Here is a 222,389-nt window from a genome sequence, read left to right as displayed (position 1 = left end):
AAATCCGGCCGTGCAGCCGAGCTTCCCGACACTCGAGATCTGGAGTTTCTCGGCCAGGCCCTTTACATGCTCCACGATGTCAAAACCCTCGACTTCGATCCGCAAGGCCGCTACCGCGTGGTGATTGCTGGCCACTCCCACAAACCCCGTAACGAGTGGATTGGCGATGTGCTGTACTTCAATCCTGGTGGCGCAGGCCCCAGACGCTTTACTTTGCCGATTACGGTGGGGCGGCTTGTAGTGAATGAAAACGGTGTGACTGGTGAGATTATTGAACTGCGTACCTGATCGAAAATGGCGTTACACTAAATCTACCGGTGTTGGCGGCACCGTTCTTTCGCCGAACCATTTTGGGTTTCGAGACTAACTTTCAATTTTTATCGGGTAAGGCGCAGTGATTAAAAGGTTAAGGAAAGCCGTTTATCCAGTGGTGGTTTTAACGCTGTTTATGATGGCTGCGTGCCCGGTTTCTGCAAAGATCTATAAATGGGTGGATGAAAACGGCCAGGTGCATTTTGGCGATCGGCAGGATCACCGGGTCGCGCAGGAAGTGGTCAATGTTAAGCCAGGTGCCTCTGAATGGTCGCGTTTTGAGATCGATATCAGAACTGTTGATGTTGAGCTGAGCGAAGCGGAACACCAGCAGATCGTTGAAGGCGTAAACAACGTCTATGAGTTCTTCGACCGGGTGATGTCTTTTGATATGCACCGGACGGTGCCGGTCAATATTCTGATTCTCAAAGACAGCGCGGCATACCGTAACTACCTCGTCCGTCGGAACAGGGGGATGGCTGTTGCCTCTTATGGGCTTTACATACCTTCCGAACACCAGATCGTCGTCTATATTCGTAAAAACAGAAATCTCACCTTCAAAACCATCAAGCACGAAGTGAGTCATGCGGTTGTCGATACCATCGTTCCCTATGCGCCAGCCTGGCTGAACGAAGGGTTGGCAGAGCAGATGGAGACCATTGAGCGCGATGAATCCGGCTTGTATTTTGAGCGCCACCGTGAAAATCAGTGGGTGGTTGATCAGGCACTTGAACAGGGCCGTCTGGCGGGCATCGATCAGCTATTGAAGCTGCCAAGCAACAAGTGGCGACATTCTGATCTGTCGGGGCGCGGAAGCCTGCGGGCCCAGTCTGGCCAGTTCGTGTATTTCCTGATGTCCAAACCTACCCGAAGAAACTTTGTGGTGCGCCTGATGCACAACTTTAATCGGGGAGATCGCACCATCTCCTATTATCTGGTCAACGACAATTACATTGGTGGTGTAAGCATGCTGGCCCTCGACTGGCGGCGCTGGTTGCACGATCAGGGAGAGGGCGTCGTCAGGTTATAAGTTCGAAGCCGGCGACCAGACTTCCCCGTGCTGCATCACCCGAAAGTTCGTTTCGTTCAGCCCTTGTCGCTCCAGGGCGGCCCTTAGCCGTCGGGGCGGCTCGTCCATGGGCTCGTCGGTGAGCACGAACGTGCCCCAGTGCATCGCCACTGACTGTCGGGAACCGATATCCTGATGAATGCTCACCGCCTCTTCCGGGGCCACGTGCACCGGCGCCATGAACCAGCGCGGGTCGTAGGCCCCAATGGGCAGCAGCGCAGGTTGGCTCCGAAGCGCCGGTGTAACTGGCGCACGGTTTTTTCATCAAGGTGGTCGTAGTGGTTGTGGGAAATCAGCACCAAATCAATCGGCGGCATGTCTGCTACCGTCAGGGCCGGCGGTGTATAACGCTTCGGCCCGACCAGTTGAAAGGGGCTGGCGCGTTCCGACAGTACCGGGTCGGTGAGCACGTTCAGACCACGATACTGGAACAGGAACGAGGCGTGACCCAGCCAGACCAGTTGTGGTTCTTCGGGCGGATTCATCAGGGAATGCGTATCTGGCCGCAGCAGCGTGAAGCGTTTTCCCTTCGGGAAGTTGCGGCCCGGGGCCAGTTGCCAGCGCATAAAATCGCCAATGCCATGTCGGGGGACTGGCTCCAGGTTGCGGTACCTGCCCCGATAGAAATGAGGTTCCGCAGCGAGAGCGGCAAGGCGATTACGGTCAACGGTCATGGATCGAACTCTCATTCTTGTCAGGGGCCAATGCCAGTAGCTCCTGCAACATGCTGTAGCTTAATCCCCAGATGCAGGCATCCTGGTAACGGCAACAGGGCATGTTGAGTGTGCCCAGGGGCGTGCGCCAGGAAAGTCGGCCCTGGTTCGCGTCTGCGCCGAGGTAGTCCATCGGCACCCAGACCGCTCGCTCGACTTCGTGATTCGTTGAGACCGACTTCGGTCCCCGCCACTCGAACACATAGGGGGTGACCACCATCGGGCGCCAGCGGCTGTGATGGCGGGTGACCAGGTCGGACAGCCGGGTGAGAAAACGGCCGTGGCGCCTCAGATCCATGCCGGTTTCTTCCAGTGTTTCCCGCTCGGCAGCGGCCCGTGCAGATGCATCTTCAGGTTGCAGGCGGCCGCCCGGGAAAGCCATGTCGCCAGACCAGGGGTCACCCTCCCGACGGGCCCGCTGGATAAAGAGCAGCTCCTTGCCACCGTTTTCTGTGCTTCGAAAGATAAGGGCGACGGACGCTCGGGCGAATCGGCGCCGAAACGGTATCTTGTGGGGGCGCAAATGGCTTAGCCAGGATTTCGAGGTCAAGAAAGACTATCCTCTGGTAATGGTTGGTTATAGTTAAACACATCCTGCACAGGCTAGACGCAATCCCGATATTCAAAACTTCAATCTGACGGCCCGCTGGCTATTGTCGGCTCCTTCGCCGTGCGCAAAACCGGTCAAAATTTTCTGGCTTTGGTCTACATTGTATTGAAGCGAACGGTAAGTCACCGGTTATCGCACCAATGATGGACACCTTGGCGGTAGGCTGATGGAGCTGGAGCAGATCAATGCCATAGAACGGGCAACCCGTTATGGGCGCGCCGAGGTGCTTCGCCTCGGTGTGGCCGTGATCTTCATTGTCGGCATCATGTTGTATGTCCGCTCGATAGGGGCGGATGCGCCAAACATGGTCATGCTGGTGGCAGCGGCCATGATCGGCGGCTACATGGCGATGAATATTGGCGCAAACGATGTCGCCAATAACGTAGGCCCTGCCGTCGGTTCCAAGGCTCTTACGCTTGCGGGTGCAATCGCCATTGCCGCGATCTTTGAGGCCAGCGGCGCGCTTATCGCCGGTGGCGATGTGGTGAGCACGATAAAAAAGGGGATTATTGATCCTGCCCTGATTGGCGATGCCGACACCTTCATCTGGCTCATGATAGCCGCTTTGCTGGCTGCTGCACTGTGGTTGAATGTTGCCACATACGTAGGCGCGCCAGTCTCCACGACACACTCAATTGTTGGTGGTGTTATGGGTGCGGGCATCGCTGCCGGAGGCTCGGGCATTGTTGATTGGGGCCAGTTCGGCCAGATCGCTGCCAGTTGGGTTATTTCCCCGGTGCTTGGCGGTGCCATTGCAGCCTTGTCTCTATACCTTATCAAGCGCCGGATTACCTACAAGCGGGATATTGCCCAAGCTGCGAAACACAACGTTCCCCTGTTCGTTGCAATCATGGCCTGGGTCTTTTCGACCTATCTGGCGTTGAAGGGATTAAGCAAGATTGTCGAGATCGGGTTACTCCCCGCCGTTGGGTTGGGGGCAATCGTCGGAGCCATCGTGTGGTGGCTTACAAAATGGTTGATTCACCGCCACTCCGCCGAGGTGGAAAACAGCAAGGCGGGCGTTGATGGCCTTTTTACTATCCCGCTGATTTTTGCGGCCGCGCTTCTGAGCTTTGCCCACGGCGCGAATGACGTTGCCAACGCAGTCGGCCCGCTGGCCGCGATCAATGAAGCCGTGCTTCAGGGCGGAATAGCGTCCAAGGCCGCGATTCCCAGCTGGGTGTTGTTGGTGGGTGCACTTGGTATCGCGCTTGGCCTGGCACTGTTTGGCCCCAAGCTCATACGCACGGTAGGTTCGGAAATAACGGAGCTCGACCGGATGCGGGCTTTCTGCGTAGCGATGGCTGCGGCGGTTACGGTTATCGTTGCCAGTCAGTTAGGCCTTCCGGTGAGCTCAACGCATATTGCGATAGGGGGTGTGTTTGGCGTTGGCTTTTTGCGCGAACATCTCAAAACGACCTATCGCCAGAAGATTGATGAGATCGAGGCGCACTATGCCGGAGAGGACCGGGAGAAAGTAGAGCGGGTGCTGGAGGAGTTCGAGGAAGCTTCCTTCGAGGAGAAGGGGCAAATTCTACAGAACCTCAAGAGGAATAATGGTGGCACGGCACCGATCTCGAAAAGCGATCGCAAGGGTCTGAAAAAGGTTTATCGCCAGGAGCTGGTAAAGCGATCAGCGGTGTTCAGGATTGTGGCTGCCTGGATTGTCACCGTTCCATTATCGGGACTGTTAGCGGCTATGCTTTTCTTCACGATCAGGGGGATGCTTCTTCCATAAGCTCTCTCAGTTTGGCAAGTTGCGCCTCAACGACTCGCAGGCGAACTTCTGTTTGAGCGGGTGTTTCCCCCGGGGCGCCGGAAGTCAGTCGGTCGCGGTATTTCTCCTGTTTCTCCACCAGCCGCTCTTCAAGCCGCTTCAGTTCCTCAAGCTCCAGGGACTTACCCTTGTCATGGTCGCCCAGAATATCGTCAAGCTTCGCCACAAGATCCTTGAAACCCACTGTTCCGTCCTCTCTGTTTAAAGCTTAATCGGAATTCGTCATGGCATGACTTCTGCCCGCCCTGCGTCGCTCACCGACAGCTCCTCTGTGGTTCGAGCGGCTTCAACATCCATGGCAGTCAGGAGCTCGCGGGTTCCTGTCAGAATAGCATCGACGGTTTCGCTGGCGTAGGCAGAGTCGTTTAGCAGAGACGTAGCCATGGCGGCATCAATCCGTTTTGCACCCAGGAGTTTTGTGACACGACCGACCATCGATTCGCGGTCTACTCGTGCACGCACAGCGATCTCGTCGAGCTCCAGTATTGCTGCGCTGGCATCCTCAAACCGGCCTTCGTAAAAACGATGGGTCTCACGCAGTACCATCGCGACTCGCAGTCGAAGCTCGTTGTACTCTTTGCGAATCGTGGCGTTATCCGACGCCATATAAATTGTGAGATTCTTGCGTAGGTGTTTGACATGCTTGATGGCTTCGACCATCTCCGCGGCAGCATGCTGAAGACGATAAAGCGATTCGGTGGAGTTGGCCGGCGACTCCCGGGTCATTCGCCCGGAAATAAAGTCGAGAATGGCGTTGTACAGGCGTTTTACTCGCTGTCGGTAGATCAGGTCGATGTCGATATCGATGCGTTCCCGGGAATTGTTAATCATCGCTTCAAGGTCATCGCTCTGGCGAATATTTTCGCGGTGCAGGTGGAGACCATGGGCAAGGATAACGAAGGCTTGATCGAACAGGTGCCAGACCTCCCTGCGCACTGCCGCGTTTGCACTATCGGGTGAGTCCATCGCAGCCTGATTCAGGTACCGCGGCTGTGCGGCGACCTCTTCCTCTCGCTCTGGCAGCCAGCGCTCGAGTGCCCGTGCCATTCTCGATATCAGTGGCAGCATGATGGCAACACCAAGGCAGTTGAACAGGGTGTGGAATACGGCGAGCTTGACCGTGTAGTCATCGTCGGCGATCGACATGAGGGCTGACAGGGCATCCACTGACCAGCGCAGGGGCTCGATCAGCACCAGGGCAATCACCGCCGTTACCGCGTTGAACAGGAGATGGGCGCCTGCCAGACGCTTGCCAGTGATATTTGCACCCAGACCACCGATCAGAGCGGTGACGGTTGTACCAATATTTGCACCAATGGCCAGGGCCAGAGCGTTTTCGTAGGTAATCTGGCCCGTGGCCAGACCGGCCAGAGTCAGCGCCAGCGTCGCATGGCTGGATTGCATCACGACGGTCGCCAGAATTCCGAGGCCTGTGTAGACAAGAAGTCCTGAGATACCGTCCATTGCATACTCGCGCAGATCGACAGCCGACTGATAGCTTTCGAAGCCCGCCTTCATGAAATCGATACCGAGAAACAGAAACCCGAGCCCGGCGAGAATTGCACCGAAGGCTTTCCAGGCTCGTGGTTGCTGAAAATTCAGTACCACGCCAAAGACAAGCATCGGCAAGGCAAAGGCCGAAAGGCTCATTTTCATACCGATGGTGGCGAATAACCAGGCGCCGGTCGTGGTGCCAAGATTGGCGCCGAAGATAATGCCGATACCCGTGATCAGCGGAAGCAAGCCGGCGCTCAAAAACGAGATCGTGATCACCGATACCAGGGAACTGGACTGCATGATGGCGGTACTGACGATGCCAAAACCGAGGCTTTTCGGAATCGTATCGGTTGTACGACGCAGCACGCTCTCGAGAAAACCACCGGTAAACTGGCGAAACCCGTTCTCCAGCGAGAGCATGCCGAACAGAAAAATGGCAACGCCGGCGGCAATCTGTTTGAACTCTGGGCTCAACCAGAGCGCAAGGGCGAGGATTCCGAGGATCAGAGCAAGAAAGAGTTGGCGATAGTTCACTGGGATTTAAAGTTCCCTTTTACGAATTATTTGACTATCAGTTTGCACTGGGACCATATCAGTGGTCATCCTTTTGAATTGTAGACTGTTAACTTTTTAAACGCGTACCCAAACCGTGAATCGGACTTTAATAACCCGGCATTCATCGCAAAAAAGCGAGCGATTGAAACCGTGCCTTGCGATGCACCCGAAAGGAGGCCAGATGACGTTCGAGCATATCGTTCAGATAAACGACCTGACCAAGCCAGAGCTACCGGTTCTGACCCGATTCCAGGTGTGGGAGGGGCTGGTGCTCAGGGCCCGGCGCCCGGACAAGTTCCTCGTTGGTGTCTATGATTACGAGATTCTGGATCAGGGCCCGGCTTACCTGAAGCGTAGCCTCCAGCTGCCGGGACTGCAGGTGGTCGATGAAGTTACTTTCTGGCACGAGGCGAGGATAGAGTGCCGGACTCAGCCAACGGCCACCCTCCCGGCCGCAACACTTGTCATGGATATCGAAGAGCCCGAGCCGGCATCACTGTTTGTCCGTTTCCGGTATGAAACAGCGAGCATCGAGAACCGTGGTGATTCGATGCCCTATGACCAGTATCTTGAACAGGCCTATGTAGCCACAGACATTGAGACGATTCAGATCATTCGGCAGTTGGCCGAGACAGGGGTATTCTGCTAAATCCCACTCGTTTGATGGAGTGGGAGCGTATCCTGTCTGTGAGCCCACTATTGAGGAGTAGCCATGTTTCGCATTCATGTCGAACGAGTTCTCGAGAAGGATATCGAGTCAGTCTTCGAAGCCATCTCCGACCACGCCCGCTATGCCCGGTTTCCCGGGGTCAGCAAGTCTTTACTGATTGAAGAGGGTAGAGACGAGAAAAATGGCACTGGCGCCCTGAGAATTATCGGAGCGGGCCGGCTTGAACTCACTGAGCGTATTACCCGGTTCGAGAGGCCAAACCGAATGCACTATCAAATTGAAAAATCGAGCCCGTTCGCCGTTCAGCACACGAAGGGAGAGATTGTTTTTAAGGCAGAAGGTGAACAGACCCGGGTAACCTGGGTTTCTGAAGGGCATGTGCAAGTGCCGCTGCTGGGTGGGGTAATGGACCGATTGGCTGAGCGCAGCTTTTCCAGAGCCTTCAGCTCTTTGCTCAAGGCTATTGAGCGCCTCTAGAGCTTGAGCTGAGCCCACACTATTCATAACTCGACAAACCGTGGCACAACCATGAGCCCTACACCCACTGCCAGCATCTCCCAGGCGCTGCTGGCCAGGTAGGGATACAGGATCATGGCAATGCCGCAGTAGCGGGTGACGATGTTTTTCCTGCGCCGGCCATACATGAAATAGGCGAAACCGATGCAGCCGAACAGCAGCGACAGGAAGATGTCAGCGGTTTCCATGCGGTGAACTCCTCCGGTAAGTTTACCCGTATAGACTAATTGTAGAGCCTCAAAATAGGGAGCAAGTTGGTTATGAGAGTGTCTTTTTCAGTGAAAGCGGTGCTAATCCTGCTATCACTTGCGCTGGCACCGATAGTAGCGCACGCGAAGCCCGTGTGGATCGATGTCCGCACAGAGGCGGAACACCGGCAAAGCCACATAGATGGAGACCCGCTGATTCCGCATGACCAGATCGTTGCGGAGGTTACCGAGAGGTTCCCGGATAAAGACACCGAGATTAATCTTTATTGCCGCAGTGGCAACAGGGCAGGTAAAGCAAAATCGGCTCTGGAGCGTGCCGGTTATACAAATGTTGAGAACAAGGGGAGCCTGGCTGAGGCGCGTGAAGCGCGCAGTCTATAGGGAGCGAACAATTTTTAGCCACTTCAGGTATAATGGAAGGCTTACGATATTAATTAAGCCATCCCGACCTGGATATCACTATGAGCAAGAAACCCGAGAAAGTAACCCTGACTTCTGCTGCCATTGAAGAACAGACAGCCGCGTTTTTGAAAGCGGGCGGATCTGTGGAATACGTCGGCAAGGGCAAAAGCGGACAAGTATCCCCCACGGGTTCAAAGCAGATCAGCCTGAAAAAGTAACGCCCATCTCAGTGACGAGGATTGCTCTGATCGGGGGAGGACTCGTCATCTGAGGCGTTGTCATTCGATGTGAGGTAGTAGTCTTTCTCATCGAATGTTTTCACATCAGGATCTTCAATATAGTTTTTGCGTTTGCCCCGATACAGCCAGACGGCGATGATCGCGACAATTACTGCGAGCACAATTCATTTCATCGTTATCTCCTCCACAAGGTCGTCGTTCTTATATTGAGCACCTTGCAGAGTGACCAGTCAATGTAACTTGCACATACGCTTCAAAGAGGCTCGGATCGGCATTTGAGCAAAATGCCATTCGCGCCTTTACTTGATGTACGGACAGCAAAGGTGTCGTGCAGATCATGATGGAATCATTCGGTGCAGATTTGATTGAGCAGCTCCGTCGAAATCTTGGCGATGCCTTTCAGGCAGTGTCAGGCGAGAATCTCGACTGGGGGGCGTTGCTGGTACAGGTACTTGGCCAGCTGCTGGTCTCTGTAATCTACCTTGGCGTCTTCCTGGGCGTTTATCTGATTCTGATCGCTGCCATCAGGCTGGGTCTTGGTGAGCGGCGAACCAAAACCCCTCTTTACATCCAGATGCGCAGCGGCCTGCGCTATCTGGCCGGGTTGGGTGCGCTGATAGTTATTCTTGCGCAATTCGGGGTTTCTCCTGAGGTTCTCAAGGCGATGGCGAGGGCAGGTTTCATGGTCCTCGGTTTCTATGTGGTCTGGGTAGTTTTCCGGCGTCTGATCAAGGAAGGCACTTCACGCTATCGAATGGATCCTTCCATCCGGCAACTGGTCGAGAATCTGTTTGCGGTTATCGCCGCAACCCTTGCGGTGGTGACGGTGCTTGCCCAGTTCGGTTTCGATGTGGTGTCGATTATCGCCGGTCTGGGCATCGTCGGTATTGCCGTTGGTTTTGCAGCGCAATCCACTCTCTCCAATTTCATTGCGGGAATCACCCTGCTCATTGAAAGGCCTTTTCGAATCGGTGATTGGGTCACCATCAACGGACAGGAAGGCAAAGTGGTGAAGATTGCCTTGCGAACCACCTGGCTGCGAACCCGGGATAATATCTTCACGATGATTCCAAACGACAGTGTTGCCTCCACGGATATCATCAATTACAGCGCAGAGGGCGTGACACGCCTGAATATTCCCGTGGGGATTGCTTACAAGGAATCTGCGAAGGCGGCGAGGGAAGTGCTGATGCCGGTTTTGCTGGCACATCCCGAAGTTTTGCAGGGCGCTGGCATGGAGCCCCGTGTTTTGCTCAAAAGCCTCGGTGATTCGTCAGTGAACCTCGAAGTCAAAGTGTGGATAACGCCGGATAACCTGGATGTTCGGCCCAGAATCATGGCCGATATTCTCGAGCAGATGAAAGAAGCCCTGGATGCCGCCGGTATAGAGATTCCCTTCCCGCATCTGCAGCTGTTCATTGACGATGCAAAAGGATTGAAGCCGGTTCTCGAACCCTTCTACAGGCTGCGGGGATAAAACGGAAAATCTCTGCAGGCAGGCCTTTGGATGCTTGCATCTTTTGACTCGAGATCCTTTCGCAATCGTCTTGATAGTGGAGGGACAGGCTCGCTTCCTGGCCTGTAAGGGTCTAGATTGTTGTGTATGGAAACTAATTTCCGCGTTTGGCTGGGACACTCTGGTCTGACGCATCGGGTTGTTGCCAATGCCCTTTGCGTTATTTCGAATATAAAAGGTTAACTTATGGCGATCATACCGGAATCCAAAATGTCGCAGGAAGTGCTGGCCTGGCGCGATCCCTCCATGGACTCGGTTCTCGGAACGGAAACACCCAAGGACCCAAACAAGGGCTATATTGCCCTTCTTGGCTGGAGTATTAATGCGATCAAGGCGGCTCAGAAGTTCGATCGCCGCTATATCGTGGTTGCCCCGGATTGGGCTGCCGATTTTTGCACGGCCAACAATATTCCCTTCATTCCCTGGGATTTTGTTCGCCTGAACGATCGGTCCATGGAAATCGCTGAAAAGCTGAAAGCCGAAGGCGTGGATGTCGCAATCCCATTGTTCGAGGAAACGGTGGAATGGTCAGGCGCGATCAACTCTGTTCTGTTGAATAATCCGCGTATGTACGGCCAATCCATTTTGTTCCGGGACAAGGCGCTGATGAAACGTCGGGCCCAGCTTGGTGGTATTCGCGTCGGGATTTTCGAAGAAGCCCACGAAAAGGATGACATCATTCGCTTCATGAAGCGGGTTAACCAGACGCTGCTCAAACTGGATGGTGACCCGGACGATCCGATTCACGTGAAGGCCTTCGATAAAGCCGGCTGCCTGGGTCACCGCATGATCCGCACTCTGGAAGAAATCGATACGATTCCGGACGAGGAATACCCCCTGCTCATGGAAAGTCACCTGAGTGGCTGGGAATTCGCCGTTGAGGCCTGGATCCACGATGGCAAAATCAAATTCCTGAATATTTCAGAGTACGTCACCCTGGGTTACTCGGTATTTGTTCCTGCCACGAAGGAACTTGAAAGCTGGCGCGAAGCAATCACCAAGCAGATCGAGTTGCTGGTCAAAACATTTGATATCCAGTTCGGTCTGATTCATCCGGAGTACTTCGTAACCAGCGACGGCACCATGTACTTTGGCGAAGTTGCGTATCGCCCACCCGGGTTCAAGGCCTTCGAATTGATTGAACGCGCGTATGGATTCAATGCCTACCAGGCTTCCATGCTGGTGTTTGATCCCAAGAGCACCAAGGAAGAGGTCGATGCCTTCTTCCCCCGCGAAGTGGTCGATGCCAAAGGTTATGCCGGCTGCTTCGGTGTTTATCCGAGACGCCGCGTGGTGAGCAAGCTGGAAATGCCCAAAGAGTGCATTGAGCATCCTTACTTCGAGTCGCACGAGTTGGTGGCCCCTGCCGAGGAAACAGTTCCGGACCGATCCGCTTTTGGTACTCACTGGGGGCTTGTGTTCTTTTTCGGTGACGACCCGATCAAGATGCGGGATCTTCTGAAATCCCAGGAGGAGCTGGACTTCTACGTCTAGGAACGACAGGAGCCGGCTGATACCCGGCTCCTGATAGTCCGACACAGCTTCTCCGGGGCGTTACCAGTTCTCTGAGAAAGGCCGCGCATCGAGCTCGAAAGTCCAGGCTGAGCGTGGCTGGTTGTGTAGCTGCCAATAGATTTCCGCGAGTTCGTCGGGCTCGATAATGCCGTCCTCGCCCTTGCTCGCATAGAGGTCCGGCAAAAATTCTGCCGTGGCTTGATTGCGGATGAGGCCATCCACCACCACGTGAGCGACGTGTATCCCTTGCGGGCCCAATTCCCTTGCCATGCTTTGCGCCAGGGCGCGCAGCGCATGCTTGCCGCCGGCAAAGGCCGCAAAGCCGCGTCCGCCGCGGAGGCTCGCGGAGGCGCCAGTAAAGAGGAGAGTGCCTTCATTGCGTTGCAGCATTTTCTTTGCGACCTCGCGCCCGACCAGAAACCCGGCCAGTGCGCACATCTCCCAGACTTTCCGGTAGACCCGGGTGCTGGTCTCGCAGATATCGAATCGAACGTTTCCGCCCACGTTGAAGACGGCTACCCGTATTGGGCCATGCTCTGACTCAACGCGTTCAACCAGCTCAATGACCTGGTCTTCGTCCCTTGCATCGGAATGGATGGCTGTCGCGCTCGAGCCGAGAGCCTGAATTTCCGAGCTGAGAAGATCAAGATCCCCGCGCCGGCGGGTGACCACAAGGTGGAAGCCTTCCTTTGCAAAGCGCCGGGCGATGGCAGAGCCGAGGTGGTCTCCGGCCCCGATGATTAGAGCAACTGGTTTGTCTTTTGTTGTCATTTTGCCACCTTTAGTGAGGCCTTTATCCGCTGGTTCGAATCGTATCGGCGATCTTTTCAGCAATCATGATCGTCGGGGCGTTGGTGTTACCACCAATCAAAGTCGGCATGACCGAAGCGTCGACCACCCGCAAACCCTCAAGTCCGTGAACCTTGAGGCTGGAGTCAACCACGGCCAGATCATCTATGCCCATCTTGCAGGTGCCCACCGGGTGATAGATCGTATCCGCACGGGCGCGAATGTGGCGTTCCCATTCCTCATCGCTCATGCCGTCGTGAACGCCGAACATTTCGGATTGTCGGTACGGCGAGAGTGCAGGCCCTTCGAGAATCTCCCGGGTGATTTTTGCGCCTTTGATAGTCAGATTCAGGTCGTCCGGGTCGGACAAATAGTTGGGGTCGATGCCGGGATCGGCCATTGGGTCGGCGCTGAGCAGAAAAACACGCCCTCGGGATTTCGGCCGCAGGTTGCAGACGTGGCAACTGAAGCCGTGTCCCCAATGCAGTTTACGGGCGTGATCCTCCACGATGGAGACGACGAAGTGCAGCTGCAGGTCTGGCTTGTCCTGCTCCGGGTCAGACTTCAGGAATGCCGCCCCCTCTGCAAAGGGCGAGGCAATCATACCCGTCCCATCCGTTCGCCATTGGAGGGAATGGCGAAGCATGTTTTTCATGCCCGTTAAACTGAAGCCAAAGTTATCGGTATCCCCGGACTTGTAGGCCAGAATGAAATCCAGATGATCCTGCAGATTTCGGCCGACACCCGGCAGTTCGTGAATCATGGGAATACCGTGCGGGAGGATGTCTTCAGGGTTTCCCACTCCGGATAGCTGTAGTAACTGCGGTGAACCGAAGGCACCGGCGGATAGGATGACTTCGCGGTTTGCTGAGGCCGTGAGCGATCGGCCCTTGAGTCGATACTCAACGCCGGAAGCACGTTTTCCGTTAAAAAGAATTCGGGTCGCACGGGCACCGGTCACAACCTTTAGGTTGTTGCGCTGTTCCATGATCGGATACAAATACGCCGCAGCGGTGGAGCAGCGTTCACCATTGCGTTCGGTGTCATGAAACTGGGTAACTTCATAGAGGCCAACGCCCTCGTTGTCGCCGGTATTGAAATCGTCGCTTGCGGGATAGCCGTGCTCTTTAGCCGCATCGATAAAGGCTTCGGAAATGGGCCTTGGTGATCGCTGTTTGCAAACATGCAGTGGGCCCTTGGCTCCATGGTATTCGCTGGCTCCACTTTCATGGCATTCCGCTTTGCGGAAGTAGGGCAAAACATCGTCCCATCCCCATCCGTCGCAACCCAGCTCGGCCCATCCATCATAATCCGCGCTGTGTCCACGCACATAAAGCATTGCGTTGATCAGGCTGGAACCACCCAGCCCACGGCCTCTGGGTTGGAATCCTCGACGCCCAGCCAGCTCGGGCTGATGCTCTGTATTGAACGCCCAGTTGTTGATCTTGCCATGGCCGGGCATGATCGCGACCACACCAGCTGGCGCGCGGGTCAGCAAGTGATCGCCCTTGCCGCCTGCCTCCAGGAGACAGACGCTGACATCGGGGTCCTCACTCAATCGCGCCGCCATCACGGCGCCAGCCGATCCGCCACCTACAATGATGTAATCAAAAATTATACGGTCCCCGGTTCCTGTTTTTGTTTTGGGTGTACGCTTCCTGAGCCAGAAAAGGCAGCAGTCAACGAGATGCAGGATCAAGGTTAGACCATGGCCTGGCCGAGCGCCTCTTGGCAGATGGACAGACTGCTAAGAGCGTAGGATGCCGAACTGATCGTGATTCCCGGTGCCGGGCATGCTGCAAATCTTTCGCACCCGGATCCGGTTAATCAGGCATTGGATAATTTCTTGAAGCGACTGTAGGCCGCGGATTCATTCCGCGGCATCCGCTTCTTGCTTGGTTTCATGCTCGGTTCCCGGGGCGTGCTCTGGTGGGCAGTAGGTTGTGTAAAGCTTGAGCATGCCGTTGCCGGTGTTACGGAAGTTGTGAAAGGTACCCGAGGGCACGATGCTGACGTCGCCCGCCATTACAGGTACCTTCGCTTCGCCGATTGTCGCTTCTCCCTCGCCCGAGACGAAATAAAGCAGTTGATCATGTCCCTCGTGAACTTCGCCGCCAATCTCGCCGCCTTCGGGAATGGCCATCAGAACGAGTTGCGTATGATCTCCGGTCCATAATACCTGCCGGAACTCTTCGTTGCTTTTCGCCATTTCCACAACGGGTAGCGTGGTTCTGCGAACTTCTTTCATTCCAGTATCTCCATCCGTGAATTCAGTATTTGATACTCCTTTTAGCAGCAATCGGATCGCCGGTCTTCAGGCGAAGTCGTAATCACCGCCTTTCTCGAGCGCCCTCTGATAAGCCGGTCGGGCATGAACGCGTTTGACCCATCCGCTGATGTGAGGCCGGTTCCTGCCGACGATGCCCCTGGCTACGGAAGCCTCAAGCGGGAAGCTCATCTGGATGTCCGCCGCGCTCAGTTTGTCCCCCAGGAACCAGGTGTTCTTCGCCAGATGGCTTTCCACGAAATCCAGGTGGGTCTTGATCATCGGGCCTATAAACATCTCGTTGGTTTTGTCCGAAATGCCTTTGGCGACAGGTTTAACAAAGAACGGCATCGGGCTGGTTTTGACCTTTTCGAAGACAAGGCGCAACACCAGAGGCGGCATCAATGAGCCTTCGGCGTAGTGCAACCAGTAGGTGTAGTCGAGCCAGGCTTGCCCCCCGCTCTCCGGGAGCATGGTGTCTTTGCCGTAGGTGTGCGCCAGGTATTCGATGATGGCACCGGATTCGGCAACCACCAGTTCGCCGTCTGTGATCACCGGGGATTTTCCAAGCGGGTGCACCTTTTTCAGGCTTTCGGGGGCCAGCATGGTCTTGGGATCTCGCTGGTAATGCTTGATCTCGTAGGGAACACCCAGTTCTTCCAGCATCCAGAGAACGCGCTGTGAGCGGGAATTGTTGAGGTGGTGAACTGTAATCATGCGCAAGCTCCGTTCGCATTGAAAAATGGTCGGGTGTGAAGAGTAGTCTGAAAAGAGCGTTTTGGTTCACCGCTGGCGGTGATTAAGTGGCTAATTACGATTGCGCACCGCAAAGCCGTGGCGCCTGAGCTCCTTCAGAATCTCGGGCACTTTGAAGGGCATCAACGTTCGCGTTGTTTTCAGAAGGCTGATGGCAACATGCATTCGTTTGTACCAGAGTACCTGGCGGATCTTCTTCTTCATCGGGTGATAGCCTTCCCGATAAAGCTCGTCAACGCGGTCGGCGTTATTGGTAAGGCTGTAGTCGCTCAGGTCCAGAGGTACCGATATGTCGGCATGCTTCAGTTGCTTGCGGGTGTTGAAATCGATGCCAATGTTGATGGCGTTGGAAATGACATCGAAGGTGTTGTCCGGCTTCGGGTAACGGCTGACATGGCTGAGATCAACGGCCACCGTAATGCCAGCACCCATTTTGGCCAATGGCGAAATGGGGACGTTTTCCACCAGCCCTCCGTCCACCAGAATCCGCCCATCGATTTCAACAGGTACAAACAGGCCGGGAACCGCCATTGAGGCGCACACGACATCCGCCAGATTGCCTTCCCGGAAGATCAGCTGTTCACCGGTTTCGATATCCGTGGCACAGATGGCCAGCGGAATCTCGGCGTCCTCGATCCGGACATCGCCCAGATCGCGGTGAATCATCTCCCGAATGGCGTTGGTGCTGAACAGCCCGCCGCGCTCAAAGGTAAAGTTGATGATTTTGGAGAGGTTCAGTGTTGAGCAAATGCTGAGGATGGATTCCGCCGGGCGGCCGAAAGCGTAATAGCTCGCGATAAGCGCGCCGGCGCTCGTACCCGAAATGCAATGAATCTTGATTTGCTCTTCTTCAAACGCTTTCAGCACACCAATGTGCGCAATGCCTTTGGCAGCGCCGCCTCCCAGAGCCAGACCGATGCGGGTGTTAAAGGGGTTGAGTTTCATCAGCGGGAACCTTCAGGCGTTGCGAGGATTCGTACCGCACAAGTCTAACAGAGTTGGAAATTTTAATTCTTAGAGTTCAAAATATTGGGGTGGCACTTAGAGAGGTAAACTTTCCAACCGACTGCCGGGTTATGCAGTCATAGGAGTCCTCACATTGGGTGAGGTCATTTCAGACGATTATCAGACCGACTACGTAGCCGGTCAGGATAATATCGAGAAGTTCGGCTTCGATATCCACAACATCGTATTTCCGTTAACCGCAATCCTGATTGTTGCCTTCGTTGTCGGAACACTTATTTTCCCCGCAGGTGCAAAGGAGTTGCTCGATAGCGCCAAGAATGGTGCGATCGCTGTGTTCGACTGGGGCTTTCTTCTCAGCGCAAACCTGTTTGTTGTTTTCTGTCTGGCCCTTATTTTCATGCCGGTGGGCAAAATTAGGATTGGCGGGCTTGATGCCAAGCCAGAGTTCTCTCTGCTGTCCTGGTTTGCCATGTTGTTCGCAGCTGGTATGGGTACCGGGCTTATGTTCTGGTCGGTTGCCGAGCCGGTGGCCTATTACACCGACTGGTATGGAACGCCCCTGGGTGTTGAGCCAAACACTGCTGAGGGTGCCCGGCTTGCGATGGGCGCAACGATGTACCACTGGGGTCTGCATCCATGGGCAATCTACGCGATTGTCGGGCTCTCGCTGTCGTTTTTTGCCTTTAATAAAGGCCTGCCGCTAACCATTCGCTCTGCCTTTTTTCCAATTCTGGGAGACAAGGTGTGGGGATGGCCCGGTAATGTCATCGACACCGTGTCGGTACTGGCGACCATCTTTGGTCTTGCAACCTCGCTCGGGTTTGGCGCCCAGCAAGCGGCATCCGGTATTTCCTACCTGTTTGATATTGAGGGAGGCCTGAATATTCAGGTCGGCGTGATCGCCGGCGTTACGGCTGTTGCTACCCTCTCCGTGATTCGGGGGATCCATGGTGGTGTCCGGATTCTCAGTAACGCGAACATGATCATGGCCGGGCTGCTGCTTCTGTTTGTAATATTTGCCGGCCCCACACTCGCCGTGTTCCAGTGGCTCTGGGATACGTCGGTCTCCTACGCGTCCAATATGTTCTCGCTCAGTAATCCCTTTGGCCGCGAGGAAGACACCACCTGGTTCCATGGTTGGACGGTCTTCTACTGGGCCTGGTGGATTTCCTGGTCACCGTTCGTAGGTATGTTTATCGCGCGGGTATCCCATGGCCGCACGGTGCGTGAGTTCGTCACGGCGGTTCTGATCATCCCGACCATCATTACTCTGTTCTGGATGAGCGCATTCGGAGGCGGGGCGCTAAATCAGGTCCAGAACGAGATTGGCGTGTTGGGTTCCGAGGGTCTTACCGAAGTGTCGTTGGCCATGTTCCAGATGCTGGAAAATATCTCACTGTCTGGAATCACCTCGTTTATCGGGATCACTCTGGTGTTGACGTTCTTCGTCACATCCTCAGATTCCGGTTCCCTGGTGATTGACAGCATCACGTCTGGCGGCAAGACCGATGCCCCGAAAGCCCAGCGCATCTTCTGGGCGGTCACTGAAGGGACCATTGCCGGGGTGCTTCTGTTCGTTGGCGGTGAACAAGCCCTCAACGCTCTGCAAGCTGGCGCCCTGAGTGTCGGGCTGCCGTTTACGCTGGTGCTGTTGGTGATGACCTACAGCCTGTTCAAAGGCCTTCATCATGAACGCCGCTTGCTGATTGCCGAAGGCAAGATGGTGTAACCCCAGGCTGATATAAGGTGACGCTGGAAGGGCCCCTCATTGAGGGGCCCTTTTTTGAGCGAGAGTATCCGGTCAGGACGGGTAGAATTGCCGGATGGCCGTCAGCAGCGTGTCGACATCCTCACGGCTGACATCCTGGTGGGTCACAAAGCGGATCGGGTCTCCGGCCGTAATCAGGATGCCCTGTTCGGCCAGGTAGTCTTTCAGCTGTGACGCCTGGCCCGCCTTGCACCTTGCGTAAACGATGTTGGTCTGGGTACTGGCCGGGTTGACCTCAAGTTCCGGAATCTTTGCCAGGCCGTTGCTCAGGTATTCGGCGTTTTCATGGTCCTCGAGCAGTCGAAGCGGCCCCCTTTCGAGCGCGATACGTCCCGCGGCGGCCAGAATGCCGGCCTGGCGCATGCCGCCCCCCACCATTTTGCGCAGCCGGGTGGCCCGCTTGATGAATGATTCCGACCCCAGCAGCAGCGATCCAACCGGTGCGCCCAGGCCTTTGGACAGACACACGCTGACGGAATCGTAGTGCCGGGTTATTTCGGTGACATCGCAGTTTGATTTTACGGCGGCATTGAAGACACGGGCGCCGTCCAGGTGCAGAAGAAGCCCGTGTTCGTCGCAGAACGCACGGGCCTGCGCCTGGTACTCAAGGGGCAGTACTTTGCCTCCGATGGTGTTCTCAAGGGAGAGCAGACGGGTGACGGCAAAATGAAAATCGTCCGCCTTGATCGCGGCCCGGGCTTTTTCCAGATCAATGCTCCCGTCCGGCTCGTTCTCGATCGGTTGGGGCTGGACACTGCCCAGCACCGCGGCGCCTCCGCCCTCATACTTGTAATTGTGAGCGGACTGGCCACAGAGATACTCATCGCCACGGCCACAATGACTCATGATGGCAAGCAGGTTGGCCTGGGTGCCTGTGGCAGTAAAAAGGGCCGCTTCGAAGCCGAGCCTCTGGGCGGCGTAGGCCTGCAGGCTGTTAACCGTAGGGTCGTCGCCATAGACATCGTCTCCCACCTCGGCGCTGGCCATGGCTTCGCGCATCTCGGGGGTGGGGCGGGTCACAGTATCGCTGCGGAAATCAATCATTGTTCCTGGCGCCTTTTTCTTTCCTCGGATGCCTGCATTCTACAGTGCAGCAGGAATCATGGAATTCCCACCCTTTGCATTATTCCCGATTCGTCCCCATAAACCAGAACAAAGCCAAACAACAGGAGATCAGCAATGACGGCACCAACCCTTAAGGAACAACTGTACAGCGCGGTAAAAGAAGCAATGCGGAACAAGGATAAAACCCGCCTGGTTACTTTGCGCATGGCCCAGTCTGCCGTGAAGCAGATCGAGATTGATGAACGCCGCGAGCTCAATGACGAGGATGTTCTCAAGGTGCTGGACAAGATGCTCAAACAGCGCCGCGACGCGGCCAGTCAATACGACGAAGCCGGCCGCGAGGAACTGGGCGATAAAGAGCGAGCGGAAATGGTGATCATTGAAGAGTTCATGCCGGCGGCTCTCAGCGAGGATGATCTTGACGGGTTGATTCGGATGGCCATCAGTTCAACGGATGCCCAGGGCATGCAGGACATGGGTAAGGTGATGAATGAACTGAAGCCCCAGGTACTTGGCCGCGTTGAGATGGGGCATTTGAGCAAGAAAGTGCGGGCCGCGCTGGCGGGTTGATCCAGTTAACCATTTCTATCGCATAAAACGGGGCGACGCGTCGTTCAGAAAATCGTCGCGCGGAAATGCCTCGGAAGGTATTTCTGTTCAAATTCGAAGGAAAAAGGAAAGCGTTATGTCTATCGAACAAGTGCTCTATCGTGCCCATGCAGAAGCAACCGGTGGTCGTGACGGCCGTGCAATTTCGTCAGACGGCATTCTTGATGTAGAGCTGGCAACCCCGAAAGAAATGGGCGGTGCCGGCGGCAAGGGGACCAACCCGGAGCAACTTTTTGCTGCAGGCTATTCCGCATGCTTTATCGGCGCCATGAAATTTGTGGCCGGTCGCGACAAGCTCAAGATGCCGGAGGATGCTTCCATTGAAGGCGTGGTTGGCATCGGCCAGATCCCCAATGGGTTTGGCATTGAAGTGGAATTGCGCATCAGCCTTCCGGGTATGGACGATGCGGAGGCCAAGCAGCTGATCGATGAAGCGCACAAGGTTTGCCCATATTCCAACGCGACCCGTGGCAACATCGACGTAACACTCAACCGGGTAGGCTGATACCCGGTTTGGATCCGGTCTCGGAACCTGGATCTACCAATCGAGCCTGAGGCTTGCCAGCAGGGCATCCCCAAGGCTCAGATCCTCGGTGCCCGTGTTCAGGTCCTTGTATTGGACACGGGTAGCCAGACTGGCTCCTATGCCAAGAACGATGGTTGGCCAGGATTGTCCCCCCTGGTGCAGCCGATAAGTCAGTTGGGTTCTCCACTCGCGTAAATAGAGCGCGCTTTCTACTTCCCTGTCCTTGTCCATCGTGGCCCAACGGTCCCCGTTTCGTTCCACCCGGAACGCCCAAACCTGCCCCGGGCTCTGCCACTGCATCAGAACAGGCAGGTCTACCAGCCAATGGCCGTGTGCGTTGCTTCGTTCCCAGCGTGCTCTGGGGAGCCAACTGAAAGAGCCAAACCTGTGAATTGCGCGATCTATGCCCTACTATTTTAGCGTCAGTTTTTTCAGCCGCCGTGATTTTCAGGAGCCTATGTCCGATAAAGAGCTACGCACCCGATCCGACAAACAGGCGATCGACCAGTTTATCAATGAGGTTCGCACATTGCCCAAGCAGGGTGGCGGGCAGGGGCGGCTGATTTTCGCGCTGGACGCGACTGCAAGCCGGGAAGCTACCTGGGACCAGGCCTGCCATCTGCAGAGCGAACTGTTCATAGCAACCCGGGATCTGGGTGGCCTGGCCATTCAGCTCTGCTACTACCGTGGCTTCGGTGAGTTCAAGGCCACGGGTTTTGTGACCGAAACCGGGCAGTTGCTGAATCTGATGAACGGCGTTTCCTGCCTCGGTGGGCGCACCCAGATCAGCCGGGTATTGGCCCATGCGGTGAAAGAGACCCGTGCAAAGCCCGTCAAAGCTGTGGTGTTTATCGGTGACTGTTGCGAGGAACCGGTGGACGAACTCTGTCACACCGCCGGGGAACTGGGAATGCTGCGCACACCGGTGTTCATGTTTCACGAGGGCAATGATGCCCATGCAAGGGCGGTATTCCAGCAGGTGAGCAAGCTTTCAGGGGGCGCATACGCACCCTTTGACCGTAACAGTCCTCAGGTGCTCAAGGATCTTATGGCGGCAGTTGCGGTCTATGCTTCCGGGGGAGCCAAGGCTCTGCAGGATTTTTCCAGCAGTAGTTCCCCGGAAGTGAAACGCCTGACCAGACAGATCCGGTAGTGTTTGTGAGAATCCATTGATGGGCCGTTGTGCCCGGGGTATTTGAGTGCCTTTAACGCTTGTTGCCATCGTTGTCGCGGTTGTGGCCTGGGTGTGGTTGCGCAATCAGCCTGCCAGTCAGCGCAATGCCGCCATTCTCAAGCTGGCCCTGCTGGCCGGTATCGGCATCGTCGTCTTGCTGGCTGTAACCGGGCGACTGCATTTTGTCTTCGCCGGTTTGGCCTTTCTCTATCCTCTGTTGCGTCGCCTGCTGCCATCTCTATTGCGTGGCGGGCTCGGTCGCGTGGCTGGCGGTGCCGGACCCAAGTCGGGCAACCAGTCCCATGTTTCCAGCGATATTCTGGAAATGACTCTGGACCACGACTCGGGAATCATGAGCGGCAAGATCATCAAGGGCCCGATGGAAGGGAGAGAACTGGCGGAGCTAAGCGAAAGCGATTTCCTCGAGCTATTGCGCTATTGCCGCGGCCAGGACGAGGATTCTGCCCGGCTCCTCGAAACTTACCTGGATCGCCGGTTCGGAGACTCCTGGAGAGCAGACGATGAGGCGGCCTCTGAAAGCGATCCGTCGGGCGGCAGTGGGAATACGGGCGGCCCGCTGACCGAGAGCGAAGCGCTGGACATTCTGGGGCTCGAGCCCGGAGCCAGTCGGGAAGAGATCATCAAAGCCCATCGGAGGATGATGCAAAAACTTCACCCGGACCATGGTGGCAGCAATTACCTGGCGGCGCGCATCAATGAGGCCAAGGAGTGTCTTCTGGGCTGAGTTGCATCCTGGTTTGCAGGCATATGCTCAGAGTGATTGCCTGCACGCCCGGATAAGGATATTGTTCAAAAACTGAACTTTTTAGCCCGAGGTGAGAAGACAGCGGTTTGAAGATTTCAACGCTCGCCCATTTCTTTTTATTTCTTCTGCCAGGATTCCCTTTGGCTGCGAATTCGGAGCCACTGCCGCGGCTTAAAGTTCTCGCTGCTCAGATACCGTGTGCAGCGGAGCCAAGTCTCGAGGGGCGAGATATAGAATTGGTTTTGGCGACCTTCGATGAGTGCGGATTTGAGGCCGAATTCATCATGCAGCCCTATGAGCGCCATGCAAGGACCTACAGGGATCGTCAGGACTTCGATGCTATTGCCACAGTACCTTTGCACTGGCGTCTTCCCGGTTATTCCACATCCGCCTACATCTGGTACCAGAACGGAGCTTTCTACAATCACTCCCGTGTCGGGCCGATTGAAAGGGTCAAAGACCTGGCCGGTCTCAACGTGGTGACGTTCCGTGAAGGGGTCGATGTGCTGGGGATCAGCGATAACGTACCTGAATTTGCCTCGCTCACCGAAATCGCCGATCAGACCATTCACTCCCGGCTACTGTTTATGGGCCGGGTCGATGCGATTCTGGCCGACGGATTCGTGGTCGCGGAAGTGAATCGGAGAATCTTCAACAAGAAGCGCCGCGGTGAAAGCTGGCCCTCGCAGTCTGATGCTTTTCGTTTCGCGCCAATCTTCAACCCGGCGCCGCACAAGATGGTTTTTCGGAACCCCGCATTCGCCGCAGCCTTTGATCAATGCTTCGACGATTTGCGGCAATCGGGTGTGATTGGTCTCATCAATCAGAAATACATCGATAAGTATCAGAATGTGCTACGTTTCAGGTATCTAGGACGTTAAGTACAGGTCCGTATGGAAAGGTAAGCGAACCTGGACGACCCTGATCGCAGGAAATTCATGCGTTCAGTCCCATGGAGTGGAGCGATGGTTCGGTCACACTGTGCAGTCTTCATCAGCCTGCAGATCTTCTTTTCCAGCCTTGCGGCCGCCTCGGTTCCTGTCGCCGTTGGTGAAGGGTTGCAGGGCGTGATCGGGTACTCCGATGGCAAGCTCCATGGGTCCCTGGCGCCGCTCTACGAATGTATCTTTGATCGCGCTGACATCCAGCCCCAGTTTATTCAGGTGCCTCTGAAAAGAGGGCTGGGGTATTTGCACTCGGGAGAAGTCTCGATGGTTCTGCCCCTTGCCCAGAGTGAGCGTCGGGACAGAATCGGCGAGTTCGCCGGTGAGTTGTTTTCGGCGGACTATGTTTTTGTCTCGAATCGCCAACTTCCGCCGATATCTGAAACCTCGGGCCTTAAATATGGGCTGCCTCGGAGTTTTGTTGGTGAACAGTTCATTACCGACGAAAACCCGAGAATCGAAGAAGTCACAGAGTGGTCCCAACTGGTTGCCATGCTTCACTATGACCGCCTGGATGCGGTCGTATTGCCGGCGCTTCTGGTGGAGGATCTCTTTGGTCCTGATGTGGTCAAGGTATTCCAGCAAACAGCGGGAACCCTCCCGGTTTCGCTTTACCTGTCTCGAGCGAATCTGGACAGCGAGGATGTGGGCAAGATCAAACGCGCAGTCAGGAGTTGTCGCGCCGGTGACCTGGTTTCCGAGCTGCGTTAGGGAGCTTTCGCCGGCCCGCTATTCCAGAGTTTCCCGCTCAGTCCACGGATGCTTCACTGCGTGACTTTCTCAGGTGATGGCGTTTTCTGCTTCGCGGAACCCGATTTCCCGCGTTGCGGTTGTCGCCGCTTCCGGACCGCCGGGCTTGGTGGTGCCGGCTCGTTGCGCAAGTAAGCCCCGGGCGCCGGTTCAATCACCGGCAGATTGCCTTCTCCCGGAATGCGAGCCTTAATCTTACCGCCACCGAACTGCTCGGCCCAAGCCACCCAATCTGGCCACCAGGAACCTTCAAACTGCTCGGCACCTTTCAGCCATTCCTCTGGATTGGCCGGGTTGTCTTCGTTGAGGCGATAACCGTACTTCTTTTTCTCGGGCGGATTGATGATGCCGGCAATGTGCCCTGAACCGCCGAGGACAAAACGCAACGGGCCGCCCAGGTTACGTGCGCCTTTGTAGCAGGAGATCCAGGGTGCGATGTGGTCTTCAATCGCAGATGCAAAGTAGGCGGGGGACTTCACCTTTCGCAAATCGATCGGTGTACCCGCTAGAGTAATACCCCCGGGCTCACGCAGCCGGTTGTTCAGGTACATATTGCGGAGGTAAAAGCTGTGCATGGCCGCTGGCATGCGGGTGGCGTCCGAGTTCCAGTACAACAGGTCAAAGGGCGCCGTGTCGCGGCCGAGAAGGTAATTATTGACGAAAAAAGACCATATCAGGCTGTTGGCACGTAGCATGTTGAAGGCCGTTGCCATGGAAGCACCTTCAAGATAGCCCTGTTTGTTCATGGCCTTCTCGATTTTGGCAATAGAGTCCTCGTCGATGAAGACTTCGAGATCGCCGACTTCCGAGAAATCCATCATGCTGTTGAGAAACGTCGCACTTTTTACGCGATCATCCCCGCGAGCGGCCAGCCAGGCGAGCGTGCAACCAAGCAGAGTGCCGCCGATGCAGTAGCCGACGGTATTGATTTCCCGCTCACCCGTCGCCTGCTCGATGGCATCCATGGCGGCGACCGGACCTTCGAGCATGTAGTCCTCAAAGGTCTTGTGTGCCAGCTCTGGCCCGGGATTTACCCAGGAAACCACAAACACGGTGTGGCCCTGTTCCACCCAATAACGAATGAAGGATTTTTTCTCGCCAAGATCGAGGATGTAGTACTTGTTGATCCAGGGCGGTATCACCAGCAAAGGCCGGCGATGAACTGTCTCGGTGGTCGGCCGGTACTGGATGAGTTGCATCAGATCGTTCTGGAACACCACGTCGCCGGGTGTGTTGGCCAGATTGTCGCCCACCTCAAAGGCGTCCGGGTCGGACATGCGGAAAGGCATCGGGCCCTTTCCCTCGTCCAGATCACGCAGCAGGTTTGCCAGGCCTCGCAGGAGGTTCTTGCCCCGTGTCTTAACGGTTGTGCGCAACACTTCCGGATTGCTCAGAACGAAGTTGCTGGGGGCCAGGGCGTCGGTCATCTGGCTGGTGAAAAAACGGACTTTCCGTCTATCGTGATCATCCAGATCCCGGACATCGTCGATGGTGTCCATCAGCCAGCGAGTTGACAGTAAATACGCCTGCTTGAGGGCGTTGAAGGCGATGACGTCGTTCCAGGCCTGGTCACGGAAGCGACCATCGCCAGGCTCTGGTTCTGCTACGGTCAACGGTTTCTTGCCAATACCGCTGGCCAGAATGCCAGACCAGAACAGACTGGTGTCCTTGAGCAGCCGCATCTGTGCAAACAGAAGCGTGTCTGGCTGGGTTGCAAGCTTGCCGGTCAGGGTGAAGAAGGGTTTGGTCATGCTCCCCACGCTGGCCGGATTGGGCGGGCCACCGCGCAAACGTCGCATTATGGAGCGCTTGAGCAGGTGACCACCATGAACACCCACTCGTGCCAGAGAGCGGCTTACCACATTGGGTTCGAAGTCAGGCGTTGATTGCTTTTTTATTGGTTTATCAGCCATTTTTTCGCCTTCTGTCTTTCAAGTGTTACATGTAAACGCCGCCGTTAACGTTGATCTGCTGGCCGGTGATGTAATCGCCTTCCGCGGCCAGGAAGACCACGGCGCGGGCAATTTCCTCCGGCTTGCCAAACCGACCCATGGGAACCCTGGCAATGATCTGTTCACGGATATTCTCCGGGACCTGGGCCAGCATTTCGGTTTCGGTAAAGCCGGGCGCGATGGCGTTGACTGTGATGTTGTACTTGGCCATTTCCAGTGCCAGGGTCTTTGTAAACGCAATAATGCCCCCCTTGCTGGCCGCATAGTTGGCTTGCCCGAAGTTGCCCGCCTGCCCGACGAAAGAGGTGATGTTGATGATGCGACCGTATTTCTGATCCATCATGATCTTCAACACTTCGGAGCACGTGGCGTAGACGCTGCCCAGGTTGGTGTCGAGAACGTCGTTCCAATCGTCGTCGGTAAGCTTCTTCATGGACTTGTCTTTGGTGATGCCGGCGTTGTTCACCAGGATATCGATACGGCCCCACTGTTCCTGGACCTGGCGAACCAGGCTGCGCGCTTCCGGCATTTTTGACAGGTCTGCTTTGAAGGAGAGTGCCCGTACGCCGGTTGCCTCAATTTCCCTGGCAACTTCGTCGCCTTCAGGCTGACGTGAGCGGTAGTTGATGGCGACATCGGCGCCGCGTTGAGCAAGCTGAAGTGCGATGTGACGACCGATGCCGCGTGAGGCACCGGTTACGAGGGCGACCTTGCCCTTGAGGTCTTGCATGAAATCCTCCCTGGAGCGGTAGCCCGCTCTGGTTGTTATTCCTTATTATTAATCACCTCATTCAAGCTAGCAGAGCACCCGAGTCGCGACAAGAAAATGTGATACCCGTCACGCTTCGCGGATGAATGTCTTGAGCCGCGGCGCAATGGATTCGCGCCATTGGCTGCCATTGAAGACACCGTAATGGCCAACCCCCTCTTGCAGATGGTGCAGACGCCTGGCGTCCGGGATATTCACGCATAGTTTATGGGCGGCCCGGGTCTGCCCGGGGCTGGAAATGTCGTCTTTCTCGCCTTCAATCGTCATCAGTGCTGTTTTTTCGATAGCCGCCGGATTCACTTTTCGGCCCCGGTGCATGAAGCAGCCCCGGGCAAGGTGAAACTCCTGGAAGACACGCTGGATGGTGTCCAGGTAATAGGTGGCCGGCAGATCCATGACCGCGAGGTATTCGTCATAGAATTCACGATGACGTCTGATCTTTTCGACCTCCTTGTCACGCATGGACTTGAACAGGCCCCGGTAGGCATCAATGTGGCGGTCGAAGTTCATGTTCACGAATCCGGTCAGTTGCAGAAAGCCGGGATAAACCTTCCGCATGGCTCCCGGATAAGGCGCGGGCACAGGGTGAACCAGATTGCGCCGGAACCACGCCAGATTGTGTTTAGTGGCCAGTTCGCAGGGTGCCGTGGGATCAATACGTCCGTCGATGGGGCCGCTCATGAGAGCCAGCGAGCGCGGTGTTGCCGGGTTTTTATCTTCGGCCATGAGAGCGGTGGCTGCGAGCACCGGCACGACGGGCTGGCAAACCGCCAATACATGGGTGTCTGGCCCAAGCTGTTCAATAAAATCGATAACGTAGTCGATATAGTCGTCCAGCCCAAAGTCGCCAGCCGACAAGGGGACACGACAGGCATCACGCCAGTCGGTGATGTAGACGTCGTGGTCTGGCAGCATTTCCTTGACGGTACCCCGCAGCAGAGAGGCAAAGTGTCCGGAAAGCGGCGCAACGATCAGGAGTTTCGGGTCATCAGGCCGCGATACGCTGCGCTGGAAATGCTTGAGCTGGGCAAAGGGTTTGCGCTGGAGGATGACTTCACTGACGTCCACCTTTTCGCCATCGCACACTGTTGAGTGCAGATTGAAGGCCGGTTTCGGGTAGCGCCGGGTCAAATCGCCAAACACGCCATAGGCGGAGGCAATGCTGCGAGCGCCCGGTAAGCGGGATAAGGGGCTCAGGGGATGTCTGAGCAGTTTACTCTGTGCGTCTGTCGCGATACGCAAGGGCATCAGCGCTGCGCGGCTCATTTCATGGGCAAAATACATCATGATACTGTCCTGCTTGAGTTATGGAGTCCGGAAGTCAACGCAAAACTCAACAGCCATCGATTTCCGCGCTCGATCTTTGATACCCGATGCTGATAGAGATCCGGGCGAAACAGATACAATCTTCCAAAAAGGTTGAAAATGTTCTTGTCGCAAATGAATTCGCCACCGGCCTTGGGTTTGGCCAGAACCCAATTGAGTTTGTAGAGCCGGCCCTCGGAGACCATGTCCACGTGCGGGCCTACCTTGTGGCCTTCTGGATATCGGACCAGGTATATATTCAGGCGTCTGGAATGAAAGAGAATCCGGGTTTTTACTTTTGCAGGCATGGTAGTGGCATACGCTCTTGCAGAATCGCTATCAGCAGTTTGCGCGCTGTGCGGCCCGTTGGTCAATTATGGCCGGGAACTCGATCGTACAAAGATGAGGATTTGAACTGATGGCCAGAGCATCAGGTGGTCGCAAGCTTTTGCGATGGTTTTTGCTGCTATGCGCTGGCGCTATCGTGCTGGTCCTGTTGGTGGTTCTGATGTTCCGTTTCGTAAATCCACCCACCTCGGCCTTCATGGTGGGTTATCAGCTTCAGGGCACGAACAAATCCATCGCCCACGAATGGGTGCCCATGCGCGAGATCTCTCACTGGATGCCGCTGGCGGTAGTTGCCAGCGAGGATCAGCGATTCCCGCATCATGTGGGCGTGGATTTTGAGGCGGTTCGTCAGGCGCTCTCGGAGTATCGGGCCGGCGACGGGCTTCGAGGGGCCAGTACCATCACCCAGCAAACGGCCAAGAACCTCTTTCTATGGAGCGGGCGTAGTTTCATTCGCAAGGCCATCGAGGCGGGATTGGCGCTTATTATAGACGGCCTGTGGTCAAAACAGCGGGTACTGGAAGTTTATCTGAACATTGCCGAGTTTGGCCCAGGTATTTACGGGGTTGAAGCCGCAAGCTGGACATACTTCGGGAAGCCGGCGCGCCACCTCACTGAATATCAGGCTGCGCTGCTTGCCGCTGTACTCCCGAATCCGAAGGTTTTGAGTGTAAACGCCCCATCCTCTTATGTGCTGGAACGAGTGGCCTGGATTCGGGGCCAGATTGCACAGCTTGGTGCTGGATATCTGCGAGATCTCTAGTCTTGCAGATGAGCCGGTTTATTGGCGTGACCCCTGGCGCGTACTCGTTGATACTAGGGGTATTGCAGGACCACTTATTTCTAAAGGATCGCAAGAATGTCTCTCTTCCCCGACGACAACGGTGAGAACGACCTGTTCATGTCCCGAACAGATCCGGACAATCCGCTGGGCACCCATGCCCCTTACAGTTTCGAGCTGGAAGGCAAGGTCTGGCCAACCGTGGAACACTATTTCCAGGGCATGAAGTTCACCGACGACAACCGCCAGGAAAAGGTGCGCAACGCCGACACGCCCGGCAAGGCCGGAAAGCTAGGGCGCAAGCGCCACAAGAGCCTGCGGCGGGACTGGAAGCAGGTGCGCGAAACCGTTATGACACGGGGGATCTACGTGCGCTGCCGAACCCATCCCGAGCTGGCGGAGGCTCTGCTGGATACCGGCGACACGAAAATCGTTGAAAACAGCAATTTCGATTATTTCTGGGGCTGCGGCCGGGATCGTCGGGGCGATAACCGTTACGGAAAAGTGTTGATGAATGTGCGGGCCAGGTTGCGGGAGGAGCGGGCAGCGCAGGATTGAACTTCAACCTGCCCGCCACCTGCCGCACCAGTAGTGCAGGTCAATCGCTCTGCTTCAGGCCCATTTCCCAGAAATCGATTTCAAGCCGGGTGGCGTCGCTGAAAATCCGGGTTAGTTCCTTGAAGCGGGCAGGGGAGACATCGGCCAGTCGCTCATTGAGCCAGCTGATCTCAGCTCGCATCGCCTCCTGGAACTCGTCGCTCTCGTACATGGCGATCCAGGCATCGTAGGGGTTGTTCTCACCCCGAATCGTTTCCGCCCGGCTATTTAGCCAGTTGGCGATTTCACCGTAACCCACCATGCACGGTGACAGGGCCACGTGCAGGTCCAGCAGGTCGCCCCGGTTGCCGGTGTCCAGAACGTAGCGGGTGTAGGCCAGCGTGGCCCGGGCTTCCGGCAGGTCGGCCAGCTCTTGTTCGGAAATGCCCCATTCCTTGCAGTAGCTGACGTGCAGATCCAGTTCCACATCCACGATGGCCTGCAAACCCTCCTTGGCCTGGCGCAGGTCCGACAGGGTCCGGCTTTTATAGGCGGCCAGGGCAAAGGCACGGGCAAACTGGATCAGGAACAGGTAGTCCTGCTTGAGGTAATGCTGGAACGCTTCCGGCGCTAATGTCGCATTACCGAGTTGCTGCACAAAGCTGTGCTCGATGTAGGCTTGCCATTCGTTTTGGCAGCTCTTTTTCAGGTCTTCGAACTGATAAGGCATGCTTTCTCCTGGAGGACGATCGACTCAGTAACAGGAATTCGGTGACGAGTCCGGGTTGATTTCGCCGGCGACTTCTTCCGGATCAATGCCGTGACTGACCAGTACTTCCCGCACAAAATTCACCTGCGCGAGAATTCTGTCAGCATCGTCGCCGTATTCGAACCGATTGATTTCGACCGGTTGGGGCATGAAGGTAAAGGCGGTTTTCAGGGCGGTGAGCGTGTCTTCGTCGGCCATTGGCATACTCCTCTGCGGTTTGAGTTACACATGAGGAGTATACGCATGTCTTCCGGCAAAGGCCGATAGGCAGCCTTGGACTGGTCGTCTTGCTCGACGATGTGTCAGGTTCAGGCTCGCCGACGGCTGGCTGCCACCAGCGAACCAAGAACTACGAGCATCGCAGCCAGCGGAAGCCGCCAGTCTGGCGCGGCAATCCCGGCCAGTACCAGGAAAAGAGCGGCCAGCACAGGTACCGCATAGGCCAGGCTGCCCACCAGTGCGGTAGGGCCTTTCCTTAATGCCAGATCCCAGGCCACCATGGCCAGGCCATATGGACCCAGACCCAGGGCGACACCAGCGGCGAGCGCGGTTCCTGAAGGCAGCACATGGGCGGAGCCGGAAACGGTATCTGCGGCTGCGGCTCCGGCGCCAGCCAGAAGGAACAGGCCTGGCATGACAGGAGCGATCGCTACGGGTGTTGCCTGGCAGATCCAGGAGTAAAGAGCCCAGCAACCCCCAGCCAGAAGAGCCAGCCCGTAACCCGTCAGATTGCCCGAGAAACCATTATTCAGGGCCTCCGGGCCCAGCAGCAAAGCCGCGCCGGAAAAGGCAATCAGTGCCCCCGCAATAACCGGGAGGGCGATCCGCCGATGGAAGGCCCACTGGCTGATCAGGATGAACATGACCGGCCAGGTATAGGTGATCAATGACGCCTCTGCGGTGGGTGCCATGCCAAGCCCGGCCAGGTAGGCGCCGACCGCCCCCAGAACCAGCAAAGGCACAAGGCCGAAAATCACCAGTTTCCATTGCCAGGACACTTTCACAGATTTACGCGCTTCGCGGCTCCGGAAACTCATGGGCAGCACGGCCAGTGCGCCACTGATAAGGGCGATGGTCGTAAGTTGAAACGGAGGAATGGAGCGCGCTGCATCCACCAGCAGAGGTGCGACGGCCCACAGCACCACGGCAACCAGAGCCGCGATGATGCTCAGGATGTTTGGCAGACCGATGGTCGCGTTAAGAATCCTCATGGGCAGTCCTCCTTTAGCCGGTGTGTTGCGATCTGACAGTGGCAGGATATACTCGGATTAAGCATCACAAAAACAACAGTTATTGATAAAAAACATCACAGGAGTTGATGGATTGCGTCCCAGGATTCTTGATCTGAACGTGCTGCAAACGCTACTGGCCATTGCCGACACCGGAACGGTTACCGCCGCTGCAGACCGGCTTGCTTATACCCAGTCAACCGTGAGCATGCAGTTGCATCGACTGGAGTCCCTGCTGGAGGTGCCCCTTCACGAGCGGGAAGGGCGGCGGATACGGTTTACCGCGGAGGGCGAGCAGCTGATCGGTTATGCCCGGAAGATGCTGGCCCTGAACAACGAGGCATTGGATTCGCTTCGGCAGCGGCAGGTATCGGGGCAGCTGAGCCTGGGTATCCCGGAAGACTATGCGTTTTTGCTGACCTCCGTGCTCTCCCATTTCAGCCAGCTGTTTCCGGCGGTTCAGCTTCAGGTTATCTGCGGGTCGAGTGTCAGGCTTTTGCAGCAGGTGCAGGCCGGTGAGTTGGACCTGGCGGTTGTAACACGCCAGACCCGCTCCCCCGGGGGGGAAGTGATTCGCCGGGAGCCACTGGTGTGGGCGGTCGGCGCCGAGAAACAGCCGTCCCTCACAGATCCCATCCCTCTTGCGCTCTACTCGCCAGGTGCTGATGTGTTCAGGGAGGTGGCGGAGCAGGCGCTGTTTTCTGCGGGTCGGCAGTGGCGCCTGGCCTACTCAAGTCAGTCGATGACGGGGCTGATGCCAGTGGTAGTGGCCGGATTGGCGGTGGTGCCGGTAACCCGCGATATGCTCACGCCCCAGTTGCGTGTTCTGGACGAACGAAGCGGAATGCCGGCCCTGCAATCCATCGAGATGGCTCTGCACCGGCCATCGGGCCGCCCCACTGAACCTGCACGGCAGATGGCGGAGCTGATCCGGGAGCATCTGGCGGGAGATGGCTGATCTGTCCCCGTGTTAGGCTGACGATATCGTGTCTAAATGCAATGAACGGGATATGCCATGAAAACGATCAACATCGACATTGTTTCCGACATCGCCTGCCCCTGGTGTGCCATTGGCTACGCCCGCCTGGAGCAGGCCATGAAACAGCTGGCGTCTGAATACGAATTTGGCCTCCAATGGCATGCCTTTGAACTGAACCCGGATCATACGGGTGAGGGTGAGCCCATCCTGCCGGCTCTGGCCCGCAAGTACGGCCGGAGCGAGGATGAGATGCGCGCTACCCAAAACCAGATGATGACGATTGCGAAGGATCTGGGCCTCAATTTTGAGAAAATGCAGGAGCGTTTCACCTGCAACACCTTCGATGCCCATCGGCTGGTCAAGTGGGCTGCTGAGCAGGGCAAGCAGACGGAGATGAAGCAGGCGCTGTTCGAGGCCTATTTCGGAAAGGCAGAGGATGTTTCAGACCCGAACGTGTTACTGGGCTGCGTCGAGAGCCTTGGGCTGGATCGCGACAAGGCTAAGCAAATTCTGGATTCAGATGAATTCGCCGACGTGGTCCGGGAGGACGAAGCGACCTACCAGCAGGCCGGCGTTTCTGCCGTGCCGGCGTTCATCGTGAACGGTAAGTACCTGATTTCCGGCGCCCAGGAACCGGATACCCTGGTACAGGCATTCGAGGAAATCGGCGCAAAGCCTGAGTGAGCGCCTGAACTGGAGAGGAAATGCCGAAACCTTCCGAAGCCCGCCAGAAGGCCATTCTGGAGCGGCTGGATAAATTCAGCCGGTTCACCGACAGCAACATTGCTATCCCGTTTACCAATATAAAGATAGGTGCGGAGGCAGTGATTGGCCTGTTGCCCGTGGTGGGGGACGCCGTGGGCCTGGTACTGGGCGGGTACGTATTGGTGGAAGCGCAGAGGGCGGGCGCCAGCAAGGACGTCAAGCTTCGCATGCTGCGCAACATGGGCATTGATTTCCTCGGTGGCCTGCTGCCTGTGATAGGTGATGGCTTTGACGCGGTATACAAAGCCAACACCCGCAACACCCGCTTGCTGAGAAACTACCTGGAAAAAGAGTTGGCGATTGAACCACCCCCGCCGCCTTTCCCCTGGATGACCGTGATCTGGTTGTCCGTGCTGTTCGCTGTCGTTACGGGCGGTCTGACATTGATTCTCTAGGCCTGCTGCCGTCCCTCTGACGCTTTTAGTCGACTGAGTGTCGTATTGGTTCCTCCCGGCAACCTCAAAGAGGGCCACATTGGGGCTATCGACAACCCGGGAAGGGGGGGATAGCAATGGCTGTTAAATTCGAGCAAGCACTTCTGGATTATCCACAACAACGGGCAGGTGCGGCACGCCAGCCTGACAGCGTCGACCAGTCTGATCGACGCGTTCCCATCAACCTGCGCCAGTCTGGCCCTACGCCGGTGGAGATGCTGATTTCCACACGGGTTCGCAAGTCGCCTTACTGGCACCTGGCCTACGAGGCGGGCTGCTGGCGGGCGACGGTCTACAACCGTATGTATCACCCCCGGGGTTATGTCCGCCCGGAAGACGGCGGCGCCATGCTGGAATACGAGTCGCTGATCCACGACGTGACCATGTGGAATGTGGCGGTTGAGCGCCAGATCCAGGTTAAAGGTCCGGACGCCGAGCGGTTCGTGAATTACGTGATCACCCGGGATGCGACCAAGATCAAGCCCATGCGTGGCAAGTACGTCATCCTCTGCAATGAAGAGGGTGGCATCATCAATGATCCTGTTCTGCTGCGGGTCGCCGAGGACGAGTTCTGGTTCTCGCTCTCCGACAGCGATCTGGAGCTGTGGATGCGGGGCGTCAACATTGGCATGGGCTTCAATGTCACCATCGCGGAAATCGATGTGGCACCGGTGCAGATTCAGGGCCCGAAGTCCGAAGCGCTCATGGCGGACCTGTTTGGCGACGCCGTTCGGGACATTCCCTACTATGGCTTGATGGAAGGCCAGGTGGCCGGCCATGACGTGATCGTGTCCCAGACCGGCTTCACCGGAGAGAAGGGGTACGAGATTTACCTCAAGGAAGCGACGAAATACGCCGAGGACCTCTGGTACACCGTGCTTGCCGCGGGCGAGCCCCACAACCTTCGGGTCATCGCGCCCGCCCACCATCGCCGGATTGCCGCGGGTATTCTGTCCTGGGGCCAGGATGTGGATCAGGAAACCCTGCCGTTCCAGTGCAACCTGGCGTACCAGGTGCCACGCAACAAGGAGGCCGATTACATCGGCAAGCAAAAGCTTGAGAAGGTCCGTGAGCAATTGGACGCCGGTCGCCCGCCTTTCAGCCACATCATGGTGGGCATCCGTTTTGGCGGCGGCAAGGTGACTGACTACTCCAACGATTTCTGGCTGATCAGCGGCCCGGACGGCGGCGAAGCGGAGGGCTATGTTACCTCCCCCTGGTACTCCCCGGAGCTTGAGACCAACATCGCGCTGGCGTATGTGCCGTTTGACCTTCGGGCTGTCGGCACGCGGCTTACTGTGCATCTTCCTGTGGAATATGCCGCCGCGGATGGCTCAACCGCTGTGGAGGCGGAAGTGGTGGAAGTGCCCTTCCGGCCTTCGGTGAATCCCAACGCCCGGGAAAGAGCCCGGGCCAAGGGGATCGACTTCGCCGATTAACCGAACGGGAAGAACCGGCGATAGCAGCTGTCGGGTAAACACCGTTGGCAATGGGGTGCGCGGTTTATGACACTGGTTAGCGAAAGACAGGCGTTCAATCGGCCCGATGAGGAGGCAGCAGCACGGTTTCGTGATCTGGTGCGCTCGGCATCCATCGAGGCCACACCCCGCCAGATCCTGACGACAGAACATTTGCCGGATCTTCTGCCGGCGGGTACCTGCGTTTACGTGCCGTTCCTGCCAAAGGGGCAGTTCAGTGACACGCTGGAAGCGTCCCGTCGTCTGCTGGATCTGGGTATGCAGCCAGTGCCGCATGTGCCCGCCCGAATGGCCCAGAGCCGGGGGCAGTTGCGGGACTGGTTGGCCCAATTAGATGAAAGCGGGGTAGACCGTCTGCTGCTGATCGCGGGCGACAGCGATGCCGTGGCCGGCCCGTTTCCCGACACTTTGGCCGTGCTCGAATCGGGATTGTTGGCCCAGTTCCGGTTCCACGGTATCGGTGTTGCGGCTCATCCGGACGGCCATCCTATGGCGGATCGGGCAACCCTGGCTCAGGCATTGAGCGTCAAGCGTGAATACGCCCGTACGACCGCTACCAGGCTCTGGGTGGTCACCCAGTTCACCTTCGACGCTGAGGTGGTGATCGACTGGCTGCAAGGGCTGGGCAATATTCTGGAAGAAGTGCCTGTCTATATCGGCATGGCGGGCCCAACCCGGGTTAAAACGCTTATCGCTTATGCAGCTATGTGTGGGGTAGGCGCATCCGCACGTATGCTGCTTCGTCGCCCTGGCAGTGCCCGGATGCTGGGTGCCTGGAAACCCGACGATATGGTCCGGGCGCTGGTGCAGTACTGCCTGGAAAATCCGGAGACGTTGCTGCGGGGCATTCATCTGTTTCCGTTCGGAGGCCTGCGCCAGTCAGCGCAATGGATTCGGGATCACAGTGGGTCCTGCGAGAACAACAGGGAGGCAGTGCCATGAGTCTTCAGTACAGTAAACTCACACCCGACACGCCAGCGCCGTCCGAGTTTCCACCGCCGGGCACTCCGGATATCGAGATTGCCCGTTCGGTTCAGCCCCAGTCTATCCTGCTGTTGGCTCAGCAGCGTTTCGGGTTGCCGGCGGAGAGCCTGGTGCCCTTTGGCCATTACAAGGCAAAGCTGGACATGGCCTACGTGGATACGTCTGACTCGGCACCCAGAGGCAAGCTGGTACTGGTGACGGCCATTACGCCAACCCCGGCGGGGGAAGGTAAGACCACCACCAGTGTAGGGCTGAACGATGGCTTCAACCGGCTGGGTGTGCGTTCCTCCGTGTGTCTGCGGGAGCCGTCTCTGGGGCCCTGCTTTGGCATGAAGGGTGGTGCTGCCGGCGGAGGCCGGGCTCAGGTGATCCCGATGGAAGACATCAACCTGCATTTCAACGGCGACTTCCACGCCATTACCAGTGCTCATAACCTGCTGGCGTCACTGATCGATAATCACATTCACTGGGGCAATGAAGCCGGGCTGGATCCGCGTTACATAAGCTGGCGCAGAGTCATGGATATAACCGACCGGTCGCTGCGAAACATGGTCTGTGGCCTGGGCGGAGCGGCACATGGCGTGCCCCGTGAGACCGGGTTCGATATCACGGTGTCATCGGAAATCATGGCCATCCTTTGCCTGGCGGATGGCCGGGCGGATCTGAAGCAGCGCCTGGGAAATATCATCGTTGGACGGCGCTCGGACATGTCGCCGGTAACCGTTCGTGATCTGGGTGTCGAGGGTTCACTCACCGTACTGCTGAAAGAAGCCCTGCAGCCAAACCTGGTGCAGAGCCTGGAGCACAATCCGGTGTTTATTCATGGTGGGCCCTTTGCCAATATCGCCCACGGGTGCAATTCCGTCACCGCAACCCGGGCTGCGCTGGCCCTGAACGACGTGGTGGTTACCGAGGCGGGCTTTGGTGCCGATCTGGGCGCGGAAAAGTTCATTGATATCAAGTGCCGGCACACGGGATTGCGCCCGGATGCCGCCGTAGTGGTCTGCACCATTCGGGCTCTCAAAATGCAGGGCGGTATTCCCCGCAGCCAACTGGGGATTCCCGACCTGGCGGCGCTGCGAAAAGGGGCGGCCAACCTTGAGCGGCATATCCGCAATCTGCAGCAGTTTGGCCTGACCCCGGTGGTGTGCATCAACCGTTTCCCGGATGACACCGAGGAGGAGATGGCGCTGGTCCAGTCCATCAGCGAGGAGCTGGGCGTGCGGGCAGTGCCCGCGGATCACTGGGCAACCGGTGGTGAAGGCGCCACTGAGCTGGCCCAGGCGGTGCTGGACCAGATGGATGAGGGCAAACCGGAGGTGAAATTCCTCTATGAAGACAGCCTGCCCCTGGCGGAAAAGATTCGCACGATTGCCACCCGTATCTACCATGCCGGAAGCGTGGAGTTCACAACGATCGCCAAACGACAGCTGGAGGAATACGAGAGCCTGGGCTTTGGCCACCTGCCGGTGTGCATTGCCAAGACCCAGTACAGCTTCTCGGTGGACTCGTCGGTGAAGGGCGCGCCGTCCGGGCATATGTTGCCGGTGAGGGAAGTGCGCCTGGCGGCCGGAGCCGGGTTCGTGGTGGCGGTCTGTGGTGACATTATGACCATGCCGGGGCTGCCACGGCGCCCCGCTGCCCTGGACATTGCGCTGGATGAAAATGGCCTGGTGGTGGGGTTAACCTGAGACTGGGTTTAACTTGGGACAGTGTGCCCCGGGGAATCCTCAAAGGTTCCGTAAGTGGGCTCGGTCCTGGCCCGCTTCAGGGCCTGCAGGGATGAAGACGGTAAACTGGCCATGGTGTCGGTCAGGAGGCCGTCCGCCCTGGCCGGAGTAAAGACTTCCATCCGTTCATACTTGGGCGCGCGCCCCATGGTCTTGCGATAACAACGGCTGAAGTGGGTGGCGGAAACGAAACCGCACATGGAGGCAATTTCCACGATCGAACAGGAAGTCTGCTTGAGCAGACGGCGCGCCCGGTTCAGCCGCACTCTCAGGTAATAGCGCGACGGCGTGCACCCCATGTGCTTCAGGAACAGCCGCTCCAGTTGCCGGCGTGAAATGCCTGCCAGAGTCGCCAGTTCCTGCAGTTCGATCGGCTCTTCGATATTGGATTCCATCAGCTGGGCAGCTTCCGCCAGCTTGGGTTGCGCCCGGGCCAGGCCCGGATGCATGGGCATGGGCTGTTGCTCACTCTCCTCCCGGACCCGGTCGCAGACAAACATGTGGGATATGGCATTGCTGAGCTCCTGGCCATGCCGCCGTGCCAGGAAGCTGAGCATCATGTGCATTGGCACCGTGCCTCCGGTGCAGGTCATGCGTTCACGCTCGACCGTAAACAGGCGGTTGTTGGTCTGAACCCGGGGAAAGTCTTCCTGCATGGCTTCCAGGCATTCCCAGTGGGCACTGCAGGCGTAGCCGTCGAGCAGACCGGCACTGGCCAGCACATAGGGGCCGGTACAGACCGCTCCCAGCAGGACATGCTGCCGGGCCATCTGTTTCAGCCTGTGCGCTTCCTTGCGTGAGAAACTGCGGGTGACATCAATCCCGGCGACCACGATGACCAGATCAAAGCTGTGCGCTTCCTGAATGGAGGCATCCGGGACCATGGTGATGCCGTCACTGGCGCGGGCGTAATCGCCCTCGGCCGTAAGCAGTTGCCAGGAATAGAGTTCGGTGCCTGCCAGCTGGTTGGCCATTCGCAGAGGTTCAACCGCCGTGGCAAGGGCAATCAGGGTAAAGTTGTCGATCAGCAGGAAGCCGACCCGATAGGGCTGCTGGACGGGCTTGTCTGTTTGCGAACCGGTATCAGTGGTCATAAACAACCCCCTTTGCCCTGCCTGGGCCAGTTGCGCCGGCCAATACCCGGAATGTCCGTACCGACCACCCCAACCTGAACACTAGCTGTTGCATCCGGGTCGTGCAATAAGTGATCAATTCCATACTCCTTTTATTCTATGACGGGGGCAATAATGCGGATGGTCCACATGCGACACGGTGCATGCCAGGATGGACTCAACGCGACGTGTCCTGCTGTCGGAAATCATCGTTTCCATGTCGCCAAAAAGCATGCGATTGGCCTCGATTGGCGCTAGTGTTGAATTACGTTCCTCAACAGGAGGCCACACATTGGCAGTCAGTCTGTTTGAGCTGTTCAAGGTTGGTATTGGCCCCTCCAGTTCCCACACAGTGGGACCCATGGAGGCGGCCAGAAGATTTGCCGGGTCTCTTGTGAGTGAGGGTCTGCTTTCTTCTGTCGGTCGGCTCAAGGTGTCCCTTTACGGGTCTCTCGGTGCCACCGGCAAGGGGCATGGCACCGGCCCTGCGGTAATGATGGGACTGGAAGGTGAACGACCAGACAAGATCGACCCGGCGGTAATGCCGGCTCGTCTTGAGCAGATCCGCGACCGTGGAAACCTCTTGCTTGCAGGGCAGCAGGCCATTGAATTCCGTGAGAATACCGACCTGGTCTATTACCGCCGCAAATCCCTTCCCGAGCACCCCAACGGCATGACCTGTCAGGCTTTCGACCGCGACGGGCAGTGCCTGTTCGAGAAAAGCTATTATTCGGTCGGCGGTGGGTTCGTGGTGGATGCAACCGTTGAGGGCACCCTGAAGGTGCGCGAGGATGACACCCCACAGCCATACCCATTCAGCAGTGCCAGGGTGTTGCTGGAGCTGTGTCGGGAACACAACCTGGCCATTGCCGACATTATGTCTGCCAACGAACAGGCGTGGCGCACGCAAGAGGAGGTTCGTAGCAGCATTCTGGCGCTATGGCAGGTGATGCGGGAGTGCGTACAGAGCGGCATTCAGCACGAGGGCGAGTTGCCCGGTGGCCTCAAGGTCCGGCGCAGGGCCGCGTCGCTGTATCGGTCGCTGATGGACAAGCAGCGGGTGGACCTGATTTCACCTTCCCTGAGTGCACTGGACTGGGTAAACCTCTATGCCCTGGCCGTCAATGAGGAAAATGCCGCCGGCGGGCGGATTGTGACGGCGCCCACCAACGGCGCAGCAGGGATTATCCCCGCCGTGCTTCACTATTACTGGGAATTCTGTCCCCGGGCGGACGAGGACGGCATTGTGCGTTTCATGCTCACCGCCGGTGCCATTGGTGTGCTGTTCAAGGAAAATGCGTCCATTTCCGGGGCCGAGGTGGGCTGCCAGGGCGAAGTGGGTTCGGCCTGTGCCATGGCCGCGGCCGGGCTTGCTGCGGCAACGGGCGGTTCACCGGAACAGGTAGAAAATGCCGCGGAAATCGGTATGGAGCATCATCTGGGCATGACCTGCGACCCCATCGGTGGGCTGGTGCAGATTCCCTGCATCGAGCGCAACGCCATGGCCTCGGTTAAGGCTATCGATGCCGCCATCATGGCCCTGAGGGGTGACGGCAAGCATTACGTTTCGCTCGACAAGGTTCTACACACCATGCGGGAAACCGGTCGCGATATGCTGGATAAATACAAGGAAACCGCCAGGGGAGGGCTGGCGGTCAACATCATTGAGTGTTGACCACCGCGCCTCTTCTCTGAACCCGGTCAGGATTTGACTCGCTCGTTGTCCGGATCAAACAGTGCCCGGTAACCCACCGCTTCGATTCGGATAGGGTAGTGCTCCTGGAAGTATTCCAGGGTGAGCTCACGCCCTTCCTGGGCGTACTCGACGGGGATGTAACCCAGCAGAATGATCTTCCTCACCGAAGGCCCCCACGCCACACTGGTGTTGTAAGAGCGGCGGCCGTGGCTATCCACCAGCACTTCACCGGTTTGTGGGTCCAGAATCGGCCATTGGCCAACCGGGTAGCGCAGAATGCCGTTGGCATCCCGGTGCTCGGTCATGGTCATCGTGCACAGGTAGGCCGATTGCCGTGGCCACTCCCGTTGCTCCAGATACGCGGCCTTGCCGTGAAAATCGGCTTCTTTGACCTTGGGTCGTTGCAAACCGGCTTCGTAGAGATTGTATTCCGTTTCCAGGTCCACGTTCTGCAGTCGCAGGCTCTTCTCCAGGCGACGGGTATTGGCGTAGGTTTCAATGCCCACCGGCGTAACGCCCGCATCGTAGAGCAGGTCCCAGATTCTCAGGCCATAGCTGAAGGGGAAATAGAGCTCCCAGCCCTGCTCGCCCACGTAGGATATTCGGAAGGCCCAGACCGGGACCCCTCGAATGTTCAGTTCCCGGACGGTGGCAAACGGGAAATTGTCCGCGGACAACTGGTCCGGGTCGGTAACGAACTGGGCCAATGTCTCCCGGGCCTTTGGTCCCCAGAGGCCAAGGGTCGCCAGTTCGTCCGTGCGGTCATGCACCTGGATGTTGTCCAGCCCCTTCTCCCGGGCCATACGGGTGATCCAGCAATAGTCCCGATGGCCGGTGTCGCCGCCGCAGACGACCCGATAGTCTTGCGCGCCCCGCCGAATGATGGTCAGGTCGGAACGCACGCCCCCGCGCTCGTCGAGGAAATGGGTGTAGACACCTTTGCCGTTGGGCGTGGTACCGCCGACTTTGGCAACCGACAGATATTCCAGCAGCGCTTCGGCGTTATCACCGGAAATGTCGAAGATGGCGAAGTGCGAGAGATTGATCATGCCCACGGATTCGCTCATCTCAAGCTGTTCGGCGTTGGATACCTCCCAGAAGTGCCGGGCGTCCCATTCGTGTTCCCGCACCGGGATCCGGTCGCGGTATTTCGCCAGCAGGGTGGACTCGTTGGCTGCATAACCGTGAGCACGCTCCCAGCCTGCGGCCTCCATGAAGTAAGCACCCAGACCCACTTCCCTCAGGTAGAAAGGGCTGGTTCGCATCTTGCGACCGGTAAGGTACGGCTCACGGGGGTGAACCGCCGGGGTGTAGATCTTTTTGGCCGTCTCGTAGCAGCGGTTGTACACGTAGTCCGGGGTTTTCTGCAGCGGGTAATGACGCGCAATATCGATACTGTGGGGATCCATCTGCGGGGAGCCGTGGGTCATCCAGTCGGCCAGGACCTTGCCCGCTCCCGGGCCGTCCTTGACCCAGACCGCCTCGCAGAACCACAGGTTACGGACTTCCGGGGATTCGCCCATGAGTGAACCGCCATCCGGTGTGACCGACAGCAGGCCGTTGAAAGAGTGTTTCTCTTCCCAGCCCAGTTCGCCGAGGATCGGCGTCATCTCAATGGCTTTTTCGTAGGCGTCCATGACCTGGTCCAGTGAAAGATCCCGCATTGAGGGGGACATCCGCGCATCACCGGGCTCCGCAATGGCGCCGGGGTAGACCAGCCGCGGGTTTTCCGCTTCGTAATAGCCCCACTCGATACGGCCGCCTTCGGTGGTGGTCGGGTCGCCGGTGTCCCGCACATAGGCGGAATTACCCTGGTCGCGGAACAGGGGATAGACAATCTGCTTGCCGGTGCCATTGAGCTCTTCGTAGGGCCCGAAAAACAGCAACGGATGCTCCAGTGGCATCAGTGGCAGGGGCGCGTTCGCGGTGTTGGCCATCAGGGGCCCCCATATGCCCATGGAGAGAACGACGTATTCGGTCTCAATGTAGCCCTTGTGGGTTTCCACGCCACGTACCTGGCCGTCCTGGACATCAATGCGGATGGCCGGCGTGTAGGCAAAGGCCTGCAGTTTGCCGGTGGCCACGGCTTCTTCCACCAGGTCGCCGGCAACACTCTGGGAGCGGGGCACTACCAGCCCGGCATCCGGATCCCACATCGCGCCCTGGATCTGACTTTCGTCCAGCAATGGAAACAGCTCCTTTGCCTGTTTGGGCGAGATCATGCTGACATTGGTGCCGAACGCTTTTCCGGAACCCACCTTGCGACGAAGCTCGTCCATCCGCTCGTCGTCGTCAGACCGGGCCACTTCCATGCCGCCGCATTTCACGTAATTGCCGCGTTTTTCGTAAAACGCCTGGCTGTACTTGGTGGTGTAAATGTTCAGCTTGTCGTGGGAAGTGGTGAAGCAGAAATCCGAGGCGTGGGAGGTGGAGCCGATGTCGGAGGGAATGGCGGATTTTTCCAGCCCTACGATGTCATCCCAGCCCTGTTCGATCAGGTGGTGTGCTACCGAGGAGCCAACGATACCGCCCTGGCCAATGATTACGACTCTTGCACGTTTCGGTAGTTGTGCCATTTTGGTTCCCCTTTGCCTGCAATGAACGCCCTCGCGCTGCCGCATATCGGCCAGGGCCCTGATTCAATGTGGCTCTAATTGCTCAGTGCAGGTGAATCCAATACGACACCGAGTTGTCCAAAAACGGCAGAGGCAGCCCCGAAGAATCCGGGCCACCGGCTGGCCCAATGTGTCAGTTTTTGTTGGAACGACCGGTATTGTGGAGAGATTCTTCGTGGTAATGCAGGGCTGCTTCAGCGCGGGCGACGGCACCAATTAATCAACCCGGAGATGACTAACAGTAAAATAGCAAGTGCTGATAAGTCAGATATCCAAGGTCCAATGCGCATAATGCGCCCAGAATGGAGATCCAGTAACAACTGCTGCAAAGAGATGCCTTCGCCATGATAAGTATCGAGAAGCTGCTTCCTGACTGCCGCAGGTGTGGCGCGTGGACTTGACCACGCCACCTGCTTATTTGCGGGTGGGACCGAAGTCCAGATCAATAATACTGATTCCGCCGCTCATGGGATGAGTGGAAACGGCTTAGCGACCGTCCGACCTCACCAGAACGTGGTGCACTGGCCCCGGAACCTCCAGTTTGCGAGCAATCGCATTCGTGTTCCACCTTTTATGTGATCAATCTTGACCAGCGGACCTCAAGGTGAACTTCAGCTCGCAGAGCAACAACCGATTTTTTTTTGCTTAGGGGATTCGGACAACCGCGTACCCCTGCATCTGATAGCCGATGACCGAGACGAAACCATTATCTACCGGGTCGACCTCCGGAATGATCGTCGCCTCATCTACACCCATCCCTTTCAACGCGTAACGGCAAACTTCCAGTGTCACCCCGTCCTTCTTCATTTGTTTAAGAGTCGTCTGGAATTTCTGTACCTCGGCCAGCTCTGCCTCATTAAATGATGCGCTGTCAGTCGAAAGCAGTTTCACCACCGGCCCGTGAAAAACGATGGCGATGTTGGGATCTTTCGCAAGTGCCTTCACTTCAGGTGCTTTGTAGGAGTTCTTTATTACCAAGAAAACGGGGTTAACGACCTTGGGATCTCCTTGGCTCACCTCGTAGACAGCGTCATAGTTTTTAACGCCCTTCAGAGCATTGTCGTACCCGGCTGCACCTGCAGGTAAAGACATCAGGACCATATAGATGGCCGCAAAGAAGATGGGGGGAATTCGGCGAAGTATGCTTTTATAATTCACGCTCATGACAAATCTCCTTGAGGGATAGGAACTTGTTTTTTTGTCAGCCAACCCATAAAAATGCTCCAGAATCTAAAATATTCTCCCTAAGCTAATACAGGTACGATATATCATAAATGTACCAATTTGGAGCAAGTTGGGGTTCTAGCAGTCGAACACACGAAGCTGAAATAGACCTGAAAACAGTTGCCAGGCATGCAGTTGAAACCGGACAGTTGAAACCGCAGACTGAAACCGGGACAGATCTATTTGAAACCAAAATAGGTCTAGTTGAAACCGGGACAGATCTATTTGAAACCAAAATAGGTCTAGTTGAAACCGGGACAGATCTATTTGGGGTGAAAATAGGTCTGTGGGATGAAAATAGGTCTGTCCTGAGGGCGAGCATGCCGACCGGTTTGAGCTGCTGGCTGCGGAGGTTCTGAAACAATGGCAGGAGAGTGCGGTGCCAAGCGAGCACAGCCCCGATAGCAAGGTGCTCAGCTGCTCCATCGGGATTTGTCAGGGCCTGGCCAACGAGTTTGATTCAATCGACGACATGATCCGAAGGGCCGACGAAGCCCTGTATTGCGCGAAAAAACAGGGCCGCGCCCGTTATGTAATGCCTGAATCAGTGACTCCGCTCGAATATAGCACCCTGAGCCTTGGTTGGCTCACGCCTAACTCATTTTTGAAGCCAGTCCGGTTATGTTGAGAGCACGACTGTCAGTTTACCGATTGAAACACCTGCAAACCGGTCTTGCTTTGGCCGAATATTGATCAAGCTGTAACTCTCAGGCACGGGCGATCTGCCCAACAAGATGATCGGGGTGAGATCAAGCAACGAAGCGATCCGGGTTGTCTACCCGGGAGACGCAAGACCGCGATAGAGGTCACGGTAAACGGCAAAACCCGGGCAATGGCGGCCAAAGCGCAGGAACCGTTGCCTACTGCTGTGGATCAGGCGACAGGCCATGTACATCAGCTCCTGCATCACGGTTCTCAGGCGGCGGCGCTTGGCCGGGTGGCGCACAGGTGCATCGGGGCCGGTGAGCCTCAGTCCCATCCAGCGCAGTACGTTGTAGCCCAGCGTTGCAAACGTCATCACCAAGTTGTTGGTGGCGAATTTGCCTGAAGGCAAGCGCTCCAGATCCAGATCGGTTTTGAACTCACTGTGGAACTGCTCACTGGTGGCATGATCGCAATACAAGTCTATAACCTGCTGGTTGCTGGCAACACTCACTGGCAGCGATGTCACCCAGCCTTCCAGGCTGACGTCCGGTTCCAGATATAACTGGCCCTGCGCATCACTGGTACGGACCGTCACTTTGACGATCCGGCGAATGCCGGGTTCGTCCGGTAGCTCTTCCGACAGAACCGCTTCCATTTTGCCGTAGCGGCCCAGCGTCCAGACTTGCTGCTCCTGAGCTTTGTCGGCCCAGACCAGAGGGTCTTGTTTACGAGGATTCCACTTGATCAGGAAATCCACTTGTTCTTGCTGACTCAGAAAATCCCGGTTGTCGCGGGCATCGTGGGCACTGTCCAGACGCAGCAGGATGGGCGAACCAGTCAGTGACCGGGCCCGGGGTAAGACGCGTTTCAACGTTTCCAAAAAACCGTTATTGGCGTGTTGGCTGCCGGGGCGCAGTTCACACCCTAGACACCAGCCTTCCTGACCAAGGTAAGCAGCAATGGGCGCATAGCCGTCGTGCCCCTTGTAGGTGTAACTGACGCCTTCCTTGCTCGTCTGGCTGTTATCCATAGGGAAAACGTCCATGTCTAAGGCCACATGCCCCATCTTCAGGGGAGAAACCGGCGCTTCGACGGACGTCAAAAACTCACAACTGGCATCCTCCAATAAGGGCGTGAGCGCCTGGGCATCTTCATCAAATCGCTGCCGTAATCGGGCCGAGGAGGGCGATTGTTTGATCCCCATGGCGGATTTAAAAAAGGGATCTGTACGCGCTGACTCCACGGCCTCGAAATCGCTCTTGCCGAGCGTGATCAAGCCCAGATAGGTCCGGATCAGGTCGATGTTCGGAATACCGTGACGCTTGACCACGGTGCGGGCGGTTTGGGGCAGCGACGTGTGCCGATTCAGGCAGTGGCCCACCAGAGCCAGTCCGCCGTGGGGAGTGTAGACTTCGGTCTTTGATTGCTGGAGGGTGAAGGTACGCATGGGCCGGTGCACTGACTGGGTGAATGGATGTCAGGTGCGATTATATCGCCTCAGGCCTTGCGGTTGCAGGTCTGGGGATTAAATTAGACCGTGTGAAGTCACGGATTCAGGTAATGGCCTAGTGTCCCGTCTGGCTAACTCCTTAACCTACTGAGCTTCTGAAAAGCCGAATGTAGTGGTTCAATGATTCCGGACACCAACGTAGGTGGTAATATCGCCACCATAAACGAGGTGTCTGATGACCAGAAAGCGACGTTCTTTTTCTCCTGAGTTCAAACAGGAAGCAGCCAGCTTGGTGCTGGATCAAGGTTACACGATTCCCCAGGCGAGCGTGTCTCTGGGAATTGGTGAAAGTGCTATCCGGCGCTGGGTTAACCAATTGACCGAGGAGCGTGACGGTGTCACCCCGAAGGGCAAGGCGTTAACCCCGGAGCAGCGCCGTATTCAGGAGCTGGAAGCCCGCTGCAAGCGCCTTGAACAGGAGAAAGACATACTAAAAAAGGCTACCGCTCTCTTGATGTCGGACGACATGAATCGTACGCGCTGATAGACCAGTTGAGTGAGCGAATACCTGTTGAAATGGTCTGCAATGCGTTTGATATCAGTCGTTCTAGTTACTACGAATACCGCCAACGGCGGAACCGTGTGGATGTTGAGCGTCTGGCCCTGAAGGCCCAGGTAAACCGGCTGTTCACGAAGAGCCGCAGCTCTGCCGGCAGCCGGACAATAAAGGGCTTACTCAGCGAAGAAGGCATTGTCGTCGGGCGCTTCAAGGTTCGACGCCTGATGAGCGAGTTGGGGCTGATCTGTAAGCAGCCAGGCCCTCACGCTTACAAGCAGGCCACGGTCGAACGACCGGATATCCCGAACCACCTGGCCCGCGAGTTCACGGTAGACCGGCCCAATCAGGCTTGGTGTGGTGACATCACCTACGGTGTGCCCGGAGTCCAGGGCGAGCATGGAAGCTCAAATGGACCACGAGTCTATCTGGAATATTGAACCGGTAATTCAGGAGGAAGTAACCAATCAATCCCACCCACTGTGAGGGTGGTGAGCCTGAGCGGCAGTGACCTGCGGTATGCCCGCAGGGTGATGTAACCCGCTGACAACGGGGATTGAGGCGAGGTCACTAAGCCAAGATGATCCTCAAGGCTGAGTACTGAAAGGCTGAAGAACATGAACCCATTCATCCGCCTCTGTGGGTTGAAATGTCACCACGGCTTACGTGACCTGATAAGCCGTACGGGAAGGTTGGGCAGCATGACGCATAGGCGCTGCCAAACGAAGAAGTCCAAATTGGTAGCTCGGGCTTCGGTTCAGCAGTATCCATCACAGATTGGACTGCTGCTTCCTGTCAACTTGCGGCAAGCAAGGGTAAAGAGTGCGATGGGCAGCCTCCTCAGCATGCTGGAGTCCAGATAGGTAAACCGGGGAAGGTCAATATTGGATGCCAAGGGGGCATGACCCCGATGCCAAGTTGACTGGCGGAGCTCCCGTAGTAGTCCGCGATGGGGAAAGCCCATTACATGGCGAAGGGGAGCAGTTTAAACGTGTTTGCCAAGCAAACTACCTGACCAAACAAGGTGAAGACCTTTGATAATCAGCGAAATGCAACGCAAGCTAGCGACCTGGACAACAACCGACCCCACCCGCCGGGTGGACAGGTTGTTGCGCCTGATAGCACAGCCTGACTGGCTCGCAGAAGCGGCTCGGGTCACTCTGTCTTCCAAAGGGGCAAACACGCCCGGGATAGACGGAGAGATCAAGCTGACTGTGCAGGACAGGCTGCCGGCTATTCTTCAACAGATCAGGAGTGATTTACTCTCCGATGTTTACCAGCCGTTACCGGCCCGAAGGGTGTATATCCCAAAGGCCAACGGCAAGCAACGACCACTGGGTATCCCGACCCTACGCGACCGCATCGTTCAACGGGCCATGTTAATGGCGATGGAGCCCATGTGGGAGAGCGACTTCCATACGCTCTCCTACGGGTTCCGACCGGAGCGGAGCGTTCATCACGCGATCCGTACAGTGAAACTGCAACTGACGGACAATAAGGAAACGCGCGGACGCTGGGTCATTGAAGGGGATCTGTCCAGCTACTTTGATACCGTGCATCACCGGCTTCTGATGAAAGCTGTACGTCGCAGAATCAGGGACCGACGGTTCCTGAACCTTCTCTGGCGATTCATAAAAGCCGGTCATATTGATGCAGGTCTTTTCCGGGCAGCAAGTGAGGGCGTACCTCAGGGCGGTGTTATATCGCCACTGCTATCGAATATCATGTTGCATGAGTTCGATCAGTACCTGAATAGGCGCTACCTCGGCAAAAAGGCCCGAAAGGATCGATGGTACTGGAACCACAGTATCCGAATCGGTCGAAGCTCAGCCATCCGAGAGAACCGACAATGGAAGCCAGCCGTCGCCTACTGCCGCTATGCCGATGACTTTGTGGTTATCGTCAAGGGCACCAAAGCCCAGGCAGAGGCGATTAGAGAAGAATGCCGGGAGATGCTGGAAGGAACTCTCAAGCTGACACTGAACATGGATAAGACCAAGATTACCCATGTGAATGACGGCTTCGTGTTCCTGGGGCATCGCATCATCCGCAAGCGGAGCCGCTATGGCGACATGCGGGTGGTGACGACAATCCCCCGGGATAAGGCACGTAACTTTGCAGCATCTTTAACCGCCAAGCTGTCAGGCAATTATAGTGAAAGCAAAATCGACATGGTCGAATCCATCAACCGAAAGCTGAAAGGCTGGGCGGCGTTCTACCAGTTCGTCGATTACAAAGCGAAAGTCTTCAGCTACATCGATGGTGTCGTGTTCTGGAAACTGGCCCATTGGCTGGGCCGCAAATATCGCTCCCGGCTCAAACCGCTGATGCGTCATTGGTTCAAAGCCCCGGCTTCAGGTCAAAGTAAGACTTGGGTGCTGTATGGCAAAACCAATCAGGGGCTATTCAGTGGCGCCATCCTGTACCGACTCGTCGGTCACGGGAAAAAGCGATTCCGTTGGCGTCTTCCAGAGGGTAATCCCTACCTGAGGACAGAGTCCAGAAACACGTGGACCTCTCGCTTTCCCGAAGTTGCTATGGCCTTCGCCAGCGTTTAAGCGGAGAGCCGGATGCGCTGAAAGGTGCACGTCCGGTTCGGAGAGGAGAGGCAGGGAGATAGTTCGACTACGCCCTGCCTCTTACTCTACTCTGGAGCGGCCAGCGGTGGAGTTATCTGGCTGTCGTGCTGGATCTGTATGCTCGCCGCGTTGTTGGTTGGGCGTTGTCATCCAGTCCGGATGCAGATCTGGTCGTCAAAGCTCTGGACCACGCCTGGGAACTGCGCGGTCACCCAGAGAAAGTTATGTTCCATTCGGACCAGGGAAGCCAGTATGCAAGCCGTAAGTTCCGTCAGAGACTATGGCGCTATCGAATGACACAAAGCATGAGCCGACGTGGCAACTGCTGGGACAACGCACCGATGGAGAGGCTGTTCAGGAGCCTGAAATCTGAGTGGATACCGGCCTTGGGATATCGGAACCTGCCTGAGGCCAAAAAAGATGTTGGTGGCTATCTGATGGACTACTACAACCGGCAACGACCTCACACGTTCAACGGTGGTATTTCTCCCGTTGCCGCTGAGGAAAACCTTAAAATACTGTCCGGGATTAGTTGACCACTACAGAAGAGCTAGGCGTGCTGGTGAAGGTTAGGTGGTTCCAAATCGAGACAGCAGAACGACGCTTTTCGGCTTTCCAGAAGCTCCCGAAGGGTTTGCCTCTGAGGACTCTGAGCCGGTGTTGTCAGTCCTTGATGTGGAACCACCACACCTGCAGACTGACGCCTTGCTCAGAGTCCTCAGAGGCAAGCAGTAGATTAAGGAATTAGCCAGACGGGACACTAGTCTTCGGGCATATGTTCGAACAGACTGCCCAGCCCCGACTGGGGACTGAGCTTGCCGCACAGTCGCAAAGCCTCCCAGAAACTGACCTGATTAGCGGTCAGTATCGGCTGCCCGATTGCCTGCTCCAGATCGGTGAGCCAAGCTGAAGAGTGGAGAGCTGTGTCTGGCATCAGCAGGGCGTCGGCCTCTTCCCTGACGTTGGCCAGAGCGAATTCGATAACCGCGTCTTTCTCAAGCAGACCGACTTCCGCGGCTGTGATGATGCCTCGGCTGGCCAGGTGCACGACCTCGATATCGAAATGATTCAGGAATGCCCGGAATCGCTGCGCGACCTCCTCCGGGTAGGTGGCAGCGATGGCCACCCGTTTGGCGTCAATGGCTTTTACCGCTCTGGCGAATGCCATTGCTGTCGTCGAAGCCGGTACACCGAGCAGTTTCTCGAGCGTATCGATCTGCTGGCGAATGCCATCTAGGCCGAGCACAAAACTGGCGCTGGTGGAGGTCCACATCACCGACTCAATCCCTGAGCCAGCCAGCGCTTCTGCACCCTTGGAAAGCCGGCTGACGCTGCCCATCTCACTGAGGGCTTCAACGGTGTGGGCGTCCTCCAGGAATTCAGTGTGGATGAGGGTTATTTGCGCCGGGGGCTCTATCATGGAACCCATCAGGGGATAATCATCTTCGGCCGCATGGCCCGGGTAGAGGAACCCGAGTCTGGCTGGAGGCGGGGTGTGGCTCATAGAACGCTCCCTCACTGGCAGAGATTGACGTGCCTGTACAATAGACCAAAACTGGCAACTCAGCAGTCTTTGGAGAGTAGCGATGGAGAATAGCTATGGAGAGTAGCTATGGAGAGTAGCGATGGACAGCCAATGGTTACTGATCTTTGCTGATGCGCTCCTGATCCTGCACACGATACTGGTGGCCTTCGTCATCCTGGGACTGGTGGCCACATTCGCTGGCTATTTCCTGAATTGGCGGTGGGTGCGCAATTTCTGGTTCCGTCTGAGCCACCTGGCGGTTATTGCTATTGTGGTTCTGCAATCATGGCTGGGTGTGTTATGCCCGCTTACGAGCTGGGAAATGGCGCTTAGGGCTAAGGCCGGGGAGGCGGGCTATGAGGGATCGTTTATCCAGCACTGGCTGCAGTCCATTCTGTATTACAGTGCGCCGGACTGGGTGTTTATTCTGGCCTACACGGTTTTCGGAGCGCTCGTCCTGGCCAGCTGGTTTGTGGTCAGGCCCGAGCGGTGAAAAACAGGCAGGATTATTTCTTGAAAAATGTCAGAAAAGCGCCGGCTGCAGCCGCGGCCGCCCCGCCGATCAGATACCACATGGTCTGGTCTGTAAAACGCCCCGTGACCGTTTCGGACAACTGGTTCCCCAGTGACTGGGTTGATTGGTAGCCGAAATACAGCAGGCCGACGCCAACCACGAGCAAAACGATACCGACCAGCTTTGAACTTCCCATTGAATTCTCCTTCAGATTGAGGCCGCCATTCAGCGAGCCTTGGATTCAGGGAAGCTTGCCATCCCAGTGCGGGTTTTCCAACAGCTGTTTCAATCGATCGACATTGCTCTTCTCATGATGATTCTGGTTTTCTGGCGATCAGGAAGTAAACGTCTTTTGAGGTTTCGGGCACCCACCGATAATCAATCTGGAATCCGGCGCACTCCAGATGCGTCTCCAGCTGACAACGGGACAAGAAATTTACATAGGGCGCGAGTCGCAGACTTCGGGCCAGGGAAGCGACTGGTTTCAAATAGGGGCAAGTATCTTGAAGGCAGGCGGTGTTGCTGATGAACACTCCGCCAGGTTTCAACATGCTGAAAACCCGTTGTATCGCAACTTCGGGGTGTCGGAGGAGGTGCAGGATGTTCAACCCCAGGATCGCGTCGAACGCTTGCTGCCGATGTTGCATATCCTCAAGTGTGGCAACCACAAAGCGAAGGTTGTCGGCGTCTTTTCCTGCCTTTCGCTCTCGGGCGATGTCTATCATTCGTGAGGAGGCATCGGTTGCCAGGTAGCTGCGTACTCTGGGCGCGTGAATGAGGGCCGTTGATCCCGTACCACAGCCGAACTCCAGAACATCCATTTCCGGATTGAGATATTTCTGGGTGAGGGCGATCTTTCTCAGATAGGCGTTCTGGTCCGGGATGGGACGGCGGGCGTATCGAGCAGCGCTGCGGTTCCAGAAACGGATGGATGAATTCATGAGTTCGTCTCTCAGGGCGGTTGATTTAATTCCGGGAACAGATTTTATCTCTTCACTTCTGTTGGTAGTATCGACAGAAATTTATTGCAGATATGCATATTTGAATGAATTGGCGAACCGTTAACTTCGATTGGAACCGAGCCCGTGCGTTCCTGGTGACAGCCGAGGAAGGATCCCTCTCTGCTGCAGCAAAGGCTCTGGGGGTTTCGCAGCCGACCCTCGGAAGGCAGGTTGCGGCGTTGGAAGAGGAACTTTCTACGGCGCTGTTTGAGCGGGGAGGTCGTGGGCTGGAATTGACTCGGAATGGCCTCGAACTGCTTGCCTATGTCCGAGCGATGGGAGAGGCCGCAAGCAGCCTCTCACTTGCGGCAACGGGTCAGGCGAACTCCATTGAGGGCGAGATTGCGATTTCGGCATCTGAAATCACTGCCGCTTACATTCTGCCTCCAATTCTTCAGAGGCTTCGGTACCAGTATCCCGGAATACGTATCAACCTTGTTGCCTCCAATGAGGCCAGCGATCTTCGCCGCCGTGCTGCGGACATTGCCATCCGGAACTTTCGACCCACAGAACCCGATCTGATTGCCCGCAAGGTGGGGGAATTCTCGGCGACTCTCTACGCCAGACCCGAAATCCTGGCTGATCTGCCATCGCCGTTGACCGACGATCTTTGTAAGGCTCCATTTATAGGCTTTCTTTCAAACAATGAGAGATACGTGGGAGCCCTGGCGCAGCGTGGCCTCAAGCTGCGGGAAGAGCAATTCGTTGCCAGGACGGACAGCCATCTGGTGCATTGGCAAATGGCTCGGACGGGTATCGGTATTGGCATGATGCCCGTTGAGTTGGGTGATGCAGAGCCTGAAGTAGAGAGAGTCTTCGAGGATAGGGTTTTTGGCAGCGATGTCTGGCTGGTATCACATCGGGAACTCAGGATGAACCTTCGGGTTCGGACGGTTTTTGATTTTCTGGTCGCTGAGCTTTCCGAGTATTTTGGGGAATCTGAAAGCTAATTCGACAGAGCTTGGTTTGCTAGCCTGTCCTGGAGATCGGCAACGCATTCGCTGATTTGGCGCTCGTTGGCGCTCGCAAATCCCATTACGAGGCCGGTTCTGGAGGAATCTCCCAGAAAGTGCGCGCTTAGCGGTGTACTGCCAAATCCCTTGGCTTTCAACCATTGGCTGAGCGCCAGGTCGTCAAAATCTCCTTCAAGTACCAGGTGCATCCCCGCGCTTTCCGCCACCGGTTGAGCAAGTCCGCCGAGCTTATTCGTAACCTCGCTCTGGAAGAGTTGCCACTTGTCCCGGTACAGCTGACGCATTCGCCGCAGATGGCGTGTGAACTGACCACTCTCAATGAATTCGGCGATGGTTGCCTGGACAAGAAGAGGGGTCTCTCCACCACTGATCTGCTTGGCCCAGAGCAAGGGGTCGACAACCGCTTCCGGGACCACCAGATAGCCGATGCGCAATGCTGGTAGTAACGTTTTGCTGAAACTGCCCATGTAGAGCACGGGCGAATTCTCGTACAGGCCTTGAATGGCAGCGAAAGGCTTTTTGTAGAAGTGGAACTCGCTGTCGTAGTCGTCCTCGATGATCCAGCATCCGTTTTGCTGGGCCCATTGCACCAGAGCCATTCGCTGGGAAAGGTCGAGGATGCCGCCCATGGGGTATTGGTGAGTGGGCGTGCAGAACAGGAGCTTGGCCCCGGCAGGTTCAAGGCCCGGCAACGCTTCCACATCCAGGACGTGGTTCCTGAGGGGGATTGGAATCACGGGATTGCCCAACCGGCCCAGCGCGTTCCGGGCGCCGCGGTATCCCGGATTTTCACACAGGATACTGTCGTCCCGTTGCAGGAAAACGTCGGCAATAAGCGAGAGCGCTTGCTGCGCGCCATTGGTGATTATGACTTGGTGTTCTTCGCAGCGAACCCCTCGGGACGTTCTGACGTAAGCGGCGATGGCGCGTCGCAGGGGCTGGAATCCCTGGATGCTGTCATACCCTCTCAGTGTTCGCCGGCTTTCCTGGTGGTGCAGGATCCGGTTCCAGCTGCGGATGGGGAATGCATCCAGGTCTGGCAAGCCCGGCTGGAATGGCAAACTGGCGTCTTCAACAGGCTTCGGTATTCCCGCTGGAAGTGGCGGCAGCGGTGGCAAGTTCATGGAAACGCCACCGGATTTCTCCAGGCCCGGCCCTGAGGGGGTTATCGCTGATTTGATGTCTTCATGGACAAAGATACCCTTGCCCGCTCTGCTTTGAAGAAAGCCCTCCGCCTTGAGCTGCTCATAAACGGCGTTCACCGTGTTGCGGCTGATGCCGAGGTCCTTTGCCATCTGGCGGCTGGGCGGCAGCTGGCGCCCGGGTGGGTAGCGCTGGTCGAGTATCCGTTCGGACAATCGTTGATACAGCTGATGCTGCAGCGGATGCGCGCTGTCCAGGCGAATATCATCGATCACATCAACTGGTCCTATCAAAAGTCACAATCTGGATCTTTCGATGGTATCAGAAGTGCCTTTCAATAGAAGTACATTTTGTGAAGTGCAAGACCGGAAAGGAGCTTTTGATGACAACGACTGATCTGGCAGGGGCCACAGCGTCCCCTCTGACTGCCTGTCCACGCAGCAGGGTGCAGAGGGCAGTAAAGCGAGCAAGCTATGACAGGGAAACAGCTTACAGGTTGATTGATCGTCTCAAAACGGCGCATGTCGGATTTGTGGAAGATGGCGAGCCTCGCATCATCCCGATCACTGCCTGGCGGCTTGGTGATGATCTTTATCTACACACATTGAACGGCGGACGCTTGTCCCGGCGTCTCGGGTCTGGAGCGTTGCTTTGTATCTCATTCGCAGTGACGAATGAATGGGTGATGACCAAGTCGGCGTTCCATCACAGCGCTAACTACGAGTCACTGGTGTTGTATGGACGGGCTGTGCCGGTCACGGACCACGCCGCCTTTGATGCCGCGTTCCGTGCCATCATCAACCAGATCGAGCCGGGGCGGTGGGAGCAGGTAAGGGCGCCGAATGACAAGGAACGAAAGGCAACGGCGTTATTCCGGATACCGATTGAAGAAGGAGCCTTCAAAAGCCGGACTGGTGGCCCGAATGATGATCCCGAAGATATGAGTCTGCCCGTGTGGCACGGATTGATACCTACCGGTGTTTAACGTGCCGATGTAAAGATACCTCAAGGGCCAGCCTGGTCTTTGGGAGCCATCTTCAAAAACAGGCCCAGGGATGCCAGCAGCAGGGCGGTACTGACGATGATGGCAACGGGATAATAGAGGTTGCCGGCGAGTTCCAACTGACTGTACTTGATGATCATGATCAGCCCTTCAAGCGACATGGCAACGCACACTGTTCCAATAAAACGCGGCAGTGTGCGTCTCATCATGGTTATAACGTCGTGGGATTCCGAGCGCCCGCTGTACTCGGAGCGTATCACCATGGCCAGTTCGTAAACTGCGAGAGCGATAATGCTGCCATTAACGCCCTTGATCAGGGCCTGCATAAGTTGCTGGCCAGACTGGAGGGCGGCGATCACTTCCAAAACGGTGGCACTGACCAGAGTGAAAGCGAGCACGAAGAAAACCAGCGAAAATAATCGGGCGAATAGTGCCCTGACAGGAATTGCGGCCAGCATGTTGACCATAGTGTATAACCCCTAGCGTTGATCAAGTCAGACGCAGGCTACTGACAAGAGCCGTTGATTTCGCTTAAGGATTGCTCATTCTCTGGTAATCTGATTGATCAAACATGACAACACTCGGAGCGACTCGAGCCCAATGTCTGAAGATTCCTTGAAAACCTTGTCCGACCTTGCCAGCGATGCCCATGCCCGCATTCAGGCCACCCACCAGCACATTAACCCGGTGGTGGAGGTTCGCCGGGGTATGCGTGATGCGGGTATACCGGCGGATGTGATGACTATTGACTGTCTGCGGACCCGCCGAAGGATTACGCTCATACTGCATGATGAACAGCCCGGCACTCTTCTTTACCAGTTCGTGACCATTGAGGATGAGGTAGGGAATGACTTTCAGCAGATGGCGCTCGGCGACATGACGGCGACCAAACTGTTTGGGTGGATTCAGGAGTATTTTGGCTAATTTGCACAGATCCAGGCCCACCCTGAAGTAAACTTGGGGTAACCAATAACAATAGACCGAAAAGGTTTCCCCATATGCCACTATCCCGAAAGTTTCTTTTCGCTCCTTTGCTGGGCATTGCCCTGGTCATGACGGGTTGCGATTCCGGTGCTGATTCTTCCGCAGCCAACAGCGCCGGACACACTGCGCCGACCGCCACGACCGAGCAGGCCAATCGGGATGTGTTGGACCAGCGACCCTTCGATAACCGTGACGATTTCGAGAACGCGCGCCGCGGACTGATTGCCCAGGACCCTGAACTGGTCATTGATCATCTGGAAGGCGGTGAAGTCTGGAACATGCCGGCCTACGGATTTATTGACGAGGATGGAGAAAATGCCCCGGCCTCGGTCAATCCAAGCCTCTGGCGCCAGGCTGCCCTCAACAACATTCACGGGTTGTTCAAGGTCACCGACGGGCTCTACCAGATCCGGGGTTACGACTTGGCGAACATGTCGATCATCGAAGGCGAATCCGGATGGATCCTGGTGGATCCTCTGACCGCCCGGGAGACTGCCAGCAAAGCCTTCCTGTTCGCCCGTGAACATCTGGGCGAAAAGCCGGTGCGGGCGATTCTCTTTACCCACAGCCACATTGATCACTTCGGCGGCGTGCAGGGCATTCTCCAGCACCTTTCGGACGAGGAAAAAGCCAACCTGCGGATTATCGCGCCAGAGGGCTTTGAGGAGGAGGCAACCAGCGAGAACATTATCGCTGGCCCCGCCATGACCCGCCGGGCCATGTTCATGTATGGCAAGCGTCTGGATCGGGACGAACGCGGCCATGTTGGCACTGGTCTGGGCAAAGGCCCGGCTTTTGGCACCTTTGGCTTTGCCCCGGCGACGGATCTGATCAGCGAAACCGGTACGGAGCTGGAGGTGGACGGCGTGCCGATGATTTTCCAGATTGTCTCCGGTTCCGAAGCGCCTGCAGAGTTCACCTTCTATCTCCCCGAACAAAAGGCCTTTTGCGGTGCCGAGCTGGTCAGCCGCAATATGCACAACATCTACACCCTGAGGGGCGCGAAGGTTCGGGATGCCCGTCTATGGAGCAGCTTTATCGACGAAGCAAAGACTCTGTTTGCCGACGCCGATATCTACTTCGGCAGCCACCACTGGCCCCTGTGGGGGCAAGAGAATATCCAGGACTTCCTGGCTGTTCAGCGGGATACCTACAAGTTCATTCACGATCAGACGGTGCGTTTGATGAACCAGGGTGCGACGCCCCGGGAGATCGCCGATCAGCTCAAGCTACCGCCGGAGCTGAATCGGGCGTTCCATAACCAGGGGTACTACGGCACCGTGTCTCACAACACCAAAGCGGTGTATCAGCACTACCTGGGGTGGTTTACAGCGAACCCGGCTCAGCTAGACCCACTCCCGGAAAGTGATTCGGCCCAGCGTTATGTCCAGATGATGGGGGGCGCTGAAAAGGTTCTGGAAAGAGCCCGCGAGGATTTCGAGGCGGCCTCTGCCATGGGGGCTAGCGAAGGGCGCGACACCTACCGGTGGCTGGCGGAATTGCTCAATCAGGTGGTCTTTGCCGAGCCGGGGAATGACGATGCAAAACAGCTTCTGGCCAACGTCTATGACCAGCTTGGCTATCAGGCGGAATCCGCCCCCTGGCGGGACTTCTACCTGACGGGGGCATACGAGCTGCGCCATGGTTCGCCGGAAGAGGGCATCAAACCGGCGATGATGAGAGAAGTGCTGCTGAACACGCCGGTATCCCTGTTCTTCGACAGCATGGCGGTGCGGCTGAAGGCCGAAGACGCAGAAGGGGAGAGCGCCGTCATCAAGATTACCTTCACGGATCTCAAGGAAAGTTATCTGCTGACTCTGAAACATTCCGTGCTCCACAACCGTCTGGTTAATGAGGACACTCCCGCTGACGCCACATTGCATCTGACGCGGTCTTTGTTTGTGGATCTTTTGATCGGCCGTGCGGGGCTGAAGGAACTTCTGTTCAGCGACGAGATCAGCTTTGAGGGAAGCCGGCTCGACCTGATAGGCTTTTTCAGTATGCTGGACAAGCCTCAGGGCCGGTTCAATATCGTTACACCCTGATGAGTACTTTATGAAATCTGTTGCACTTCTCGATGGCGGCCTGGGCCAGGAAATCTACCGCAGGGCCATGAATGTTACGTCACTGCTCTGGTCAGTGGCGGTAATGCGGGAGCAGCCGGACGTGGTTACCGATGTCCATGCTGACTTTATCAGGGCCGGCGCCCGTACCCTGACACTGAACACCTATGCTGCAACGCCCACGCGACTGGCCAGAGAAGGCCTTGGTGACGAGATTGGTGCAATCCATCAACGGGCTTTCGAGGTGTTGGAGCGCGCCATCGCCTTAACGGGTGCCGACGTTGATATCGCCGGCTGCCTGCCGCCCTTGGTCGGAAGCTATCGGAGCCAGCCTGACCGTACGTTCGAGGATCTGAAATCGGAATTCGACATCCTTGTTAAACTGCAGAGTGGGGCGGACGTCTTCCTCATCGAAACCATGACCAACTCGCTGGAGGCGAAAGCCGCCTGTGCTGCCGCCAATGAATCAGGCAAACCCTTCGGAGTGGCATTCAGACTGGAAGCCGATGGCAAGCTCCGGTCAGGGGAGACCCTTGCCGAGGCTGTTGAAGCGGTGAGGGCGTCAGGGCCAACGGCGATTATGCTCAATTGCTGCGACCCGGAAGTGATTTCGCAGGCAATGCCTGAACTGGCCGGTCTTTACCCCTGCACGGGTGGCTACGCAAACGCGTTCAAAACAGTTGAACCAATGGCCGGCGGAGCGTTGGTGGATGAACTGGAAGCCAGGCAGGACGTGTCACCCGGGGTGTATGGGCTTCAGGTGAAACAGTGGTTGGATGACGGCGCAGGTGTTGTTGGCGGCTGCTGTGAAATCACGCCCGAGCACATCAGCCATCTGGCCGATGTGCTGACAGGCGAGTATAACCTGATACGGTTCTCGGAATTGGCGCGCGGTTAGCCGGCGAGCCGAGGAGCTTTGGCTCTGCGCGCTTCCACAGCACGTCTGGAACGACGTGCCTCGATGTATTGCATTGCATCGTTCCGGATGGGAAGGTGCAAGGCGCCTTCCAGATCATGGCGGTCGTAGCCAAGATCCGAAAGCGTATCATCTTTTTCTTTCAGCAATGACTCTGCCATACGGCGGAATTGCTGGCGTCTGGAATATCCCTCAATCCAGGAGGTGATCGGCTGCATTGCGGAGTGTGCCTGATGCTCTGTGCTCTTCAACATGTCTACGGCCCCGACTGTTGGTGAATGACTTGCAGCAGCTCGTTTGGAGACGTCTTGTAACTCGCCTACGGGTGCCTACAGCCGCTATTCTGGTATTCTCTCTGCCTTCAATCAAACGAAAGGAATTTAAGATCTTGTTCAGTTATGCTTAAAGCAGTTGCCGGCCATAAATCTATCCGTAGGGTCCGCCCATGAACATGCCTCTGCTTGATAACGATGTGCTCCGGAGTTTCGTTGCCATTGCGGAACATGGCACGTTTACCAGTGCCGCCAAAGCCGTTCACCGAACACCTTCCGCCCTGAGCATGCAGATCAAACAGCTTGAGCGGAACCTCGGGAAAACCCTGTTTGTTCGCGAACCCAGGCGCGTCACGTTGACGGCAGAAGGTGAGGTTCTTCTTGATTATGGGCGCCGATTGCTGCGCCTGAATGAAGAGGCCGTGCAGTATTTCGTTTCGCCAACCCTTGAGGGGAAAGTGGGTATTGGCACGTCTGACGATGTGGGTACCCGGATTCTGCCGGAAGTTCTGGCAGAATTTGCCAGATCCTATCCCGCCGTGCTGGTGGATGTCGTGGTTGGTTCGAGCAAACAGAATCTCGCTCGCCTGGACGCCGGGGAACTGGATATGACCCTGGTAACTGTGGCCGATGAGGGGCGTATTCCCCGCGGTGAGGTGGTGCACGAGGAACCGCTGGTCTGGGCCGGGCGAGAGGGCTCATCGGCCTATCAGCGTTCCCCGCTGCCGATTGCCATGGCCCATGAGGGATGTGCCTGGCGGCGTATGACCCTTCGGACACTGGACAAGGCGGGTATACCTTACAGGATTGCCTACACCTGTGAGCATTGTTCCGGTCAGGAGGCCGCTATGCTGGCGGATCTCGCCGTGGCCCCGTTTCCGCAAAGCCTGATTCGCCCGCCTCTGAAAGAGGTTGCCGGTGATAGCCTGCCGGAAATCGGCTTCTATCAGTTGGCGTTGGTGCGCCGGGGTTCAAATCCCCTTAATGATGCGCTTGCCTCGCATGTCAAAGAGGCATTCCTCGGTCTACGCTAAACGGAGCTGCAGGTAATAGTATTGCGCATATCCCCTAGCCGCCCGACTTTGAATCAAGGAAATAATCGATGACAGTTTATTTCGTCCAGGCCTTTATCTACCTGGTGGCAGCGGTCATCGCTGTGCCCCTTGCAAAACGCCTGGGGCTGGGCTCTATCCTCGGGTATCTCGTGGCCGGTGTGGTTATTGGTCCTGTCACGGGGCTGGTAGGGCAGGAAGCCAATACCATTCAGCATTTTGCCGAGTTTGGTGTGGTCATGATGCTCTTCCTGGTGGGTATGGAACTCGACCCCAGGGCGCTCTGGGCCATGCGTGTGCGCCTGGTCGGGCTGGGCGGGCTGCAGGTGGTGCTGACGGCGGCTGCAGGCATGGCAGTGGCCGCATGGTTGGGACTGCAGTGGCAGACAGCCATTGCGGTCGGTCTGATCTTTGCTCTGTCGTCCACGGCGATTGTTCTTCAAACCCTCAACGAAAAGGGATTGGTCAAAACCGAAGGTGGTCGCAGTGCTTTCTCCGTCTTGCTGTTTCAGGACATCGCTGTTATTCCGATGCTCGCCCTTATCCCCTTGCTGGCCCTGCCGGAACTCATGGACGCCACGGCAGGTTCCGACGCCCAGCAAGGTCACCTCAGCATGGTCGATAGTCTCTCGGGATGGGCTCATGGGCTGGTTGTGGTGGCGGCCGTTGGTGCCGTGATTGTTGGCGGCCATTATCTGAGCCGGCCCTTGTTTCGTTATGTGGTGCAGTCGGGCTTGCGTGAAGTATTCACCGCCACGGCGCTGATGCTGGTCATCGGGATTGCGGCCCTGATGAGTCTGGTAAATCTGTCCCCGGCGCTTGGGGCCTTCTTGGCTGGTGTCGTTCTGGCTAACAGTGAATTCCGGCATGAGCTGGAAGCGAACATCGAACCGTTCAAGGGACTGTTGCTGGGCCTGTTCTTCATCACCGTTGGCGCGGGCATCAACTTCGATGTGTTGTCCGAGCAATGGAGTACGGTGGTGTCACTTGCGGTTGCGGTGATCGCAGTCAAGGCCGCGATTCTGCTCGGCCTGGCGTTGCTGTTCCGGGTTCATGGCAGTAATGGCTGGCTGTTTACGTTGTCCCTGGCACAGGCCGGTGAGTTTGGCTTTGTGCTTCTGACCTACAGTGTCCAGAACAACGTGATTCCCATGGAAACGTCACAGGTCCTCTCACTGGTGGTGGCGCTGTCGATGTTCCTGACGCCGTTGCTGTTTATCGTGTACGACCGGATTGTGTTGCCCCGTTATCGTCGTTCACAAAACGACGAGCGCGAGGCGGATACCATCGATGAACAGGCGCCGGTTATCGTCGCTGGTGTTGGTCGTTTCGGCCAGATTGTCTGCCGGCTATTGCGGGCCAATAATGTTCCCATCGTTGCATTGGACCATGAGATCGAACAGATCGAGAACCTACGGCAGATCAATATCAAAAGTTTTTTCGGGGATTCGAGTCGCCCGGATTTGCTGGAAACCGCAGGCATCGAACAGGCCCGGCTGCTGGTCGTGGCGATCGACGACCGTGACCGTTCGGTGCAGATGGTGGAGCATGTGAAGCAGTTCTTCCCCGGTGTCTGGGTGCTGGCCCGCGCTTTCGACAGAGGCCACGGATACCGACTGCGCGAGGCCGGGGCCGATGATGTGGTGAGTGAAACCTATCATCCGGCACTCGAGCTTGGGGGTCATGCCCTGACCGCCATGGGTGTGCACCCGATGCGTGCCCGTCAGATGACCTGGGCCTTCCTCGACAATGAAAAAGCCCACGAGGATGAGCTGTTCGACGCCTGGAAGGAAATCGAGGAGGGCATCCGGTTCAGCCCCCGCTACGGTGAGTTATTCATGAAGCTGGAAGAAGCACTCAGCAGTGCCATGCAGAGTGATTGGGATGAGCCAAAGCAGGAGGATGTCCCTGTCTGGAGACCGCCTGAACGCTGACATGGAGGCATCGCTGGGCTAAATTATTGTCTGGGCGCCTCGTGAGGTCAGTATGGTTTCCAGGAAAACGCTCGTTGTCTCGGGAATGGTTTTTGCCGGATCCTGCCTGGCCGCCGAATCGGACCAGGGCGATTGTATTGCCAGCAGTATCCAGCCGGAAGCCATTGATCTGGACAAGCCGAGAGATCAGCTGGCCCGCCAGAGCGATCTGGTGATTCCCGAGGATGCACGCATCGCCAGCATCCGAGTTCTTCGCCGTCCCATCTTTGATACCACCGACCCTGAGCAGGACAACGCGCTCTATCGAACTCTGAACGCGCTCAACACGCCTACCTGGGAGTCCGCCCTGCGTGCCCAGTTGGTGTTTGAAGAAGGAGATGTCTTCAAGCCCGAGCTTATCTCCGAATCCGAGCGGGTGCTGCGCCAGCGTGAGTATTTGACCGCTGCCTGGGTAGGCGTAACCCGGGTTTGTGGCAACGAGGTTGAGGTAAGCGTGCTTACCAGGGATACCTGGACATTGTTCCCGAGCGTTGGGGTATCCCGATCCGGGGGCGAAAATACCACCAACTTCGGGTTGTCTGATCCCAATTTTGCCGGGTCAGGCAAGAGCCTCGGCATCGGCTATGCGAAGGACCCGGACCGCACCGAAACCAGTCTGTATTTTGATGACCCGAACGTACTGGGTTCGCATTGGCAGGCGGGGTTCTCGTTCGATGAGAGAAGCGACGGCCGGGGCCGAGGCGCCTACCTTGAGAGGCCTTTCTTCAGCGAGACCACCAACTGGCGTTTTGGGTTGAGCGGCATCGATGACGTAAGGGAAGAATCCCGCTATGTCGGCGCAGAGGCTATTGCCGATTATCGGCGCAGCCAGGAGTTCTTCAGTATCGATGGAGGCAAGCGCCTGGCCGAGAGGAACGATCGGCAACTGCGGCTGCTCGCCGGCTACCGCTACAATGCACTCATGTTCGACCGTTTGCCCAACGAACCCGATCTCGACATTCTCCCGGAAGACAGGACCCTGAGTTACCCCTGGATTGGCTTTGATTACCGCCAGAACCGTTTCCGTGAAATGACCAACCTGACCCGGCTCCAGCGGGTGGAAGATGTGCGGGACGGTTTCGTTTGGCGGACCGAGCTGGGCTACTCGGGCAGCGGGTTGGGTGCCACGGAAGATCGGGTGGTTCTCAACATGGATTTCCAGGATGCGCTGCATGCCTCGGAGACCAACTACGCCAGCTATTCCCTCAGCCAGAGCGGCACCTACCGTCTCGACGAAGATCGGGTGGAAAACCTGCTGGGCACAGTGAGCGTTCAGTACTTCCATGGCGGCTCGGAGCGCTGGAACAGCTGGTACACCAATCTCGCGTTCACCGCAGCACACAATCTGACAGCCGATCAGCAACTGCTGATTGGCGGGGAGAACGGCCTGCGTGGCTATCCCAGCGAATACCAGCAGGGTGACCGCAGGCTGCTATGGACCCTGGAGCGGCGCTATTTCCCGGACTGGCATCCGTTCAAGCTGTTTCGGGTTGGTGGTGTAATCTTCACCGACGTCGGCCGGGCCTGGTTCACTGACGAACGGAACAGTGGGCCGGACGAAGGTGTTCTGAAGGATGTTGGCTTCGGCATGCGGCTGGCGTCCAGCCGCATTGAGGTGCAGCGTATGCTGCACCTCGACTTCGCCTTTCCCCTGGATGGCGACGACAGTATTGATGATTTTCAGGTTCTGTTGCGGGGCAGAAGCCAATTCTAGAGCCCCCGCTCACCAGGTATCGACGAATTTCCCGCCTTCCCCAGACTGAATGCCGGAAGTGGAACTGAGCCCGCGTATCAACCACGCCCGCGTTTCCTGCGGGTCGATCACCGCATCAATCTCCAGATAACTGGCCACGTTGAGCGCCTTACCTTGCTCATAGGCTTTGGCGACCAGAGTATCGAACATCTTCTGCCTTGATTCCTCATCAGGCTGGGCGGCCAGTTCTTTGGCAAAGCCCAGGCGCACGGCGCCTTCCCAGCCCATGGGCCCGAACTCACCGCTGGGCCAGGCGGCCGTGAAGAAGGGGGTGAGCATGCTGCCCGCTGCCATGGCCTGGGCGCCAAGACCGTACGCCTTACGCAGAATCACGGTGAAGAAAGGCACACTGAGCTTGGCTGCCGCCACGAACATACGCGAGATGTGGCGAATGGTGGCCTGTTTTTCGGCGTCAGGCCCCACCATGAAGCCCGGTGTGTCACACAGTGACAGGATCGGAAGGCTGTGGGCATTACAGAGCTGCATGAAGCGGGCAGCCTTGTCACCTGCGCTGGCATCGACCGCTCCGCCCAGGTGGGCCGGGTTGTTGGCGATCAGGCCCATGGGACGACCTTCAATACGGACCAGAGCCGTGATCAGGCCTGGCGCAAATTGGCTGCGGAGTTCCAGGACACTGTCCTGATCGGCCAGGGTTTCGATAACCTGACGGATATCGTAGACCCGCATGCGGTTTTCCGGAATCAGGTGGCGTAGCCGTCGTTGATCGTCGCACTGCCAGCCTTCCAACGTGCCCTGAAAGTAAGACAAATATTTCTTCGCCACACTGACCGCTTCAGTTTCGTCCTCGACCAGGACATCAATCACACCGTTGGGCCCCATGACGGACACCGGCCCCACTTGTTCCGGGCTGAACCGCCCAAGCCCGCCGCCTTCGATCATGGCAGGTCCCGCCATCCCCAGATTGGCGTCTCTGGTGGCAATGATGGTGTCGCAGCAGCCAAGCAGTGCCGCGTTGCCCGCATAGCAACGGCCGGACACAATACCGAGCGTGGGCACGACGCCGGAGAGCCGTGCCATGCCGACAAAGGTATGACAGTCCAGAAACGAAACGCCGTTGGCGTCGGTGTCGGATGGGCGACCCCCACCGCCTTCTGCGAATAGAACCAGGGGGATTCGCCATTGCTCGGCCAGAGCGAGAATTCGGTCTGCCTTGCGGTGATTCGTCAGCCCCTGTGTGGCTGCGAACACCGTGTAATCGTAGGCCATGGTGGCGCAACGCCCGGCTTCGGGGCCAAATGCCGGCGCGTTCACGGTGCCAATGGCGGTAATCAGGCCATCCGCCGGGCTCATTTCAGCCAGCTTGTCCGCCGAACGTCGGCGTCGCTGTGCCGCCAGTGCAAGAGCTCCGTATTCATTGAAGCTGTCGGGGTCGAGCAGGTCTTCAACGTTCTCACGAGCGGTTCGCTGAGCAGTTTTACGCCGCTTTGCGACCGCCTCCGGTCGGCGCTGGTCAGTCAGCAGGTCATGACGCTCCAGAACCTCGGCGAGATCGGCCCGGATGTACTCCAAATCAACCGTCTCTTCATTCTGAATGCCGCCGGCCTCGACGTCGGCTGGTTCCAGGTAGACCAGTGCCTGCCCGTCGTTCACCGTTGTCCCTGGTTCTGCGGCAATAGCGTGGATGATGCCGGAGTTGGTTGCCTTGACCACAAACTCCATTTTCATGGCTTCAAGCACCGCCACCGGGTCGCCGATGGCGACGGAATCTCCTGGTGTCACATCGATACTGACAACCGTGCCTGAACTGGGCGCCTCAATGCCGATGGTGCCCGCCGGTGCGGCGATGGCGCCCGGGCTTTCGTCGACCGCCGAGGCAGATGCGTTGCCAAAGTGCAGGTGCGGGTGAGCGGTTTTGGTCGCTTCCGGGATCAGGTGTTTCAGGTTGTCTTCGACAAAGCGGGTGGTAACAGCCCAGGTTTCCACGCCGGAATGGCGGACCAGATTTTGCAGCAGACCAATATTGCTGCTGACACCGGTTAGCCGGAATTCGCACAGGGCGCGATAAAGCCGCCGAAGTGTTGAAGGGTAATCGCCGCCATGGGCAACCAGCTTGGCGAGCAGGGAGTCAAACGAAGGACTGATGGTGTAACCGGCGTAACCGTAGCCATCGACCCGTAAACCCGGGCCAGACGGTGGCTCGTAGGTGCTCAATGTGCCGGTAGCGGCGGTGGCATGACCATCGGCGTAGAGTGTTTCGCTGTTGATTCGCGCCTGAATCGCGAAGCCCCGCTTGGTGGGTGGCGACTCAAGAGCCAGATCAGTGAGGCTTTGGCCGCCAAACAATTGCAGCTGGGTTTGAACGAGATCAACGCCGGTAATCTCCTCGGTGATGGTGTGCTCTACCTGGATGCGGGGATTGGCTTCCATGAAATAGAAACGGCCGGGGTGGTCCTCGTCCACCAGAAACTCAAAGGTGCCGAGACCACGGTAGTTAACGGCGCCGGCCAGTTTCAGGGCGCTGTCGATCATGTCATCCCGGATCGAGGCGTCCAGTAAAGGACTCGGTGCAATCTCGATCAGCTTCTGATTTCGCCGTTGCAGGCTGCAGTCGCGCTCCCAGAGGTGACTGACGGCTCCGGTACCGTCGCCGACTATCTGGATTTCGATGTGCCTTGCCCGAGCGATCAACTGCTCAACGTAAAGTGAGCCGTTGCCGAACGCTGCCTGAGCCTCGGACTGGCAGCGCTGGAAGGCCTGCTCGAGTTCTGTTTCGGCGTGAACCGCCCGCATGCCGCGGCCGCCGCCACCGGCAATCGCTTTGATCATCAGAGGACCGTGCTCGTCCAGGAAGGCGCGGGCCTCGGTGAGGCTCACCGATCTGTTGATTCCCTTTATCAGGGGAACCTCGCAGCGTTCTGCCAGGGCCCTGGCAGCCGACTTGTCACCAAACCCCTCCAACACGTCGGGCGAAGGGCCAATAAAGATCAGCCCGGCCTGTTCGCATGCGCGGGCAAAACCGGCGTTTTCCGCCAGGAATCCGTAGCCAGGATGGATCGCCTCGCAGCCATGGGCCTTTGCGACCTCTATCAGTTGCGCTCCATCCAGGTAAGCCTTTACGCCATGGCCCGTTAAAGCCACCGCCTCATCGGCCATACGGGTATGCAGGCTGGCGTCGTCGTCTTCAGAGAAGACGGCCACAGACCGCAATCCCATTTCGTTGCAGGCTCGGGCAATGCGGATCGCGATTTCGCCGCGATTGGCAATCAGTACGGAGCGAAAAGTCATGGTGCCTTGTTCCCCGGGGTGTGATTTTTATTTTGGGCGACAGAAGCCACCATCCTAGAAACGGCATCCGGATCAGGCAAATGAATTTGTTTGAGGGTTGGTTATGAATGCGCTTGATGACTCAGGTTTCAGGGCTCGTTGGTCTCGTTCTGTTGCTTATCCGGAGCCCCAGGATAACCACGAGGGCGCCAAGCCAGATGCCAACTGAGTAGCGCTCGTTGAACCAGATTACGCCAATCAGTAACCCGAACATGGCGGCGACTGCGCCGAGCTGACTGTAGAAAACCGGGTTGGATCGACGCTGGAGTTCAAAGGCGCAGAGGTAGGTCAATGCGGTTAGAAGCCCCTGAACACCGACGATGCTGACCAGTTGAAGCCCTGTTGTTTCCGGGAAAATGGAGGTGCGCGTCAGCCCCGCTAACAGACCAAGCGTCCCTGCGGACGCCAGCAAGGTGCCTGATGCCAGGATCATGGGCTTTACACCGGACGGCCAGGCCACAGACCGGTAAACATTACCAATAGACAGCATGGCCGGGATGAGCAGGCCCATGGCAAACCAGAGTGCGTTCGGGCTGCTGATCTCCGAGTGGCGCTGAAGCACGATCCAGGCGCACGCGACGACCGCGATCGATAGCCCGGCCAGTTTGATCCAGCTGCGTTTTTCCAGCCCCAGACCGGCCGCTAGCAGGAACGTGAATATGGGGGGCAGGGCGTACATGATCCCGGTGAAGCCGGCTCCCAGTTTCGTGACCAGATAAAACCCGATGGCATTCGGGATCGCGATACCAGTCAAGCCGCTGATGAGAAAATAGCGGCCCAGACGTGGCTCCAGCAGAGAACGGCCTTTCCCCGCACACACCAGCAGAACGGCGCCTGCAATGAGTGTTTGCCAGAAGGCATAGGTGATGGCTGGCATGCCTTGGGATGTGGCTGCTTTTGCCAGCGCCAGCATGAGTGCGATCAGGAATCCATTGGCCAGTAGTAGGCCCCAAACTACGGACTGGGGGGGAATAATTGAACGCTGCGCTGTGGTTATCATCACTGAGTGCTCCGGTTTGTAAATGGGGGTCACCGGTAGTCAGTTTGCAGCAATCGATTGAGTTGATAATTGGGCTTGGCCGAACAATACTGCTTCCAATTCAGAAACAATCCGGAGGCTTCATTGGCCACTGACAAGCTCGTCGCAATGACAATCTTCAGGCGCGTCGCAGAGTTGGGCAGCTTTACCCGGGCTGCGGATGATCTTGAGATCACAGCGGCAACAGTCAGCAAACACATTGCCTTCCTCGAGCGGGATCTCGACACGAGGCTGATCAATCGGACCACTCGCCGCATGAGCCTGACCGATGCGGGGCTCGCTTTTCTGAAACGCACACAGGCCTTGCTGGATGAGTTGGAAGACGCAGAGCTGGAGGCAAGAGGGTTCCAGGCGGAGCCGCGAGGCACGATAAGGCTGAACGTCCCCATGTCGTTCGGCTTGACCCATATAACAGAGGCCATCGACAGCTTCCTCCGCGCCTACCCTGAAATTGACATCGACCTACAGCTCAGTGATCGAATGGTGGATCTGGTGGAGCAGGGCGTCGATATCGCTATTCGGGTTCGCAGCTCCCTGGCCGACTCGAGTCTTCTGGCCAGACCACTCAGAAAGTCCAGAAACATCGTTTGCGCGTCACCGGGGTATCTGGAGCGTGTGCCAGAGATTAAAGCCCCGTCGGATCTGGCCCAACACAACTGTTTGACGTTCAGCCTCCACGACCGACCAAGGGTCTGGGAGCTCGGTGGTCAGGAGGTGTTGGTCAGCGGTAACTATCGAACGGACAGTAGCCTGGCGATCCGCCAGAGTCTTTTGAGGGGAGCCGGCGTTGGTTTGGTGCCCCGATTCCTCGTCCATGAAGACATTGAAAAAGGCGCACTGGTCCCTCTGCTGCCAGACTTTCCGCCCAAACCCTACAGTGTGTTTGCCCTGTTTCCACCGGGGCGCAATCAACCCACAAAGGTTCGGCTGCTGCTTGACCATCTGGACCGGTATCTTGGAGAGAAACCCTACTGGGAATAGCGCTGGTTCCGGGGCTTTTCTCCTGGCTCTTTCCATTCTGGAAACTATGTAGTTCTATTCTGGCCGTTTTTCAGGGTCCAGAAGTTCCATAGAGTTGCTACCTCAACGCGAAGGAGACAACTCTATGAACATTCACGAAGCCCTGGACTGGCGTTACGCCGTCCGTGAATTTTCGCCCGAGAAGCTTGGTGCCCATACGGTGGAAACACTGGTTGATGCGGCTCGCAAGAGCGCCTCTTCTTATGGACTGCAGCCCTATAAAATTCTGGTCGTCGAAAGCAAGTCGGTTCGACAGGATTTGCTGGCCTACTCTTTTGGCCAACAGAAAGTGTTGGACTGCTCTCACTTGATCGTTTTTGCGGCGCAAACGGATATTGGTGACCACACGGTCGACAGGTATGTCACGCAGTTTGTGAAAACCCGCGACGTACCTGCCCAAGATATCTCCGGCTATGTGGCGCACATGAAAGAGGCGCTTGCAGCCAAATCCCGAGAAGAAAAACGGGTGTGGGCGCACCAGCAGGCCTATATTGCCCTGGGGACCCTGCTCACTGCTGCAGCTTCAATGCGAGTAGATAGCTGCCCGATGACCGGTTTCGATCACCAAGCCTACGATGACGTACTTGGACTGGCAAAACTGGGCCTTGAGACTACTGCCATCGTTGCTTTGGGTTACCGTAGTGCCCGTGACCGAACCTCCGGCTTACCGAAAGTGCGCTTTGATTACGGCGATATGGTGATCAGCGTGTAAGTGATACCCGGTCGATTTGGTGGTCTGGCTGGTGTTCCTTGTCTATAGGGTATAGGTTCGGAAGAACGGCAACACATTTTCGAGCTTACTGCCGTTCAAGAGGAGCACCAGCTCTATGAAGGTTTTTTCCAACCCGGTTGGTTCCGGAAATCTGTGGTTTGACAATCTCACCACGGCACAGGGCACACCGGTCGCGTACGATCCACAGGCCAGGTCTTTCGTTCCGATGCCGCCCTTTTGCGCGAACCGGGACATCATCGGCTGCAACTGGATTGCGCCTGAACAGGGGGCATTCTGTCGTTCCTGCGCGATGACTGCTCTGGCGCCCGACCCCAATATTCCTAACGCCATGCCCAATTGGGCCGAGACAGAAGCCTCCAAGCGCTGGGTGCTGGACAACCTCGGCCGTTGGCACTGGTTTCGCCCTGAGGATCCGGGCACGCGCCCGGTTTTCCACATGTTGGCGGAAGGCCTGACCCCGGTTGCCATGGGGCACGCCAATGGTGTGGTAACGATCAGTGTTGCAGAAGCGGATCCAGTGGTTCGTGCCACCCGGAGGCAGGCCCTGGACGAACCCTATCGAACCATGGTCGGCCACATGCGCCATGAAATCGCTCATATGCTCTGGTGGCGCCTGAGTTTGCGTGAGGACTTTCTGGATGCGTTCCGGGAGATGTTTGGTGATGAACGCGCTGATTATCCGACAGCGCTTGAGCATCATTACCATAACGGTCCGCCGGAAGACTGGAGGCTTTTCTACCTGACCAGCTACGCCTCGGCACACCCTCACGAAGACTGGGCCGAGACGGCTGCACACCTGCTGCACCTGACAGACATCACTGACAGTCTTGTATCAGCCGGACTGACATCGCCCGAGGTGCCGAGGCAGGGTTGGGACCCTTACTCAGAGCCAGACACGGCAATGCTGATAAATGTCGCAGCGTCGCTGGCCATTCGGGTTAACCACGTGAACCGTTCCATGGGGCTGTCTGACCTTTATCCGTTTGTGCTCTCGGAAACGGCGCAACGCAAGCTTGCGTTCGTGCATGACTGGTTGCGCCGCGGAGCCCAGGGCCTTTAATCCGTTTGAGCGCCGGTCGTTCAGACCGGCGCTACGCCAAATAGCCACTGGTGGGCCCAGACCACCATGATCACGTACACCGCAAGGCCACCAATGACGGCGATGATGTCATTGGCTTTGGTGGCTGGCAGCGTTGGAATGGCCCGTTGGGTTCTGCGCTTCATGGAGATCCGGTCGGCCACGGCCCAGGCCAGGAAGGCGCCGAACAGCAGAATATCGTGGAGCATCCCGTTTGCGAGAAGGTGCGCAAGAGCCCAGAGTTTGACGGCAGCCAGCATGGGGTGCCCCAGTTTTTCCTTGATTTTCCCCGGGAAGTAAGTGGCGAAGAGCAACGGGAATACAGGTACCAGAAGCAGGAAGGACACATGCTTGAGCCAGCCGGGAGGCACGTAGATCACGGTGGGATCCATCCGGGCGGCGCCGTATCCCCAGACGATCAGAACCAGGCCTACAAGGGACACCACGGAATAGAGTCCTTTGAAGGCTCCCTCGCCCATGGACGCGTTCAGCCGGTTACGCAGCGGCTCGTTAATTATGGAAAGCGAGTGCACGCCGAGAAACAGTACCAGACCGACAATCAGTGTGGTCATTTGCAAAACTCCTTTTGGCTTAAGTGACAGGGTTGCCTGATTGGCAGGGCGCTTTGCGTCGAAAGCCCTTTTGTGTGAAATCCTGATTAGTATAGGAAACCGGGACAGCAGATGCCTGAGCGTTTATGATCGGCGATCTGATTCACCGGATTGAAAAGGCGCCCATGAAGTTTCCCAAGGTTACTGTTGTACTGGTATCTGCTGCCCTGCTGTTTGTTCTCTGGGAGCAGACCCGCGACCAACCCGATCCCATCGATGCAAGCCGCCTGACCAATTTGCGGGCCAATCCGGTTGAATTGAGTGCTGCAGTTGACTGGATTTTTACCCAGATTCCGGACTTCTGCTCAGACGCCACTGGCGAGGGCAGTGAAACCAGAGCCCATGCTGATTGCGTCAAAAAAGCCGAGGCACGAACCTCCACGTGTCGGCGGATGCTTTACGATCGATTCCCGAGCGTTGTTGCCTCAGAGGCGGTATTCCGGGACGTTTCGCTCACGGCCATGGAGTGTCTGGTGCCCCGGTCCGTTTTGGTAAAGTAGGCCATATCACAACGACCTTCCGCCAGGATAGGTGTCAGCATTCCGAAGTTATCTGGGTCACCGTGCATTCCGGGTCGCCGAAGGAATCGTACTCGACATAGCAACCCGGAAGACCTGGGGCCGATCCTGAAGGCACGGAGAATCCTGCGCGGGTGTACTGGTTGTTGACGAAAGTTTCGAGCGAGGAATCGTTGGCGTCCACCGAGATGTAATCCAGCATTGTTAGCGAATCCGCAGCCTCGGCTCGGCTTTCAGGGCAAAGGTTGCGCCAGTCCACCTCTGAACGGCCCGCTTCAGTTTCTATTACGTAGCCAGTCTGCTGATTTCCGCCAGGATTGGTTGCTGCAGGTGACAGACCCTGAGCATAGGCCTTGCTTCTTACAATTCCGATGGTGCTTTGCATCGTGCCTGCCAATGAGTCCAATGCGGCCAGGCGGGCATCGGTGGAGAGGTCCGAGAAGCGGGGGAGCGCAAACGCAGCCAATACCGCAAGTATCAGAATGACGAGAACCAGCTCTATCAGGGTGAATCCGTGTGAATCTGGGATGCTCTTATACGATAGAAACATGAATGACTTCGTTCGGCGGATTTGAAATTGCAGGCATTATCCCATTTGGCAGGGCATGAAGCCATGCCTTCTCTGACGGGGCCATCAGACCTGCATGTAGCTTCCTTCGAATCATTAGCGTTTGAAAAACCTCGGATTTCGTTCAATAAAAGAATCAATCCAGCGCTCCAGAAAGGAGCGTTTGTCAGGGTTCTTAAGATAGCGCCAGCCTAATACGGAAATGACCAGTGCCCCGGTCGCATCGACGATCAGGTCCCACATGGTATCCGTCAGCCCGGAAGGATCACCAAGCATGGGCTTTTGCATGTTCATGCCAAACAGGGAATCCATGGTGAACTCGAAAATTTCCCATAGTGCGCCCACGCCAAGTGCAAACATGAATGCGAAAAATGCAACAAAGCCGGGTTTCATGTGCACGTGAATCTTTTCAGTCTCGTTCATTATGTGCACCAGGAGAAAGCCGAGAATACCCAGCAGGAACCCCGACATGGTATGGAGCGCCATATCCCACCACCAGAACCGCGTGTAGTAATCACGGATCTCTCCGAGAAACAGGGAAGCAAACACAAACCCTATGGCGGCCAGTTGCAACTCCGGCGGAATGTGGATTCTGAAGCGGCGCTCAAACAGCAACGGGAAGAAGGTGATGGCGATAATCATGGCCGTCAGAAATGCGGTGAACCATCGTTGGCCCCATACTGCAAAGAGCGCTTCACCAAGCAGTATCAATTGCAGAGCAATGGTAAACCTTTGGTGCGTTACGCGAATGCGCATAGGTCTCCCAAGTGAGTGGTTAAACGGCACTTTTGCATGAGTTGTACGGCGTTGGTATAGGGATGTAGGATCAGTCTGGACGAGAGGCCGCCTCAAGAATCATCCATGGTTCAGCAGGATCTGACAAGTTTTGGTGCTGTCCTGGTTCTACTCTGACCCCCGATCAACCATTGTTCCCGATAGCTACAGGACCCCACTGGCATGCCCATCTCTGTTCACTATGGTTTGACGGTACTGATCTGGGGTCTCACCTGGACAGCGATTCGTCTGCAGGTTGAAGCGGCGCCGGTCGACATATCCGTGTTTTACCGATTCTTTATGGCTTCTGTCGTGACACTGGTGGTTCTTGCCATGGTGCGCAGGCTGGAGAAGTTGACCCTGAAACAGCACGGTTGGCTGGTGCTGCAGGGGGCAACCCTGTACAGCCTGAACTTTCTGCTGATTTATCGTGCTGCAGAATCGATGACAAGCGGTCTGCTGGCGGTGGTGTTTTCGCTGGCCGCTCTGTTTAACGCTTTGAATGGCTGGCTCTGGTTACGGCTCCGGCCTACCGCCCGGCTTTATCCGGCGATCTCTCTGGGGATCACAGGTGTGGCACTGCTGTTCTGGCACGATCTGCAACTGGGGAATGCCACAGCCACCAGCATTCTTTTCGCCATTGGCGGCACCTTCTGGTTTTCCATGGGTAACCTGGTAAGCATCAAGGTGCGGATGTCTCAGGTGCCGCTGTTACTGGCCAATGCCTGGGCCATGGTTTACGGCGCGGTGATTCTTGGCATCTGGTGCCTGTTGCTTGGTGTTGAGTGGGTAGTCCCGACCTCAGCGACTTTCTGGGGCGCAACCGTCTTTCTGGCCGTTCCCGGCTCAATCATCGCGTTCTATTGCTACATCACGGTGATTCAGACGCTCGGCGCCGACAAAGCAGGCTACGCGACGGTACTTTTCCCCGTGGTTGCCCTGAGCGTTTCGACCTGGCTCGAGGGCTTTGAATGGACAACAACGGCGGTACTGGGCGCTTCGCTGGCGCTGCTGGGCAATTATGTTTTGTTCCGATCGGCCAAAGCGTAGCGCTCGTGAAGCTCTCTCAGGGCGTCAGCAAGAGCGGGGAAGGGACCCTCAGTGGGAACGCCCGGAACAACCTCATTGATCGGAAGGGTTGCCACGGGTGGTGGCGCCACGTGCAGTTCGTCCAGCCAGGCTGAAAGCTGCTCTGACGAGCTTGCATAGACGATTCGCCCAAGGCCAACCCAGCCGTGTGCAGCCGCGCACATCGGGCAGTGCTCGCCAGGGCGCCCACTGTTCGGCAAAGGCCAGTTGCTCTTCTTTTGTCGGTCGGGCATCCAGATTTTTGATGTCCTGTATTGCGGATGCCAGTGCCAGGTCGCCTTGGGGCCAGACATCCGGCCGTCGTAGCGCCATCATGTAATAGATGTCGACGGTCCAGGGCCCCAAACCGGGTACTTCTAAAAGGTGGCTTCGGCCCTGCACATCGTCAAGCTTTTCGACTTGCGCGAGGTCGAGTTTGCCGTCGGTTATGCGGTTGGCCAGCTCGACACAATACCTGGATTTCTGTCGGGTAAGCCCGACTCGTCTTAGCTCAGGCTCGCCAGCCCTCTGGACCAGTTCCGGGGTTACCGATCCAAGGTGGGACGCTAGCCGCTGGAACATCGTAGCTGCGGCTTTGAGCGAGACCTGTTGTTCAAGGATGATGTGGATCAATGATGCAAACCCCGGTTCGCGAGTCCAGATTGGAGGGTATCCCAGTCGGGCTCGCACCTCGTAAAGATCGGGATCTTTCTCAGCGAGGACGTCAACGCCCATTTTCAAGGTTTCGTCAGTGATCGTCTTTTGTTGCATAAAACCCTGTTCGGCTCTATGGGGATTATCAGATCAGTCGAGCAAACTGGACTGCTGCTTTGGAGACGACGCCTACGAGGTCTGTAAACATCATAAAAGTGTGTACGACACAGACCGTCTTTGGTTCTCAGGCCTGTCAGTCGGCGAAACACGACCGTCATTCCCATAGGGATATGCCCGTAGCTCCGAAAACAATCCTGATGTGAGTGGGGTGCGTAATTCCTAGTGCTTTTAAGGTCCGACCAATGAGGTGAAGTTACTATGAAATTAACTTTCAAGAATGGTTTAGCCGCAGTTGCACTGACCCTTGCGTCCGGCGTGGTTATGGCAGCAGAGCATGTCGTTGAAATGAAAAACTCTGGCGCTGACGGCGCAATGGTCTTTGAGCCAGGATTTGTGAAGGCTGAGCCCGGCGACCCGGTCAACTACGACGCTGCCAAAGCCGCGGTGGACAAGCTGACCGCTGCTGCCGCCACGAATAAGGATCGGCTGAAGGGTTACTTCGAGCAGGTTCAGTAATCTGGTTGAAGCCGTTTTTGCCGCGGCCTCCGGGGCGCGGCATTGTTTGTGAAACACAAAATCACCTATCCTGAATCCCGAACTTCCGGATACGCGCAGGAGAAGAGCGGATATGGCCAGACTCTCAGATCATGTGGATTGGCAATATGTGTTTCGGGAGTACTGGCACCTCTATAGATTTGGTTCTGCGGGTGGAAACCCGGTCATTCGTTCGCATCTCAAAGATGTCCGAAATCGACTTAACGCTGAACTTGAGTCCAATCCTGTTGTTGAGTTTGACCAACCTGTGCAGCTTCCAGTATGCGCATGGCTCGGGCGGGCTCTGGACCAGGGATTGAGTGAGCGGACCGCACCAGTTGTTAGAGTCCTGACGCGAGTCTCTGGCCAGCTTACGTGGCGCTATGGCTATGAAAGGATGCATAAAAGCCTGGCCCGTAAATACGCGTACGCTGAGCTGATGGGCCCGAACGGACCTGTGCTCAGCAAAAACGTCATACTGGGCCTGGTGCTATTCGGCCCAAAATGTACCTACCCGGAACACAGTCACGACGGCATCAGCGAGTCGTACATCTGTTTGAGTGGTTCGGTCTCTGACAGCAACTACAGCGTATTTACGCCGGGCTCCCTGTTCTTCAACCCGCCGGAAAAAGCCCACCGTATGACCACCGGGGACTTTGAGCCTACGCTCCTGGCCTACGCCTGGACGGGGACACCTGAAAAGCTCGCGAACCAGAGAATGAGCTTTGCGGGACGCAAGAGTTAAACGACCTGGTTCAGCCCTTTCAGAGGAGAGATTACCGCGCTGATCAGCGCGGCAACCGCTCCCAGATAGTTACTTCCGACAGGGTATGCTGGAACTTGTGCTGGGTTTCGCGGATAACGAAAGGCACCTTTCTCGGCTGACTGACTAGCCTGAAATGCTGTGAGAGGTGCTCTTTCAGGCCATCCAGCGTGGTGTGGTTCTCACCATCCTTTTTGAAACCGCCAATCCACTCTTCCTTCGGCGTGTGTTCCTCCAGCCAGGTGTAGGGTGAAGCAATAACCAACAGCCCACCGTCGTTGATTCGCTCGTGAATGCTGTCCAGAAAACGCCTTGGGCGGTAGAGGCGATCAATAAGGTTGGCCGCCAGAACAAGGTCGTAGCCCGAGTACTGCGGTTTCAGGTTACAGGCATCCCCCTGGTAGAAGCTCACGTTCTCAGAACATTCCTCGAGGCCAAGTTCTTTGAGCGTTCGGGTGTGATAGCTGACCAGTTCGCCTTCCTCTGCAAGTGCATAGCGAATGGAGCCTTGCTCGGCCATTTCCACGCCCAGCCTGATAAAGTTGGCTGAGAAATCGACGCCTTCCACCTGGTCAAAGCGCCTTGCCAGCTCGAAACTGGACCGGCCACAGGCGCAGCCCAGATCCACTGCTTTGCCGGTGGGCTTGCCATTCATGGCACCCAGGGCCAGATCCGCCAGGGCCTTCGGAAAGTTTTCCACGCCAAACCAGGTGTCACCGAAGTGGAGCTCCGCGTATTCAGTCAGCAACCGGTCGCTTTCGTAGTAGGCATTGGGTTGCACCGCTTCGCTTTCCGAGTCGATGTAGCGGAAGCCGGGCAGGAAGATGCTCCATGGTCCAGGTGCAGGTTGGCGTTGGCAGGGTCGTTGTCCACCTCTTTGATACCGGTTTCCTCCCGTTTCCACTCGCAAAAGGCTTTTGCTTCGTGGTAATTGACTTCCACCGGCCAGTCCCACGGCATCTCCACTTCCTCGGTCATCAGTCGCAGGTGCCACCCATTCTGCCAGCGCCAGAACGTTGGATGCCTGGCCTTGGCGAATTGGCGCCAGGCGCAACCTTCTTCACTCCAGAACCGGTCTTCCTGGTAACCGCCAGCTTCAACAAACGCCAGGAATTCCTGATTGCTGACCAGATACTGACTGGCCCTGAACTCATCGACCTCGGCTTCATGCTCGCCGTATTCATTGTCACAGCCGTAGTAGGCGTCATCGTAGGGTTTGCCGATTGAAACTGTGCCGGCTGGCACGGTGATCAGCTCGTTTTCCGGCGCTTCACCGGTTTCACGAATCGGGGCCCCTTCCGGCTGCGGGCGGACCATTGCCAGATCATGCTGGCGGATCAGTACAGACGAGGTCTCCAGATGGATACGCTCGTGCTCGACGCCCATGACGATGGGCCACCAGGGGCTCTCCCAATTGATTGGCAGGCTGAGCGGCAGTGTTTCGATCAACTCGAGAACGGTGGCCCGGACTTTGGCCCGGTAATCCATGACTTCGGCGACGGTAGGCCAGTCGTAATGGTCCTCGTCCAGATCGTCCCAACTCATCTCATCGACACCCACTGCAAAAATCGACTCCATGCGCGGATCGATGCGCTCGGGTAGCAGCTTGGCCAGAACCAGCTTGTTAACGAAGAATGGTGCGGTGTGGCCAAGGTAGAAAATGAGGGGGTGTCTCAGAGGGATCGACTTCTGGAAGTATCCGGCGTCCTCAGCAAACCTGTCGTGCGGCACGCCGCTCTGGATGAGAAGGCGGTTTCCGGTATTGGCACTGTCATTGTCGAACACGTCCTTTGTTTTTTTACCCACATGCATACGTTTCGATGGTCAGGGATGGTTCAATTCTCCCTGCAAACCGTTTAGAGCTTCCCTGTGGTCAAAGTGTTACACGCCAGCTTCTTTTTTCGCCAGGGCGACTGTCCGGGGCGCGCACCAGCTGCACCGAGGAGAATCGCCGTAGTAACGGACGGTTGATCAGGTTCAGGGCAGCCATGAACGCAATGTTGGCGGCGAATAGAATGGCAAACGTGCTGTTGGAGAGGCCAGACCATTCCTGGTAGATGAACGAGGAATGGGTGATGAGCAACAGCATGGTGCTGAAACACAGAACCTGAATGCCGATAAAACGCATGGTGGTTTTATGTCTGAGCACCAGCAGGTAGTTGGTCACCAGGGACCGAATCGGTGTGGTGGTCGGGATTCGAGGCTGGAGCTTCGGGAAAAGCGCAACCTGCAGCGTCAGGACAAGAAACGCGGCATAGCCCGCCAGCATGAGAAGTATCCACTGCCACTCGCCAAGCGCCAACATGAGTGACCCCAGCGAGGGTGCTGCAGCGGGCGCTATGAACATGATCAGCCCAATGAGGCCGAACAGCCGGGCGGCGGTTTTCATCGGAGCATGCGTATTTTCAGAAATCCCCGTGCATGAACCGCTCACTTCCTGCAGCCTGCGCGGCTTTTTCTTCCAGAGGCAGACCTTATGACCGTGCAATCCGAATCTCTCCCGCGAGCCAGAAGTGGGCCGCTGACAGACAGCGATCCCGTTGTTCTGGTGCTCACTATCGGCTTCATACTTCTGTTCGTAGGGGCCTCAATATTCGACAGTAGCTACGTGGCGGAACTCATCGGTAGCGGGTTTGCGTGGACCGCCACCTATCTGGGCTCCTTTTTCCAGTTACTGCTGCTACTCACATTCTTCATCGCCATTGGAACAGCCCTGAGCCGGGCCGGCGCCGCTCGGATAGGCGGACTGGATCGACCAGAAATCGGCCGTTTCCGGTGGCTGTCGATGATCATGTGTACCTTGTTGGCCGGAGGCGGGGTGTTTTTTGCCGCTGGTGAACCGGTTTACCACTTTGTTGTTACGCCTCCGGCTTTTAATACCGAAGCTGGCTCCGCCGCAGCGGTCGCTCCCGCCATGGCCCAGTCGTTCACGCACTGGGGATTCCTGGCATGGGCCGTGCTCGGCTCCCTGACAGCCCTGGTCCTGACGCGGGCCCACTACGGACAGGGCAAACCTTTGCAACCAAGAACGCTGTTGTACCCGGTATTCGGTGAGAAAGTCATTCAGGGGCGCCTCGGTGGTGTCATCGATGCCTTCTGTGTGATTGCCGTGGTGGCCGGCACCGTCGGGCCCATCGGTTTTCTCGCCACCCAGATGAGCTTTGGGTTGCATGAGCTGTTCGGAGTGCCAGACGGCTACGGTACCCAGCTGAGCGTTCTGGTGGTTCTGGCCGGGGTGTACATGACTTCTGCCATGACCGGTCTGCATAAGGGCATTCAGTTGCTGAGCCGTTTCAACGTGATATTGGCGTTGGTTATTGCCGGGGTTATCTTTGTCTTCGGCCCCACGCTGTTCCTGGCGAATACCTACACCCAGTCGATGGGTGAATACGTCACCTCGTTCTTTGCCATGGCAACCATGACCGCAGAAACGGCACCGGCCTGGTGGATGAAATGGTGGACGGTGTTTTTCTTTGCCTGGTTCATTGGTTATACGCCGTTGATGGCAGTGTTTGTTGCCAGAATCTCCCGGGGCCGGACAGTTCGTGAAATGGTTCTGGCGGTGGCCGTATTGGCCCCCATCGCGACCACCATCTGGTTCACCCTGCTCGGTGGCTCCGGTATCTATCACCAGCTAGCCGGTACTTTCGACCTGACTGAAGCTCTGAACAACTTTCGCTTTGATGTCGCCACACTGACCGTGGCTCAGGCTTTGCCCGGCGGCACCTGGATGGCGGCGGCGATTCTGTTGCTGACAACCATTTTCGTTGCCACCACCGGCGACTCCATGAGCTATTCGATTGCTATGGTCGGAGCTGGCCACGACGAACCAAGCCCTTGGATCCGTGTGTTCTGGGGCGGTGCCATGGCATTGATGGCGGCCATTCTTCTGTATATGGGCGCCGGCCAGATTGGCGTACTCCAGCAGTTCATCGTGCTGACAGCGATTCCGGTTTCACTGGTTATCCTCCCCTCGCTCTGGACCGGACCGAAAGCTGCCATGGCGATGGCACGGGAGCAAGGGCTGGTCTAGGCTTTTACGGGGCTGAGCGGAATACAGGGATGTGTTCGCCTGCCCACTTTTCTGATTGAAAGCTCGGGGAGGGCAGATGCTGGAATCGTTTGAAGCCGGTTTCAAGGCATGGTTGTGGCCGGGTTTTACGGCGATTCTCGCAGTTGCTGCGACCTATGTCGTGTACCGACTGGCTCTGGCAGTCTTTCGGCATTTTTCAGGGTCCAGGACGGTCATTCGCCTGTTCCTCGATGCGGCTGCCCGGGCGCTCGGTGTTGTTTTCTGTCTGCTCACCCTTGCAGGTTCGCTGGCGGCCGCACCACCGGATCTCCCGTTGATGGCGGCGATTCAGCAAATCACCACCCTTCTACTCATCCTTGCCATCACCTGGGCGGCCGTTCGACTGACATCGGCCATTGGCGAGGTCATTGTCGCGCTCAATCCAGTGCTGGAAGGGCATTGGAAGCGGGCGCGCAAGGTCGAGACCCAGACCCGATTCCTGGTCCGCGCACTTAATATTCTCATCGTGATCATCGGCCTGGGCGCTGCCCTGATGACCTTTGAATCGGTTCAGCACATGGGCGCCAGCCTTCTTGCCTCCGCGGGTGTCGGCGGCCTTATTCTCGGGTTCGCGGCCCGTCCTGTGTTGAGCAACCTGCTGGCCGGTATGCAGATCGCTCTGACCCAACCTTTCCGTATAGACGACGTGCTGTATGTGCAGGGCGAGTGGTGCTGGGTAGAGGAAGTGACAGCCACCTATGTGGTTTTGCGGGTCTGGGATCTGCGTCGCCTTGTAGTGCCACTGCAATGGTTTATCGAGAACCCGTTCCAGAACTGGTCCAGGAATACCGCAGAGTTGCTGGGAACAGTTTTTATCTGGGTGGACTACACCATGCCGGTTGAACCGCTCAGGCAGGAGTTCACTCGTTTGCTCAATGAATCGGGGCTCTGGGATGGCGAATTTTCCTCGGTGCAGGTGACCGATTCCAGTGATCAGGCCATTCAGGTGCGTTTTTTGATGAGCGCCGCCAATTCCAGCAAGAACTGGGACCTCAGATGTGCGATCCGGGAGGGCATGGTAACCTTCATTCAGGAACACTACCCGGCTCAGCTACCCAGGCTTCGAGCCCGAGTGGTTGAAAACTGAGCCTTGGTTGAGCGCTTGAAGGCCAGGCGAGATCAGAACTTATAATTTAGCCCCACCGCAAACAGGTACGAGGATTCATCGTAGAAGGTCAGGTTGGATTGGGTGTCGCCAAAGCCGGCAAAAGAAATAAACGACCAGTCCTTCCAGCCCATGAATTGCGGGTACTCGTAAGCTGCAAGCAGGCTGAGCTCATCATCAGAACGCTTTTATTGAACAACGTGCTGGCGCTGCCATCGACGTTAAAGTTGGACGTTGAAGAGATGATCCCCGCATTTAGCGAGACTTCACCACTGAATCCCTTTTGCGGAGGCGCCGGTTGGGCGAATACAGGCAACGCGATGCACAGGATCGGGAGGGCGAGGTACTTTTTCATTCGGATGCTCCGATTATTCTGAATTAGACGCCGTTTCGAGGTCTGACCTCAGTGATGCTCCTTTTACGCGTGAATAGTGTCTTGCGGTTCAGCATGGTTCTAGCGGTGCTGATTTTCCACGCCAAGATGAACTTTACTGGTGAATGGTTGCGAATCTCCCCGGAAATGTATCCCTTTATGCTCTTAGGCAACCTGGCCCTTGCAGCGTTGCTGATAATGTTTTGGATAAGCGGCCGCCAGTCTCCGCCAAATACGTGTTAGGCTCCGCCGAATACCGAAAAGCAAACGACTGGAGTGGCGTACCTGACATGAGCAGTGAAGACCTCAATCAAGTAATGGAAATGGATGGTGAAGAGCGGTACGACTACTTCCTGAGCCAAGTGGCCGAGGAACGGGAAATCTGGATCCTGGTTAACGGCCAGAGCCAATTCCTCAAGATCGCCTCGGACGATGGCGATGTGGAATACCTGCCCGTGTGGCCGGCTTCGGCGTTTGCCGCCGAGTACGCCAACGGCGGCGATGAGCTGACGCCCCGCAGTATTTCACTGCCGGACTTCTTCCGGAAATGGGTCCCCGGTTTAACGAAGGATGGCCTCGATGTGGGTGTATTTCCCGGCCCTGATAAAACGGTATGGATCACCGAACCGGCAGAGCTCAAGCAGGATCTTCAGGACGTAATGTCTGATTTCTAGTACAGTTTTCATCGCCTGGCCGCTTTGGCGAGACGAGTAATATGAAGCGCTGCTTGATTTCGTCTGGTCTGCCCTGATCATTTATCTCAGTACACAATCTGAGGGCAATCAATCATGACTGATATCCGACACCTGGTCTGTCCCCACTGCCACAAGGTAAATCGCGTGCCTGCGGATAAATTGTCATCTGGCGGCAATTGCGGCGCCTGCAAACAGCCGTTGTGGCCGGATCAGGTTCTGGAACTTACAGACCAGAGCTTTGCTAATCATACCGGGCGCAGTGATCTGCCGGTGCTGGTGGACTTCTGGGCGAGCTGGTGTGGCCCCTGCAAAATGATGGCGCCTCAGTTCGAACAGGCCGCGAGAGACTGGCGGGGCAAGGTACGTTTTGCCAAGCTAAATACGGAACAGGCCCAAGGCCCGGCCAGCCAGTTTGGCATTCGCAGCATCCCTACCATGATCCTGTTCCAGAATGGCCGGGAAGTGGCCCGCCAGAGCGGCGCCATGAATCAGGCGCAGATCAGCCAATGGCTGCAGTCGAAGGGTATTCGCTAGCCTGATAAGGCTGTTTATTCGCTGGCCGGTCATTAAAACGCCACAATGGCTGAGGCCCTGCCATTGCAGGGCTGAAGACACCTATCCGAGCTGTTCCCACAAAGTTATCCACAGTTTTTGTGGGTAAAGCTGACTTTGCAGCGACATCGACTTTCTTATGGTATGTAGCCAGAATTCGAGCCAAACTGTCTGTAACTCGAAAGGCAGAGTCGGGCAAGCGACGGCCTTACCCGGTTGATCACTCCAACGAGGACCGAATGAGAGCAGTCCTGTTTATCATCATGGCATTCTGGTTCCTTCCAGTTTCGTCCCAAACGCTCAAGATTATGGGTTCGGACGAGAGCTTTCTCCCGTTTTATTACGGCAATGATCTCAGCGAGGGCATTCTGGTCGAGGTGATCAATGAATTCACCAAACAGACCGGTATCGCAGCCGATTTCGTCCCGATGGCGCGTAAACGCCAGGCCTGGGCTCTGGAACGAGGACTGGCCAACGCGGTTTTCGCCAACCCGCTATGGATGCCTTTGCCGGACCAAATGCACGCCGTAGGGCCGTTGTTAACCTGGCGTGACCGCGTGTTCGCGCAAACGGTGCGATTACATCGTCATGAACGAAACGGAGTTCCGGTTTCTTGCACAGCTGGGGGACGTAGATCCGGAACCTTATAGCACGGAACTGATAGACGCCGAGTGGCCGGTCTATCTTGGGATACTTGAAAACGAGACAGCTTTAATTGAAGCGGCGGAAGCTTTTTTCTCTACCTACACGATTGACGTGGAGGCCATGCTACCCAGACTGCCACGGCCGGACCGTTGAAGAGATTGATGGTCGGTTTGTCGATACGCCAGGCATGCGAGCGGCTTTCCAGGCGTCGTACCAGAATGTCCGCTTTGCAATCTAGCCGCATCCAGGGCACTACTAAACAGAAGCGAACATTGGGACGAGGAGCTCTTTAACTGCTTTTGCTTGAAGGTGTCGGCCAGCCGTTATCTCTCCAACAAATGCCCTGATTGAGGGACGGGCCGGGAAAGCTCATTACAGGGAGGCCATAAAGGCCTTATCAATTCGTCTGTGTGCACAAAGAGCGTATACAATGGTGGCCGAGATTGGTTCATTAATCATGTGAGGGTACAATGAGCGATAGTCGGCAAACAGCCAAAACGACCTCAAGTGGCAGGGGCCAAGTATCAGGCTCCGGGCCCGGAGATAACGGGCTGGATGCTATCTATCGGTCAATATCGGAAGCCATTATTGAGCATCGGCTCAAGCCGGGTGCACGTCTGCGCGAGGACGCGTTGGCTGATGTTTTCGGTGTCAGCCGTACCGGCATCCGGAAGGTGCTCCAGCGTCTTGCCCTTGAACAATTGGTCACTCTCACGCCACGGCGAGGGGCCAGTGTGACCAGGCCATCGGTCGATGAAGCCAGAGACGTGTTTGAGGCCCGTCTTTTGGTTGAGTGCGCTATGATGGATGCAGCGGCAAAGCGTATCACCGAGGAAGACATTCAGGAGCTGCAGGAGATGGCAAAGCAGGAGCGGGAAGCGCTCCGCAATCGTGAACAGCGAATCGCTATCAAGCTCTCAGCGATCTTCCATGCCCGTCTTGCCGAAATTTCCGGTAACCGTACGTTGGCCGGATTTGTTGGCCAACTGGCCTCCCGCTCCTCGCTAATCCTGGCCGTGTATGGCAATGCCGGTCATCTGGGTTGCGAGTCCCACGACCACGATAACCTGATTGATTTCCTTGCCGCAGGCGATGGGGCGAAGGCCAGTGATTTCATGGAACGACACCTGAAGTCGATCGAAGCGTCGTTATCGATTTTTGAAGAGCCCGAGGAAACCCCGGACTTGTGGGATATCTTTGCGGTTGATGCTTGAGGCTCAAACCAGAACGCCCCGCTTGTGAGGGCGGGGCGTTCTGGCAAGGCCTTGGCAGGCTGTTGGATCAGCTATGGGTCTGAAGCGCCGCCAGGCTCTGTTTTCCGGGCATGATCACCCAGTAGAACAGGCCGCCGAGGGCGGCACCAATCAACCATCCGTAACCGCCCAGGCTGCTCAGGGCCGGTACCAGAACCGTCGAGATGGAGAACAGGGCCGCTAGGGCGAAGGCCGCAATAGCACGGGTGTTCCATCCCTTGGCGTAGTGATAGGCGCCGTCGGGGCTGGAGGAGAACAGCTGCTCCATGTTCAGGTCCTGTTTTTTGATCAGGTAGTAGTCCACCACCAGGATGCCGTAGAAGGGTGCGAGTATGGCACCGAGCGCATTCACGAAGCCGGGTACCCCGATCTGGCTGATCACCGACACCCACAGTGCTCCAACAAAGAACGCAATGGTTGCGGTAATCAGCCCGCCGATCCGGAAGCTGATTTTACTGGGGAACAGGTTGGCCAAGTCGTAAGCTGGCGGAATGAAGTTGGCTACCAAATTGATGCCCACCGTTGCGGCGAAGAAGGTCAGCGCCGCGATAATGGTCAGAGCCACGGAATCGACGCGTTCCACGATTTCAGTGGGGTTGGTCAACGGCTCGCCAAACAGCACGAGGGTGCCCGCGGTGATGATCAGGGCGATGAATGAAAAGAACGCCACGTTCAGGGGCAGGCCTAGCAGGTTGCCTAGTTTCATTTCTTTCTCACTGCGGACAAACCGGGTGAAGTCGCCGAAGTTGATAACCACGGCTGCGAAGTAGGCCACCATGGTGCCGACGATTGCAAAGAAGGCACCAATCGGGTTCACCGATTCCCCACTACTGGAGCTGAAGATGGAGCCTACGGCGGGCAGGAGTTGATCGCCCGCCTTAGTCCAGACCACGATCATCAGGCCAATCATCACCAGGTAAACTAGAGGGCCGGCGCAGTTCAGGAAGCGCTGAATGTGCCGTAGGCCACTGCAGAAGATGGCGATCTGAAAAACCCATACGATCACGAAGGAAAGCCAGGCCACGCCCGACAGCCCGAGGAACGTGGTGCCGTCGCCCGGGCCGTAGAAGGCCGTAATCAGCAATGTCACGGCGGTGGAGGCGAAGTAGGTTTGCACGCCGTACCAGAAGATGCCAACGATCCCCCGCAGCATGGCCGGAAAGTTGGCACCCCGAACCCCCATGCTGGCGCGGCTCAGCACGGGAAAGGGAATACCGTATTTGACGCTGGGCCGTCCCGACAGGTTGACCAGTACCATCACAATAAAGCCGGCGAGGATAATTGCGGCCATAACGGCCCATCCATTCAGCCCATAGGTCAGGAACAGGGAGGCTGCCAGAGTGTAGCCAAACAGGCTTTGGATATCGTTGGACCACACGTTGAAGATTTCAAACCAGCCCCAGGTTCGCTTGGTGTGTGGGATCGGCGCCAGATCCTCGTTATAGAGCGTGGGATCGATCTGGCGGATGTTCAGTTCACTGTCTTTCATGATTGTCACCGTTTTGTCTGAGGGCGTATTCAGTCGCGGAAGCGCTGACAGGCCGGCCAGTGTTTCATGAGCAGGTAATAGCTCAGCCCGGCGGGAATCAGGCTGGCGTACCAGGACACGGCCGAGAAACTCAGGGCAACGATGACGCCCAGGACGGTTGCAATCAGAGCCGCATAGTTCACGCCCTTATAGGGGCCATCGGGGTTGTAGAGGTGATCCAGATTCAGTGTACGACCACGGATCAGGTAGTAGTCCACCACCAGGATGGCGAAGATCGGTCCGAGGAACGCGGAGTAGGTCTGTACAAAGATCTGCAGGCCAGCCGCAGAGCCGTCTTTCACCAGTTCCCAGGGGAAGGTGGCGAATGCCAGCAGGCCAACAATGATAGTGGCCTTGCGGAAGGTCAGCTTGAATACGTCCATCAGAACATAGGTGGGCGGTACCACATTATTCAGCACGTTGGTGGTGACCTGCGCAAAAGCAATGAACATCAGGGTGGTCATCAGAAGCGGCTGGTTATCTACAGCGTTGGCGAACACTTGAATCGGGTCGGCAATGCCGGTGGCTTCTGAAACCATGTAGCCGATCAGGCCCATGAACAGGGTGCAAGGCAGGATCGACATGGAGTAGATGGTGGTCAGCAGTCCGGGGCCGGTGCCGTATTCATGCTCCCGTGCGTAGTCACTCACATTGAGGATCATGGTGCTGTAGATGCCAAGGAACAGCATGGTGGCACCCCAGAATGGCAGGCCCCAGGAGCCTTCCATGGTCAGCAGGTTCGCCGAGAGGGTGTCGCCGTAGCGCTGGACGGTGCTGTAGAACATGTAGACGAGGGAGGCCAGGATGAAAGCGCTGCCCACGTTCTCCAGCCATTTGATGCCCTGGAAGCCGGTGACGGAGAGGGCGATCTGCAGCAGCTGGAAGGCGATGAAGAAAAAGACCAGGTTATCGAAGCCAAAGAGGGTGGTAGAGACCATGTTCAGCGCCCCGGCACCAATCCAGCTTTGGAAGCCGTACCAGACGATGGCAGGGACCGCCCGAACCAGCCCCGGCAGGCGGGTACCGCCGAAACCGAAGGCGCTGCGGGCCTGTACCATAAAAGGAATGCCGTATTTGTAGCCGGCTGCGCCATTCAGGGCCAGTGCTGCGCCAATAATGAAACAACCAATGGCGATGGCCAGCGAGGCCTGCAGCAGGTTCAGTGTGCCAACCACGCTGGATCCCATGGTAAAGGTGCCGATGGAAACGCAGCCACCGAACCACGCCAGCAGATAAGAAGTGCGCCCCATGATGCGGGTTTTCTGGGGGGCAAGGGATTCTTCCCCGAGTGCCTTGGAGGCGGTGCCGGGTGCTTCCTGGTAGGAAGCATCAAAATGGGTCTGTGTTTGAGGGGTGCTCATGGTCTTCCTCGTTGTGTATGCAGTGTCGTTGTCCACGCCGTTACCGGTGTAGATGTGTGTGCCCCGTGTGGTTCTGGTGGGGATTTATAGTTGGGACTGCATCAGATCTCTTGGCGGTGATGTCTTTTTTATTATTTATTCAGGTGAGAGAAACTCTCAAAGCGACCGACGAACGGCTTCGGACGCGGGAACGCCAGGTCACCGTGTTTGCTGGTGCCCAGGTTCAGTCCAACCAGGGCTTCCGACAATTTCACAGCGGCCGTGACGCCTTCGACAATTGGCAGACCGACGGCCTCCGAGATGTAATCGGTGAGGTCGGCCATGCCGCCACAACCGAGCACAATGGCGCCGATGTTGTCTTCTTCTTTTGCCCGCAGGCACTCTTCGATCAGGCGTTGAAGGGCGGCGTCCGCGTTGTCTTCCAGGTCCAGCACGGGGATTTCTGCGGCCCGAACCCGACGGCAGTGATGACTGAAGCCGTAGTTCTCCAACAGGTGCTCGGCAATAATGCCGGTACGTCCCAGAGTGGTGACAACGGAAAAGCGCGTGCTGATCATGGTGGCGACGTGGAAGGCCGCTTCGGCAATGCCGACAACGGGTGCTCGGGTGAGCTCCCGCGCTGCCAGGAGGCCGGGGTCCCCAAAGCAGGCGATGATGTAGGCATGAACAGGGTCGTCACCCCGTTCGCCGGCCAGGACCTCCTCGGCAACACCGACGGCGCTGATGGCTTCGTCGAAGTGGCTTTCGATGGACACCGGGCCGCTATCCGGCTGGGTTGCGGTAATTCTGGTGCCCGGTGCAGCCACGTTTTCGGCCGCTTTGCCGATGGTCTCGGTCATGCCGCGTGTGGTGTTGGGATTGATGATTCGGATATGCACGGTTTCCCCGGTTCGATTTTTTGGTGAACAAAACAATAAGTAATTGTACACAATCTAGAACGACTTCTGCGGAGGGTGCAAGTTTTTGTTGCAGAAAAATTGCAATCCTCAGGTTCTGCTGGGCGCTTAGCAGGCCATGAGCCCGGCCTTGAAGGCGATTCATCGCTCTGAGTGACGTAAATTTTTCACAAAAACAGATTTTTTGTATACAATTTTGTGTCAACGTAAAGTCAATAGCCCCGAAATCGATTTCCTGTATTAAGTTGAGGACGCGTAGTTATGAGTATGACAACGGATTACCCCCGTGACCTGATCGGCTATGGCCGTGATCTTCCGGAGGTTCGCTGGCCGGGCCAGGCGAGGGTGGCCGTACAGTTCGTGCTCAACTACGAGGAGGGCGGCGAGAACTGCGTGCTGCATGGTGATAGCCACTCCGAGCGTTTTCTGTCCGAAATTGTGGGCGCTGAGCCGTTTGAAGACCGCCATATGAGCATGGAGTCGATCTATGAATATGGCTCCCGGGTTGGGGTCTGGCGTTTGTTGAAAGAGTTCGAGCGCCGTGACCTTCCGCTAACGGTGTTTGGGGTTGCGATGGCGTTACAGCGTCATCCGGAGGTGGCGCAGGCCTTCCGTGAGCTGAGTCATGAGGTGGCCTGTCATGGCTGGCGCTGGATTCACTACCAGGACATTCCGGAGGACATCGAACGTGAGCACATGCGTCGTGCTATCGAGATATTCCAGGAACTTTACGGCGAAACGCCCATGGGCTGGTATACCGGCCGGGACAGTCCGAACACTCGTCGCCTGCTGATGGACGAGGGCAGTTTCCTGTACGACTCCGACTATTACGGTGATGATTTGCCATTCTGGGTTCAGCAACAGGATTCCGCTGGCGAGTCCCATAATCATCTGGTGGTGCCGTACACCCTCGACACCAACGATATGCGATTCGCAACACCGCAGGGTTTCAATACCGGGGATCACTTCTTCGAGTACCTGCGTGATGCTTTTGACGTTCTCTATGAAGAGGGCAAGGAAACGCCGAAGATGCTTTCGGTGGGGCTGCATTGCCGGCTAATCGGCCGGCCGGGCCGCTTCCGTGGATTGCAGCGTTTTCTCGACCATATTGAGTCCCACGACCGTGTCTGGGTGACACGTCGCGCGGATATTGCCCGGCACTGGGCAAAGCACCATCCTTTTGAATCCGGAGCACTCTTATGATCGACAGGCAAAATCCCTCTCCCTACTACGCACCGACCGGCGGCCATCCTCCCCAGACACAGCTGCTGACGGATCGCGCCGTGTTCACCGAGGCGTATGCCGTCATCCCGAAAGGCGTGATGCGGGACATCGTCGCCAGTTACCTGCCGTTCTGGGAAAAAACGCGTTTGTGGGTTTTGTCCCGCCCGCTCTCCGGATTTGCCGAGACCTTCTCGCAGTACATCATGGAAGTGTCTCCGGGTGGCGGTAGCGAGCGACCGGAGGTTGATCCCGGAGCCGAAGGCATTCTGTTTGTGGTGGAAGGCCAGATGACGCTGACCCTAGCAGGGGAAACGCATAAGATGGCGCCGGGTGGCTATGCATTTATTCCGCCGGGCAGTGATTGGGCGGTGCGCAATGAGTCTGGCTCAACGGTTCGGTTCCACTGGATTCGAAAGGCCTACGAAGCGGTGGATGGCGTCGACTATCCGGAGCCGTTTGTCACAAATGAAGCCGACATTGAGCCCATCGAGATGCCGGACACCAGCGGCTGCTGGGCCACCACGCGTTTTGTGGACCAGAGCGATATGCGCCACGACATGCACGTGAATATCGTGACCTTCCAGCCAGGGGGCGTGATTCCCTTTGCAGAAACCCATGTGATGGAGCACGGGCTGTATGTGCTCGAAGGCAAGGCCGTCTACCTGCTAAACAAGGATTGGGTGGAGGTGGAAGCCGGTGACTACATGTGGCTCAGGGCGTTCTGCCCCCAGGCCTGCTATGCCGGCGGCCCGGGCCGTTTCCGATACCTGCTGTACAAAGACGTGAATCGCCACATGAAGCTCAATGGCTTCGGTGCTCGCTGAAAAGCAAAGGGAAAACCATCATGCTGAAACTGACAGCCCAGCCTTTGACACCGGAAGCCTTCGCTCCCTTTGGCGATGTGATCGACAGCCGGAGCGCTACGAACTTCTTCCCCATCAACGGTGGCCGTACCCAGCGCCACCATGATCTGGCTGGTGTTGAGATACTGGGTGAGGGCGGCCGACCGATGATCAGTATTTTCGTGAGCCAGCCGGTGCAGGTTCCACTGCAGGTTGACTGTCTGGAGCGGCACCCGTTGGGAAGCCAGGCGTTCGTTCCCATGCACGGCGAGCGTTTCCTGATAGTCGTGGCACCGCCGGGCGACGGCATTGATCCGGAAGCGGTTCGTGCCTTCGTAACCGACGGACGGCAGGGTATCAATTACCGTGCAGGCACTTGGCACGCCGTGCATTCGGTCTTGGAGTGCGAGGGTGAGTTTCTTGTTGTTGACCGGGGTGGGCCAGGGCACAACTGTGATGAGCACCCAGTTCACGCGCTCATCACTCTGAATTGATCGAACCGTCGGTTGACATCGGGTTCTACCGTGTTTCCACAGACGGCTTTAAAACGGCTGTGGAAGTACCCCGAATGTTCGCTTTGCGACCATACCGTGTACCAAAAGCTTGTTCCTTGAGGGCACAAAACATGTTGTGCCGCTGGCCTGGGTTTGGGATCGCGGAGCCAGAGAATGGCTTGGCCAGAAGCGCCGGTCCATCGCCAATGATCCGGTTAATCTTTTGCCGGTCAAGGCGAGCCTGAGCAAGGGAGCCAAAGGCCCCGACGAATGGCTGCCCCCATTGGGCGAGTGCGGCTATGTAGCTCGCTTCGTTCGGGTGGTAAAGTCATACTATCTGCAGCCCACTGCCCCGGAGTTGGCCTGCTTGTGATTGCGGAGAGTGTGCCATGAAAACCAAACGCCCAACCGAAAAAGAACTCCTGGACGGCCTAGATGCCCACACGGCCCATGCTGACGAGCTGGCCGAGCCGCTCCCTCAGGAGCTTACACCTCTGGAACGCCTAAAGGGGACAGTCAAAGCCTACGAGCGACCAACTGATCCGGTTTGGGACGAGTGGTTCGACTCTGAAGGCGTTAGTGACGACTTTATGGAGGATCGAGAGCAGCCCAAGAAAGGACGAGAATAATGGCTATCGATAATGAAAAGGCCAAAGGGCATGTGGCTCTCAAGGGATTCTTTGGTATCTGTCGCGAGTGGGACTGCACCCAGGAAGAGATGATGCAGATGCTCGGCGGTGTATCCCGGAGCACGCTGGCCAAGTATCAGAAGCTGCCACACGTAAAGCTCTCGCGGGATACCCTGGAGCGCATCAGCTACATCCTGGGCATCTACGAATCCCTGAGGGTTATGTATCCAACGGCCGAACGCGCCAATCGTCGGATTCGCCTGGAAACCAGTGAGCCTCCCTACCTTGGAGCGTCAGCCCTGGACTTTATGGCGCAAGGCTCCATGAAGCACCTCATGGAAACTCGACGCTACTTTGATGCAAAGCGGGCGGGGTGACCAGCCCCCGTCGACCAAGATTTTGGGCGGTCAGTTTGGTCACCTTTTTTGCTTGAGCGGTAGGAAATACGGAGCCAGCTCGAGAGGCCTTCCATGCTAAGGATCACCCGGATCGACCTGAACCCCTTTTTCACCTTGCCGCACCGCACCAGCGGCTCTGCCGGTGTGCCTCTGCATAATCGCCTGCCGTTTTATCGAGCCTATGCCACCGGCCTTCCGAGTCATGTGAAGAGTCTTGTGCTGACCTCTGATCTCCAGGGGCGAGAAGCCGGCAGTCAGAATCGGCTGCTCGGCGTGCCTGTGGCTGAGGCACTTTCGGCATTGTCTCGGGAAGGTGTCATTCCGGCTCCCGACGCGGTGTTTCTTTGCGGCGACCTGTACGACTATCCCGACTGCCACAAAAGGGGCGGTACTGGAACGGTAGATGAGGTGTTCCAGGCGTTTTCTGAGGTCACGCCCGAAGTTGTCGGCGTCCTGGGGAACCACGACCAGATGGATCATCCCGAAGCGCTTCCAGATAACACCACCCTTCTGGATGGCGGGGTGGTTAGGGTTTTGGGCAACCTGAACGTCGGTGGCGTCAGCGGTATCGTGGGCAATCCGAATCGCAATCAACGGCGAACCGAGGACGATTTTCTGGCCGCACTGGAATCGGTAACCGATCAAGCCCCTGAGATCCTTCTGCTCCATCAAGGCCCAACCGACCCGGAACGGGCGAATCGACGGGGTGATCCTGGGGTAGCGCTGTCGCTCGAAACCGGATTTCAAGGGCTCACCGTGTTCGGCCATACTCGGTGGGGCTGGCCCTGGCTGATTTCTCTGGGTGAGGGTCAGGCTTTGAATGTCGATGGGCGGGTCGTGGTGGTTTTGCCGGAGGTTGACGGAGTTTTCGGTTTCAGTGCAAAGGTCAAAATTCCATAGCCGGAAAAAATGTCCTAGAAACCGTGGACACACCATGGACACAATTTGGACACAGACAAATAAAAAGGGCCTACGTTTTCACGTAAGCCCTTGAAAAATATGGCGCGCCCGAGAGGATTCGAACCTCTGACCTCTGCCTCCGGAGGGCACAGATTTAGGTCGGTGTTGAGCGGTATAGTAGGGGCTGATTCGAGCCAGTTCAAGCAGATGCAGTAAGAAGACCTGCTTGTATGGAACCCTTGTCCTGAGCGGTTTTCAACGATTAACGCCATTTCTGGGCACAGAGATGTCCTGAATTGATTGACTGAAATTGGACACTTTGACCGCTGCCTGACATGGGATTTCTTCGATCGTATGGCATTATCTCATGCCTTTGAGTTTGGTCAATGTGTCGGGTTTTGGCTGTCTCGTTAAGGACAGAAGAGACTCAAAAGAATTGTAGCATGCTACATATTTTTGAGTTTTTTGAAGCGGATAGGGGGCACCATTTTCGTCTCAAGTTCCACGCCTCTGCAGACAATGTTGAAACGCCGGGACCGTCCTCACGCAAGGTTCAAGAGCGTTGCTGTGTAGCTGGGAATTGTTTGCTGGGTGAGATTTAGCAAATGTCTCAGACGGCAATTCACCAAAAAGTTGTCTGTAGTCTGAGGAGAACTGGCTTAGATGGTAAAAGCCGTTGAATGAGGCAGCTTCAGAAACGGAGCTTGTTGAAGGCTGGCACAGCATTCTTTTCGCCCTGTTTAATCTGCTTATCCTCAGGAAGGTCATGGGGCTAATGCCAAGAATCGTCTCAAAGCTATATTGCAAAGTCCGCCGGCTAGCGCACCCCACTTCGCATAGAGTTGTCATGGTGACAGGGGCAATACTCTCCGTTGCCATGTAATCCTTGATTCGCTCTACCACGGCTTTTCTGTGCTGATAACTTGGAGCCACCTTCTTATTGGGGATCTCCTCCGCTAACAACTCCAGCAACCCCATGATCAACAAGTCATGGTGAAGGTCTGAGTCGATTTTGTTTATTGTTGGCTGAAGGATTCGCCGCAATAAGTATCGGAAGTTCTGTAAAGTTCTTAGTGAAAGGCGTAACCGAGGGTAGTTCTTGGCATCTAGCAACTTAAGATCAATATCCTCTGATGCCTTGTGGGACTGAAGCTTGGCTTTGCTAACAACAATGCTTAGCATGTCGAAGCTTTCTGGAGTGACGAGCTCGAATTCTGTGCTCCCAGGCCTACAGAGAACATCACTGGATTCGACGCTCTGGCCATTGATGCGCGTTTCGTTGCGCTTACTTGGAAACCCGAACCAAAATGAGTCTGGCCAAACCTTACAGCGCTGAAGTAAGGAGCGGCCAGTATGTTCATTGAATAACTGAAGCCCACCAAAATTCAGCTCGTCGATACGTCCGCAAAAACGCCCCGCCCCTATTTGGTCGTACTCCTGTTCCCAGTCTGTAAGGTTGCCTGCCTGATCATTGGCATCATTTGCGATGACTGTGCACCTATGTGGTGCATGTTGTTCTTGTCGGTGCACTGCGACCTCGGTGTCGGCATGCACTTTGAGTATGGGCGTGACGCAGTTTTCGTGCACATAAGGCTTTAAGGCTGTTTTCATAGCACTTTTGTGCCCCTTAATGTTTGCCAAATTTCGATAACGCCCTCTTGGCGTAGCTCGCTACATTGAAATCCACAGCAAATTACGTTCCGTGTCGGACGGGGCGTGAATCTTGTTTTCAGTGAAAAAAGCGAGAGGAAGTTTATGTCCCATAGGTATGTCTACCAGTTAGGCACCAGAACCTGGTCGTTTCAGGGATTACGGGATGTCATGGCCAAAGCATCGCCTGCGAGATCCGGCGATCGACTCGCCGGCGTGGCAGCTTCCAGCGCGGAAGAGAGAGTTGTGGCCCAGATGTGTCTGGCCGAGGCAATAAATCGTTGTCGATATGAAAATTAAAATTAAGGAGTTTCAGGTGAGCAAAATCTTCAAATCAATAAGCGCTCCGCTGGCGATAGCTTTAGTAGCAACACCGGCGTTGGCCGCGGAGCCGGTCGGGCGTGCGTCACCGACCGTAGAAGACCTGAAGGTTGAAATAAATCAACTGACGGCTGAAGTGGAAGAGCTCAAGAAAGGCGATTCCCCCTTCACGGTGAACGGTTATTACCGCCTGCAGGCGACCTCAGAAAGCCTGGATGAAACCAACGAGAACAGCAGTTCATTTGTTGACCAGCGCCTGCGTGCAAAGATCACCGGCGACCTCAACGATAACGTGAGCCTGGTTTGGTACGGTGAGCTCGATTCTCCCTGGGGTGAGAAGGGAAGCTGCCAGGGTGACAATTGCGGCAAACTCAGCGCCGACGGCGTTGGCGTTGAGACCAAAAATGTCTACGCTGAACTGAAGGTGCCGAACAGCGACTGGAAGGTGCGAGCGGGCGTCCAGGGGTATGGCTTCGGCAAGTACGAGAGCCTTGTTACCAACGACGACATGAATGGCGTCTCCTTTGCGGGCAATGTTGGTATGGCCACGCTGACAGGTGGCTGGTTCAAGTGGGAAGAAAACGATAGAGATTCTGCGGACGACGTGGACTTCTACATGTTGAGTGCCGAACTTCATCCCAGCGAGGTTTTCCACTACGGCCTTACCGGAGCTCAGATCAGCAACAGCAGTCCGGATGCTCTGAATGGTACGGCGGCTCGAACGGATGACAACTATTTCGGTGCCTACGCCGATTTTACCTTTAACAAAATGGGCTATAGCGGCTCGGTACTTTACAAAAAGTCGTCCGGGCGTGACTCTGACGCAACAGATGGCGACACGTACATGTTGAATCTGTATGCCCAGAGGCATTGGGGCAATGCAAGCCTCAAGATTCACGGCATCTACATTCCGGCTGATGACAGCAGCAATGGTGCAGATCGCTTCGCGGCAAACCAGTCAGGCTGGGAGCTGAATAGCAGCAATCTGCAAATCTTCGGAACAGACTACTACTACAACAATGGTTCCCAGGGGGCCAAGTCAGTTTATGACGCAGCTTACCAGGGATACGGTCTGATGGGGCTGATAGTCTCGGGTGATCAGGAACTTTCCAACGACTACTACCTGAAGTACGGCACAGGATACTTCCGCGCTGCCGACGACGCGCCCGACAGCGCTGCTCAGGCCAACGGCTCAACCCTTGGTACTGAAGTCGCTGCTCAGCTTGGTAAAAAGTTTGCCGGCGTGTATGACATCAGCCTCCGCGGTTCTTACGGTTTCATGGGAGACTTCTACGGAGATGACCCGGAGGATACCTATAAGGTCGTAGCTATGGTCAATATCAGTTACTGATCAACGTGTAATTTCATGATCTGATACAACGGCCGGGCCTTAGTCCGGCCGTTTGTCATTGAGCCGAACATGCGGAAGGTCGGCAATGATTTTGACGAAATCCTCCAAATGAGGACACTAGCTGACCCACGCAAAGGGGCCAGCCTTTTCTACTGGGCATTATCGTACTAAAACCACCACCGGACGCCCGCCACGAAGCTGGAGGACTCGACGTCTTCCCCCTCGCGCTCACGAAGGTCCTCTGTGTTGCCCAGAAAGCGGGTGTAAGAAACACCCACGTAGGGCGCAAACTCCCTCGAAAAGTGGTATCTCAGACGGAGCCCCAGGCCCACATTATTGATGCCACTACCGACGCCCCACTCCTCAACATCGCTGAAGGCAACGAGCGTTTCGCCGCGGCCCTGCAAAATGAGCCTTTGGGTCAGCAGCCAGTCGTACTCGGCTTCAAGATCGTATGACACGTCACCGTCGTCGGTGACTCGGAGATTTGTGTCTACCTCAAACCAGTAGGGGGCAAGTCCCTGCAATCCAACAATGGCCGAATAGCGCTCCTTATTAGGGCTGGGGCCAAACGTTGTCTGGGCACCCAATCCTGTCTGTATATCCCAGAAGCGATCGAAGCGATAGCTGTACTGCACATCAAAATTTTCGATGTCGCCGCTGTCGCTGGATAGATCAGTCTCACCTTCCGTTTCGACCCAGAGCCGATTGCGATCTTTACCAATCCAGGCCTGGGCGTCCCACAGGGCCAATTCGTTGTCGCCGTCACGCTGGTATTCCATCCGGTCAAACAGAACCTGGCCAAACACCTGGTTGTCGTGTATCGGCAGCGTCCAGTCCGGTTCGGCCCGAGAGGATTCGAACCTCTGACCTCTGCCTCCGGAGGGCGCCGATTGGGGTCGGTTTGGAGTGAGGTCGGTGGGTCTAAATCGTTGTTCGTCAGTAACTTGCAGGCTGGACGGAAGTTCAAAAAAGTTCTGTTAACACCGCTAGTTACACGTTTTATCCCAAGTTTGGGCACGCATTTGTCAGGTTGGAGATGGCTCTACCTGGACAGAATGACCACTGCCCCAGCTGCTTAATTTCTGGCTTTACAGTTTACTATGCGAACTTCAAGCTCAAAAAAAGTGTCTGGTTTTGATTGTCCAGAATCGGACAGCAGTCCAGCGGGAAGTCCGAGAGCCCGCCTGTAGAAAGCTATATGTTGCGCGAGAGTATCACCCATCGGCACTCGTTAACAGTCAAGGCTTGGCCGCACCAGAGTTTATCGCGAATAACGGGGGATGATTCGGCTAATCACAGAGCTGACACTCGGGGAGATTGGAATAAAGTGTAGTAATTCAGACTACCGACAGCTAAAGAGCCGGTATCTGTCGGTCGATTGACTACGCTGGACTTTTCCAAGTAATCGGGTATTCTTATCTCAGTCCGGCGGCACGTTAATCCGGAGGAGCTGACCGCGTCGATGGAAGGGAACTAGAAAAGCAAGGGAAAGCGACTTAGTCTCCACATCTGGATTGAGTGGCCGTTGTAACAGGTATGACTCGACAGTAGGCCATGCTCGTTAACTCATAGTATTAACCGGAGAGACTGGATTTGAGTCGTCGCTGCGAATATGCCTTCCTGTTGCTCTTCGTTATTAGTGTTTTGCCCGCCAGTCTCAGGGCAGAAGTTGTTAACCTGTCCTGGGATAACGACCTGCTTACCGGAACCGATCGCGGCTATACAAACGGGGTACGCTTTTCGTATTTGACGGACACCGCTGATGAGAGCGATGGAAAGTCGGCAAGATTTGCCCGGGTTCTGCGTGATGAGCTGCGCTTTCTGCCAGGTATTGGAACTGTCGATTCAAAGCAGGCGGTAAGCCTGAGTTTGCGGCAATTCATGGTTACGCCTGAAGATATTACCGTTAAAGGTCCGCAGTTCGACGACATTCCCTATGCCGGCCACCTGTCGCTCAGCGGCACACTATGGAGCTGGAACGCCGATACGATTACTGGCTTTGGTGCTCACATTGGTGTTATTGGGCCCGAAAGCGGTGCCGAGTCGGTTCAGAAATGGGTGCACAAAGCCACGGGAAGCGACAAGCCGCAAGGGTGGGGGAGTCAGCTTGGAACCGATGTGGTGGGTGGCATTCAGGCTGCGCATGGCCGAAAACTCCTGCAACTCGGGCAGGGCGGCAACATTGAACAGCGTGTGTCGGTGGTTGGATCCGGACTACTGTCGAGTTTTCGGACCTCCGCTAAAACCGGGTTGGTCTGGCAGCTTGGCAGACACCTTCCTATAAACTTTGTGCCGGACTACGCTGGTACCTCCTCAACCATCGCTTTGCCGGGCTCGTTCAAGGATTCGGGCAGTAGCTGGTCCGTGTATGTGGGGCTGGGTGTGGAGTATGTAGGCTATTCCTACATCGACGACAATGCCGGGGCTTATCGTTTTGACGAAGGGCCGCTGATTGGTCAGCTTGGTCTGGGCGCTACCTGGCAGTGGGATCACCTGCTGGCCGCGGTCACATTGCGTGCCTCGACCAGCGAAGACGAGCGCCATAAAGACAACTTCAGCTTTGGAACACTGTCAGTTTCTTGGGCAATATAGAAAGGTCGGTTTTGACCGTTGCTTACGGGATGTGGTGGCGCTTGTTCCCGCTGTTAAACAAAAGCGGACATTCGCGACTCTCCACTGCGAGCCGGTTTTTGATCCAGTCTTGAAGAACGATGAACCGCTTCAATGGTTCGGCAATGCAAAACCATTAACGAAAAGGCAGCCCCATTTGTTCATGAAAGCTGTTCATACGCAGTATTTGAGTATGAATCCGTGAACCGTTCTCGTTAGTTTGGTTGTAGGAAGCTCAGCCAAGCCTTCCAAGAACTGGAAACGTCGACAACATCCATGACGCGAATAGAGTCATCTGACCGGTGAGCACCAACACGCCCATGACAACGAGTACCAGGCCTGCAAACACTCTCAGCAGTCGACTCCAGCGACTGAACCAGCGCACTCGTCGGCGAAAGTGCTCAATGAATAGGGCAGTTCCCAGGAAGGGAAGAGCCAGCCCTAACGAATAGGCAGCAAGATACAACATACCCGCCTCGGCGTTGGCATGGGTGGAGCTGAGCGCCAATATAGCCCCGAGTATGGGACCTATACAGGGTGTCCAGCCGATGGCAAATGCTATCCCCAGAAGAAAGGCGGCAGTGGGACGTCCGCCTTCTAGTGACTGTCCAATGCGCCATTCGCGCTGCAACGCCGGCATGCTCCACCAACCCAGCATAAACAGACCCATTAGAATGATGAGCACGCCGGCCACCAGGTTGGCCTCTTCACGATAGGCCATCAACCATTGCCCTAAAGCACTTGCGCTTGCTCCCAGGGCAATAAAGATCAGACTGAACCCCATCACAAAACACAGGCTCAGCCAAAGGGCCTTCAACCGATTCGAAGCCTCGGTCAGGGCACCTCCAGTCACGACCGACAGGTAGCCGGGAACCAGAGGTAGCGTGCAGGGTGAAAAAAACGATATGAGACCACCGGCAAACGCGGCGGCAATTCCCCAAGTTGCAAGATCAGGCATTTAGCCCTCCAAGTTCGGTGAGTCTGTCAAATTGCCCAGAAATCGAATTTGATGCCTTCCCTGGACCTGCCGTTATTGATAATGGCCCGTGCCCGCCATAGCATTTTGCCTGTACCGCACTCCGGCAGGGTAAAGGTTCCCTGGTAGACGCCCTGGGCATTCGGTACCAGCTGGGTGCGGACCACGCCCATGTACATTTCAAGCCCTTCAAAATCGACGATTAGGGAGTCTGCTGTCATGTTAGCGAGATGCACACGAATGGGAATTTCTGTCATAGATTCGATGGCTTCATTACCTAAACCGACTGTGATGGCTTGATTGTCCTTTCGCCCGATACACTGACCCTTGAAAGGTGCGCATCCCTCGGTGGCGTAAAAAGTGACACCGGCATCCAGATCTGGCTTCAGGTACTGCGGCAGCACGAAAATTGCAGCGACCATCAGACTGAAACCGGCGATACCGAATAACCATGACCATTTCTTGAAGTGCTGATTCAACGACATTTTCGAGTTACCCGAGATCTAGCGTGAGTGTTGTCTGGTGTCCGTGAGAAATCAGGAAGGACCCTCAGCCTAATTAACGTCCTGACTTTCGCTCCGTTGATAACGGCGCTGGTCTTCCGTCCATAGCGTTTTCAGGTACTCGATCACCAACTGAATTTCCTGGTCGGTGAGGATGTCCTTGAACGCCGGCATCGTCAGCCTATCCGTTTTATTGAAGGGATGTCGCCAGCCCTCGGCAATCATCCTGAACAACATGGCATCGCTGTGGCGCCAGGTGTGGCCTGTCTCATCGTGCGGTGGCGGGGGCATTTCGCCTTTCTCATCCGGTTTGGTCCAGTCGGCAGCACCCTCGCCCTGCCATCCGTGGCAGGCGGCGCAGTATTGCTCGTAAATCTGGCGACCCTCGGCCACCTCGGTCGGCCCACTGTCACTGTTTGGTGGCGCGCCCCCCGCCACCACAAGGGCCGGGGCAACGAGCAAGACCAGCGGGAAAGACCACTTATTCATGAACAGGTACCCATTCGCCAGAGGCGTTCTGCGAAAGCAGATCTCCATCCTCTGTGCCCACCACGAGTCCTTCCTTGAGTGAGAATGTCAGAGCGGTGACTGGCTCGGGTATCTTAAGGCCAGCCCAGGTTTCGCCACCGTCCGAACTGTGGTGAAGTTGCCCCTCGATCACGGCGTAGACGTTCTCCGGGGCAGAAGGATCGTAATCAATAGCAGTCACAGTCCCTCGTAATTCGCCGGCATCGCCCCAGAAGCAGAAACAGTCCATGGAGCGGGCAACGCCGCGGGTGGTGCCAGCGAACAGCCAGCCACTTTCCATACTGCCCGGCATATCCGAGTGCAGGAATGCCTGCACCGGCTCCCGGGGGCCACTGTCTACCTTCACCCATTCGGCACCGCCGTCCCTGGATCGGAACATGCCACCGTCACCGAGATAGACGTAAAGCGTTTCGGCTTGGGTGGCGTGGGCGGCAATCGCCGTGATTCCGAGATCCGGCAGGGTGTCATTGAGGGATTGCCAGCGCTTGCTGGCGTTGTCATAGCGCCAGATACCAAGGCCAGGCCCTGCCAGGTACAGACTTTCGTCCGCGCCCTTTGCCATGGACCGAGGGGGAGCGCCGGAATCGGACGGTGGCAGCGGGATCTCGGTAGTGCTCTGGCCTTCCACGGCAAGCAGGCCGCTATTCCGAAGCACCAGTAGGGCGCCGGAGGCGTCAGTCGTCAGCGCCTTCACTGCTTGGCCATCAGTCGCAGACTGGGCTTGAACCAGGCCCGGCATGACGGCAATCAACGCGAACAGGAAAAGCCTGGAAACGCCAGAATTCAGGCGGTAAACCTTCGCTTTCATGGGGCTGACCTCAGTAATCCTTGTGTTCACGGAAAACACCCTGCTTGCCATTGGCGTTAAAAGCGATGACCTGATAATCGTCCTTCCGGCCGGTTTCCATGCCGGGGGTGCCATGGGGCATGCCCGGCACTGATAGCCCAATCGTATTGAACTGCGGGTCCTCAAGGTAGGCGACGATGTCATTGGCCGGCACATGGCCCTCAATCACCAGGTTTCCGATCAGCGCAGTGTGGCAGGACGCCATATCTCGGGGTACGTCGTACTTTTGCTTGATTTCATTAAGGTTGTTGGTTTCAACGATGCGGGTCTCAAAGCCATTGGCCGCGAGGTGCTCGGCCCAGTCCTGGCAGCAACCGCAATTGGGGCTTTTGTAAATGGTGATGGCCTGACCTGTCTTTCCACTCTCGGCTTGCGCAACCGATGACTGGTCAGATTCGTTGGTCTGGATGGCCAAGGTGGTGCCAGCGCCGATAACGACAGCGGCTATACCCGTATAAAGGGCGAGTTTCATGGTCTTCATGGAAAATCCTCGGTTGGAATCGCTTACATGTAGTGCAGGGCGCGGGGATGCACATGCGTCCCCGGCCCATAGCTTCAGTTCATGAGGGTGTCCAAATGGTTATTTGGTGCCGGTGTCTTTGTCTTTCATGCCATCGCCACCATGAGCCTGCATCATCTTCATGCACGCTTCGGTCATGGCTTTGCGGTCTTCTGGGGACATATCGGACATCATCCCCATCATGCCGCCCATACCCTCCATGCCTTGCGAGGACATCATGCCATTTTGCTCGGAATGTCCGGCCATCATGCCGGCTCCTTCGCCGTGGGCAACGGCAGAGAAGAGGGCAACACTGCCTGCCAGAACGGCGGCGGTTACGGTGAGGTTGATTTTTGAATTACGCATTTGATTTACTCCAGTTAAAGTCTCGTTACGGATGGACGGAAGTACGAGACTTTGTTGTAAGAATTAACGTTAAAGAGCTTGCCTCCTAGAGGCAAAAATCCGGGTTAAAACTCAGGAGTGGTGTTCTGGAGGGGGCGTAATAGAAGCCAGGAACGGATCCTGGTAGAAGGTTGATCGTGCGGTCAATACCGGGTGGGAGCCCGTATCGGTAAAACCGATGGAATCCCCCGGTAACAGGGCAACGCTGACGCTGACCCCGCATTTGATCAGCCCACTGGCGCTCGGGCAGGCCATGTCAGGGGCTGAGGCACAATCCGCTTCAGTGTCTGTTGAGGAGCCGGCGCTCTCAGCCTGAGCCATCATCATGGAACCACAATCCGGCATCGCAGTGTCCGCGTCGCTGTCCGCTATTTTGGACATAGCCAATGCCGGTCCGCTTATCACCAGAAGCAGTGATAGCAGCGCGGAAATAAATTGGCGGGTTGTTGCGGTCATCCTGATTCCAAGCACCAAGCTGTAAAGGTTCAACGCTGTGACACACAGCTCGACTTTCAGTTCACCAAATCCTAGCAGTTTTTATTTCAATGACACAACGCCATCGATATCCAAAGGCTCAAGGTGAATTCACTTTGACCATTCTGACAAAAGTCTTGACCTTAAACCGTGCTTCAACGTTATTTTCTCAAAAATGCTCAACTGCAACTGTTTACCGCATAAGCGGTGAAAATGAGCAACCAACAACCACGGTAAAAATGAGGGACGATAATGAGAGGAGGACCGGTGGGTTTGCTGACAGGGCCACGGCGTTGGTGGTTGTTTGGCGCCTTCGGGGTCATCGCGGGACTCACCTTTGGCTGGGAACAGCTGGTGATATTCGGGCTCGGTGACAACGGTTGAGCAGACCAAGGAGACTGGTAGCGCTTAGCTTTGCACCTGAAAATAGCGCATCATCCCTGCATCCTCATGTTCCATGTTATGACAGTGGTAGATGTAAAGGCCGTCAAAGCGCTCGAATTTCATCGCCACCTGAACCGTTTCACGAGGCATAACCAGAACCGTGTCGTGCCAGCCACTGTCTACCAGGCCCTGCTGTAGACTGTCCGAGTTGCCGCCTCGTCGCCCTACAACGTTGAATTGCAAGCCATGAATATGCATCGGGTGAGGCATCGGTGTGCTGTTGTGGAATTCCCAGATTTCCGTGTCACCAAGGCGGACTTTTTCGTCATCAGCAACATTCGTTCCGTCAAACCGCCGGCCATTCATGGCAAATCCCCGCATCATCACCGGGCTTAACTCGAACGACCGGATTCGCGTATTGCTGTTTACCGGTATTTTTTGCCGCTGCACACCTAGCTGTGCCGGTAAAGGTTCGCTGGCCTTTAATGACTTGGACACCTCCAGCCTGGCCAAGGGGAATCGGCTGCCAAGGGGCAGGGCGTTGCTGCCCATCATGCCCATTCCGTCCATCATACCTCCGCTCATCATGCCTGCCCGGAAACGGTCACTGATAAGCTCCAGCGTATCACCCGGCTGGAACTCGGAAAGATCGACCCATATATCAAGCCGCTGAGCCGGAGCCAGCACGGCGTAAGGCCTGTCTTCCGGTTCCTGAAGAAGGCCGCCGTCTGCACCGATAACGGTGACAGGTCGCCCGTCGCTCCAGGCCAGTTTGTAGATGCGGGCGTTGGACCCATTGAGGACTCGAATTCTGTAGGGGCGGGTGGCAACCTTGCGGGTGGTTGGAGGCGCCCCGTTAGCCAGCACTCTATCCCCCAGAAAACCGTGCATACGGTCCATCATGGACCCCATGCCACGGCCCATGTAAACCAGTTCATTGTTACCAGCAAAGGTGCGGTCCTGAAGCACCAGCAGCAGCTCGTTATCGCCCGACGGCAATTTGAGGTCCGCTTCTTCCTCGTCTTCAACGATCAGGAGTCCGGCCAACCCTGCGTAACTTTGAAATCCTACGCGACCACCTTGCTTGCCGTGGGCATGAGAGTGGTACCAGAACAGTCCGGCCCGGTCCAATACCTCGAAGCCAACAGTCATTGTCTCGCCTGGGCGGATCGGTAGTCTTGGCTGTCCGTCTACGTCGGACGGCACGTGAAGTCCGTGCCAGTGGACGGTGGTGTCCTCTGGCAGCTCATTGTGAATATGGATTTTGACGGTTTGGCCGCGGCGTAGCCGGATCGTTGGGCCGAGGTAACTGTCCGGATTTTCGGAGACTGTGTTTTTTGGACCTTTCAGCAATTCCGCCCTGTAGCGCCACACTTCACTGGGGGCGCCCGGGCCCATCAGCGAATGCGAAAAGGGACGGGAAAAGTCCTAACATCAGCGTAACCAGCCTTTCAAAACCCTTCATTACAGTGTCTCCGTCTTTTCGCCCCACTTGACTCAAAACGGGGGACCTTGGGTCAGTTTGGTGTACCGCCACCGGTCTGACAAAGCATGAAAAAATGCCTTGACCTTAAAGTTCACTTTAAGGTTATGGTTGGCATCAGTCATTGATCACTTGTTTTGAGGTGCAAGAATGAAAACGTTCAATATTGGCGAACTCTCTGATAAAAGCGGCGTGGCCAGCCATGCCATTCGCTTTTACGAGCGGGAAAATCTCATGCCCGAGCCTGCCCGAAACCAATCGAATTATCGTCGTTACCCCGAGGATGCGATCGCCAGGCTGCAATTCATCATCCACGCCAAGCAATGGGGTTTCACCCTTGATGAGATTCGCGAACTCCTGATGCTTCAGGACGCCAATGGCGACCGTGCCGAGGCCAGGCAAATTGCAAAGAAGCAACTGGAAAAAATCCGGCATCAGATTCAGAGTCTGTCCCGCATCGAGGCCGTCCTGTCTGAAACACTGAAGGAATGCTCCGGTGAGGGGCCGATGGATGGCTGCCCGATTGTTGAAGCTATAGCCCAGCAAGGGTGAAGCTGGCAATCGCCTGCGGATGCATTGATTTAGAGGCACACAGTTATCTGTGCCGAGGAGCCAAACGGGTATGCAACGAATAGAGATTCGTGTTGATGGAATGTCTTGCGCTTCGTGCGTCGGACGGATTGAAAAGGCGCTCATGGGTCAGCGCGGCGTTGCGGAATCCCAGGTGAATCTGGCGACCGGAAAAGCCACCGTGAAATTTGACCAGCCGGCCACGCCGGCCACGCTAATCGACTTGATTAAGGAGGCGGGTTATCAGCCACGAGTACAGTCGGCTGAAATTCCGGTCATCGGAATGACCTGTGGCTCCTGCGTATCCCGGGTTGAGCGGGCATTGAACAAGCAACCCGGCATGGTCAAGGCCAGTGTCAATCTGACTACCCAGAAAGCGTTTGTGGAGTTCCTGTCTGACACCTTGTCAGTGCCGCGAATTCATCAGGCTATCCGCGACGCAGGGTATGAACCTCAGGAGCCGGACGCCAATAGCGAAACGGAAGAGCAGGACAGGGAGGGCATCGACCTCCGCCGGAAAGTGCTCTTCGCTGCGGCGCTGACTATCCCGATTGTTCTGATTGCCATGGGTAAAATGATCCCTGCTCTTGAGGCTCTATATGTCAGTGTCTTACCCCATCGGGGATGGATGGCAATTGAGTGGCTACTAACCACGCCGGTGTTGTTTTATGCCGGACTGAGGTTTTTCCGGTCCGGGTACACTGAATTGCGCCATGCCAATCCTGGCATGAACAGCCTGGTTATGATCGGCACCAGCGCTGCCTATTTCTACTCCGTCGCAGCACTGCTGGTTCCAGGATTCTTTCCCGCCGGTACCGCCGAAAGCTATTTCGAGGCAGCGGCAGTAATCGTGACGCTCATTCTGCTGGGACGCTACTTTGAGCACGTCGCCAAAGGCCGAACGTCGGAGGCAATCAAAAAACTTCTGCAATTGCAGGCCAAGACCGCCCGTGTCATTCGGGATGGGGAAGCCGTCGAAGTGCCCATCGAAGCCGTGGTACCTGGTGACCGTATCCAGGTGCGCCCGGGAGAGCGGGTTCCTGTTGATGGCGTGGTGGAGGAAGGCCAATCCTACGTGGACGAGTCCATGATCAGCGGCGAGCCCGTTCCCGTGGCCAAACAGAAAGACGCCGAGCTGGTGGGTGGAACCATTAATAAGAACGGTTCCCTGACGTTCCGGGCTACGAGGGTCGGTGCGGACACCGTTCTGGCACAGATCATCAGAATGGTGGAATCGGCCCAGGCTGATAAACCCCCGATTCAGGCGCTGGCCGACAAGATAGCGGGAATTTTCGTTCCCATTGTGATTGTGCTCGCGATTCTGACGTTCATCACCTGGTTCAGCTTCGGGCCCGAGCCGGCCCTGTCCTTTGCCTTCGTCACGACGGTCAGCGTACTGCTGATTGCTTGTCCCTGCGCGATGGGACTGGCTACGCCAACAGCCATTATGGTCGGAACCGGTAAGGGCGCCGAAATGGGCGTGCTGTTCCGCAAAGGCGCGGCCCTGGAGACACTGTCTCGGATGGACACCATCGTCCTCGATAAAACCGGCACCCTGACTCGGGGCCAGCCTGAGCTGACAGATTTCATACTGGTGGAAGGCCGCGAGGATGAGGTCCTGGCCTGGGTTGCGGCTGTGGAGACCGAAAGTGAACATCCCATCGGGGAAGCCATCGTCAAGGGCGCAAGGGATCGGGGCCTCACGTTACCCGCGATCAGTGAATTCCAGGCGGAGCCGGGCTACGGCATCCAGGCACAGGTGGCCGGACGCCGGATCAATGTGGGCGCGGACCGTTATATGCGCCGCCTCGGTATCGACCTGGCCAGCGTCGCCGACGATGCGGTGTCACTTGCTGAAAAAGCCAAATCCCCGCTGTATGTTGCCGTCGACGGACGCCTCGCCGCGCTGATTGCCGTGGCCGATCCGCTCAAGAACGGCTCGGTGGAAGCGATTGCTGCGCTCAAGTCATCAGGGCTCAGCGTGGCCATGCTCACCGGTGACAACCGCGCCACCGCCGAGGCGATTGCGCGGCAAGCCGGTATCGAACGGGTGCTTGCGGAGGTATTGCCGGACCAGAAAGCGTCCGAAGTGAAGCGCCTGCAAGAGGAAGGTGCCCGGGTTGCTTTTGTGGGTGACGGTATCAATGACGCACCGGCCCTGGCGCAAGCCGATGTGGGTATCGCCATCGGCACCGGTACCGACATTGCCATCGAGGCCGGCGACGTGGTTCTGATGCGCGGCGACCTCCGGGGCATCGTGGATGCTGCAGCGCTCTCCCGGCGCACCCGCAAAACGATTGTTGGCAATTTTGTCTGGGCCTACGGATACAACCTGGCACTGATCCCCGTGGCCGCAGGTGTTCTGTTCCCGTTTACCGGTTATCTGCTCAACCCCATGCTGGCTGCGGGTGCCATGAGCCTTTCCAGTGTGTTTGTGGTGACCAATTCCCTCCGACTGGGCCGGTTCAAATCCGATAGCGGAAGCTCCGTGGAGAGCAGTATCAGCGAAAGCGGAGCCGCACAGGCCAGTGTCTCGTAAGAGGCCTGGCACACACAGAATCAGGAGATTGACATGATGACGAATGAGGCATGCATGTTTGGAATGGCGGGAAGGGGGTTGATATCCCTTTTGCTCATCGTCGCCTTGGTACTTGGCGTCGCAGCCCTCGGCAAGTACCTGTTTTCGAAAAACAGGGACGATTCTGGACGCGCGAGTAAGAACGCCAGAGGAGACTATGACTACCACCCTGAACCATGAATTTCATCGGGTACCCATGGCAGGCATGGGAGTTAGACCGAACGCAAAATCAAAAGTTGCCGGGGGTCTGCTCTTGCTGGTTGCACTGGCTGCGATCTATTGGGTCATGCTGGAGACCGGAGCATTGACCACCGTGACCAACAAGGCGGCCTTGTCGGAATGGATTGACCAACTGGGGTATTGGAGGCCGGCGCACTGATCGCTTTCGCCATTGCTCGATCCTTGGGGTACGACGTTATCCATCGCTGGAGGCGGGTACGTCCGGTATTGAATTGGCTGGGCAAGGACCGCTCCCAGGGCGGGTTGATGCTTGTCATTTTTGCGTCGCGATTGGTGCCCTTTATCTCCTTCGATGCCGTCAGCTATGCAGCCGGCCTGACACCGATCGCGTTCTGGCGATTCGTGGTCGCAACTCTGGCCGGTGTTATTCCGACAGCGTATTTGATCACAGCGTTTGGTGGCTTGCTCATGGCATCTGAGTCCGGGGTGGTGACCGGGCTTCTGATCCTGGTCAGTGGCATTACCCTGTTACCGATTGTTGCCAAGCTGCTCATGGCTCGCCTAAGGCACCAGAAAGCGTCCGAACTTGCATGATAGAGGTTGGGTTGAAGGCGCCTTGGCAAATACTCATCCCGCACAGCAGGACAGCTGTTTCACGTCTTTGGTGAAGGTTTGCGCGCAGAGCTTGAGGCCTTCCACCATGGTCAGATAAGGAAACAGTTCATCGCCGATGTCCTGCACGGTCATCCGTGACCGAAGTGCAATGACTGCCGTCTGGATCAGTTCACCGGCTTCCCCGGCTACCGCCTGCACCCCCAGCAAGCGTCCCGAATCGCGCTCGGCCACCATCTTAATAAAGCCATGGGTGTCGAAATTCACCAGCGCTCGCGGCACGTTTTCCAGATCCAGCAGACGGGTGTCCACATTGTAGCCCTGCTTGAGCGCTTCGGCCTCTGTCAGGCCAACTGTGGCGACCTGAGGGTCGGTAAACATCACCCCCGGCATGGCGCTGAGATCCAGGGTGGCCTCGCCTCCCGTCATGTTGACCGCAGCCCGGCTGCCCCCGGCAGCGGCGACGTAGACAAACTGCGGCTGATCGGTGCAGTCACCGGCGGCATAGACACCGGGGACCGTGGTTTGCAGTTGCCCATCCACCTGAATCGCGCCACGGGAGGTTTCCACACCGATGCCCGCCAGGTTCAGGTTTTCGGTATTGGGTATCCGGCCGGTCGCCACCAGCAGTTGATCAGCTCGTAAGGTACCGGCATTGGTCTCGATAACGAATTCATTGTCGGTATAGTCCACACGGCTGGCCTGGGTCTGCTTGAGCACCTCGATGCCCTCGCGCCTGAACGCCGCCTCTATGGCCTCACCGACGGCGGGTTCTTCACCGGATAGCAGGCGGCTGCGGGCCAACACGGTGACCTTGCTATCCAGCCGGGCGAACGCCTGAGCCAATTCCAGGGCAACAAAACCGGCGCCGATAACGATCAGCCGTTCAGGCACAGTAATTAATGCCAGCGCACTGGTGGAGGTGAGATAAGGCGTCTCAGCCAGCCCCGGTATCGACGGCTCTGCGGGGCGGGCGCCAGTGCCAATAAAGGCGCGATCGAAATGGACGTTCTGCTCGCCGCCCTCGTTCAACTGGACCACCAGGTTATTGCCATCGACAAACCGGGCTTCACCGTTCAGGACCGTGATTGCCGTCTGGTCGCGCAGAATCCCTTCGTACTTGGCGTCGCGCAGTTCCTCGACACGCGTCTGCTGTTGCTGAAGCAGTTTCGCCCGGTCCACCTTCGGTATCTGGGCGCTGACGCCCCCGTCAAATGGGCTCTCCGTGCGCAGATGCGCGATATGCGCGGCACGAATCATGATTTTCGACGGCACGCAGCCGGTATTCACGCAGGTACCACCAATAATGCCGCGCTCGATCAGGGTGATGCGGGCGCCACGCTCCGCGGCCTTCAGGGCAGCCGCCATGGCTGCGCCGCCGCTACCAATCACAGCGATATGCAGGTTTTTGTCACTATTCATTCCGAGTTCCTTGAATTACTGGGGCATTGTCACGGCAGGCGCCGAGTCGCGTGTAACAGAGGGCGCCTGGAGTCCTTTATCACAACTCACTTACTGTCCGTTTCCAGGGATTTCAGGGTGGAGGGATAGCCGACATCGCCCGTTGCCTGGGTTAAGGCTTCCACCGATGTTCGTGTGTCGTCAAAGGTAATCACGGCTTCTCGATCCGGATAGCTCACGTCGACTTGTGAAACACCGTCCACCTTGTTCAAGGCCAGCTTGATGGTAATGGGGCATGCGGAACAGGTCATCCCCGGAACCGAAAGCGTCACTGTCTGCATGGCGGCCCAAGAGGGCATGCTGAGCAGGGCGAAAAGCAACGTCATGGCAAAGCGCATTTTCATGGGACAATCTCCTTTCAATAAAACAGAGGAAGAGCATAGGGAAACAACAGGGCGACCAGTATCAGTGCCGTTACTGCCCAAAAGATCACCTTATAAGCCGTTCGCACCCGTGGTACGGCACACACTTCACCGGTTTGACACTGTTCCACTGGCCGGAAGATTTGACGCCAGGCGAAGAACATGGCCACCAATGCAACGCCGATGAAAATCGGGCGGTAAGGTTCAAGAGCCGTGAGGTTGCCCATCCAGGCGCCGGAGACACCCAGCGCGACAAGTACCAGCGGTCCGAGGCAGCAGGCCGAAGCCAAAAGGCCCGCAATACCTCCCGCAGCCAAGGGGACACGCCCCGATTTGGAATTCGACATAACGCTGACACCTTTCATGGTTTCATTCGATGAGATAAGATTACTTCCGTAGTCAGCTACGGAGTCAAGGGGTATGCCGGATAAAGCGAATTCATTGACCATCGGTGGCCTGGCGAAGGCTGCCAACGTCCATGTCGAGACAATCCGCTATTACCAGCGGCGACGTCTAGTACCGGAGCCGGAACGTCCTCCAGGTGGTATTAGGCGCTATGGTCCAGCTGATATCGAGCGGTTAATGTTCGTGAAAACGGCTCAGCAGCTGGGCTTCAGTCTTGTCGAAATCAGTGACCTGCTACAACTTGAAGATGGCGCTCACTGCCAGGAGGCCAGCGCTCTGGCCGAGCACAAGTTGCGGGACGTGCGTGAGAAAATCGACCAACTGGGGAGAATCGAGAAGGTACTGGGCGAGATGGTTGAGCAGTGCCATGCCCATCCGGACAATATTACGTGCCCATTGATTGCATCATTGCATGAGGGGGGGCAATGGGGGAAACGATCAACGTGAAAGAACATGATTTTCACTCGACTGAGGGCTCGAGGGAGAGCGGATGTTTTATCCCCGGATAGTCCCCACACCCAAGCTTCTGAGGAACTTATGTGCGCCGCCAACATCTTGCTCTGGTAGCCGCATTGGCGGATACGGTGATGGAGCGTGTCTGTTTGCACCTCCGTCAATGTAGGTTAAAGTGGACGATTATCTTCCCACGCGGAAGATGTTTTAGCTGTTCTGTAATCAGGATATCAGTGCGATGACCACACGGCTTATGGGACTGGCAGTACTACTGCTCGTGGCTCTTCTCCCCGTTGCACAGGGAGTTGCCGCGACCTCTTTTGAGGCGGAACCCATGGCCGAGGCTTGTGTCATGTTGCCAGACACCCAGGTGATGCATGACTGCGCCGGGCTCAATGCCGAGGGCAGCTGCAGTAGCCCGTGTTCAACGTCCCATGTCGGGAAATCTGCAATTAGAGACTCGGTAGTGCTGTTATCTTCCCCCTGCCCGAAAGGCTATTATTCTCATTCCGGCCGTGTACTTTCTGGCCCAGACCCTTTTCCTCCCAAGTATTCAACAGTGTCCTGAACCTTTGATTACCAGAGGCTTTCGCTTCGAGTGCCTGTCGTTTGGCCTTGCGCGGTAGACCACCACGTAGGCAGCTTTGCTGGTGATTTTATCGACTGATGAATACATGAAAACGGGAACGTATCTGTGATGTCATTCTATCTGGAATACCTGGTGCGCGGCATGACCGTGCTCTGCCATAAGCTTTCGGGTTTCAGCGGGACGCCAGGGCTGCTGTACAAGGATTCGAGCGGACAATGGCGGGGCCAGACTGGTGTGCCCAGCCAGGAAGCGCTCGGCAGGATGCTGGGAGTCACTGAGTAATGGATCAGCTGCCCTCATTACTCATTGCCGGCCAGATCATGATGGCGGTTATGGCAGGTCTACTGCTGAACCTGACGCCCTGCGTGCTGCCCGCGATCCCCATCAAGGTCCGGACCATCCTGCGGGAGGCGGGCGGCCAGAGGTCCCATCGGGTGCTGGCCGCGTTGGCATTCACGGCCGGAACACTCACCTTTTTCCTGACGCTGGGCGGCCTGACCGCACTGCTGCAGTGGAACTGGGGCACGTTGTTCCAGTCAACGCTATTCGTGGCCGTCCTGGTTGCGTTAATGGTCGGGTTTGCGGTGATTACCTGGCTCGATCTGCCCATCCCCGTCCCGACATTCGCCGCCTCGGCGCATGGCCGGCGTTACTTTGAAGCCTATGTATCCGGGCTGTTGAGTGCGATTCTGGCCGCGCCCTGCGCAGGCCCTTTCTTGGGGGGCGTACTGGCCTTTGCCGTTACCCAGCCGGCGCCGGTCATCATGGGGATATTCGGCAGTATCGGGCTGGGGCTGTCGTTGCCCTATGCGGTACTGATGCTCAGGCCCGAGTGGCTGAGTCGTTTGCCCAAGGCGGGCCCCTGGACCGTAGCCATTCGTGAAGTGCTCGCGCTGATATTGCTGGCCGCCGCCGTGTTTTTCAGTGCGAGCCTGGTACCCAAAGCGGTATATCCCTGGCTGTGGTGGGCCTGGCTGGCGCTGGTGCTGGTCTGGGGTCTCCGCCGTTTCGTTCAGGGGAACGGTGCCGTGCGCGTGATCACTGCAACGGCGACAGGCCTTGCCCTTGCCGTGACAGTGGTATTCGCATCTCCGTTGGGCAGCGGCGAAGACGAACTTGTCTGGCAGCCCTACTCAGCAGAACTCCTGGCAGAAACAAAAGCCCGTGGCACGCCGTATTTGCTGGAGTTCACTGCCGACTGGTGCATCAACTGCAAGGTCCTGGAGCGCACCGTGTATAAAGAGCCCGCTGTGGCCGAAGCCGTGGAGCGGGCCGGCATGGTGCCGATTCAGGTGGACGTGACAGCAAGCGATCCCGAAAAAGACGCATTGTTAACCGCGACGGGTGGGCAGGCCTTGCCCTTTGCAGCGGTTTTTGCCGGTGATGGCGCCGTTGTCGCCCGTTTCACGGGACTCTTTGACACCGATAGCCTGGTCGAGGCGATCAACCGCACCGAGAATTCACAACCCTAGATACTGGAGATGAACCATGACAACCCGACCCAAAGTATTGCTGACCGGCGTAGCGGTTTTTCTGATCGCGATCGCGGCCGTGTTTGTGCTGACCGATACCGATTCCGGCAATGGCGGTGGCCAGGCCCAGCCTGAACAAGCCAGTTCCGACCCCCAGGCGCCAGTTGCCCGCACGGGGTTGGCAGATTCTTCCGATAAGGTCCGCCTCAATCTTGCGGAAGGCGGCAAAGCCCTGATAGGGGAGACCGGTGAAATCGTTCTGACACTGGACATTGAACCGGGCTGGCACGTGAATGCGAATCCAGCCTCCATGGAGTTTCTGATCCCCACCGTCGCCAAGTCTTCGGCTGGCGGCCAGTCGCTCGATATTCCGACGGAGTACCCGCGCGGCCGGGTCAGTGACATTGTGCTGGGTGACACCGCCCTGGAGGTGTACGACGACGGTGCGAGCATCCGGCTGCTGCCAGATGAAAAACAGACCGCCGCGCTGAAAGAGGCAGGCAAGCTAGACATGACGGTACGGGTACAGGCCTGCAGTGACGAGGGCGTTTGCCTGGCACCAGCTGACCTGCCCGTTGCGCTGAATCTGGACGATATCAAGCCACAATAAACCGGGACTCCCTTCGGAAAACAACTCAAATGGAGAATGACTGTGAACAGTGTATTCAGAATTGCTGATTGCCATGGTTGCCCAGGTCAGCACCAATGCCATGGCCCATTCCATGGAAGATGTGGAGGCCTCGTTGAACGAGAAAGAGCGGTATGCCCAGTTTGTGGATCAGCCGGCCCCTGAATTTGATCTTACAGGCGTTGATGGCAATACCCTTTCCCTTGCCGACTTAAACGGCAAAACCGTTGTGCTCAATTTTCTCTACACGCGCTGTACCGAGGCCTGCCCTTTTCATATGAACCTGATACGGCAGTTGCAAACCGGGGTTGAAGAAGAAGGGCTGAGTGAAGAGGTGGTGTTCATCACCATTGCCACTGATCGCGAGGATATTGCCGGTACCCGGGACAACATGCGCGCGTATGGCGACAATTTCGACCTGAACCCCGATAATTGGCACTTTCTGTACCGGGGCGAAGGCGAATCGCCCGGGTTGACGTCGGAGCTCGCCAAGGCCTACGGCGTTCAGTTCAGGGATACGGGTGAGGGTGTACAGGTCCATGGCGTGGTAACCCACGTGATTGACCCGGAAGGTCAGATGCGGGCCCGGTTCCATGGATTAAAATTCAAGCCTGAACACCTGGTGACCTACCTGACGGCCATTGCCAAAGGCCCCAACGCGGCAGCCGGTGATGGGTTCTGGGGCCGGCTGCACGGGCGCATTGAAGCGTTGCTACAGAGCGAGTAACGCGTGGGGCACCATGCCGGCAGCAAACCGACCACTGTAATCAGGAGAAATGTCTAATGAGTCACCAGCGCATATCCGCCGCCCGGGGAATCGCCGTAGTCCTTTTCGCGCTTGCTATTTCCATAGCCGCTCCAGTTATGGCTGCAGGGAAGGTTCCGAAGTCCGTGGGGCCCCAGGGGTTCCTGATCTGGGAGTCCCCTCGCACTCTGCCCGAGCTGGCTTTTGAAGACGAAAACGGCAGACCGCTGACACTGGCTGACTTTCAGGGCAAGGTGATTTTGCTCAATATCTGGGCGACCTGGTGCGCACCCTGCCGTGAGGAAATGCCGACGCTGGACTCACTTCAGGCTCAACTGGGCGGCGAGCAATTTGAAGTGGTTGCGCTGTCCGTTGACCACGCAGGCATCAGCGTTGTTGAAAAATTCTACCGGAAAACCGGCATCCAACATCTTCGCCAGTATATTGATCCGTCGACAATGGCGACCTCAACGCTAGGCATAGAAGGTGTTCCTACAACGCTGCTGATTGATCACAACGGTCGCGAAATTGGCCGCCTGGTCGGTGCCGCGGAATGGGACAGCCCGGCCATAGCGGATTTGATAACCCGTACCATTGACGGGGTTCCAGACTGACCGATGGTCAGTCCGACTGGACGTCTGCAACAAACGCCTTGACCTTAAAGTTGGCTCGGGCGATTCAGCTTTGGCCAGGCGATTAATTCAAGGTCAAGTCATATATATTGAAAGTCTGTCTTTGCAGAGGCAATGACCATGATAAAGAATTTATTGAATTGATTCCGCTGGATTGGAATAACCGCTCGTTCAGCCGCTTCCTTTTACCTCTTTATGAGAAATCCGGGGTAGAAGATTGAAACTGGAGACTAATCTGTTGCCTGGCATTGGGAGAATGGGTATTATCCGATCCTATGCATCGATCGCAATTAACCACGCTCAAGAAAATTTTCTGGGTAACGTATTTGGCTGTCGCCCTGGTCTTCATCCAAGGCGCGCGATTGCATATGCATACCTACGATCATGAGCCGACCACGTCGGAACATGTGCATCAGGATCAAAGCCACGTCGACTACGGTGCTTCGGGCAAGAAACATCCTGACGAAGTGGGTCACATCGACCTGTCTCAACAAGGAGCCCTGAAAAAACTGCCGCTTGGGTCGATGGTCCTCGCCCTGTTTGCGGCAGTGATTCTACTTCTGCCGAGACGATTTTGCTCTCAGGTATTGTGGCGCCTCTATCGCCATACAAGGTTTCTTTCTTCCCCTTTCAGTCTAAGGCCGCCTCTGCGCGCGCCCCCTCTCTGAGAATCTGAGACTTCCCTTTAGATGGTTTTGCCTGCAGAGACTTAGTATTGGTCTGTGCATTAGCAATGCCGCATGGCTTTTTATCTTGGATGCTTTTGCGCGCGTGTCGTATCACCGACGCAGCGCTTAGGAGTGGATGATGTTCAATGTTTTTTTCTTGGCGCGCCGAAAAAATCGGCGAGCGGTGGTGCTGTGGTTCCTGCTGTCTTGTACTGCGTCGGTATCGGTCATGGGTCAATCGCAGGGTATATGGACACTGGAAGACAGTATCCTGCGTGCGGTTGAGATTGCGCCGGAAATTCGTGGTGCGCAGGCGACTGTCAATGCCCGCCGGGGTGCTCTGCAACAGGCCGGTGTGTGGCCGAACCCGCAGATCGAATTGCGTGCCGACGACAGTATTGGCAAGGACGCGGGCACCGGAGGTACTGATTTCACCCAGTTTGCGATCAGCCAGCCGCTGCCACTGAGTGGTCGTATCGGGTACCAGAAGGCGGTTGCCGGGGCGGGACTGGACGCTGCCCGGGCCGAACAGAGCTATCAAAAGATTCGTCTGGAAACCCAGGTAGCGCAGCGCTATCACAGCTTGCAGTTGGCTTGGGAGCGCCTTCGCTTGGCGGAGGAACGCTTGCAACTTGCCGATGACCTGCAGAACACCGGGCGCCGACGCGCTCAGGCCGGTGAGCTTTCTGACCTGGAGCGCTTGCGCATGGATCTGATCCGGGAGGCCGCGCAACAGGAATTAAATAGTGCAGAAGGCGCATACAATGAAGCGCTCAGCAGATTTCGCGTCTACTTGGAGCTACCCGGAGAGACGACACCTCGATTGACTTCCCTTCAACCGTTCGGCCCCGTCCACGGGCTGGAGCAGTTGCAGGCTGGTCTGGCGAATCATCCGGCGCTGCTCGCCGCGAAACACCGAGTCGAGGCAGCGCGATCAGGTGTGGACTTGGCCCGTGCTGAGCGTTTGCCAGATATCAGCCTGCGGGTGTTTCGTGAGCAGGATTTACTCAACGGACGCCGTCAGGATGTCACTGGAATCGGCCTGGGTATCACCATACCTCTCTGGGACCGAAACAGCGGTCGCATTGGAGAAGTCCGGTCACAAGTAATTGAGGGCCAGTCGGAGCTACAGGCGCTGGAACGGGATTTGGATAGTCGCTTGCAGCGGAGTTTTTTGAATCTGAATCAGCTCATTAAGCAGGGTGAGCATTACCGCGCGCGAGTTTTCCAGCCTGCGCAAAAAGTATTCGAACTGACGCGCAAGGCATACGCCAACGGTGAGGTGGAAATTCTCTCGGTAATCGATGCCAACAACACCTATTTTGACGCCCATGAACGCTATTTGGAGCTGCTGCAAAAGGCCTGGCTGGAGGCTGCAGATTTGCGCCTGGCGGCCGGTCGTGCCCTTGTCCTCACTGAACAGGATACTGACAATGAATAAGCTACTAGCCACACTGTTTTTCCTGCTGATTCCGGCGCTGGCGCCGGCCGCTGAACTGGAGCTGACCCAGGAGCAGTTGACCAGCGCCGGGCTTACGACCACCACCGTAACTACCCGCGAGCTCAAGCCGCGTCTGAAACTGACCGGCGCCCTCACTGCCGACCGGCGCAAGAGCAATCGTGTCACCCCTGTCGTGGACGGCATGGTGACCGAACTGCTGGCGGTGGAGAACGAGGCAGTGCGCAAGGGGCAGGTGCTGGCCCGCCTGCGCAGCAACAGCCTGGGCCAGGCGCAGGCCGACTATCTGGAAACGTTGGCCCGCTTCGAACTGGCGCGCGCCGAGCGCGCCCGTATCGAAGGCTTGTGGAAAGACGGCATCGTCGCCGAAAGCCGTTGGCTCAAAGTGGACAGTGAATACAAGAGCGCCCGCGCCACGCTGGATGCGCGGCGTCGCTTGTTGTCGCTTGCCGGCCTGTCTGATCGGCAGATACAGGCCCTGGCGCAGAAACCGGACCGCCTGGCGGAGTTCGAGTTGACCAGTCCTATCGATGGGATGGTCACCGGGGTCGAGATCGAGTCAGGTCAGTTGATAACCGCTGGGCAGACCGCCTTTCACGTGGACGACCTGTCCAGCCTGTGGGCCGAGGTACGCATCCCTGTCGCCAACTTATCTGAGATCAAACCGGGTGCGGAGGCCACGGTCCAGGTACAGGCCAGTCCCGGGCGTGAATACCGTGGCCGCCTGCAATCGCTTGCGGCTGAGGTGGACCGGCAAAGTCAAACCCTGGGCGGACGCATCGTGGTCGATAACCCGGACGGCCAGTTGCGACCCGGCATGTACGCCACCGTGACCCTGACCGGTGTGGCCTATCGAGGACTCATGGTGCCCGCCAGCGCCGTGTTCCGGGTGGGTGAGCAGGCCTACCTGTTCAAGGTGCTGGGCCCACGGCGCTATGCGCCAACGCCGATCGAGATCGGGCTGGAGTCGGAAGGCTGGATTGCGGTGCGCGGCGGCATTGAGGCGAATTCCGAGATCGTTAGCGGCGGCGTGGCCGAGCTCAAATCCCACTGGCAGTACCAGGGGGGTGAGTAAGCCATGATCGCTTCATTGATTCGTTTTTCCCTGATCCAGCGGCTAATGATACTGCTGTTGGCCGCTGCACTGATTGTCGGTGGGGTATGGGCGTTTCGCACGCTTCCCATCGATGCCTTCCCCGATATCGCCTCGCCCCAGGTATTGGTGATCGTCAAGGCACCGGGCCTGTCGCCCACCGAGGTGGAAAGCCGCATTACCTTTCCGATTGAAAGGGAGATGCAGGGCCTGCCGCGTCAGACCGTGCTGCGCTCCACCACCAAATACGCGTTGAGTTCCATCACTATCGACTTCGAGGACGGCACCGACATCTACTGGGCACGCCAGCAGGTGGCCGAACGCCTCAATCAGGTCTGGGGCGAACTGCCCGCCGGGGTGGAGGGCGGATTGGGGCCCATCACCACGCCGCTGAGCGAGGGATACATGTATCGGGTTGAGGGCGAGGGCTACAGCAACCGGGAACTGCGTAGTATCCAGGACTGGGTGATCCGTCCGCGCCTACGCACCGTGGAGGGCGTAGCCGACGTCAATTCCCTGGGCGGCGAAGTCAAGGTGTTCGAAGTCGTTGCCGATCCCGAGGCGCTGTTGGCCCACGGCCTGGCAATTGATGACTTGGAACGCGCACTGAAAGCCAATAACCGCAATGCCGGCGGGGACCGCATCAACCGTAACGACGAGGTACTGTTGGTGCGTACCGTGGGGCAACTACTGGATATGGAGGATATCCGCAGCATCACCGTGGCCAGCCGTAATGGCGTCCCGGTGCACGTCACTGATGTGGCCACGGTCCGCATCAACTCCATGACCCGCTACGGCGCGGTCACCGCCGATGGCGAAGGCGAGGTGGTGACCGGCCTGGCGCTGCTGCGCCGGGGCGCCAACAGCCGGACCATGGTCGAAGGCGTCAAGCATGAGCTCGAGGCGCTCAAGGCGACGTTACCCGAAGGTTTACGTATTGTGCCGTTCTATGATCGCTCCGAGTTGGTCAGCCAGGCGGTGTGGACGGTGGAAAAAGCGCTTGGCGAGGCTGTGGTCCTGGTGCTGTTGGTGTTGATAGTCATGCTCGGCAATTTACGCGCCGCCCTGACCGTGGCGCTAATTTTGCCGTTGTCGGTGCTGTTCACTTTCGTGATGATGCGTCTGTTTGGTGTCAGCGCCAATCTCATGTCTCTCGGCGGGCTGGCGATTGCCATCGGTATCCTGGTGGATGCTGCGGTGGTGGTGGTCGAGAACACTCATGCGCGACTCAGCCAGGCGCCCAAGGGGGTTGATCGTCTGCATCTGATCTACCGCGCGACGCTCGAGGTGGCTACGCCAGTGATCTCTGCCGTGCTGATCATCATTGTGGTATTTCTGCCCTTGTTCAGCCTGTCCGGCCTAGAAGGCAAAATGTTTACGCCGCTGGCGGTGACTATCGCTTTCGCCCTTATCGGCTCGCTGCTCCTGTCGCTGACGGTCATTCCGGTGATGGCCAGCTTGTTGATGCGGGGTGGCGCTGAGGAAGACAGCCGGGTGTTGAAGTTGTTGAAGCACGGCTATGTGCCGGTCATGCGCTGGGCGCTGCGCCACCTCAAGACGGCCGTGGGCGGCGCATTGATGCTACTGCTCGGCGCCGCCCTGCTGTTTCCCCTGATTGGGAAGGAGTTCATGCCGGTCATGGACGAAGGTACCACGGTGGTCATCATCGAAAAGCTGCCCAGCATCTCGCTGGAGCGTTCCCTGGCGCTTGACGAGCCCTATCAAAAGGCCATGATGGAGCTGCCGGAGGTCACTGGCGTGGTGTCCCGAACCGGCGCCGACGAGCTGCGTATGGACCCCATGGGTTTGTATCAAACCGATAATTTTCTCATCACCAAACCAAGGGACCAGTGGACGGTGAGTCTGGAGGAGTTTCAGGAGCGGTTGCGCGAGAAACTCGATCGCTTCGTCGGCATCGACTACGCCTTCACTCAGCCCATCGACATGCGGGTCTCCGAGATGTTGACCGGCGTGCGCGCCGCGATGGCCATCAAGTTGTACGGCGATGATCTGAAGGTACTGAAGGAAAAGTCCAAACAGATCGAAATGCTCATCAATAACATTCCCGGGGCGGTCGATGTCTTTCGCGCTCCGTTGTCAGGCCAAACCTATCTGCAGGTTGAGATTGATCCCCAGGCCATTGCCCGATTCGGCATTAATATCGAGGATATCAACCAGCTTGTGGAAATTGCCGTCGGCGGCCGGGTTGTCACCGAGGTAATCGAAGACAACCGACGCGTTGGTGTGTTGTTGCGTTATCCGGAACAGGCGCGCACGTCGCCGAACGATATCGCGGCGCTAAGAGTGGAAACGCCCGCTGGGGAAAAGATTCGCCTCGACAGCGTGGCCGCAATCCGAGAAGTCGATGGGCCGGTTGGGATCACCCGGGAGTCGGCCAAGCGCCAGGTAGTGGTGCAGGCCAACGTCGAAGGTCGTGATATGGTGGGGTTCGTAGAAGAGGTTCGTGCCACCCTGGAACGTGAGGTGCGATTGCCGACAGGTTACTACGTCACCTATGGTGGGCAGTTCGAGAACCAGCAGCGCGCTGCGGCCCGTCTGGCGTTGGTGGTGCCGATTGCCATCGCGCTGATCTTCGTGATGCTGTTCATCACGTTCCGATCCCTGCGCCAGGCCGGTTTGATCATCCTCAACATTCCCTTCGCCATGATCGGCGGCGTCGTCAGCCTGTATCTGTCAGGGCTGTACCTGTCAGTGCCGGCCTCCGTGGGGTTCATCACCCTGTTCGGTGTGGCGGTGCTCAACGGCGTGGTGATGGTGACTTACTTCAACCAGTTGCGTGAAGCCGGGAGAACTCTGCTCCAGGCTGTGCAGGAAGGTGCCGAGCGCAGGTTGCGACCGGTGCTCATGACCGCATTAATCGCCAGCCTGGGTCTGGTGCCGCTATTGACGGCGACCGGGCCGGGCTCAGAGTTGCAGCGCCCGCTGGCGGTCGTGGTGATCGGCGGACTGTTCACGTCGACGCTGCTCACACTGGTGCTGCTTCCTACCTTATATGCCTGGATAGAAGGGCGGGCGCAGCGACGCCTCGCTCAGCCCACAACGGAGGACCACGCGTGAAGATTCTGACGCTTATTGTGCATGCCAATACCCAGCAGGAATTGGGCGATCAACTGCGAACCCTGAGCGAGGTATCCGGCTTTACGTTCAGCCATGTGGAAGGGCACGGGGCTCAGGTGGAACGCGACCCGTTTTTCTCTGCACGTGATAAAGTGGTTGGTTACACACCGCGGGTGCGGGTGGATATCCTGCTTGATGACGCGGATGTAAGTGTCGTACTGGAGGCGCTTCGACAGGCGGAAAACACTGTGACCGGCCAAGGCGTGTATTGGACAATACCTGTGGAAGATGGAGGACACCTGTGATTTAGATCGCTGAAACCTACCTGAGTCAGAAGAGGGATCTTAAGAAGAGGCTAAGATCCCTCTTAGACATGATGTTTTGACCTGCCCACCCTCAACGTTCGTGGGTTATCGTTGGGGAGTGGGTAAACAACCCTTAGACAGAGCCACATTGAGGAGGGCAAGTCATGACAGAGTTTAACGCTGAATCCGTTTCATTTCACACCGCCGCTTCTGCTGTCGAGCCGGCGGCCTGTTGCAGTTTGTCTATGAGGCCGGTCCCTGTGGTTACGGCCTGTATCGTCAATTGCTCGCCAGCGGCCATGATGCTCAGGTGGTGGCGCCCTCGCGTATTCCGAAGGCGCCCGGGGAGCGAATCAAGACCGGTCGGCGCGATGCTCTGAAGCTGGCGCGCCTGGCTCGCAGGGGCGACCTGACGCCGGTCTGGGTGCCTGATAACGAACAGGAAGCCATGCGCGATCTGACCCGGGCGCGTGATGACATGAAGGCTCAGGAACGCAAGCGCGTCAGCAGAGGAAATGCCGACGCTGGACTCACTTCAGGCTCAACTGGGCGGCGAGCATTTTGAAGTGGTTGCGCTGTCCGTTGACCACGCAGGCATCAGCGTTGTTGAAAAATTCTACCGGAAAACCGGCATCCAACATCTTCGCCAGTATATTGATCCGTCGACAATGGCGACCTCAACGCTAGGCATAGAAGGTGTTCCTACAACGCTGCTGATTGATCACAACGGTCGCGAAATTGGCCGCCTGGTCGGTGCCGCGGAATGGGACAGCCCGGCCATGGTGGATTTGATGACCCGTGCGATCTCCGAGGTTCCGGACTGACCGCAGGCTACGCCGACTGGACCAAGGGTCACCTAATATTTCAATATAGCAATAGGTATTGAGATATTGAAATGAAAGAAGCAGAAGCTGTTAGGGCGTTTGGGGCGATGTCTCAAGAAACACGACTTCGCATCGTTAGGCGACTGGTGGTGAAAAGAGCCAATGGATTACCGGCTGGTGAGATAGGAGACGCGCTAGGAGTCTGCGCGGCAGAAGCTACATTCTGGCACAATAGATCAAAATTCTTCAGCAACAGGATGACTGATGGGAACCACTTTCCGCCCGTATTCGCCTGGCCAGGAACTGCTTCTTCCCCCGAGCCTGAACGAGTGGCTGCCTGAGGGGCATCTGGCCTATTTTGTCAGTGATGTCGTCGAGGAGCTGGATTTAAGCGCGTTTTATGCCCGCTACGAAGGCAACGGCCGACGCAACTCGCCCTTCGATCCACGAATGATGCTGAAGGTTCTGATCTACGCCTACGCCACCGGCGTTTTCTCTTCACGCAAGATCGCCCGGAAGCTGGAAGAAGACGTGGCCTTCCGGGTTCTGGCGGCAGGCAACTTCCCCAGGCATCGCACGATCTGTGATTTCCGCAAACACCATTTGGTTGCCTTCAAGGCCGTGTTTATTCAGGTGGTCCGGATTGCCCGGGAAGCGGAGCTGATCACGCTGGGAACACTGGCGATTGATGGCACCAAGGTTCGGGCTAATGCCAGCAAGCACAAGGCCATGAGCTATGGCCGCATGGGCGAGGAAGACGATCGTTTATCGAAAGAGATCGATGCACTTTGTCGTCAGGCGCGTCAGACAGACCAGTCGGAAGACCGACAGTTCGGCCCGGATAACCGGGGTGATGAACTGCCTGAAGAGCTTCAGTACCGGCAGGCGCGGCTGGACAAGATTCGTGCCGCCAAAGAGAAATTGGAAGCAGACCAGAAAGAGCGGGACAAGGCCCGGGGTCGGTCCCCGGACGATGATCGGCGCTCACCTCGCGGGGGCCCGAACTTCAAGCGGGATTATGGGGTTCCGGATGACAAGGATCAGAGCAATTTTACCGATCCGCAAAGCCGGATTATGAAAACGGCGGACGGGTTCCAGCAATGCTACAACGGCCAGTTGGCCGTGGATGGTGAATTCCAGCTGATTGTCGCCAACCACCTGGGCAATAATCCCAGTGACAATGGCTGTCTGATACCACTGCTGGATCAGGCAAAAGACACTCTGGAAACCTATCCGGATCAGTGTCTGGCTGACGCGGGTTACCGTAAAGAAGAAGATCTACAGACCCTGGAAGACAAAAGCATCGACGGCTATGTCTCGCTGCGCCGGGAGGGCAAGAAGAGTTCAGAGATAGACGCGAGCCGTTATCCGGCCAGCGCCCGGATGGCCGGGAAGCTGGCCACGGCAACCGGGCGATCGGTTTACGCTCAGCGCAAGCATCTGGTTGAGGCGGTCAACGGCTGGATCAAGCATGTTCTGGGCTTCCGACAGTTCAGTCTGCGGGGCCTTCACGCCGTGCAGGGTGAATGGGATCTGGTCTGTCTGTCGCTTAATCTCAGGCGGATGAGTTCACTGATGAGGCTGAAATAGAGGGTCCGAGGGATCCTTGGGCGTACTGAGTGATCGGACTACGATAACGCATTCGCTGATAACCGTCTTGACTGACTGAATAGAGAGAATCGAGACTCTATTCGGCTGGATATTGTGGATACGTTCTCGGGCCGAACTGTGATTCGACGCGGCGGGGTCACTTGCTCAAAATACTTCTGCCGCGCAGACCCCTAGGTGGTGTTTCATCATCGCGACTCTCTTTTTATCTCAACCATCTAGAACACGCAGGCCTTTTAGAAAAACGACGCCAGGGTCGTTCAATAATTTACAGTGCTATTTTTTCTGTACTTGCTGATCTCGTAGCGTTTCTGATGCACGACTGCTGCGATGGGCACTGTGCTTATTGCGACAAAGCCATCAAGTTGTTCGCGCAGTGTGAAGGTCGCCCAACCTCACCGGGCACGGTGGACTCCAAGATATGATCAGATTCATCTATTTTGTGGAGTCTAATCTTGTTTGGTTTGTTATCACTTTAGCTGGTTTGGTCTTAGTATTCCCAGGGTTAGGAACGCACCTAGAGCCCTTTATCGGTCCATTGCTCGCGCTGCTGATGCTTGTCATCAGTCTTACCTTCGACGCACATGCCGTTGGAGTGGTCTTTCGCAAACCTTCAAGGCAACTTTTAGCACTAGGTCTGGTCTATGGTCCGATGTCGATTGCCGGTTTTCTGACTGGCCGTTTATTTTTCGGGAACGGACCTCTTGCAGCAGGTCAAACGTTGCTTGGCACATTGCCGACAGATGTTTCGTCTCCGCTGCTGGTATTAATGGCGCGGGGGAATGTTGCCTTAGCAGCCGTTTTTAATGCGGTCAATACAGCACTATCGCCATTCATTGTTCCATTCCTTTTTTTATGGCTGACTGGAATACAACTGGAAGTTCCTCTCGGGGCAATCATCTTTGAATTAGCCTTGATCGTTCTCGTTCCCACTGTTGTTGGAGTGAGCTTACGCACAGGATTTCCAGATTTTTTTGCACGCCATGATTCAACGTACGCGGGAATTGGATCAATCATATATCTTCTGATACTACTGGCTGTAGTAGGCCCAAACGCAGAAACTATCATTGGTTATGGCTGGTACGCTTTTTTGATTGCTGGAGCAGCCCTGAGTCTTAATCTGATTGGCTACCTGATAGGAATGTCCTCACGGTTGCTAACCTCTGACCGGAAAGAAGTGATTACCTATCTCTTCACCGTGAGCAAAAAAGAATTTAGCATTGCTGCTGCTTTTGTCGCCGCATCTGGCTTACCTTCAGAAATTGCGATTCCTGCCGCATTCTTTGCAGTGATACAAATGATCACTTCACCCATTGCGGCTAAGATCCTTGCACGGCACGGCTTACTACGGTTCCGAGCGAGCGATCAGCACTAAGGATCTTGGTATTGCTTCAGAGCCGAATTACCCAACGAACTACTGGCAACAGTTGATGCAACCTTTTTAACGAAACAGGAGATGATGAGGTGCTTGCTCCATCTGCCGACTACTCAGGCTCCGTGTTGTCGAAAAGATCTGGCAGGAAGCGGATTTTCAACATCTGCGCAACTATATTGATCCGTCCACACTGTTTACCCCAATACTTGGCACAAATGCTTCGGGCTACTGCTGCATGCTTTCTTCGCTGAGCCCTTCGAGAACCCCACAGGCCTTAATTTCCCGATCATCGTTGCAACTCGCTCTCAACGACGTGAGTTGTTGCTCCAGTACCTGCAGATCGGTTATCCGAGACCGCACATGAGTGATGTGATCATCAAGCAAGGTGTTGATGGCCCTGCAAGGCTGATGGGGGGCGGTCTGATACCTCTGTAACTCGTGGATTTCAGCGAGTGACAGCTCGAGTATTCTGCAGCGCCTGATAAAGGCCAGCCGCTCAACATGCCGTTCGGTGTAAACACGGTAACCGTTGTCCTGCCGATCCGGCGGTGGTAACAAGCCCTCCCGTTCATAGAAGCGGACCGTTTGAGTATCGACTCCTAAGGACCGTGCTAACTGACCAATGCGCATCGGGTTTCTCCTCAACAGATGGTATCTGTTCTATTGACCTTATAGTGACTATATGGTTTTAAATCATAATCCGACAATACTCAAGTGGAGCCGTATCATGAGTAAATCCTGTGAAGACGCCTGTGGCTGCGACGCAACACCCGCCGAGGGTAATGCCGGGTCGGGGGCCTCTGAAGCGTCCGGTAACTGGATCAGTGTGTATACCGTACCGAAGATGGATTGTCCTTCGGAGGAACGGATGATTCGACTGGCCCTGAACGGTTTTGAAGACATTCGCGGGCTGTCCTTCGACCTGTCTGATCGGCGGTTGAAGGTTGTGCACGATGGCGAGGCTGAGCCTATCACCGCGAAGCTGGCAACCCTCGGGCTGGGAGCTTCGCTTCAGGAAACGGCCGCTGCCGACCCTGAGTCAATCAAGGCGGTCGGGGGTACGGCTATCTCGGCCGAGCAGGAGTCCGGCACCCTGCGTTGGTTGCTCGGTATCAATGCCGTCCTGTTTGCGGTGGAAATGACGGCCGGCCTGATCGCCCAGTCTACCGGACTGATTGCAGAATCCCTGGACAATTTCGCCGACGCGGCCGTGTATGGGCTCGCCCTGTATGCGGTTGGGCACAGCGTGAAAATGCAGGTGCGTGCGGCGCATCTCGCGGGCGTACTCCAACTGATTCTGGCTGTGGGCGCACTCGCAGAGGTGGTGAGGCGCTTTGTCTTCGGCAGTGAGCCGGAGTCGCTGGCAATGATGGGGATTGCGTTCATCGCATTGATCGCTAACACCACCTGTCTGCTGCTGATATCCAAACATCGGGAGGGCGGTGCCCACATGAAGGCGAGCTGGATATTCTCAGCCAACGATGTGGTCATCAATCTAGGGGTCATTACCGCTGGCGCTCTGGTGGCGTGGACTGGCTCCAATTATCCGGACCTGATAATCGGCAGCATCGCGGGGATTATCGTACTCAACGGTGCCAGGCGCATCCTGGCGCTTAAGGGTTGAACAATGTCCATCGTTGCCAAGAAACGCTTGCAGTACGGCCTGTTGGCTATTTCCGGCCTGATAGCGGCATCTGATCAGGTTGTAAAATGGTTGGTCCAGCAGTCAATGGCGTATGGCGAGTCGATTCCGGTGACCCCGTTCTTTAACTGGGTTCATGCCTGGAACACCGGCGCCGCATTCAGCCTGTTTGCCGATGGCGGAGGTTGGCAGCGATACTTTCTTATCGCAATCGCGGTAGTTGTCTCGATTGTACTGATCGGGCTGATTCTTCAGTGCCGCCGCAGGGGAGAAGCCATCGCGTACAGTCTTATTCTTGGCGGTGCCATGGGCAACCTGATTGACCGGATATTCCGCGGCTATGTTGTGGATTCCTTTGATGTCTATTGGCAATCCTGGCACTGGCCAGCCTTTAACCTTGCCGATATCGCCATTGTGCTGGGCACCGTGCTTTTCCTCTATGTCAGTTTCATACCCGAAAAATCGGGCACGAACGTCGAGCTCGATGGATCAGGCTAAAAAACATCTGACAAACGCCTTGACCTTAAAGTTGACTTTAAAGATATCGTCTGTGCTGACGAACCGAGAACGACAGCCAAAGCAAAGGAGAATGAAACGATGACATTGCAACTTGGAGAAACCGCTCCCGATTTCACCGTCGCATCCACCGAGGGAAACATTCAGTTTCATGAGTGGCTGGGAGACGACTGGGCCGTGCTGTTTTCACACCCCGCCGACTACACCCCGTCTGTACCACAGAGCTCGGTGCCTTCGCGAAGCGTAAGGACGAGTTCGCCAGTCGCGGTGTGAAGCTGATCGGGGTATCTGTCGACCCGCTCGACTCTCATAACGACTGGGTGAAGGATATCGAGAAAACCCAGGGCACCGGGCTCAATTTTCCCCTGCTGGCAGACAAGGATCAGGTGGTTGCCGACCTGTACGGAATGATCCATCCAAAAGCCGACCCCAAGGTGACTGTTCGAACGGTATTTATTATCGATTCCGCGAAGAAAATCCGTCTGATGCTGACGTATCCCCCTAGTACCGGGCGCAATCTGGACGAGATCCTGCGCGTCATTGATTCGCTCCAGCTGACCGACAACCACAAAGTGGCCACGCCGGTGGACTGGAAGAATGGCGAGGATGTGATCATCGTTCCGTCGCTCTCCAACGAAGAGGCCAAAGAGCGTTTCCCTGACGGATGGGATGAGCAGACACCGTATCTGCGCGTTACCCGCCAACCTGGTCGGAAGTAACAGGGAGTTCGTCAGCCAGCCGGGCGGCTGGCTGACGAAGCGATACCTGAGAACCCCTCACCGATAGGTTCGGTCATCGCCGAACCCTTAACCGAACACGGCCCCGAAATGCTTACCCTGACAATCCCTGAAGTTGGTCTCTTCGCGTTGTTGATTGCACTTTGCCTGTCGCTGCTTCAGGCGACCGTGCCCTTGCTGGGAGCCGCCACCCGGCGCCCGTTGTGGATGGCATTTGCAGAGCCTATGGCATGGGGGCAATTTGTTTTTCTACTGATTTCTTATGCCAGCCTGACCGCCAGTTTTCTTCTGGATGATTTCAGCGTGGATTATGTGGCCCGTAATTCCAACTCGATGCTGCCCTGGTACTACAAGTTCACCGCCGTCTGGGGCTCTCATGAAGGCTCGGTGCTGTTATGGAGTCTGATTCTCAGTGGCTGGGGCTTTGCCGTCAGTCTGTTTTCCCGCCAGTTGCCACGGGATATCCCGAGACCCGCATCCTGCTGCGTGGTGATGCTCATTTCGCCAACGTGGAATTGATGCAACTGGCGCTCGACGATCCGTACACCGATTTTCTGTTCGGCCTGGCCGGCAACAGCCGTCTGAAAAAACTGGCCGAGCCACACCTGCAATCCACCCGGCGGCTGCACGATACCCGCTGCCATAACGCTCGCCTCGCGGAACAGGCCCCGCCGCAACGCTCGCGCACCTTCCACGAGATCGATTATCAGGCCCGTTCCTGGCCACAGGCGTTTCGCACTGTCCTGAAAGCCGAAACCATGGCCCTCGGCGATAACCCCCGCTTCGTCGTCACCTCCCTGGAAGAGTCAACCCCGGAAATACTGTACGCCGAGCTGTATTGCGCCCGGGGCCAGGACGAGAATTTCATCAAGATGATGAAAAACGACCTGGCCAGCGACCGCACCTCGGATTGCCGCTTTGCGGCCAACCACCTGCGCCTGTTTTTCTCCTGCGCCGCCTATGTACTGCATCACGCCTTGCGCGCCGAACTGTTGCAAGGCACCGAGTTGTCTCAGGCCCAGCCCTCGACGGTCATCATCAAGCTGTTCAAGCTGGCCGTACGGGTGGTGCAGTACAAAGACCGCATCAAGCTCCACCTGCCAGGTAGCTGCCCGGTCAAGGCCCTTCTGCACACAGTCACCGAACGGTTATATCGCCTGCCTCGGCCCAGGTTAAACACCGGCTGAGCCGCTGTCGGCGCTCACCTCCATCTCGGGCTCGGGAGGCCTTCCCTCGCCCGGACGCTGGAATTGATCAAATAATAAACACTTAAGGCCGGTGACTGGATGACATCAGAGCGACATTGGCGCGCATACTACACTAATAATTCTCATATCTGGGCGTAATGGGCTAACCGAGAAAATTTCGTGGCTGCTGCTTGGGGTGTTTATGAAATGTTCGGGTTAGATGCGTAACTAGACTCCTTGGTTCCTGGATGCCGCAGACGCTGTCAGCTCCAGTCGAGGATCACCCTGGGGTTTCGATCAGGTTTCTCCAGTCGTAAACAAAAGCGAACGTTCGAGTGAGGGATTTACGCCAGAGCCTCCAAGCAAATCACAGCCATTTCATCCAGTATGATTGGCGGAGCAAATTGCAGACGCTGAATGATTACGTGGCAGAGATGACCATGCTCGGCTAAGCTCCTGTTTTATCGATTTAAGTGCAGCGTTATTGATGTTTCAAAGTCAGTAATAGTGACACAGTCAAATTTCTGCAATGATAAAGCGCGCTGCCTAATTGCTGTTATGTTTCTCTCAGAGCAGGCTCAAGTCCAAGGTGATCAACAAAGGGGATGAAGTCGCGATCCAAAAACAGCAGGGGCAACTCTTTCTCTATACAGAATGTCGCGATGATCACGTCGGCAGTTTTTCTGATCGTGATGCCTTTTTTTCGTAGTGCCCGATAGTTGTCGGCGCACTTAATTGCCATTTCTTTGCCAAACATTTCATACTGATCCAGAGCGAGCAGGCTTTGCTTGGTTTGGCGATACTGTTTGTCGTTGCGGATGCCTTGGAGGATTTCCAAAAATATGAGGTCTCCAATAGCAACCGAACCTTGAACTATCGAGGCATCCAGCAGATCAGTTTGCGGGTTGTCGACCCCATTGAAATAGTCGATCCAGACGCTGGTGTCTACCAGGATCATCGGGCAGCTCGCATTTCGCCCAAATCGCCTTCCCACTTGATCTTGCCACGTAACTTTCGAATTTCCTGCTGCTTGCTAAGCTGGACTAGAAGTCTAAGGCCTTGCTCGACGGCCTCTTTTTTGGTTTCGTAACCGGAGGCTTTGAGGGCTTCGGCCATTAACTGGTCGTCAATGACTATGTTAGTTCTCATGATGCACCTATGTGTATGCTTTTCGACTTTTATACACAATCTAGCATCTCAAGGAGAACATAACAATCGGCTGCACAGCGACCGATTTTCCGCCGCCTCCGCGGCTACAAACCGGCGCGTGAGCCGGGCGTTGTAAAGGAAATACCCGTCCATGAGAGATAGAGTAAGACTTAATCCGGGTGAAGAACTGAAACTCGAGGGCAGCAGAACTAAAGGACCTTTGGGTGAAACAGAAATCGACACATACTCCGTCATCAACAAGGCAGGAGAAGTCGTAGGTTCAGTTGTGCACTCCGATCACACAGCCATCAAAGGCTTTAAAAGAACGCAAACACTTGTCCAGAAAGATGCTGAAGGCAGTGTTTTGGTAGATAAGCGATGGTGATCTCAAATTTCGACCAGGTTTGGGCGACATGACCAATGGATATTGAATCTCTGACGCGCCTAACCCACAATCATGTCCAGCGAAGTAAACAAACGCTCACTTTAATTGCGGTAGAGAGGTAGAACAGGTGACTGAGCTGGTTAGTTATGAATTGAAAGATGGTGTAGCAACGATTGCCATCAGCAATGGCAAGGCCAACGCCCTGAGCCAGGAAGTGTTCGAGGGGCTCAACGCGGCGCTGGATCGGGCGGAGCAGGACAAGGCGGTTGTGATTCTGACCGGCCAGCCAGGCGTGTTCTCTGCCGGGTACGACTTGAAAGAAATGCAGAAGGGGCCGAAAGAAGCAGCCGCGCTGGTAAAAACCGGCTCCAGCTTTACCCGGCGTCTGGCCGCATTCCCGTTGCCGATTATTGGTGCCTGTAGCGGCCATGCCATTGCCAAGGGCGCGTTCATTCTGCTGTCAGTGGATCACCGCATTGGTATTGAGGGGCCCTTCAAGCTTGGCTTGAACGAGGTGGCAATCGGCATGACCATGCACCACGCCGGGATTGAAATTGCCCGCCATCGACTGGCGCCCGCCCACTTTTACCGTTCGGTCGTGAACGCTGAGATCTACAGCCCGGAAGGGGCCGTGCAGGCGGGCTTCCTGGATGAGGTGGTTGCCCAGGACAAACTGGTTGAGCGGGCCACCGAGCTGGCGCAGCATTTCAAAACCCTGAACATGCGCGCCCATCGTGAAACCAAGCTGAAGGCCAAAGCGGACTATCTGGCGCTGCTGGATCGTTGCATCGAGCAGGATGCCGAGCACCTTGGCCTGAACGGCTAGTTCACGTTTTTGAACTGAACTGCGGTGCTTCGCGGAAACGGAACAGTTTTGCCAGGATCACGTCAGGGAAAGACTGGATCCGGGTGTTGTAGATCATGGCGCTCTCGGTGTAGCTGTTTCGCAAGAGCGAAAGGTAGTTTTCCGTCTCTGCCATGATCGACATGAACTTCTGAATGTCCTCATTGTTCTTCAGGTCCGGATATCCCTCGATCCGGGCCTGGAGGGTATTGGTTACGTTCTGTTCAAACTGGATAAGCTTGTCGGCCTGGCCCTTCGAACTCATCTCGACAGGGTCCGCACTGCGTAGCTGGGCAATGGCGGAGTCTGTCAACGTAGATGTCGCGTTTAAGTCATCAGCTCTTTAACAATTGGCCGCCTTTTCCGGGTTCAGAGTGACTGATTCCGGCAAGCTGAAGTTTCGGATATCACCAGACCAGCGACGCGGGTTCTCGGCTTTCGCCGCTTCGATAATCTGTTTTCGCTGGGCCAGGATCTGATCAGCTTCGCCCGTATGGCGTTGCTGAGGTGTTACGTAGTTCAAGGCGCTGTGTCGGTGCTCGGTGTTGTACCAGCGCACGAACGCCAGTACCCATTTGCGGGCCTCCTCGATCGTTCTGAAGCCGTTTACCGGGAACCCCGGGCGGAACTTCAGGGTTTTGAACAACGACTCCGAGTAGGCATTGTCGTTACTGACCCGGGGGCGACTGTTCGAGGGCGTAATACCCAGATCGTACAGTTTCTCCAAGAAGGTCGAGGCCTTCATGGGGCTGCCATTGTCGGAGTGCAGCACTAGAGGCTTGTCCTTCGTCGCCAGGTGTTCACGCCAGTAGGCCTTCTCGATGAACTCGCTGGCAAGCTCGCCGGTCTCACTGTGATAGACCTCGTGACCGACGATCTTGCGGCTGTATACGTCCAGCATCAGATACAGGTAGAACCAGGTGCCTTTTGCTGGCCCCGGCAGCCATGAGATATCCCACGACCACAGCTGGTTCGGTTCTGTGGCCTTGTGTGTAGTTGCCCTGCGCTTGCTCTGGGGCGCTTTTTGCCGACCTCTGGGGTGTACTTGATCCTTCTCCCGCAGAACCCGATAGAAGGTGGATTCCGAGGCCAGGTAGCGACCCTGATCCAGTTGATCCGCAACGATGAAGGCCGGCGGACAGCTTCGATATTCCTTCTGGTTGCACAGTGAGACCACGGCCTGACGCTCCGCCTCCGAGAGTTTATTGGTGGGTGCTGGTCTGGGCACCACCGGTCGTTGATCGGCGCTGACGGCCTTATCTGCCGTCCAGCGCTGATAAGTGCGTATACTCAGGTTCAGCAAGGCGCAGGCCTTGACCAGCCGGGCTCCGTTACCCTGAGCCTCTTGGATCAGGGTAACCGCCTGCTGGCGATCCGGGAGGCTGGTCATTCGTCCTCGTCTTTGGGGCCCCAGATCGCCTCGGCTTTTTTTGACAGCGTCAGCAGTGCAGCCGTTTCTGCCAGAGCTTTTTCCTTGCGTCGCAACTCGGCTTCGAGTTTTTTGACTCGTTTTTTCTCAGCCCTGGCCGCTTGCCGATTCTGCTTGGCCTGTTCATCCGACAGGGCATTGGCTCCCATGCAGGCGGCTTTCCAGGTTTCGATTTGTTCCGGGTAAAGGCCGTTCCTACGGCAATATTCACTAACTTCCGCCTCCGTCATCGGGGCGGTTTCCAGAACAATGCGGAACTTCTCTTCGCTACTCCACTTGTCTGGATGAGCTGAATTCGATGGCAAAACGGCACCTCGTCCTCTGGCGGCTTTACGCCAATTGTACAAGGTTGCGGTACTGATGCCTTCCTGGCTGGCCAACTCGGCAACAGTCAGACTGTGAGGTGGGGCCATCTTCTGGAGAATGGCTTCTTTACGTTCCGGTGAATAATGGGGCATGGTTGTCCTCTGAAATATTCAGGCGACAACTACGCTGACACATAGGGATGGCTTTCAGCAGCTGTTTTTCGTGGGCCAGAGACGCCTTTACGATTTTCTCCAGGTTGGGCCACAGCTCATGGCGTTGCTGGAGAATGGTGTCGATATTGGCCGATGCCCGCAAAGCCCCTTGCCCCCGATCCAGGCCGGCAAAACCCAGGCAGTAGACGTTCACGAAGGTTTCGAGAAAGCGGACGGTGTAACGCCTGTCGCCCCGGCGCTCCGAATGGTACTGCGGGTATTCGATCTTCGTGAACGTAATAAAGCCAGCCAACTGTCGTTGATAAGAATATGCATGAATCGCACAAATGAGCTAAAACCTTGCTTTTTAGCCTGTAAATAAAACTGCGTAACTAACATAATTTAAACTATTGAGAAGATAGCTGTAATTTACTGGCGCTTACAATTCTGTAAAGGTATCAGCTTTTTATATATTTACCAAAATAACTCTGTTAAGAGCTATATAGAAACAATAAAAATTCTATCCTCCTATCATAGCTAAATGCTTTGTAATGCCAGTCACTCTTTCGTGTAAAAAGTGATTTGCTTCTTTATCAGACATACTAAATTTAATCGCTTGGCAAGTTCCATCCACGTCATTAGCTTTTAAATGTGGTCTTATGTCTAGGCCTTGCTCTGAAAATAGACATAAATGCAATTTGCCTTTCGCAGAAACTCTTAGTCGATTACAGCTTTTACAGAAATCTTTACTATAAGGCATGATTAGTCCAATTTTACCTTTAATTTCTGGATGATAAAACTCTTGTGCAGGCCCTGCATACTTTACCCCTACAATAGGGTGCCAACCTTGAGCTATTATTTCCTTCTTAATCAATTCACCAGAAACGTGGTTAGCATCAAAAAAGTCTTTATTATCACCTGTCTCCATTAGTTCAATAAACCGAACTGTAATATCTTTGTCTCTTAACCATTCGATATAATTTTCAAGTTGATGAGAATTATATTTTTTTAGCAAAACAGCATTAACTTTGATTTCCTTAATACCGTATTTCTTAGCAAGAGATAGGCCTTCTAATATTTGATCATGTTTTTGATGACCTGTGATGCTTTTAAACATGCGAGCGTCAAGAGTCGGAGTCTGTCAACGTAGATGTCGCGTTTAAGTCATCAGCTCTTTAACAATTGGCCGCCTTTTCCGGGTTCAGAGTGACTGATTCCGGCAAGCTGAAGTTTCGGATATCACCAGACCAGCGACGCGGGTTCTCGGCTTTCGCCGCTTCGATAATCTGTTTTCGCTGGGCCAGGATCTGATCAGCTTCGCCCGTATGGCGTTGCTGAGGTGTTACGTAGTTCAAGGCGCTGTGTCGGTGCTCGGTGTTGTACCAGCGCACGAACGCCAGTACCCATTTGCGGGCCTCCTCGATCGTTCTGAAGCCGTTTACCGGGAACCCCGGGCGGAACTTCAGGGTTTTGAACAACGACTCCGAGTAGGCATTGTCGTTACTGACCCGGGGGCGACTGTTCGAGGGCGTAATACCCAGATCGTACAGTTTCTCCAAGAAGGTCGAGGCCTTCATGGGGCTGCCATTGTCGGAGTGCAGCACTAGAGGCTTGTCCTTCGTCGCCAGGTGTTCACGCCAGTAGGCCTTCTCGATGAACTCGCTGGCAAGCTCGCCGGTCTCACTGTGATAGACCTCGTGACCGACGATCTTGCGGCTGTATACGTCCAGCATCAGATACAGGTAGAACCAGGTGCCTTTTGCTGGCCCCGGCAGCCATGAGATATCCCACGACCACAGCTGGTTCGGTTCTGTGGCCTTGTGTGTAGTTGCCCTGCGCTTGCTCTGGGGCGCTTTTTGCCGACCTCTGGGGTGTACTTGATCCTTCTCCCGCAGAACCCGATAGAAGGTGGATTCCGAGGCCAGGTAGCGACCCTGATCCAGTTGATCCGCAACGATGAAGGCCGGCGGACAGCTTCGATATTCCTTCTGGTTGCACAGTGAGACCACGGCCTGACGCTCCGCCTCCGAGAGTTTATTGGTGGGTGCTGGTCTGGGCACCACCGGTCGTTGATCGGCGCTGACGGCCTTATCTGCCGTCCAGCGCTGATAAGTGCGTATACTCAGGTTCAGCAAGGCGCAGGCCTTGACCAGCCGGGCTCCGTTACCCTGAGCCTCTTGGATCAGGGTAACCGCCTGCTGGCGATCCGGGAGGCTGGTCATTCGTCCTCGTCTTTGGGGCCCCAGATCGCCTCGGCTTTTTTTGACAGCGTCAGCAGTGCAGCCGTTTCTGCCAGAGCTTTTTCCTTGCGTCGCAACTCGGCTTCGAGTTTTTTGACTCGTTTTTTCTCAGCCCTGGCCGCTTGCCGATTCTGCTTGGCCTGTTCATCCGACAGGGCATTGGCTCCCATGCAGGCGGCTTTCCAGGTTTCGATTTGTTCCGGGTAAAGGCCGTTCCTACGGCAATATTCACTAACTTCCGCCTCCGTCATCGGGGCGGTTTCCAGAACAATGCGGAACTTCTCTTCGCTACTCCACTTGTCTGGATGAGCTGAATTCGATGGCAAAACGGCACCTCGTCCTCTGGCGGCTTTACGCCAATTGTACAAGGTTGCGGTACTGATGCCTTCCTGGCTGGCCAACTCGGCAACAGTCAGACTGTGAGGTGGGGCCATCTTCTGGAGAATGGCTTCTTTACGTTCCGGTGAATAATGGGGCATGGTTGTCCTCTGAAATATTCAGGCGACAACTACGCTGACACATAGGGGAGTGTCCATACTCACATTAATAGCATCTAACCCCGCAATTGCCCATGACTCTGCATTTCTAGATAAATTAAAACCGTTGGTAGTCAGTGCAACTTTCTCTATTCCGTCGATTTGCTTACAGGTTCGTATAATATCCACGAGATCCTTTCGTAATCCAGGCTCCCCTCCCGTAATGCGTACTTTTTTAACACCTAAACGAGCGAAAGAAGTAACAAGCGTTTTTATCTCATCAATTGATAGAAATTCACGTTCACCATTACAATCCATACCATCAGGAAGGCAATAATTGCAGCGGAAATTACAACTATCCGTAATAGATAGGCGAAGATATTCAAACTTTCGTCCAAAATTATCTTCTAATATAGGTATATTTTGAATATCAATCTTATCTTGGTATTGAATTACATTTTTATTTTTTATTGGGATTAGGGTAGCCGAAGTAACGGCTGTGAGATTGTTCATAAAACACCTTTCCAAGTGTGGGAAGTAATCAGGTTTCTCTTGAACCCCTGATAATCACTTTGATGAGATTACGGCATAGAGACCTTAGCCAACAAAATATATAACTGGCGTTAGGTCACTAAGCTCGGAGTTTATCTTTCAAATAAACAAGCTGATTAGAACTTGTTTATTTCTTTTATTTTTGATTCTTGGGTTCTTTTCCGTTTATTTTTCCACCTTCATCTGTATCCCACGCAAGATAAGATTTCTTCCTATAAGGCATTTCAGCCTTTAATAACTTTTCTGCGTCCAGGTTTACATCTTTCTCAATAACGCCGTTGAGATTCAAAATATAGGCAGTCAATGCGTACACTTCATCACTTGTTAAAGTTTTAGGGGCTTGGTGTGGCATGGCTCTTCGTATGTAATCAAAAATACTGGTTTGATACGGCCATGCACCAACAGTTAAGGCTAACAGTGGATGTGGATTATATTCTTGGTAGCCTAGTTTCCCTGCTAAGCGAGGTGCAACTCCTTTTTCCCCGGAAGGGCCGTGACACATAAGGCACTTTGTTTGATAGATTTTCTCCCCTTGAAGTGCTGTTCCACTCCCTTTAGGAAGATTTTTACCATCTGGGTAAACAGTAATTGACCATTTATCAATTTCTGATTGGCTCAACTCAACACCACTAGTAGTATTGATGTTATCTTCTGCAAATGATTGCGCTGAAATAGCAAAAACAAAAACAGCTGACGCGATTGCTTTTTTTAAGTTAAACATAATAATTACTCACCTTGCCATCATTAGAAACTAACCATGAATTAATAGAATTGTTATGCCCAAGTGAATATCGTGCGTATCGTGAAATCCAATCTTCACGGGTAGGCTGAGTATTACCAAACTCATCTATTGCGCGACTAACGATAACGGCCTTTTGTCCATTCCAATTCCACGGAATCGTAAATCTGGTCATTGCCTTACTCATAATAGGGCCTTCCAAATTTGCTGTAGCCCATGTTTTACCGCCGTCAGCAGACACTTCAACCGCTTTGATTTTTCCACGACCAGACCATGCAAAACCAGAAATTTCATAAAAGCCATCCTTAGGTAATTGTTGTTTCCCTGATGGTTTTGTTATGACGGATTTGACTTCCATATTAAAGCTGTACTGTTTTATTCGTCCATCGGCTCTAAAATCAGCGTATTGGGATTGCTCATCTTTACTTTGTGAAGGTACATCTGATATTTCCATTCTATGCAGCCATTTAACATTCATATTCCCTTCATATCCAGGTACAAATAGTCTCATTGGATAGCCTTGATCCGGCCGTATGCGTTCACCATTTTGGTACAAGGCGATTATGGCATCGTCATACAATTTTTCTAAAGGTACATTACGGACATGGTTACCTGCATCAGCACCTTCACACATAGCCCATTTTCCATTAGGTTTAATACCAGCTTCATCTAATAGATATTTCAATGGGACACCTGTCCAAAGCGATCCTGAAATTTGTCCATGGATTTGACCTGCTGTCATATCCATAGGAGAGTTAGCAATAATGTTGGGACCAGAATTACCCGCACATTCAAGAAAATGAATTCGGCTAACCATGGGGTAATTAAGAAGAGATTCTACTGACCATTTTAGTGGTTTGTTCACTAACCCATGTATCATAAATTGGTGGCCACTTGGCTCAATGTCTGGAATTCCACTATGATGTACTACAAAGTGAAGACCAGCAGGAGTTATAACCCCATTCAATTGGTCTATTGGTGTGAAAGCAGCAGTAATGATTGCTGAGCTATAAACGTGCTCCGGTAGTCGAACTACATGCGATTCGTATTGGGAGGGTTTTCCATACAATTTACTCGGTATACCAGGAGTTTTCATGTGCTTCGGATGTGAATCAAAAACATCAGCACTTGCCATACCACTCATTGATGAAGCAGCAGCAACTGAAAGCAAGGAAGCACCACTTGCTAGAAACCTTCGGCGATCCAATAAACCACCTTTGGCTACTTCGATTTGATTTTTTAAAGGATCTTTCTTTATATTACTCATTTTATTACTCCTATGATTTAGTTATTTTGCAACCAACTTCTTCTCCACTAATTCAGTTAAAGTTCAGCTCTCCCTCCATCAACTACAATTTCAGCTCCCAACATATAACTTGAAGCATCACTTGCTAAAAAAGCCACAGCACCTGCAATGTCCTCAGGCTCCCCCATATAACCTATTGGAGTTTGTTTACCTATTCGTTCCGCATAAGTAGAAAAGTGTTCTTCAGATTCATTAGGTGAGCGGTGTAAAGCTGTTTTTATCGTGCCGGGGCTTATGCAATTGACTCTGATGCCCTGATCTAGGAGTTCTGCTGACATAGTTCTTGCAAAAGACCTTACGGCAGCCTTTGAAGCAGAAAGAACTGACTTTCCGGGCGTTCCGATCTGATTCAACCAAGATGTATTCAAGATGACGGAGCTGCCTTTAGGCATCAGAGGTAGTATGTTTTGGACGGAAAAAAATGTGCCCTTTACATTCACATCCATTAGCTTGTCAAAACCATCTTCATTAACAGTTGCGAGTGGCGTTCCGTATGCCACCCCTGCATTTGCAAAAAATATATCTAGTTTTCCAAACTTATCTTCTACCTCGCCCCGCATATGTTTTAAATCATCTAAGTTGCTTATATCTGCGCATATGCCAATTGTGTCACCACCAATTTCTTTTTTGGCAAGGTCTAGCTTTTCTCGATTAGTACCAGTAATGGCCACTCTTGCTCCGTTTTCAGAGAGCAATTTAGCCGTCGCTAATCCTATTCCGCTTGAACCACCAGTGATAAGTGCCGTTTTTCCTTTTAACATATCAAACTCTTTTCTGTTATGTTTTATACAAAAAGCGAGCTAGGAGTCTGCGCGGCAGAAGCTACATTCTGGCACAATAGATCAAAATTCTTCAGCAACAGGATGACTGATGGGAACCACTTTCCGCCCGTATTCGCCTGGCCAGGAACTGCTTCTTCCCCCGAGCCTGAACGAGTGGCTGCCTGAGGGGCATCTGGCCTATTTTGTCAGTGATGTCGTCGAGGAGCTGGATTTAAGCGCGTTTTATGCCCGCTACGAAGGCAACGGCCGACGCAACTCGCCCTTCGATCCACGAATGATGCTGAAGGTTCTGATCTACGCCTACGCCACCGGCGTTTTCTCTTCACGCAAGATCGCCCGGAAGCTGGAAGAAGACGTGGCCTTCCGGGTTCTGGCGGCAGGCAACTTCCCCAGGCATCGCACGATCTGTGATTTCCGCAAACACCATTTGGTTGCCTTCAAGGCCGTGTTTATTCAGGTGGTCCGGATTGCCCGGGAAGCGGAGCTGATCACGCTGGGAACACTGGCGATTGATGGCACCAAGGTTCGGGCTAATGCCAGCAAGCACAAGGCCATGAGCTATGGCCGCATGGGCGAGGAAGACGATCGTTTATCGAAAGAGATCGATGCACTTTGTCGTCAGGCGCGTCAGACAGACCAGTCGGAAGACCGACAGTTCGGCCCGGATAACCGGGGTGATGAACTGCCTGAAGAGCTTCAGTACCGGCAGGCGCGGCTGGACAAGATTCGTGCCGCCAAAGAGAAATTGGAAGCAGACCAGAAAGAGCGGGACAAGGCCCGGGGTCGGTCCCCGGACGATGATCGGCGCTCACCTCGCGGGGGCCCGAACTTCAAGCGGGATTATGGGGTTCCGGATGACAAGGATCAGAGCAATTTTACCGATCCGCAAAGCCGGATTATGAAAACGGCGGACGGGTTCCAGCAATGCTACAACGGCCAGTTGGCCGTGGATGGTGAATTCCAGCTGATTGTCGCCAACCACCTGGGCAATAATCCCAGTGACAATGGCTGTCTGATACCACTGCTGGATCAGGCAAAAGACACTCTGGAAACCTATCCGGATCAGTGTCTGGCTGACGCGGGTTACCGTAAAGAAGAAGATCTACAGACCCTGGAAGACAAAAGCATCGACGGCTATGTCTCGCTGCGCCGGGAGGGCAAGAAGAGTTCAGAGATAGACGCGAGCCGTTATCCGGCCAGCGCCCGGATGGCCGGGAAGCTGGCCACGGCAACCGGGCGATCGGTTTACGCTCAGCGCAAGCATCTGGTTGAGGCGGTCAACGGCTGGATCAAGCATGTTCTGGGCTTCCGACAGTTCAGTCTGCGGGGCCTTCACGCCGTGCAGGGTGAATGGGATCTGGTCTGTCTGTCGCTTAATCTCAGGCGGATGAGTTCACTGATGAGGCTGAAATAGAGGGTCCGAGGGATCCTTGGGCGTACTGAGTGATCGGACTACGATAACGCATTCGCTGATAACCGTCTTGACTGACTGAATAGAGAGAATCGAGACTCTATTCGGCTGGATATTGTGGATACGTTCTCGGGCCGAACTGTGATTCGACGCGGCGGGGTCACTTGCTCAAAATACTTCTGCCGCGCAGACCCCTAGAATGTGGTTTATAGATCGCTTACGTACTGCGGGTATTCGATCTTCGCACCGTCTGGCTGGACGAGAACCTTTCCCTCGCTGTCCTCCAGCCAGAAAGGCGCTAGTTCTTCCCGATGCTCAATAACCCGCCATTTTTCGTTTTTTCCGGAACCCCGCTTTTCTTCAACCTTGTAGTCGAAGGCCACGCATTTCTCGTTTTTTAGTGGATCCCTGAGCGGGGGATGGTCTTCATCGACATCCACAATTGCCTTGAGCTCCGAGACGCCAAAACTGAGTCCCCGGGTGCTGCTGGTAGGTACCGCTTCGATCAGGCGCTTGAACTTGACGGTCCGGATCGACAACCACAAGAGCAACAGGGCAGCAATAATGCTGGCTGCGGCGAGTCGGCGGCTGGTCCAGGCGTGCTGGTATCGGCCCTCATACAAATCGGCGATGGCAGACCATTCCTGACGGAGCTTGTTGATGCCAAGCACCGAGAGCGTACCGGACACCGCAATGGCCATTACCAGAACATAGACCCAGAACCGGTGAACTTTGATCAACGGAAGGGACAGCGCGATACCCAGAGCCAGAAAGCCAGTTGCGATGGAAATGCGGATGGCTGCCTCGAAGAACCGGTCGCCACTGTCCACGGTCAGCGTGTTCCGGGAAACCATGGCCGGAAGGCTGAAGTCTTCGAGGCCATAAAAGGTAACTGCCCCGATTTCGCTGCTGTACTGGCCGATTACCCGCGCCGTGTGTCCGGGAATGAGCGCCCACTCCGAGTAGATTCTGCGGCCGGACTGATTGCGATAGGTTCGCTCCAGATTCCATTCGACCTCTTCCAGATCGCTGCCCGGAGCTACAATGACTGAGCCGGTCTGGTCCCTGAGCTGGAAGTCGCCGCCGCGGGCGCCGGAATCCAGGGTGCGGATACGCAGATCACCGTCGGAGTCGCGATATTCCTCCTCGAGTTTGTAGCGATAGTAGACCGCCTCGGTGTTGGAATAGGGCGTTTCGAGAGTTCCCAACTGATCCGTGACCTTGCCTGCGATCACATAGGGGCCTGTGGTCAAAGCGCCGACGGGCATTTCTGGTAGGCGTTCCAGTTGCCGTGCTTCGGTGAGCTGGCTGAGCCCGGTCGTCATCGCATAGTAGCTGCCTGCCAGGCAGGCGACTGCGATAATGGCGGTGATAATCCGGCCGGGAATACTGGCGATATTGAAGCGCCCCATGGCGGGAGAGTCCTTGGTCTGCTGGCTTTCAGGGGCAAGAGTATAAAGTATCGGGCTTTGTCATTCCCCCGGCCTCACCCGAATTGGGATGGAACGCAAGTTGGCAATGATGGGTGGTTCCTATAACGTTAAAGGCTTTCCTTTCAGAATTCAGGAGCGCGTTGTGTCCCAGTCCGAGCAGTTTGCCAGCGACAACTACAGCGGTGTGTGCCCGCAGGCCTGGAAAGCCATGGAAGCGGCTAACCGGATGGATGAACCAGCCTACGGCGAGGACAGCTGGACGCAAAAGGCAGCGGATGGTCTGAGGACTTTGTTCGATACCGACTGTGACGTTTACTTCGTGTTCAATGGCACTGCCGCCAATTCTCTGGCCCTGGCCTCGATCGGTCAGTCGTTTCACAGCGTGATCTGCCACGAGCTGGCCCATATTGAAACCGATGAATGCGGCGGCCCGGAGTACGCCTCCAACGGTGCCAAGCTGCTTCTGGGGCAGGGTGCAAACGGCAAGCTGACACCGGAGAGCATCGAGCACCTGGTGACCAAGCGGACCGATATTCACTACCCCAAGCCCAAGGCGCTCAGCCTGACCCAGGCCACAGAGGTCGGGACGGTCTATACACCCGAGGAGCTCAGGGTTATTCGGGCGGTCGCCGATCACCATAAGCTCAATATCCATATGGATGGCGCCCGCTTCGCCAATGCGGTGGCTGCGCTGGATGTACATCCGTCGGAAATTACCTGGAAAGCCGGTGTCGATGTTCTTTGTTTTTCCGGCACCAAGAACGGCCTGGCGCTTGGTGAGGCGGTGGTGTTCTTCAACCGGTCTCTGGCGGAGGATTTCGAGTGGCGCTGTAAGCAGGCGGGCCAGCTGGCCTCCAAGATGCGTTATATCTCGGCACCCTGGTGCGGGCTTCTCGAAGGCGATGTGTGGTTGGAGAATGCCCGCCATGCCAATGCCTGTGCCCAGCGTCTTGCCGAGGGGCTGGAAGGTCTTCCAGGTATCCAGCTACGCTACCCGAGACAGGTGAACGGTGTTTTCGTGGAGATGCCGGAGCCTTTGCAGGCGGCACTGCGGGCCAAAGGCTGGCGATTTTACAACTTTATCGGTGGCAGTGCCCGCTTGATGTGCTCCTGGGCAACGACCAATGAGCAGGTAGACCGCTTCCTGTCGGATGTTCGTGCCCTGGTTAGTTAAGATCTATCGATTCCGGGGCGAAGTCGTGGTATATCAGCAGCCCCAAAACCCCAAATTTTACGGAAACAGAAGACATGCCCAGAGCCAGTGAAATCAAAAAGAATTCCGCCGTTGAATATGATGGTCGGGTGTATTTTGTAAAGGACATCGAGCGTTCCGTGCCCCAGGGCCGGGCTGGCGGCAGTCTTTACCGCATGCGCATGTACGATGTGGTGACTAACCAGAAGCTGGACGAAACCTTCAAGGATTCGGACATGCTCAACCTGGCCGACCTTACCCGCCGGGAAGCCACCTTTTCCTACGCCGATGGCGATGAGTACGTGTTCATGGATACCGAGGACTTTACCCAGTACAGCCTGAACCGCGAGGCCATTGCCGAAGAGCTGCTGTTCATTTCCGAAGATACTCAGGGTGTCATGGTGATCCTGTTGAAGGATTCGCCGGTTTCGCTGGCTCTTCCGCCTACGGTGGAGCTGGTAATTGAGGAGACGGACCCGTCTGTAAAGGGTGGCTCTGCGACGGCTAGAACCAAGCCCGCCCGGTTTGCCACTGGCCTGGTTGTTCAGGTTCCCGAGCACATCTCCACCGGCGACCGCATTCGCATTAACGTGGAGGAGCGCAAGTTCCTGGGCCGCGCCTGAGTTAACGTCGTTCCGAAGTAAGGACACCCTGTGAAGCCGATAGAAACGATAAAAGTGCTGGTCGCCAGCGTGATTGCTGTTGTGGTCATGGTGGGTATTGCCCGGTTTTCCTACACGCCGATGATCCCGGAAATGGTCGCGGCACTGGGGCTGAGCAAATCCGTTGTCGGCATGCTGGCAACCGTGAACTACGCAGGCTACCTGACCGGCGCAGTGCTGATTACCCGGATCAGCGATCTTGGTCTCAAGGTAAGGCTCTACCAGCTTGGCCTGGTGGTTGCCGTGGTTTCAACGGTTCTCATGGGGTACACCACCAATGTGTGGGTGTGGTCCATTCTGCGTTTTATCTCAGGTCTGAGCACCTCAGCGGGTATGTTGCTGGGTGCCGGTCTTTTGATGAGCTGGTTGATCAAGAACAACCAGAAGTCCGAGCTCGGCGTGTTCTTTTCCGGTATCGGGCTCGGGATTGTACTCACCGCTGTGGTGGCGGAGCTGATCAAGGATCCGTTCACCTGGGATCAGCAATGGGTGATTTACGGGCTGGTGGCCCTTGGGCTTCTGTTGCCCGCCTGGCGTTGGATGCCGGACTACCGGGCCTGTGCCTTGCCGAAAACAGGTGCGGCCAAGGCAGGTGACGAGCGAAGCCGGTTCATACGGATCCTCCAGCTGGCGTATTTCTGCGCCGGTGTGGGCTATGTGGTGACAGCCACCTTCCTCGTAGCAATTGCGGAATCCATGCCCGAGCTTCAGGGGCAGGGCTGGCTGGTCTGGCTGATTGCAGGTCTTGCTGCAACGCCGGCCTGCTGGCTGTGGGATGTGTTTTCCCGGCGTTGGGGCCAGTGGCTGGCGCTTTATCTGGCCTACACCCTGAACTCCGTGAGCATCCTGATGCTGATCGTGAACACCAGCTTCGCCAGCGTGATGCTCAGCTCCGTGATTTATGGCGCCAGCTTTATCGGTATCGTCAGCATGATGCTGGCAATGGTAGGGCGGGTTTTCCCCGAGAACCCTTCCCGGCCCATGAGCCGGTTGACCTTCAGCTACGGTATCGCCCAGATGATCGCACCCGCGGTGGTTGGCTATCTCGCGGATGTGGAAGGTAATTACACCAACGGCCTCTGGCTGACCCTGGTGGTGATGGCGTTAGGCGTTTTGATGCTTCACCTGGCAAGGCGGGCGCAGCAGCGTCAGGGCGAAGCCGCGACAGCGGGTTGAATTGATTCCGCAATCGAATGTCACTCGAAGAGGAAAGCAGATCATGCCAGGAAAGCCTTCAAAACCCGTATCAGCATCTGCGATTGAGAAGCACGTCTACAAGGTGTTTCCAAACGACATGAATTCCCACAATACCGTGTTCGGCGGCATGATCATGGCAAAATGCGACCGGCTGGCGCTGGTCGTGGCAGAGCGGCATTCCGCCCATGTTTGTGTGACGGCTGCCGTGGATTCAATCCATTTCAGGGCACCGGCGAAGGGTAACGATACGCTGCTGTTCAGCCTGTCGCTGAACCGGAGCTGGGGCTCGTCCATGGAAATCGGTGCCAGGGTAGAGGCCGAAAACAGTTACACCGGCGATACGCGGCACATTCTCTCGGCCTTTTTCACCTTTGTTGCTCTGGACGAGAATGACCGGCCGGTGGATGTCCCGGAAGTGATACCGGAAACGGACGAGCAACAGCGCCGGTACGACAATGCCGAGATTCGCCGGGAAGGGCGCCTGAAAACCCGGGAACAACTGGCATCCTCGTCCCGCTCGGCAACTGACTGAGCGGGTGCCTAGAGAACCTCTGGTTCTGTTGTCGGATCTGTCTGGATGGCAGTATCCCGCAATCCACCGAACCGCTTGTAAAACTTCTCACCCGGACCTGGAAGGGGGCCGGAGGCGTTTTCGAGGTTCTCGTCCAGCCACTGCTCGGCCCGCACATAGATTTGACGATACAGGTTCCGACACAGCTGTTTGGCGCTGCGGCCTTCCCAGTCACCGGGTAGCAGTTCATCGGGCAGCAGCGGGTCCCTCAGAAGAATTTTGCGGTACTCGTGGATCAGCAGGATCCGGAGTATCAGGCACTCCGCGGGGCTGAGAGTGTCCTCAGACTGGAGTTCACGCCACAGGGGCCGGAACTGGGTCAGGAAGCGTCGGTAGCGGCCGCCCAGTTCCTCAAGGTTCCAGCTTTCGCGAACCTGCAGTCTCAGGGCTCTTGGGCTCTTCTGCTCCATGGGCATGGTCTGCATCACGATGGTGTCTTCGAGAGCACCCCATTCCTGAAGCATTGGAATCAGTTCGCTGCGAGTGAAGCGTGGGTGTTCCATCAGCCCGGGTGCCATGCTGCCAAAACTGAGCCACTTGAGTTCCTCCCGGACTTTTTGCCTGAGTTCCGGGGAAAGCTGGTTCAGGTAGACCAGGCACCAGCTTCCACTCCATTCTTCGGCGCCCAGGTTATAGACGTGCTGAAAAGCCTGCTCGAACCGCCGCAGGCCCGGGCCGGTGAGGCTGTAATAACTGCAACGGCCCACCTTTTCGGTCTGCAGCCAGGATTCCTGAACCAGACGATACACCGAGGTGCGAACCAGTCGCTGGCTGATGCCCATGGGCTCTACCAGTTTCATCAGGCTTCCCAGCCAGACATTGCCGCCGCGGGGAACGATGGCATCGCCATAGATGGTGATGATGAGTGAGCCGGCCCGAAGGGGTCGCTTTTTCTGGAAGTTCTTGACGAGCAGTTCTAGCTGGCTTTTTGCAGTCATGGCCTGAGTTCGCAAATAAGAATCAATGAAACACGTTGTACGTATTATGCGGTTCTTACGTGTCAGGTAAAGGTTTGTCTTTCGATCAGCGGTGCTGGCGTGTTCTGCCAGTGTCGGCTTTACTGACAGAGCCGCGTTGGCACTCCCGGAAATCAGTTGACACGAGCGTTATGATACAATAACTTCATTTGATATTCGTCAATGGTATCGAATCATACCGGGAGCGAAGAAACAAAAACTCAAGCCCCTGCAAAAAACGGGAGAACAAAAACAATGTTTAAAACAGTGATTCGTCGCGCAGGCAAATGCGCAGCCGTTGCAGCCGCCGGTCTCATGATGATGAGCGCTCAGGCAGCTGAACCCATCAAGATCGGTTCGTTCCTGTCAGTGACAGGCCCGGCATCGTTCCTTGGTGATCCCGAGCTGAAAACGCTCGAGATGTACGTTGAAAAAATTAATGAAGAAGGTGGTGTCCTTGGTCGTCAACTGGAGCTGATCCACTATGACGACGTTGGCAACGCTTCCTCTGCCCGTAACTTTGCCAGTCGCCTGATCCGCTCGGACCAGGTTGATATCATCGTTGGCGGCAGTACTACCGGCGCTACCATGGCGGCGGTACCGCTGATTGAGCAGGCAGAAGTGCCGTTCATCTCCCTGGCCGGTGCTGTGGTTATCACCAACCCGGTCAAAAAGTGGGTATTCAAGACTCCTCAAACCGACCGCATGGCGGCAGAGCGTATTCTGACCGACATGAAGGATCGCGGCATTACCAAGTTTGGTCTGATTTCCGGCACCGGTGGTTTCGGAAGCTCCGGTCGCACCCAGACTCTGGAAGTGGCCGAGCAGATGGGCATGGAAGTTGTGGCCGATGTTACTTACAGCGGATCTGATACAGACATGACCGCCCAGCTGACCAATATCCGTAACACAAGTGGTGTGGAAGCGGTTCTGAACTTCGGTTTCGGCCAGGGTCCGGCCATCGTGACTCGCAACTATGCCCAGTTGGGTATGGAGCTTCCGTTCTACCAGTCCCACGGTGTCGCATCCGACAGCTTCCTCGAGCTGGCTGGCTCTTCAGCCGATGGTCTGCGCCTGCCTGCCTCTCCGCTGCTAGTGCCGGATTCCCTGCCGGACGACGATCCCCAGAAGGAAGTGGTTCAGAACTACAAGGCTGAATACGAAGCCCGCTGGGATTCCAAGGTGTCCACTTTCGGTGCCTACGCTTACGACGGCCTGATGCTGGCGGTCCGCGCTATGGAAGAAGCCGGCTCGACCGATCCGGAAGCCGTTCGTAACGCACTGGAGAATATCCAGGGCTATGTCGGCGTAACCGGTGTATTCAACATGTCACCGGAAGACCACAACGGCCTTGATCCGGAATCCTTCCGCATTCTGGAAGTCCAGAATGGCGAATGGAAACTGATCGACTGATACCCCTTTAACCTGTCTCGCGGCTGGCGACGACCCCTATTCAGGGTAAGTCGCCAGCCGATGTTCGACCGGAACCACCGCTATGCTCGCAGAATTCTTACAGTACCTGTTCACCGGGATTACTATCGGTGCGACTTACGCCCTGATAGCCCTCGGCTTTACCCTCATCTACAACGCCAGTCACGTCATCAACTTCGCCCAGGGCGAGTTTCTGATGATTGGAGGCATGGCTACGGTTTCGCTTACGGCCATGGGCGTGCCCATGATCCTGGCAGTCGTGTTGGCGGTCATTCTGGCCGGTATTCTTGGCGTCGCCCTGCAGCGGTTCGCGATTGCACCTGCCAAGCAGGCCGATGTTGTTACCCTGATCATTATCACCATCGGTGCGTCGATCTTTATCCGTGGTATTGCCCAGGTTGTCTGGGGCAAGGAATACCACGTGATGCAGAATTTCAGCACAGACCAGCCTATTGAAGTTTTCGGAGCGGTATTGAATAGCCAGAGCCTCTGGGTTCTCGGTATTGGCGCGATCCTGGTGGTCGGCCTGGTGCTGTTCTTTACCAAGACACTGATTGGCAAGGCTATCCTGGCGACATCCATGAACAAGGAGGCTGCGCGCCTTGTCGGTATCCGGACTCAGATGGTTCTGATGCTGGCATTCATGGTTTCGGCATTACTGGGCTCTGTGGCCGGTATTGTTGTTGCCCCGATCACGTTCACGTCCTACGACATCGGTATCATTCTCGGACTGAAAGGCTTTGTGGCGGCTGCCATTGGCGGCCTGGGTAGCGGCGTTGGCGCGGTGGTTGGTGGTCTCTCGCTGGGCATCGTTGAGGCCATGGCGGCCGGCTACATTTCATCGGACTACAAGGATGCCGTGGCATTCTCCATGATCCTGCTGGTGCTGTTCTTCATGCCCCGCGGATTGTTCGGTGCCAAGGTAGTGGAGCGCGTCTGATGTTGAACACGTTTATGCAGTCGCGTCTCCGGGGGCTGATTGTTCTCGCCCTGATTCTCATCATTCTTCCCGCTTTTCTCGGCAACCCGTTCCATTATGAGCTGGTTACCCAGATGGCGATCATTGCTGCCACGGTGGTTGGCCTTAATCTCCTGGTGGGTTTTGCTGGCCAGATCAGTCTTGGCCACGCTGGCTTCTTCGGTCTTGGCGCCTACTTTACCGGCATCGCGACCGGCACCTACGGCTGGCCTTCAGTGCCCGCGTTGGTGGTCGGAGCAATTGTTGTGGGCTTTATTGCCTGGATTGTCGGGCGACCGATTCTGCGCCTGAAGGGCCACTATCTGTCCATGGCGACCCTCGCCGTTGGTTTTATTATTGCCATCATCCTGAACAACGAGCGTGCACTGACCGGCGGGCCAGACGGTATGCCGGTGCCGGCCTTCGAAATATTTGGCTGGGAGCTGAGCGCGTTTGGTCGCTATTCGCTGTTCGGTATCACGATCGAAGGCTTCCAGGCCTGGTATATCTTCGCCAGCGTGGTGCTTCTGGTAGCGGTGTGGTTTGCCCTGAACCTGATTGAATCGCCGATTGGCCGGGCGCTGCGTTCGGTTCACGGCTCGGAAGTGGCTGCCAGCGTTGTCGGTGTGAACACCGCGAAATACAAAAGCCTGGTGTTCGTGATCTCGGCGATCTACGCCAGCCTGATGGGCAGTCTTTATGCCCACTTCCAGGGCTTCATTACGCCTGCGGTAGCAAGCTTCGAATTCTCCATCCTGTTCATCACCATGGTTGTTCTGGGTGGTATGGGCTCGACCTTCGGTGTCATTCTTGGCGCCGTGGTGCTGAAGCTTTTGCCCCAGGTTCTGGCAGATTTCCAGGAGCTGGAACATGTCATGTTCGGCCTGATCCTGATGCTCACCATGATTTTTATGCCAAAAGGGCTGTTGCCCACACTGACCGCGTTTGTTTCCAAGAAAATGCGCAAGAAAGCGGGAGGTGAGGCATGACAGCACTGGTCGAAGTAAAGGGGCTGGATAAAGCCTTTGGTGGTGTCCATGCGGTGGAAGGCGTCAGCTTTTCGGTTGAAGCCGGACAGGTCTATTCTGTTATCGGCCCCAATGGTGCCGGCAAGACAACGCTGTTTAACCTGATCACAGGGCTCTATACGCCGACCAAAGGCGAGATCCTGCTGAACGGTGAGAGCACCGCCAAGCTGGAGCCCAATGAGCTGGCAGAGCGGGGCATGTGCCGCACGTTCCAGCAGATGCAGATCTGCATGAACATGACCGCCATCGAAAACGTGATGCTGGGTCGGCATCTGCAGCTCAAAAGCAGCCTGTTTACGACCCTGTTCCGTTTGCCTTCTTTGCGCCGCAACGAGGCCGCGGCCCGTAAGCGCGCCGCCGAGCTGATGGAGTATGTGGGATGCGGTGACTACCTGGATGCCGAAGCATCGGCGATGTCCTATGGTGCGCTGAAGCGCCTGGAGATTGCCCGGGCATTGGCCGCTGAACCAAAGGTAATCCTCCTGGACGAGCCCGCCGCCGGTTTGAACGCGGTTGAAACCGCTGCCCTGGAGGATCTGATCCGGAAAATTGCGGATCAGGGCACCACCGTTATGCTGGTTGAGCACGACATGAAGCTGGTTATGGGTATATCCGACCGGTTGCTGGTGCTTAACTACGGCCGTGTTCTGGCAGAGGGAACCCCTGAGGAAATCCGCCAGAACCCGGATGTTATCGCCGCCTATCTGGGTGGCTGAGCAAGGAGACATTTCACATGAGCGAGCAAAACACTGAAATGGCGCCTGCCCAGTCACGCAGTGAGCAGGCCGTACGGATTATTGTTCATGAACACCAGGCACTGTGGCGGATTCTGGATCTGCTGGACCAGTTGCTGAGTGATATGAACCTCAACGATCAGCGCCCGGATGAGCGGCTGCTGAAGACCATTTTTGATTACATTCAGCACTTCTCCCAGCGGGTGCATAGCACCCCCACGGACATTGAGCTGTACAAACGGCTCAGCGAGAAGTCCCCTGAGACGGCGCCTCTTCTTGAGAAGCTGGCGAAGGGCTATGTCATCGGTCATGAAAAGCTGGTGGAGTTGCGCCGGCTCCTGGCCGAGTGCGAGGAAGGCTGGCCGGAAGGTCGCGAGGAATTCAGTCATGCCCTGGCGCGTTTCACGGAGGCCCTGCGCAAGCACATCCGCAAGGAAGAGGGCGTGGTTATTCCTCGGGCCCGGAAACTGCTGACGGAAGAAGACTGGCAGCAGATTATTGAAGCCCGGGACGTGGAAAACGATCCGCTGTTCGGTGAGCGCGTCCGGGAAGAGTTCCGGGAACTGCGGCACCAGATTGTCAGTTATACCCCCGAGAAATTCGGTGGTCTCGGCCTGAAGCACGCAGACCGGGTGACTGCGCCTCATGCCAAAGAAGAGATGCTGTCCATCAAGGGGCTGGTTACTTCCTACGGTCAGATCGAAGTTCTGCATGATGTGGATATCCATATCAACAGCGGTGAGATCGTGTCACTGGTAGGCGCCAACGGTGCCGGCAAATCCACCCTGCTGATGACCATTTCCGGTTTGCAGCCCACTGACCGGGGTGCCATAACCTTCGAAGGCAAGGATCTTTCCAAGATCAGCGCCGATCAGCGGGTGGCTAATGGCATTGTCCAGGTGCCCGAGGGCCGGCAGGTGTTCAAGGACCTCAGTGTGCACGACAACCTGCTGTTGGGCGCCTATACCCGGGGCAAAACGCCCGAGGTAATGGACGACCTGGAACGGATGTACACCAAGTTCCCGATTCTGCGTCAGAAGCGCCATAACCTGGCGGGTGAGCTCTCCGGTGGCCAGCAGCAGATGCTGGCAATGGGCCGGGCCCTGATGGCCAAGCCCAGGCTGCTGCTTATGGACGAGCCAAGTATGGGTCTGGCCCCGTTGATCATCGAAGAGATCTTCAACATCGTCAAAGAACTGAAGGAAGAGGGCATTACCATCTTCCTGGTAGAGCAGAACGCCTCTCAGGCATTGGCACTGGCTGATCGCGGCTATGTGCTGGAGACCGGCAAGGTGGTGATTGAAGGGACCGGCCGTGAACTGCTCAGCAATGAGAAGGTTCGTGAGGCCTACCTGGGCATGTAATCGCCCGGAACTTTCCTTGCGCCAATAAAAGGGGGACAGGTCTTGCGACCTGTCCCCCTTTTATTTGCCTGACGCTTTCTCCCTGGGGTCCAAGACAGGGAGAAAGCAGGGAAGCCCGGTGTTACTCGGGCTTCTTGGCAACCAGTGTCAGGATGTCGTAGCTCGCAACCATCTCGTCGTTCTGGTTGTGAACCTGAACATCCCAGACCACAACACCCTGGGGGTGTCCGTCCGGAGATGTCCGACCCTGATCGATCTTGCGCTTGCAGGTCAGGCGCGCCCGGATTGTGTCACCCGGGGCAACCGGCTCAATGAAACGCAGGGTGTCCAGACCGTAGTTCGCCAGCACCGGACCTTCACCCGGATAGACGAACAGGCCGGCCGCAGCGGAAAGCACGAAGTAGCCGTGAGCAATGCGCTTGCCGAACTGGGAGTCCCGCGCCGCGATTTCATCGAAGTGCATATAGAAGTGATCACCGGACAGGCAACCAAAGTTGACGATGTCGGCTTCGGTGACGGTGCGTCGATGCGTCAGCAGAGACTCGTTGATCTGCAGGTCTTCGAAGTGGCGACGGAACGGATGCACGTCGGTTTCGATCAGATCAGCACCGCGTACGTACTCGCGGGTAACCGCAGCCAGCATGCTCGGAGAGCCCTGGATTGCGGTGCGCTGCAGGTAGTGGTGAACCGCACGGATACCGCCCAGTTCCTCACCACCACCGGCGCGACCGGGGCCGCCATGCTTCAGCATGGGCAGAGGAGAACCGTGGCCTGTGGATTCTTTTGCGGCTTCGGCATCCAGCAGGTGCAGGCGGCCATGGAACGCGGCCAGCAGCGGGGCGACCCTGCCAGCAATGGCAGGGTCCCGGGTGGTCAGGGTAGTGACCAGGGAACCACGGCCTTTCGAGCAAAGTTCAACGGCGTCTTCAACGGTGTCGTAAGGAATGACGGTAGCAACCGGGCCGAATGCCTCGATATCGTGGGCACCACAGCCGCTTTCCGGGTTCCGGCACAGCAGCAGGTGCGGCTCGATGAACGCGCCCTTCTCGGTGCCATCGCCGGTAGCCTTGAAGTTGCCTTCGCCACCCACAACCAGCTCACTGGTCTTGAGCAATTCCTGGATGTTGGCTTTCACATCCTCCAGCTGGTCGATGGAGGCCAGTGCACCCATGCGGACGCCTTCGACAGAGGGATCACCCACGGTGATCTTGGAAAGCTGCTCTTTCAGCTTGTCGCAGACCGCGTTTACCTGATCTTTCGGAACGAAGATACGACGAATGGCGGTACATTTCTGACCGGCCTTGGCGGTCATCTCGCGCCGGATTTCCTTTACGAAGACGTCGAATTCTTCGTGCTCCGGGGTCACGTCCGGCGCCAGAATGGCACTGTTCAGTGAATCGGCCTCGGCGTTGAACGGAATCGAACGATTGATGATGTTCGGGTGGTTCCTGAGCTTCCGTGCCGTTGCGGCCGAGCCTGTGAAGGTCACCACATCCTGCTCTTCCAGATGGTCAAACAGGTCGCCGGTGCTGCCAATGATCAACTGCAGGCTGCCTTCCGGAAGCGCGCCGGATTCCTGCATCAGGCGGACGGCGAGTTCGGTCACGTAGCAGGTTGAGGTGGCCGGCTTCACGATGGACGGCATGCCTGCCAGGAAGGTGGGTGCAAACTTTTCGAGCATGCCCCATACCGGGAAGTTGTAGGCGTCAATGTGAACCGCAACGCCGCCGCGGGGCACCAGGATATGGGTGCCTGCAAAGTGGTTGTTCTTGCCCAGCGGAGTCACCGGGCCTTCGTGAACCACGTTGCCCGAGGGAAGTTCGCGGCGGCCCATGCTGGCGTAGGAAAACAGCGTACCGAAACCACCGTCGATATCGATGCCGTTGTCGCCCTTGGTGGAACCGGTATGCATCGACAGGGCGTAGAGTTCTTTTTTGTGCTCCTGGAGGTACAGGGCCATGGCCTTCAGGGCCAGGGCGCGCTCCTGGAAATCCATCGCCATGAGGTTTTTGCCGCCAACCCTGCGGCCATACTCAACAGCGTTCTTGAAATCGAGGGTGTCGTCGTGGGTATGGGCGACGATCTCGCCGTTAACGGCGCTTGGCAGAGCCTTGGCGGGCTTTTCGCCGACCCACTGGCCGGCAATGAAACTTTTCAGGACTGACATGGGAAACTCCATTCGTTTCTGAAACGCGAAGGCAAGTCCCGTTGTTACGGGACTTGCCTTGCTCTTTTCTTGATGTTGGGGCGGAAACTACATTTCGTCGTAGTCCAGAACCACCTTGTCGCTGATCGGGTAGCACTGGCAGGAAAGCACGTAACCGGCTTCCACCTCGTAGTCTTCCAGAGCAAAGTTCTGGTCCATCTCCACTTCGCCTTCCACCACCTTGGCGCGGCATGTCGAGCAGACACCGGCCTTGCACGAGTAAGGCAGATCAGCGCCTTCCTCATTCCCGGCATCCAGGATGCTCTTGGTGTCGCGTACCAGTGGGAAGGTCAGGGAGCGGCCATCGGCAATAACGGTTACTTCGCTGACAGACTGCGGATCCACGTGGGCAGGATCGCGGTCTTTCCGGGCCTGAGGCACGCCACCGGCCGGGGTGAAGAGTTCAAAATGGATTTTGCTTTTTTCCATGCCATGATTCAGCAGCGAGTCCCGCACGGTCTCGGTCATCAGTTGAGGGCCACAGATAAACGCAGCAGTGAGCTCTTTGGCATTGATCCAGTGGTCGAACAGCTTGTCGCACTTCTCGTGATCAATGCGGCCGTTGTAGAGGTCAATGTCCTGCTCTTCACGAGTGAAGATGTACACCAGGTTCAGGCGGGACATGTACTCGTTCTTCAGGTCCTGGAGTTCGTCACGGAACATGGTGCTGCTGGTAGCCTTGTTGCCGTAGAACAGGGTGACCTCGCTCTTGGGCTCGGTCTCCAGAGTGGTCTTCACGATCGACAGGATCGGGGTAATGCCACTTCCAGCAGCAACGGCCAGGTAATTACCTTCGCGTTCCGGGTCCAGATCGATGGAGAAGTGGCCCTGGGGAGGCATGACTTCGAGAGTCTGGCCGGGCTTGAGCTGCTCGTTGGCGAACGTGGAGAAGCGACCGCCGGGAACCTGTTTGACCGCAATGCGCAGTTCCTGATCGTTGACGCTGCGGCAGATCGAGTAGGAGCGGCGCACTTCCTCGCCATCCAGCTTGGTGCGCACGATCAGGTGCTGGCCCTGCTGGTAATGAAATTTGTCTGCCAGATCTTCCGGCACGTCAAAAGCTAGTGATACGGCGTTTCTTGTTTCAGGTCTGACCTCTTTGAGGGTCAGTGAGTAAAATTTGTTCATGATCGTATCGGCTCTAGATGCATTTGAAATAGTCGAAGGGTTCGAGGCATTCCTTGCAACGGTAAAGGGCTTTACAGGCGGTGGATCCGAACTCGCTGACCCGTTCGGTGTCCTTGCTGCCGCAGTGTGGGCAGGCAATCACCTCCGGTTCCCCGAGCAGGCTCATCTTGCTGGAGCTGCCCTCGGGTGGCGCGATGCCAAAGGCCCGAAGCTTCTCTTTGCCTTCGTCTGTTATCCAGTCGGTGGTCCAGGCAGGGGTCAGCACCTGATTGATTTTCGGATCCCGGAAGCCTGCAGCGCGCAGGGCTTCAGCGATCAGTTCTTCAATCAGTTCAGTGGCCGGGCACCCGGAGTAGGTCGGGGTCACGTCGATGGACAGCTCTTTGCCATCCCAGTGAACCGCCCGGACAATGCCGAGCTCCACGACACTGACTGCCGGCACTTCAGGGTCTTTGACCTCCTCAAGAAGTGCCCAGATGTCGTCTTCTGTCAGCAGATCGGGGCGGGCGTTGGCCGGCACCCGATCGCTGGCAATCAGAATGTCGACAGCTGACCGGCTGTCTGAATCACCATGTTGTGGCATCGGGATAGGCCCTCTGCAGGAACTGCATTTCTGCCAAGATGAAGCCAAGGTGCTCGGTGTGCTCGCCGTGCTTGCCGCCCATGTACATCCAGGCGTCTTCTGCGCCCGGTGTCAGGGTTGCCTGGGTAAGCACCTCATTGACCATGCCGCGCCAGTCTTTGGCCAGCTGGTCGGGGTCCGGGCCAATGCCCGCCTCGGCCATCAAACGATCAGTGTCATCCGGAGTGATCAGCTCACCGGTGAAACGCCAGAGGATATCAACGGCATCCTGCATGCGGCGGTGGCTTTCTTCGGTGCCATCGCCCAGACGCTTCACCCACTCCGAGGAGCGACGCAGGTGATAGGTCACCTCTTTGAGCGACTTGGCAGCGATGCCGGCAATGCGCTCATCACTCGACTCGGTCAGGCTCTTGAGCGTGAAGTAGTGGTACACGTCGAAGAAGAACTGACGGCCCATGGTGACAGCGTAATCCTCGTTGGGCTGCTCGGTGAGCAGCAGGTTACGGTAGTCGTGGGCATCGCGACGGAAGCACAGCTTGTCTGCATCGCGACCATCATTGATCAGCTCAGCGGCGTACTCGTACCAGTTGCGGGCCTGGCCGACGAGGTCGAGGGCAACGTTCATCAGAGCCATCTCTTCCTCAAGTGCCGGGGCCTTGCCGCAAAGTTCGCACAGGCGCTGGCCCAGGATCATGTCGGAATCTGCCAGGCGCAGCAGGTATTCCTGTAATGCTTCTGCTTGTGTCATGGGTACCGCTCCTTACATGTGTCCGACTTCATCGGGCAGCTTGTAGAAGGAAGCGTGCCGGTAAACCTTGTCTTCCGACGGATCGAAGAGCACTTCCTTCTCGTCGGACGCGGACGCCGTGATGGTGTCGGAGGGCACAACCCAGATGCTCACGCCTTCGTTGCGGCGTGTGTAAAGGTCACGGGCGTTCTCCATGGCCATCTCGGCGTCAGCAGCGTGAACGCTGCCAACGTGTTTGTGGTTCAGACCGTGCTTGGATCTCACGAAAACTTCGTAAAGGCGCCATTCAGCCATGTTCTATTCCTCCGGTATCAAGCGGCTTGCGCGCGCTGTTTTTGTTTTTCGGCGTAGGCGACGGCCGCTTCGCGGACCCATGCGCCTCCATCAATCGCGTTCTTGCGAGTCTTGATGCGCTCGCGGTTGCAGGGACCATTGCCCTTGAGAACGTCGTAGAATTCCTGCCAGTTGATTTCACCGAAATCGTAGTGGCCGGTTTCTTCGTTCCACTTCAGGTCTGGATCCGGTGCGGTGCAACCGAGGAACTCGAGCTGCGGTACGGTCTGGTCGATGAACATCTGACGCAGTTCGTCGTTGCTCTTGCGCTTGATTTTCCAGGCCATGGACTGCTGCGAGTTCGGGGATTCGTCATCGTGTGGTCCGAACATCATCAGGGCCGGCCACCACAGACGGTTAATGGCGTCCTGCACCATGGCTTTCTGTTCCTCGGTGCCTTCGCGCATCATGTCCAGCAGGATCTGGTAACCCTGACGCTGGTGGAAGCTTTCTTCCTTGCAGATGCGGATCATGGCGCGGGAATAGGGGCCATAGGAGGTACGCTGCAGCACCACCTGATTAACGATGGCGGCGCCGTCTACCAGCCAGCCAACGGCACCCATGTCCGCCCAGTTCAGGGTCGGGTAGTTGAAGATGCTGGAATACTTGGCTTTTCCCTGGTGCAGCTTTTCGATTTCTTCGTCACGGTCAGCACCCAGGGTTTCCATGGCGCTGTACAGGTACAGGCCGTGGCCCGCTTCGTCCTGAATCTTGGCCATCAGCTGGAGCTTACGCTTGAGCGTAGGCGCGCGGGTAACCCAGTTGCCTTCCGGCAGCATGCCGACCACTTCGGAGTGGGCGTGCTGGGAAATCTGGCGAATCAGGGTCTTCCGGTAGCCTTCCGGCATCCAGTTTTTGGGTTCGATTTTGGTTTCGGCGTCGACCTTTTCCTGAAAGTCGCGCTCTTCGGGCGACATCTCTTCTTTGGTCTTAAGGCGCTTGGCGCCGGTTTCAACGAGCTGGGCGTACATAAACAAATACCTCCGGATCGGGCTTGTTGTTCTGTTGTCCGTGAACAGAGAACCCTCAATAACAACTGAGGGTCAATGACTCCATATTATATGATACTGAATAAATATCAAGAACAGTCTTTGTGTGTCATGTTATATCTAAAAGCTTCCTTATGAGATCTTATAGTGCTGATTTGCATAATAAAAAAAGTGATACGTGAGCAAATGCTATTGAGATCAGCAAACGGAAAGCAATTTTAAATCGGTGATTGCGGGGCCTGGTGGTGGGAAAAGCAGCGAGAGTCAGCGGCATCCGCTGCGTGCTGACTCTCTGCTGGTCGGTCGGATTTACTGGTTACGGCGATCGAACACGCGCTTGGCCTTGCCTTCCGAGCGTGCCAGACGGTTGGTTTCCACCACCTCGACACGAGTGCTGATGCCGATGTAGGACTTGATGTGGTGCGCCAGTTCCTTGGCCGCGGCAGCGCGACTCTCGGGGGTGTCGGTTACGCCGGGTTTCAGTTCGGTCCGGATATCCACGCAGTCCAGGTTACCTTCCTTGTAAACCTCGATCTCGTAGTGCGGTGCCAGGGCCTCGCACTTGAGCACCTGCTCCTCGATCTGGCTCGGGAACACGTTGACGCCGCGAATGATCAGCATGTCGTCGCTGCGGCCGGTAATTTTGTCAATCCGGCGCATCGGGCGCGCTGTACCCGGAAGCAGGCGGGTGAGGTCTCGGGTGCGGTAACGCAGAATCGGCAGGGCCACCTTGGTCAATGACGTGAAGACCAGCTCACCGTATTCACCATCAGGCAGCACTTCACCGGTTTCCGGGTTGATGATTTCCGGATAGAAGTGATCCTCCCAGATGGTCGGGCCGTCTTTGGTTTCAATACATTCCATGCCCACGCCCGGGCCCATGACTTCCGATAGGCCGTAGATATCCAGTGCCTCGATGCCAAGGCGCTCTTCGATCTCGGAACGCATGGCGTTGGTCCAGGGCTCCGCGCCGAAGATGCCCAGGCGCAGCGGCAGCTTGTGGGGATCGATGCCCTGCCGTTCCATCTCGTCGGCGATGTTCAGCATGTAGGACGGTGTGACCATGATGATGTCCGGCTCAAAATCCTTGATCAGCTGGACCTGCTTCTCGGTCTGCCCGCCAGACATCGGAATAACGGTGCAGCCCAGACGCTCGGCGCCATAGTGGGCACCAAGGCCACCGGTGAACAGGCCATAACCGTAAGCCACATGTACCTTGTCACCGCGGGAGCCGCCACCGGCCCGGATGGAGCGCGCCACAATGTCGGCCCAGGTGTTGATGTCGCTCTGGGTGTAACCAACCACGGTTGGCTTGCCGGTGGTGCCACTGGAAGCGTGCACCCGAACCACATCCGACATGGGCGTGGCAAACATGCCAAACGGATAGTTATCGCGCAGGTCTGCCTTGGTGGTAAATGGCACCTTGGCCAGGTCTTCCAGCGAGTTGATGTCCATGGGTTTCAGACCGAGGTCATCAAACGCTTTACGGTAAAAGGGCACGTTGGTGTAGGCATGGACAACGCTCCAGCGCAGGCGCTGCAGTTGTTCATGGCGCAGCTCATCAATGCTGGCGGTTTCCATGCGGTCAAGTTTGCCAAGTTTTTGTAGTGGTAAGGTCATGGTTCTGTCCTGCGTTGTTCTTGTCGAGTAATGGTCTTAGTTCAGTTCCGCACGGTGGCCTCAGGCCACCGCATCCGTGCGCTCAATGATCAGGGCGATACCCTGACCAACGCCGATGCACATGGTGCAGAGGGCATAGCGCGCTCTCTGGCCTGCAGCGTGGCGACGTTCCAGTTCGTTAAGGGCGGTGGTTACCAGCCGGGCTCCGCTCATGCCCAGGGGGTGGCCCAGGGCAATGGCGCCACCGTTCGGGTTCACGTGCTCGGCATCATCCGGCAGGCCGAGGTCCCGGGTAACTGCCAGGGCCTGGGCGGCAAACGCCTCGTTCAGCTCGATCACATCCATATCCGCCAGTTCCAGGCCGGCCGTGGCCAGAACCTTGCGGGTGGCGGGAGCCGGGCCAAAGCCCATGATCCGGGGCTCCACGCCGGCCGTTGACATGGCAACGATTCGAGCGCGGGGTTTAAGGTTGTATTGCTTGAGAGCATCGGCTCCGGCCAGCAGCAGTGCGCAGGCGCCGTCGTTCACGCCGGACGCGTTACCGGCGGTGACTGTGCCGTTTTCACGGAACGGGGTCGGCAGCGAGGCCAGCTTTTCAAGGCTGGTTTCCCGGGGGTGCTCATCAGTATCCACCACCAGTGGGTCTTGCTTGCGACGGGGAATCGTGACCGGTGTGATCTCCGTAGCGAATCGGCCATCCTTTTGGGCGGCCGCTGTGCGCTGCTGGCTGCGCAGGGCAAAGGCGTCCTGATCTTCCCGCGAAATGCCGAAATCGGCCGCCACGTTCTCGGCGGTTTCGGGCATGGAATCGATGCCGTATTGCTTTTTCAGGACCGGGTTTACAAAACGCCAGCCGATGGTGGTGTCAAAAATCTCCGCCTTGCGGCTGAACGCGGACTCGGCCTTGCCCATAACAAAGGGAGCCCGAGACATGGATTCGACGCCGCCGGCAATCATCAGCTGGGTTTCGCCAGTACGGATGGCCCGGGCGGCGCTGCCCACTGCATCCATGCCGGAACCGCACAGGCGGTTGATGGTGCTGCCCGGCACGTCTACCGGCAGGCCTGCCAGCAGAAGGGACATGCGGGCAACGTCGCGGTTGTCTTCGCCGGCCTGGTTGGCACAGCCGTAGAGAACGTCGTCAACTTTCGACCAGTCCAGGTCGGGATGACGCTCGGTCAGCGCCTTGATGGGGATGGCGCCCAGGTCGTCTGCACGCACTGCGGAGAGAGCGCCGCCATAACGACCGATGGGGGTGCGAATGGCATCGACGATGTAAGCGTCTTTCAAGGTGTTGTCGGTGCTCATGCAGTTTCCTCCGAGTTGCGAACGGTGCCACGAACCTCGTAGGAGCGGCCCCGGAACAGGGCAACCTTGCGGCCGTCCTGGTTAGTGAGTGTGATGTCGTAAACGCCGGTGCGGCCGCCGCGGGCCTGTTCTTCGGCGGTGGCGGTCAGCTGGTCGCCCTCTTTGGCGCCGTACATGTAATCAATGCTGCAACCGGAAGCCACGGTGGCCCGGTCGTAACTGTTACAGGCAAAGGCAAATGCTGAATCAGCCAGGGTAAACAGATAGCCGCCGTGGCAGGAGCCGTGGCCCTGGATCATGTCACCGGTCACGGTCATGGTGAGAACCGCTTTGCCGGGGCCGATAGATTCAATGTTCATGCCCAGCTTCTGGCTGGCGCGGTCCCGCGCGAACATGGCTTTCGCGCATTCTTCGGCGAGTACTTGCGGGTCCATCTCGCTCATGAATAAAACCCCTTTTGTGCAAATGCGTTCTTACGGAGCAGCAGGGCAGGGCGATAGCGGTCCTCTGCGTAGCTGTTCTGGATGTTGGTGAGCACCTTGAACACGTGCCCGGCGCCAAGACGGTCGCTCCAGCTCAGGGGACCGTCGGGATAATTCAGGCCAGCTTTCATGGCCAGGTCGATATCGGCGACTGTCGCGACACCGTGCAGGGCGGCATCGGCGGCTTCGTTGGCCAGCATGGCAACGGTCCGCATGATTACCAGACCGGGACGATCAGCTATCAGGCTGACGTCGATACCCGCTTTCTGCAGTAAAGCACAGGCACAGGAAACCGCTGCCTCGGACGTCTGGTCGGCGGGCGCCAGGGCGAGCCTGGTTGCTTTGCTGTAATCAAAAGCCAGGTCGAACAGCACCAGATTGGCGATACCATCGGTGGCCGCGCGCTCGGTTGCCATTCTTCCGTCGGTGAGCGCCAGTACGGCATCGCCGAATCGAATCTGGCCCGGGCCGTCGCGCTCGATAATGGTCAGGCCGGCAGCCTTCAGTCGCTCAAGCAGCGGTGCAGCGACACCGGGATTGCCTTCGGCGATGACCACGGATTCATCGGATTGATGTGCCGGCTCGGTCTTTGGTTGCGGCTTCTCCGCATTCTCGCCATAGGGATAGAACCCCTGGCCGCTCTTGCGTCCCAGGCGACCGGCTTCCACCAGTTCTTTCTGGATCAGCGACGGTAGAAAGCGGGGGTCCTGATAATAGGAATTAAAGACAGAGCTGGTAACCGCATAATTGACGTCGTGTCCGATCAGGTCGGTCAGCTCGAATGCGCCCATGCGGAACTGGCCAGCTTCGCGGATAATCGCATCCAGGGTGGCGGCATCGGTGGCCTGCTCCTGAAGGAGGCGAAGGCTCTCCGCGTAAAACGGACGGGCCACGCGGTTCACGATGAAGCCCGGAGTCGACGTTGCATACACCGGCTTCTTGCCCCAGGCGGTGGCCGTGGCATGGACGGTATCGGCAACGGTCTTGCTGGTCGCCAGCCCCATGACCACTTCGACCAGCGCCATCAGCGGTGCCGGGTTGAAGAAGTGCATGCCCACCAGACGCTCCGGTTTGCTCATGTCAGCACCGAGGGCGGTAACAGAGATGGAGGAGGTGTTGGTGGCGAGGATCGTATCGGCGGTACACAGGTCTTCAAGGCTCGCCAGCAGCTGACGTTTGATCTGGAGGTCTTCGATGATGGCCTCGATCACCAGCCCGGCGTCTGCGACGTCATCAAGCTTTGCAACCGGGTGAATCCGGCCGATCACATCGTCCAGCTCCTGCTGCTGCATCTTGCCTTTGTCGACACGACGCTGAAGCTGCTTCGCGATACCGTCACGGCCCGCCTCGGCGGCACCCTCTCTCTGGTCGTGCAGGTAAACCTGGTGGCCTGCCTGGGCGGCCACCTGGGCAATGCCGGAGCCCATGGCGCCGGCGCCGACGACGGCAACTTTGGTTTGAGTATCCAGTGCCGGCATGGCTTATTTCCCCTTGAAGTTCGGCGTGCGTTTTTCCATGAAGGCGGCAACGCCCTCACGGTAGTCTTCGGTCTGTCCCGCCATGCGCTGCAGATCGCGCTCCAGATTGATCTGCTCTTCAAAGGTGTTGCTGGCGCTGGCGTGCAGTGCCCGCTTGATCAGTGCAAGGCCCTTGGTCGGTTGGGTCGCGAAATGGCGGGCAAGTTTCATGGTCTCTTCCATGAGTTGCTCGTTATCAACGCAACGCCAGATCATGCCCCAGTTCTCGGCCTGCTCGGCGCTGATCTTGTCGCCCAGAAGTGCCATGCCTTTGGCTCTGGCCATGCCCGCTACCCGGGGCAGAGTCCAGGTGCCGCCGGAATCAGGTACCAGCCCCAGTTTGCAGAAGGCCTGAACGAAATTGGCTGAGCGGGCGGCGAGGGTGATGTCGCAGGCCAGGGCAATGTTGGCACCTGCGCCAGCCGCCACACCGTTAACGGCACACAGAACGGGCATTGGCAGATCCCGCAGGCTGCGCATCAGCGGGTTGTAGTAGTTCTCAAGGGAAGCGCCAAGGTCCGGCATTTCCTGATCTGGAGAGACGCTGCGGTCGGAGAGATCCTGACCCGCGCAAAAGCCCCGGCCGGAGCCGGTGATGACCAGTACCCGAACAGACTCATCCTTGCGCACGGTGCTGATGGCATCGCGCATGCGTTCGTGCATTTCGACATTGAAACTGTTCAGGTTGTCCGGACGGTTCAGGGTAAGCAGAGCCACGCCCTGATCGATTTCAAGAAGAATGCTCGGCTGAGTCATGGCGGTGTTGTCCTGTTGTTTGTTGTAGGGGGATAGCGTGAAAGGTGTCCTTGATCGGCACGGTGCTATCGATCGTGGAAAATGAGTATATCTTAGAATTGATACTCGTCAAGGATTATGCTGGCCATGTTTTGTATCACTTTAGTCCAGTGTGGCAGCGTGGAATTTCTATGTTGCTGAAAAGTCGATAAAAATTATCAAGATCTTTTGTGTTGGCCGGAGAACAGCGTTGAATCCTGCCCTGGAAACAGCTTGCAGGCTATGAAAAAGCTCCAGGAAAAGGATAATGTGATACAGAAAATGAATCACAATGACTTTTCGGGTCCCACGTTTTGCTCCGATGTATCCCGGAACGCTGCAGGGCCCTGCCAACCAGGAGATCGCTATGCCCAGCTACAGTATAGAAGGCGTTGTTCCCGTCGTTCACCCGTCTGCCTATGTGCATCCCACAGCCGTTCTGATTGGCGATGTGTGGATTGGCCCGGATTGTTACGTGGGCCCGGCGGCTTCACTGCGTGCGGATTTCGGTCGGATCGTTCTCAAGCAGGGATCCAATGTCCAGGATACCTGCGTGATGCATGCCTTCCCGGGCATGGACACGGTGGTCGAGAAGAATGGCCATGTCGGGCACGGGGCGATTCTACACGGCTGCATTGTCGGCGAGGATGCCATGGTAGGAATGAATGTGGTGATAATGGACGAGGCCCATATTGCGCCGCGCTCTATCGTAGGCGCCTGCGCTTTCGTAAAGGCAAAGTTTACTTGCGAGCCAGGCTCACTGATCGTTGGTTCTCCAGCCAAAGTGATGCGGATGCTCAGCGACAAGGAGATTGCCTGGAAGAAGAAGGGCACCGAAGAATACCAGCGACTGACGCTTCGTTCTCTGGCAAGCCTCGAGGAGGTCCAGCCACTGTCAGAAGCCGAGACGGATCGGCCCCGTTTGGACGCCAGCGGTTACAAGCCCAAATACGAGCAGTCCGAATAGATGGTTTGGCGCCGGATACGGGAAATCGCTTTTAGAGTCCGGCGTCCTTGACGTTCTCCATAACCACAAACGTGCTGGTTTGCAGCACGTGGGGCAGGGCCGAGATTTCCTCCCCAAGAACCTGCCGGTATTCCTGCATGTTGCGGGTTCGGACTTTTAACAGGTAGTCGAAGTTCCCGGCAATCATGTGGCACTGCTCCACCGCCGAGACGCTCTGAACAGCTTTGTTGAAGGCGGTCAGGGCGCCGCTGCTGGTGTCGTTCAGGGTAACCTGTGCGAAGGCAATGTGGCTGAGACCAAGTTTGGTCTGGTTAACCAGGGCCGTGTAACCGGTGATGTAGCCGTGCTCCTCAAGCCGGCGCATCCGCACCTGACATGGCGTTTTGGAAAGGCCCACCCGGGACGCAAGCTCGGTTACCGTGATTCGGGAGTTCTTCTGTAGCTCGCGAATAATGGATTGGTCTATTCGATCCAATTCGGCCATGTTGTCTGTTCCAGGTTAAATTAACGGCTAAATCATATGGCAAATATAATCGAAACTCCTCTAATCCGAAACTATATGGTCTAAGTGACTTTCCGGCCTTGCGTATACTGGTAGGTTCATCAGCCCAGTAAGAACGTTTACCAAGTCCGGAGAGTTTCGATGACCGATTCCCGCGCATTACAAAAACAAACCCTGCTGGAACAGCTTGCCGATGTCCTCCAGAACCAGGCGTCCGATAACGACGACTCCCTTGAACTCCGGGAGATCGTGGCCCGGATGGTGGAGGAGTCCCGATCCTGGGATGACGACCTCCACGGCGAACTGGTCCGGAGTTTCGGCGACTCGATTGGCGGGCGCTATGCCCAGGTGTTCAGTGGCGGGTTCCCTTCGGCCTACCGGGCGAGGTTTCCGGTGTCAGAGGCACTTGCCGATATTGAGCAGATCCAGTCCATTGCCGTCAGCACCGATGTGCCCATGCGGTTCTACCAACCCAGAGATCCTTCCGAAACCGGATTCCACTTCAAGCTCTACAGCGAAGGCCAGCCGGTTATCCTGTCAGATGTGATTCCGATTCTGGAGAACCTGGGTATGCGGGTTCTGGGCGAGCACCCATACCGGGTTCGTCGACGGGATGGCGAAAATTTCGGCGTCAGTGATTTTACCGTCGAACTCCACGACCGGTGCCGGCAAGCCGACCTGAGAGCTGCAAGGCCGCTGATCCAGTCGGCGTTCCGGGAGATCTGGAACGGCTTTGCAGAAAACGACGATTTCAACCAGCTGATCATGCTCTGCGGCCTGAGCTGGCGGGAAGTGGCGCTGATCCGAGCCTATGCCCGTTACGTGAAACAACTGCGATTCGGGTTCAGCCAGCCGTTCATTGCAGAAACCCTGGCCCGGCATCCGGATATCACTTCGCGGCTCGTGGCGTTCTTTTTCAATCGGTTCGAGCCCGGGGTAAAAGGACGTAAGTCCAGGACAGAAAAGCTTGAGGCAGAGCTGCGGGATTCGCTGGAAGCGGTGGCGAGCCTCGATGACGACCGCATTCTGCGGCGTTTCTTCATGCTCATTCGGGCAACGCTGAGAACCAACTATTTCCAGGTCCGGGAGGATGGCGGGTTTCCGTCCTATCTGTCGCTCAAGCTGGATCCGTCGTCGATTCCTGACATACCGCGCCCAAGGCCAAAGTTCGAGATTTTTGTGTATTCGCCCCGAATCGAAGGCGTGCATCTGCGTGCCGGGCCAGTCGCGCGGGGTGGCCTTCGCTGGTCCGACCGGATTGAGGATTACCGTACGGAGATCCTTGGCCTGGTGAAGGCCCAGCAGGTCAAGAACTCGGTGATCGTGCCTGCAGGCGCGAAGGGTGGCTTCGTGGTGAAGCAGCCGCCCAGGGATGGCTCTCGGGAGGCCGTTCGCGAAGAAGGGGTTTCCTGCTATCAGACCTTCATAAGGGGGCTGCTGGATATCACTGATAACCTTGATGACGGCCAGGTAGTCCCTCCTGCCAATGTCGTTCGCTATGACAGTGATGACACCTATCTGGTGGTCGCCGCCGACAAGGGCACAGCCACGTTTTCCGATATCGCCAACGCACTGGCGGCAGAGTACAACTTCTGGCTGGGCGATGCCTTTGCCTCCGGGGGCAGTGAGGGCTACGACCACAAGAAAATGGGTATCACCGCCCGGGGCGCCTGGGAGTCGGTGAAACGGCACTTCCTGGAAAAAGGCACCGATACCCAGAGCGATGAGTTCACCGTGGTCGGTATTGGCGATATGGGTGGCGATGTATTCGGCAACGGCATGCTCCTATCCGACCGAATTCGACTTATCGGTGCATTCAATCACCAGCATATTTTTGTCGACCCGGATCCGGATGCTGCGGCCTCGTTTCGCGAGCGAGAGCGGCTTTTCAAACTGTCCGGCTCATCCTGGGCCGATTACGATACCCAGCTGATCAGCGACGGGGGCGGTGTTTTCTCCAGGTCCATGAAGTCTATTCCTGTGTCGTCGCAGATGCGCAAGGTGTTGGGCATCAAGGCACGCAGCCTGTCGCCTGCGGATCTGATCAGCGCTTTGTTGAAAGCGCCGGTAGACATGCTCTGGAACGGTGGTATCGGGACCTATGTGAAGGCGCCTTCAGAGTCCCATGAGGATGTTGGCGACAAAACCAACGATGCGCTTCGAATCGACAGTAACGAACTGCGATGCAAGGCATTGGGAGAAGGCGGGAACCTGGGTGTTACCCAGAAGGCCCGCATCGACTTCGCCCGTCGTGGCGGCTCCGTGAACAGTGATTTTATCGATAACGCCGGTGGCGTCGACTGCTCGGACCATGAGGTGAACATCAAGATTCTGCTGAATGACCTGGTGCACCGACAGCTGATGTCGCTTCCGGAGCGAAACCGGATGCTCAGGGCCATGACGTCTGAGGTGGCCGAACTGGTGCTGCGCAACAATTACCGACAGGCGATGGCGCTGAGTCTTGCCCAGAACCCCGCAGTTGCCACCGCAGACCAGTACGAACGGCTGATGCGCAGGCTGGAGACAGAAGGCAAACTGGACCGCAGTCTCGAATTTCTTCCGTCGGATGAAGAATTGCAGGCTCGCCGTGAGCACGGCGGCGGCCTGACACGCCCTGAACTGGCGGTACTGGTTTCCTACGCAAAAATTGAACTCAAGCAGGCCCTGGTCGCATCACCGATCGTCCATGACCCGCGATTCAATTCTGCACTGCACTCGGCTTTCCCGGCCTCTCTGCTGGCCGCCTTCCCGGAAGCGGTGGGGGCCCATCCCCTGCGTGCAGAAATCTCGGCCACCCAGATTGCCAACGACATGGTAAATCGCATGGGGATCACCTGGTTTGACCGGATACGCAGCGCTACCGGGGCTGATGCTGGACGGATTGCCTCGGCCTACCTGATCTCCCTGCGAATACATGACGTAGACGCCCATTGGGAGAGTATGGAATCACTGGATGGAAAAATTGACGCCGGCGTTCAGGCAGACCTGTTCGCCGATGCCATCCGGTTGGTGACCCGAAGCACCAGCTGGCTCTTGCAGAACCGCCGGCAGGCGCTGGACCCGGTTTCCTGTATCGACCATTACCGGGCTCCCATGGCGGATGTGCTGGCTTCAAAAAGCCGACTTGAATCGGTGATTCCTGCAAGTCGCTGGTATGAACGCTATGCTGAATACTGTGAGCGGATGGTTCCGGAAGATCTTTCCGCCTGGTGCGCTTCCGCGGAAAGCCGTTACTGGCTGATGGACATGGTCGAGATCGCCCGTCAGCTGGACGAAAAGCTGGAGTCGGTGGCCTGGGTGTATTTCACGCTCGGTGAAAGCCTGAACCTGACCTGGTTGGACCGGCAAATGCGGGCCTTCCGGGCAAATGGCCACTGGCAAGTGTTGGCGACCATTCATTTCAGGGACGAGCTGGATCATCAGTTACGGAATCTCACGCTAAGCGTGTTTTCCGAGCCCGTTGATGGCGATGGAACGCCGGAGAAGCGGATTGAGGCGTGGCGGGGGAACAAGCGGATGTTACTCGCCCGCTGGGAGCGGATGCTGAACGACATGCAGGCCGCCAATGATGTGGATTGTGCCGTTTTCTCAGTCGCTCATGGAGTGCTCAGAGAGCTGGCATTGAAAGCCGCATAGCAGGACTACGACAGGCAAGGTGACTGAAAATCACGTTTTTTGGAGAAAATTATTAATTTTTTGTGATGTATTAAAGACGTAATGGCACGCTTGCCTTGAATTTATAGCGAAATAGTCTTTGTCGATCTCGGTAGAATGCCGGAGAGACAAACAACTAAGAGGGTACAACTATGAGACCGCAGCAATCACAGACGCCCGAGCTTGTCGATAGTCGGCAGGCGATTCGTGATTATTATCTCGCTGACGAGCACAAGGTTATCCACGAGATGATTGCTGGTGCCCAGTTGTCCCAGGCCGAGCGCGACGCCATTTCCGCTCGTGCGGCTGAACTGGTACGCGGCGTTCGCAAGAATGCCAAGTCCACCATCATGGAAAAATTCCTGGCGGAGTATGGCCTGACGACCAAGGAAGGCGTTGCCCTGATGTGTCTGGCCGAGGCGCTGTTGCGCGTGCCTGACAACACCACCATCCACGAGCTGATCGAAGACAAGATCACCTCCGGTGCCTGGGGCACCCACGTGGGCAAGGCGTCCTCTGGGCTGATCAACACCGCCACCGTTGCCCTGCTGATGACCAGCAACCTGCTCAAGGATTCCGAGCGCAACACCGTGGGTGAAACCCTGCGCAAGCTGCTCAAGCGCTTCGGCGAGCCGGTTATCCGTACTGTGGCCGGTCAGGCGATGAAAGAGATGGGGCGACAGTTCGTTCTGGGTCGCGATATCGATGAAGCCCAGGATGAGGCCAAGGAATACATGGCCAAGGGTTACACCTATTCCTACGACATGCTGGGCGAAGCTGCCCGCACCGATGATGACGCCAAGCGTTATTACGACTCCTACTCCAACGCCATCGACAGCATTGCCAAGGCGAGCAAGGGCGATGTCCGCAAGAACCCCGGCATCTCGGTCAAGCTCTCCGCCCTGCTGGCCCGTTACGAGTACGGCAACAAAGAGCGGGTCATGAACGAGTTGCTGCCCCGGGCCCGCGAACTGGTCAAAAAGGCCGCGGCTGCGAATATGGGCTTCAATATCGATGCCGAGGAGCAGGATCGTCTGGATCTGTCTCTGGATGTGATTGAGGAGCTGGTGGCGGATCCCGAGCTTGCAGGCTGGGATGGCTTTGGCGTGGTTGTTCAGGCGTATGGCAAGCGCTCCTCTTTCGTACTCGACTGGCTCTACGGGCTGGCGGAGAAGTACGACCGCAAGTTCATGGTGCGTCTGGTGAAAGGCGCCTATTGGGATGCTGAAATCAAGCGTGCCCAGGTTATGGGTCTGAACGGGTTCCCCGTGTTTACCCGCAAGGCCTGCAGTGACGTCTCTTTCCTGTCCTGCGCCACCAAGCTGTTGAACATGACGAACCGGATTTACCCACAGTTCGCCACCCACAACGCGCATTCGGTATCTGCCATTCTCGAAATGGCCAAGACCAAGGGTGTGGACAACTACGAATTCCAGCGCCTCCACGGCATGGGCGAATCCCTGCACAATGAGGTTCTGAAGGTCAGTGGTGTGCCCTGTCGCATTTATGCGCCGGTTGGCCCGCACAAGGATCTTCTGGCGTACCTGGTGCGTCGTTTGTTGGAGAACGGTGCCAACAGCTCCTTCGTGAACCAGATTGTGGACAAGCGCATCACACCGGAAGAGATTGCCAAGGATCCGATTGTCAGCGTTGAGGAGATGGGCAATAACATTTCCAGCAAGGCGATCGTGCACCCGTTCAAGCTGTTTGGCGATCAGCGTCGCAACTCCAAAGGCTGGGATATTACCGATCCGGTCACGGTTAACGAGATCGAGAAAGGTCGCGGAGCCTACAAAGACTATCGCTGGAAAGGTGGTCCGCTGATTGCGGGTGAGGTGGCCGGTACCGAAATCCAGGTGGTACGTAACCCGGCCGATCCGGATGATCTGGTTGGCCACGTCACCCAGGCCTCCGATGCTGATGTAGACACCGCGATTACCTCAGCGGCGGCCGCGTTCGAGAGCTGGTCCGCCAAATCGGCTGAAGAGCGTGCTGCCTGCGTTCGCAAGGTGGGCGACCTGTACGAGGAGAACTACGCCGAGTTGTTCGCGCTCACTACCCGTGAAGCGGGCAAATCCCTGCTGGATGCGGTTGCTGAGATCCGTGAAGCGGTCGATTTCTCACAGTACTACGCCAACGAGGCCATCCGCTATAAAGACAGCGGCGATGCCCGCGGCGTGATGTGTTGTATTTCGCCCTGGAACTTCCCGCTGGCGATCTTCTCCGGGCAGATTCTGGCCAACCTCGCGGCAGGTAACACCGTGGTGGCGAAGCCGGCTGAGCAGACATCCTTGCTGGCTATTCGCGCCGTGGAACTGATGCATCAGGCGGGTATCCCGAAGGATGCCATCCAGTTGGTGCCGGGTACCGGCGCAACCGTGGGTGCAGCCCTGACCTCCGATTCGCGGGTGAGCGGCGTGTGCTTTACCGGTTCTACCGCTACTGCCCAGCGCATTAACAAGGTCATGACCGAGAACATGGCGCCGGACGCGCCGCTGGTGGCAGAGACCGGTGGTCTGAACGCGATGATCGTGGACTCCACGGCATTGCCGGAGCAGGTCGTCCGTGACGTGCTGGCGTCTTCGTTCCAGAGTGCCGGTCAGCGGTGTTCCGCCCTGCGTATGCTCTATGTGCAGAGAGACATTGCCGATGGCCTTCTGGAAATGCTCTACGGTGCAATGGAAGAGCTCGGCATCGGCGATCCCTGGCTGCTGTCCACGGATGTGGGCCCGGTGATCGACGAGAACGCCCGCAAGAAGATCGTGGACCACTGCGAGAAGTTCGAGCGCAACGGCAAGTTGCTGAAGAAAATGACAGTCCCCGAGAAAGGCCTGTTCGTTTCGCCGGCAGTTCTCAGCGTCAGTGGTATTGAGGAGCTGGAAGAAGAAATCTTCGGGCCAGTCCTGCACGTGGCCACGTTCGAGGCGAAGAACATCGACAAGGTGGTGGACGACATCAACGCCAAGGGCTACGGCCTGACGTTTGGCATCCACAGCCGTGTTGATCGCCGCGTCGAGCGTATTACCAGCCGGATCAAGGTGGGTAACACCTATGTGAACCGCAACCAGATCGGTGCCATCGTGGGCTCCCAGCCATTCGGTGGTGAAGGCCTGTCTGGCACCGGTCCAAAGGCCGGTGGTCCGCAGTACGTCCGTCGTTTCCTGAAAGGTGAAACGGTCGAGCGCGAGGCGGATTCGAACGCCAGGAAGGTGGATGCCAAGCAGTTGCAGAAGCTCATCGGGCAGCTGGACAAACTGAAGACGTCCAGGCCTGAAGCTCGTATGGACGCAATCCGGCCCATCTTTGGCAATGTTCCGGAGCCACTGGACGCTCACGTGGAAGCGCTACCCGGGCCAACGGGTGAGACCAACCGCCTGTCCAACCATGCCCGTGGCGTGGTGCTGTGTCTGGGACCGGACAAGGAAACCGCTCTGGAGCAGGCGGGTACCGCGTTGTCACAGGGCAACAAGGTGGTGGTGATTGCACCGGGCACCCAGGATGTGGTCGATCAAGCGAATAAGGCCGGGCTGCCGATTGTTGGCGCCGAGGGTCTGTTGGAGCCGGAAGCACTGGCAACCATCGATGGCTTCGAGGCGGTAGTCAGCTGTGGCGATCAGCCCCTGCTGAAAGCCTATCGCGAGGCACTGGCCAAGCGTGATGGTGCGTTGCTACCGCTGATCACTGAGCACACGCTGGATCAGCGATTTGTGATCGAACGCCACCTATGTGTCGACACAACGGCCGCGGGCGGTAACGCCAGTCTGATTGCCGCCTCGGAATAATCGGCGGTAATCGGTACCATGCGCGCCCGGCGTCAGTCAGTCCTGATGTCGGGCGCGCCTGTTTTCAGACGTTGGTTAAACAGCATCCGGCGGCCTTCGGCCTCGGCAACGTCCGAAAGATAGAAACTGACCGATGACCCCGGCCCCCTCTGGGCCAGAAGGCCCGCATCGAGAGCGCTCAGGCAGCCGATTTTCGGATAGCCGCCAATGGTCTGCCGGTCTTTCATCAGAACAATGGGCTGACCGTCTTTCGGTACCTGAATAGCCCCATAGGCAATCCCCTCCGAGACAATCCCGTCCAGATCCGAATAGATGGCATCACCTTTCAGTCGATACCCCATGCGATCGATATTCTGGCTGATTTCGTAATCGCACGAGAAAAACTTCTCCCGCTGAACTATAGAGAAGCTCCGATACTGATAGCCGGGAATAACCCCCAGGCGCAGGTGTTGTTGATAATCGGGGACTTCCGGCTCGGGAAGAAAAGCTTCAACAAACGATGCGTTTTTCTCAAACTCCAGCGTATCGCCCTTGGCCAGTTTCGCGCCTTTGCCATCCAGGCCGCCCAGGCCCTCGCGTGCCACGGTGGCGCAACTGCCAAGCTTCATGGCTGGCTTGAATCCGCCGCTGACCGCCAGGTAGGCCCGCAAGCCGTTCACAGGCGTGGTGAAGTCCAGTCTGTCGCCCTTATTGATGTGATGGGTGCGCCAGGGCGCAATGGCCTGATCGTTGATACGGGCGCCCAGATCGCCGCCGGTAATGGCAATGCAGGCCTCATGGTTCGCCTTCAGGCTGAACCTGCCAAAGGTGATTTCGATCTGTGGGGCATCGAGATCATTGCCCAGCAGGCGGTTCGCCCAGAAAAATGCAAACTCGTCCATGGGGCCGCCGGTGGTCACGCCCATATGCTGGTAGCCGTGGCGGCCGGCATCCTGAACAAGGGCCAGCATTCCGGGTTCGAGGACTTCAAAGCTCATCGAGGTTGCCTCCCAGCTCCAGGAATTCGTCCCGGCTTATGGCGCGAAAGCGCACCTGATCGCCGACCTGTACCAGGGCCAGAGAGTCGCTGTCCCAATCCACCATTTTCTGCGGCGTGCGGCCAATGATTTGCCAGCCACCCGGTGTGCAGCTCGGGTAGATTGCGGTTTGGGTGCCTGCGATACCGACGCTGCCGGTAGGGACTTTCAGTCGGGGCGTGGATTTCCGCGGAATGGCAATCCGTTCGTCGGTACTTCCCAGGTAGGCAAACCCCGGAGCGAAGCCGATGGCGTAGACCTGATAAAGCTGTTCACTGTGAATGCGAACGACCTCGTCCCGGGACAGGCCGGCATGCTCGCAGACATCCTCCAGGTCCAGACCCACTTCGCGATCATAGTAGACGGGCAGCTCGACAATGCGGGCGGAGTCGTCTCCGTTGGAGCCATCGTCGCCAGAGTCTATCGCTGAGCGCAACCGGCGTGTGATGGCAAAACGGTCAGCCTGCTCCAGATCCCAGGTCACCAGGATCGACGTGTAAGACGGCACCAGGTCGATGATGAGGTCTGACATGTCACGGCGCAGCCGATCGGTGGCCTGTTTGACCAGGCCAGCGGATTCCGCCCCGATCTGGTCGCCAAAATACACCATGCAGGTGTTTTCGTTGACCGACTCGATCCTCATAGCGCTTCCACGACCTGTCGCATATGCCGTGCAGCGTCGACGGCATGGTAGCTGTCGCCGTGAATACAGATGGTATCGGCCTTGATCGGAATATGTTTGCCCGAGATCGAGGTGACCGTTCCTTCGCGGATAATCTGGGTGACCTGCGCCTCAATGGCTTCGGTTGTCTCGTGCACGGCACCACGAACCGACCGTTTTACCAGTCTGCCCTCGTCGCTGTAGGCGCGATCAGAGAACGCCTCGAACCAGACCTCGATGCCATATTCGTCCGCGCGATCCTTGACCTGTTGCCAGTCCGGCGTTGCCATGACCACCAGGGGGCACTTTGGTGCGTAGGAGCGAACAGCGGACATAACCACGGACAAGGTGGTGTTATCGACCATCATCCGGTTATACAGGGCGCCGTGGGGCTTCACGTAGGAGATGGAAGTGCCATGTACCTGGCAGATGCCGTTGAGCGCCGCCATCTGGTAAACCAGGATAGCCTTGAGCTCGTCCGGGCGGCAGTCCATGTCCCGACGGCCGAAACCGAGCAGGTCCGGGTAGCCGGGGTGGGCGCCGATGGTAACGTTCTGGGCCAGGGCCAGCTTGACCGTGTGATCCATGGTCAGCGGGTCGGATGCGTGAAACCCGCAGGCAATACTGGCCATATCAATGTAGGGCATGACTTCGGCATCCATGCCCTTGGTCCAGGTGCCGAAGCTCTCGCCCATGTCGCAGTTGAGTTTCATTGTGTACCTCCGAAAAACGTTGTGTCCTGCATTATCCCTGGCTCATGGTCTGGGGCAGGTAGGTGACAATCTCAGGGAACCAGCCGATCAGGAAAAGTGCTGCCATGATCAGCAGGAAGAACGGCAGGGCTGCCCGGGCCACGTACAGTATGTCTTTACCTGTCAGAGCCTGGATGACAAACAGGTTGAAGCCCACCGGGGGCGTAATCTGTGCCATCTCTACCACCAGCACAATAAAGATCCCGAACCAGAGCAAGTCGATGCCGGCCTGCTGAACCATCGGCATGACAACCGCCACGGTCAGAACCACAACCGAAATCCCGTCGAGGAAACAGCCAAGCAGGACGAACAGCACTGTCAGGCCGATCAGCAGCTCGAACGGTGACAGGGACATGCTGCCGATCCAGGCAGCCAGCTCCCTTGGGATGCCCAGGAAGCCCATGGCTAGGGTCAGAAAGTGGGCACCAACCAGAATCAGGCCGATCATGCAGGAACTTTTCACGGCTCCCAACAGGCTGTCCTTGAAGCTCTGAATGCTCAGTGAACCGGTTGCGGCCGCAATGATAAGGGCACCAAAAACGCCCAGGGCGGCAGCCTCTGTTGGTGTAGCGAAGCCGGTATAGATCGAACCCAGTACGAAAATGATCAGGCCAACGATCGGGAGCAGCATACGGAGTGCCTTGATCTTGACCGAGAACGTGAGGTTTTCCTTTTTGGTGGTCGGCAGCTGGTCCTTGTTGAGCTTGGCCCAGATCATGGTGTAACCCATAAACATGGCGACCAGCATCAGGCCGGGCAGGGCGCCGGCGATAAACAGGCGGCCAATGGAAACTTCCGCGGCCACGCCATAAACAATCAGAATAATGGAGGGCGGAATCAACAGCCCCAGCGTGCCGGAGCCAGCCAGAGTACCTACCGCCATCTTGTCGCTGTAACCCTGGGCTTTCAGTTCTGGCAGGGTCATTCGGCCAATGGTTGCGGCCGTGGCAGCTGAGGAGCCGGAAACTGCCGCAAAAATGCCACAGCTCAGAATATTCACATGGAGGAGCTTGCCGGGCAGTCCGCCCATCCAGGGGGCCAGACCCTTGAACAGATCCTCGGAAAGTCGGGTACGAAACAGAACCTCGCCCATCCAGATGAACATGGGCAGGGCCGTCAGGGACCAACTGGTACTGGCGCCCCAGCTCGATGTGGCGAACAACAGGCCGATCTGATCGTTGCCTGAGAGCAGCAGGCCCAGAACGCCAATGCCAACCAGCGTCAGAGACACCCACACGCCCACCGCGAGCATCAGGATCATCGCCACGGCCAGTACAATGGAGAGAAACGCGATATCCATTACACGTCCTCCAGGTTCAGCTCGTCTTCATGCTGCTGATAGGACGGTGTGCGCTTGCGAATCACAGCAACCAGATCGTCCAGGATGGCAATGTTGAGTGCGGTCATCCCCAGTGCAACCGGAACCTGCGGGATCCAGATGGGAACGGGAATATAGCCGTGGGAGACCTCCTCGAAAATGTAGGATTCCCAGACCATGTGCCAGCAATAGAATGTCATATAGCAGGCGAGTGCGAACCCGAAAATAAGTACGACCAGCTCCTGCCAGAATCTCGGCCGTGCCGACCACTTCTGGATAACCAGGGTGACCCGGATATGGCCGCCGTTATGAAAGGTGTAGGCAAGACCGAAGAAGGTGGATGCTGCAAGCGCCCAGCCGGACACGTCTTCCGCTGATGGAATGATAAAGCCGAACAGGCGGCCGACGATCTGCGCCAGGATGACGACCATGATCAGGGCGATGCAGAAACCAGCAGCGTAGCCGGATGCCAGATAAAATTTCTCTCGAAGAGAGTTCATAACGGATGCCTCCCGGAACAGCCTCCCGATATTCGGGAGGCTTCCGTTGAGTGAACTTTTAGCGGTAGTTGGAGAGGATAGCGCCGACTTCTTCCGGTGCTTCCTGTTTCCACTCTTCCACCATGATGTCGCCGATCTTCTGGAGTTCGGCCATCAGTTCATCAGACGGTTCGGAGACCGTGATGCCATTTTCCGCCAGAGTGGCGGTGTCTTCAGCGGCGGTCTTGCGAACGCCTTCCCAGCCTTTGGCCTCGGCCGCAGCGGCCGCATCCAGGATCACCTGGCGCTGTTCATCGCTCAGGCGACGGAAAGCACGCTTGTTGACGACCACAACGTTCTTGGGAATCCAGGCCTTGATATCGGTGTAGTGGGAAAGATAATCCCAGGCCTGCCCGTTGGCGCCTGTCGACGGTGAGGTGATCATGGCATCAATAATGCCGGTGCTGAACGCCTGCGGGATCTCGGGCACCTGAACCGTTGTCGGGGTTGTGTTCATCAGGTCAGCGAGACGCGAAGTGGAAGGGCTGTAAGCCCGCATCTTCAGGCCTTGCAGGTCTTCCAGGGTGTTGACCGGGGCTTTGGTATACAGGCTCTGGGCGGGCCATGGCACGGTGTAAAGCAGGGTCATGCCTTCCTTGTCCAGCTGCTTTTCGATCTGGGGCTTGGCGGCTTCCCAGAGTCTTTTGGCATCTTCGAAGCTGGTTGCCAGGAACGGAATGTTGTCGTGTTTGAACACCGGATGGGTGTTGCCCATGATGCCGATGAAGATTTCACCCAGCTGCACCTGACCGGTTCTTACTGCCCGGGGAATTTCCGGGTGCTTGACCAGGGAGGCACCGGAATGAACGGTGATGGTGAGGTCACCATCGGTGCCGTTTTTAATGTCCTCGGCAAAACCGTAGGCAATCTGGGTAGGCAGGTTGGCATCGCCGTAAGGCGTTGGCATGTGCCATTGCTGAGCCTGAACGGATGAAGTCAGCAGCGCCCCGGTAACCAGGGTGGCTGTGGCGAGTTTTTTGAACATAACGAATCTCCCGTGTTTCTGTTTTTTTATCGTTTCAGTTGAACGGCGGCTTCAGAGTACCGCCAGTTCTTCATTCAGCCGCTCGGTAAGCAGCATTTTTCCCGGTACATGGGTTATTGCGAAAGGCAGGCGAGCGTTCTCGAGGGCCAGTTGCGGGGTAACCCCGCAGGCCCAGAACAGCGGAAGTTCGCCCGGCCTGATCGTTACCGGATCTCCAAAATCAGGCTGGTTAACGTCCTCAATGCCAATGAGCGCCGGATCGCCGATATGAACCGGTGCACCGTGGGCCTTTGGCAGGCGGGTCGTAATCTGTATCGCGCGGATTGCATCCGCACCATTGAACGGGCGCATGGAGACCACCATGTTGCCACTGAACGGGCCGGCGGGCCGGGTAGCGATATTCGAGCGGAACATTGAAACGTTCCGTCCCTCGTCCACGTTCCGCACCGAGAGGCCGGCCCTGATCAGGGCATCTTCAAACGAGAACGAGCAACCCAGGACAAAGGTCACCAGGTCGTCCTGCCAGAGGCTTTTGAGATCCGTGACTTTCTCCGCCCGCTCGCCATTCCGGAATACCTGGTATTCAGGTACATCGGTCCGGATATCCAGATCGTGTCCAAGGTCGGGAAGGGCCGGATCTCCGGGTTGAGACATGCCGATCAGGGGGCAGGCAACCGGGTTATTCTGACAGTATAGGAGAAAATCGCCGGCCCATTCGGACGGCAGGATGACCACGTTCCCCTGAAGCAGGCTGTTGGCCTGGCCACTTGTAGGCGCTGTGTGGTCGCCCGAACGAATGCGAGCGCGTAATTCTGAGGCCTGATCAAGCAGGTTGTTCTTGAAATCGGAATACGCACCGGTGTGCATGACGGTAACCCCTGATTGAAATTGTCTTTTACAACTAAATTTCAGGGTATACCGGCTGGTGAAAAAGTCTAATTATCGTTTTTTAGGTCTTGCGATAACTTTTCGTGATGTGTGGTCCGGTCGTATTCGTCGGAGACCATCACTCCAAGGTTCGCTGCCAACTCTGCAATCGGGTTGAAGGGTGCCCCGGAATAGGAGGCTGTGAAGGCGAGTTCTGAGGGCGTCCATGAGGTATTGAGCTGGACCAGGCGGCCGCTTTGCAGTTCGTGCTTGATCACGCTTAGTGGAAGCGTTGAAATACCAATGCCATCAAGGGTCAGCTGCCGGCAGGCTGCCAGTGAACTTGACGAATAGAAGCGCGCTGGAAGGTCGTCCAACTCACTGAATTTCTGGCTGATTTCAGCAAAGGGTTTGGTATTTCGGGCATAGGTAATGACGGGCCACTCGGCGAGCTCTTTTAGTTCCAGAAGCTTGTCTGGAAGATTCAGCTCCGGGCTGGCTACCCAGATCAGCGGGAAACTGCAGAGCGACCGATTCTCAATTTTCGGCTCAGATACGGGGCCCATCAGGAAGGCCAGATCCAGGCTGCGATCCAGCAAGCCGGATCGGAGGTTGCCGGAGACATCCACCGTGATTTCCACATCCAGATTGGGGGCCGTTTCGTGCAGTTCCCGGAAAAAACGCGGCAGCCAGGAGTGCACAATGGTTTCGGAAACCCCGAGCCGGAGAATGCCGGAGAGCGAGGCTCCCCGGTCTGCGCGCTTGCGCAGTTGCTGGGCCATGAAGACAATTTTCTCGGCATAGGGCAGTAGCTCCTGCCCCTTGCTCGTAAGTTTGCTGTGCCCGGACTCGCGCTCGAACAGCCTGACGCCAAGCTCGTCTTCAAGAGCTGCGATACGGTTGGAAATGGCCGGCTGGGTGGTGTGCTGGTGCTCGGCAGCCTTGCGAAAGCTACCCAGCGTGGCAACCCAGATAAAGGTCTCCAGACGCTTGAAGTTCATTGATTCCCGGACCTCAGAGGGGCCTACAGCGCAGCGTAGCGCTCGTGAAGGATGCCAACCCTTTCGACATAGGCCTTTGTTTCGGCGTAGGGCGGTACCCCCTGGTATCGACTGACGGCGCCAGGCCCCGCGTTGTAGGCGGCGGTGGCCAGCCGGATGTCACCATTGAACCGGTCGAGCATCTTGGCCAGATAATGCACCCCGCCACGGATATTCTCGGCAGCCGCCAACGCGTTCCGTACACCCAGTTCTTCAGCCGTGCCGGGCATGAGTTGCATCAGCCCCTGGGCTCCCACCGGGGAGAGGGCTTTTTCATTGAAGGCCGATTCGGCGTGAATCACAGCGCGGACCAGCGCGGGATCAACTCCGAACTCCTGTGCCGCGGTCTGGATTTCTGAATTGAAGGGTTTGGTGAACAGCGGCGTTTTGCGCCAGTCGACGCTGGATTCCGGGTCGCAGGCGTAGCAGTGGAAACGGATAACGTCGAACTCGGCAGCAGCCGGCTGAATACTGCTGTAGGCAACCACGCCGTTGTCATCCGTATAGCGGTAGACGGTGTCGTTACCGCTGGAGGCTCTGGGCTGGCCGGCACTTTTTACGTTGGTGAATTCGACGGTGCCATCCGGGTGCACGATACGCTTGATGCCGTCCGCCAGGGCGGATGCGGACAGGGCAAGCACAAGAGCTGCGATGGATGGGATCAGAAGAGATCTGCCGATGTTCATTACTCACTCGCGAAAGATGCCGTCTGTGGCCGGCTTCAGGTATTCTTTGAATACCGCCGTTGGCTGAATTATACGGGCTTGCGGGTCGGAATAAAGCGCGCGCTGTGTCGTAAAAATGTTACGTTCTGCGTTTAATGCCGGCCAGTTCTCATTCTATGGAGAGGTCCCTCCAGAGCATCATGGTTAACCCGACCGACACACGCAACCTCGTTCTCATCGGCATGCCCGGCAGCGGCAAGAGCACGGTGGGTGTGCTGCTGGCCAAACGTCTGGGTTTCGGGTTTGTCGATACCGATTTGCTCATTCAGGAAGAAGCCGGTCGTACTCTCCAGGCAATTGTAGACCAGGATGGCTACATAGCCCTGCGTCGAATAGAAGAACAGGTGCTTCTCAAACTGGATGTCCGGCACAAGGTTATCAGCACGGGAGGCAGCGCCGTCTACAGTGAACGTGCCATGGAACATCTCAAAAGCAACGGCACCGTCGTGTTTCTCGACATCCCGCTTGAACTGGTTATCGAGCGAATCGGCGATCACAGCATGCGGGGCATTTCCCGGAGGCCGGATCAATCTTTGGACGCCCTGTTCGAAGAGCGTTTTGAACTGTATTCCCGGTATGCGGACGTGACGGTGAAAGGGGAGGGTCTCAATCAGGATCAGGTCTGTGAGGCGGTGGTCGAGAGCCTTATTTCGCCGCAATACTGAACTTCAGTATTAGCTCAAGTTAAGGTGCATCCAGACAGACCTCGCTGCTACAGTCCCATGATGTGTTGGGAGGACTTAATGATGAAGAACTGGACTTACGCACTTGCGATCGTTTTTGCTGGACTGTTTTCAGGAACGGCTCTGGCTGAAACATCACCCGAGGATTCTTCCGTGGAGTCGCTTAAGCAGGAAACCCGTGAGTTGGGTGAGGCGCTTCAGGAGTATGGTTCTGATCAGAAAGAGCAGGCCGAGGATTCGATCAACAAAACATTGTCGGCCCTGGATAAACGCATCCAGGAGCTTGAGCAACAACTCTCGAAAAACTGGGACGATATGAGCGATACCGCCCGAGAGCGGTCCCAGAAGAGCCTCGAGTCGTTGCGAGAACAGAGGGCTCGTGTCCAAAACTGGTATCAGGAACTGAAAGACAGCTCGGCATCCGCCTGGGAGAAGGCTCGAAAGGGATTTTCCGATGCCTATGAAGCGCTTTCAGAGCAATGGAACAACACCGAGGAGGAGTTGCAGGACTCGGAAAAACGCTCCGACAGCATCTGAGCTGGCCCCGCGCTGGTCAAGTCAACTCCGCCCGATCAAGACGTTTCTTCCGGTACTGGTTCGGGCGGCAGTCTCTTTCCCGCTAGATTCTCCATCAGCCGGCAGGTCACCAGGTCGCCCGTCACGTTGATGGCCGTCCGGCACATATCCAGGATTCGATCCACGCCCATGATCAGTGCGATGCCGCTGGGAGGGATGCCCACGGTTTGCAGCACCATGGCAAGGATCACGATGCCTACCCCGGGCGTGGCCGGTGAGCCGATGGACGCGCCCACAGCCATGGCGACCACGAGCGCCATACTGCCCATGCTGAGATCAATGCCGTAGACCTGTGCAAGAAAGATGGTAGCAACGGCCTGGTAGAGTGCCGTGCCGTTCATGTTGATGGTGGCGCCCAGGGGAATCACGAACTGGGAAACCGACGGCCGGACACCGAGCTTGTCTTCGGCGGTTCTTATGGAGAGCGGCATGACGGCCGCCGAGCTGGATGTGGAAAAGGCCAGCAACAGCACATCCCGGGTGTCTTTCAGGAACCGGACGGGGGATTGGCCGGCGAGCAGCTTCAGGATCAGCATGTAAACGCCCAGAAGTACCAGCAAGCCCGCAATGACGGTTGCGACATAGGATGCCATGCCCAGCATTGCCCGGAATCCCAGGGTGGTTGTGAGTTGGGCCATCAGGCCGAACACGGCAATGGGGGCACCAGCGTACGACCGTCATGCAGATTTGCTGGAGGGAATCGAGCAGGTCCAGCATGGGCCTGGATTTTTCCGGGGCCATGCTCACCAGGGCAATGCCGACAATGATGGAGAAGATCACCACCTGGAGCATCTGGCCTTCAACCATGGCATCGAGCGGGTTGCCCGGTAGCAGCCCGATCAGGGTCTTGGGCAGCTCATCCACACCCGGCATGGAGGCAACAGGCACACTGTTTTCCCCGGCCTCAACGGGAGTGCCGAGCCCTGCCATCATTCTGCCGGGGTTGATCAGGTCGCCGATCCAGAGACCTATCGATGCTGCCATGGCCGTCGTGATTACGAAAAAGCCGGTTACCCTCAGGCCCAGCTTTCGCAACTGTTCAAGGTCTTCGCTGGCGGCGAGCCCGCGAACCACCGAGGCAATTACCAGGGGGATTACGATCATCTGGATGGTGGCCAGAAACAGTTGCCCCGGGAAAGCCAGCCAGTTACCGATCAACGTCCCGGTTTCCGGTTCCACGAGTCCCACCGACGGTCCCAGGAGCGTGCCTGTAATCAACCCGAGGAACATGCCAATGAGCACCTTCAGCCAGAGCTTTCCCTGCACCAGCCCCGAGAGGTAGCTGCTGAGATGACGCAGTGGCCGTGGGTAAAAATCGCTCGTCTGGTTTGGCATTGCCTTGAATCTTCCCTGTTTCTGTTGGAGCTACCCTGAAAGCATAGCCCATGCTGGCTCTGCGTTTGTGAGGCAGATCAATCCGGCATCAGGTTGATTTCTTCGGCAGTCAGTGAGCGGTATTCGCCGGCCGCCAGGTCATCGTCCAGCCGGATATTTCCCATCCGTTCCCGATGCAGGGCCGTTACGCGATTACCGACGGCATGGAACATGCGCTTCACCTGATGGTAACGGCCTTCGTAAATGGTCACTCTGGCTTCACAGGGGCTCAGAAGATCCAGGTCAGCAGGTGAGGTGGTGAGTTGCTCGAACTCGAACCAGATGCCCTCCGCGAATCGATGAGGGGTCTCTGGAGAAATCGGATAGGCGGTGCTGACCCGGTAGACTTTCGGGATCTTGATTCGGGGCTCGGTAAGCTGGCGTGACCAGCGGCCATCATTGGTGAGAATCAGCAGGCCCGTGCTGGCGCGGTCGAGTCGTCCGGCAATGTGCAGATCCTCGCGCAGTTCTGGCGAGATCAGCTCCATCACGGTCCGATGGGTGTCGTCGAGCGTTGCACTCAGAAAACCTGCAGGTTTGTGGAGTATGAGGTAATGGCAGGCTTCAGCCTCTTGAATGATATCGCCGTCCATCCGTACGCATGAAAACCGATCCACCTCGGCAGCAGCATCGCGGCAGGTGACGTCATTTACGGCCACCCGACCGGAAGCAATCAGAAAATTGGCCTGACGGCGACTGATGTCATTCCGGTTGCTGAGAATTCGTGAAAGCTTCATGGTGTGAATCGGCTATGCTGAATGTAAACCCCCGATAATAATACGAGGAAATGCCATGCCATTCTCTGTTGATCACCTTGCCGAACTCAATTTGCTGGGCCAATTTCCTTCCACCTCGACTCAGGAAGGGCTCAAGGTTCATGCCCATTCGGCGGCTCCGGAAACTGTGAAGGCCGCCGAAAACCTGCATGCCAAGGGGCTGATCAGCCAGAAAGATGGCGGCTACCTCACGCCGTTGGGGGCAGAGGCAGTGGATCTGACCCAGAAGCTCCAGTCGATTCTCAGTAGCTCATAAAGCGCGGATGACCTGTCCGGCCTTTGAGACCCGGTGCCCTCCCGCGTTAGGGTGAGGCCATGAGCAACTGGAAGAAGTCGCCCGTCCTCTGGATGGGCGGGAGCATTGCCGCCGTTGGGCTGATAGTCGGTCTGCTTTACGCCTTCGGTGTGCATCAGCAGGTCGTTGAGCTTCTGCGCTGGTTTGATACCCAGGGGGCCTGGGCGGCTCTCCTCTTTGTCGGCATCATGGTGCTGGCCATGGTGCTGCTTCTGCCCGGGGTGTTGTTGACCACCGGAGCGGGTTTCGTGTTCGGCGTGTTGGAAGGCACAGCCTACGTGGTGGTGGGCACTACGTTGGGCTCGGCCATTGCCTTTCTGGTTGCCCGGCATTTTCTGGGTGAGCACGCCCGTGTGTACATTCGCAGCCGCGCGCGATTGTCTGTCGTCAGCAACGAAATGGCGCCTCACGGCTGGAAAATCGTACTCCTGACCCGTCTGATCCCTTTCTTCCCCGGCAAGCTGTCCAATTTTCTGTTCGGTCTCACCAACTTCTCGTTTGGCGGTTTCGTTGTCGGCACCTTTTTCGGTGTGATTCCCTTTTCCCTGCATAACGTGTATCTCGGCTCGCTTGCCGCCGACCTGTCAACTCTGGGTGTGCGGGAAACCGGCCGTTCACCCCTGGAGTGGGCCATTTACGGTGCCGGTTTCGTAGGCACGGTAATGGCCGTGGTGTTTCTCAATCGTCTCGCCCGGCGGGCACTCGCCCGTTACAAGGTCGAGACTGAGCCAACAGAACAGGAGGCAAACGAATGAGCTGGATGAAGTGGCTGCCCTGGCGTTACCTGGTAAAACGCGTGGCCCACCGCCATGGTTTCCTCGATCCGATCGCGCTGCTCGGGAAACTTCACAGTTTTGCCCAGCCTTCGGAAGTCGGCGAGCCCATCGAACTGCTCCGGGCCGGCGTGGTTTTCCATGCGCGGGGGCTGATCAACAGTCGGGTCATCCAGCACAACCTCGATTGGGTCTGGCCTTACTGGGTGGAGCGCCAGTTCGACCCCGAAGACATTGCCTTCATTCCCCGGGCATTCTCGATTACCCACATCAATCTCAGTAACCGTAACTGGACGGCCATCGGCCAGCCGGATGTGGATGAGTTGCCCGTGGTGGATCCCCGGGGGTTGCTGACACCGTTCCATGACGGCTGGTCACTGGATGCGTGGCTGCTGGCGGACGATGGCCGGTGCCTTCTGCCCTCTCGTTGCAAAACGGCCCGGCAACGCCAGGAACTTGAGGATGGTCCCTGCGTGGTCACAGAGTCCGAACTGGACGGGCTGGCCCTGACCAGTCGTTCCCGGGTGGTGGTCGAGAACGGCCGGGCGGTTTGCGAAATGGTCGTGAAGGCCCGGGCCGAGACTTCCGGCTCTCTGGTCATATCCTTGCGCCCCGCCAATCCTGAAGGAATCAGCTTTATCAACAAGGTCCGGCTGTCCGAGCAGAGAGACGCCTGGACCATAGATGGCAAGCAGGCGGTGTTTTTCAGTCGCCCGGCAGAGCGTCATCATGTGTCGAACTATCGCGAGGGTGATGTTCGGATTCATCTGCAGGACAAGGAAGACCAGTGCGAAGGGCAGTGCGACGTCGGCATGGTCACCGCAGCGGCCCTGTTCCGGGTCGAAGCAGGTGAGGAGTCGGAGCTCAGGCTCAGGGTGCCGCTGCAGGATGAGTCGGCGCCAGTTATTCGCTCTGACGGCTGGGCGGCCGCCCTTCATGGCCATGCCCGCCTGGAGTGCCCCGACGAAAACTGGCAGTTCCTCTATGACGCCGCCCTGAATTCCCTGGTGCTGCACTCTCCGGAAGATGTGTACCCCGGGCCCTATACCTACAAGCGTTTCTGGTTTCGCGATGCCGCGTTCATTATCCATGCCTTGCTCTGTGCAGGTCTTACAGATCGCGCTGAGCGGGCGCTCTACCAGTTCCCGGCGCGGCAACTGAAAAACGGCTATTTCCGCTCCCAGGAAGGGGAATGGGATGCCAATGGAGAAGTGCTCTGGATTCTGAGGCGGTTCCATGAGCTTACGGGTCGACCTCTGCACCCGGAGTGGCAGGAGCCGGTGCGCAAGGGCGCTCGCTGGATCGAGAATAAACGCCTGAGTGAAAATATCGAAGGGCCTCACGCTGGCCTTTTGCCCGCCGGATTCAGCGCCGAACACCTGGGGCCCAATGACTATTACTACTGGGACGACTTCTGGGGCATCGCCGGCCTGAAGGCCGCCGAATCACTGTTTGCCACGATTGACCGGGAAATCGGCGAGCATTTCGGCGCCGGTGCCCGGGAGTTCAGCCAGACGGTGGATCGCAGCCTGGCAACCTGCGAGCAGCGACTCAAACGACCGGGAATGCCGGCCTCGCCCTATCGCCGCCTGGATGCGGGCGCCATAGGCTCACTGGCGATGGGTTATCCGACCCAGCTGTGTGAGCCGGATGATCCCAGGTTGCTGGACTGTGCCGAATTCCTGCTCGAAAAATGCTTTGTGAAAGGGGCGTTCTATCAGGACATGATTCACTCGGGTCTTAACGCCTACCTCACCCTGCACGTGGCTCAGGTTCTCCTGCGTGCGGGCGATGCTCGATTCCTGGATCTGGTGGATGCGGTGGCTGGCCTGGCATCGCCCACCGGGCAATGGCCGGAAGCCATACATCCGGCGACCGAGGGCGGCTGTATGGGCGATGGTCACCATGTCTGGGCGTCGGCCGAGTGGGTGTTGATGGTCCGCAACTGCTTTGTCCGGGAGGAGGGAGATCGTCTCATTCTCGGAGCTGGTATCCCTCCCCGGTGGCTGGAGCAGGACAAACCAATCCGCTTCGGGCCGGCACCGACCAGTTTCGGATCCGTGTCCGTCACCATTACGCCCCGGCCGGGCGCAGCACCCGAAGTCACCTGGGAGGGTAACTGGCACGATTCCGAGCCGGCTATCGAAGTAAGGCTGCCGGAGACCCGTGCCTGACAAACTGTACTGGTCACGAAACCGGATTTCTGTATCTGTTTTGTTTGCCTGCTAACTTATAAAGTAAGCTGACTGACAAATACATCGAATCCGGTTGAGTTTCATGCGCTCACTGTTTTACTCGTTTTTCGTGCCCGCGCTGTTCGTCTGGCTGTGGAGTACTGGTTTTATCGGGGCCAAGTACGGTCTGCCCTTTGCGGAGCCGTTTACGCTGCTGCTGATCCGCATGCTGCTGACACTGGTGGTGCTTGGAGCCTTGGCCTGGGTCATGAAAACCCGCTGGCCGGGCTGGCGAGGTGCTGGGCACCTTGCGGTCACCGGGATGTTGGTGCATGGCTGCTATCTGGGCGGCGTCTACTACGCGATTCAGGACGGAATGGCGTCCGGAATTGTTTCCCTGATTGTGGGGCTGCAACCCCTGGTGACGGCTGCTGCGGCGGTGGCAATCCTCAAGGAAACAGTCAGCGGACGTCAGTGGATTGGACTTATTTTGGGGCTGGTCGGTGTGGCGCTTGTCCTCCTCGAGAAGTTCGGTATGAGTGGTCAGGCCTCCGGCTTTTCTCCCTGGAGCCTGCTTTGGGCGGGTTTTGCCCTCGCTGGAATTTCCATGGGCACGGTCTACCAGAAACGCTTCGGCGCCAGCGCGGATCTGGTGGCCGGCACGCTGATCCAATTTGCGGCAGCGGCCGCGCTGTTTGCCATTGGAGCCTTCGCCCTCGAAACCCGAGAGGTTGAGTGGAGCCTGCAGTTGCAGTTGTCCATGGCCTGGCTTGTGATTGGGTTATCCACCGGCGCCGTCCTTCTTCTGATGTGGCTGATACGCCAGGGTGCTGCTTCCCAGGTGGCCAGCCTGTTCTACCTGGTGCCTCCGGTTACCGCGCTGGAAGCGTATCTGCTGTTCGATGAGCGCCTTGGAGGACTGGCAATGACAGGCGGGCTCATCGCTATCGTTGGTGTGGCTCTGGTTGCCACCCAGAAAAAACCAGCCTAGGAAGGGTGTCCGGGAGTGGATAATACATGACGGATGCGACCAAAGGGGTCTGGTATGGCCTGAGTGCCTACACGATCTGGGGCTGTTTTCCTCTGTTCTTTGCCCTGTTTGAGGGTGTGCCGGCCTTTGAAATCTTGATTCACCGGATCATCTGGTCCTGTGTTTTTATCGCTGTGGTCATAAGTGGCCTCCGTCGCTGGCCTGCTGTGAGAGCGGCATTGGCGAATCCGAAGCAGCTCTGGCGCGTTCTTGCCTGTGCGCTGCTCATTGCCGCCAACTGGGGCATCTACATTTATTCCGTGGAAACCCGCCATGTTCTCCAGGCCAGCCTGGGCTATTTCCTGACGCCACTGGTGAATGTCGCCCTGGGCATGCTCGTGCTTCGCGAACGCATGGGGCCGTGGCAGATGGCTGCGGTGGTGCTCGCAGGCGTTGGTATTCTGATCCAGCTTGCGATGCTTGGTGAACTGCCGTGGATTTCACTCGCCCTTGCCATGAGTTTCGGTACTTATGGCCTCGTTCGAAAACAGGTGGTGCTCGATGGGCTTTCCGGCCTGTTCGTTGAAACCATGCTGCTGTTGCCGGTCGGCCTGCTGACCTTTGGATGGCTGGCGAGCGAGGGAATGTCGCACTTCGGCGACAGTGCCTACATTGGCAGCCTGCTGATAGCCAGCGGCATTGTGACAGCCATTCCGCTGCTACTTTTTGCCGGTGCCGCCCGGCGCCTGCGGTTGGCGACCGTCGGCTTCCTGATGTACATCAATCCCACCCTGCAGTTCTTTATTGCCCTGCTGGTGTTTGGCGAGCCTCTGAGTGACGCCCAACTGACGAGCTTTCTGGTGATCTGGATTGCACTGGGCCTGTACAGCTGGTCTTCCTGGCACTACCGGCCGCGGGTGCCGGTGGGCCAGGATTGAGTTTGCCACCCTCAGGACTACACCGCTCAGGAGAGTGTCGCGAGCAGATCATTGATGGCCCGGGCGAAGGGCACGGGTGAATCTTCCTGAAGAAAATGACCGCCCTTGAGGGTTACGTGGGGCTGGTCTTTTGCACCTGGAATCCGCTTCTGCATATAGGCGTCGCCGCCCCGAGTGATCGGATCGCCATTGCTGAAGGTGGTCAGAAACGGCTTTTCCCAACGTTCGAGCACTTTCCAGGCGTTCCGGTTAGCCTCACTGGCGGGATCGTCCGGGTGCATCGGCACCAGTCTGGGGAAGGCCCGGGCGCCGGCTTTGTACTTTTTGCCAGGGAAGGGCGCGTCGTAGGCCCGCATTTCATCGGGGCCCAGCTTGCGGAAAGAGCCGGTGTTGATGATCCGTGCAATGGGAAACCAGGGACTGTGCAGGGCAAAATTCTTCCAGATCTTGAAGGCCGGCGGGGCTGTCTGATCGCCGGTAGGTAACATGCCGTTGCCCACCACAATGGCCCGGAACCGTTCCGGATTCTCCGCCGCCAGCCGCAGCCCCAGCAATGAGCCCCAATCCTGGCATACCAGAGTGATGTTGGTGAGTCCGAGCTGATCGAGGAACGACTGCATCCAGTCCATGTGCTGCTGGAAGGAATAGTCGTCAAGGGACGTGGGTTTGTCGGACTTGCCGAAACCGATCAGATCCGGGGCGATAACCCGGTGGCCGGCCGCCGCGCAGATCGGAATCATATGCCGGTAGAGGTAGGACCAGGAAGGTTCGCCATGCATCATCAGAACGGGACTTGCGTCGGCCGGCCCTTCATCCACGTAGTGCATACGCAGCCCGTCCACCTCCACGTAGTGGGGCTCAAACGGGTAATCCAGGAGTCGTTCAAAGCGTTTTTCCGGGGTTCTGACAAAATCCATCGAGCTTGCCTTGTTGTTCATTATTGTGAGGGAATGGTCTAAAGGATTGTGATGGAGCAGGGGAGTAGAGACAAGCGCCATGGCTTATTGGCTGATATGCAATTCCGGTGCTGGCGATGGTGAGCGAGGCCGGGACTTCTGGCTGGAGCACCTGGCAACTGCCGGTATCCACGATCCTCTATGCCGTGACTTTGAGGAATCCGACTGGAGCACCAGGCTCGACGACCGGGACACGCTTATAGTCGCGGGCGGAGACGGTTCGGTAAGCCGGGCCGCCGCCGTTTGCCGGGAGAAGGGGGCCACCCTTGCTGTCCTGCCGTCTGGTACAGCCAACGACTTTGCCCGGAATCTGGGGCTTCCCCACCAGCCGGGAGCGCTGTGTAAGTTGATTGCCAGCGGCCGAACGCAAATGGTGGATGTCGCGGATTATGGTGACGGTATGTTTTTGAACGTTGCCCATGTCGGCATGGGAACCCTCCCTGCACGAGAATCCCGCAGTACCGAAAAAAAGCTCTTCGGGCGCTTCAGCTATGTGGTCGAATTATTACGCCGGCTGAATGCGAAGCGAGGCTTCAGGGCAACCATCCGTTGCGATCGGGGCGTCGTGAAGGGCCGGTGGCTTTCCATCGCGGTGGCCAATGGCGCTTTTTTTGGCGGTGGCAACGAGATTCCCGAGGCATCCGTCAGCGATGGCCAGCTGGCTATTGTCGCGGTCCGGCCACGCCCCATTCTTCAGCTTTTGTTCACGTTTCTTATGGTTCGCCTGAACCGGCAGACTCCTCGGCGCACCAGTACGCTGGTTCATATCAGGAGCCAACGCTGCCTGGTACACACCGGCAAACCTAAGACCGTCACGGCCGACGGGGATGTGGTCTCCAGAACGCCTCTCAACGTAGTCTGCAAGAGCGCCTGCCTGCGTGTGATTGGTGACAGGATTGTCAGTACTGCCGACGGTGACGCCGGAGACGTTATCTCTGGTGGCACCTGAGCTCCACAGAAAGATGGCAGGTTTTCCAGATACGTTTTGTCACTGACTTTTTCCGCAGGAAACGCAATCATGGGTTTTGCTGGCATAATCAACCAAGAAGGCTGACATTAAATGCCAGTGTGTCGCTTTTGCAATCATATCCCTGGTTTATGGCCACTCAATGCGGCCGCCTGACTTCCGTTCCAGCTGAATCGTCGAAAAGGACTAGAGAATGCCCACAGAAACTGCACCGGTCTCCTCGAAGTTAATCACAGGCATTAAAACCGGCCTCATCGCGTTGACCCTTTCGGCCATTGGCCTCCCGGCCCTTGCGGCCGAGCGCCTGTATATCTTTACGGAAAACTACCCTCCCTATAATGCCTCTGAAACCGGGAAAGGGTTCGCCCACAATGAAGACGACATAACCGGTATCTGTGCGGATATGGTCAAGGCGATGCTGTCCCGGGTCGACTATGACTACGTGATGAAAATGCGGGACTGGAGCTATGCCTACAACTGGGTACAGGATCGCGAAAATCATGGTCTGTTCTGCACCGCGCGCACCGACGAACGGGAAGATCAGTTTCAATGGGTAGGTCCCCTGGCATCAATCAAGTGGACGTTGTTTGCCGCGCCAGACTCCGATATCTCTCTGGACTCCCTGGAAGAAGCCAAAGACCTGAGAATCGCCGGGTACAAGGGCGATGTGATGTCCGAGTACCTGGTTGACCAGGGATTCAACGTGGTGATGGGGGTTTCAGGTGGTGTGAACACTCGTCGCCTCACCCTCGGCCAGGCCGACCTGTGGGTGACCGACGGCCTGGTGGGCCCCCTGATGGCAGAGGAAGAGCACGGTATCACCGGGCTGCAGCCGGTGCTGGTATTCCGGGAGACGCCCATGTATCTGGCATTCAGCAACAATACCGATCCGGCTGTGATCGAGGATCTCCAGCAGGCTTTGGACGAGGCCCGTGAGGCTGGAGAGATCGAAAGAATCGCGGCAAGTTACGAGTAAGCAATCAGGAATGGGCGGAATGATCAGAACCAGAGCCCGATCTGCGGATCGGGCTCTTTGCGTTCGATCAGCAACCCGTTCTTCTCAAGCATGCCAATGAGCTTTTCGGTATCCTCGATGTTCAGAAAACCGCCAATTGATACTTCGGTATCCCGATGGGTCAGAGAGAGCTTAGCCGGTGTGAACGGGTGCGGCGGTGAGGCAACCCTGAGCCGCGCATAACGGGTGGGAAGGGTCCACTCGGCCTGCTTGCGCTTTCTGCCTTTCTCCAGACGAATGTCCTCATCGTCGATGGACAGCACCTCCTGCCGCTGGCACTCCCGTGAGGTCAGGTAGATGCCGCAAGCGAGCGCAATCAGCTCCAGCCCGGCAAACGGAATAATCACCCAGGCGCCCATAAGCGTAAAGCCCGTTGCGATAAGGGCTGAAAGCACGAACAGGGCGGCCCAGATCCGGACATTGCCATGCCAGCTGAGGGAACGGTTGGGTGTCAGGACCAGCCGGAAACCATCCGGATGTGGCAAGCGTTCCACCATGGAATCTGCCTCAGTTTTAACGCGCCGCTAGACTTGATGATAGTCAATTATACGGTGAGTGCGACTTGATCAGATCTGACAGTCGGCTGGAGGAACCGTTTCAAAAACCGAGCGGGCAGTCTCCAGCTGATTTTGAAGGGAGGCAATGCGGGTGTCGTGATTCGGATGGGTGGATAGAAATTCCAGCGGTTGTGCGCCCGAAGCCTGCGCCATGTTCTGCCAGAGCCTGACACTCTGGCCCGGTTCAAAACCGGCCCGGGCCATGATTTCCAGGCCCATCAAATCGGCCTCCTCCTCATGGGCACGACTGAACGGCAGCGTAATACCCAGTTGGGCGCCAATGCCCAGAGCCTGCTGTATCTGGTTCTCCGCAATTTCACTTTCGGTGAACAGGCCCACCAGCAGCATTCCTGCTTGCAGGCCCAGTTCCTGGGTCAGGCGTTCATTGCCGTGGTCGGCAAGAACATGGGCTATTTCGTGACCAATCACCGTGGCCAGCTGGGCCTGATTTTCGGCCAGTTCAAGTAGCCCTGAATGCACGCCGATCTTGCCTCCGGGGAGGGCAAAAGCGTTGGGTGTGGCATTTTCAAAGACGGCAATCTCCCAGGACTGTGGCATTGGAGCGTCCGGATATCGGGTGTGGGCGGCGCTGACCAGAGCTTCCGTAATACACTGTACTAAGCGGTTGATGTCAGGCCTTCTGATTACGGCATTTTGCTGCTTTATCTGCGCGAAGCTTTCCTGGCCCATATCAGCCAGAACAGCTTCGGGAACCAGGGCCAGGCGGTTCCGGCCGGTAGGGGATTCCTGGCAGCCGGTAAGGAAGATGACAGTCACGAGGATAAGCAAAAGCGATTTCAAGCAGGTCTCCGTTACCCGTAAAGTAAAACTCTGATTCTATCGTTAGTATTCGCGGTCGGGGAGACTTACGCCATCCTGTCAGCGTTTGTTGCGGGTCTTTGGTAGGATGGTAAGTCGGTTATGGGGGAAAGACGATTATGAGGGTGATGTTGCTGGGCGCTACCGGCCTGACTGGTGGCAAAGTGCTACAGGGTTTGCTGGGAAGGGAGGAAGTTTCGCAGGTGGTGGCGCTGGTGAGACACAAGCTGCCGACGCTGCATGACAAACTGGCACAGCATGAAGTCGATTTCGATCGCTTGGAGGATCACGCCGAACTGTTCGACGTAGATGTGATTATCTGCTGCCTGGGCACCACCATCAAAAAAGCGGGCTCACAGGATCAGTTCCGGAAGGTGGATCTGGGCTACCCGATGAAAGCGGGTGAGCTGGGCCGCTCCCGTGGAGTGCGAGCGTTCATCCTGATGTCTGCGATCGGTGCCTCGTCGTCGTCGACTATTTTCTATAACCGGGTAAAGGGCGAGCTTGAAGACGCCCTGAGAGATCTCGACTATCCCTACCTGTCCATCTATCACCCGAGTCTGTTGTTGGGCGATCGCAAAGAACAGCGCACCGCCGAGGCCCTTGGCATAAAAGCGATGCCGCTGGTGAACCGTCTGCTGATCGGTCCCCTAGATAAGTACCGCGGCATTGAGGCGCAAACAGTGGCCAGTGCCATGGTCAATGAGGCCTGCCATCTGGCGGCAGAACCCGCCGCCGAGCAGGTGGTCCAGACGCGCGAGTACGATGAGATCGTCCAGCTGGCGGGCTGAGCCGGTTATTTCCCGTTCAGAATCCCGACAACCAGACGGCCAGCCAGGCCAAGCAGAATGGCCCCGAAGATACGCTCGAACCACACGGCTTTCTGTCTGAGCAGGGTCAGCCATTTCGGGTTGGAGAACAGCCAGGCAACGATCAGGTACCAGCTGGTATCAATGACAAGGGCGGTTGCGGCATAGCCGAACTTGGCCATCAGGCTGGTGTCGGTGCCCACGACCTGGCTGAACAGGGCCAGGAAGAATACCGCGATTTTCGGGTTGAAGAAGGCAATCAGAAAACCGTCACGGGCCGCACTTTTGGTGGTGGGCGGCTCGGGCAGTTCGTCATCCGCCTGCCGCTTTGCCATCAGTCCTTTCACGCCCAGCCAGGCCAGGTACAGGGCGCCGCCCCATTGCAGAATTGAAAACGCCGTTGGCGAGGCGGTGATGATGGCGGCGAGCCCGAGGATGCTCAGAAAGGCATAGATGCCGACACCGATGCCATGGCTAAGAGCGGTCATGATGCCATTGCGCCGACCACCGGTGAGCGTCTGCTTGAGCACCAGTGCCAGCGAGGGTCCCGGGGACATAGCGCCCAGAATGCAGATGGTGACCACGGTCAGCCAGGTTGCAAGCGTCATGGTGGGTCAGTCCTTTGCAATTGAAACAGGCTGCCGATTCTAGCAGCCTGTCCGCCGGTAAAAACCTGGAAACTGCAATCAGTTCAATGCTCAATCACCCGCCAGAATCCACCTGGCGGCCTTCTCGGCAATCATCAGGGTTGGCGAATTGGTGTTGCCGCTGGTGATCGTGGGCATTACCCCAGCATCCACCACGCGCAATCCCGCCACACCCCGGACCCTCAGGTGTGGGTCCACTACTGCCTGTTCATCATCGGCTCGCCCCATACGGGTAGTGCCCACCGGGTGAAAGATCGTGGTGCCGATGTCGCCCGCCAGCTTCGCCAGCTCGTCGTCGGTCCGGTACTCAAGTCCGGGTTTGAATTCCTCCGGCTGGTACTGCATGAACGCGGGCTGTTCGGCAATGCGGCGCGTCACCCGCAAAGAGTCTGCCGCAACTTTCCGGTCTTCCGGCGTGCTCAGGTAATTGGGGGATATCGCCGGCGCCTGTTTTGGATCGTTGCTGCGGATGCGCACCGTACCCCGGCTGGTGGGGTTCAGATTGCAAACGCTGGCAGTGATGGCCGGGAAATTGTGAAGCGGCTGCCCGAAGGCGTCCAGGCTAAGGGGCTGCACATGGTATTCGATGTTGGCGTAATCGTATTCCTCCGAACTGCGGGTAAACAGACACAGCTGTGAGGGCGCCATACTCATCGGCCCCGAGCGTGTAAGCAGGTATTCCAGGCCGATCCTGGCCTTGCCGATCAGGGAGTTGGCCATGGTGTTCAGCGTTGTGACCCCTTTCACCTTGTACACAGACCGGATCTGCAAGTGATCCTGGAGGTTCTCGCCAACGCCGGGCAGGTCGGCAACTACATCAATGCCGTGTTCCTTGAGGAGGTCGGCGGGACCAATGCCCGAGAGTTGGAGCAGCTGCGGGGAGCCAATGGCGCCAGCGGAGAGGATAACTTCCCGTTTTGCCCGGGCGATAACGTCATCTCCGCCAGACCGCTCGACCCGAACGCCGACACAGCGAGGTCCGGAGCCGGCGTTTTCTGTCTCGAGCCCTAATACATGGGTTGAGTGCCACAGGGTCAGGTTGGAACGTTTTTCCGCGTTCCTCAGGAACGCTTTGGACGTATTCCAGCGCCAGCCGGAGCGCTGGTTCACCTCAAAGTAATCCACGCCCTCGTTGTCGCCGCGGTTGAAATCCCGGGTCCGGGGTATGCCCGCCTCGACGCAGGCAGTGGCAAAGTCCTCCAGCACTTTCCACTTCAGGCGCTGATGCTCCACACGCCATTCCCCGCCGTGACCGTGGTACTTGCGGTGCTCCGGATCGGCATCGCCGCCCTCATCAAGGCGGTAGTGATCTTCATGGCGCATGAAATCGGGAAGACAGTTGTCCCAGTTCCAGGCGTCCTCGCCGGTAATTTCGGCCCACTGCTGGTAATCACGGGCCTGACCACGAATATAGAGCATCCCGTTGATGCTGGAGCAGCCACCCAGAGTCTTGCCGCGGGGGTAGATGAGGGATCGGCCGTTCAGGCCAGGATCGGGCTCGGTACGGAAACGCCAGTCTGTTCGCGGATTGTCGATGCAGTACAGGTAGCCCACCGGGATATGAATCCAGTGATAGTTATCCCGTCCGCCAGCCTCGATCAGTAGCACCCGATTCTCCGGGTTTGCGCTCAGCCGGTTGGCCAGCAGGCAGCCGGCAGTGCCGGCGCCGATAATGATGTAATCGAACTCCTGATGTCCCGTCGCATTGTTGTTGTCGGACATGGCGTTTTCTCCGCTGCTGGTTCTGTAGTTACTTGGCGGTCGGCATCACAAATTCCGCACCGGCATCAATGGAATCGGACCAGCGCTGCATGATGGATTTCTGGCGCGTGTAGAACTTAACGCCCTCTTCGCCGTAAGCGTGGGTGTCGCCAAACATCGAGCGCTTCCAGCCGCCAAAGCCGTGCCACGCCATGGGTACGGGAATGGGTACGTTAATCCCGACCATGCCGACCTGGATTCGGCGGCCAAATTCCCGGGCCACGCTGCCGCTCTCGGTGAAGCAGCTGACACCGTTGCCGAATTCGTGGTCGTTGATCAGACGAATCGCCGTTGCGATATCGGGTACCCGGACACAGGCCAGAACCGGTCCGAAGATTTCTTCACGATAGATCGTCATGTCGGGCGTGACGTGATCAAACAGTGAACCGCCCATCCAGAAACCATCGGCGCAGCCATCGCCGGTGTTCGAGGCATCGAACTCCCGGCCATCCACGACCAGCTCGGCACCTTCCGCCACACCCTTGTCAATGTAGCCGGTAATGCGCTGGTGTGCGGCGGCGGTAACAATCGGGCCCATTTCGGCATCCAGCTGTTCGCCGTTTTTCACTTTCAGGCTTCGGGCCCGCTCGGCCAGTCTTGGCACGATCTTGTCCGCAACATCCCCGACAAGCACCGCCACACTGATGGCCATGCAGCGCTCGCCGGCACTACCATAAGCGGCACCGATCAGGGCATCGACCGCTTTGTCGAGATCGGCGTCCGGCATCACCACCATGTGGTTCTTGGCGCCGCCCAGCGCCTGAATACGCTTGCCGTGCTTGGCGCCTTTCTCGTAAAGCAGGTTGGCAATCGGGGTGGATCCGACAAAACTCAGGGCCTGGACATCCGGATGCTCGATCAGGGCGTTCACCGCGTCCTTGTCGCCCTGCACCACGTTAAATACGCCATCGGGCAGTCCGGCCTGTTTCAGCAGGTCGGCGATCATCAGGGAAGCACTCGGGTCGAGGGGGCTGGGCTTCAGGACAAAGGTATTGCCTGCGGCGATGGCTACCGGAAACATCCACATGGGCACCATCGCCGGGAAGTTGAACGGGGTAACGCCGGCGACCACGCCCAGGGGCTGGCGGGTGGTCCAGTTATCGATACCCGTGCTGACCTGCTCGGTGTAATCGCCTTTCAGAAGCTGGGGAATGCCGCAGGCGAACTCGACGATGTCGATGCCCCGGGCTACTTCGCCCTGGGCGTCCGTGAATACCTTGCCATGCTCCGCGGTGATGGCGCGGGCCAGGTCATCCTTGTGAGTGTTCAACAGTTCCAGAAACTTGAACATGACCCTGGCCCGGCGAATGGGCGGTGTGTCGGCCCAGGCGGGGAATGCAGCATCGGCGGCAGCAACAGCGGCGTCTACGTCCTCACGGCCGGCCAGAGCTACGCGGCCTGTGACCTGTCCGGTGGCCGGATTGAACACGTCCTGGGACTGGCTGGATGTGCCGAGAGATATTTCGCCATTGATATAATGCTGGATGGTTGCGTTGGTCATGGATGCCTCTGTCTTTTCGCGATTGGCCGCTCGAAATGGCAGAAATGCATTCTGCTAAGGGCCCTTAAGGAGCTTTGGGTAATTTCTGACCATACAGGTTAGGTGTGGCAAAGGGGGAAAGCAATTGAGATTTTCAAAAGCCAGATATAAGGTAATCTTATATCGAGAACCTGAAACGAGACGCTTATGTACCCCCTTCAGAGCCTTCGGGCGTTCGTTACTGTCGCCCGTGAGGGCAGTGTAAGCCGCGCCGCCACTCGCCTCCATCTGACTCAGCCCGCCGTCAGCCTCAAGCTCAAGCAACTGCAGGACGAACTGGAACTCAAACTGTTCCTGCGCAAGCCCCAGGGTCTGGTGTTGACCCCCGATGGTCAGGCTCTCTTGCCTTCGGCTGAAAAAGCACTCGCTGCCATGGCGGCGTTTGCGCAGAGCGCCCGGGCATTGCATAACACACTTCGAGGGCGGTTGCGGATTGGTACCATCGTGGATCCGGAATTTATCCGTCTCGGGGCGTTTCTGCACCGCCTGGTGGAACGGGCGCCACAACTGGAAACCGAGCTGCGTCAGGGTATGAGTGGCAGCGTGTTGGAACAGGTCAGGGATGGCCGCCTCGATGTCGGTTTTTTTCTGGCGCCGCCCGGCGTCGGGCCGGGTGCACTGGCGCCGGATGTGGTTCACCGTGAGCTGACCCGGTTTCACTACTATGTGGTTGCGCCGGCGGGTTGGGGGCCGAGGCTTCGGTCGGCCCAGTGGTCCGACTTGGCAGCTATGCCCTGGATTGTGACCCCAGAAGACTCCGTTCATCACCGGCTGCTTAAAGGCACTCTGGAACCCATGGGGTTAATGCCGCGGGGCGTAGCCCAGGTCGATCAGGAGGCGTGCATGCTGGACCTGGTCAGGGCAGGTGTGGGTTTGAGTCTCGCGCGGGATGCATTGGCGATGGCTGAGCGCCAGGAAACCGGCCTGGAAATTGTTGAGGGGTTGCAGTTGCCTTGCGCGCTCAGTTTCGTATGGCACCAGGACCGACAGGGCGAGCCTCTGATCGCGGAGGCTCTGGAAGCCCTGGCGGGTGTCTGGGCGGTTAGCCCAACGTAGCATCCAGGAACATCATTACGGCAAAACCGCCCATCAGGCAGAAGGTGGACATGATTTTCCATTGCCGGTGATGGGTTTCGGGGATAATTTCATTGCTGATGATGAACAGCATGGCGCCTGCTGCGAAGCCAAGGGTCCAGGGCATTATTGGCTCGGCAAGCCAGACAAGCGTCGCTCCGAAGAGACCACCCAGTGGCTCGGCCAATCCAGTCATCAGGGCAATGCTGAAGGCCTTGATTCGCGAGTAGTTGATGGCCAATAGCGAAAAAGCGACGGCCAGCCCCTCCGGAATGTTCTGGAGTCCGATACCGGTGGCAAGAACATAGCCATTATTGACATCGCCGCCGGCGAAACCGACGCCCACCGCCATGCCTTCGGGGAAGTTGTGGAGGGTTATAGCGACAATAAAGAGCCAAATGCCGCGGATGTAAGAAGCGTCCGATCCTTCCCGGCCCAGTTCGAAGTGCTGATGCGGCAGCTTCTGGTGCACAAAGTAGAGGGCAGCGGCACCGGAGAGCAGGCCGAAAATGACAATCAGCGCGGCGGTCCAGGTTTCGCCAGTAATCTGTTCGCCGTACTCGAGGCCAGGTAGTAACAGAGAAAAAAATGACGCCGCCAACATCACGCCTGCGGCTGAAGCCAGCATACCGTCCTGCAGTTTATGGGTGAGGGTACGGACAAGAAACACACCCAGGGCGCCCACGCCACTGGCAAGGCCCGCCAGCAGGCTGGCAATGGTTCCCAGCCAGACAATACTGATGTCAGAAGTCATTCAGTCTCCCGTTGACTTGTAATGTCAGCATAGCAGCTTGAAGTAGCTACGCCGGAGGCCCCGCTGTGGGTTCCTCCGGCTGCATTTCTCGGGAGAGAAAAGCGATCAGGCGGCGTTCTGCTCGCGCCAGGCCAGCTCGTTGGAAATGGTGGCCTTCGGTTGCAGCATCGCGAAATCGATGTCTGCAATCTCTTTGCCGTCTTTGAGGCGCTGCACGAAGTCCGGGTTTGCGAGCGCCTTCTTGCCCACCGCAAGCAACGCGTCCGGGAACTGGTTGGCCACATCCTGGCAGTTGGTTTCATCAATGTTGCCATTGAGGATAAGACCGATCCCTTCAACGCTGGCGGCCACGCCAGCCAGGCTCTCATCACCCTCTACAAAATGCTTCCGGTTAACGTCACCGTCGGTTGTATGGACGAAATCGGCACCTGCATCGCGGACCGCTTCCACAATCTGACGGAATCCGGCTTCACCCTCCGGCAGCTGGTGGTCTGGATCAGTGACCGTGCCCTGAGACAGGCGGATGCCTACGGTGAAGTCCTCGCCAACGGCCTCGCGAATCGCACGGACCACTTCAACCACCAGGCGCAGCCGGTTTTCCAGTGAACCACCGTACTCATCGTCGCGTTGGTTAAAGTAGGTGCTCAGGAACTGATTCAACAGATAGCCGTTGGCCCCGTGAATCTCAATGCCATCGAAGCCGGCGGCTTTCGCATTGGCGGCGGAATGTGCAAAACCTTCAACCGCCGCCTGAATGTCGGTCCTGGTCATGGCGCTGGGCGTTTGCCACTCAGTCTGGTCGCCATAGAAACCAAGCGGGGCGCCTTTTGGGGTAACTTCGCTGGGCGCCTGTGGCTGGTCGGTGAAACGGTTGGCCTGGAACTGCGCGCCGGCGTGCATCAACTGAACGATGATCTTGCTGCCTGCGGCGTGTACCCGTTCGACAATGGTCTTCCAGCCATCTATCTGCGCTTCGTTGATGATGCCGGGCTGGTTGGCATAGCCCTGGCTTGCCTTGCCATCGGTATAGGTTCCCTCGGTGATCACCAGACCAAAGCCGCCCCTCGCGTAGCGTTCGTAATGGTCTGCCATCAGGGCATTCGGGGTGCCGTCCGGCTCCGCACTGGTGCGTGTCATTGGTGCCAGGGCGAATCGATTAGGTACCTCGATGGTGTTGAATTTGATGGATTGCATCACGTCGCTCATAGATACCCTTTCATGTTGTTGAATTGGACGAGTAGTACTATCGGGGCGCAGCGCCTTCTCTAAAAGCGAAGAATATCGACACAGCCTGTCAGTATTTTTGAATGATTATTCTGAGGTGCCGGTTTTGCTGTCGGAATGGCCAAGGGAGCGTTCCGGTGCAACCTGGTCGCGAACCAATTGCTTGAGTTTGGTAATTTCCGGGAAGCCGCCGTCTTGCTTGCGGGACCAGACCCGCTTGCCATTGACCCACACCTCGAAAATACCGCCAGTGCCGGGGTGCAGGCTCAATTCACTGATCTCGCCTTCTAAGGTTGTCAGCAGCTCCTGCGCCATCCAGGCCGAGCGCAGAAGCCAGCGGCAACCGGTGCAATAGTGGATATCGATTTTGTTAGTCATGAAGAATCAGTCCGTGTCGTTGGTGGGATAGACCGAGCGAGACAGGGTGGGTTCACAGCCGACAACTCTACGGGCCTGTTTGTGAGCGTGGAGATACCAGCGTTGGCCGGCTTTTGCGAACGTGTTTTTGCTCACGGCAAAGTCTACGTTTTCCATGGTTGCCGGAATAGGCGAGCCGTCGGCGTGGCGATAAACGCAGCTCACGCCAATGGTCAGCGCTGTCGCTGCCGGTAGTTCAATGAATCCGTCTTCTCTTACAGCCGGCTCATTGCCATTTATCGCAATGACCTTGAGACAGGGACCGTAGTGAACCTTTTCAAGATCATCCAGGTATTCGTTGAGACAATGGTTGGCGCTGACGAAAACGGTGTCTCCGTCAATTTCGTCTTCGGCGGGCGGCAGCGACTGACATCCCTGCAGTAAGAGTATCCCGAAAACCAATAGCAGGGTCTGTTTCATGATATCTCCTCAACTGATGCGCGTATCCTGTTTCAGAGCTTGTCCTGTGCCGGGCCCGAGCCGGCTACCGGAGTATTGTAGCGCGTATCCCCCTCGGCGGTTCCACGGAGCTGATCAATCAGGCGGGCATCGCGGTTGTATAAATCATTGCGGAACTGCAGCCTGCCCTCGTTATCTACCCAGGAGGTCCAGTATTGGATGTGCACAGGCACCGGCTCCGGGAGCACGACAGTCTGGGGTTGTGCCTCGGAAACCACCCGGTCAATCTTTTCCCGGGACCAGTCGGGCGCCGACGCCAGAAGTCGCTCTGCAAGATCAAAAGGTTGCTCAACCCGGATGCAGCCAGAGCTGAATGAACGCTCGGCCCGGGAAAACAGGCCGCGCCCCGGCGTATCGTGCAGGTAAACATCGTACTGGTTCGGAAACATGAACTTGATCTGACCCAGGGCATTCTGAGGGCCGGGTTCCTGCACCAACTGGTACGGGAAGTTGTTCCGATTCAGTGACGGCCAGTTAACCTCCAGCGGGTCCACTCTTTCCCGGTCAGTGCCCCAGCCACGGTAAACGCTGATATTGAGTCGGGAGAGATAGTCCGGATCGCGGAGAATCCGGGGCAATTGATCCTGAATCATCAGCGTTCGCGGTACGGTCCAGGTGGGATTGAACACCAGATACCGGATGCGATCGGAGAACACCGGCGTTTGGCGGAAGGGCTGGCCGACGATCACTCGTTTGCGCAGTACTTCTTCGCCGTTTTCCACCATTTTCAGTTCAAATCCGGCGATATTGACCAGGACATAGGTGTCGCCGAGGGATTCCGGCAGCCACCGCCATCGTTCGAGCGTGGCGTCAATGTGGCGCAGGCGTTCCACCGGTATCAGGTTCAGTGCTGTCAGGGTGTCCTTCCCGATAAGGCCATCGGCTTCAAGCCCATGTCGGGCCTGGAAGCGCACGACCGCAGATTCCAGCTCTGCGTCGTAGTCACGCGGATCTGTGACTGTTGCCGGTAATTCTGCAAGCTCTCCCAATAGAGAAAGTCGTCGGCGGATCTCATTGAGCCGCTCATCCCTGTCGCCGGGCCGAATGGTCGGGCGCAAGGCCAGCGGTAACCAGGGCTGGCCCAGCAGTCTGGTCAGGTCCTGCCTTGCAGCCATCAACTTTCGGTAAGCGGGATCGGCGGGACGCAGCGAATCCAGCGTGCCGGTGATATCCGAGCGCTGCAACGCATCCTTTAAAACGGATTCCATCTGGCGCTGGCGCCTGTTGGCGGTCCATTCGGCGTGAACCGTCTGCGGGTTGACCTTGCCGACCAGCATGTGTGAGCTGAGCATTAGAAAAGCATCAGAGAACAGCAGATCCAGATCGGCCCTCAGGTCTTCAGAGAAATCGTTCATGGGTCTGAGTGCCAGGCCCGAGAGAATATCCGCGTGATAGTCAGCCGGGTTCAGACCGTCATGACTGGCTTGTTCAACCGAATCAATCAACTGCCGGCGAAGCTCAGCCGATTTCCATGCTGGCTGGTATCCGTTGGCCCCGTAAAAGGCTGACAGTGCCTGGTGGGCCATTAACCGGCTTCCGAGCACCTGAACCGGGAAGCCGGCCTCCATGGCCTCAATCCTGGCAACAATGGCTTCATCGGCTGCCAGGCAAACGGGGTGCCAGAGGGTGCCCATCAGGGCGCACAATGTTGTGGCGAGGGAAAAACGTCTGATTCCATGCATGGGTGTTCTCCACCTCATCCCTGAGAGGCCTTATTCGCGGTGGTAAGGTGCAATAGTCTGATGCTACCACAGCGGCATTTGTTCCCCACCTGGCCGCCGGAAAAGATCACCTCGCAGCGGTTCTTCTGCATGGAGGTTCAGCCCCAAACGCCGTGCTTTTTTGGTGAAACGCTGGCGAATCAGGTCCGAGTAAGGGCCCGTGCCCGTCATTCTGCGGCCGAAGGTGGCGTCATAACTCTTGCCGCCCCTGAGGTCGCTCATTCGGTTCATCACATGCTCGGCCCTTTGCGGGAAGTGCCGCTGCAGCCAGTCCTGGAACAGCTCGTCCAGTTCATGGGGTAAACGCAGCATGATCCAGCTGGCACGGGTGGCGCCCGCCTCTGCCGCGGCTTCCAGAATTGACTCGATTTCGTGATCGTTGATGAAGGGGATTACCGGCCCGAGGATGATACCGGTCGGAATGCCGGCCTCCGAGAGCTGCCTGATCATCTTGAGGCGGGTGCCCGGTGCGGCTGTCCTCGGCTCCATGCGTCGTTTCAGATCGTTGCTCAGGCTGGTGAGGCTGATCCGCACAGAGCAGAGCCCATCAGAAGCCATTTCGCGGAGCAGATCAAGGTCTCTGAGGATGAGCGCGCCCTTGGTAATGATCGACACCGGGTGGCGATACTCGGCCAGAACTTCCAGCACCTGGCGGGTAATCCTCTGGTCCCGCTCCAGTGGCTGGTAGGCATCCGTATTGACGCCCAGGGCGATGGGCAACACCCGGTAGCCGGGCCTGTCGAGCTCTTCTCTCAGGCGGGCGGCGGCGTTGGGTTTGGCGATCAGCCGGGTTTCGAAATCCAGCCCCGGTGACATGTCCCAATAGGCGTGGGTAGGGCGGGCGAAACAGTAAATGCAGGCATGCTCGCAGCCACGGTATGGATTGATCGATTGGTCGAACGGTACGTCCGGTGACGTATTTCGACTGATTATGGATTTTGCGGTCTCAAGGACGACTTCCGTAGCGAGCGTATCGGGGTTCAGGTCGTCTTCGGGGTCGTGATACCAGTCATGGTCTGCCTCCCGGTCAGTGACAATGGGCTGGAACCGGTTGTGGGGATTCAGGGCCGTGGCGCGAGTTTTCATGGGCATGCTCGATACTGTTTAAATGTACAGCATCGAGCATGCTAACGCCTGGAACCCTGCCGTGCAACCTGTCCAGGGCCCACTGTTACAGACGGAAGCCCTGTGATGCCTGGGTCAGGGTGGTTACCTGGGATGATAGTCGTCCGATATGGGCGTTGAGCTTCTGGCGGATATCCGAGGTTTCCCGGGTGTGCCCGTGGATCTGCTCCACCTTCTGGGCGATTTCCTCGGTGGTCGTTGATATCCCCTCAACAGAGGACACCACCTGATTCATGTCGCCAGCCAGTTGTTGTATCGAGCCGGTGATCTGTTCGATCGAGTGCGCCGCCTCTCTCGAGCTTTCCTCTCCCTCACCTGCGGAAGTCAGGCCCTCTTTCATCAGTCTGGAAATGGCCTGGGTTTCACGGTTGAGGGATTCCACGATCTCGGCAATCCCGTTGGTTGCCGATACGGTCTTCTCTGCGAGGGACCGAACTTCGTCGGCAACAACCGAGAAACCGCGTCCGGCCTCGCCGGCTCTTGCCGCCTCAATCGCAGCATTCAAGGCCAGCAGGTTAGTCTGTTCAGCCAGGCCGTTGATTACGCCAACGATGGAATTGACCTTCTCGCCGGTTTTGCTCAGCTGGCTGACCTGATCGTGGGTTTTCTGGATTCTTTCGGCCAGTTCGGTCATGGTTTTGGCGCTTTGCCTGACCACCTCGGCACCGGAATGGGCGGCACCGTTGGCGCTCTGAACAGCGTCATTGACTGACTGGGTGTACTGGGCAATATCGACCGCCGTGTGTGAGATTTCCTGCACTGCAGTGGCGGTCTGCTCGGTCTCATCTTCAACCTGCTCGCCGTTTCTGCCCATTTGTTCTACCAGAGCATCCAGTTCAACCTGAAGCGATGACAGCGTGCGGTTACCCTCGACGACTTGCCCGATAACGTCCGAGACATCGTCCAGCATCTTGTTGGCCGCTTCGCCCAGGCGATTGAATTCATCGTTCGGATTCCTGCCTGGCTCAAGGCGCTGACTGAGGTCGCCGCCGGCGACCCGGGTGAGCAGGTTTACGGTCTCATTGAGTCGTTTCACCAGGGTTCTTGAGGCGGTCGTCAGGGTCAGGATAAGGATAATCACCACCGCAGCAGCGGTTGCAATGATCAGCCAGGTTGAGGCGGCGCGGGCCTCTTCGGCCTGCTGGCTGGTTGCCACAATAATGTCCTGGCGGAGGAGGGTGTTCTGCTCGGCAATCAGATCGCGAATACGGGTGCCGGTGGCTGACAGTTGGTTCTCAATGGCAGACAGGTTGGCGATGAGCGATTCGGCATCGGAAAAGGCATTGGCGAACGCCTGGACAGCCTGGCCGATGTCAATTTCCTGCCAGTCCATCTCGGTGACGGTGGTCTGCATCCGCGCCAGGGCCTCACGGGTTGACTCGGCGTAGGTCGCATCGAAGGTAGACAGGTAGTCGCGGTAGGTGGAGGCGATGGTGTTGATGTCGTCGTTGAAGATGGAAATGCTGATTTGCCGAAGCCTGTCGTTTATGGCTTCGGACATTGTTGCTCTCAGACCGCTGGACGGAGTGAGGCCTAGCTGTTGATTCAGGGCCAGCCATTCGGTGCGAAGTCGGGTATACTCCGCAACCTGCTCCTGGATTTGTTGTGCAGTGGTCTTTACCGCGTCACCCGGCAGGGTTCCGGCGGATTCACTGAGCGCCGACGACTGGACCGCGAGCGACGCCAGTCTCTCCTGATAGTTCTCAACCTGGTTCGGTTCCAGATTCTCACTCGTTCTCTCGAGTGCCAGCCAGTCGTTCAGCAGGGTCAGGGACGCGGATTCATAGGCTCTTGCTTCGCTTCGGGCCTCATAAGCGTCAGATACCTTGCCGAGCCCGCTCAGGGAGGCCAGAGTGGCAATCGCCAGACCAATCAGCGTTGCAACAATCAACAGCAGGAACTTTTGTTTCCATGACAGGGCCATTCACATCCTCCGGGGAATGTTGTTTTTCTTCGCAACTAACTGAGCTTAGACCAGTTCCGGATAAACGACGGCCCTTTTGACGACAACCGGGAATCCATGTCTGATCTCGCGATTTACCAATATCTGCTGATTGCCCTGATTTTCGTCTGGAGTGGTTTTGTCCGCTCCGGGCTGGGATTCGGTGGCGCCGTTCTGTCCCTGCCATTTCTGTTGCTGGTTCTTGATCAACCGCTCGTCTTTCTGCCGATCATTGCGGTCCACCTTCTGGTGTTTTCATCCCTGACAATCTGGATGAACAATCGCACCGGGGCAGGCAAGCAACGTGAGGCGGGCTCGGGCACTGTCGACTGGCAATACTTGTGGCGGATCCTCGCCATCATGATTGTGCCCAAGCTGATTGGTGTATTCGGGTTGATTACCATGCCCAGTGACATCCTGAGTGCCATCATTTTCGTTATCGTGGCGCTTTATTCTGTTTCCTACATCATCAACCGACCTTTTCGCAGTGGCAGCAAAACGGTCGACGCGATATTCCTCATGGTGGGCGGATACATCAGTGGCACTTCCCTGATCGGTGCGCCCCTGATCATTGCCGTGGCAGCCCAGCACCTGCCCAAAGAAAAACTGCGGGATACCTTGTTCGCGCTCTGGTTCATTCTGGTGCTGATCAAGATGGCCGCTTTCGTCTGGGCCGGCATCGATCTGCAACTTATCCATCACCTCTGGCTGCTGCCATGCGCAGCCGTCGGCCATGTAATCGGGCTCTACGCCCATGACCGTATTCTCCAGGCGGAGACTCCGGTGTTCTTCCGTCTGCTGGGAACCGTGTTGCTGCTGGTGAGCAGCGTCGGTATTGTTAGCGTGCTCTGGTAGCAGCCAGGGCGCGAGGCTCAGCCTGCGCGCCCGAATACCCGTTCAAAGAAACCGGTCACCCGCACGTCTGGTATTGGCAGGCTGTCGACTTCGTCCATGGCCCGTCGCCAGAACTTCTCGGGGTCGTCCAGATGCGCAACTTTGGCGCGCTCGTCCGGACTGTAGTGGTTGTGCTCCCCGGCAATGCCCTCGGCCATCAGTTCCTGGGTCCAGAGGTAGATTGCAGCCCGAACGGTCCTGAGGAGCCGGCAATAAACGTCGCGACTCAGGTTGATGGCCAGCTCGGCGGTCAGGTTGATCTGCTTCTGCAACACGGCCATCTCGTCTTTTTCCAGCAAAACCCGGTTGCCGTTGCCCTTTTTGCAACTCACACAGGTTTTCTCAAGAGCTTTCACGCCCTCGAGCAGATCCATGTAGCCAAACTCCTCTTTTTGCTGATCATCTACTGGAGCGGGGATCCAACCATACTGGGGGGATTTGGCAACAATGTGCCCGTGTAGCTGCCTACGATAAGGCGGTGCGGCAGCAACATCCTGATATCCATCAAATTCGGTGCGTAGCCAGGCCGCCATTTTACGGTGACGAAGCATCATGGCCAGGGTAATGGCAGAGGGCATGATCTCTTCGAGCAGCTCTGCGGAGTCCCGCGTGCGTTCGTCGAGGTGGTTTACGGATGTCGACATTTCTCCTCCTCGGCAACGGGTTGGCCGGTTCGTGGACCCGTTGTCCGTTTGTTGTTTTTGGCATTCGGTGGTTGTATGTGTCATTACCGATGTCTAAAAAGTAGACAGATAATCTCAAGCGCGCCGTTGTAAAAAAGTTACTGCTTTGTAACGGCCGGTAAGCAGCCAGACCAGGGGCAGGAAGAGCGTCATGAATCAGGACAATGGCTTCGAGTTGCAGAGAGCGTCCATGGTGGATTATCAGCTTCGAGCCCGTGGAATCGGGTCGCCGCTGGTGCTGGAGGCCATGGGTCGGGTGCCGCGTGAGCGCTTCATTCCAGAACGTATGAAGGACTGCGCCTACGATGATGGTCCTCTTCCGATCGGTGCGGGGCAGACCATTTCACAGCCTTACATCGTGGCGTTGATGACGGAAGCACTGGATCTGGAGGGTGGAGAAAGGGTTCTGGATATCGGCACAGGTTCGGGTTACGCGGCTGCCGTTCTGGGCTGTATTGCAAGCGAGGTGTTCAGCATCGAACGGGTTCGGGAACTGGCCGATCGCGCAGCCCGAACGCTGGCCGCCGAGGGTTTTGACAATGTCCGGGTTCGCTGTGGCGATGGCACAATAGGTTGGTCCGAGCACCAGCCTTTCGATGGCATCATCGTGGCTGCCGGTGCGCCATCGGTGCCGGAATCATTGAAGCATCAGCTGGCGGTTGGCGGGCACCTGGTCATACCGGTGGGGTCGGAGCATTCGGTTCAGTCGCTGGAACGTATTACCCGGCTGACAGAGAACGAATTCCGGACCGAGGACCTCGGCGCAGTCCGGTTCGTTCCCCTGATCGGTGAACAGGGGTGGTCGTGACCGCGAGTCTTTGCACGCAGACTCAGCTGCCGGCGTTCGTGCTCTCGAAGATCTTGTCGGCCGATGCCGCTACGAAGCCCGAGTAGAGCCGGCCATCCGGTTTCGGATAACGCAGGGCAAATTCGTAGAAACAACTGGGTATGGTTACCGTCTCGTCGGTAAAGGTAACCGGCACCCGGTCGGCCATGGTTGAGGACTGCTCCAGCAAGTCTTCCGGGGAGCCTTTTACTTCACCGCCGGATGAATTCACCGTATAGCCATGATCTTTCAGCAACTGATTGATTTCCGGAACCGAACCGAACTGTTCCAGATGGTTGATGCTGACCGTGAAATGGTTTGCGCGGTAGCCCCAGGCGGCCATCCAGGCGGCGTACTCGCTTTCCTTCATCAGCTGGCGGTAGGTGTCGTAGTCGACCGCCCAATGGCGACCCGAATAGAGAAAATCATCGGCAGTAACCGCCTCCGGCTTTACCTGGCCGACAAGACTTTTAACCACCGATTGCAGCTCCGGCGAGCATTGCTCTACAAGCAGCTCGGAAATAAACACCTTGGGCAGTTCCCGGGAGGGGTGCTCATAGTGGCGGGCATAAAGCTTTTTGGCCTCGAAGTGGTATTCGCCACCTTCTTCATAGCCGAGGCTGAGAAAATGCTCTGCCAGAGCGTCCAGCCGAACAGGGTCCAGGTTGAAGGTGCGAAGCGCAATGTGGTCGTTGACGATGGCCTGCCCCTCTTCGGCGCCCAGGATTTTATGTATGCGATCGGCCGAAGGGGTTACCTGGCGGTACGACTCCCAGAGTCTCGCAAACAGGGTGTCCGGATCAGTGTGCATAGCGAATCTCCTCAGTAACCGGTTTTTGGCAGGGCTGTTGACGTCCCCGTGACTCTTCCCTGGACTGGCTCAGTGGCAGATAGCAGGCCAGGCTATATCCGCCAAGGTTCAGTTCGTTCGCCAGTTGCTCTGGCACTGACAGGCTATTGGCATCGGGGTTCGGCAGGACCTGCTCGGTTACCGTAGCCCTGAAGCCCGAACAGCCAGCATTGGCAACTATAGCGGATCCAACGGTGTTTCCAGCAATATTCCAGGAACTCCGGTTGCCTTTCTGTAGCCTTGCGCGGGTAAGAAGGGTATCGCGCACGCTGGCGATGTCCGATCTGGCGCACTCCAGTGTTGGCCCTCCATCCAGAAGATCCACTAAGCCCCGGTGGCGAAAACCTTCGCGCTCCAGCATGTGTCGGGCAGGGCGCGTATCTTCATGGACCTGGCCGATAACCGCCCTGGCTGCATCGGTCATCTGCCGGGTGAACAATGGCGTTGCGGGGATAAAGCGTTCAACAAAACCGCTCTGGCCACAGCAGGCCAGCTGTGTGGCAGACATGAAATCAAGATCTGCTACGTGATGTTTGAGCCAGTCCCAGAACGGGGATTGGCCGGCATGGTCTGAAACGCCGCGCATTTCTGCAATAACGGTGTCCGCAAAACGCTCCGGGTGCAGTGCCATGAACAGAAAGCGAACCCGTGACAGGAGCTTGCCCGCATTGGCCCGGCGAAATCCGGGCCGAAGATACAGCGAGCATACCTCGGTGCAGCCGGTGTAATGCTGGCATCGGGTAAGGCTTTCCTCGACGTGACGTTTCCGGGGATCTTCCTCGTGATGGATAACCGCGTTACGGCGGAAATGCTCGAGCGGGCGGGATAAGCCAGCAGCAGCTTCTATGCCGGTGGTCCCCATAATCTGGCCGGTCGCACTGTCTTCAAGCACAAAAAGATAATGCTCATCGCCGGGAGTGGTCACAGTCCGTGCGAAGCTCTCAACCGAATGATCGATCTTGCGGCTCAGGGCATCGCGATCCGGCATCAGCGAGGTGAAGCCGGGGCCGGATTCCACTGCGATCTGCATAAGGGCGTCAAGATCCTTGGGGGTAATCGGTCGAATTATCATGGCGATCTTCCTGGGCATTGTTTTGGGCCCAGTATGAAAGCCGTCAGCGCCATAATGCAGCTGCAGAATGATCGAAATGATCTACAATGGATGCAAATTGTAAAGTGGGTTCGGCAATATGATTAGTTCACGGGACCAGAAACTGCTAATGCTGCTGCGGCAGAATGCCCGGACCAGTGTCACCGAGCTCGCCAAAGCCATGCATGTGTCACGGTCGACGGTGCAGAACCGTATCGCGCGGCTGGAGGCCAGCGGTGTCATCCGTGGTTACTCGGTTCAGTTGGGGGGTGAGTTTTCGGCGAGCCAGGTGGAGGCTCACGTGTCGATCAAGGTGTTCCAGAAGCTCACCGGCAGAACCAATGCTGCCCTGGAGCAAATCAGCCAGGTATCGCAGCTGTTTTCCGTCAGTGGGGAGTACGACCTTATTGCCATTGTGCAAGCCCAGTCCCTGGAGGAACTGAGCGCCGTGCTGGATGACATTGGCAACCTTGAGGGAGTTGAGAGGACCAACTCTGCCGTTGTCCTCGAAACCCGGTTTCGGCGTTAAAACGGTTTTCCCGGGTCAGGTGCCCAGCATGCCCGCATAGGCGCTGTAGAAAAAGGCACCGGAACCCAGAAGAATGATGCCCCAGGCCGGAAAGATTAAAAACGAACGTTTTGGTTTGCTCATGGCTACATCCAATTTGCTCGAAAAGAAGGGTGTACACCCTTCACACTAGCTCAAACTTGACAAATGTTACGAAAAATTTTGAGTAACAGTTCTCGGGCGAGGATTAATTTGCCAATGGCGCGGGCACTAATCGCTATTGAGCAGGTCTGAAATGACGCTAGTATGAATCGCAATGGCATGACCTAAACACGAAGGACAATAACAAAAAGGAGCCGTTTATGGCGGTAGACCCCCGGAAGCAGACCTCACTCCATTGCCTGTATTACTGGGCAGAGGAAACCCCCGACAACGTTTACCTTACTCAGCCTTACCCGGATGGCCGGGTGGAAGATATTACCTGGAGAGAAGCAGCCGATCAGGTATCCCGCATGGCGGCTTACCTGGACAGCCTGAAGCTTCCGGAACCCAGCAATATCAGTATCCTCGGAAAAAACAGCGCGCACTGGATCCTGGCCGATCTGGCGATCTGGGCGGCAGGCCATGTTTCGGTGCCACTTTATCCCACGCTCAACGGAGATACTGCTGCCTACGTTCTCGAGCACAGTGAGGCAAAGCTCCTGTTCCTCGGAAAACTGGACGGGACCGCGGACGGCTGGAACGACATCAAGAACCACATTCCGGCAGACTTGCCGCTCATTTCCCTGCCCCTGTCGCCACGGGACGATACGCCCAAGTGGTCGGAGATTGTGGCCGAACAGTCGCCTGCGCAGCCCAAGCTGCCGGATCCGGATAACCTGGCCACGATTGTCTATACCTCCGGCAGCACCGGCCGCCCCAAGGGCGTCATGCACAGCTTCCGGACCATGATTTCAGTAGCTGATGGCCTGCAGCAGCTGTTCCCGGTTTCCTCTGACGAGCGCATGCTTTCTTACCTGCCCCTGGCTCACGTGGCTGAGCGGGCAGCTGTCGAAACGCAGTCCCTCTACTATGGCTTTCATCTCTATTTTGCGAATTCCCTGGATACCTTCCAGGAGGACCTGCAGCGGGCAAGGCCGACGCTGTTTTTCTCGGTCCCGCGCCTGTGGATGAAGTTCTATCTTGGTGTAAACGCCAAACTGCCGCCCAAAAAGCAGAAGCTGCTCTTCAGTCTCCCCATTATCAGCGGCCTTGTGAAGAAGAAGGTCTTGAAACAGCTGGGGCTGGATTATTGTCGGGCAGCCCTGACCGGCGCAGCGCCGCTGTCAGCGGACATCGTTAACTGGTATCGCAACCTTGGGCTCGAGCTGCTGGAAGTGTACGGGATGTCGGAAAACTTCGGCTATTCCCACGCCAACCGACCAGGCCAGGCTCGCGCCGGTTCGGTAGGTATGGCGAATCCAGGGGTCGAGCACCGCATCGGAGAGGGCGGAGAAGTCCAGGTGAAAAGCCCGGGCCAGATGCTGGGTTACTACAAGAATGAGGAGAAAACCAAGGAAGACCTCACCGAGGATGGCTTCCTGAAAACCGGAGATATGGGCGAGATCGACCGGGACGGCACCCTCCGTATCACAGGCCGGGTAAAGGATCTGTTCAAAACCTCCAAAGGCAAATACGTGGTACCGGTGCCCATCGAAAACCGGTTTAATCATCCAAAGGCCGAAGTGGTCTGTGTGGCCGGTGCCAACCAGCCGCAGCCTTGCCTGATGGTCCTGCTGTCGGAAGAGGCCAGGGATGAACTGGAGACCGGAATGGATCGCGGTGAGCTCGAGCAGGAACTTGCGGCCGAACTGGAGGCGGTGAACGCGGAGTGCGAGTCCCACGAGAAGGTAGCTTTTGTCGTGGTGGTTCGGGAGCCCTGGACTATGGAAAACGGCATGCTGACGCCGACCATGAAGATCAAGCGGAATGTGATAGAAGATTTCTACAACCAGAAGATGGACGACTGGTTCAGCCAGAAGAAAAAAGTCGTTTGGGAATTCTGATCCGCTAACGTAAAACGCCGTTGGTTCCCTGGGAGCCAACGGCGTTTTCAAATCCTTATGTTCTTTCTGTTCTCAGCCTGAGCGATCTCCCCGCTCATGCCAGATTCGGCTGCCGTTTTAGTGGCCGCCCTGCATCTGGCTCATGTCCGGAGCAACGTTTGCTGCTTTCCGGTTGAAGCTCCGCATCTTGCGACTGAAAAACTGTACCGCCTGCTTTGCCGCAGCACGGGTATACTGGCGCCTGACCTCAGCACTGTTGTGGAGGATACTGGACGGCAGCGGGTTTACGGTTGCGATATGGTTCTGAGTCATAGCGCCTTCCTCCTTTTTAATGAGTGTATTGATTTTGGTAGGTAGGTTAGTTAGGGATCTACCTTTAATTTAAAAGCGATTCTAAGGGTTCTTATTTGCAGTTTGAATACGTTAAAATCCGTACTCACGTTGCAAATATGCAGTAACTATGGATTGGGATTATCTTCGATATATACGTGCGCTGGCAATAGGCGGAACGCTAGCCAAGGCCGGCGAATTACTGGGTGTGCACCAAACCACAGTTTTACGGCGACTCGACCAGATGGAAGAGTCGATGGGTGTACAGTTTTTTGAACGCAGCCGGGATGGACTTCAGCTCACTCCCGTGGGGGAGACCGCGTTCCGGGAGGCGGATCGGCTGGCCATCGAGATGGAAAATCTCGAGCGCAAACTGGTCGGGCAGGATTCGGCGCCGGTGGGTAAAGTCAGGCTGGCGGCTGAAGACGCAATGATGAGCGCGCTGCTTAGCCCGATCCTGGCCGAGCTGGTTCGGGAGTTCCCGGATATCGAGCTGGAGACGCTTACTGATAACGATGTGGCGAACCTCAGCCATCGGGAAGCGGATCTCACCTTGCGGCCCGAGAACAAGCCGCAGGCAACTCTGGAAGGCGAGCGAATCGCCTCCATCGAATCCGCCGTTTACGGGTCGGCCCGCTATTGCCGGCGGCATCGTGACATGGACGTGGAAAACCGTCCGGAAGGTTGCCTCTGGATCATACCGGATGAAACCTTCAGCCATCTGGCGACGGGCCGGTGGTACAGAAAACAGTTGAAGAACGTTACCTCTTTCATTCGCTGCAACAGCCTGCAATCCATGCACGCGCTGGCGAAAGCCGGTGCCGGCCTGGCGGTTTTGCCCTGCTACCTGGGGGAGAGCACTCGTGAACTCCGCCGCCTGTCGGACCCGCTGGAGGGTGAGAGCGTGGATCTCTGGCTGCACGTCAACCAGGATACCCAGCAAATGGCCCGGGTCCGTATCGTTATGGAGTATCTGGTGGAGCGCCTGCAGTCACTGGAGTCCCAGATGGAGATTTCTTCCGCTTTCTGACGAGCGTCAGCCGCAGAACGGCCAGAACTGGTACCAGCGCCAGCACTGGAATTCCTGCTCGCAGGTTTTCAGCTGATTGTCGTATCGGAAAGCCCGGGTCTGTACCCGGGCGGCCAGATCCATCACGTCCGGTTTCTCTTCGAAGCTTCTGCGGGCATATCCGCCCCGGCCTTCGTGGTAGGCAAGGTACAGCTTTCTGGGGGCCGAGAAGGGAATGCCAAGCTGCCGGTGGCTTAGCTGGTTGTACCAGCCCACGAAATCCAGCGCGTGTTCCATGTCGGTGCGAACGGTGAACCAGCCTTCGCCATTGGCCTGCAGGTATTCCCGCCACGCCGGGTCGAGGGCCTGGGCATAACCGTATGCGGTTGTGGGCCTGGTCCAGGGAATAAAGCCCCAGAGCAGTGTGCGTGGTGGACGCGCATGGCTGCGGAATGACGACTCGTAATAGACAAACGCTAACTGGGTGGCGATGGGTGTGCCCCAGCGTTGCCTGGAGTCGTTGGCGTAGTCATACCACACCGGGTGTTCCCGGAAGATTTCACAGATGTTCTCCGGGTTTGCCGGAGGATCCGGTGCCAACAGGCTGAAGCGGAGCGTTGCCCAGAGACCCATCAGCAGCCCCAGCATTGGAAGCCCATACCATCTTGCCCGGCTTTTCCAGGTTTCCAGAGCCAGTTGCCGACTTTTGGTCTTGCGGGTACGTTTCTTTCGCATTCCTACCAAACCGTCATCTCCAGGGCCGCGGGATTGCTTGCTGCCTGCCTCGAACCCATGGCATAAGGGAATCAATGATTCACTCGGGATGATAGGTAAATGACGCGATTTCCCATAATTAAACCTCTTTTAATCACAGCACTTCTTGTTACTGGTACTGCCCAGGCAGCGCCGGATGCCCGCGAGGTGCTGGAAGTATCGCCTGTTGACGATATTGTGGCCCGTTACCCGGCCATGATGAGCCAGGGAATCCGGGAAGGACTCAAACAGAATGGTCAGCTTCCTCCAATGATGGCCAATACCATCGGGAACATCGTGAGCAGCGGTTTCAATTCCGTGGATATCGAGCAGCAGATCATTAACGATCTGCAAGCCAAACTCACGGATTCACAGCTCCAGGCAGTCCATGACTGGTACGAAACCCCTGTGGCCAGAAAGATTTCTTCGGCCGAGATTGCAGCTTCGGAACCCTCGGCCTGGCCGAAAATCCAGTCCAGTGCCATGGAATTGAATAGCCGGTACAAGGGCACGCGCAAAGCGGAAATGTTCGATCGGTTTGATCGGGCTGCGCGGGCCACAGAAAGCGCGGTGGATACAACGATCGCAGTGCAGCTCGGCCTGGCAACGGCAATGGCGGCGTTCAGCAGTGATTCGGCCAATTACGAGCAGCTGCGCCAACGCATTGAAAGCCAGCGCAGCATGCTCAGGGGCGTGGTAGGTCAGCAGGTTTACGACAGCTATCTGTATACCTACCAGAACATCGGTGGCCAGGAGATGGATCTCTACCTGGAGTTCCTGGAGAGCTCTGCCGGCTCGGCTTTCTCGAAAGTTGTAACCAACAGCATCCAGCAGGCGATTACCGAGCCGGTGGAAAGCATAGGCAAGCAGATGTCGCGGTTCTTCAGTCCGGAATCACCAGGCGGTCAGTGAATCCCCTCGGTTGCCGTTCTGAGTCAATGTGATGCTGGAATAATTTCTTGCTCGGGGTTTGTGCAAAGCCAGAATAGGGTCCAATCTCCCTAGTATATGCGAGTGAGGAGTGTCGTTATGGATTTCAATGCCTATCAGGAAGCCTTGTCCTCACAACTGAGGGGGCTGGAGTGTCCGTTTCCGGAGCAGGAGTTCGACGAGCGTCTTGCTCGTGTCCGGGACGGGATGGCCCGGGAGGATTTTGGCGCCCTGCTGTTGACCGATCCTTCGGATATTTTTTACCTGACCGGCTATAGCACTTTTGAAGTATCCGTTCACGTGGCCCTGGTGGTTACCCAGGAGGACCTGCTTTTGCAGGTGCCGTCTATCGAGATGGGGCCTGCGATGATGACAACCCGGGTCGCCCGGGTCAGCGGATACCGGTGGGAAGGCATCGGCGAGGTATTGGAACCACTGGTTCAGGCCCTGAACGACGGCGTGGAGACCGTGGGTATTGATGCCTGGCATGGCTCTCTGCGCCAGGGCGTGCTGGAAGGCCTGCAAGCTCGGATGCCCGGAGTAAGATTTCTGAATAACGGCGGTCTGTTGAAGCAGATCCGGATCGTCAAGTCCGATGCCGAAATCCGTTGCCTGCGTGAAAGCGCCCGGATAACAGCCGAAGGTTTCAGGGCGGCCGTGGCCGCGGTCCAGCCGGGCGTCACTGATAATGACATAGCCGCCGAAGGCGCGAGGGCGCTGCTGGCGGCCGGCAGTGAATTCATGAGCATGCAGCCAATTGTTGTTACCGGCCGTCGCAGCAGCGTGATCCACTGCAATCACAAACGTACGGTGGTGCAGAAAGGCGACCCTGTTTTTCTGGAATTCGGCTCGGCCTGGAACCGCTACACCGCACCCATGATGCAGACCGTGGTTGCTGGTGGCGACCCATCGACTGAAATGCGTCGGGTCCATGACGGCTGCCGTCGGATTGTGGACACCCTGCTGACGTCGATCTGCCCGGGAGTTACTTTCGACCAGGCTGCCCAGAACGCTGAGAAGGCGCTCCAGCCATTGGCCGGAAAGGTATTTTTCTCCGGGGTATTTGGCTACACGGTGGGCGCCCAGTTCCCGCCATCCTGGGTTGAGGGCTCGGGGTTCATCGCCAGGGGTGGCAATGTGGAATTTCGACCGGGCATGGTTTTCCACCTGCCCATCTGTTTGCGTATTCCCGGGCAATGGGGCATTGGGTGTAGCGAAACGATTCTGGTCACCGACGCTGGCGCCGAACCGATAACCGATAATCCCTGGACGCTCGGTTAGTCCAGTCTCAGATCCAACAGACAAACAGTGCGTGGCTCGGGCAGGCGAACCGCAAAAAGCCCCATTCTTCTGACTTGGGACATATCCATGGACCGGCCATCGGGAGCGTTTTCGATGTCGGCCAGTTTCAGGGTGAAGGTATTGGAACCAGGACCCAGTGTCAGGCGGGTGTTGTAGCGGTCGTTGTAGGCATGATCGCTGCGGTCATGGGCTACGTCATTGATTCGAAGCGTCAGCGTCAGGGGAGCGGTTGAGGGATTGAACAGGGTGATGCTCAGTGTTTCGTAATCATGCCAATCGGCCGGGAGATTGTTGAGTGAGACCCCCGAGTAGGTTTCAGTGCCCAGATCAAGTTTCAGGCTCTGCGCATTATTCAGCGAGTGGTCGGCAGAGACCGTGAGCCTGCCGGTCCAGAATGCGCCGGGATCCTGATGGGTGAAATCGTATAGCAGAGGAAGTTGTTGGTGTACCTGCCATTGCCGGGCAGCCACCATGCCGGTAGCTCCCAGCTCAAGACACAGTAGCAGCGCAACGGATGCGGCCACCAGGCCTTCGCCGAGAGAGTTTCGCCGCTCTGATGTAAGCAAGGGGCGCCATGCGATAACCAACCAACTGCCAATCAGGTTGCGCAGGAGGTCCCGCCCATCCATGTCGCGATTGTGTCCGCCCTGGATCAACTCGATACCAATTCCGAGCACCAGCAAGACGACGGTAACCGCGAGCCATAGACGCCAGCCACTTAGCCACTGCCAGGGTCTGACCGCCAGAGTGAGTAGTGCAAACAGAAGGATGTGGCCAAGGTTCCAGGCCGATTTGAGAAGTGGCCCCGAGGCCCAGTCAGGCCCGCCGACAAACAGAAAAGGCGCGATGAGCAGAGAAGCGGCACCGGCCAGCAGCGGTAGCCGCCGGCCAGTGGTTTGCAGTCCCGGTATGGAACCAGGAATCATTAGCTGCGGCTGGTCACTTCCAGCAGGTGATAACCAAACTGGGTCTTGACCGGACCGATAACGGTGTTCA

At 56.7% G+C, this 222,389-nt stretch carries 227 protein-coding genes, 9 pseudogenes and 1 riboswitch (2 of these 237 only partly in view); of the genes and pseudogenes, 120 read left to right on the top strand and 116 right to left on the bottom strand.

The annotated features are described in order from the left end of the window. A protein-coding gene (locus tag ACGK9W_RS12105; RefSeq protein WP_039881955.1) for a metallophosphoesterase family protein crosses the window boundary here: on the top strand, positions 1–288 show its 3' portion. It extends 168 nt beyond the left edge of the window; only the last 288 of its 456 coding nucleotides appear in the window; its start codon lies beyond the left edge, outside the window; the stop codon is at positions 286–288. Positions 289–427: 139 nt separating this feature from the next. Further along, positions 428–1,342, top strand: a complete 915-nt coding sequence (locus ACGK9W_RS12100; protein WP_008172473.1) for a DUF4124 domain-containing protein — start codon at positions 428–430, stop codon at positions 1,340–1,342. Here ACGK9W_RS12100 and ACGK9W_RS12095 read toward each other — a convergent pair. From ACGK9W_RS12095 to ACGK9W_RS12085, 3 genes are read right to left on the bottom strand one after another with little or no spacing between them, the layout of a single operon-like run. Next, positions 1,337–1,561: an MBL fold metallo-hydrolase gene (locus ACGK9W_RS12095; RefSeq protein WP_254775530.1), complete on the bottom strand. Its 225-nt coding sequence runs from the start codon at positions 1,559–1,561 to the stop codon at positions 1,337–1,339. The genes ACGK9W_RS12100 and ACGK9W_RS12095 overlap by 6 nt on opposite strands. Further along, positions 1,525–2,055 (bottom strand): MBL fold metallo-hydrolase, encoded by a 531-nt coding sequence (locus ACGK9W_RS12090; protein WP_008172471.1) that lies wholly within the window; start codon positions 2,053–2,055, stop codon positions 1,525–1,527. Before ACGK9W_RS12090 ends, ACGK9W_RS12095 begins: the two co-directional genes overlap by 37 nt. Then, on the bottom strand, positions 2,045–2,644 hold the full coding sequence (locus ACGK9W_RS12085; RefSeq protein WP_008172470.1) for a CoA pyrophosphatase: 600 nt from the start codon (positions 2,642–2,644) through the stop codon (positions 2,045–2,047). Before ACGK9W_RS12085 ends, ACGK9W_RS12090 begins: the two co-directional genes overlap by 11 nt. A gap of 226 nt (positions 2,645–2,870) precedes the next feature. On the opposite strand from ACGK9W_RS12085, the gene ACGK9W_RS12080 reads away from it, so the two are divergent. Next, complete coding sequence (locus tag ACGK9W_RS12080; protein WP_008172469.1) at positions 2,871–4,442, top strand: inorganic phosphate transporter; 1,572 nt, start codon at positions 2,871–2,873, stop codon at positions 4,440–4,442. Here the strand turns inward: ACGK9W_RS12080 and ACGK9W_RS12075 are convergent. Both ACGK9W_RS12075 and ACGK9W_RS12070 read right to left on the bottom strand, forming a co-directional pair. Next, positions 4,420–4,665, bottom strand: coding sequence for a hypothetical protein (locus tag ACGK9W_RS12075; RefSeq protein WP_008172468.1), 246 nt, complete (start codon positions 4,663–4,665; stop codon positions 4,420–4,422). The two genes, ACGK9W_RS12080 and ACGK9W_RS12075, sit on opposite strands and share 23 nt — an antisense overlap. A gap of 38 nt (positions 4,666–4,703) precedes the next feature. Then, the gene (locus tag ACGK9W_RS12070; RefSeq protein ID WP_008172467.1) at positions 4,704–6,512 is read right to left on the bottom strand and encodes a Na/Pi cotransporter family protein; all 1,809 of its coding nucleotides are present in this window, start codon (positions 6,510–6,512) and stop codon (positions 4,704–4,706) included. A 202-nt stretch (positions 6,513–6,714) separates the two neighbouring features. Between ACGK9W_RS12070 and ACGK9W_RS12065 the strand changes: the two genes are divergently transcribed. Then, the gene (locus tag ACGK9W_RS12065; protein ID WP_008172465.1) at positions 6,715–7,182 is read left to right on the top strand and encodes an AtaL-like protein; all 468 of its coding nucleotides are present in this window, start codon (positions 6,715–6,717) and stop codon (positions 7,180–7,182) included. A gap of 63 nt (positions 7,183–7,245) precedes the next feature. Continuing rightward, positions 7,246–7,680 carry an SRPBCC family protein gene (locus tag ACGK9W_RS12060; RefSeq protein ID WP_008172464.1) on the top strand — a complete coding sequence of 145 codons (435 nt, stop codon included), beginning with the start codon at positions 7,246–7,248 and terminating at the stop codon, positions 7,678–7,680. Positions 7,681–7,703: 23 nt separating this feature from the next. On the opposite strand, the gene ACGK9W_RS12055 is transcribed toward ACGK9W_RS12060, so the two are convergent. Next, complete coding sequence (locus ACGK9W_RS12055) at positions 7,704–7,907, bottom strand: hypothetical protein (protein ID WP_008172460.1); 204 nt, start codon at positions 7,905–7,907, stop codon at positions 7,704–7,706. Between the two features lie 72 nt (positions 7,908–7,979). On the opposite strand from ACGK9W_RS12055, the gene ACGK9W_RS12050 reads away from it, so the two are divergent. Beyond that, a complete protein-coding gene (locus ACGK9W_RS12050; protein WP_008172458.1) occupies positions 7,980–8,309 on the top strand; it encodes a rhodanese-like domain-containing protein in 330 nt (109 codons plus the stop codon). An 80-nt stretch (positions 8,310–8,389) separates the two neighbouring features. Then, positions 8,390–8,548 carry a hypothetical protein gene (locus ACGK9W_RS12045; RefSeq protein ID WP_008172456.1) on the top strand — a complete coding sequence of 53 codons (159 nt, stop codon included), beginning with the start codon at positions 8,390–8,392 and terminating at the stop codon, positions 8,546–8,548. Between the two features lie 8 nt (positions 8,549–8,556). On the opposite strand, the gene ACGK9W_RS12040 is transcribed toward ACGK9W_RS12045, so the two are convergent. Beyond that, on the bottom strand, positions 8,557–8,730 hold the full coding sequence (locus ACGK9W_RS12040; protein ID WP_008172455.1) for a hypothetical protein: 174 nt from the start codon (positions 8,728–8,730) through the stop codon (positions 8,557–8,559). A 176-nt stretch (positions 8,731–8,906) separates the two neighbouring features. On the opposite strand from ACGK9W_RS12040, the gene ACGK9W_RS12035 reads away from it, so the two are divergent. Both ACGK9W_RS12035 and ACGK9W_RS12030 read left to right on the top strand, forming a co-directional pair. Then, positions 8,907–10,046: a mechanosensitive ion channel family protein gene (locus ACGK9W_RS12035; protein WP_008172454.1), complete on the top strand. Its 1,140-nt coding sequence runs from the start codon at positions 8,907–8,909 to the stop codon at positions 10,044–10,046. A gap of 285 nt (positions 10,047–10,331) precedes the next feature. After that, positions 10,332–11,579 (top strand): carboxylate--amine ligase, encoded by a 1,248-nt coding sequence (locus tag ACGK9W_RS12030; RefSeq protein ID WP_405421057.1) that lies wholly within the window; start codon positions 10,332–10,334, stop codon positions 11,577–11,579. Between the two features lie 60 nt (positions 11,580–11,639). On the opposite strand, the gene ACGK9W_RS12025 is transcribed toward ACGK9W_RS12030, so the two are convergent. From ACGK9W_RS12025 to ACGK9W_RS12005, 5 genes are all read right to left on the bottom strand, one after another. Next, positions 11,640–12,371, bottom strand: a complete 732-nt coding sequence (locus tag ACGK9W_RS12025) for an SDR family oxidoreductase (protein ID WP_008172450.1) — start codon at positions 12,369–12,371, stop codon at positions 11,640–11,642. Between the two features lie 22 nt (positions 12,372–12,393). Further along, entirely contained in the window at positions 12,394–13,959 is a 1,566-nt protein-coding gene (locus ACGK9W_RS12020; RefSeq protein ID WP_405416956.1) for a GMC family oxidoreductase, read from the bottom strand. 300 nt (positions 13,960–14,259) lie between these two features. Further along, entirely contained in the window at positions 14,260–14,637 is a 378-nt protein-coding gene (locus ACGK9W_RS12015; RefSeq protein ID WP_405416954.1) for a cupin domain-containing protein, read from the bottom strand. A 66-nt stretch (positions 14,638–14,703) separates the two neighbouring features. After that, complete coding sequence (locus tag ACGK9W_RS12010) at positions 14,704–15,372, bottom strand: glutathione S-transferase family protein (protein WP_053112853.1); 669 nt, start codon at positions 15,370–15,372, stop codon at positions 14,704–14,706. 90 nt (positions 15,373–15,462) lie between these two features. Next, positions 15,463–16,356, bottom strand: coding sequence for a patatin-like phospholipase family protein (locus ACGK9W_RS12005; RefSeq protein WP_008172443.1), 894 nt, complete (start codon positions 16,354–16,356; stop codon positions 15,463–15,465). 154 nt (positions 16,357–16,510) lie between these two features. Here ACGK9W_RS12005 and ACGK9W_RS12000 point away from each other — a divergent pair, with 154 nt between their 5' ends. Next, complete coding sequence (locus tag ACGK9W_RS12000; protein WP_405416952.1) at positions 16,511–18,106, top strand: BCCT family transporter; 1,596 nt, start codon at positions 16,511–16,513, stop codon at positions 18,104–18,106. Between the two features lie 72 nt (positions 18,107–18,178). Here the strand turns inward: ACGK9W_RS12000 and ltaE are convergent, their stop codons facing one another. Further along, the gene (gene ltaE / locus ACGK9W_RS11995) at positions 18,179–19,189 is read right to left on the bottom strand and encodes a low-specificity L-threonine aldolase (protein WP_405416950.1); all 1,011 of its coding nucleotides are present in this window, start codon (positions 19,187–19,189) and stop codon (positions 18,179–18,181) included. 135 nt (positions 19,190–19,324) lie between these two features. Between ltaE and ACGK9W_RS11990 the strand changes: the two genes are divergently transcribed. Beyond that, positions 19,325–19,780 carry a GatB/YqeY domain-containing protein gene (locus tag ACGK9W_RS11990; protein WP_008172437.1) on the top strand — a complete coding sequence of 152 codons (456 nt, stop codon included), beginning with the start codon at positions 19,325–19,327 and terminating at the stop codon, positions 19,778–19,780. 115 nt (positions 19,781–19,895) lie between these two features. Further along, complete coding sequence (locus ACGK9W_RS11985; RefSeq protein ID WP_008172436.1) at positions 19,896–20,324, top strand: organic hydroperoxide resistance protein; 429 nt, start codon at positions 19,896–19,898, stop codon at positions 20,322–20,324. Between the two features lie 33 nt (positions 20,325–20,357). Here ACGK9W_RS11985 and ACGK9W_RS11980 read toward each other — a convergent pair whose 3' ends face one another. Then, the gene (locus tag ACGK9W_RS11980) at positions 20,358–20,645 is read right to left on the bottom strand and encodes a hypothetical protein (RefSeq protein ID WP_092033374.1); all 288 of its coding nucleotides are present in this window, start codon (positions 20,643–20,645) and stop codon (positions 20,358–20,360) included. 157 nt (positions 20,646–20,802) lie between these two features. On the opposite strand from ACGK9W_RS11980, the gene ACGK9W_RS11975 reads away from it, so the two are divergent. From ACGK9W_RS11975 to ACGK9W_RS11960, 4 genes are all read left to right on the top strand, one after another. Continuing rightward, positions 20,803–21,498: a hypothetical protein gene (locus tag ACGK9W_RS11975; RefSeq protein ID WP_092033371.1), complete on the top strand. Its 696-nt coding sequence runs from the start codon at positions 20,803–20,805 to the stop codon at positions 21,496–21,498. A gap of 46 nt (positions 21,499–21,544) precedes the next feature. Further along, the gene (locus ACGK9W_RS11970; protein ID WP_405416946.1) at positions 21,545–22,264 is read left to right on the top strand and encodes a DnaJ domain-containing protein; all 720 of its coding nucleotides are present in this window, start codon (positions 21,545–21,547) and stop codon (positions 22,262–22,264) included. Between the two features lie 107 nt (positions 22,265–22,371). Next, positions 22,372–23,166: a transporter substrate-binding domain-containing protein gene (locus ACGK9W_RS11965; RefSeq protein WP_227497795.1), complete on the top strand. Its 795-nt coding sequence runs from the start codon at positions 22,372–22,374 to the stop codon at positions 23,164–23,166. A gap of 84 nt (positions 23,167–23,250) precedes the next feature. Then, entirely contained in the window at positions 23,251–23,940 is a 690-nt protein-coding gene (locus ACGK9W_RS11960) for a hypothetical protein (protein ID WP_008172425.1), read from the top strand. Between the two features lie 53 nt (positions 23,941–23,993). On the opposite strand, the gene ACGK9W_RS11955 is transcribed toward ACGK9W_RS11960, so the two are convergent. The 4 genes from ACGK9W_RS11955 to ACGK9W_RS11940 all read right to left on the bottom strand — a co-directional run bounded on the left by ACGK9W_RS11955 (position 23,994) and on the right by ACGK9W_RS11940 (position 28,313). Next, a complete protein-coding gene (locus tag ACGK9W_RS11955; RefSeq protein ID WP_008172423.1) occupies positions 23,994–25,892 on the bottom strand; it encodes an alpha/beta hydrolase in 1,899 nt (632 codons plus the stop codon). A 25-nt stretch (positions 25,893–25,917) separates the two neighbouring features. After that, entirely contained in the window at positions 25,918–26,661 is a 744-nt protein-coding gene (gene fabG, locus ACGK9W_RS11950; protein ID WP_008172421.1) for a 3-oxoacyl-[acyl-carrier-protein] reductase, read from the bottom strand. A gap of 108 nt (positions 26,662–26,769) precedes the next feature. Then, the gene (locus ACGK9W_RS11945) at positions 26,770–27,987 is read right to left on the bottom strand and encodes a polyhydroxyalkanoate depolymerase (RefSeq protein WP_039881948.1); all 1,218 of its coding nucleotides are present in this window, start codon (positions 27,985–27,987) and stop codon (positions 26,770–26,772) included. Further along, positions 27,984–28,313, bottom strand: a complete 330-nt coding sequence (locus ACGK9W_RS11940) for a 2OG-Fe(II) oxygenase (protein ID WP_008172419.1) — start codon at positions 28,311–28,313, stop codon at positions 27,984–27,986. Before ACGK9W_RS11940 ends, ACGK9W_RS11945 begins: the two co-directional genes overlap by 4 nt. Positions 28,314–28,423: 110 nt before the next feature. Between ACGK9W_RS11940 and mtgA the strand changes: the two genes are divergently transcribed. Then, positions 28,424–29,116 carry a monofunctional biosynthetic peptidoglycan transglycosylase gene (gene mtgA, locus ACGK9W_RS11935; RefSeq protein ID WP_008172418.1) on the top strand — a complete coding sequence of 231 codons (693 nt, stop codon included), beginning with the start codon at positions 28,424–28,426 and terminating at the stop codon, positions 29,114–29,116. Between the two features lie 96 nt (positions 29,117–29,212). Next, entirely contained in the window at positions 29,213–29,692 is a 480-nt protein-coding gene (locus ACGK9W_RS11930; RefSeq protein ID WP_008172417.1) for an NADAR family protein, read from the top strand. Between the two features lie 40 nt (positions 29,693–29,732). Here the strand turns inward: ACGK9W_RS11930 and tenA are convergent, their stop codons facing one another. The 3 genes from tenA to ACGK9W_RS11915 all read right to left on the bottom strand — a co-directional run bounded on the left by tenA (position 29,733) and on the right by ACGK9W_RS11915 (position 31,651). After that, complete coding sequence (gene tenA, locus ACGK9W_RS11925) at positions 29,733–30,401, bottom strand: thiaminase II (protein ID WP_008172416.1); 669 nt, start codon at positions 30,399–30,401, stop codon at positions 29,733–29,735. Positions 30,402–30,425: 24 nt separating this feature from the next. Further along, positions 30,426–30,638, bottom strand: coding sequence for a hypothetical protein (locus ACGK9W_RS11920; protein WP_008172415.1), 213 nt, complete (start codon positions 30,636–30,638; stop codon positions 30,426–30,428). Positions 30,639–30,748: 110 nt separating this feature from the next. Then, complete coding sequence (locus ACGK9W_RS11915; protein ID WP_405416942.1) at positions 30,749–31,651, bottom strand: DMT family transporter; 903 nt, start codon at positions 31,649–31,651, stop codon at positions 30,749–30,751. 112 nt (positions 31,652–31,763) lie between these two features. Here ACGK9W_RS11915 and ACGK9W_RS11910 point away from each other — a divergent pair, with 112 nt between their 5' ends. The 6 genes from ACGK9W_RS11910 (at position 31,764) to ACGK9W_RS11885 (ending at position 38,000) form a co-directional block, all read left to right on the top strand. After that, positions 31,764–32,627: a LysR substrate-binding domain-containing protein gene (locus ACGK9W_RS11910; protein WP_053112838.1), complete on the top strand. Its 864-nt coding sequence runs from the start codon at positions 31,764–31,766 to the stop codon at positions 32,625–32,627. Between the two features lie 57 nt (positions 32,628–32,684). After that, on the top strand, positions 32,685–33,332 hold the full coding sequence (locus tag ACGK9W_RS11905; RefSeq protein ID WP_104270620.1) for a DsbA family oxidoreductase: 648 nt from the start codon (positions 32,685–32,687) through the stop codon (positions 33,330–33,332). Between the two features lie 20 nt (positions 33,333–33,352). Beyond that, a complete protein-coding gene (locus ACGK9W_RS11900; RefSeq protein WP_008172410.1) occupies positions 33,353–33,808 on the top strand; it encodes a DUF4112 domain-containing protein in 456 nt (151 codons plus the stop codon). Between the two features lie 116 nt (positions 33,809–33,924). Further along, positions 33,925–35,286, top strand: coding sequence for a glycine cleavage T C-terminal barrel domain-containing protein (locus tag ACGK9W_RS11895; protein WP_286804020.1), 1,362 nt, complete (start codon positions 33,925–33,927; stop codon positions 35,284–35,286). A gap of 66 nt (positions 35,287–35,352) precedes the next feature. After that, positions 35,353–36,267 (top strand): methylenetetrahydrofolate reductase, encoded by a 915-nt coding sequence (locus ACGK9W_RS11890; protein ID WP_053112834.1) that lies wholly within the window; start codon positions 35,353–35,355, stop codon positions 36,265–36,267. Further along, positions 36,264–38,000 carry a formate--tetrahydrofolate ligase gene (locus tag ACGK9W_RS11885; protein WP_008172404.1) on the top strand — a complete coding sequence of 579 codons (1,737 nt, stop codon included), beginning with the start codon at positions 36,264–36,266 and terminating at the stop codon, positions 37,998–38,000. The genes ACGK9W_RS11890 and ACGK9W_RS11885 overlap by 4 nt, the downstream gene beginning before the upstream one ends. An 8-nt stretch (positions 38,001–38,008) precedes the next feature. Here ACGK9W_RS11885 and ACGK9W_RS11880 read toward each other — a convergent pair whose 3' ends face one another. Next, the gene (locus ACGK9W_RS11880) at positions 38,009–39,133 is read right to left on the bottom strand and encodes a GlxA family transcriptional regulator (RefSeq protein ID WP_405416938.1); all 1,125 of its coding nucleotides are present in this window, start codon (positions 39,131–39,133) and stop codon (positions 38,009–38,011) included. 310 nt (positions 39,134–39,443) lie between these two features. On the opposite strand from ACGK9W_RS11880, the gene ACGK9W_RS11875 reads away from it, so the two are divergent. Continuing rightward, on the top strand, positions 39,444–40,826 hold the full coding sequence (locus ACGK9W_RS11875) for an L-serine ammonia-lyase (protein ID WP_008172400.1): 1,383 nt from the start codon (positions 39,444–39,446) through the stop codon (positions 40,824–40,826). Positions 40,827–40,852: 26 nt separating this feature from the next. Here ACGK9W_RS11875 and ACGK9W_RS11870 read toward each other — a convergent pair whose 3' ends face one another. The 3 genes from ACGK9W_RS11870 to ACGK9W_RS11860 form a co-directional block, all read right to left on the bottom strand. Further along, positions 40,853–43,423, bottom strand: coding sequence for an FAD-dependent oxidoreductase (locus ACGK9W_RS11870; RefSeq protein ID WP_053112832.1), 2,571 nt, complete (start codon positions 43,421–43,423; stop codon positions 40,853–40,855). Positions 43,424–43,656: 233 nt separating this feature from the next. Beyond that, positions 43,657–43,872, bottom strand: a complete 216-nt coding sequence (locus ACGK9W_RS11865; protein WP_227497799.1) for a hypothetical protein — start codon at positions 43,870–43,872, stop codon at positions 43,657–43,659. A 235-nt stretch (positions 43,873–44,107) separates the two neighbouring features. Continuing rightward, entirely contained in the window at positions 44,108–44,626 is a 519-nt protein-coding gene (locus ACGK9W_RS11860) for a DsrE family protein (protein ID WP_008172396.1), read from the bottom strand. Between the two features lie 439 nt (positions 44,627–45,065). On the opposite strand from ACGK9W_RS11860, the gene ACGK9W_RS11855 reads away from it, so the two are divergent. Beyond that, entirely contained in the window at positions 45,066–45,314 is a 249-nt protein-coding gene (locus tag ACGK9W_RS11855) for a diguanylate cyclase domain-containing protein (RefSeq protein ID WP_405416935.1), read from the top strand. A gap of 147 nt (positions 45,315–45,461) precedes the next feature. Here ACGK9W_RS11855 and ACGK9W_RS11850 read toward each other — a convergent pair whose 3' ends face one another. Beyond that, entirely contained in the window at positions 45,462–46,778 is a 1,317-nt protein-coding gene (locus tag ACGK9W_RS11850; protein ID WP_104272564.1) for an IS1380 family transposase, read from the bottom strand. Positions 46,779–47,016: 238 nt separating this feature from the next. Between ACGK9W_RS11850 and ACGK9W_RS11845 the strand changes: the two are divergent. The 3 genes and pseudogenes from ACGK9W_RS11845 to ACGK9W_RS11835 all read left to right on the top strand — a co-directional run. Continuing rightward, a pseudogene (locus ACGK9W_RS11845) lies at positions 47,017–47,711 on the top strand (IS3 family transposase); the annotation flags it as partial. Between the two features lie 660 nt (positions 47,712–48,371). Beyond that, entirely contained in the window at positions 48,372–49,895 is a 1,524-nt protein-coding gene (gene ltrA, locus ACGK9W_RS11840; RefSeq protein WP_405416933.1) for a group II intron reverse transcriptase/maturase, read from the top strand. A gap of 80 nt (positions 49,896–49,975) precedes the next feature. Continuing rightward, positions 49,976–50,452, top strand: a pseudogene (locus tag ACGK9W_RS11835) (IS3 family transposase); the annotation flags it as partial. A gap of 224 nt (positions 50,453–50,676) precedes the next feature. On the opposite strand, the gene ACGK9W_RS11830 reads toward ACGK9W_RS11835, so the two are convergent. Continuing rightward, complete coding sequence (locus tag ACGK9W_RS11830; RefSeq protein ID WP_008172391.1) at positions 50,677–51,420, bottom strand: hypothetical protein; 744 nt, start codon at positions 51,418–51,420, stop codon at positions 50,677–50,679. Positions 51,421–51,541: 121 nt separating this feature from the next. On the opposite strand from ACGK9W_RS11830, the gene ACGK9W_RS11825 reads away from it, so the two are divergent. Next, a complete protein-coding gene (locus ACGK9W_RS11825) occupies positions 51,542–51,934 on the top strand; it encodes a DUF2784 domain-containing protein (protein WP_405416930.1) in 393 nt (130 codons plus the stop codon). 13 nt (positions 51,935–51,947) lie between these two features. Here the strand turns inward: ACGK9W_RS11825 and ACGK9W_RS11820 are convergent, their stop codons facing one another. Continuing rightward, the gene (locus ACGK9W_RS11820; RefSeq protein ID WP_014578027.1) at positions 51,948–52,151 is read right to left on the bottom strand and encodes a DUF3185 family protein; all 204 of its coding nucleotides are present in this window, start codon (positions 52,149–52,151) and stop codon (positions 51,948–51,950) included. Positions 52,152–52,263: 112 nt separating this feature from the next. Further along, positions 52,264–52,896: a class I SAM-dependent methyltransferase gene (locus tag ACGK9W_RS11815; RefSeq protein ID WP_405416928.1), complete on the bottom strand. Its 633-nt coding sequence runs from the start codon at positions 52,894–52,896 to the stop codon at positions 52,264–52,266. 104 nt (positions 52,897–53,000) lie between these two features. Between ACGK9W_RS11815 and ACGK9W_RS11810 the strand changes: the two genes are divergently transcribed. Beyond that, positions 53,001–53,906: a LysR family transcriptional regulator gene (locus tag ACGK9W_RS11810; RefSeq protein WP_405416926.1), complete on the top strand. Its 906-nt coding sequence runs from the start codon at positions 53,001–53,003 to the stop codon at positions 53,904–53,906. Here ACGK9W_RS11810 and ACGK9W_RS11805 read toward each other — a convergent pair. Next, the gene (locus ACGK9W_RS11805; protein ID WP_405416924.1) at positions 53,903–55,348 is read right to left on the bottom strand and encodes a PLP-dependent aminotransferase family protein; all 1,446 of its coding nucleotides are present in this window, start codon (positions 55,346–55,348) and stop codon (positions 53,903–53,905) included. The two genes, ACGK9W_RS11810 and ACGK9W_RS11805, sit on opposite strands and share 4 nt — an antisense overlap. Before the next feature lie 107 nt (positions 55,349–55,455). On the opposite strand from ACGK9W_RS11805, the gene ACGK9W_RS11800 reads away from it, so the two are divergent. Continuing rightward, on the top strand, positions 55,456–56,058 hold the full coding sequence (locus ACGK9W_RS11800; RefSeq protein WP_008172383.1) for a pyridoxamine 5'-phosphate oxidase family protein: 603 nt from the start codon (positions 55,456–55,458) through the stop codon (positions 56,056–56,058). A gap of 20 nt (positions 56,059–56,078) precedes the next feature. Here ACGK9W_RS11800 and ACGK9W_RS11795 read toward each other — a convergent pair whose 3' ends face one another. After that, complete coding sequence (locus tag ACGK9W_RS11795; protein WP_008172381.1) at positions 56,079–56,543, bottom strand: hypothetical protein; 465 nt, start codon at positions 56,541–56,543, stop codon at positions 56,079–56,081. A gap of 133 nt (positions 56,544–56,676) precedes the next feature. Here ACGK9W_RS11795 and ACGK9W_RS11790 point away from each other — a divergent pair, with 133 nt between their 5' ends. The 3 genes from ACGK9W_RS11790 to ACGK9W_RS11780 all read left to right on the top strand — a co-directional run bounded on the left by ACGK9W_RS11790 (position 56,677) and on the right by ACGK9W_RS11780 (position 60,021). Beyond that, on the top strand, positions 56,677–57,000 hold the full coding sequence (locus ACGK9W_RS11790; protein WP_008172380.1) for a hypothetical protein: 324 nt from the start codon (positions 56,677–56,679) through the stop codon (positions 56,998–57,000). Positions 57,001–57,074: 74 nt separating this feature from the next. Continuing rightward, positions 57,075–59,105: an alkyl/aryl-sulfatase gene (locus ACGK9W_RS11785; protein ID WP_405416921.1), complete on the top strand. Its 2,031-nt coding sequence runs from the start codon at positions 57,075–57,077 to the stop codon at positions 59,103–59,105. 10 nt (positions 59,106–59,115) lie between these two features. Further along, positions 59,116–60,021, top strand: a complete 906-nt coding sequence (locus ACGK9W_RS11780; protein WP_008172376.1) for a homocysteine S-methyltransferase family protein — start codon at positions 59,116–59,118, stop codon at positions 60,019–60,021. Here the strand turns inward: ACGK9W_RS11780 and ACGK9W_RS11775 are convergent. Then, positions 60,018–60,293, bottom strand: coding sequence for a hypothetical protein (locus ACGK9W_RS11775; protein ID WP_227497794.1), 276 nt, complete (start codon positions 60,291–60,293; stop codon positions 60,018–60,020). The genes ACGK9W_RS11780 and ACGK9W_RS11775 overlap by 4 nt on opposite strands. Positions 60,294–60,484: 191 nt before the next feature. On the opposite strand from ACGK9W_RS11775, the gene ACGK9W_RS11770 reads away from it, so the two are divergent. The 3 genes from ACGK9W_RS11770 to ACGK9W_RS11760 all read left to right on the top strand — a co-directional run bounded on the left by ACGK9W_RS11770 (position 60,485) and on the right by ACGK9W_RS11760 (position 65,050). Then, positions 60,485–61,345, top strand: a complete 861-nt coding sequence (locus ACGK9W_RS11770) for a LysR family transcriptional regulator (RefSeq protein WP_008172373.1) — start codon at positions 60,485–60,487, stop codon at positions 61,343–61,345. Positions 61,346–61,413: 68 nt separating this feature from the next. After that, entirely contained in the window at positions 61,414–63,297 is a 1,884-nt protein-coding gene (locus tag ACGK9W_RS11765; protein WP_405416918.1) for a monovalent cation:proton antiporter-2 (CPA2) family protein, read from the top strand. Positions 63,298–63,349: 52 nt separating this feature from the next. Continuing rightward, a complete protein-coding gene (locus ACGK9W_RS11760) occupies positions 63,350–65,050 on the top strand; it encodes a BamA/TamA family outer membrane protein (RefSeq protein ID WP_405416916.1) in 1,701 nt (566 codons plus the stop codon). Between the two features lie 9 nt (positions 65,051–65,059). Here ACGK9W_RS11760 and ACGK9W_RS11755 read toward each other — a convergent pair whose 3' ends face one another. Continuing rightward, positions 65,060–68,335, bottom strand: coding sequence for a carboxyl transferase domain-containing protein (locus ACGK9W_RS11755; RefSeq protein ID WP_405416914.1), 3,276 nt, complete (start codon positions 68,333–68,335; stop codon positions 65,060–65,062). Positions 68,336–68,456: 121 nt separating this feature from the next. Next, positions 68,457–69,374, bottom strand: a complete 918-nt coding sequence (locus ACGK9W_RS11750; protein ID WP_092033330.1) for a DMT family transporter — start codon at positions 69,372–69,374, stop codon at positions 68,457–68,459. Positions 69,375–69,497: 123 nt separating this feature from the next. On the opposite strand from ACGK9W_RS11750, the gene ACGK9W_RS11745 reads away from it, so the two are divergent. From ACGK9W_RS11745 to ACGK9W_RS11735, 3 genes are all read left to right on the top strand, one after another. Then, on the top strand, positions 69,498–70,394 hold the full coding sequence (locus tag ACGK9W_RS11745) for a LysR family transcriptional regulator (RefSeq protein ID WP_092033328.1): 897 nt from the start codon (positions 69,498–69,500) through the stop codon (positions 70,392–70,394). 124 nt (positions 70,395–70,518) lie between these two features. Beyond that, positions 70,519–71,145 (top strand): NAD(P)H-dependent oxidoreductase, encoded by a 627-nt coding sequence (locus tag ACGK9W_RS11740; RefSeq protein WP_092033325.1) that lies wholly within the window; start codon positions 70,519–70,521, stop codon positions 71,143–71,145. Positions 71,146–71,260: 115 nt separating this feature from the next. Further along, positions 71,261–72,226 carry a putative zinc-binding metallopeptidase gene (locus ACGK9W_RS11735; protein WP_008172360.1) on the top strand — a complete coding sequence of 322 codons (966 nt, stop codon included), beginning with the start codon at positions 71,261–71,263 and terminating at the stop codon, positions 72,224–72,226. 20 nt (positions 72,227–72,246) lie between these two features. Here the strand turns inward: ACGK9W_RS11735 and ACGK9W_RS11730 are convergent, their stop codons facing one another. Next, positions 72,247–72,816, bottom strand: a complete 570-nt coding sequence (locus ACGK9W_RS11730) for an NnrU family protein (protein ID WP_008172359.1) — start codon at positions 72,814–72,816, stop codon at positions 72,247–72,249. A 125-nt stretch (positions 72,817–72,941) separates the two neighbouring features. On the opposite strand from ACGK9W_RS11730, the gene ACGK9W_RS11725 reads away from it, so the two are divergent. Continuing rightward, positions 72,942–73,355, top strand: a complete 414-nt coding sequence (locus tag ACGK9W_RS11725) for a hypothetical protein (protein WP_008172358.1) — start codon at positions 72,942–72,944, stop codon at positions 73,353–73,355. Positions 73,356–73,389: 34 nt separating this feature from the next. On the opposite strand, the gene ACGK9W_RS11720 is transcribed toward ACGK9W_RS11725, so the two are convergent. Beyond that, a complete protein-coding gene (locus ACGK9W_RS11720; RefSeq protein WP_008172356.1) occupies positions 73,390–73,923 on the bottom strand; it encodes a Tfp pilus assembly protein FimT/FimU in 534 nt (177 codons plus the stop codon). A gap of 114 nt (positions 73,924–74,037) precedes the next feature. Beyond that, on the bottom strand, positions 74,038–74,697 hold the full coding sequence (locus ACGK9W_RS11715) for a hypothetical protein (protein ID WP_008172354.1): 660 nt from the start codon (positions 74,695–74,697) through the stop codon (positions 74,038–74,040). A gap of 201 nt (positions 74,698–74,898) precedes the next feature. Between ACGK9W_RS11715 and ACGK9W_RS11710 the strand changes: the two genes are divergently transcribed. Beyond that, positions 74,899–75,765, top strand: a complete 867-nt coding sequence (locus tag ACGK9W_RS11710; protein ID WP_008172352.1) for a DMT family transporter — start codon at positions 74,899–74,901, stop codon at positions 75,763–75,765. 72 nt (positions 75,766–75,837) lie between these two features. Here the strand turns inward: ACGK9W_RS11710 and ACGK9W_RS11705 are convergent, their stop codons facing one another. Next, entirely contained in the window at positions 75,838–76,554 is a 717-nt protein-coding gene (locus ACGK9W_RS11705; protein WP_008172349.1) for a DNA-3-methyladenine glycosylase, read from the bottom strand. A 261-nt stretch (positions 76,555–76,815) separates the two neighbouring features. On the opposite strand from ACGK9W_RS11705, the gene ACGK9W_RS11700 reads away from it, so the two are divergent. After that, on the top strand, positions 76,816–77,073 hold the full coding sequence (locus ACGK9W_RS11700; RefSeq protein ID WP_008172348.1) for a hypothetical protein: 258 nt from the start codon (positions 76,816–76,818) through the stop codon (positions 77,071–77,073). A 112-nt stretch (positions 77,074–77,185) separates the two neighbouring features. After that, a complete protein-coding gene (locus ACGK9W_RS11695; RefSeq protein WP_008172346.1) occupies positions 77,186–77,836 on the top strand; it encodes a dimethylsulfonioproprionate lyase family protein in 651 nt (216 codons plus the stop codon). Positions 77,837–77,879: 43 nt separating this feature from the next. Here the strand turns inward: ACGK9W_RS11695 and ACGK9W_RS11690 are convergent, their stop codons facing one another. The 3 genes from ACGK9W_RS11690 to ACGK9W_RS11680 all read right to left on the bottom strand — a co-directional run bounded on the left by ACGK9W_RS11690 (position 77,880) and on the right by ACGK9W_RS11680 (position 80,243). Continuing rightward, positions 77,880–78,635, bottom strand: coding sequence for a putative 4-mercaptohistidine N1-methyltransferase (locus ACGK9W_RS11690; RefSeq protein ID WP_202945858.1), 756 nt, complete (start codon positions 78,633–78,635; stop codon positions 77,880–77,882). Further along, positions 78,596–79,660, bottom strand: coding sequence for a 5-histidylcysteine sulfoxide synthase (ovoA, locus tag ACGK9W_RS11685; protein WP_199185495.1), 1,065 nt, complete (start codon positions 79,658–79,660; stop codon positions 78,596–78,598). The genes ACGK9W_RS11690 and ovoA overlap by 40 nt, the downstream gene beginning before the upstream one ends. 67 nt (positions 79,661–79,727) lie before the next feature. After that, positions 79,728–80,243 carry an MFS transporter gene (locus ACGK9W_RS11680; protein WP_008172345.1) on the bottom strand — a complete coding sequence of 172 codons (516 nt, stop codon included), beginning with the start codon at positions 80,241–80,243 and terminating at the stop codon, positions 79,728–79,730. A gap of 87 nt (positions 80,244–80,330) precedes the next feature. Between ACGK9W_RS11680 and ACGK9W_RS11675 the strand changes: the two genes are divergently transcribed. Further along, positions 80,331–81,887: a BCCT family transporter gene (locus ACGK9W_RS11675; protein WP_008172343.1), complete on the top strand. Its 1,557-nt coding sequence runs from the start codon at positions 80,331–80,333 to the stop codon at positions 81,885–81,887. A 76-nt stretch (positions 81,888–81,963) separates the two neighbouring features. Further along, positions 81,964–83,013 (top strand): mechanosensitive ion channel family protein, encoded by a 1,050-nt coding sequence (locus tag ACGK9W_RS11670; RefSeq protein ID WP_008172341.1) that lies wholly within the window; start codon positions 81,964–81,966, stop codon positions 83,011–83,013. A gap of 32 nt (positions 83,014–83,045) precedes the next feature. Here ACGK9W_RS11670 and ACGK9W_RS11665 read toward each other — a convergent pair whose 3' ends face one another. Continuing rightward, entirely contained in the window at positions 83,046–83,165 is a 120-nt protein-coding gene (locus ACGK9W_RS11665; protein ID WP_008172339.1) for a DUF2860 family protein, read from the bottom strand. 529 nt (positions 83,166–83,694) lie between these two features. On the opposite strand from ACGK9W_RS11665, the gene ACGK9W_RS11660 reads away from it, so the two are divergent. From ACGK9W_RS11660 to ACGK9W_RS11645, 4 genes are all read left to right on the top strand, one after another. Continuing rightward, entirely contained in the window at positions 83,695–84,078 is a 384-nt protein-coding gene (locus ACGK9W_RS11660) for a DUF2750 domain-containing protein (protein ID WP_008172335.1), read from the top strand. A 114-nt stretch (positions 84,079–84,192) separates the two neighbouring features. Further along, entirely contained in the window at positions 84,193–84,633 is a 441-nt protein-coding gene (gene trxC / locus ACGK9W_RS11655; RefSeq protein WP_008172333.1) for a thioredoxin TrxC, read from the top strand. A 257-nt stretch (positions 84,634–84,890) separates the two neighbouring features. Then, on the top strand, positions 84,891–85,301 hold the full coding sequence (locus ACGK9W_RS11650) for a hypothetical protein (protein ID WP_405416904.1): 411 nt from the start codon (positions 84,891–84,893) through the stop codon (positions 85,299–85,301). 465 nt (positions 85,302–85,766) lie between these two features. Beyond that, positions 85,767–86,510 carry a GntR family transcriptional regulator gene (locus ACGK9W_RS11645; protein WP_008172329.1) on the top strand — a complete coding sequence of 248 codons (744 nt, stop codon included), beginning with the start codon at positions 85,767–85,769 and terminating at the stop codon, positions 86,508–86,510. 67 nt (positions 86,511–86,577) lie between these two features. On the opposite strand, the gene ACGK9W_RS11640 is transcribed toward ACGK9W_RS11645, so the two are convergent. The 3 genes from ACGK9W_RS11640 to ACGK9W_RS11630 form a co-directional block, all read right to left on the bottom strand. Then, on the bottom strand, positions 86,578–88,038 hold the full coding sequence (locus ACGK9W_RS11640) for an NCS1 family nucleobase:cation symporter-1 (RefSeq protein ID WP_008172327.1): 1,461 nt from the start codon (positions 88,036–88,038) through the stop codon (positions 86,578–86,580). 29 nt (positions 88,039–88,067) lie between these two features. Continuing rightward, positions 88,068–89,438 carry an NCS1 family transporter gene (locus ACGK9W_RS11635; RefSeq protein WP_273045040.1) on the bottom strand — a complete coding sequence of 457 codons (1,371 nt, stop codon included), beginning with the start codon at positions 89,436–89,438 and terminating at the stop codon, positions 88,068–88,070. Positions 89,439–89,569: 131 nt separating this feature from the next. Beyond that, positions 89,570–90,316: an aspartate/glutamate racemase family protein gene (locus tag ACGK9W_RS11630; protein WP_008170030.1), complete on the bottom strand. Its 747-nt coding sequence runs from the start codon at positions 90,314–90,316 to the stop codon at positions 89,570–89,572. Positions 90,317–90,601: 285 nt separating this feature from the next. Here ACGK9W_RS11630 and puuE point away from each other — a divergent pair, with 285 nt between their 5' ends. The 7 genes from puuE to ACGK9W_RS11595 all read left to right on the top strand — a co-directional run bounded on the left by puuE (position 90,602) and on the right by ACGK9W_RS11595 (position 94,821). Beyond that, positions 90,602–91,537 carry an allantoinase PuuE gene (gene puuE / locus ACGK9W_RS11625; RefSeq protein ID WP_008170031.1) on the top strand — a complete coding sequence of 312 codons (936 nt, stop codon included), beginning with the start codon at positions 90,602–90,604 and terminating at the stop codon, positions 91,535–91,537. Further along, entirely contained in the window at positions 91,534–92,382 is an 849-nt protein-coding gene (locus ACGK9W_RS11620; RefSeq protein WP_273045038.1) for a bifunctional allantoicase/(S)-ureidoglycine aminohydrolase, read from the top strand. The genes puuE and ACGK9W_RS11620 overlap by 4 nt, the downstream gene beginning before the upstream one ends. Positions 92,383–92,402: 20 nt before the next feature. Next, on the top strand, positions 92,403–92,894 hold the full coding sequence (locus ACGK9W_RS11615; RefSeq protein WP_008170033.1) for an ureidoglycolate lyase: 492 nt from the start codon (positions 92,403–92,405) through the stop codon (positions 92,892–92,894). Positions 92,895–93,030: 136 nt separating this feature from the next. Beyond that, the gene (locus ACGK9W_RS11610) at positions 93,031–93,267 is read left to right on the top strand and encodes a hypothetical protein (RefSeq protein WP_273084905.1); all 237 of its coding nucleotides are present in this window, start codon (positions 93,031–93,033) and stop codon (positions 93,265–93,267) included. 16 nt (positions 93,268–93,283) lie between these two features. Continuing rightward, on the top strand, positions 93,284–93,523 hold the full coding sequence (locus tag ACGK9W_RS11605) for a hypothetical protein (protein WP_008170035.1): 240 nt from the start codon (positions 93,284–93,286) through the stop codon (positions 93,521–93,523). Continuing rightward, the gene (locus tag ACGK9W_RS11600) at positions 93,523–93,900 is read left to right on the top strand and encodes an antitoxin Xre-like helix-turn-helix domain-containing protein (protein WP_092034452.1); all 378 of its coding nucleotides are present in this window, start codon (positions 93,523–93,525) and stop codon (positions 93,898–93,900) included. The genes ACGK9W_RS11605 and ACGK9W_RS11600 overlap by 1 nt, the downstream gene beginning before the upstream one ends. A 93-nt stretch (positions 93,901–93,993) precedes the next feature. After that, a complete protein-coding gene (locus ACGK9W_RS11595; RefSeq protein ID WP_273084903.1) occupies positions 93,994–94,821 on the top strand; it encodes a metallophosphoesterase in 828 nt (275 codons plus the stop codon). A 495-nt stretch (positions 94,822–95,316) separates the two neighbouring features. Here ACGK9W_RS11595 and ACGK9W_RS11590 read toward each other — a convergent pair whose 3' ends face one another. Further along, positions 95,317–96,432, bottom strand: coding sequence for a helix-turn-helix domain-containing protein (locus ACGK9W_RS11590; protein ID WP_008173710.1), 1,116 nt, complete (start codon positions 96,430–96,432; stop codon positions 95,317–95,319). Between the two features lie 144 nt (positions 96,433–96,576). Here ACGK9W_RS11590 and eutB point away from each other — a divergent pair. Then, a pseudogene (gene eutB / locus ACGK9W_RS11585) lies at positions 96,577–96,741 on the top strand (ethanolamine ammonia-lyase subunit EutB); the annotation flags it as partial. Between the two features lie 46 nt (positions 96,742–96,787). Next, the gene (locus ACGK9W_RS11580) at positions 96,788–98,143 is read left to right on the top strand and encodes a hypothetical protein (RefSeq protein WP_405416899.1); all 1,356 of its coding nucleotides are present in this window, start codon (positions 96,788–96,790) and stop codon (positions 98,141–98,143) included. 167 nt (positions 98,144–98,310) lie between these two features. Here the strand turns inward: ACGK9W_RS11580 and ACGK9W_RS11575 are convergent, their stop codons facing one another. After that, complete coding sequence (locus ACGK9W_RS11575; RefSeq protein ID WP_217646373.1) at positions 98,311–98,952, bottom strand: copper resistance protein B; 642 nt, start codon at positions 98,950–98,952, stop codon at positions 98,311–98,313. A 787-nt stretch (positions 98,953–99,739) separates the two neighbouring features. Here ACGK9W_RS11575 and ACGK9W_RS11570 point away from each other — a divergent pair. Beyond that, the gene (locus ACGK9W_RS11570; protein WP_405416897.1) at positions 99,740–100,738 is read left to right on the top strand and encodes a lipid A deacylase LpxR family protein; all 999 of its coding nucleotides are present in this window, start codon (positions 99,740–99,742) and stop codon (positions 100,736–100,738) included. Positions 100,739–100,991: 253 nt separating this feature from the next. Here ACGK9W_RS11570 and ACGK9W_RS11565 read toward each other — a convergent pair whose 3' ends face one another. The 7 genes from ACGK9W_RS11565 to ACGK9W_RS11535 all read right to left on the bottom strand — a co-directional run bounded on the left by ACGK9W_RS11565 (position 100,992) and on the right by ACGK9W_RS11535 (position 104,970). Beyond that, positions 100,992–101,714, bottom strand: a complete 723-nt coding sequence (locus ACGK9W_RS11565; RefSeq protein WP_008173719.1) for a cytochrome c biogenesis CcdA family protein — start codon at positions 101,712–101,714, stop codon at positions 100,992–100,994. A gap of 26 nt (positions 101,715–101,740) precedes the next feature. Next, positions 101,741–102,217 carry a hypothetical protein gene (locus tag ACGK9W_RS11560; RefSeq protein WP_008173720.1) on the bottom strand — a complete coding sequence of 159 codons (477 nt, stop codon included), beginning with the start codon at positions 102,215–102,217 and terminating at the stop codon, positions 101,741–101,743. Positions 102,218–102,286: 69 nt separating this feature from the next. Continuing rightward, a complete protein-coding gene (locus ACGK9W_RS11555) occupies positions 102,287–102,724 on the bottom strand; it encodes a cytochrome c (protein ID WP_008173721.1) in 438 nt (145 codons plus the stop codon). Next, on the bottom strand, positions 102,717–103,571 hold the full coding sequence (locus ACGK9W_RS11550; protein WP_008173722.1) for a hypothetical protein: 855 nt from the start codon (positions 103,569–103,571) through the stop codon (positions 102,717–102,719). Before ACGK9W_RS11550 ends, ACGK9W_RS11555 begins: the two co-directional genes overlap by 8 nt. A 10-nt stretch (positions 103,572–103,581) precedes the next feature. Further along, positions 103,582–104,091, bottom strand: coding sequence for a DUF411 domain-containing protein (locus ACGK9W_RS11545; protein WP_008173723.1), 510 nt, complete (start codon positions 104,089–104,091; stop codon positions 103,582–103,584). Between the two features lie 99 nt (positions 104,092–104,190). Beyond that, entirely contained in the window at positions 104,191–104,475 is a 285-nt protein-coding gene (locus ACGK9W_RS11540) for a hypothetical protein (protein WP_008173724.1), read from the bottom strand. A 111-nt stretch (positions 104,476–104,586) separates the two neighbouring features. Further along, entirely contained in the window at positions 104,587–104,970 is a 384-nt protein-coding gene (locus tag ACGK9W_RS11535; RefSeq protein ID WP_008173725.1) for a hypothetical protein, read from the bottom strand. A gap of 270 nt (positions 104,971–105,240) precedes the next feature. On the opposite strand from ACGK9W_RS11535, the gene ACGK9W_RS11530 reads away from it, so the two are divergent. Further along, a complete protein-coding gene (locus ACGK9W_RS11530; RefSeq protein ID WP_263645069.1) occupies positions 105,241–105,372 on the top strand; it encodes a hypothetical protein in 132 nt (43 codons plus the stop codon). Between the two features lie 24 nt (positions 105,373–105,396). Here ACGK9W_RS11530 and ACGK9W_RS11525 read toward each other — a convergent pair whose 3' ends face one another. Continuing rightward, complete coding sequence (locus ACGK9W_RS11525) at positions 105,397–106,770, bottom strand: multicopper oxidase family protein (RefSeq protein WP_081467537.1); 1,374 nt, start codon at positions 106,768–106,770, stop codon at positions 105,397–105,399. Positions 106,771–107,005: 235 nt separating this feature from the next. Here ACGK9W_RS11525 and ACGK9W_RS11520 point away from each other — a divergent pair, with 235 nt between their 5' ends. The 4 genes from ACGK9W_RS11520 to ACGK9W_RS11505 all read left to right on the top strand — a co-directional run bounded on the left by ACGK9W_RS11520 (position 107,006) and on the right by ACGK9W_RS11505 (position 110,777). Beyond that, positions 107,006–107,407, top strand: a complete 402-nt coding sequence (locus tag ACGK9W_RS11520) for a MerR family transcriptional regulator (protein ID WP_008173731.1) — start codon at positions 107,006–107,008, stop codon at positions 107,405–107,407. 70 nt (positions 107,408–107,477) lie between these two features. After that, positions 107,478–109,964: a heavy metal translocating P-type ATPase gene (locus ACGK9W_RS11515; RefSeq protein ID WP_405416893.1), complete on the top strand. Its 2,487-nt coding sequence runs from the start codon at positions 107,478–107,480 to the stop codon at positions 109,962–109,964. Between the two features lie 196 nt (positions 109,965–110,160). Then, a complete protein-coding gene (locus tag ACGK9W_RS11510; RefSeq protein ID WP_405416891.1) occupies positions 110,161–110,382 on the top strand; it encodes a hypothetical protein in 222 nt (73 codons plus the stop codon). Then, positions 110,364–110,777, top strand: a complete 414-nt coding sequence (locus ACGK9W_RS11505) for a TVP38/TMEM64 family protein (RefSeq protein WP_405416889.1) — start codon at positions 110,364–110,366, stop codon at positions 110,775–110,777. Before ACGK9W_RS11510 ends, ACGK9W_RS11505 begins: the two co-directional genes overlap by 19 nt. 33 nt (positions 110,778–110,810) lie before the next feature. Here ACGK9W_RS11505 and merA read toward each other — a convergent pair whose 3' ends face one another. The 3 genes from merA to merT all read right to left on the bottom strand — a co-directional run bounded on the left by merA (position 110,811) and on the right by merT (position 112,965). Continuing rightward, on the bottom strand, positions 110,811–112,217 hold the full coding sequence (gene merA / locus ACGK9W_RS11500) for a mercury(II) reductase (RefSeq protein ID WP_008173739.1): 1,407 nt from the start codon (positions 112,215–112,217) through the stop codon (positions 110,811–110,813). Positions 112,218–112,303: 86 nt separating this feature from the next. Then, a complete protein-coding gene (gene merP / locus ACGK9W_RS11495) occupies positions 112,304–112,600 on the bottom strand; it encodes a mercury resistance system periplasmic binding protein MerP (protein ID WP_011784884.1) in 297 nt (98 codons plus the stop codon). Positions 112,601–112,614: 14 nt separating this feature from the next. Next, entirely contained in the window at positions 112,615–112,965 is a 351-nt protein-coding gene (gene merT, locus ACGK9W_RS11490; RefSeq protein ID WP_405416886.1) for a mercuric ion transporter MerT, read from the bottom strand. 73 nt (positions 112,966–113,038) lie between these two features. On the opposite strand from merT, the gene merR reads away from it, so the two are divergent. From merR to ACGK9W_RS11415, 15 genes and pseudogenes are all read left to right on the top strand, one after another. Beyond that, positions 113,039–113,470 carry an Hg(II)-responsive transcriptional regulator gene (gene merR / locus ACGK9W_RS11485; protein WP_405416884.1) on the top strand — a complete coding sequence of 144 codons (432 nt, stop codon included), beginning with the start codon at positions 113,039–113,041 and terminating at the stop codon, positions 113,468–113,470. Between the two features lie 703 nt (positions 113,471–114,173). Then, positions 114,174–114,347, top strand: coding sequence for a hypothetical protein (locus tag ACGK9W_RS11480; protein ID WP_008173750.1), 174 nt, complete (start codon positions 114,174–114,176; stop codon positions 114,345–114,347). Further along, positions 114,347–115,537, top strand: a complete 1,191-nt coding sequence (locus tag ACGK9W_RS11475) for a protein-disulfide reductase DsbD (protein ID WP_053112797.1) — start codon at positions 114,347–114,349, stop codon at positions 115,535–115,537. The genes ACGK9W_RS11480 and ACGK9W_RS11475 overlap by 1 nt, the downstream gene beginning before the upstream one ends. Positions 115,538–115,553: 16 nt before the next feature. Then, complete coding sequence (locus ACGK9W_RS11470; protein ID WP_405416882.1) at positions 115,554–116,147, top strand: protein-disulfide reductase DsbD domain-containing protein; 594 nt, start codon at positions 115,554–115,556, stop codon at positions 116,145–116,147. Between the two features lie 49 nt (positions 116,148–116,196). Next, a complete protein-coding gene (locus ACGK9W_RS11465) occupies positions 116,197–116,892 on the top strand; it encodes an SCO family protein (protein ID WP_405416881.1) in 696 nt (231 codons plus the stop codon). A 56-nt stretch (positions 116,893–116,948) separates the two neighbouring features. Beyond that, entirely contained in the window at positions 116,949–117,524 is a 576-nt protein-coding gene (locus ACGK9W_RS11460; protein ID WP_405416879.1) for a TlpA family protein disulfide reductase, read from the top strand. Positions 117,525–117,817: 293 nt separating this feature from the next. Then, the gene (locus ACGK9W_RS11455) at positions 117,818–118,210 is read left to right on the top strand and encodes a hypothetical protein (RefSeq protein ID WP_139216080.1); all 393 of its coding nucleotides are present in this window, start codon (positions 117,818–117,820) and stop codon (positions 118,208–118,210) included. Between the two features lie 136 nt (positions 118,211–118,346). Next, positions 118,347–119,651 (top strand): TolC family protein, encoded by a 1,305-nt coding sequence (locus ACGK9W_RS11450; protein WP_405416877.1) that lies wholly within the window; start codon positions 118,347–118,349, stop codon positions 119,649–119,651. Further along, a complete protein-coding gene (locus ACGK9W_RS11445; protein ID WP_405416875.1) occupies positions 119,644–120,744 on the top strand; it encodes an efflux RND transporter periplasmic adaptor subunit in 1,101 nt (366 codons plus the stop codon). The genes ACGK9W_RS11450 and ACGK9W_RS11445 overlap by 8 nt, the downstream gene beginning before the upstream one ends. 3 nt (positions 120,745–120,747) lie before the next feature. Beyond that, entirely contained in the window at positions 120,748–123,840 is a 3,093-nt protein-coding gene (locus tag ACGK9W_RS11440) for an efflux RND transporter permease subunit (protein WP_405416873.1), read from the top strand. Next, positions 123,837–124,145 carry a DUF3240 family protein gene (locus ACGK9W_RS11435; RefSeq protein WP_405416871.1) on the top strand — a complete coding sequence of 103 codons (309 nt, stop codon included), beginning with the start codon at positions 123,837–123,839 and terminating at the stop codon, positions 124,143–124,145. Before ACGK9W_RS11440 ends, ACGK9W_RS11435 begins: the two co-directional genes overlap by 4 nt. Positions 124,146–124,377: 232 nt before the next feature. Next, positions 124,378–124,629 (top strand): annotated as a pseudogene (locus ACGK9W_RS11430) (transposase); the annotation flags it as partial. A 31-nt stretch (positions 124,630–124,660) separates the two neighbouring features. Continuing rightward, entirely contained in the window at positions 124,661–124,969 is a 309-nt protein-coding gene (locus ACGK9W_RS11425) for a TlpA family protein disulfide reductase (protein WP_405416869.1), read from the top strand. Positions 124,970–125,233: 264 nt separating this feature from the next. Beyond that, the gene (locus tag ACGK9W_RS11420; RefSeq protein ID WP_053112091.1) at positions 125,234–126,559 is read left to right on the top strand and encodes an IS1182 family transposase; all 1,326 of its coding nucleotides are present in this window, start codon (positions 125,234–125,236) and stop codon (positions 126,557–126,559) included. Positions 126,560–126,998: 439 nt separating this feature from the next. Next, positions 126,999–127,952 (top strand): bile acid:sodium symporter family protein, encoded by a 954-nt coding sequence (locus ACGK9W_RS11415; protein ID WP_011784896.1) that lies wholly within the window; start codon positions 126,999–127,001, stop codon positions 127,950–127,952. A 225-nt stretch (positions 127,953–128,177) separates the two neighbouring features. Here ACGK9W_RS11415 and cadR read toward each other — a convergent pair whose 3' ends face one another. Further along, entirely contained in the window at positions 128,178–128,582 is a 405-nt protein-coding gene (gene cadR, locus ACGK9W_RS11410; RefSeq protein WP_405416867.1) for a Cd(II)/Pb(II)-responsive transcriptional regulator, read from the bottom strand. A 97-nt stretch (positions 128,583–128,679) separates the two neighbouring features. Between cadR and ACGK9W_RS11405 the strand changes: the two genes are divergently transcribed. The 5 genes and pseudogenes from ACGK9W_RS11405 to ACGK9W_RS11385 form a co-directional block, all read left to right on the top strand. Further along, complete coding sequence (locus tag ACGK9W_RS11405; RefSeq protein WP_405416865.1) at positions 128,680–129,576, top strand: cation transporter; 897 nt, start codon at positions 128,680–128,682, stop codon at positions 129,574–129,576. Between the two features lie 3 nt (positions 129,577–129,579). Beyond that, positions 129,580–130,092: a signal peptidase II gene (gene lspA, locus ACGK9W_RS11400; protein ID WP_202348821.1), complete on the top strand. Its 513-nt coding sequence runs from the start codon at positions 129,580–129,582 to the stop codon at positions 130,090–130,092. A 99-nt stretch (positions 130,093–130,191) separates the two neighbouring features. After that, a pseudogene (locus tag ACGK9W_RS11395) lies at positions 130,192–130,829 on the top strand (peroxiredoxin). 108 nt (positions 130,830–130,937) lie between these two features. Continuing rightward, positions 130,938–131,306 (top strand): annotated as a pseudogene (locus ACGK9W_RS11390) (heme lyase NrfEFG subunit NrfE); the annotation flags it as partial. Positions 131,307–131,311: 5 nt separating this feature from the next. Then, positions 131,312–132,034: pseudogene (locus ACGK9W_RS11385) on the top strand (IS1380 family transposase); the annotation flags it as partial. Positions 132,035–132,590: 556 nt separating this feature from the next. Here ACGK9W_RS11385 and ACGK9W_RS11380 read toward each other — a convergent pair. After that, positions 132,591–132,992, bottom strand: a complete 402-nt coding sequence (locus ACGK9W_RS11380; protein WP_008173765.1) for a PIN domain nuclease — start codon at positions 132,990–132,992, stop codon at positions 132,591–132,593. Beyond that, complete coding sequence (locus tag ACGK9W_RS11375; RefSeq protein WP_008173767.1) at positions 132,989–133,183, bottom strand: type II toxin-antitoxin system VapB family antitoxin; 195 nt, start codon at positions 133,181–133,183, stop codon at positions 132,989–132,991. Before ACGK9W_RS11375 ends, ACGK9W_RS11380 begins: the two co-directional genes overlap by 4 nt. Positions 133,184–133,334: 151 nt before the next feature. Here ACGK9W_RS11375 and ACGK9W_RS11370 point away from each other — a divergent pair, with 151 nt between their 5' ends. Together ACGK9W_RS11370 and ACGK9W_RS11365 are read left to right on the top strand one after the other, a co-directional pair. Next, a complete protein-coding gene (locus ACGK9W_RS11370) occupies positions 133,335–133,568 on the top strand; it encodes a hypothetical protein (protein ID WP_008173769.1) in 234 nt (77 codons plus the stop codon). Between the two features lie 127 nt (positions 133,569–133,695). Continuing rightward, positions 133,696–134,394, top strand: coding sequence for a crotonase/enoyl-CoA hydratase family protein (locus ACGK9W_RS11365; RefSeq protein WP_092033822.1), 699 nt, complete (start codon positions 133,696–133,698; stop codon positions 134,392–134,394). Between the two features lies 1 nt (position 134,395). On the opposite strand, the gene ACGK9W_RS11360 is transcribed toward ACGK9W_RS11365, so the two are convergent. From ACGK9W_RS11360 to ACGK9W_RS11320, 9 genes are all read right to left on the bottom strand, one after another. Continuing rightward, on the bottom strand, positions 134,396–134,725 hold the full coding sequence (locus tag ACGK9W_RS11360; protein WP_405416861.1) for a LemA family protein: 330 nt from the start codon (positions 134,723–134,725) through the stop codon (positions 134,396–134,398). A gap of 30 nt (positions 134,726–134,755) precedes the next feature. Beyond that, positions 134,756–136,299, bottom strand: a protein-coding gene (locus ACGK9W_RS11355) for an IS3 family transposase (RefSeq protein ID WP_085986444.1) whose coding sequence is annotated in 2 segments (ribosomal slippage) — positions 134,756–135,828 and positions 135,828–136,299 — 1,545 coding nt in all. Because the reading frame shifts where the segments join, the coding sequence is not laid out codon by codon here. Beyond that, entirely contained in the window at positions 136,274–136,612 is a 339-nt protein-coding gene (locus ACGK9W_RS11350) for a LemA family protein (RefSeq protein WP_405416859.1), read from the bottom strand. Before ACGK9W_RS11350 ends, ACGK9W_RS11355 begins: the two co-directional genes overlap by 26 nt. 207 nt (positions 136,613–136,819) lie before the next feature. Then, complete coding sequence (locus ACGK9W_RS11345; RefSeq protein WP_405416858.1) at positions 136,820–137,416, bottom strand: hypothetical protein; 597 nt, start codon at positions 137,414–137,416, stop codon at positions 136,820–136,822. A 58-nt stretch (positions 137,417–137,474) separates the two neighbouring features. Then, a protein-coding gene (locus ACGK9W_RS11340) for an IS3 family transposase (protein WP_085986444.1) occupies positions 137,475–139,018 on the bottom strand; the annotation gives its coding sequence in 2 pieces (ribosomal slippage) (positions 137,475–138,547 and positions 138,547–139,018; 1,545 coding nt in all). Positions 139,019–139,036: 18 nt separating this feature from the next. After that, positions 139,037–139,528, bottom strand: a complete 492-nt coding sequence (locus tag ACGK9W_RS11335; RefSeq protein ID WP_405416856.1) for a radical SAM protein — start codon at positions 139,526–139,528, stop codon at positions 139,037–139,039. Beyond that, a riboswitch (molybdenum cofactor riboswitch) is annotated at positions 139,517–139,670 on the bottom strand. Its footprint overlaps the gene before it by 12 nt. Before the next feature lie 33 nt (positions 139,671–139,703). Beyond that, positions 139,704–140,288 carry a c-type cytochrome gene (locus ACGK9W_RS11330; RefSeq protein WP_405416854.1) on the bottom strand — a complete coding sequence of 195 codons (585 nt, stop codon included), beginning with the start codon at positions 140,286–140,288 and terminating at the stop codon, positions 139,704–139,706. After that, entirely contained in the window at positions 140,281–141,573 is a 1,293-nt protein-coding gene (soxC, locus tag ACGK9W_RS11325) for a sulfite dehydrogenase (protein ID WP_405416852.1), read from the bottom strand. The genes ACGK9W_RS11330 and soxC overlap by 8 nt, the downstream gene beginning before the upstream one ends. 56 nt (positions 141,574–141,629) lie before the next feature. Then, positions 141,630–142,373, bottom strand: coding sequence for an SDR family oxidoreductase (locus ACGK9W_RS11320; RefSeq protein ID WP_405416850.1), 744 nt, complete (start codon positions 142,371–142,373; stop codon positions 141,630–141,632). Positions 142,374–142,482: 109 nt separating this feature from the next. Here ACGK9W_RS11320 and ACGK9W_RS11315 point away from each other — a divergent pair, with 109 nt between their 5' ends. Then, positions 142,483–143,808 (top strand): IS1182 family transposase, encoded by a 1,326-nt coding sequence (locus tag ACGK9W_RS11315; RefSeq protein WP_053112091.1) that lies wholly within the window; start codon positions 142,483–142,485, stop codon positions 143,806–143,808. 203 nt (positions 143,809–144,011) lie between these two features. Here the strand turns inward: ACGK9W_RS11315 and ACGK9W_RS11310 are convergent, their stop codons facing one another. Beyond that, complete coding sequence (locus ACGK9W_RS11310; RefSeq protein WP_405416848.1) at positions 144,012–145,217, bottom strand: hypothetical protein; 1,206 nt, start codon at positions 145,215–145,217, stop codon at positions 144,012–144,014. Between the two features lie 109 nt (positions 145,218–145,326). Here ACGK9W_RS11310 and ACGK9W_RS11305 point away from each other — a divergent pair, with 109 nt between their 5' ends. From ACGK9W_RS11305 to ACGK9W_RS11290, 4 genes are all read left to right on the top strand, one after another. Continuing rightward, positions 145,327–146,412 carry a threonine aldolase family protein gene (locus ACGK9W_RS11305; RefSeq protein WP_405421053.1) on the top strand — a complete coding sequence of 362 codons (1,086 nt, stop codon included), beginning with the start codon at positions 145,327–145,329 and terminating at the stop codon, positions 146,410–146,412. 74 nt (positions 146,413–146,486) lie between these two features. Further along, positions 146,487–147,053: an elongation factor P-like protein YeiP gene (gene yeiP, locus ACGK9W_RS11300; RefSeq protein WP_008173777.1), complete on the top strand. Its 567-nt coding sequence runs from the start codon at positions 146,487–146,489 to the stop codon at positions 147,051–147,053. 30 nt (positions 147,054–147,083) lie between these two features. Beyond that, complete coding sequence (locus ACGK9W_RS11295; RefSeq protein ID WP_053112795.1) at positions 147,084–148,268, top strand: YbfB/YjiJ family MFS transporter; 1,185 nt, start codon at positions 147,084–147,086, stop codon at positions 148,266–148,268. 43 nt (positions 148,269–148,311) lie between these two features. Then, a complete protein-coding gene (locus ACGK9W_RS11290; RefSeq protein ID WP_008173781.1) occupies positions 148,312–148,821 on the top strand; it encodes an acyl-CoA thioesterase in 510 nt (169 codons plus the stop codon). An 8-nt stretch (positions 148,822–148,829) separates the two neighbouring features. Here the strand turns inward: ACGK9W_RS11290 and paaX are convergent, their stop codons facing one another. Then, a complete protein-coding gene (paaX, locus tag ACGK9W_RS11285; protein ID WP_008173782.1) occupies positions 148,830–149,798 on the bottom strand; it encodes a phenylacetic acid degradation operon negative regulatory protein PaaX in 969 nt (322 codons plus the stop codon). Between the two features lie 273 nt (positions 149,799–150,071). On the opposite strand from paaX, the gene ACGK9W_RS11280 reads away from it, so the two are divergent. The 6 genes and pseudogenes from ACGK9W_RS11280 to ACGK9W_RS11255 all read left to right on the top strand — a co-directional run bounded on the left by ACGK9W_RS11280 (position 150,072) and on the right by ACGK9W_RS11255 (position 155,331). Beyond that, a complete protein-coding gene (locus ACGK9W_RS11280) occupies positions 150,072–151,229 on the top strand; it encodes an ABC transporter substrate-binding protein (protein WP_405416846.1) in 1,158 nt (385 codons plus the stop codon). Positions 151,230–151,311: 82 nt separating this feature from the next. Then, positions 151,312–152,187, top strand: coding sequence for a branched-chain amino acid ABC transporter permease (locus ACGK9W_RS11275; RefSeq protein ID WP_014577972.1), 876 nt, complete (start codon positions 151,312–151,314; stop codon positions 152,185–152,187). Continuing rightward, a complete protein-coding gene (locus ACGK9W_RS11270) occupies positions 152,187–153,194 on the top strand; it encodes a branched-chain amino acid ABC transporter permease (RefSeq protein ID WP_008173786.1) in 1,008 nt (335 codons plus the stop codon). Before ACGK9W_RS11275 ends, ACGK9W_RS11270 begins: the two co-directional genes overlap by 1 nt. Next, positions 153,191–153,949, top strand: a complete 759-nt coding sequence (locus tag ACGK9W_RS11265; protein ID WP_008173788.1) for an ABC transporter ATP-binding protein — start codon at positions 153,191–153,193, stop codon at positions 153,947–153,949. Before ACGK9W_RS11270 ends, ACGK9W_RS11265 begins: the two co-directional genes overlap by 4 nt. Positions 153,950–153,966: 17 nt before the next feature. Further along, positions 153,967–154,368: pseudogene (locus tag ACGK9W_RS11260) on the top strand (ABC transporter); the annotation flags it as partial. A 258-nt stretch (positions 154,369–154,626) separates the two neighbouring features. Then, a complete protein-coding gene (locus ACGK9W_RS11255; protein WP_008173790.1) occupies positions 154,627–155,331 on the top strand; it encodes an ABC transporter ATP-binding protein in 705 nt (234 codons plus the stop codon). A 121-nt stretch (positions 155,332–155,452) separates the two neighbouring features. Here the strand turns inward: ACGK9W_RS11255 and paaZ are convergent, their stop codons facing one another. The 11 genes from paaZ to paaG all read right to left on the bottom strand — a co-directional run bounded on the left by paaZ (position 155,453) and on the right by paaG (position 167,001). Continuing rightward, entirely contained in the window at positions 155,453–157,498 is a 2,046-nt protein-coding gene (gene paaZ, locus ACGK9W_RS11250) for a phenylacetic acid degradation bifunctional protein PaaZ (RefSeq protein WP_008173792.1), read from the bottom strand. Positions 157,499–157,585: 87 nt separating this feature from the next. Next, complete coding sequence (paaE, locus tag ACGK9W_RS11245) at positions 157,586–158,665, bottom strand: 1,2-phenylacetyl-CoA epoxidase subunit PaaE (RefSeq protein ID WP_405416844.1); 1,080 nt, start codon at positions 158,663–158,665, stop codon at positions 157,586–157,588. A 13-nt stretch (positions 158,666–158,678) separates the two neighbouring features. Further along, positions 158,679–159,248, bottom strand: coding sequence for a 1,2-phenylacetyl-CoA epoxidase subunit PaaD (gene paaD / locus ACGK9W_RS11240; RefSeq protein WP_069182870.1), 570 nt, complete (start codon positions 159,246–159,248; stop codon positions 158,679–158,681). After that, positions 159,232–159,996, bottom strand: a complete 765-nt coding sequence (gene paaC / locus ACGK9W_RS11235; protein ID WP_136632167.1) for a 1,2-phenylacetyl-CoA epoxidase subunit PaaC — start codon at positions 159,994–159,996, stop codon at positions 159,232–159,234. The genes paaD and paaC overlap by 17 nt, the downstream gene beginning before the upstream one ends. 12 nt (positions 159,997–160,008) lie before the next feature. After that, entirely contained in the window at positions 160,009–160,290 is a 282-nt protein-coding gene (gene paaB / locus ACGK9W_RS11230) for a 1,2-phenylacetyl-CoA epoxidase subunit PaaB (RefSeq protein ID WP_069182872.1), read from the bottom strand. A gap of 17 nt (positions 160,291–160,307) precedes the next feature. Beyond that, on the bottom strand, positions 160,308–161,300 hold the full coding sequence (paaA, locus tag ACGK9W_RS11225) for a 1,2-phenylacetyl-CoA epoxidase subunit PaaA (protein WP_405416841.1): 993 nt from the start codon (positions 161,298–161,300) through the stop codon (positions 160,308–160,310). A 327-nt stretch (positions 161,301–161,627) separates the two neighbouring features. Continuing rightward, positions 161,628–162,938, bottom strand: a complete 1,311-nt coding sequence (gene paaK / locus ACGK9W_RS11220; RefSeq protein ID WP_008173803.1) for a phenylacetate--CoA ligase PaaK — start codon at positions 162,936–162,938, stop codon at positions 161,628–161,630. Between the two features lie 60 nt (positions 162,939–162,998). Then, on the bottom strand, positions 162,999–164,246 hold the full coding sequence (pcaF, locus tag ACGK9W_RS11215) for a 3-oxoadipyl-CoA thiolase (RefSeq protein ID WP_349342678.1): 1,248 nt from the start codon (positions 164,244–164,246) through the stop codon (positions 162,999–163,001). Next, complete coding sequence (paaI, locus tag ACGK9W_RS11210) at positions 164,243–164,689, bottom strand: hydroxyphenylacetyl-CoA thioesterase PaaI (protein ID WP_222465100.1); 447 nt, start codon at positions 164,687–164,689, stop codon at positions 164,243–164,245. The genes pcaF and paaI overlap by 4 nt, the downstream gene beginning before the upstream one ends. Beyond that, positions 164,686–166,206, bottom strand: a complete 1,521-nt coding sequence (gene paaH, locus ACGK9W_RS11205; RefSeq protein WP_405416837.1) for a 3-hydroxyacyl-CoA dehydrogenase PaaH — start codon at positions 166,204–166,206, stop codon at positions 164,686–164,688. Before paaH ends, paaI begins: the two co-directional genes overlap by 4 nt. Positions 166,207–166,209: 3 nt before the next feature. Then, positions 166,210–167,001 (bottom strand): 2-(1,2-epoxy-1,2-dihydrophenyl)acetyl-CoA isomerase PaaG, encoded by a 792-nt coding sequence (paaG, locus tag ACGK9W_RS11200; protein ID WP_008173811.1) that lies wholly within the window; start codon positions 166,999–167,001, stop codon positions 166,210–166,212. A gap of 385 nt (positions 167,002–167,386) precedes the next feature. Here paaG and ACGK9W_RS11195 point away from each other — a divergent pair, with 385 nt between their 5' ends. After that, positions 167,387–167,986 carry a phenylacetic acid degradation protein PaaY gene (locus ACGK9W_RS11195; RefSeq protein WP_405416835.1) on the top strand — a complete coding sequence of 200 codons (600 nt, stop codon included), beginning with the start codon at positions 167,387–167,389 and terminating at the stop codon, positions 167,984–167,986. A 31-nt stretch (positions 167,987–168,017) separates the two neighbouring features. On the opposite strand, the gene ACGK9W_RS11190 is transcribed toward ACGK9W_RS11195, so the two are convergent. Next, on the bottom strand, positions 168,018–168,470 hold the full coding sequence (locus tag ACGK9W_RS11190) for an Lrp/AsnC ligand binding domain-containing protein (RefSeq protein WP_008173814.1): 453 nt from the start codon (positions 168,468–168,470) through the stop codon (positions 168,018–168,020). Positions 168,471–168,629: 159 nt separating this feature from the next. On the opposite strand from ACGK9W_RS11190, the gene ACGK9W_RS11185 reads away from it, so the two are divergent. Both ACGK9W_RS11185 and putA read left to right on the top strand, forming a co-directional pair. Beyond that, on the top strand, positions 168,630–172,124 hold the full coding sequence (locus ACGK9W_RS11185) for an NAD-glutamate dehydrogenase domain-containing protein (protein ID WP_053112792.1): 3,495 nt from the start codon (positions 168,630–168,632) through the stop codon (positions 172,122–172,124). 170 nt (positions 172,125–172,294) lie between these two features. Further along, positions 172,295–175,924 (top strand): bifunctional proline dehydrogenase/L-glutamate gamma-semialdehyde dehydrogenase PutA, encoded by a 3,630-nt coding sequence (gene putA, locus ACGK9W_RS11180; protein WP_405416833.1) that lies wholly within the window; start codon positions 172,295–172,297, stop codon positions 175,922–175,924. Positions 175,925–175,956: 32 nt separating this feature from the next. On the opposite strand, the gene ACGK9W_RS11175 is transcribed toward putA, so the two are convergent. From ACGK9W_RS11175 to ACGK9W_RS11135, 9 genes are all read right to left on the bottom strand, one after another. Continuing rightward, positions 175,957–176,901: a biotin-dependent carboxyltransferase family protein gene (locus ACGK9W_RS11175; RefSeq protein ID WP_053112790.1), complete on the bottom strand. Its 945-nt coding sequence runs from the start codon at positions 176,899–176,901 to the stop codon at positions 175,957–175,959. Then, on the bottom strand, positions 176,891–177,583 hold the full coding sequence (pxpB, locus tag ACGK9W_RS11170; protein WP_405416831.1) for a 5-oxoprolinase subunit PxpB: 693 nt from the start codon (positions 177,581–177,583) through the stop codon (positions 176,891–176,893). Before pxpB ends, ACGK9W_RS11175 begins: the two co-directional genes overlap by 11 nt. Continuing rightward, the gene (locus ACGK9W_RS11165; RefSeq protein ID WP_053112789.1) at positions 177,580–178,314 is read right to left on the bottom strand and encodes a 5-oxoprolinase subunit PxpA; all 735 of its coding nucleotides are present in this window, start codon (positions 178,312–178,314) and stop codon (positions 177,580–177,582) included. Before ACGK9W_RS11165 ends, pxpB begins: the two co-directional genes overlap by 4 nt. Before the next feature lie 31 nt (positions 178,315–178,345). Then, positions 178,346–179,653, bottom strand: coding sequence for a TRAP transporter large permease (locus tag ACGK9W_RS11160; RefSeq protein WP_405416829.1), 1,308 nt, complete (start codon positions 179,651–179,653; stop codon positions 178,346–178,348). After that, complete coding sequence (locus tag ACGK9W_RS11155; RefSeq protein ID WP_014577955.1) at positions 179,653–180,171, bottom strand: TRAP transporter small permease; 519 nt, start codon at positions 180,169–180,171, stop codon at positions 179,653–179,655. Before ACGK9W_RS11155 ends, ACGK9W_RS11160 begins: the two co-directional genes overlap by 1 nt. A gap of 58 nt (positions 180,172–180,229) precedes the next feature. Beyond that, on the bottom strand, positions 180,230–181,195 hold the full coding sequence (locus ACGK9W_RS11150) for a TRAP transporter substrate-binding protein (protein ID WP_014577954.1): 966 nt from the start codon (positions 181,193–181,195) through the stop codon (positions 180,230–180,232). Positions 181,196–181,246: 51 nt separating this feature from the next. After that, a complete protein-coding gene (locus ACGK9W_RS11145; RefSeq protein ID WP_405416826.1) occupies positions 181,247–182,062 on the bottom strand; it encodes a putative hydro-lyase in 816 nt (271 codons plus the stop codon). Positions 182,063–182,130: 68 nt separating this feature from the next. Next, positions 182,131–183,063, bottom strand: a complete 933-nt coding sequence (locus ACGK9W_RS11140) for a LysR family transcriptional regulator (RefSeq protein WP_104269841.1) — start codon at positions 183,061–183,063, stop codon at positions 182,131–182,133. A gap of 23 nt (positions 183,064–183,086) precedes the next feature. Beyond that, on the bottom strand, positions 183,087–183,788 hold the full coding sequence (locus tag ACGK9W_RS11135) for a lytic transglycosylase domain-containing protein (RefSeq protein WP_062781562.1): 702 nt from the start codon (positions 183,786–183,788) through the stop codon (positions 183,087–183,089). Positions 183,789–183,967: 179 nt separating this feature from the next. Here ACGK9W_RS11135 and ACGK9W_RS11130 point away from each other — a divergent pair, with 179 nt between their 5' ends. Together ACGK9W_RS11130 and ACGK9W_RS11125 are read left to right on the top strand one after the other, a co-directional pair. Then, positions 183,968–184,492, top strand: coding sequence for a shikimate kinase (locus ACGK9W_RS11130; protein WP_104269843.1), 525 nt, complete (start codon positions 183,968–183,970; stop codon positions 184,490–184,492). A gap of 78 nt (positions 184,493–184,570) precedes the next feature. Further along, on the top strand, positions 184,571–185,047 hold the full coding sequence (locus ACGK9W_RS11125; RefSeq protein ID WP_088556610.1) for a hypothetical protein: 477 nt from the start codon (positions 184,571–184,573) through the stop codon (positions 185,045–185,047). A gap of 35 nt (positions 185,048–185,082) precedes the next feature. On the opposite strand, the gene ACGK9W_RS11120 is transcribed toward ACGK9W_RS11125, so the two are convergent. The 3 genes and pseudogenes from ACGK9W_RS11120 to ACGK9W_RS11110 form a co-directional block, all read right to left on the bottom strand. Further along, positions 185,083–185,724 carry a dicarboxylate/amino acid:cation symporter gene (locus tag ACGK9W_RS11120; protein WP_405416825.1) on the bottom strand — a complete coding sequence of 214 codons (642 nt, stop codon included), beginning with the start codon at positions 185,722–185,724 and terminating at the stop codon, positions 185,083–185,085. 85 nt (positions 185,725–185,809) lie between these two features. Then, positions 185,810–186,316 (bottom strand): annotated as a pseudogene (locus ACGK9W_RS11115) (dicarboxylate/amino acid:cation symporter); the annotation flags it as partial. Positions 186,317–186,498: 182 nt separating this feature from the next. After that, positions 186,499–187,197 carry a pseudouridine synthase gene (locus tag ACGK9W_RS11110; protein WP_405416823.1) on the bottom strand — a complete coding sequence of 233 codons (699 nt, stop codon included), beginning with the start codon at positions 187,195–187,197 and terminating at the stop codon, positions 186,499–186,501. Between the two features lie 55 nt (positions 187,198–187,252). On the opposite strand from ACGK9W_RS11110, the gene ACGK9W_RS11105 reads away from it, so the two are divergent. The 5 genes from ACGK9W_RS11105 to rarD all read left to right on the top strand — a co-directional run bounded on the left by ACGK9W_RS11105 (position 187,253) and on the right by rarD (position 192,386). Then, positions 187,253–187,492, top strand: a complete 240-nt coding sequence (locus ACGK9W_RS11105) for a TIGR02647 family protein (protein ID WP_008173849.1) — start codon at positions 187,253–187,255, stop codon at positions 187,490–187,492. 59 nt (positions 187,493–187,551) lie between these two features. After that, the gene (locus tag ACGK9W_RS11100; RefSeq protein WP_008173851.1) at positions 187,552–188,286 is read left to right on the top strand and encodes a TVP38/TMEM64 family protein; all 735 of its coding nucleotides are present in this window, start codon (positions 187,552–187,554) and stop codon (positions 188,284–188,286) included. Continuing rightward, entirely contained in the window at positions 188,283–190,478 is a 2,196-nt protein-coding gene (locus ACGK9W_RS11095; RefSeq protein WP_405416821.1) for a hypothetical protein, read from the top strand. Before ACGK9W_RS11100 ends, ACGK9W_RS11095 begins: the two co-directional genes overlap by 4 nt. A gap of 103 nt (positions 190,479–190,581) precedes the next feature. After that, the gene (locus ACGK9W_RS11090; RefSeq protein WP_014577944.1) at positions 190,582–191,469 is read left to right on the top strand and encodes a DMT family transporter; all 888 of its coding nucleotides are present in this window, start codon (positions 190,582–190,584) and stop codon (positions 191,467–191,469) included. Between the two features lie 26 nt (positions 191,470–191,495). Further along, positions 191,496–192,386: an EamA family transporter RarD gene (gene rarD, locus ACGK9W_RS11085; RefSeq protein WP_405416818.1), complete on the top strand. Its 891-nt coding sequence runs from the start codon at positions 191,496–191,498 to the stop codon at positions 192,384–192,386. A gap of 26 nt (positions 192,387–192,412) precedes the next feature. Here rarD and ACGK9W_RS11080 read toward each other — a convergent pair whose 3' ends face one another. Next, a complete protein-coding gene (locus ACGK9W_RS11080) occupies positions 192,413–193,303 on the bottom strand; it encodes a haloalkane dehalogenase (protein WP_053112781.1) in 891 nt (296 codons plus the stop codon). A gap of 79 nt (positions 193,304–193,382) precedes the next feature. On the opposite strand from ACGK9W_RS11080, the gene ACGK9W_RS11075 reads away from it, so the two are divergent. Both ACGK9W_RS11075 and ACGK9W_RS11070 read left to right on the top strand, forming a co-directional pair. Beyond that, positions 193,383–194,291 (top strand): diacylglycerol/lipid kinase family protein, encoded by a 909-nt coding sequence (locus ACGK9W_RS11075; RefSeq protein ID WP_405416816.1) that lies wholly within the window; start codon positions 193,383–193,385, stop codon positions 194,289–194,291. 211 nt (positions 194,292–194,502) lie between these two features. Further along, a complete protein-coding gene (locus ACGK9W_RS11070; RefSeq protein WP_405416815.1) occupies positions 194,503–195,285 on the top strand; it encodes a substrate-binding periplasmic protein in 783 nt (260 codons plus the stop codon). A 23-nt stretch (positions 195,286–195,308) separates the two neighbouring features. Here the strand turns inward: ACGK9W_RS11070 and ACGK9W_RS11065 are convergent, their stop codons facing one another. Together ACGK9W_RS11065 and ACGK9W_RS11060 are read right to left on the bottom strand one after the other, a co-directional pair. After that, positions 195,309–195,821: a DUF2244 domain-containing protein gene (locus tag ACGK9W_RS11065; RefSeq protein WP_092033567.1), complete on the bottom strand. Its 513-nt coding sequence runs from the start codon at positions 195,819–195,821 to the stop codon at positions 195,309–195,311. 69 nt (positions 195,822–195,890) lie between these two features. After that, on the bottom strand, positions 195,891–196,682 hold the full coding sequence (locus ACGK9W_RS11060) for a M48 family metallopeptidase (protein WP_405416813.1): 792 nt from the start codon (positions 196,680–196,682) through the stop codon (positions 195,891–195,893). 137 nt (positions 196,683–196,819) lie between these two features. On the opposite strand from ACGK9W_RS11060, the gene ACGK9W_RS11055 reads away from it, so the two are divergent. After that, positions 196,820–197,491 (top strand): NAD(P)H-binding protein, encoded by a 672-nt coding sequence (locus tag ACGK9W_RS11055; protein WP_104269849.1) that lies wholly within the window; start codon positions 196,820–196,822, stop codon positions 197,489–197,491. 5 nt (positions 197,492–197,496) lie between these two features. Here ACGK9W_RS11055 and ACGK9W_RS11050 read toward each other — a convergent pair whose 3' ends face one another. The 3 genes from ACGK9W_RS11050 to ACGK9W_RS11040 all read right to left on the bottom strand — a co-directional run bounded on the left by ACGK9W_RS11050 (position 197,497) and on the right by ACGK9W_RS11040 (position 201,418). Next, positions 197,497–198,117 carry a LysE family translocator gene (locus ACGK9W_RS11050; protein WP_092033575.1) on the bottom strand — a complete coding sequence of 207 codons (621 nt, stop codon included), beginning with the start codon at positions 198,115–198,117 and terminating at the stop codon, positions 197,497–197,499. Between the two features lie 90 nt (positions 198,118–198,207). After that, positions 198,208–199,878 carry a GMC family oxidoreductase gene (locus ACGK9W_RS11045; RefSeq protein WP_405416810.1) on the bottom strand — a complete coding sequence of 557 codons (1,671 nt, stop codon included), beginning with the start codon at positions 199,876–199,878 and terminating at the stop codon, positions 198,208–198,210. Between the two features lie 28 nt (positions 199,879–199,906). Beyond that, a complete protein-coding gene (locus ACGK9W_RS11040) occupies positions 199,907–201,418 on the bottom strand; it encodes a CoA-acylating methylmalonate-semialdehyde dehydrogenase (protein ID WP_219120486.1) in 1,512 nt (503 codons plus the stop codon). Between the two features lie 186 nt (positions 201,419–201,604). Here ACGK9W_RS11040 and ACGK9W_RS11035 point away from each other — a divergent pair, with 186 nt between their 5' ends. Continuing rightward, positions 201,605–202,513 (top strand): LysR family transcriptional regulator, encoded by a 909-nt coding sequence (locus ACGK9W_RS11035; protein ID WP_405416807.1) that lies wholly within the window; start codon positions 201,605–201,607, stop codon positions 202,511–202,513. On the opposite strand, the gene ACGK9W_RS11030 is transcribed toward ACGK9W_RS11035, so the two are convergent. From ACGK9W_RS11030 to ACGK9W_RS11000, 7 genes are all read right to left on the bottom strand, one after another. After that, complete coding sequence (locus tag ACGK9W_RS11030) at positions 202,500–203,285, bottom strand: ZIP family metal transporter (RefSeq protein WP_008173877.1); 786 nt, start codon at positions 203,283–203,285, stop codon at positions 202,500–202,502. The two genes, ACGK9W_RS11035 and ACGK9W_RS11030, sit on opposite strands and share 14 nt — an antisense overlap. A 105-nt stretch (positions 203,286–203,390) precedes the next feature. Continuing rightward, entirely contained in the window at positions 203,391–204,491 is a 1,101-nt protein-coding gene (locus ACGK9W_RS11025) for an NADH:flavin oxidoreductase (RefSeq protein WP_008173879.1), read from the bottom strand. Positions 204,492–204,596: 105 nt separating this feature from the next. Then, on the bottom strand, positions 204,597–204,887 hold the full coding sequence (locus tag ACGK9W_RS11020) for a SelT/SelW/SelH family protein (protein WP_405416804.1): 291 nt from the start codon (positions 204,885–204,887) through the stop codon (positions 204,597–204,599). A 6-nt stretch (positions 204,888–204,893) separates the two neighbouring features. Then, entirely contained in the window at positions 204,894–205,346 is a 453-nt protein-coding gene (locus ACGK9W_RS11015) for a hypothetical protein (RefSeq protein WP_008173883.1), read from the bottom strand. Positions 205,347–205,378: 32 nt separating this feature from the next. Further along, positions 205,379–207,067, bottom strand: coding sequence for a murein L,D-transpeptidase (locus tag ACGK9W_RS11010; RefSeq protein ID WP_405416802.1), 1,689 nt, complete (start codon positions 207,065–207,067; stop codon positions 205,379–205,381). A gap of 63 nt (positions 207,068–207,130) precedes the next feature. Continuing rightward, positions 207,131–208,192, bottom strand: a complete 1,062-nt coding sequence (locus tag ACGK9W_RS11005; protein WP_008173887.1) for a PA0069 family radical SAM protein — start codon at positions 208,190–208,192, stop codon at positions 207,131–207,133. Positions 208,193–208,277: 85 nt separating this feature from the next. Next, entirely contained in the window at positions 208,278–210,155 is a 1,878-nt protein-coding gene (locus ACGK9W_RS11000) for a methyl-accepting chemotaxis protein (protein WP_008173889.1), read from the bottom strand. 96 nt (positions 210,156–210,251) lie between these two features. Here ACGK9W_RS11000 and ACGK9W_RS10995 point away from each other — a divergent pair, with 96 nt between their 5' ends. Further along, positions 210,252–211,028 carry a TSUP family transporter gene (locus ACGK9W_RS10995; protein ID WP_053112770.1) on the top strand — a complete coding sequence of 259 codons (777 nt, stop codon included), beginning with the start codon at positions 210,252–210,254 and terminating at the stop codon, positions 211,026–211,028. Positions 211,029–211,045: 17 nt separating this feature from the next. Here ACGK9W_RS10995 and ACGK9W_RS10990 read toward each other — a convergent pair whose 3' ends face one another. Further along, positions 211,046–211,711: a hypothetical protein gene (locus tag ACGK9W_RS10990; protein WP_008173893.1), complete on the bottom strand. Its 666-nt coding sequence runs from the start codon at positions 211,709–211,711 to the stop codon at positions 211,046–211,048. A gap of 190 nt (positions 211,712–211,901) precedes the next feature. On the opposite strand from ACGK9W_RS10990, the gene ACGK9W_RS10985 reads away from it, so the two are divergent. Further along, on the top strand, positions 211,902–212,558 hold the full coding sequence (locus tag ACGK9W_RS10985; protein WP_053112769.1) for a protein-L-isoaspartate(D-aspartate) O-methyltransferase: 657 nt from the start codon (positions 211,902–211,904) through the stop codon (positions 212,556–212,558). 22 nt (positions 212,559–212,580) lie between these two features. Here ACGK9W_RS10985 and ACGK9W_RS10980 read toward each other — a convergent pair whose 3' ends face one another. Both ACGK9W_RS10980 and ACGK9W_RS10975 read right to left on the bottom strand, forming a co-directional pair. After that, positions 212,581–213,387, bottom strand: a complete 807-nt coding sequence (locus tag ACGK9W_RS10980; RefSeq protein WP_008173898.1) for a DUF1338 domain-containing protein — start codon at positions 213,385–213,387, stop codon at positions 212,581–212,583. Then, positions 213,377–214,498 (bottom strand): arginine N-succinyltransferase, encoded by a 1,122-nt coding sequence (locus ACGK9W_RS10975; RefSeq protein WP_405416798.1) that lies wholly within the window; start codon positions 214,496–214,498, stop codon positions 213,377–213,379. Before ACGK9W_RS10975 ends, ACGK9W_RS10980 begins: the two co-directional genes overlap by 11 nt. A 118-nt stretch (positions 214,499–214,616) precedes the next feature. On the opposite strand from ACGK9W_RS10975, the gene ACGK9W_RS10970 reads away from it, so the two are divergent. Both ACGK9W_RS10970 and ACGK9W_RS10965 read left to right on the top strand, forming a co-directional pair. Continuing rightward, a complete protein-coding gene (locus ACGK9W_RS10970) occupies positions 214,617–215,045 on the top strand; it encodes an Lrp/AsnC family transcriptional regulator (protein ID WP_338355524.1) in 429 nt (142 codons plus the stop codon). Positions 215,046–215,386: 341 nt separating this feature from the next. After that, a complete protein-coding gene (locus ACGK9W_RS10965) occupies positions 215,387–217,069 on the top strand; it encodes an AMP-binding protein (RefSeq protein WP_008173905.1) in 1,683 nt (560 codons plus the stop codon). Between the two features lie 117 nt (positions 217,070–217,186). Here the strand turns inward: ACGK9W_RS10965 and ACGK9W_RS10960 are convergent, their stop codons facing one another. Next, positions 217,187–217,381 (bottom strand): hypothetical protein, encoded by a 195-nt coding sequence (locus ACGK9W_RS10960; protein WP_039882018.1) that lies wholly within the window; start codon positions 217,379–217,381, stop codon positions 217,187–217,189. A 148-nt stretch (positions 217,382–217,529) separates the two neighbouring features. On the opposite strand from ACGK9W_RS10960, the gene ACGK9W_RS10955 reads away from it, so the two are divergent. Further along, entirely contained in the window at positions 217,530–218,429 is a 900-nt protein-coding gene (locus ACGK9W_RS10955) for a LysR family transcriptional regulator (RefSeq protein ID WP_014577912.1), read from the top strand. 6 nt (positions 218,430–218,435) lie between these two features. Here the strand turns inward: ACGK9W_RS10955 and ACGK9W_RS10950 are convergent, their stop codons facing one another. Then, a complete protein-coding gene (locus tag ACGK9W_RS10950; RefSeq protein WP_008173907.1) occupies positions 218,436–219,143 on the bottom strand; it encodes a hypothetical protein in 708 nt (235 codons plus the stop codon). 99 nt (positions 219,144–219,242) lie between these two features. Between ACGK9W_RS10950 and ACGK9W_RS10945 the strand changes: the two genes are divergently transcribed. Together ACGK9W_RS10945 and ACGK9W_RS10940 are read left to right on the top strand one after the other, a co-directional pair. Beyond that, entirely contained in the window at positions 219,243–220,073 is an 831-nt protein-coding gene (locus ACGK9W_RS10945; RefSeq protein WP_405416795.1) for a DUF2059 domain-containing protein, read from the top strand. Between the two features lie 117 nt (positions 220,074–220,190). After that, a complete protein-coding gene (locus tag ACGK9W_RS10940) occupies positions 220,191–221,372 on the top strand; it encodes a Xaa-Pro peptidase family protein (protein WP_273069495.1) in 1,182 nt (393 codons plus the stop codon). Here the strand turns inward: ACGK9W_RS10940 and ACGK9W_RS10935 are convergent. Beyond that, on the bottom strand, positions 221,369–222,319 hold the full coding sequence (locus ACGK9W_RS10935; RefSeq protein WP_405416792.1) for a succinyl-CoA synthetase subunit beta: 951 nt from the start codon (positions 222,317–222,319) through the stop codon (positions 221,369–221,371). The genes ACGK9W_RS10940 and ACGK9W_RS10935 overlap by 4 nt on opposite strands. Next, a protein-coding gene (locus tag ACGK9W_RS10930; protein WP_088556638.1) for a peptidylprolyl isomerase crosses the window boundary here: on the bottom strand, positions 222,319–222,389 show its 3' portion. The gene runs 208 nt beyond the window's last position; the window shows 71 of its 279 coding nt (coding positions 209–279); its start codon lies beyond the right edge, outside the window; it ends in the stop codon at positions 222,319–222,321. The genes ACGK9W_RS10935 and ACGK9W_RS10930 overlap by 1 nt, the downstream gene beginning before the upstream one ends.

The organism is Marinobacter flavimaris (assembly GCF_045057155.1).
In the GTDB taxonomy this organism is placed as follows: domain Bacteria; phylum Pseudomonadota; class Gammaproteobacteria; order Pseudomonadales; family Oleiphilaceae; genus Marinobacter; species Marinobacter manganoxydans.
The sequence above is the reverse complement of the archived record's forward strand: the minus strand, read 5'-3'. Positions and strand labels throughout refer to the sequence as shown.

Coding starts and splice junctions, on each gene's coding strand:
- ACGK9W_RS12095 (WP_254775530.1), bottom strand. CDS start 1,561: ATGGCGCCGGTGCACGTGGCCCCGGAAGAGGCGGTGAGCATTCATCAG.
- ACGK9W_RS12090 (WP_008172471.1), bottom strand. CDS start 2,055: ATGACCGTTGACCGTAATCGCCTTGCCGCTCTCGCTGCGGAACCTCAT.
- ACGK9W_RS12080 (WP_008172469.1), top strand. CDS start 2,871: ATGGAGCTGGAGCAGATCAATGCCATAGAACGGGCAACCCGTTATGGG.
- ACGK9W_RS12065 (WP_008172465.1), top strand. CDS start 6,715: ATGACGTTCGAGCATATCGTTCAGATAAACGACCTGACCAAGCCAGAG.
- ACGK9W_RS12060 (WP_008172464.1), top strand. CDS start 7,246: ATGTTTCGCATTCATGTCGAACGAGTTCTCGAGAAGGATATCGAGTCA.
- ACGK9W_RS12055 (WP_008172460.1), bottom strand. CDS start 7,907: ATGGAAACCGCTGACATCTTCCTGTCGCTGCTGTTCGGCTGCATCGGT.
- ACGK9W_RS12050 (WP_008172458.1), top strand. CDS start 7,980: ATGAGAGTGTCTTTTTCAGTGAAAGCGGTGCTAATCCTGCTATCACTT.
- ACGK9W_RS12045 (WP_008172456.1), top strand. CDS start 8,390: ATGAGCAAGAAACCCGAGAAAGTAACCCTGACTTCTGCTGCCATTGAA.
- ACGK9W_RS12035 (WP_008172454.1), top strand. CDS start 8,907: ATGATGGAATCATTCGGTGCAGATTTGATTGAGCAGCTCCGTCGAAAT.
- ACGK9W_RS12030 (WP_405421057.1), top strand. CDS start 10,332: ATGGACTCGGTTCTCGGAACGGAAACACCCAAGGACCCAAACAAGGGC.
- ACGK9W_RS12025 (WP_008172450.1), bottom strand. CDS start 12,371: ATGACAACAAAAGACAAACCAGTTGCTCTAATCATCGGGGCCGGAGAC.
- ACGK9W_RS12020 (WP_405416956.1), bottom strand. CDS start 13,959: ATGGCGGCGCGATTGAGTGAGGACCCCGATGTCAGCGTCTGTCTCCTG.
- ACGK9W_RS12015 (WP_405416954.1), bottom strand. CDS start 14,637: ATGAAAGAAGTTCGCAGAACCACGCTACCCGTTGTGGAAATGGCGAAA.
- ACGK9W_RS12010 (WP_053112853.1), bottom strand. CDS start 15,372: ATGATTACAGTTCACCACCTCAACAATTCCCGCTCACAGCGCGTTCTC.
- ACGK9W_RS12005 (WP_008172443.1), bottom strand. CDS start 16,356: ATGAAACTCAACCCCTTTAACACCCGCATCGGTCTGGCTCTGGGAGGC.
- ltaE (WP_405416950.1), bottom strand. CDS start 19,189: ATGATTGATTTCCGCAGCGATACTGTGACCCGCCCCACCCCCGAGATG.
- ACGK9W_RS11990 (WP_008172437.1), top strand. CDS start 19,325: ATGACGGCACCAACCCTTAAGGAACAACTGTACAGCGCGGTAAAAGAA.
- ACGK9W_RS11985 (WP_008172436.1), top strand. CDS start 19,896: ATGTCTATCGAACAAGTGCTCTATCGTGCCCATGCAGAAGCAACCGGT.
- ACGK9W_RS11980 (WP_092033374.1), bottom strand. CDS start 20,645: ATGCAGTGGCAGAGCCCGGGGCAGGTTTGGGCGTTCCGGGTGGAACGA.
- ACGK9W_RS11975 (WP_092033371.1), top strand. CDS start 20,803: ATGTCCGATAAAGAGCTACGCACCCGATCCGACAAACAGGCGATCGAC.
- ACGK9W_RS11960 (WP_008172425.1), top strand. CDS start 23,251: ATGGTTCGGTCACACTGTGCAGTCTTCATCAGCCTGCAGATCTTCTTT.
- ACGK9W_RS11955 (WP_008172423.1), bottom strand. CDS start 25,892: ATGGCTGATAAACCAATAAAAAAGCAATCAACGCCTGACTTCGAACCC.
- fabG (WP_008172421.1), bottom strand. CDS start 26,661: ATGCAAGACCTCAAGGGCAAGGTCGCCCTCGTAACCGGTGCCTCACGC.
- ACGK9W_RS11945 (WP_039881948.1), bottom strand. CDS start 27,987: ATGATGTATTTTGCCCATGAAATGAGCCGCGCAGCGCTGATGCCCTTG.
- ACGK9W_RS11940 (WP_008172419.1), bottom strand. CDS start 28,313: ATGCCTGCAAAAGTAAAAACCCGGATTCTCTTTCATTCCAGACGCCTG.
- mtgA (WP_008172418.1), top strand. CDS start 28,424: ATGGCCAGAGCATCAGGTGGTCGCAAGCTTTTGCGATGGTTTTTGCTG.
- ACGK9W_RS11930 (WP_008172417.1), top strand. CDS start 29,213: ATGTCTCTCTTCCCCGACGACAACGGTGAGAACGACCTGTTCATGTCC.
- tenA (WP_008172416.1), bottom strand. CDS start 30,401: ATGCCTTATCAGTTCGAAGACCTGAAAAAGAGCTGCCAAAACGAATGG.
- ACGK9W_RS11920 (WP_008172415.1), bottom strand. CDS start 30,638: ATGGCCGACGAAGACACGCTCACCGCCCTGAAAACCGCCTTTACCTTC.
- ACGK9W_RS11915 (WP_405416942.1), bottom strand. CDS start 31,651: ATGAGGATTCTTAACGCGACCATCGGTCTGCCAAACATCCTGAGCATC.
- ACGK9W_RS11905 (WP_104270620.1), top strand. CDS start 32,685: ATGAAAACGATCAACATCGACATTGTTTCCGACATCGCCTGCCCCTGG.
- ACGK9W_RS11900 (WP_008172410.1), top strand. CDS start 33,353: ATGCCGAAACCTTCCGAAGCCCGCCAGAAGGCCATTCTGGAGCGGCTG.
- ACGK9W_RS11895 (WP_286804020.1), top strand. CDS start 33,925: ATGGCTGTTAAATTCGAGCAAGCACTTCTGGATTATCCACAACAACGG.
- ACGK9W_RS11890 (WP_053112834.1), top strand. CDS start 35,353: ATGACACTGGTTAGCGAAAGACAGGCGTTCAATCGGCCCGATGAGGAG.
- ACGK9W_RS11885 (WP_008172404.1), top strand. CDS start 36,264: ATGAGTCTTCAGTACAGTAAACTCACACCCGACACGCCAGCGCCGTCC.
- ACGK9W_RS11880 (WP_405416938.1), bottom strand. CDS start 39,133: ATGACCACTGATACCGGTTCGCAAACAGACAAGCCCGTCCAGCAGCCC.
- ACGK9W_RS11870 (WP_053112832.1), bottom strand. CDS start 43,423: ATGGCACAACTACCGAAACGTGCAAGAGTCGTAATCATTGGCCAGGGC.
- ACGK9W_RS11860 (WP_008172396.1), bottom strand. CDS start 44,626: ATGAGCGTGAATTATAAAAGCATACTTCGCCGAATTCCCCCCATCTTC.
- ACGK9W_RS11850 (WP_104272564.1), bottom strand. CDS start 46,778: ATGCGTACCTTCACCCTCCAGCAATCAAAGACCGAAGTCTACACTCCC.
- ACGK9W_RS11830 (WP_008172391.1), bottom strand. CDS start 51,420: ATGAGCCACACCCCGCCTCCAGCCAGACTCGGGTTCCTCTACCCGGGC.
- ACGK9W_RS11825 (WP_405416930.1), top strand. CDS start 51,542: ATGGACAGCCAATGGTTACTGATCTTTGCTGATGCGCTCCTGATCCTG.
- ACGK9W_RS11820 (WP_014578027.1), bottom strand. CDS start 52,151: ATGGGAAGTTCAAAGCTGGTCGGTATCGTTTTGCTCGTGGTTGGCGTC.
- ACGK9W_RS11815 (WP_405416928.1), bottom strand. CDS start 52,896: ATGAATTCATCCATCCGTTTCTGGAACCGCAGCGCTGCTCGATACGCC.
- ACGK9W_RS11810 (WP_405416926.1), top strand. CDS start 53,001: ATGAATTGGCGAACCGTTAACTTCGATTGGAACCGAGCCCGTGCGTTC.
- ACGK9W_RS11800 (WP_008172383.1), top strand. CDS start 55,456: ATGACAACGACTGATCTGGCAGGGGCCACAGCGTCCCCTCTGACTGCC.
- ACGK9W_RS11795 (WP_008172381.1), bottom strand. CDS start 56,543: ATGGTCAACATGCTGGCCGCAATTCCTGTCAGGGCACTATTCGCCCGA.
- ACGK9W_RS11790 (WP_008172380.1), top strand. CDS start 56,677: ATGTCTGAAGATTCCTTGAAAACCTTGTCCGACCTTGCCAGCGATGCC.
- ACGK9W_RS11785 (WP_405416921.1), top strand. CDS start 57,075: ATGCCACTATCCCGAAAGTTTCTTTTCGCTCCTTTGCTGGGCATTGCC.
- ACGK9W_RS11780 (WP_008172376.1), top strand. CDS start 59,116: ATGAAATCTGTTGCACTTCTCGATGGCGGCCTGGGCCAGGAAATCTAC.
- ACGK9W_RS11775 (WP_227497794.1), bottom strand. CDS start 60,293: ATGTTGAAGAGCACAGAGCATCAGGCACACTCCGCAATGCAGCCGATC.
- ACGK9W_RS11770 (WP_008172373.1), top strand. CDS start 60,485: ATGAACATGCCTCTGCTTGATAACGATGTGCTCCGGAGTTTCGTTGCC.
- ACGK9W_RS11765 (WP_405416918.1), top strand. CDS start 61,414: ATGACAGTTTATTTCGTCCAGGCCTTTATCTACCTGGTGGCAGCGGTC.
- ACGK9W_RS11760 (WP_405416916.1), top strand. CDS start 63,350: ATGGTTTCCAGGAAAACGCTCGTTGTCTCGGGAATGGTTTTTGCCGGA.
- ACGK9W_RS11755 (WP_405416914.1), bottom strand. CDS start 68,335: ATGACTTTTCGCTCCGTACTGATTGCCAATCGCGGCGAAATCGCGATC.
- ACGK9W_RS11750 (WP_092033330.1), bottom strand. CDS start 69,374: ATGATAACCACAGCGCAGCGTTCAATTATTCCCCCCCAGTCCGTAGTT.
- ACGK9W_RS11740 (WP_092033325.1), top strand. CDS start 70,519: ATGAACATTCACGAAGCCCTGGACTGGCGTTACGCCGTCCGTGAATTT.
- ACGK9W_RS11735 (WP_008172360.1), top strand. CDS start 71,261: ATGAAGGTTTTTTCCAACCCGGTTGGTTCCGGAAATCTGTGGTTTGAC.
- ACGK9W_RS11730 (WP_008172359.1), bottom strand. CDS start 72,816: ATGACCACACTGATTGTCGGTCTGGTACTGTTTCTCGGCGTGCACTCG.
- ACGK9W_RS11725 (WP_008172358.1), top strand. CDS start 72,942: ATGATCGGCGATCTGATTCACCGGATTGAAAAGGCGCCCATGAAGTTT.
- ACGK9W_RS11720 (WP_008172356.1), bottom strand. CDS start 73,923: ATGTTTCTATCGTATAAGAGCATCCCAGATTCACACGGATTCACCCTG.
- ACGK9W_RS11715 (WP_008172354.1), bottom strand. CDS start 74,697: ATGCGCATTCGCGTAACGCACCAAAGGTTTACCATTGCTCTGCAATTG.
- ACGK9W_RS11710 (WP_008172352.1), top strand. CDS start 74,899: ATGCCCATCTCTGTTCACTATGGTTTGACGGTACTGATCTGGGGTCTC.
- ACGK9W_RS11705 (WP_008172349.1), bottom strand. CDS start 76,554: ATGCAACAAAAGACGATCACTGACGAAACCTTGAAAATGGGCGTTGAC.
- ACGK9W_RS11700 (WP_008172348.1), top strand. CDS start 76,816: ATGAAATTAACTTTCAAGAATGGTTTAGCCGCAGTTGCACTGACCCTT.
- ACGK9W_RS11695 (WP_008172346.1), top strand. CDS start 77,186: ATGGCCAGACTCTCAGATCATGTGGATTGGCAATATGTGTTTCGGGAG.
- ACGK9W_RS11680 (WP_008172345.1), bottom strand. CDS start 80,243: ATGAAAACCGCCGCCCGGCTGTTCGGCCTCATTGGGCTGATCATGTTC.
- ACGK9W_RS11675 (WP_008172343.1), top strand. CDS start 80,331: ATGACCGTGCAATCCGAATCTCTCCCGCGAGCCAGAAGTGGGCCGCTG.
- ACGK9W_RS11670 (WP_008172341.1), top strand. CDS start 81,964: ATGCTGGAATCGTTTGAAGCCGGTTTCAAGGCATGGTTGTGGCCGGGT.
- ACGK9W_RS11665 (WP_008172339.1), bottom strand. CDS start 83,165: ATGGGCTGGAAGGACTGGTCGTTTATTTCTTTTGCCGGCTTTGGCGAC.
- ACGK9W_RS11660 (WP_008172335.1), top strand. CDS start 83,695: ATGAGCAGTGAAGACCTCAATCAAGTAATGGAAATGGATGGTGAAGAG.
- trxC (WP_008172333.1), top strand. CDS start 84,193: ATGACTGATATCCGACACCTGGTCTGTCCCCACTGCCACAAGGTAAAT.
- ACGK9W_RS11650 (WP_405416904.1), top strand. CDS start 84,891: ATGAGAGCAGTCCTGTTTATCATCATGGCATTCTGGTTCCTTCCAGTT.
- ACGK9W_RS11645 (WP_008172329.1), top strand. CDS start 85,767: ATGAGCGATAGTCGGCAAACAGCCAAAACGACCTCAAGTGGCAGGGGC.
- ACGK9W_RS11640 (WP_008172327.1), bottom strand. CDS start 88,038: ATGAAAGACAGTGAACTGAACATCCGCCAGATCGATCCCACGCTCTAT.
- ACGK9W_RS11635 (WP_273045040.1), bottom strand. CDS start 89,438: ATGAGCACCCCTCAAACACAGACCCATTTTGATGCTTCCTACCAGGAA.
- puuE (WP_008170031.1), top strand. CDS start 90,602: ATGACAACGGATTACCCCCGTGACCTGATCGGCTATGGCCGTGATCTT.
- ACGK9W_RS11620 (WP_273045038.1), top strand. CDS start 91,534: ATGATCGACAGGCAAAATCCCTCTCCCTACTACGCACCGACCGGCGGC.
- ACGK9W_RS11615 (WP_008170033.1), top strand. CDS start 92,403: ATGCTGAAACTGACAGCCCAGCCTTTGACACCGGAAGCCTTCGCTCCC.
- ACGK9W_RS11605 (WP_008170035.1), top strand. CDS start 93,284: ATGAAAACCAAACGCCCAACCGAAAAAGAACTCCTGGACGGCCTAGAT.
- ACGK9W_RS11600 (WP_092034452.1), top strand. CDS start 93,523: ATGGCTATCGATAATGAAAAGGCCAAAGGGCATGTGGCTCTCAAGGGA.
- ACGK9W_RS11595 (WP_273084903.1), top strand. CDS start 93,994: ATGCTAAGGATCACCCGGATCGACCTGAACCCCTTTTTCACCTTGCCG.
- ACGK9W_RS11590 (WP_008173710.1), bottom strand. CDS start 96,432: ATGAAAACAGCCTTAAAGCCTTATGTGCACGAAAACTGCGTCACGCCC.
- ACGK9W_RS11565 (WP_008173719.1), bottom strand. CDS start 101,714: ATGCCTGATCTTGCAACTTGGGGAATTGCCGCCGCGTTTGCCGGTGGT.
- ACGK9W_RS11560 (WP_008173720.1), bottom strand. CDS start 102,217: ATGTCGTTGAATCAGCACTTCAAGAAATGGTCATGGTTATTCGGTATC.
- ACGK9W_RS11555 (WP_008173721.1), bottom strand. CDS start 102,724: ATGAATAAGTGGTCTTTCCCGCTGGTCTTGCTCGTTGCCCCGGCCCTT.
- ACGK9W_RS11550 (WP_008173722.1), bottom strand. CDS start 103,571: ATGAAAGCGAAGGTTTACCGCCTGAATTCTGGCGTTTCCAGGCTTTTC.
- ACGK9W_RS11545 (WP_008173723.1), bottom strand. CDS start 104,091: ATGAAGACCATGAAACTCGCCCTTTATACGGGTATAGCCGCTGTCGTT.
- ACGK9W_RS11540 (WP_008173724.1), bottom strand. CDS start 104,475: ATGCGTAATTCAAAAATCAACCTCACCGTAACCGCCGCCGTTCTGGCA.
- ACGK9W_RS11535 (WP_008173725.1), bottom strand. CDS start 104,970: ATGACCGCAACAACCCGCCAATTTATTTCCGCGCTGCTATCACTGCTT.
- ACGK9W_RS11530 (WP_263645069.1), top strand. CDS start 105,241: ATGAGAGGAGGACCGGTGGGTTTGCTGACAGGGCCACGGCGTTGGTGG.
- ACGK9W_RS11525 (WP_081467537.1), bottom strand. CDS start 106,770: ATGGGCCCGGGCGCCCCCAGTGAAGTGTGGCGCTACAGGGCGGAATTG.
- ACGK9W_RS11520 (WP_008173731.1), top strand. CDS start 107,006: ATGAAAACGTTCAATATTGGCGAACTCTCTGATAAAAGCGGCGTGGCC.
- ACGK9W_RS11515 (WP_405416893.1), top strand. CDS start 107,478: ATGCAACGAATAGAGATTCGTGTTGATGGAATGTCTTGCGCTTCGTGC.
- ACGK9W_RS11510 (WP_405416891.1), top strand. CDS start 110,161: ATGACTACCACCCTGAACCATGAATTTCATCGGGTACCCATGGCAGGC.
- merA (WP_008173739.1), bottom strand. CDS start 112,217: ATGAATAGTGACAAAAACCTGCATATCGCTGTGATTGGTAGCGGCGGC.
- merP (WP_011784884.1), bottom strand. CDS start 112,600: ATGAAAATGCGCTTTGCCATGACGTTGCTTTTCGCCCTGCTCAGCATG.
- merT (WP_405416886.1), bottom strand. CDS start 112,965: ATGTCGAATTCCAAATCGGGGCGTGTCCCCTTGGCTGCGGGAGGTATT.
- merR (WP_405416884.1), top strand. CDS start 113,039: ATGCCGGATAAAGCGAATTCATTGACCATCGGTGGCCTGGCGAAGGCT.
- ACGK9W_RS11480 (WP_008173750.1), top strand. CDS start 114,174: ATGTCATTCTATCTGGAATACCTGGTGCGCGGCATGACCGTGCTCTGC.
- ACGK9W_RS11475 (WP_053112797.1), top strand. CDS start 114,347: ATGGATCAGCTGCCCTCATTACTCATTGCCGGCCAGATCATGATGGCG.
- ACGK9W_RS11470 (WP_405416882.1), top strand. CDS start 115,554: ATGACAACCCGACCCAAAGTATTGCTGACCGGCGTAGCGGTTTTTCTG.
- ACGK9W_RS11460 (WP_405416879.1), top strand. CDS start 116,949: ATGAGTCACCAGCGCATATCCGCCGCCCGGGGAATCGCCGTAGTCCTT.
- ACGK9W_RS11455 (WP_139216080.1), top strand. CDS start 117,818: ATGCATCGATCGCAATTAACCACGCTCAAGAAAATTTTCTGGGTAACG.
- ACGK9W_RS11450 (WP_405416877.1), top strand. CDS start 118,347: ATGATGTTCAATGTTTTTTTCTTGGCGCGCCGAAAAAATCGGCGAGCG.
- ACGK9W_RS11445 (WP_405416875.1), top strand. CDS start 119,644: ATGAATAAGCTACTAGCCACACTGTTTTTCCTGCTGATTCCGGCGCTG.
- ACGK9W_RS11440 (WP_405416873.1), top strand. CDS start 120,748: ATGATCGCTTCATTGATTCGTTTTTCCCTGATCCAGCGGCTAATGATA.
- ACGK9W_RS11425 (WP_405416869.1), top strand. CDS start 124,661: ATGCCGACGCTGGACTCACTTCAGGCTCAACTGGGCGGCGAGCATTTT.
- ACGK9W_RS11420 (WP_053112091.1), top strand. CDS start 125,234: ATGGGAACCACTTTCCGCCCGTATTCGCCTGGCCAGGAACTGCTTCTT.
- ACGK9W_RS11415 (WP_011784896.1), top strand. CDS start 126,999: ATGATCAGATTCATCTATTTTGTGGAGTCTAATCTTGTTTGGTTTGTT.
- cadR (WP_405416867.1), bottom strand. CDS start 128,582: ATGCGCATTGGTCAGTTAGCACGGTCCTTAGGAGTCGATACTCAAACG.
- ACGK9W_RS11405 (WP_405416865.1), top strand. CDS start 128,680: ATGAGTAAATCCTGTGAAGACGCCTGTGGCTGCGACGCAACACCCGCC.
- lspA (WP_202348821.1), top strand. CDS start 129,580: ATGTCCATCGTTGCCAAGAAACGCTTGCAGTACGGCCTGTTGGCTATT.
- ACGK9W_RS11380 (WP_008173765.1), bottom strand. CDS start 132,992: ATGATCCTGGTAGACACCAGCGTCTGGATCGACTATTTCAATGGGGTC.
- ACGK9W_RS11375 (WP_008173767.1), bottom strand. CDS start 133,183: ATGAGAACTAACATAGTCATTGACGACCAGTTAATGGCCGAAGCCCTC.
- ACGK9W_RS11370 (WP_008173769.1), top strand. CDS start 133,335: ATGAGAGATAGAGTAAGACTTAATCCGGGTGAAGAACTGAAACTCGAG.
- ACGK9W_RS11345 (WP_405416858.1), bottom strand. CDS start 137,416: ATGTTTAAAAGCATCACAGGTCATCAAAAACATGATCAAATATTAGAA.
- ACGK9W_RS11335 (WP_405416856.1), bottom strand. CDS start 139,528: ATGAACAATCTCACAGCCGTTACTTCGGCTACCCTAATCCCAATAAAA.
- ACGK9W_RS11330 (WP_405416854.1), bottom strand. CDS start 140,288: ATGTTTAACTTAAAAAAAGCAATCGCGTCAGCTGTTTTTGTTTTTGCT.
- soxC (WP_405416852.1), bottom strand. CDS start 141,573: ATGAGTAATATAAAGAAAGATCCTTTAAAAAATCAAATCGAAGTAGCC.
- ACGK9W_RS11320 (WP_405416850.1), bottom strand. CDS start 142,373: ATGTTAAAAGGAAAAACGGCACTTATCACTGGTGGTTCAAGCGGAATA.
- ACGK9W_RS11315 (WP_053112091.1), top strand. CDS start 142,483: ATGGGAACCACTTTCCGCCCGTATTCGCCTGGCCAGGAACTGCTTCTT.
- ACGK9W_RS11310 (WP_405416848.1), bottom strand. CDS start 145,217: ATGGGGCGCTTCAATATCGCCAGTATTCCCGGCCGGATTATCACCGCC.
- ACGK9W_RS11305 (WP_405421053.1), top strand. CDS start 145,327: ATGGGTGGTTCCTATAACGTTAAAGGCTTTCCTTTCAGAATTCAGGAG.
- yeiP (WP_008173777.1), top strand. CDS start 146,487: ATGCCCAGAGCCAGTGAAATCAAAAAGAATTCCGCCGTTGAATATGAT.
- ACGK9W_RS11290 (WP_008173781.1), top strand. CDS start 148,312: ATGCCAGGAAAGCCTTCAAAACCCGTATCAGCATCTGCGATTGAGAAG.
- paaX (WP_008173782.1), bottom strand. CDS start 149,798: ATGACTGCAAAAAGCCAGCTAGAACTGCTCGTCAAGAACTTCCAGAAA.
- ACGK9W_RS11280 (WP_405416846.1), top strand. CDS start 150,072: ATGTTTAAAACAGTGATTCGTCGCGCAGGCAAATGCGCAGCCGTTGCA.
- ACGK9W_RS11275 (WP_014577972.1), top strand. CDS start 151,312: ATGCTCGCAGAATTCTTACAGTACCTGTTCACCGGGATTACTATCGGT.
- ACGK9W_RS11270 (WP_008173786.1), top strand. CDS start 152,187: ATGTTGAACACGTTTATGCAGTCGCGTCTCCGGGGGCTGATTGTTCTC.
- ACGK9W_RS11265 (WP_008173788.1), top strand. CDS start 153,191: ATGACAGCACTGGTCGAAGTAAAGGGGCTGGATAAAGCCTTTGGTGGT.
- ACGK9W_RS11255 (WP_008173790.1), top strand. CDS start 154,627: ATGCTGTCCATCAAGGGGCTGGTTACTTCCTACGGTCAGATCGAAGTT.
- paaZ (WP_008173792.1), bottom strand. CDS start 157,498: ATGTCAGTCCTGAAAAGTTTCATTGCCGGCCAGTGGGTCGGCGAAAAG.
- paaE (WP_405416844.1), bottom strand. CDS start 158,665: ATGAACAAATTTTACTCACTGACCCTCAAAGAGGTCAGACCTGAAACA.
- paaD (WP_069182870.1), bottom strand. CDS start 159,248: ATGCCACAACATGGTGATTCAGACAGCCGGTCAGCTGTCGACATTCTG.
- paaC (WP_136632167.1), bottom strand. CDS start 159,996: ATGACACAAGCAGAAGCATTACAGGAATACCTGCTGCGCCTGGCAGAT.
- paaB (WP_069182872.1), bottom strand. CDS start 160,290: ATGGCTGAATGGCGCCTTTACGAAGTTTTCGTGAGATCCAAGCACGGT.
- paaA (WP_405416841.1), bottom strand. CDS start 161,300: ATGTACGCCCAGCTCGTTGAAACCGGCGCCAAGCGCCTTAAGACCAAA.
- paaK (WP_008173803.1), bottom strand. CDS start 162,938: ATGACCTTACCACTACAAAAACTTGGCAAACTTGACCGCATGGAAACC.
- pcaF (WP_349342678.1), bottom strand. CDS start 164,246: ATGAGCACCGACAACACCTTGAAAGACGCTTACATCGTCGATGCCATT.
- paaI (WP_222465100.1), bottom strand. CDS start 164,689: ATGAGCGAGATGGACCCGCAAGTACTCGCCGAAGAATGCGCGAAAGCC.
- paaH (WP_405416837.1), bottom strand. CDS start 166,206: ATGCCGGCACTGGATACTCAAACCAAAGTTGCCGTCGTCGGCGCCGGC.
- paaG (WP_008173811.1), bottom strand. CDS start 167,001: ATGACTCAGCCGAGCATTCTTCTTGAAATCGATCAGGGCGTGGCTCTG.
- ACGK9W_RS11195 (WP_405416835.1), top strand. CDS start 167,387: ATGCCCAGCTACAGTATAGAAGGCGTTGTTCCCGTCGTTCACCCGTCT.
- ACGK9W_RS11190 (WP_008173814.1), bottom strand. CDS start 168,470: ATGGCCGAATTGGATCGAATAGACCAATCCATTATTCGCGAGCTACAG.
- ACGK9W_RS11185 (WP_053112792.1), top strand. CDS start 168,630: ATGACCGATTCCCGCGCATTACAAAAACAAACCCTGCTGGAACAGCTT.
- putA (WP_405416833.1), top strand. CDS start 172,295: ATGAGACCGCAGCAATCACAGACGCCCGAGCTTGTCGATAGTCGGCAG.
- ACGK9W_RS11175 (WP_053112790.1), bottom strand. CDS start 176,901: ATGAGCTTTGAAGTCCTCGAACCCGGAATGCTGGCCCTTGTTCAGGAT.
- pxpB (WP_405416831.1), bottom strand. CDS start 177,583: ATGAGGATCGAGTCGGTCAACGAAAACACCTGCATGGTGTATTTTGGC.
- ACGK9W_RS11165 (WP_053112789.1), bottom strand. CDS start 178,314: ATGAAACTCAACTGCGACATGGGCGAGAGCTTCGGCACCTGGACCAAG.
- ACGK9W_RS11160 (WP_405416829.1), bottom strand. CDS start 179,653: ATGGATATCGCGTTTCTCTCCATTGTACTGGCCGTGGCGATGATCCTG.
- ACGK9W_RS11155 (WP_014577955.1), bottom strand. CDS start 180,171: ATGAACTCTCTTCGAGAGAAATTTTATCTGGCATCCGGCTACGCTGCT.
- ACGK9W_RS11150 (WP_014577954.1), bottom strand. CDS start 181,195: ATGTTCAAAAAACTCGCCACAGCCACCCTGGTTACCGGGGCGCTGCTG.
- ACGK9W_RS11145 (WP_405416826.1), bottom strand. CDS start 182,062: ATGCACACCGGTGCGTATTCCGATTTCAAGAACAACCTGCTTGATCAG.
- ACGK9W_RS11140 (WP_104269841.1), bottom strand. CDS start 183,063: ATGAACTTCAAGCGTCTGGAGACCTTTATCTGGGTTGCCACGCTGGGT.
- ACGK9W_RS11135 (WP_062781562.1), bottom strand. CDS start 183,788: ATGAACATCGGCAGATCTCTTCTGATCCCATCCATCGCAGCTCTTGTG.
- ACGK9W_RS11130 (WP_104269843.1), top strand. CDS start 183,968: ATGGTTAACCCGACCGACACACGCAACCTCGTTCTCATCGGCATGCCC.
- ACGK9W_RS11125 (WP_088556610.1), top strand. CDS start 184,571: ATGATGAAGAACTGGACTTACGCACTTGCGATCGTTTTTGCTGGACTG.
- ACGK9W_RS11120 (WP_405416825.1), bottom strand. CDS start 185,724: ATGGCCCAACTCACAACCACCCTGGGATTCCGGGCAATGCTGGGCATG.
- ACGK9W_RS11110 (WP_405416823.1), bottom strand. CDS start 187,197: ATGAAGCTTTCACGAATTCTCAGCAACCGGAATGACATCAGTCGCCGT.
- ACGK9W_RS11105 (WP_008173849.1), top strand. CDS start 187,253: ATGCCATTCTCTGTTGATCACCTTGCCGAACTCAATTTGCTGGGCCAA.
- ACGK9W_RS11100 (WP_008173851.1), top strand. CDS start 187,552: ATGAGCAACTGGAAGAAGTCGCCCGTCCTCTGGATGGGCGGGAGCATT.
- ACGK9W_RS11095 (WP_405416821.1), top strand. CDS start 188,283: ATGAGCTGGATGAAGTGGCTGCCCTGGCGTTACCTGGTAAAACGCGTG.
- ACGK9W_RS11090 (WP_014577944.1), top strand. CDS start 190,582: ATGCGCTCACTGTTTTACTCGTTTTTCGTGCCCGCGCTGTTCGTCTGG.
- rarD (WP_405416818.1), top strand. CDS start 191,496: ATGACGGATGCGACCAAAGGGGTCTGGTATGGCCTGAGTGCCTACACG.
- ACGK9W_RS11080 (WP_053112781.1), bottom strand. CDS start 193,303: ATGGATTTTGTCAGAACCCCGGAAAAACGCTTTGAACGACTCCTGGAT.
- ACGK9W_RS11075 (WP_405416816.1), top strand. CDS start 193,383: ATGGCTTATTGGCTGATATGCAATTCCGGTGCTGGCGATGGTGAGCGA.
- ACGK9W_RS11070 (WP_405416815.1), top strand. CDS start 194,503: ATGCCCACAGAAACTGCACCGGTCTCCTCGAAGTTAATCACAGGCATT.
- ACGK9W_RS11065 (WP_092033567.1), bottom strand. CDS start 195,821: ATGGTGGAACGCTTGCCACATCCGGATGGTTTCCGGCTGGTCCTGACA.
- ACGK9W_RS11055 (WP_104269849.1), top strand. CDS start 196,820: ATGAGGGTGATGTTGCTGGGCGCTACCGGCCTGACTGGTGGCAAAGTG.
- ACGK9W_RS11050 (WP_092033575.1), bottom strand. CDS start 198,117: ATGACGCTTGCAACCTGGCTGACCGTGGTCACCATCTGCATTCTGGGC.
- ACGK9W_RS11045 (WP_405416810.1), bottom strand. CDS start 199,878: ATGTCCGACAACAACAATGCGACGGGACATCAGGAGTTCGATTACATC.
- ACGK9W_RS11040 (WP_219120486.1), bottom strand. CDS start 201,418: ATGACCAACGCAACCATCCAGCATTATATCAATGGCGAAATATCTCTC.
- ACGK9W_RS11035 (WP_405416807.1), top strand. CDS start 201,605: ATGTACCCCCTTCAGAGCCTTCGGGCGTTCGTTACTGTCGCCCGTGAG.
- ACGK9W_RS11030 (WP_008173877.1), bottom strand. CDS start 203,285: ATGACTTCTGACATCAGTATTGTCTGGCTGGGAACCATTGCCAGCCTG.
- ACGK9W_RS11025 (WP_008173879.1), bottom strand. CDS start 204,491: ATGAGCGACGTGATGCAATCCATCAAATTCAACACCATCGAGGTACCT.
- ACGK9W_RS11020 (WP_405416804.1), bottom strand. CDS start 204,887: ATGACTAACAAAATCGATATCCACTATTGCACCGGTTGCCGCTGGCTT.
- ACGK9W_RS11015 (WP_008173883.1), bottom strand. CDS start 205,346: ATGAAACAGACCCTGCTATTGGTTTTCGGGATACTCTTACTGCAGGGA.
- ACGK9W_RS11010 (WP_405416802.1), bottom strand. CDS start 207,067: ATGCATGGAATCAGACGTTTTTCCCTCGCCACAACATTGTGCGCCCTG.
- ACGK9W_RS11005 (WP_008173887.1), bottom strand. CDS start 208,192: ATGAAAACTCGCGCCACGGCCCTGAATCCCCACAACCGGTTCCAGCCC.
- ACGK9W_RS11000 (WP_008173889.1), bottom strand. CDS start 210,155: ATGGCCCTGTCATGGAAACAAAAGTTCCTGCTGTTGATTGTTGCAACG.
- ACGK9W_RS10995 (WP_053112770.1), top strand. CDS start 210,252: ATGTCTGATCTCGCGATTTACCAATATCTGCTGATTGCCCTGATTTTC.
- ACGK9W_RS10990 (WP_008173893.1), bottom strand. CDS start 211,711: ATGTCGACATCCGTAAACCACCTCGACGAACGCACGCGGGACTCCGCA.
- ACGK9W_RS10985 (WP_053112769.1), top strand. CDS start 211,902: ATGAATCAGGACAATGGCTTCGAGTTGCAGAGAGCGTCCATGGTGGAT.
- ACGK9W_RS10980 (WP_008173898.1), bottom strand. CDS start 213,387: ATGCACACTGATCCGGACACCCTGTTTGCGAGACTCTGGGAGTCGTAC.
- ACGK9W_RS10975 (WP_405416798.1), bottom strand. CDS start 214,498: ATGATAATTCGACCGATTACCCCCAAGGATCTTGACGCCCTTATGCAG.
- ACGK9W_RS10970 (WP_338355524.1), top strand. CDS start 214,617: ATGATTAGTTCACGGGACCAGAAACTGCTAATGCTGCTGCGGCAGAAT.
- ACGK9W_RS10965 (WP_008173905.1), top strand. CDS start 215,387: ATGGCGGTAGACCCCCGGAAGCAGACCTCACTCCATTGCCTGTATTAC.
- ACGK9W_RS10960 (WP_039882018.1), bottom strand. CDS start 217,381: ATGACTCAGAACCATATCGCAACCGTAAACCCGCTGCCGTCCAGTATC.
- ACGK9W_RS10955 (WP_014577912.1), top strand. CDS start 217,530: ATGGATTGGGATTATCTTCGATATATACGTGCGCTGGCAATAGGCGGA.
- ACGK9W_RS10950 (WP_008173907.1), bottom strand. CDS start 219,143: ATGCGAAAGAAACGTACCCGCAAGACCAAAAGTCGGCAACTGGCTCTG.
- ACGK9W_RS10945 (WP_405416795.1), top strand. CDS start 219,243: ATGACGCGATTTCCCATAATTAAACCTCTTTTAATCACAGCACTTCTT.
- ACGK9W_RS10940 (WP_273069495.1), top strand. CDS start 220,191: ATGGATTTCAATGCCTATCAGGAAGCCTTGTCCTCACAACTGAGGGGG.
- ACGK9W_RS10935 (WP_405416792.1), bottom strand. CDS start 222,319: ATGATTCCTGGTTCCATACCGGGACTGCAAACCACTGGCCGGCGGCTA.